The organism is Streptomyces sp. NPDC020489, assembly GCF_044386545.1.
GTDB lineage: Bacteria > Actinomycetota > Actinomycetes > Streptomycetales > Streptomycetaceae > Streptomyces.
Window position 1 is genome coordinate 1 of record NZ_JBIRUZ010000015.1, and the last position, 222,980, is coordinate 222,980.

The 222,980-nt window shown below is 70.8% G+C and carries 222 protein-coding genes, 3 tRNA genes, 2 pseudogenes and 1 riboswitch (1 of these 228 running past the window's edge); of the genes and pseudogenes, 96 read left to right on the forward strand and 131 right to left on the reverse strand.

Going from position 1 to position 222,980, the window contains the following annotated elements:
• Window positions 1-245 precede the first annotated feature (245 nt).
• The 7 genes from ACH41F_RS32880 to ACH41F_RS32910 form a co-directional block, all read right to left on the reverse strand.
• On the reverse strand, window positions 246-1,697 hold the full coding sequence (locus tag ACH41F_RS32880) for an MFS transporter (RefSeq protein ID WP_398838761.1): 1,452 nt from the start codon (window positions 1,695-1,697) through the stop codon (window positions 246-248).
• Window positions 1,698-1,779: 82 nt separating this feature from the next.
• Window positions 1,780-2,349: a TetR family transcriptional regulator gene (locus ACH41F_RS32885; RefSeq protein ID WP_391239719.1), complete on the reverse strand. Its 570-nt coding sequence runs from the start codon at window positions 2,347-2,349 to the stop codon at window positions 1,780-1,782.
• Between the two features lie 113 nt (window positions 2,350-2,462).
• Complete coding sequence (locus ACH41F_RS32890; protein ID WP_398838938.1) at window positions 2,463-2,891, reverse strand: MaoC family dehydratase; 429 nt, start codon at window positions 2,889-2,891, stop codon at window positions 2,463-2,465.
• A gap of 8 nt (window positions 2,892-2,899) precedes the next feature.
• Window positions 2,900-3,352, reverse strand: coding sequence for a MaoC family dehydratase N-terminal domain-containing protein (locus ACH41F_RS32895; RefSeq protein WP_391239722.1), 453 nt, complete (start codon window positions 3,350-3,352; stop codon window positions 2,900-2,902).
• Window positions 3,353-3,478: 126 nt separating this feature from the next.
• Entirely contained in the window at window positions 3,479-3,643 is a 165-nt protein-coding gene (gene rpmG / locus ACH41F_RS32900) for a 50S ribosomal protein L33 (protein ID WP_003948671.1), read from the reverse strand.
• An 88-nt stretch (window positions 3,644-3,731) separates the two neighbouring features.
• Window positions 3,732-3,804: transfer RNA gene (locus ACH41F_RS32905), tRNA-Met, on the reverse strand.
• A 46-nt stretch (window positions 3,805-3,850) separates the two neighbouring features.
• Window positions 3,851-3,923, reverse strand: a tRNA-Thr gene (locus tag ACH41F_RS32910).
• A gap of 304 nt (window positions 3,924-4,227) precedes the next feature.
• Between ACH41F_RS32910 and ACH41F_RS32915 the strand changes: the two genes are divergently transcribed.
• Complete coding sequence (locus ACH41F_RS32915; RefSeq protein WP_398838763.1) at window positions 4,228-5,484, forward strand: amidohydrolase family protein; 1,257 nt, start codon at window positions 4,228-4,230, stop codon at window positions 5,482-5,484.
• A gap of 274 nt (window positions 5,485-5,758) precedes the next feature.
• Window positions 5,759-6,415 carry an NAD(P)H-binding protein gene (locus ACH41F_RS32920; RefSeq protein ID WP_391239728.1) on the forward strand — a complete coding sequence of 219 codons (657 nt, stop codon included), beginning with the start codon at window positions 5,759-5,761 and terminating at the stop codon, window positions 6,413-6,415.
• A gap of 177 nt (window positions 6,416-6,592) precedes the next feature.
• On the opposite strand, the gene ACH41F_RS32925 is transcribed toward ACH41F_RS32920, so the two are convergent.
• Entirely contained in the window at window positions 6,593-6,805 is a 213-nt protein-coding gene (locus tag ACH41F_RS32925) for a hypothetical protein (RefSeq protein ID WP_391239730.1), read from the reverse strand.
• Window positions 6,806-7,172: 367 nt separating this feature from the next.
• Between ACH41F_RS32925 and ACH41F_RS32930 the strand changes: the two genes are divergently transcribed.
• The 4 genes from ACH41F_RS32930 to ACH41F_RS32945 all read left to right on the forward strand — a co-directional run bounded on the left by ACH41F_RS32930 (window position 7,173) and on the right by ACH41F_RS32945 (window position 9,591).
• The gene (locus ACH41F_RS32930) at window positions 7,173-7,973 is read left to right on the forward strand and encodes a hypothetical protein (RefSeq protein ID WP_398838764.1); all 801 of its coding nucleotides are present in this window, start codon (window positions 7,173-7,175) and stop codon (window positions 7,971-7,973) included.
• Window positions 7,974-7,991: 18 nt separating this feature from the next.
• Window positions 7,992-8,222 (forward strand): hypothetical protein, encoded by a 231-nt coding sequence (locus ACH41F_RS32935; protein ID WP_398838765.1) that lies wholly within the window; start codon window positions 7,992-7,994, stop codon window positions 8,220-8,222.
• Window positions 8,223-8,561: 339 nt separating this feature from the next.
• Window positions 8,562-9,023, forward strand: coding sequence for a GntR family transcriptional regulator (locus tag ACH41F_RS32940; RefSeq protein WP_398838768.1), 462 nt, complete (start codon window positions 8,562-8,564; stop codon window positions 9,021-9,023).
• A 1-nt stretch (window position 9,024) separates the two neighbouring features.
• Window positions 9,025-9,591 carry an HD domain-containing protein gene (locus ACH41F_RS32945; protein ID WP_398838769.1) on the forward strand — a complete coding sequence of 189 codons (567 nt, stop codon included), beginning with the start codon at window positions 9,025-9,027 and terminating at the stop codon, window positions 9,589-9,591.
• On the opposite strand, the gene ACH41F_RS32950 is transcribed toward ACH41F_RS32945, so the two are convergent.
• Both ACH41F_RS32950 and ACH41F_RS32955 read right to left on the reverse strand, forming a co-directional pair.
• Window positions 9,579-10,052, reverse strand: a complete 474-nt coding sequence (locus tag ACH41F_RS32950) for an NUDIX domain-containing protein (RefSeq protein ID WP_398838770.1) — start codon at window positions 10,050-10,052, stop codon at window positions 9,579-9,581. The genes ACH41F_RS32945 and ACH41F_RS32950 overlap by 13 nt on opposite strands.
• Before the next feature lie 2 nt (window positions 10,053-10,054).
• Window positions 10,055-10,813, reverse strand: coding sequence for a helix-turn-helix domain-containing protein (locus ACH41F_RS32955; protein WP_398838772.1), 759 nt, complete (start codon window positions 10,811-10,813; stop codon window positions 10,055-10,057).
• Between the two features lie 913 nt (window positions 10,814-11,726).
• Here ACH41F_RS32955 and ACH41F_RS32960 point away from each other — a divergent pair.
• The 14 genes and pseudogenes from ACH41F_RS32960 to ACH41F_RS33025 all read left to right on the forward strand — a co-directional run bounded on the left by ACH41F_RS32960 (window position 11,727) and on the right by ACH41F_RS33025 (window position 23,097).
• Entirely contained in the window at window positions 11,727-11,984 is a 258-nt protein-coding gene (locus ACH41F_RS32960) for a DUF6284 family protein (protein ID WP_398838773.1), read from the forward strand.
• Window positions 11,984-12,271 (forward strand): DUF6303 family protein, encoded by a 288-nt coding sequence (locus ACH41F_RS32965; RefSeq protein WP_398838774.1) that lies wholly within the window; start codon window positions 11,984-11,986, stop codon window positions 12,269-12,271. The genes ACH41F_RS32960 and ACH41F_RS32965 overlap by 1 nt, the downstream gene beginning before the upstream one ends.
• Complete coding sequence (locus tag ACH41F_RS32970; protein WP_398838776.1) at window positions 12,268-13,275, forward strand: DUF2637 domain-containing protein; 1,008 nt, start codon at window positions 12,268-12,270, stop codon at window positions 13,273-13,275. The genes ACH41F_RS32965 and ACH41F_RS32970 overlap by 4 nt, the downstream gene beginning before the upstream one ends.
• Window positions 13,275-13,658, forward strand: a complete 384-nt coding sequence (locus tag ACH41F_RS32975) for an RRQRL motif-containing zinc-binding protein (RefSeq protein WP_398838777.1) — start codon at window positions 13,275-13,277, stop codon at window positions 13,656-13,658. Before ACH41F_RS32970 ends, ACH41F_RS32975 begins: the two co-directional genes overlap by 1 nt.
• 27 nt (window positions 13,659-13,685) lie before the next feature.
• On the forward strand, window positions 13,686-14,183 hold the full coding sequence (locus tag ACH41F_RS32980) for a hypothetical protein (RefSeq protein ID WP_398838779.1): 498 nt from the start codon (window positions 13,686-13,688) through the stop codon (window positions 14,181-14,183).
• A 13-nt stretch (window positions 14,184-14,196) separates the two neighbouring features.
• Window positions 14,197-14,796, forward strand: a complete 600-nt coding sequence (traA, locus tag ACH41F_RS32985; protein ID WP_398838780.1) for a plasmid transfer protein TraA — start codon at window positions 14,197-14,199, stop codon at window positions 14,794-14,796.
• A 54-nt stretch (window positions 14,797-14,850) separates the two neighbouring features.
• Window positions 14,851-16,879: pseudogene (traB, locus tag ACH41F_RS32990) on the forward strand (plasmid transfer protein TraB).
• 182 nt (window positions 16,880-17,061) lie between these two features.
• A complete protein-coding gene (locus ACH41F_RS32995) occupies window positions 17,062-17,511 on the forward strand; it encodes a hypothetical protein (protein ID WP_398838782.1) in 450 nt (149 codons plus the stop codon).
• A gap of 88 nt (window positions 17,512-17,599) precedes the next feature.
• Window positions 17,600-17,950 carry a hypothetical protein gene (locus ACH41F_RS33000; RefSeq protein WP_398838783.1) on the forward strand — a complete coding sequence of 117 codons (351 nt, stop codon included), beginning with the start codon at window positions 17,600-17,602 and terminating at the stop codon, window positions 17,948-17,950.
• Window positions 17,947-18,684, forward strand: a complete 738-nt coding sequence (locus ACH41F_RS33005; RefSeq protein ID WP_398838784.1) for a DNA methylase — start codon at window positions 17,947-17,949, stop codon at window positions 18,682-18,684. Before ACH41F_RS33000 ends, ACH41F_RS33005 begins: the two co-directional genes overlap by 4 nt.
• Window positions 18,681-19,508 carry a bifunctional DNA primase/polymerase gene (locus tag ACH41F_RS33010; protein ID WP_398838785.1) on the forward strand — a complete coding sequence of 276 codons (828 nt, stop codon included), beginning with the start codon at window positions 18,681-18,683 and terminating at the stop codon, window positions 19,506-19,508. Before ACH41F_RS33005 ends, ACH41F_RS33010 begins: the two co-directional genes overlap by 4 nt.
• A 2-nt stretch (window positions 19,509-19,510) precedes the next feature.
• Window positions 19,511-20,986, forward strand: coding sequence for an ATP-binding protein (locus ACH41F_RS33015; protein ID WP_398838786.1), 1,476 nt, complete (start codon window positions 19,511-19,513; stop codon window positions 20,984-20,986).
• Between the two features lie 450 nt (window positions 20,987-21,436).
• Window positions 21,437-21,625, forward strand: a complete 189-nt coding sequence (locus ACH41F_RS33020) for a helix-turn-helix transcriptional regulator (protein WP_398838787.1) — start codon at window positions 21,437-21,439, stop codon at window positions 21,623-21,625.
• 59 nt (window positions 21,626-21,684) lie between these two features.
• A complete protein-coding gene (locus ACH41F_RS33025; RefSeq protein ID WP_398838789.1) occupies window positions 21,685-23,097 on the forward strand; it encodes a tyrosine-type recombinase/integrase in 1,413 nt (470 codons plus the stop codon).
• A 134-nt stretch (window positions 23,098-23,231) separates the two neighbouring features.
• Here ACH41F_RS33025 and ACH41F_RS33030 read toward each other — a convergent pair.
• Window positions 23,232-23,313, reverse strand: a tRNA-Tyr gene (locus tag ACH41F_RS33030).
• Window positions 23,314-23,537: 224 nt separating this feature from the next.
• Between ACH41F_RS33030 and ACH41F_RS33035 the strand changes: the two genes are divergently transcribed.
• Window positions 23,538-24,026, forward strand: a complete 489-nt coding sequence (locus ACH41F_RS33035; RefSeq protein WP_353689719.1) for a YajQ family cyclic di-GMP-binding protein — start codon at window positions 23,538-23,540, stop codon at window positions 24,024-24,026.
• Window positions 24,027-24,160: 134 nt separating this feature from the next.
• On the opposite strand, the gene ACH41F_RS33040 is transcribed toward ACH41F_RS33035, so the two are convergent.
• Window positions 24,161-24,427, reverse strand: a complete 267-nt coding sequence (locus ACH41F_RS33040; protein ID WP_391239734.1) for a GlsB/YeaQ/YmgE family stress response membrane protein — start codon at window positions 24,425-24,427, stop codon at window positions 24,161-24,163.
• A gap of 189 nt (window positions 24,428-24,616) precedes the next feature.
• On the opposite strand from ACH41F_RS33040, the gene ACH41F_RS33045 reads away from it, so the two are divergent.
• The gene (locus ACH41F_RS33045; protein WP_398838790.1) at window positions 24,617-25,873 is read left to right on the forward strand and encodes an APC family permease; all 1,257 of its coding nucleotides are present in this window, start codon (window positions 24,617-24,619) and stop codon (window positions 25,871-25,873) included.
• A gap of 381 nt (window positions 25,874-26,254) precedes the next feature.
• Here ACH41F_RS33045 and ACH41F_RS33050 read toward each other — a convergent pair whose 3' ends face one another.
• The 12 genes and pseudogenes from ACH41F_RS33050 to ACH41F_RS33105 form a co-directional block, all read right to left on the reverse strand.
• Window positions 26,255-26,650, reverse strand: coding sequence for a YccF domain-containing protein (locus ACH41F_RS33050; protein ID WP_398838792.1), 396 nt, complete (start codon window positions 26,648-26,650; stop codon window positions 26,255-26,257).
• Entirely contained in the window at window positions 26,647-27,510 is an 864-nt protein-coding gene (htpX, locus tag ACH41F_RS33055) for a zinc metalloprotease HtpX (protein ID WP_391239741.1), read from the reverse strand. Before htpX ends, ACH41F_RS33050 begins: the two co-directional genes overlap by 4 nt.
• Before the next feature lie 183 nt (window positions 27,511-27,693).
• Window positions 27,694-29,247 (reverse strand): NADH-quinone oxidoreductase subunit N, encoded by a 1,554-nt coding sequence (locus tag ACH41F_RS33060; protein ID WP_398838794.1) that lies wholly within the window; start codon window positions 29,245-29,247, stop codon window positions 27,694-27,696.
• Complete coding sequence (locus tag ACH41F_RS33065; RefSeq protein WP_398838796.1) at window positions 29,244-30,818, reverse strand: NADH-quinone oxidoreductase subunit M; 1,575 nt, start codon at window positions 30,816-30,818, stop codon at window positions 29,244-29,246. The genes ACH41F_RS33060 and ACH41F_RS33065 overlap by 4 nt, the downstream gene beginning before the upstream one ends.
• A gap of 6 nt (window positions 30,819-30,824) precedes the next feature.
• Window positions 30,825-32,819: an NADH-quinone oxidoreductase subunit L gene (locus ACH41F_RS33070; protein ID WP_398838798.1), complete on the reverse strand. Its 1,995-nt coding sequence runs from the start codon at window positions 32,817-32,819 to the stop codon at window positions 30,825-30,827.
• Window positions 32,816-33,208, reverse strand: a complete 393-nt coding sequence (gene nuoK, locus ACH41F_RS33075; protein WP_391239751.1) for an NADH-quinone oxidoreductase subunit NuoK — start codon at window positions 33,206-33,208, stop codon at window positions 32,816-32,818. Before nuoK (ACH41F_RS33075) ends, ACH41F_RS33070 begins: the two co-directional genes overlap by 4 nt.
• Window positions 33,208-33,945 carry an NADH-quinone oxidoreductase subunit J gene (locus ACH41F_RS33080; RefSeq protein WP_398838800.1) on the reverse strand — a complete coding sequence of 246 codons (738 nt, stop codon included), beginning with the start codon at window positions 33,943-33,945 and terminating at the stop codon, window positions 33,208-33,210. The genes nuoK (ACH41F_RS33075) and ACH41F_RS33080 overlap by 1 nt, the downstream gene beginning before the upstream one ends.
• 376 nt (window positions 33,946-34,321) lie before the next feature.
• A pseudogene (locus ACH41F_RS33085) lies at window positions 34,322-34,850 on the reverse strand (NuoI/complex I 23 kDa subunit family protein); the annotation flags it as partial.
• The gene (locus ACH41F_RS33090; protein ID WP_398838802.1) at window positions 34,850-35,818 is read right to left on the reverse strand and encodes an NADH-quinone oxidoreductase subunit H; all 969 of its coding nucleotides are present in this window, start codon (window positions 35,816-35,818) and stop codon (window positions 34,850-34,852) included. The gene ACH41F_RS33090 and the pseudogene ACH41F_RS33085, both read right to left, overlap by 1 nt.
• Window positions 35,815-37,767 (reverse strand): NADH-quinone oxidoreductase subunit C, encoded by a 1,953-nt coding sequence (locus tag ACH41F_RS33095; RefSeq protein WP_398838803.1) that lies wholly within the window; start codon window positions 37,765-37,767, stop codon window positions 35,815-35,817. The genes ACH41F_RS33090 and ACH41F_RS33095 overlap by 4 nt, the downstream gene beginning before the upstream one ends.
• The gene (locus ACH41F_RS33100) at window positions 37,764-38,564 is read right to left on the reverse strand and encodes an NADH-quinone oxidoreductase subunit B (protein WP_398838805.1); all 801 of its coding nucleotides are present in this window, start codon (window positions 38,562-38,564) and stop codon (window positions 37,764-37,766) included. The genes ACH41F_RS33095 and ACH41F_RS33100 overlap by 4 nt, the downstream gene beginning before the upstream one ends.
• Window positions 38,555-38,962 (reverse strand): NADH-quinone oxidoreductase subunit A, encoded by a 408-nt coding sequence (locus ACH41F_RS33105; protein ID WP_398838806.1) that lies wholly within the window; start codon window positions 38,960-38,962, stop codon window positions 38,555-38,557. The genes ACH41F_RS33100 and ACH41F_RS33105 overlap by 10 nt, the downstream gene beginning before the upstream one ends.
• Before the next feature lie 204 nt (window positions 38,963-39,166).
• On the opposite strand from ACH41F_RS33105, the gene ACH41F_RS33110 reads away from it, so the two are divergent.
• The 5 genes from ACH41F_RS33110 (at window position 39,167) to ACH41F_RS33130 (ending at window position 46,186) form a co-directional block, all read left to right on the forward strand.
• Window positions 39,167-40,384 (forward strand): sensor domain-containing protein, encoded by a 1,218-nt coding sequence (locus ACH41F_RS33110; RefSeq protein WP_391239764.1) that lies wholly within the window; start codon window positions 39,167-39,169, stop codon window positions 40,382-40,384.
• A gap of 203 nt (window positions 40,385-40,587) precedes the next feature.
• Window positions 40,588-41,934, forward strand: coding sequence for a sensor domain-containing protein (locus ACH41F_RS33115; RefSeq protein ID WP_391239767.1), 1,347 nt, complete (start codon window positions 40,588-40,590; stop codon window positions 41,932-41,934).
• 304 nt (window positions 41,935-42,238) lie between these two features.
• Window positions 42,239-42,898 (forward strand): response regulator, encoded by a 660-nt coding sequence (locus ACH41F_RS33120; RefSeq protein ID WP_391240201.1) that lies wholly within the window; start codon window positions 42,239-42,241, stop codon window positions 42,896-42,898.
• A gap of 287 nt (window positions 42,899-43,185) precedes the next feature.
• Window positions 43,186-45,114, forward strand: coding sequence for a 2-oxoacid:acceptor oxidoreductase subunit alpha (locus ACH41F_RS33125; protein ID WP_391239770.1), 1,929 nt, complete (start codon window positions 43,186-43,188; stop codon window positions 45,112-45,114).
• Window positions 45,107-46,186 carry a 2-oxoacid:ferredoxin oxidoreductase subunit beta gene (locus ACH41F_RS33130; RefSeq protein ID WP_398838807.1) on the forward strand — a complete coding sequence of 360 codons (1,080 nt, stop codon included), beginning with the start codon at window positions 45,107-45,109 and terminating at the stop codon, window positions 46,184-46,186. Before ACH41F_RS33125 ends, ACH41F_RS33130 begins: the two co-directional genes overlap by 8 nt.
• Window positions 46,187-46,241: 55 nt before the next feature.
• Here the strand turns inward: ACH41F_RS33130 and ACH41F_RS33135 are convergent, their stop codons facing one another.
• From ACH41F_RS33135 to ACH41F_RS33145, 3 genes are all read right to left on the reverse strand, one after another.
• Window positions 46,242-46,430 (reverse strand): hypothetical protein, encoded by a 189-nt coding sequence (locus ACH41F_RS33135; protein WP_391239776.1) that lies wholly within the window; start codon window positions 46,428-46,430, stop codon window positions 46,242-46,244.
• A 282-nt stretch (window positions 46,431-46,712) separates the two neighbouring features.
• Window positions 46,713-47,207, reverse strand: coding sequence for a DUF6082 family protein (locus tag ACH41F_RS33140; protein ID WP_391239779.1), 495 nt, complete (start codon window positions 47,205-47,207; stop codon window positions 46,713-46,715).
• Between the two features lie 298 nt (window positions 47,208-47,505).
• Entirely contained in the window at window positions 47,506-47,910 is a 405-nt protein-coding gene (locus ACH41F_RS33145; RefSeq protein ID WP_398838809.1) for a winged helix-turn-helix transcriptional regulator, read from the reverse strand.
• A gap of 92 nt (window positions 47,911-48,002) precedes the next feature.
• On the opposite strand from ACH41F_RS33145, the gene ACH41F_RS33150 reads away from it, so the two are divergent.
• The 4 genes from ACH41F_RS33150 to ACH41F_RS33165 all read left to right on the forward strand — a co-directional run bounded on the left by ACH41F_RS33150 (window position 48,003) and on the right by ACH41F_RS33165 (window position 51,784).
• Entirely contained in the window at window positions 48,003-48,857 is an 855-nt protein-coding gene (locus ACH41F_RS33150) for an SDR family oxidoreductase (RefSeq protein ID WP_398838811.1), read from the forward strand.
• Window positions 48,858-48,985: 128 nt separating this feature from the next.
• On the forward strand, window positions 48,986-49,987 hold the full coding sequence (rarD, locus tag ACH41F_RS33155; RefSeq protein WP_398838814.1) for an EamA family transporter RarD: 1,002 nt from the start codon (window positions 48,986-48,988) through the stop codon (window positions 49,985-49,987).
• 233 nt (window positions 49,988-50,220) lie between these two features.
• A complete protein-coding gene (locus tag ACH41F_RS33160) occupies window positions 50,221-50,697 on the forward strand; it encodes a VOC family protein (protein ID WP_398838816.1) in 477 nt (158 codons plus the stop codon).
• A 139-nt stretch (window positions 50,698-50,836) separates the two neighbouring features.
• The gene (locus ACH41F_RS33165; RefSeq protein WP_398838818.1) at window positions 50,837-51,784 is read left to right on the forward strand and encodes a M28 family metallopeptidase; all 948 of its coding nucleotides are present in this window, start codon (window positions 50,837-50,839) and stop codon (window positions 51,782-51,784) included.
• On the opposite strand, the gene ACH41F_RS33170 is transcribed toward ACH41F_RS33165, so the two are convergent.
• The gene (locus ACH41F_RS33170) at window positions 51,781-53,271 is read right to left on the reverse strand and encodes a tetratricopeptide repeat protein (RefSeq protein ID WP_398838820.1); all 1,491 of its coding nucleotides are present in this window, start codon (window positions 53,269-53,271) and stop codon (window positions 51,781-51,783) included. The genes ACH41F_RS33165 and ACH41F_RS33170 overlap by 4 nt on opposite strands.
• 222 nt (window positions 53,272-53,493) lie before the next feature.
• Here ACH41F_RS33170 and ACH41F_RS33175 point away from each other — a divergent pair, with 222 nt between their 5' ends.
• The 3 genes from ACH41F_RS33175 to ACH41F_RS33185 are packed head-to-tail and all read left to right on the forward strand — an operon-like array spanning window position 53,494 to window position 55,758.
• On the forward strand, window positions 53,494-53,991 hold the full coding sequence (locus ACH41F_RS33175) for a DUF6668 family protein (RefSeq protein WP_391239799.1): 498 nt from the start codon (window positions 53,494-53,496) through the stop codon (window positions 53,989-53,991).
• A 32-nt stretch (window positions 53,992-54,023) separates the two neighbouring features.
• Window positions 54,024-55,139, forward strand: a complete 1,116-nt coding sequence (locus tag ACH41F_RS33180; protein ID WP_398838821.1) for an amidase — start codon at window positions 54,024-54,026, stop codon at window positions 55,137-55,139.
• A gap of 34 nt (window positions 55,140-55,173) precedes the next feature.
• A complete protein-coding gene (locus ACH41F_RS33185) occupies window positions 55,174-55,758 on the forward strand; it encodes a flavodoxin family protein (protein ID WP_398838822.1) in 585 nt (194 codons plus the stop codon).
• Between the two features lie 7 nt (window positions 55,759-55,765).
• Here the strand turns inward: ACH41F_RS33185 and ACH41F_RS33190 are convergent, their stop codons facing one another.
• The 4 genes from ACH41F_RS33190 to ACH41F_RS33205 all read right to left on the reverse strand — a co-directional run bounded on the left by ACH41F_RS33190 (window position 55,766) and on the right by ACH41F_RS33205 (window position 60,630).
• Complete coding sequence (locus tag ACH41F_RS33190; RefSeq protein WP_391239808.1) at window positions 55,766-56,671, reverse strand: ABC transporter permease; 906 nt, start codon at window positions 56,669-56,671, stop codon at window positions 55,766-55,768.
• Entirely contained in the window at window positions 56,658-57,650 is a 993-nt protein-coding gene (locus ACH41F_RS33195) for an ATP-binding cassette domain-containing protein (RefSeq protein WP_398838823.1), read from the reverse strand. The genes ACH41F_RS33190 and ACH41F_RS33195 overlap by 14 nt, the downstream gene beginning before the upstream one ends.
• A gap of 33 nt (window positions 57,651-57,683) precedes the next feature.
• Complete coding sequence (locus tag ACH41F_RS33200; protein ID WP_391239813.1) at window positions 57,684-58,922, reverse strand: DUF2092 domain-containing protein; 1,239 nt, start codon at window positions 58,920-58,922, stop codon at window positions 57,684-57,686.
• Window positions 58,923-59,619: 697 nt separating this feature from the next.
• Complete coding sequence (locus tag ACH41F_RS33205) at window positions 59,620-60,630, reverse strand: polyprenyl synthetase family protein (protein ID WP_391239816.1); 1,011 nt, start codon at window positions 60,628-60,630, stop codon at window positions 59,620-59,622.
• Window positions 60,631-61,567: 937 nt separating this feature from the next.
• A riboswitch (cyclic di-AMP (ydaO/yuaA leader) is annotated at window positions 61,568-61,752 on the forward strand.
• A 3-nt stretch (window positions 61,753-61,755) separates the two neighbouring features.
• Between ACH41F_RS33205 and ACH41F_RS33210 the strand changes: the two genes are divergently transcribed.
• Window positions 61,756-62,202 carry a transglycosylase SLT domain-containing protein gene (locus tag ACH41F_RS33210; RefSeq protein ID WP_391239819.1) on the forward strand — a complete coding sequence of 149 codons (447 nt, stop codon included), beginning with the start codon at window positions 61,756-61,758 and terminating at the stop codon, window positions 62,200-62,202.
• Here ACH41F_RS33210 and ACH41F_RS33215 read toward each other — a convergent pair.
• Complete coding sequence (locus ACH41F_RS33215) at window positions 62,199-63,014, reverse strand: Cof-type HAD-IIB family hydrolase (RefSeq protein WP_391239822.1); 816 nt, start codon at window positions 63,012-63,014, stop codon at window positions 62,199-62,201. The two genes, ACH41F_RS33210 and ACH41F_RS33215, sit on opposite strands and share 4 nt — an antisense overlap.
• A 291-nt stretch (window positions 63,015-63,305) precedes the next feature.
• Between ACH41F_RS33215 and ACH41F_RS33220 the strand changes: the two genes are divergently transcribed.
• From ACH41F_RS33220 to ACH41F_RS33245, 6 genes are all read left to right on the forward strand, one after another.
• Window positions 63,306-64,457, forward strand: coding sequence for an arabinogalactan endo-beta-1,4-galactanase (locus tag ACH41F_RS33220; RefSeq protein WP_398838825.1), 1,152 nt, complete (start codon window positions 63,306-63,308; stop codon window positions 64,455-64,457).
• Window positions 64,458-64,476: 19 nt separating this feature from the next.
• On the forward strand, window positions 64,477-65,082 hold the full coding sequence (locus tag ACH41F_RS33225; RefSeq protein WP_398838827.1) for a hypothetical protein: 606 nt from the start codon (window positions 64,477-64,479) through the stop codon (window positions 65,080-65,082).
• Window positions 65,083-65,209: 127 nt separating this feature from the next.
• On the forward strand, window positions 65,210-66,430 hold the full coding sequence (gene fahA, locus ACH41F_RS33230; RefSeq protein ID WP_391239830.1) for a fumarylacetoacetase: 1,221 nt from the start codon (window positions 65,210-65,212) through the stop codon (window positions 66,428-66,430).
• Window positions 66,431-66,720: 290 nt separating this feature from the next.
• Window positions 66,721-67,506, forward strand: coding sequence for a hypothetical protein (locus ACH41F_RS33235; RefSeq protein ID WP_398838829.1), 786 nt, complete (start codon window positions 66,721-66,723; stop codon window positions 67,504-67,506).
• Entirely contained in the window at window positions 67,503-67,883 is a 381-nt protein-coding gene (locus tag ACH41F_RS33240) for a GntR family transcriptional regulator (RefSeq protein WP_398838830.1), read from the forward strand. Before ACH41F_RS33235 ends, ACH41F_RS33240 begins: the two co-directional genes overlap by 4 nt.
• 243 nt (window positions 67,884-68,126) lie before the next feature.
• Window positions 68,127-69,068 carry a M48 family metalloprotease gene (locus tag ACH41F_RS33245; protein WP_391239837.1) on the forward strand — a complete coding sequence of 314 codons (942 nt, stop codon included), beginning with the start codon at window positions 68,127-68,129 and terminating at the stop codon, window positions 69,066-69,068.
• A 35-nt stretch (window positions 69,069-69,103) separates the two neighbouring features.
• On the opposite strand, the gene recQ is transcribed toward ACH41F_RS33245, so the two are convergent.
• Window positions 69,104-71,134: a DNA helicase RecQ gene (gene recQ, locus ACH41F_RS33250; protein WP_398838939.1), complete on the reverse strand. Its 2,031-nt coding sequence runs from the start codon at window positions 71,132-71,134 to the stop codon at window positions 69,104-69,106.
• Between the two features lie 262 nt (window positions 71,135-71,396).
• Between recQ and ACH41F_RS33255 the strand changes: the two genes are divergently transcribed.
• On the forward strand, window positions 71,397-71,963 hold the full coding sequence (locus ACH41F_RS33255) for a hypothetical protein (protein ID WP_398838832.1): 567 nt from the start codon (window positions 71,397-71,399) through the stop codon (window positions 71,961-71,963).
• A 72-nt stretch (window positions 71,964-72,035) separates the two neighbouring features.
• On the opposite strand, the gene nuoN is transcribed toward ACH41F_RS33255, so the two are convergent.
• From nuoN to ACH41F_RS33325, 14 genes are read right to left on the reverse strand one after another with little or no spacing between them, the layout of a single operon-like run.
• Entirely contained in the window at window positions 72,036-73,685 is a 1,650-nt protein-coding gene (nuoN, locus tag ACH41F_RS33260; RefSeq protein ID WP_398838833.1) for an NADH-quinone oxidoreductase subunit NuoN, read from the reverse strand.
• Window positions 73,682-75,277: an NADH-quinone oxidoreductase subunit M gene (locus ACH41F_RS33265; protein ID WP_398838834.1), complete on the reverse strand. Its 1,596-nt coding sequence runs from the start codon at window positions 75,275-75,277 to the stop codon at window positions 73,682-73,684. Before ACH41F_RS33265 ends, nuoN begins: the two co-directional genes overlap by 4 nt.
• Before the next feature lie 4 nt (window positions 75,278-75,281).
• Window positions 75,282-77,252 (reverse strand): NADH-quinone oxidoreductase subunit L, encoded by a 1,971-nt coding sequence (nuoL, locus tag ACH41F_RS33270; protein ID WP_391239848.1) that lies wholly within the window; start codon window positions 77,250-77,252, stop codon window positions 75,282-75,284.
• A gap of 15 nt (window positions 77,253-77,267) precedes the next feature.
• Window positions 77,268-77,567: an NADH-quinone oxidoreductase subunit NuoK gene (gene nuoK, locus ACH41F_RS33275; RefSeq protein ID WP_004927567.1), complete on the reverse strand. Its 300-nt coding sequence runs from the start codon at window positions 77,565-77,567 to the stop codon at window positions 77,268-77,270.
• Complete coding sequence (locus ACH41F_RS33280; protein ID WP_398838836.1) at window positions 77,564-78,412, reverse strand: NADH-quinone oxidoreductase subunit J; 849 nt, start codon at window positions 78,410-78,412, stop codon at window positions 77,564-77,566. Before ACH41F_RS33280 ends, nuoK (ACH41F_RS33275) begins: the two co-directional genes overlap by 4 nt.
• The gene (nuoI, locus tag ACH41F_RS33285; RefSeq protein WP_391239853.1) at window positions 78,409-79,059 is read right to left on the reverse strand and encodes an NADH-quinone oxidoreductase subunit NuoI; all 651 of its coding nucleotides are present in this window, start codon (window positions 79,057-79,059) and stop codon (window positions 78,409-78,411) included. The genes ACH41F_RS33280 and nuoI overlap by 4 nt, the downstream gene beginning before the upstream one ends.
• Window positions 79,052-80,407 (reverse strand): NADH-quinone oxidoreductase subunit NuoH, encoded by a 1,356-nt coding sequence (gene nuoH, locus ACH41F_RS33290; protein ID WP_391239856.1) that lies wholly within the window; start codon window positions 80,405-80,407, stop codon window positions 79,052-79,054. Before nuoH ends, nuoI begins: the two co-directional genes overlap by 8 nt.
• Window positions 80,404-82,908 carry an NADH-quinone oxidoreductase subunit G gene (locus ACH41F_RS33295; protein ID WP_398838839.1) on the reverse strand — a complete coding sequence of 835 codons (2,505 nt, stop codon included), beginning with the start codon at window positions 82,906-82,908 and terminating at the stop codon, window positions 80,404-80,406. Before ACH41F_RS33295 ends, nuoH begins: the two co-directional genes overlap by 4 nt.
• A complete protein-coding gene (gene nuoF, locus ACH41F_RS33300; protein ID WP_391239861.1) occupies window positions 82,905-84,254 on the reverse strand; it encodes an NADH-quinone oxidoreductase subunit NuoF in 1,350 nt (449 codons plus the stop codon). The genes ACH41F_RS33295 and nuoF overlap by 4 nt, the downstream gene beginning before the upstream one ends.
• Window positions 84,254-85,156, reverse strand: a complete 903-nt coding sequence (gene nuoE / locus ACH41F_RS33305; RefSeq protein ID WP_391239864.1) for an NADH-quinone oxidoreductase subunit NuoE — start codon at window positions 85,154-85,156, stop codon at window positions 84,254-84,256. Before nuoE ends, nuoF begins: the two co-directional genes overlap by 1 nt.
• A complete protein-coding gene (locus ACH41F_RS33310; protein ID WP_391239867.1) occupies window positions 85,153-86,517 on the reverse strand; it encodes an NADH-quinone oxidoreductase subunit D in 1,365 nt (454 codons plus the stop codon). Before ACH41F_RS33310 ends, nuoE begins: the two co-directional genes overlap by 4 nt.
• On the reverse strand, window positions 86,514-87,257 hold the full coding sequence (locus tag ACH41F_RS33315) for an NADH-quinone oxidoreductase subunit C (protein ID WP_391239870.1): 744 nt from the start codon (window positions 87,255-87,257) through the stop codon (window positions 86,514-86,516). Before ACH41F_RS33315 ends, ACH41F_RS33310 begins: the two co-directional genes overlap by 4 nt.
• Window positions 87,254-87,808: an NADH-quinone oxidoreductase subunit B family protein gene (locus ACH41F_RS33320; protein ID WP_003998928.1), complete on the reverse strand. Its 555-nt coding sequence runs from the start codon at window positions 87,806-87,808 to the stop codon at window positions 87,254-87,256. The genes ACH41F_RS33315 and ACH41F_RS33320 overlap by 4 nt, the downstream gene beginning before the upstream one ends.
• A gap of 14 nt (window positions 87,809-87,822) precedes the next feature.
• Entirely contained in the window at window positions 87,823-88,182 is a 360-nt protein-coding gene (locus ACH41F_RS33325) for an NADH-quinone oxidoreductase subunit A (RefSeq protein WP_007383963.1), read from the reverse strand.
• 714 nt (window positions 88,183-88,896) lie between these two features.
• On the opposite strand from ACH41F_RS33325, the gene ACH41F_RS33330 reads away from it, so the two are divergent.
• On the forward strand, window positions 88,897-89,724 hold the full coding sequence (locus ACH41F_RS33330) for an NlpC/P60 family protein (protein ID WP_391239872.1): 828 nt from the start codon (window positions 88,897-88,899) through the stop codon (window positions 89,722-89,724).
• A 211-nt stretch (window positions 89,725-89,935) separates the two neighbouring features.
• Here ACH41F_RS33330 and ACH41F_RS33335 read toward each other — a convergent pair whose 3' ends face one another.
• Window positions 89,936-91,243, reverse strand: coding sequence for a geranylgeranyl reductase family protein (locus ACH41F_RS33335; RefSeq protein ID WP_391239875.1), 1,308 nt, complete (start codon window positions 91,241-91,243; stop codon window positions 89,936-89,938).
• 97 nt (window positions 91,244-91,340) lie between these two features.
• Here ACH41F_RS33335 and ACH41F_RS33340 point away from each other — a divergent pair, with 97 nt between their 5' ends.
• Window positions 91,341-91,859: a GNAT family N-acetyltransferase gene (locus ACH41F_RS33340; protein ID WP_391239877.1), complete on the forward strand. Its 519-nt coding sequence runs from the start codon at window positions 91,341-91,343 to the stop codon at window positions 91,857-91,859.
• A gap of 93 nt (window positions 91,860-91,952) precedes the next feature.
• Complete coding sequence (locus ACH41F_RS33345) at window positions 91,953-92,294, forward strand: PASTA domain-containing protein (RefSeq protein ID WP_398838842.1); 342 nt, start codon at window positions 91,953-91,955, stop codon at window positions 92,292-92,294.
• A gap of 251 nt (window positions 92,295-92,545) precedes the next feature.
• On the opposite strand, the gene ACH41F_RS33350 is transcribed toward ACH41F_RS33345, so the two are convergent.
• From ACH41F_RS33350 to ACH41F_RS33365, 4 genes are read right to left on the reverse strand one after another with little or no spacing between them, the layout of a single operon-like run.
• Window positions 92,546-93,241 (reverse strand): demethylmenaquinone methyltransferase, encoded by a 696-nt coding sequence (locus ACH41F_RS33350; RefSeq protein WP_398838844.1) that lies wholly within the window; start codon window positions 93,239-93,241, stop codon window positions 92,546-92,548.
• A complete protein-coding gene (locus ACH41F_RS33355; protein ID WP_398838846.1) occupies window positions 93,238-94,554 on the reverse strand; it encodes an acyltransferase in 1,317 nt (438 codons plus the stop codon). The genes ACH41F_RS33350 and ACH41F_RS33355 overlap by 4 nt, the downstream gene beginning before the upstream one ends.
• Complete coding sequence (locus ACH41F_RS33360) at window positions 94,551-96,827, reverse strand: bifunctional polysaccharide deacetylase/glycosyltransferase family 2 protein (protein WP_398838848.1); 2,277 nt, start codon at window positions 96,825-96,827, stop codon at window positions 94,551-94,553. Before ACH41F_RS33360 ends, ACH41F_RS33355 begins: the two co-directional genes overlap by 4 nt.
• A gap of 19 nt (window positions 96,828-96,846) precedes the next feature.
• On the reverse strand, window positions 96,847-97,230 hold the full coding sequence (locus ACH41F_RS33365) for a hypothetical protein (protein WP_398838849.1): 384 nt from the start codon (window positions 97,228-97,230) through the stop codon (window positions 96,847-96,849).
• A 307-nt stretch (window positions 97,231-97,537) separates the two neighbouring features.
• Between ACH41F_RS33365 and ACH41F_RS33370 the strand changes: the two genes are divergently transcribed.
• Entirely contained in the window at window positions 97,538-98,557 is a 1,020-nt protein-coding gene (locus ACH41F_RS33370; RefSeq protein ID WP_391239892.1) for a chitinase, read from the forward strand.
• 31 nt (window positions 98,558-98,588) lie between these two features.
• Here ACH41F_RS33370 and ACH41F_RS33375 read toward each other — a convergent pair whose 3' ends face one another.
• From ACH41F_RS33375 to ACH41F_RS33440, 14 genes are all read right to left on the reverse strand, one after another.
• Window positions 98,589-99,032 (reverse strand): imidazolonepropionase-like domain-containing protein, encoded by a 444-nt coding sequence (locus ACH41F_RS33375; protein ID WP_398838851.1) that lies wholly within the window; start codon window positions 99,030-99,032, stop codon window positions 98,589-98,591.
• Window positions 99,033-99,039: 7 nt separating this feature from the next.
• Entirely contained in the window at window positions 99,040-100,239 is a 1,200-nt protein-coding gene (gene mqnC / locus ACH41F_RS33380) for a cyclic dehypoxanthinyl futalosine synthase (protein WP_391239898.1), read from the reverse strand.
• A 90-nt stretch (window positions 100,240-100,329) separates the two neighbouring features.
• Window positions 100,330-101,058, reverse strand: coding sequence for a prepilin peptidase (locus ACH41F_RS33385; RefSeq protein ID WP_391239901.1), 729 nt, complete (start codon window positions 101,056-101,058; stop codon window positions 100,330-100,332).
• The gene (locus ACH41F_RS33390) at window positions 101,055-104,021 is read right to left on the reverse strand and encodes a BTAD domain-containing putative transcriptional regulator (RefSeq protein WP_398838853.1); all 2,967 of its coding nucleotides are present in this window, start codon (window positions 104,019-104,021) and stop codon (window positions 101,055-101,057) included. The genes ACH41F_RS33385 and ACH41F_RS33390 overlap by 4 nt, the downstream gene beginning before the upstream one ends.
• Window positions 104,022-104,247: 226 nt before the next feature.
• Window positions 104,248-104,715: a TadE/TadG family type IV pilus assembly protein gene (locus ACH41F_RS33395; protein ID WP_398838854.1), complete on the reverse strand. Its 468-nt coding sequence runs from the start codon at window positions 104,713-104,715 to the stop codon at window positions 104,248-104,250.
• Window positions 104,712-105,134, reverse strand: a complete 423-nt coding sequence (locus tag ACH41F_RS33400; RefSeq protein WP_398838856.1) for a TadE/TadG family type IV pilus assembly protein — start codon at window positions 105,132-105,134, stop codon at window positions 104,712-104,714. Before ACH41F_RS33400 ends, ACH41F_RS33395 begins: the two co-directional genes overlap by 4 nt.
• Window positions 105,135-105,572 (reverse strand): TadE/TadG family type IV pilus assembly protein, encoded by a 438-nt coding sequence (locus ACH41F_RS33405; protein ID WP_391239911.1) that lies wholly within the window; start codon window positions 105,570-105,572, stop codon window positions 105,135-105,137. It lies immediately after the preceding gene.
• Window positions 105,573-105,613: 41 nt separating this feature from the next.
• Window positions 105,614-105,865 (reverse strand): hypothetical protein, encoded by a 252-nt coding sequence (locus tag ACH41F_RS33410; RefSeq protein WP_391239914.1) that lies wholly within the window; start codon window positions 105,863-105,865, stop codon window positions 105,614-105,616.
• 70 nt (window positions 105,866-105,935) lie between these two features.
• Window positions 105,936-106,859, reverse strand: coding sequence for a type II secretion system F family protein (locus ACH41F_RS33415; RefSeq protein WP_398838858.1), 924 nt, complete (start codon window positions 106,857-106,859; stop codon window positions 105,936-105,938).
• Window positions 106,856-107,830, reverse strand: a complete 975-nt coding sequence (locus ACH41F_RS33420; protein WP_391239919.1) for a type II secretion system F family protein — start codon at window positions 107,828-107,830, stop codon at window positions 106,856-106,858. The genes ACH41F_RS33415 and ACH41F_RS33420 overlap by 4 nt, the downstream gene beginning before the upstream one ends.
• Window positions 107,830-109,137 carry an ATPase, T2SS/T4P/T4SS family gene (locus ACH41F_RS33425; RefSeq protein ID WP_391239922.1) on the reverse strand — a complete coding sequence of 436 codons (1,308 nt, stop codon included), beginning with the start codon at window positions 109,135-109,137 and terminating at the stop codon, window positions 107,830-107,832. The genes ACH41F_RS33420 and ACH41F_RS33425 overlap by 1 nt, the downstream gene beginning before the upstream one ends.
• Window positions 109,134-110,003, reverse strand: a complete 870-nt coding sequence (locus tag ACH41F_RS33430; protein WP_391239925.1) for a hypothetical protein — start codon at window positions 110,001-110,003, stop codon at window positions 109,134-109,136. Before ACH41F_RS33430 ends, ACH41F_RS33425 begins: the two co-directional genes overlap by 4 nt.
• A gap of 17 nt (window positions 110,004-110,020) precedes the next feature.
• Window positions 110,021-110,740, reverse strand: coding sequence for a hypothetical protein (locus tag ACH41F_RS33435; protein ID WP_391239928.1), 720 nt, complete (start codon window positions 110,738-110,740; stop codon window positions 110,021-110,023).
• Between the two features lie 409 nt (window positions 110,741-111,149).
• Window positions 111,150-111,443: a winged helix-turn-helix domain-containing protein gene (locus ACH41F_RS33440; protein ID WP_398838860.1), complete on the reverse strand. Its 294-nt coding sequence runs from the start codon at window positions 111,441-111,443 to the stop codon at window positions 111,150-111,152.
• Window positions 111,444-111,607: 164 nt separating this feature from the next.
• On the opposite strand from ACH41F_RS33440, the gene ACH41F_RS33445 reads away from it, so the two are divergent.
• The 8 genes from ACH41F_RS33445 to ACH41F_RS33480 all read left to right on the forward strand — a co-directional run bounded on the left by ACH41F_RS33445 (window position 111,608) and on the right by ACH41F_RS33480 (window position 117,581).
• Window positions 111,608-111,835, forward strand: a complete 228-nt coding sequence (locus ACH41F_RS33445) for a hypothetical protein (RefSeq protein WP_398838862.1) — start codon at window positions 111,608-111,610, stop codon at window positions 111,833-111,835.
• Entirely contained in the window at window positions 111,832-112,173 is a 342-nt protein-coding gene (locus ACH41F_RS33450) for a hypothetical protein (RefSeq protein ID WP_391239937.1), read from the forward strand. Before ACH41F_RS33445 ends, ACH41F_RS33450 begins: the two co-directional genes overlap by 4 nt.
• A 212-nt stretch (window positions 112,174-112,385) precedes the next feature.
• The gene (locus tag ACH41F_RS33455) at window positions 112,386-113,057 is read left to right on the forward strand and encodes a hypothetical protein (protein WP_391240207.1); all 672 of its coding nucleotides are present in this window, start codon (window positions 112,386-112,388) and stop codon (window positions 113,055-113,057) included.
• Window positions 113,054-114,133 (forward strand): hypothetical protein, encoded by a 1,080-nt coding sequence (locus ACH41F_RS33460; protein WP_398838863.1) that lies wholly within the window; start codon window positions 113,054-113,056, stop codon window positions 114,131-114,133. Before ACH41F_RS33455 ends, ACH41F_RS33460 begins: the two co-directional genes overlap by 4 nt.
• Window positions 114,134-114,187: 54 nt before the next feature.
• A complete protein-coding gene (locus ACH41F_RS33465) occupies window positions 114,188-114,772 on the forward strand; it encodes a hypothetical protein (RefSeq protein WP_398838864.1) in 585 nt (194 codons plus the stop codon).
• Between the two features lie 95 nt (window positions 114,773-114,867).
• Complete coding sequence (locus tag ACH41F_RS33470) at window positions 114,868-116,043, forward strand: hypothetical protein (protein ID WP_391239945.1); 1,176 nt, start codon at window positions 114,868-114,870, stop codon at window positions 116,041-116,043.
• 47 nt (window positions 116,044-116,090) lie between these two features.
• Window positions 116,091-116,669 (forward strand): hypothetical protein, encoded by a 579-nt coding sequence (locus tag ACH41F_RS33475; RefSeq protein WP_398838866.1) that lies wholly within the window; start codon window positions 116,091-116,093, stop codon window positions 116,667-116,669.
• A gap of 75 nt (window positions 116,670-116,744) precedes the next feature.
• Window positions 116,745-117,581 (forward strand): hypothetical protein, encoded by an 837-nt coding sequence (locus tag ACH41F_RS33480; protein ID WP_398838867.1) that lies wholly within the window; start codon window positions 116,745-116,747, stop codon window positions 117,579-117,581.
• 87 nt (window positions 117,582-117,668) lie between these two features.
• Here the strand turns inward: ACH41F_RS33480 and ACH41F_RS33485 are convergent, their stop codons facing one another.
• Window positions 117,669-117,920, reverse strand: coding sequence for a hypothetical protein (locus ACH41F_RS33485; protein WP_391239954.1), 252 nt, complete (start codon window positions 117,918-117,920; stop codon window positions 117,669-117,671).
• A gap of 432 nt (window positions 117,921-118,352) precedes the next feature.
• Entirely contained in the window at window positions 118,353-118,925 is a 573-nt protein-coding gene (locus ACH41F_RS33490; RefSeq protein ID WP_398838869.1) for a hypothetical protein, read from the reverse strand.
• Between the two features lie 376 nt (window positions 118,926-119,301).
• Between ACH41F_RS33490 and ACH41F_RS33495 the strand changes: the two genes are divergently transcribed.
• The 7 genes from ACH41F_RS33495 to ACH41F_RS33525 all read left to right on the forward strand — a co-directional run bounded on the left by ACH41F_RS33495 (window position 119,302) and on the right by ACH41F_RS33525 (window position 125,520).
• Window positions 119,302-119,634, forward strand: a complete 333-nt coding sequence (locus tag ACH41F_RS33495; protein ID WP_391239960.1) for a hypothetical protein — start codon at window positions 119,302-119,304, stop codon at window positions 119,632-119,634.
• Between the two features lie 50 nt (window positions 119,635-119,684).
• Entirely contained in the window at window positions 119,685-121,676 is a 1,992-nt protein-coding gene (locus tag ACH41F_RS33500; protein ID WP_391239963.1) for a hypothetical protein, read from the forward strand.
• A 41-nt stretch (window positions 121,677-121,717) separates the two neighbouring features.
• The gene (locus tag ACH41F_RS33505; protein WP_391239965.1) at window positions 121,718-122,347 is read left to right on the forward strand and encodes a hypothetical protein; all 630 of its coding nucleotides are present in this window, start codon (window positions 121,718-121,720) and stop codon (window positions 122,345-122,347) included.
• Window positions 122,348-122,537: 190 nt separating this feature from the next.
• On the forward strand, window positions 122,538-122,900 hold the full coding sequence (locus ACH41F_RS33510; RefSeq protein WP_398838871.1) for a hypothetical protein: 363 nt from the start codon (window positions 122,538-122,540) through the stop codon (window positions 122,898-122,900).
• Window positions 122,900-124,393, forward strand: a complete 1,494-nt coding sequence (locus tag ACH41F_RS33515; RefSeq protein ID WP_398838873.1) for a C2 family cysteine protease — start codon at window positions 122,900-122,902, stop codon at window positions 124,391-124,393. Before ACH41F_RS33510 ends, ACH41F_RS33515 begins: the two co-directional genes overlap by 1 nt.
• Before the next feature lie 19 nt (window positions 124,394-124,412).
• Window positions 124,413-124,745 carry a hypothetical protein gene (locus ACH41F_RS33520; RefSeq protein WP_391239974.1) on the forward strand — a complete coding sequence of 111 codons (333 nt, stop codon included), beginning with the start codon at window positions 124,413-124,415 and terminating at the stop codon, window positions 124,743-124,745.
• Complete coding sequence (locus ACH41F_RS33525; protein WP_398838875.1) at window positions 124,726-125,520, forward strand: hypothetical protein; 795 nt, start codon at window positions 124,726-124,728, stop codon at window positions 125,518-125,520. Before ACH41F_RS33520 ends, ACH41F_RS33525 begins: the two co-directional genes overlap by 20 nt.
• Window positions 125,521-125,588: 68 nt before the next feature.
• On the opposite strand, the gene ACH41F_RS33530 is transcribed toward ACH41F_RS33525, so the two are convergent.
• Together ACH41F_RS33530 and ACH41F_RS33535 are read right to left on the reverse strand one after the other, a co-directional pair.
• Entirely contained in the window at window positions 125,589-126,428 is an 840-nt protein-coding gene (locus ACH41F_RS33530; protein WP_391239980.1) for a hypothetical protein, read from the reverse strand.
• 38 nt (window positions 126,429-126,466) lie between these two features.
• The gene (locus tag ACH41F_RS33535; protein WP_391239982.1) at window positions 126,467-126,724 is read right to left on the reverse strand and encodes a WXG100 family type VII secretion target; all 258 of its coding nucleotides are present in this window, start codon (window positions 126,722-126,724) and stop codon (window positions 126,467-126,469) included.
• A 206-nt stretch (window positions 126,725-126,930) separates the two neighbouring features.
• On the opposite strand from ACH41F_RS33535, the gene ACH41F_RS33540 reads away from it, so the two are divergent.
• Window positions 126,931-127,191, forward strand: a complete 261-nt coding sequence (locus ACH41F_RS33540) for a WXG100 family type VII secretion target (protein ID WP_391239984.1) — start codon at window positions 126,931-126,933, stop codon at window positions 127,189-127,191.
• A 100-nt stretch (window positions 127,192-127,291) separates the two neighbouring features.
• Here ACH41F_RS33540 and ACH41F_RS33545 read toward each other — a convergent pair whose 3' ends face one another.
• Window positions 127,292-127,594 (reverse strand): hypothetical protein, encoded by a 303-nt coding sequence (locus tag ACH41F_RS33545; RefSeq protein ID WP_391239987.1) that lies wholly within the window; start codon window positions 127,592-127,594, stop codon window positions 127,292-127,294.
• 70 nt (window positions 127,595-127,664) lie between these two features.
• On the opposite strand from ACH41F_RS33545, the gene ACH41F_RS33550 reads away from it, so the two are divergent.
• The 3 genes from ACH41F_RS33550 to ACH41F_RS33560 all read left to right on the forward strand — a co-directional run bounded on the left by ACH41F_RS33550 (window position 127,665) and on the right by ACH41F_RS33560 (window position 130,057).
• Window positions 127,665-128,000, forward strand: coding sequence for an SAV_915 family protein (locus ACH41F_RS33550; protein WP_398838878.1), 336 nt, complete (start codon window positions 127,665-127,667; stop codon window positions 127,998-128,000).
• Complete coding sequence (locus tag ACH41F_RS33555; RefSeq protein WP_398838880.1) at window positions 127,993-129,474, forward strand: hypothetical protein; 1,482 nt, start codon at window positions 127,993-127,995, stop codon at window positions 129,472-129,474. The genes ACH41F_RS33550 and ACH41F_RS33555 overlap by 8 nt, the downstream gene beginning before the upstream one ends.
• Before the next feature lie 163 nt (window positions 129,475-129,637).
• Complete coding sequence (locus ACH41F_RS33560) at window positions 129,638-130,057, forward strand: hypothetical protein (RefSeq protein ID WP_391366202.1); 420 nt, start codon at window positions 129,638-129,640, stop codon at window positions 130,055-130,057.
• 48 nt (window positions 130,058-130,105) lie between these two features.
• Here ACH41F_RS33560 and ACH41F_RS33565 read toward each other — a convergent pair whose 3' ends face one another.
• The 3 genes from ACH41F_RS33565 to ACH41F_RS33575 form a co-directional block, all read right to left on the reverse strand.
• Window positions 130,106-134,560 (reverse strand): FtsK/SpoIIIE domain-containing protein, encoded by a 4,455-nt coding sequence (locus ACH41F_RS33565; RefSeq protein WP_398838881.1) that lies wholly within the window; start codon window positions 134,558-134,560, stop codon window positions 130,106-130,108.
• A gap of 214 nt (window positions 134,561-134,774) precedes the next feature.
• Complete coding sequence (locus ACH41F_RS33570) at window positions 134,775-136,730, reverse strand: protein kinase (protein WP_391240001.1); 1,956 nt, start codon at window positions 136,728-136,730, stop codon at window positions 134,775-134,777.
• Between the two features lie 31 nt (window positions 136,731-136,761).
• Window positions 136,762-137,610, reverse strand: coding sequence for an MqnA/MqnD/SBP family protein (locus ACH41F_RS33575; RefSeq protein ID WP_391240004.1), 849 nt, complete (start codon window positions 137,608-137,610; stop codon window positions 136,762-136,764).
• A gap of 287 nt (window positions 137,611-137,897) precedes the next feature.
• Here ACH41F_RS33575 and ACH41F_RS33580 point away from each other — a divergent pair, with 287 nt between their 5' ends.
• Window positions 137,898-138,101, forward strand: coding sequence for a cold-shock protein (locus ACH41F_RS33580; protein WP_003992177.1), 204 nt, complete (start codon window positions 137,898-137,900; stop codon window positions 138,099-138,101).
• A 111-nt stretch (window positions 138,102-138,212) separates the two neighbouring features.
• Here ACH41F_RS33580 and ACH41F_RS33585 read toward each other — a convergent pair whose 3' ends face one another.
• Window positions 138,213-138,785, reverse strand: coding sequence for a helix-turn-helix domain-containing protein (locus ACH41F_RS33585; RefSeq protein WP_391240007.1), 573 nt, complete (start codon window positions 138,783-138,785; stop codon window positions 138,213-138,215).
• A gap of 54 nt (window positions 138,786-138,839) precedes the next feature.
• Between ACH41F_RS33585 and ACH41F_RS33590 the strand changes: the two genes are divergently transcribed.
• The 3 genes from ACH41F_RS33590 to ACH41F_RS33600 are packed head-to-tail and all read left to right on the forward strand — an operon-like array spanning window position 138,840 to window position 140,529.
• The gene (locus ACH41F_RS33590) at window positions 138,840-139,517 is read left to right on the forward strand and encodes an AzlC family ABC transporter permease (RefSeq protein WP_391240010.1); all 678 of its coding nucleotides are present in this window, start codon (window positions 138,840-138,842) and stop codon (window positions 139,515-139,517) included.
• The gene (locus tag ACH41F_RS33595; RefSeq protein WP_398838884.1) at window positions 139,514-139,828 is read left to right on the forward strand and encodes an AzlD domain-containing protein; all 315 of its coding nucleotides are present in this window, start codon (window positions 139,514-139,516) and stop codon (window positions 139,826-139,828) included. The genes ACH41F_RS33590 and ACH41F_RS33595 overlap by 4 nt, the downstream gene beginning before the upstream one ends.
• 41 nt (window positions 139,829-139,869) lie before the next feature.
• A complete protein-coding gene (locus ACH41F_RS33600) occupies window positions 139,870-140,529 on the forward strand; it encodes a methyltransferase domain-containing protein (protein WP_391240015.1) in 660 nt (219 codons plus the stop codon).
• A 19-nt stretch (window positions 140,530-140,548) separates the two neighbouring features.
• Here the strand turns inward: ACH41F_RS33600 and ACH41F_RS33605 are convergent, their stop codons facing one another.
• From ACH41F_RS33605 to kstD, 3 genes are all read right to left on the reverse strand, one after another.
• Window positions 140,549-141,151, reverse strand: a complete 603-nt coding sequence (locus ACH41F_RS33605) for a hypothetical protein (RefSeq protein WP_391240017.1) — start codon at window positions 141,149-141,151, stop codon at window positions 140,549-140,551.
• A gap of 100 nt (window positions 141,152-141,251) precedes the next feature.
• Window positions 141,252-142,643 carry a PE-PGRS family protein gene (locus ACH41F_RS33610; RefSeq protein WP_391240020.1) on the reverse strand — a complete coding sequence of 464 codons (1,392 nt, stop codon included), beginning with the start codon at window positions 142,641-142,643 and terminating at the stop codon, window positions 141,252-141,254.
• Between the two features lie 149 nt (window positions 142,644-142,792).
• Window positions 142,793-144,529, reverse strand: a complete 1,737-nt coding sequence (gene kstD, locus ACH41F_RS33615) for a 3-oxosteroid 1-dehydrogenase (RefSeq protein WP_391240023.1) — start codon at window positions 144,527-144,529, stop codon at window positions 142,793-142,795.
• A gap of 228 nt (window positions 144,530-144,757) precedes the next feature.
• Between kstD and ACH41F_RS33620 the strand changes: the two genes are divergently transcribed.
• A complete protein-coding gene (locus ACH41F_RS33620) occupies window positions 144,758-145,705 on the forward strand; it encodes a LysR substrate-binding domain-containing protein (RefSeq protein WP_391240025.1) in 948 nt (315 codons plus the stop codon).
• 64 nt (window positions 145,706-145,769) lie between these two features.
• Here the strand turns inward: ACH41F_RS33620 and ACH41F_RS33625 are convergent, their stop codons facing one another.
• Both ACH41F_RS33625 and ACH41F_RS33630 read right to left on the reverse strand, forming a co-directional pair.
• A complete protein-coding gene (locus ACH41F_RS33625) occupies window positions 145,770-147,689 on the reverse strand; it encodes an AMP-binding protein (protein ID WP_391240028.1) in 1,920 nt (639 codons plus the stop codon).
• A gap of 220 nt (window positions 147,690-147,909) precedes the next feature.
• Window positions 147,910-149,181 (reverse strand): acetyl-CoA C-acetyltransferase, encoded by a 1,272-nt coding sequence (locus ACH41F_RS33630; protein WP_391240031.1) that lies wholly within the window; start codon window positions 149,179-149,181, stop codon window positions 147,910-147,912.
• Window positions 149,182-149,269: 88 nt separating this feature from the next.
• Here ACH41F_RS33630 and ACH41F_RS33635 point away from each other — a divergent pair, with 88 nt between their 5' ends.
• The gene (locus tag ACH41F_RS33635; protein ID WP_398838887.1) at window positions 149,270-150,535 is read left to right on the forward strand and encodes a 3-oxoacyl-ACP reductase; all 1,266 of its coding nucleotides are present in this window, start codon (window positions 149,270-149,272) and stop codon (window positions 150,533-150,535) included.
• A complete protein-coding gene (locus ACH41F_RS33640) occupies window positions 150,535-151,437 on the forward strand; it encodes a MaoC/PaaZ C-terminal domain-containing protein (protein ID WP_391240037.1) in 903 nt (300 codons plus the stop codon). Before ACH41F_RS33635 ends, ACH41F_RS33640 begins: the two co-directional genes overlap by 1 nt.
• Here ACH41F_RS33640 and ACH41F_RS33645 read toward each other — a convergent pair.
• From ACH41F_RS33645 to ACH41F_RS33680, 8 genes are all read right to left on the reverse strand, one after another.
• Window positions 151,419-152,069: a TetR family transcriptional regulator gene (locus ACH41F_RS33645; RefSeq protein WP_391240039.1), complete on the reverse strand. Its 651-nt coding sequence runs from the start codon at window positions 152,067-152,069 to the stop codon at window positions 151,419-151,421. The two genes, ACH41F_RS33640 and ACH41F_RS33645, sit on opposite strands and share 19 nt — an antisense overlap.
• Window positions 152,070-152,129: 60 nt before the next feature.
• Entirely contained in the window at window positions 152,130-152,429 is a 300-nt protein-coding gene (locus ACH41F_RS33650; protein ID WP_391240042.1) for a DUF4229 domain-containing protein, read from the reverse strand.
• Window positions 152,430-152,598: 169 nt separating this feature from the next.
• Window positions 152,599-153,120 (reverse strand): GNAT family N-acetyltransferase, encoded by a 522-nt coding sequence (locus ACH41F_RS33655; protein ID WP_398838888.1) that lies wholly within the window; start codon window positions 153,118-153,120, stop codon window positions 152,599-152,601.
• Between the two features lie 46 nt (window positions 153,121-153,166).
• Window positions 153,167-154,330 carry an aminofutalosine synthase MqnE gene (gene mqnE, locus ACH41F_RS33660; protein WP_391240048.1) on the reverse strand — a complete coding sequence of 388 codons (1,164 nt, stop codon included), beginning with the start codon at window positions 154,328-154,330 and terminating at the stop codon, window positions 153,167-153,169.
• Between the two features lie 74 nt (window positions 154,331-154,404).
• Window positions 154,405-154,866, reverse strand: coding sequence for an Lrp/AsnC ligand binding domain-containing protein (locus tag ACH41F_RS33665; RefSeq protein ID WP_391240051.1), 462 nt, complete (start codon window positions 154,864-154,866; stop codon window positions 154,405-154,407).
• Window positions 154,867-154,946: 80 nt separating this feature from the next.
• Complete coding sequence (locus ACH41F_RS33670; protein ID WP_391240054.1) at window positions 154,947-155,636, reverse strand: UbiX family flavin prenyltransferase; 690 nt, start codon at window positions 155,634-155,636, stop codon at window positions 154,947-154,949.
• A 106-nt stretch (window positions 155,637-155,742) separates the two neighbouring features.
• Window positions 155,743-156,645 (reverse strand): menaquinone biosynthesis prenyltransferase MqnP, encoded by a 903-nt coding sequence (gene mqnP, locus ACH41F_RS33675; protein ID WP_398838890.1) that lies wholly within the window; start codon window positions 156,643-156,645, stop codon window positions 155,743-155,745.
• Window positions 156,642-158,099, reverse strand: coding sequence for a menaquinone biosynthesis decarboxylase (locus ACH41F_RS33680; RefSeq protein ID WP_398838892.1), 1,458 nt, complete (start codon window positions 158,097-158,099; stop codon window positions 156,642-156,644). The genes mqnP and ACH41F_RS33680 overlap by 4 nt, the downstream gene beginning before the upstream one ends.
• An 87-nt stretch (window positions 158,100-158,186) precedes the next feature.
• On the opposite strand from ACH41F_RS33680, the gene ACH41F_RS33685 reads away from it, so the two are divergent.
• Together ACH41F_RS33685 and ACH41F_RS33690 are read left to right on the forward strand one after the other, a co-directional pair.
• Complete coding sequence (locus ACH41F_RS33685) at window positions 158,187-158,510, forward strand: PLDc N-terminal domain-containing protein (protein WP_391240063.1); 324 nt, start codon at window positions 158,187-158,189, stop codon at window positions 158,508-158,510.
• Window positions 158,510-159,418: a LysR family transcriptional regulator gene (locus ACH41F_RS33690; protein ID WP_398838893.1), complete on the forward strand. Its 909-nt coding sequence runs from the start codon at window positions 158,510-158,512 to the stop codon at window positions 159,416-159,418. The genes ACH41F_RS33685 and ACH41F_RS33690 overlap by 1 nt, the downstream gene beginning before the upstream one ends.
• Here the strand turns inward: ACH41F_RS33690 and ACH41F_RS33695 are convergent.
• The 3 genes from ACH41F_RS33695 to ACH41F_RS33705 all read right to left on the reverse strand — a co-directional run bounded on the left by ACH41F_RS33695 (window position 159,363) and on the right by ACH41F_RS33705 (window position 161,434).
• A complete protein-coding gene (locus ACH41F_RS33695) occupies window positions 159,363-160,289 on the reverse strand; it encodes a DMT family transporter (protein ID WP_398838895.1) in 927 nt (308 codons plus the stop codon). The two genes, ACH41F_RS33690 and ACH41F_RS33695, sit on opposite strands and share 56 nt — an antisense overlap.
• 123 nt (window positions 160,290-160,412) lie before the next feature.
• Complete coding sequence (locus ACH41F_RS33700) at window positions 160,413-161,066, reverse strand: hypothetical protein (protein ID WP_398838897.1); 654 nt, start codon at window positions 161,064-161,066, stop codon at window positions 160,413-160,415.
• A gap of 41 nt (window positions 161,067-161,107) precedes the next feature.
• The gene (locus tag ACH41F_RS33705) at window positions 161,108-161,434 is read right to left on the reverse strand and encodes an ArsR/SmtB family transcription factor (RefSeq protein ID WP_391240075.1); all 327 of its coding nucleotides are present in this window, start codon (window positions 161,432-161,434) and stop codon (window positions 161,108-161,110) included.
• A gap of 94 nt (window positions 161,435-161,528) precedes the next feature.
• Here ACH41F_RS33705 and ACH41F_RS33710 point away from each other — a divergent pair, with 94 nt between their 5' ends.
• The 3 genes from ACH41F_RS33710 to ACH41F_RS33720 all read left to right on the forward strand — a co-directional run bounded on the left by ACH41F_RS33710 (window position 161,529) and on the right by ACH41F_RS33720 (window position 164,626).
• On the forward strand, window positions 161,529-162,500 hold the full coding sequence (locus tag ACH41F_RS33710; RefSeq protein WP_391240078.1) for a zinc-binding dehydrogenase: 972 nt from the start codon (window positions 161,529-161,531) through the stop codon (window positions 162,498-162,500).
• 130 nt (window positions 162,501-162,630) lie between these two features.
• The gene (gene argG, locus ACH41F_RS33715; RefSeq protein WP_398838942.1) at window positions 162,631-164,085 is read left to right on the forward strand and encodes an argininosuccinate synthase; all 1,455 of its coding nucleotides are present in this window, start codon (window positions 162,631-162,633) and stop codon (window positions 164,083-164,085) included.
• A 91-nt stretch (window positions 164,086-164,176) separates the two neighbouring features.
• A complete protein-coding gene (locus ACH41F_RS33720) occupies window positions 164,177-164,626 on the forward strand; it encodes a nucleoside deaminase (protein WP_398838898.1) in 450 nt (149 codons plus the stop codon).
• Window positions 164,627-164,697: 71 nt separating this feature from the next.
• Here the strand turns inward: ACH41F_RS33720 and ccsB are convergent, their stop codons facing one another.
• From ccsB to hemL, 7 genes are all read right to left on the reverse strand, one after another.
• Window positions 164,698-165,819, reverse strand: coding sequence for a c-type cytochrome biogenesis protein CcsB (ccsB, locus tag ACH41F_RS33725; RefSeq protein WP_398838900.1), 1,122 nt, complete (start codon window positions 165,817-165,819; stop codon window positions 164,698-164,700).
• Complete coding sequence (locus tag ACH41F_RS33730) at window positions 165,816-167,531, reverse strand: cytochrome c biogenesis protein ResB (RefSeq protein WP_391240089.1); 1,716 nt, start codon at window positions 167,529-167,531, stop codon at window positions 165,816-165,818. Before ACH41F_RS33730 ends, ccsB begins: the two co-directional genes overlap by 4 nt.
• A gap of 3 nt (window positions 167,532-167,534) precedes the next feature.
• Window positions 167,535-168,308, reverse strand: coding sequence for a cytochrome c biogenesis protein CcdA (locus tag ACH41F_RS33735; RefSeq protein WP_391240092.1), 774 nt, complete (start codon window positions 168,306-168,308; stop codon window positions 167,535-167,537).
• Window position 168,309: 1 nt separating this feature from the next.
• On the reverse strand, window positions 168,310-168,933 hold the full coding sequence (locus ACH41F_RS33740) for a redoxin domain-containing protein (RefSeq protein ID WP_391240095.1): 624 nt from the start codon (window positions 168,931-168,933) through the stop codon (window positions 168,310-168,312).
• 77 nt (window positions 168,934-169,010) lie between these two features.
• Window positions 169,011-170,309, reverse strand: a complete 1,299-nt coding sequence (locus ACH41F_RS33745; RefSeq protein ID WP_391240097.1) for a hypothetical protein — start codon at window positions 170,307-170,309, stop codon at window positions 169,011-169,013.
• Between the two features lie 94 nt (window positions 170,310-170,403).
• Window positions 170,404-171,096, reverse strand: a complete 693-nt coding sequence (locus tag ACH41F_RS33750) for a histidine phosphatase family protein (RefSeq protein WP_391240099.1) — start codon at window positions 171,094-171,096, stop codon at window positions 170,404-170,406.
• Window positions 171,093-172,409, reverse strand: a complete 1,317-nt coding sequence (hemL, locus tag ACH41F_RS33755; protein ID WP_398838903.1) for a glutamate-1-semialdehyde 2,1-aminomutase — start codon at window positions 172,407-172,409, stop codon at window positions 171,093-171,095. Before hemL ends, ACH41F_RS33750 begins: the two co-directional genes overlap by 4 nt.
• Before the next feature lie 495 nt (window positions 172,410-172,904).
• Here hemL and ACH41F_RS33760 point away from each other — a divergent pair, with 495 nt between their 5' ends.
• Both ACH41F_RS33760 and ACH41F_RS33765 read left to right on the forward strand, forming a co-directional pair.
• Entirely contained in the window at window positions 172,905-173,342 is a 438-nt protein-coding gene (locus ACH41F_RS33760) for a hypothetical protein (RefSeq protein WP_003974483.1), read from the forward strand.
• Window positions 173,343-173,631: 289 nt separating this feature from the next.
• Window positions 173,632-174,573, forward strand: coding sequence for a DMT family transporter (locus ACH41F_RS33765; RefSeq protein WP_398838905.1), 942 nt, complete (start codon window positions 173,632-173,634; stop codon window positions 174,571-174,573).
• Window positions 174,574-174,770: 197 nt separating this feature from the next.
• Here ACH41F_RS33765 and ACH41F_RS33770 read toward each other — a convergent pair whose 3' ends face one another.
• From ACH41F_RS33770 to ACH41F_RS33785, 4 genes are all read right to left on the reverse strand, one after another.
• Complete coding sequence (locus ACH41F_RS33770; RefSeq protein WP_398838906.1) at window positions 174,771-175,136, reverse strand: SCO4225 family membrane protein; 366 nt, start codon at window positions 175,134-175,136, stop codon at window positions 174,771-174,773.
• A 47-nt stretch (window positions 175,137-175,183) separates the two neighbouring features.
• Window positions 175,184-175,543 (reverse strand): SCO4225 family membrane protein, encoded by a 360-nt coding sequence (locus tag ACH41F_RS33775; protein ID WP_398838908.1) that lies wholly within the window; start codon window positions 175,541-175,543, stop codon window positions 175,184-175,186.
• A 192-nt stretch (window positions 175,544-175,735) separates the two neighbouring features.
• Complete coding sequence (locus ACH41F_RS33780) at window positions 175,736-176,530, reverse strand: NAD(P)-dependent oxidoreductase (protein WP_398838944.1); 795 nt, start codon at window positions 176,528-176,530, stop codon at window positions 175,736-175,738.
• A 92-nt stretch (window positions 176,531-176,622) separates the two neighbouring features.
• Window positions 176,623-177,561, reverse strand: coding sequence for an EamA family transporter (locus ACH41F_RS33785; RefSeq protein ID WP_398838910.1), 939 nt, complete (start codon window positions 177,559-177,561; stop codon window positions 176,623-176,625).
• 79 nt (window positions 177,562-177,640) lie between these two features.
• Between ACH41F_RS33785 and ACH41F_RS33790 the strand changes: the two genes are divergently transcribed.
• Together ACH41F_RS33790 and ACH41F_RS33795 are read left to right on the forward strand one after the other, a co-directional pair.
• Entirely contained in the window at window positions 177,641-178,525 is an 885-nt protein-coding gene (locus ACH41F_RS33790) for a LysR family transcriptional regulator (protein WP_398838945.1), read from the forward strand.
• A 217-nt stretch (window positions 178,526-178,742) separates the two neighbouring features.
• A complete protein-coding gene (locus ACH41F_RS33795; RefSeq protein ID WP_398838913.1) occupies window positions 178,743-179,429 on the forward strand; it encodes a hypothetical protein in 687 nt (228 codons plus the stop codon).
• Between the two features lie 37 nt (window positions 179,430-179,466).
• On the opposite strand, the gene ACH41F_RS33800 is transcribed toward ACH41F_RS33795, so the two are convergent.
• The 7 genes from ACH41F_RS33800 to ACH41F_RS33830 form a co-directional block, all read right to left on the reverse strand.
• Window positions 179,467-179,898, reverse strand: a complete 432-nt coding sequence (locus ACH41F_RS33800; RefSeq protein ID WP_391240118.1) for a hypothetical protein — start codon at window positions 179,896-179,898, stop codon at window positions 179,467-179,469.
• Between the two features lie 75 nt (window positions 179,899-179,973).
• Complete coding sequence (locus ACH41F_RS33805; RefSeq protein WP_398838914.1) at window positions 179,974-181,272, reverse strand: ArgE/DapE family deacylase; 1,299 nt, start codon at window positions 181,270-181,272, stop codon at window positions 179,974-179,976.
• A gap of 217 nt (window positions 181,273-181,489) precedes the next feature.
• The gene (locus ACH41F_RS33810) at window positions 181,490-182,902 is read right to left on the reverse strand and encodes an ATP-binding protein (RefSeq protein WP_391240124.1); all 1,413 of its coding nucleotides are present in this window, start codon (window positions 182,900-182,902) and stop codon (window positions 181,490-181,492) included.
• Entirely contained in the window at window positions 182,903-183,625 is a 723-nt protein-coding gene (locus ACH41F_RS33815; RefSeq protein ID WP_391240127.1) for a response regulator, read from the reverse strand.
• Window positions 183,626-183,742: 117 nt separating this feature from the next.
• A complete protein-coding gene (locus tag ACH41F_RS33820) occupies window positions 183,743-184,441 on the reverse strand; it encodes a CE1759 family FMN reductase (protein WP_398838915.1) in 699 nt (232 codons plus the stop codon).
• 32 nt (window positions 184,442-184,473) lie between these two features.
• Window positions 184,474-185,562 carry a CE1758 family FMN-dependent luciferase-like monooxygenase gene (locus ACH41F_RS33825; protein WP_391240133.1) on the reverse strand — a complete coding sequence of 363 codons (1,089 nt, stop codon included), beginning with the start codon at window positions 185,560-185,562 and terminating at the stop codon, window positions 184,474-184,476.
• 390 nt (window positions 185,563-185,952) lie between these two features.
• Window positions 185,953-186,843 (reverse strand): NADP-dependent oxidoreductase, encoded by an 891-nt coding sequence (locus ACH41F_RS33830; protein WP_398838917.1) that lies wholly within the window; start codon window positions 186,841-186,843, stop codon window positions 185,953-185,955.
• Between the two features lie 122 nt (window positions 186,844-186,965).
• On the opposite strand from ACH41F_RS33830, the gene ACH41F_RS33835 reads away from it, so the two are divergent.
• A complete protein-coding gene (locus tag ACH41F_RS33835; protein ID WP_391240139.1) occupies window positions 186,966-187,388 on the forward strand; it encodes a winged helix-turn-helix transcriptional regulator in 423 nt (140 codons plus the stop codon).
• On the opposite strand, the gene ACH41F_RS33840 is transcribed toward ACH41F_RS33835, so the two are convergent.
• Window positions 187,385-187,858: a MarR family transcriptional regulator gene (locus ACH41F_RS33840; protein ID WP_391240142.1), complete on the reverse strand. Its 474-nt coding sequence runs from the start codon at window positions 187,856-187,858 to the stop codon at window positions 187,385-187,387. The genes ACH41F_RS33835 and ACH41F_RS33840 overlap by 4 nt on opposite strands.
• 125 nt (window positions 187,859-187,983) lie before the next feature.
• On the reverse strand, window positions 187,984-188,448 hold the full coding sequence (locus tag ACH41F_RS33845) for a hypothetical protein (protein ID WP_391240145.1): 465 nt from the start codon (window positions 188,446-188,448) through the stop codon (window positions 187,984-187,986).
• A gap of 96 nt (window positions 188,449-188,544) precedes the next feature.
• On the opposite strand from ACH41F_RS33845, the gene ACH41F_RS33850 reads away from it, so the two are divergent.
• Window positions 188,545-188,880, forward strand: coding sequence for a YnfA family protein (locus ACH41F_RS33850; RefSeq protein ID WP_398838921.1), 336 nt, complete (start codon window positions 188,545-188,547; stop codon window positions 188,878-188,880).
• A 15-nt stretch (window positions 188,881-188,895) separates the two neighbouring features.
• Here the strand turns inward: ACH41F_RS33850 and ACH41F_RS33855 are convergent, their stop codons facing one another.
• The gene (locus ACH41F_RS33855) at window positions 188,896-189,330 is read right to left on the reverse strand and encodes an ester cyclase (RefSeq protein WP_398838922.1); all 435 of its coding nucleotides are present in this window, start codon (window positions 189,328-189,330) and stop codon (window positions 188,896-188,898) included.
• Between the two features lie 134 nt (window positions 189,331-189,464).
• On the opposite strand from ACH41F_RS33855, the gene ACH41F_RS33860 reads away from it, so the two are divergent.
• Together ACH41F_RS33860 and ACH41F_RS33865 are read left to right on the forward strand one after the other, a co-directional pair.
• Window positions 189,465-190,241 (forward strand): SDR family NAD(P)-dependent oxidoreductase, encoded by a 777-nt coding sequence (locus tag ACH41F_RS33860; RefSeq protein ID WP_391240154.1) that lies wholly within the window; start codon window positions 189,465-189,467, stop codon window positions 190,239-190,241.
• 25 nt (window positions 190,242-190,266) lie between these two features.
• Window positions 190,267-191,523, forward strand: coding sequence for a GNAT family N-acetyltransferase (locus ACH41F_RS33865; RefSeq protein ID WP_398838923.1), 1,257 nt, complete (start codon window positions 190,267-190,269; stop codon window positions 191,521-191,523).
• Window positions 191,524-191,564: 41 nt separating this feature from the next.
• Here the strand turns inward: ACH41F_RS33865 and ACH41F_RS33870 are convergent, their stop codons facing one another.
• Window positions 191,565-192,758 (reverse strand): RtcB family protein, encoded by a 1,194-nt coding sequence (locus tag ACH41F_RS33870; RefSeq protein ID WP_391240160.1) that lies wholly within the window; start codon window positions 192,756-192,758, stop codon window positions 191,565-191,567.
• A gap of 184 nt (window positions 192,759-192,942) precedes the next feature.
• Here ACH41F_RS33870 and ACH41F_RS33875 point away from each other — a divergent pair, with 184 nt between their 5' ends.
• From ACH41F_RS33875 to ACH41F_RS33885, 3 genes are all read left to right on the forward strand, one after another.
• Complete coding sequence (locus ACH41F_RS33875; RefSeq protein WP_391240217.1) at window positions 192,943-193,746, forward strand: DUF3558 domain-containing protein; 804 nt, start codon at window positions 192,943-192,945, stop codon at window positions 193,744-193,746.
• 123 nt (window positions 193,747-193,869) lie between these two features.
• A complete protein-coding gene (locus ACH41F_RS33880) occupies window positions 193,870-194,718 on the forward strand; it encodes a DUF3558 family protein (protein WP_391240163.1) in 849 nt (282 codons plus the stop codon).
• Window positions 194,719-194,844: 126 nt separating this feature from the next.
• Window positions 194,845-196,080: a DUF2637 domain-containing protein gene (locus tag ACH41F_RS33885; protein WP_398838925.1), complete on the forward strand. Its 1,236-nt coding sequence runs from the start codon at window positions 194,845-194,847 to the stop codon at window positions 196,078-196,080.
• A 77-nt stretch (window positions 196,081-196,157) separates the two neighbouring features.
• Here ACH41F_RS33885 and lysS read toward each other — a convergent pair whose 3' ends face one another.
• Window positions 196,158-197,891 (reverse strand): lysine--tRNA ligase, encoded by a 1,734-nt coding sequence (gene lysS, locus ACH41F_RS33890; protein ID WP_391240169.1) that lies wholly within the window; start codon window positions 197,889-197,891, stop codon window positions 196,158-196,160.
• 338 nt (window positions 197,892-198,229) lie between these two features.
• Between lysS and argS the strand changes: the two genes are divergently transcribed.
• Window positions 198,230-199,993, forward strand: coding sequence for an arginine--tRNA ligase (gene argS, locus ACH41F_RS33895; protein WP_391240172.1), 1,764 nt, complete (start codon window positions 198,230-198,232; stop codon window positions 199,991-199,993).
• Here the strand turns inward: argS and ACH41F_RS33900 are convergent, their stop codons facing one another.
• On the reverse strand, window positions 199,994-200,419 hold the full coding sequence (locus tag ACH41F_RS33900) for an ATP-binding protein (RefSeq protein ID WP_398838927.1): 426 nt from the start codon (window positions 200,417-200,419) through the stop codon (window positions 199,994-199,996).
• Between the two features lie 113 nt (window positions 200,420-200,532).
• Between ACH41F_RS33900 and ACH41F_RS33905 the strand changes: the two genes are divergently transcribed.
• Together ACH41F_RS33905 and ACH41F_RS33910 are read left to right on the forward strand one after the other, a co-directional pair.
• Entirely contained in the window at window positions 200,533-201,360 is an 828-nt protein-coding gene (locus ACH41F_RS33905) for a Scr1 family TA system antitoxin-like transcriptional regulator (protein WP_391240178.1), read from the forward strand.
• Entirely contained in the window at window positions 201,357-201,542 is a 186-nt protein-coding gene (locus tag ACH41F_RS33910) for a DUF397 domain-containing protein (protein ID WP_391240181.1), read from the forward strand. The genes ACH41F_RS33905 and ACH41F_RS33910 overlap by 4 nt, the downstream gene beginning before the upstream one ends.
• Here the strand turns inward: ACH41F_RS33910 and ACH41F_RS33915 are convergent.
• A complete protein-coding gene (locus ACH41F_RS33915; protein ID WP_398838929.1) occupies window positions 201,539-202,891 on the reverse strand; it encodes an RNA polymerase sigma factor in 1,353 nt (450 codons plus the stop codon). The two genes, ACH41F_RS33910 and ACH41F_RS33915, sit on opposite strands and share 4 nt — an antisense overlap.
• A 191-nt stretch (window positions 202,892-203,082) precedes the next feature.
• Between ACH41F_RS33915 and ACH41F_RS33920 the strand changes: the two genes are divergently transcribed.
• Window positions 203,083-203,862: a DUF4253 domain-containing protein gene (locus ACH41F_RS33920; protein WP_391240187.1), complete on the forward strand. Its 780-nt coding sequence runs from the start codon at window positions 203,083-203,085 to the stop codon at window positions 203,860-203,862.
• Between the two features lie 26 nt (window positions 203,863-203,888).
• On the opposite strand, the gene ACH41F_RS33925 is transcribed toward ACH41F_RS33920, so the two are convergent.
• The 3 genes from ACH41F_RS33925 to hemB all read right to left on the reverse strand — a co-directional run bounded on the left by ACH41F_RS33925 (window position 203,889) and on the right by hemB (window position 207,109).
• Window positions 203,889-204,737 (reverse strand): arylamine N-acetyltransferase, encoded by an 849-nt coding sequence (locus ACH41F_RS33925; RefSeq protein ID WP_391240189.1) that lies wholly within the window; start codon window positions 204,735-204,737, stop codon window positions 203,889-203,891.
• Between the two features lie 70 nt (window positions 204,738-204,807).
• The gene (locus ACH41F_RS33930) at window positions 204,808-206,001 is read right to left on the reverse strand and encodes an aminotransferase class I/II-fold pyridoxal phosphate-dependent enzyme (protein WP_391240193.1); all 1,194 of its coding nucleotides are present in this window, start codon (window positions 205,999-206,001) and stop codon (window positions 204,808-204,810) included.
• A gap of 109 nt (window positions 206,002-206,110) precedes the next feature.
• Window positions 206,111-207,109 carry a porphobilinogen synthase gene (gene hemB / locus ACH41F_RS33935; RefSeq protein WP_391240196.1) on the reverse strand — a complete coding sequence of 333 codons (999 nt, stop codon included), beginning with the start codon at window positions 207,107-207,109 and terminating at the stop codon, window positions 206,111-206,113.
• Between the two features lie 557 nt (window positions 207,110-207,666).
• Between hemB and ACH41F_RS33940 the strand changes: the two genes are divergently transcribed.
• Window positions 207,667-209,034: an FAD-binding protein gene (locus ACH41F_RS33940; RefSeq protein ID WP_391245329.1), complete on the forward strand. Its 1,368-nt coding sequence runs from the start codon at window positions 207,667-207,669 to the stop codon at window positions 209,032-209,034.
• Window positions 209,035-209,201: 167 nt separating this feature from the next.
• On the opposite strand, the gene ACH41F_RS33945 is transcribed toward ACH41F_RS33940, so the two are convergent.
• The 5 genes from ACH41F_RS33945 to ACH41F_RS33965 all read right to left on the reverse strand — a co-directional run bounded on the left by ACH41F_RS33945 (window position 209,202) and on the right by ACH41F_RS33965 (window position 214,873).
• Window positions 209,202-210,914, reverse strand: coding sequence for a uroporphyrinogen-III synthase (locus tag ACH41F_RS33945; protein ID WP_391245327.1), 1,713 nt, complete (start codon window positions 210,912-210,914; stop codon window positions 209,202-209,204).
• A complete protein-coding gene (gene hemC / locus ACH41F_RS33950; RefSeq protein WP_391245323.1) occupies window positions 210,911-211,870 on the reverse strand; it encodes a hydroxymethylbilane synthase in 960 nt (319 codons plus the stop codon). Before hemC ends, ACH41F_RS33945 begins: the two co-directional genes overlap by 4 nt.
• Complete coding sequence (locus tag ACH41F_RS33955) at window positions 211,867-213,588, reverse strand: glutamyl-tRNA reductase (protein WP_391245320.1); 1,722 nt, start codon at window positions 213,586-213,588, stop codon at window positions 211,867-211,869. Before ACH41F_RS33955 ends, hemC begins: the two co-directional genes overlap by 4 nt.
• A complete protein-coding gene (locus tag ACH41F_RS33960) occupies window positions 213,585-214,349 on the reverse strand; it encodes a redox-sensing transcriptional repressor Rex (RefSeq protein ID WP_391245317.1) in 765 nt (254 codons plus the stop codon). The genes ACH41F_RS33955 and ACH41F_RS33960 overlap by 4 nt, the downstream gene beginning before the upstream one ends.
• 236 nt (window positions 214,350-214,585) lie before the next feature.
• Window positions 214,586-214,873, reverse strand: coding sequence for a glutaredoxin family protein (locus ACH41F_RS33965; RefSeq protein WP_391245313.1), 288 nt, complete (start codon window positions 214,871-214,873; stop codon window positions 214,586-214,588).
• Between the two features lie 118 nt (window positions 214,874-214,991).
• Here ACH41F_RS33965 and ACH41F_RS33970 point away from each other — a divergent pair, with 118 nt between their 5' ends.
• The 3 genes from ACH41F_RS33970 (at window position 214,992) to ACH41F_RS33980 (ending at window position 218,561) form a co-directional block, all read left to right on the forward strand.
• Complete coding sequence (locus ACH41F_RS33970; RefSeq protein WP_391245310.1) at window positions 214,992-215,918, forward strand: HAD-IB family hydrolase; 927 nt, start codon at window positions 214,992-214,994, stop codon at window positions 215,916-215,918.
• 351 nt (window positions 215,919-216,269) lie between these two features.
• A complete protein-coding gene (locus ACH41F_RS33975; protein ID WP_391245307.1) occupies window positions 216,270-217,043 on the forward strand; it encodes an ECF subfamily RNA polymerase sigma factor, BldN family in 774 nt (257 codons plus the stop codon).
• Window positions 217,044-217,319: 276 nt separating this feature from the next.
• Window positions 217,320-218,561, forward strand: coding sequence for a DUF5667 domain-containing protein (locus ACH41F_RS33980; protein ID WP_391245305.1), 1,242 nt, complete (start codon window positions 217,320-217,322; stop codon window positions 218,559-218,561).
• 70 nt (window positions 218,562-218,631) lie between these two features.
• On the opposite strand, the gene ACH41F_RS33985 is transcribed toward ACH41F_RS33980, so the two are convergent.
• From ACH41F_RS33985 to ACH41F_RS34010, 6 genes are all read right to left on the reverse strand, one after another.
• Window positions 218,632-219,678: a 1-acyl-sn-glycerol-3-phosphate acyltransferase gene (locus ACH41F_RS33985; protein ID WP_391245302.1), complete on the reverse strand. Its 1,047-nt coding sequence runs from the start codon at window positions 219,676-219,678 to the stop codon at window positions 218,632-218,634.
• 14 nt (window positions 219,679-219,692) lie between these two features.
• Window positions 219,693-220,754 carry an NAD-dependent epimerase/dehydratase family protein gene (locus ACH41F_RS33990; protein ID WP_391245299.1) on the reverse strand — a complete coding sequence of 354 codons (1,062 nt, stop codon included), beginning with the start codon at window positions 220,752-220,754 and terminating at the stop codon, window positions 219,693-219,695.
• Window positions 220,755-221,010: 256 nt separating this feature from the next.
• Complete coding sequence (locus ACH41F_RS33995; protein WP_003948845.1) at window positions 221,011-221,109, reverse strand: 30S ribosomal protein bS22; 99 nt, start codon at window positions 221,107-221,109, stop codon at window positions 221,011-221,013.
• A gap of 156 nt (window positions 221,110-221,265) precedes the next feature.
• The gene (locus ACH41F_RS34000; protein WP_093781815.1) at window positions 221,266-221,475 is read right to left on the reverse strand and encodes a helix-turn-helix domain-containing protein; all 210 of its coding nucleotides are present in this window, start codon (window positions 221,473-221,475) and stop codon (window positions 221,266-221,268) included.
• Window positions 221,476-221,604: 129 nt separating this feature from the next.
• Window positions 221,605-222,420: a phosphatase gene (locus ACH41F_RS34005; RefSeq protein WP_391245297.1), complete on the reverse strand. Its 816-nt coding sequence runs from the start codon at window positions 222,418-222,420 to the stop codon at window positions 221,605-221,607.
• Between the two features lie 346 nt (window positions 222,421-222,766).
• Window positions 222,767-222,980, reverse strand: the final stretch of a protein-coding gene (locus ACH41F_RS34010; RefSeq protein ID WP_398838935.1) for an acetoin utilization protein AcuC. The gene runs 959 nt beyond the window's last position; the window shows 214 of its 1,173 coding nt (coding positions 960-1,173); its start codon lies beyond the right edge, outside the window; it ends in the stop codon at window positions 222,767-222,769.

Below are 222,980 nucleotides of genomic sequence, written 5' to 3' on the forward strand. Positions count from 1 at the left end.
CGCCGTGGCGCCGGTGCGCATCTTTCAGCCCGTCCGGCGTTTGAGGACGAGGCCCCTTCAGGGCCGATGGGGGTCTGGGGGCGCAGCCCCCAGGGCTTGGGCGGGGTCGAAGGGGCGGCAGCCCTTGGGTATGGGTCGGGTAGGGGCGGCGGGGGCGAGAAAACGGTTGAGGCGGTCCCACCGGAGACCCGCACGCAAAGACGGCCCCGCCCTCCCCCAGGCGGAGCCGTCCCGTGAGCGTGAGGTCAGCCGGCCACGCCCTCCAGAACCGGCGCCGGTCCCCGCCGCGCTCCCGGCAGCACCCCGTCCGTCGACCGCCCCGACGGGATCAGCAGAGCCGCAACCCCCGCGAGAGCGACCACCGCCGCCCCCGTCACCAGCGCGGGCCGCAGCCCGTCCACGAACGTCTGCCCCGTCTCGTAACTCCCCTGCGCCGAGAAGATCGACCCCATGATCGCGATGCCGAGCGCCCCGCCCACCTCGCGCAGCGCGTTGTTCGCGCCGGAGGCGATCCCCTGCTCGGAGCCTCGGACGCTGGACATGACGAGGTGGGAGGCGGGGGCGAAGAAGAGGGCCATGCCGATACCGCTGATGATCAGCCCGGGCAGCTGGATCGCGTAGGACGCGTCCACCGTGATCACGGCCGCCAGGTAGGCGAGGCCCGCCGCCTGGAGGAAGAGCCCCGTGGCCACGACCGGACGCCCACCGATCCGGTCCGAGAGGATGCCCGCGATCGGCGCGACCAGCATCGGCATTCCGGTCCAGGGCAGCATCCGCAGCCCCGCCTCGGTGGGCGAGTATCCGAGGACCCCCTGCATGTACTGGCTCAGCAGGAAGATCGACCCGAACATCCCGAGGAACATCAGCAGGCTGGCCGCGTTGATGCCGGAGAAGGCCCGGGAGCGGAACAGCCGCATCGGCAGCATGGGGTTCTTGGCCCGCGTGCTGTAGATGACGAACCCGGCGAGGAGTGCCGTACCGGCGAACAGCGACGCCAGGACCATCTGGTCCGTCCAGCCGTCCGCGGGGCCGCGCACCAGCCCGTAGACGATGCCGAAGAGGCCGCCGCTGGCGAGCAGGGTGCCGGGGAAGTCGAGGGGCGCGCCCGTGCCGTGGGACTCCGCGAGGCGGAGGCGGGCGAGGGGGAGCAGGGCGACGCCGAGGGGGACGTTCAGCCAGAAGATCCACTGCCAGGAGAGGTGTTCGGTCAGGCTGCCGCCGATCAGCGGTCCGGAGGCGACCGCGAGACCGTTGACCGCGCCCCAGATGCCGTACGCCATCCCGCGCCTGGCCGCGGGAACGGCCGCCGTCAGGAGCGTGAGGGTCAGCGGCATCATGATGGCCGCGCCCACGCCCTGCACCGCGCGGGCCGCGATGAGGCTGTCGATGCCCGGGGCCAGCGCCGCGGCGGCGGACGCTCCCGTGAAGATCGTCAGTCCGACGAGGAACAGCTTGCGGCGGCCGAAGCGGTCGCCCAGGGCCGCGCCGAACATCAGGAGGACGGCGAAGGTGAGCGTGTAGGCGCTCACCGTCCACTCCAGGTCGTGCAGTCCCCCGCCAAGGTCCTCACGGATCGAGGGCAGGGCGGTGGTGACGACGAGGTTGTCGAGGGCCGCCATGAATCCGGCGACGCTGGTGATGACGAGGGCCCAGACCGCTCCCCCGCGTGGTGTCTTCTGCTTGGCTTGCTGTGACATCGCTCCCCCAGAGCCGACTCGGATAGTTATTGATCACTAACTTTTGTGCTCATGAAAAGGCGCCGACAACGCGCCTCACCGTTCACTTCTCCAGCCGGCCCTTGAGCCGCGCCGACGGATACATGCCTTCCCACACCCGGTGCTCGGGGGGAAACCCCATCGCCACCAGGCAGTTGATGAGCATCCCGAACGCCAGGAAGACCGTCGTCTCGTTGGCGTCGCCGCCCAGCGGCAGATGGACCGTGTCCCACAGCCGCATCCAACCGTCCCGGACGGCCTCGCCGAACTCGTGGTCGCCCTCCTCCTCGGCGGCCCCCACGGCGACGTACGTCTGCATCTGCATCAGCAGCCGTTCCGGATGCTCCGCGATGACCTTGGTGTACGCGTTCGCCATGGCATGCAGGGCCTCTTCGCCGCTCAGCCCCTCGGAGGCCTCCGCGAAGGTGCGGACGGTGTCCTCCATGCAGCGCGTCGATGCCGCCAGGAAGATCGCCTTCTTGCCGGGGAAGAGGCGGAAGAGATACGGCTGCGAGACACCGACCCGCTTGGCGATCGCCTCGGTCGACGTGCCGTGGTACCCCCCGCGGGCGAACTCGCTCATCGCCGCACGGATGACGCTCTCGCGCCGCTCCTCCGCGCTCATCCTGACCATGGAGAGGAAGTTAGTACTCAATCACTAACTTGGCAAGTAGGGCGGTGGGACTGGGCTTGAGAACAGGTAAGGGGCGCCCCGCCATGGAGGGCGCCCCTTACGTCATCTGCGGGTCAGGCCAGTCGTACGACCGCCCTGGACATCCCCAGGACCTTCTGCCCGGCGCTGGTCACCGTGAGGTCGACGCGGACCGTGTTGTCGTCGAGCTTGGCGGCGACCTTGCCGCTGACCTCGATGAGGGCGCCCTGGTCGTCGTTCGGGACGACGACGGGCCTGGTGAAGCGGACGCCGTACTCCGCGACGGCGGCCGGGTCGCCGACCCAGTCCGTCACCACGCGGATCGCCTCGGCCATGGTGAACATGCCGTGCGCGATGACGTCCGGCAGTCCGACCTCCTTGGCGAACTTCTCGTTCCAGTGGATCGGGTTGAAGTCCCCGGAGGCGCCCGCGTACTGGACGAGATTGGCGCGGGTCACGGGAAAGGTCTGGGCGGGCAGCTCGGTGCCGACCTCGACGTCGTCGTAAGCGATCTTCGCCGTCATGGTCTTTCTCACGCCTCCTCTGCCGCGCGCGCGACGAGCTTCGTCCAGGCCGTCACGACGTGCTCCCCGGCCTCGTCGTGGACCTCGCCGCGCACGTCAAGGATGTCGTTGCCGGCCATGGACTTGATGGCCTCGATGGTCGAGGTGACCGTCAGACGGTCGCCGGCGCGGACCGGGCGGGTGTAGGCGAACTTCTGGTCGCCGTGCACCACTCGGCTGTAGTCCAGGCCCAGCTGGGGGTCGGCGATGACCACGCCCGCGGCCTTGAAGGTGATCGCGAAGACGAAGGTCGGCGGGGCGATCACATCCGGGTGACCGAGCGCCTTCGCGGCGTCCGGGTCGGTGTACGCCGGGTTGGCGTCCCCCACGGCCTCCGCGAACTCGCGGATCTTCTCCCGGCCCACCTCATAGGGGTCGGTGGGCGGGTAGCTCCGTCCTACGAAGGACTGGTCGAGCGCCATGGGCTCGGCACCTCCTGATCACTCGCCGATCACTCGCTGATCGGTCGTACTGGCCGGTATCGGGCTCATCAACGACGCGAGGCCGCCCCCCTGACTGCTGGGGGCGGCCTCGCGTACGAGCCTGATTTATCGCGTTTCGCGGTGCGCGGTGTGCGCGTTGCAACGCGGGCAGTGCTTCTTCATCTCCAGTCGGTCCGGGTTGTTACGCCGGTTCTTCTTGGTGATGTAGTTCCGCTCCTTGCACTCCACGCAGGCCAGCGTGATCTTCGGGCGGACGTCGGTGGCAGCCACAGGAGTGCTCCTTGACGAACGGATGGGACGATTAACGCATAGAAGAGTAGCCGATCGAAGGACCGACCCCGCAATCGGCTACTGTCTGTAGCGGTGACCGGACTTGAACCGGTGACACAGCGATTATGAGCCGCTTGCTCTACCGACTGAGCTACACCGCTGCGATGCGATCCGTTCCCGCCTCGCGACGGGAACCTCACACACCAGAGCCCCAATACGGAATCGAACCGTAGACCTTCTCCTTACCATGGAGACGCTCTGCCGACTGAGCTATTGGGGCGAGCGATGAAGACATTACACGCTCGGCCGCCGTTCACCCAAATCCGTTTCCAGGCCCTCTCCGCGGCCCGTTCGCGGGCCTGCGCCACGGCCACGGAGCGGCCCGCACGGCGGTCTGTCCTGCGCTGTTCCGGCCTTCTCCCCCCAGCCTCACCAGCCCCTCCCCCACGACGAACCACACCGGTACGACTATTGCGCTCCTCCCCGCCGCGAGCGGATCACCCTTCTAGGCTCGACTCACTCTGCGTGATCTTGCCTCCCCCGTGCGCAACCCCGAGCCACGAGCCTTGAGCCCCTGGAGCGCGATGCCCGACAGCCAGCCGCAGCCACCCCACTCGTCGTCCTCGCCGGGCCCGGCCGACACCGGCTCCCTCCTGCTGTGCGGGGCACGGCTGACCGACGGCAGGACCGTGGACGTACGGCTGGGCGGCGGACGCATCGAGGCGGTCGGCACGGCGGGCAGCCTGGCGGCGAACGGCACACGCGCGGGCGGCACGCGCGTGGACCTCAGCGGCTATCTGCTGCTGCCCGCGCCGGTCGAGCCGCACACCCACGGCGACACGGCGCTGTCGGCCGACGCGGACGGCCCCGTCTCGTACGACCCCCAGGACGTCCAACGCCGGGCGACCGAGGCGGCCCTGCTCCAGCTCGGTCACGGGGCCACCGCGCTGCGGGCGCACGTGCGCGTGGGTGACGTCCAGGGGCTGGGCGCGCTGGCCGCCGTGCTCCAGGCACGGCGTTCACTGCGCGGGCTCACCGAGCTGACCGCCGTGGCGATGCCCCGGGTGCTGACCGGGGCGGCCGGGGCGGAGGGGCTCGCGATGCTGCGGGACGCGCTGAAGATGGGCGCCGCGGCGGTGGGCGGCTGCCCGGACCTCGACCCCGACCCGACCGGCTATGTGCAGGCGGTGCTGGACGTCGCCTCCGAGCACGGCTGTCCGGTCGATCTGCACACCGACGCCTCCGATCCGGCCCGCCTCGCCCGGCTCGCGGCCATGGCCGGCGGGTTGCGCCCCGGAGTGACCCTCGGCCCGTGCGGCTCGCTGGGCCGCCTGCCCTCCGAGGTCGCCGCCCGCACCGCCGACCAGCTCGCCGCGGCCGGCGTGGCCGTGGTCTGCCTGCCGCAGGGCGGCTGCGGGGGCGTGGAACGGCGCGGCACGGCGCCCGTACGGCTGCTGCGCGCGGCCGGCGTGCGGGTGGCCGCCGGCAGCGGCGCACTGCGGGACGTCTCGAACCCCGTGGGCCGCGGGGACCCGCTGGAGGCGGCGTACTTGCTGGCCTCCCGGTACGGCCTGCGCCCCGAGGACGCCTACGACGCGGTGAGTGCCTCCGCGCGGGCCGTCCTCGGACTGCCCGAGGTACGCGTGGAGGCGGGCTTCCCGGCCGAGTTGCTGGCGGTGCGGGGCGACCGGTTGGCGGGCGCGCTGTCGCTCGCGTACAGCCGGATCGTCGTGCACCGGGGGCGGGTGGTGGCACGGACGAGCGCGGTACGGGAGTTCTGCGACTCGGCGGCAGCCGTGGAGTTGGGGCTGCCGCGGCAGGGGCGGGGGGAGGTGTCTTGAGGGGGGCGTGAGGGGGCGTTGCGCGCGGGGGGCGTGGTGCTGCGCGGGGTGCGCGGGGATCGGTCCGTGGTGTGCGCGTCGTGCGCCCGCGCGGCCGTGGTGGTGCGGGCGTTCCACGCCGCGCCGGGCGGGGGCTCGGAGGCGTACGCCGTGTGGCTGCGGGCCGCCAGGTCCACGTCACCCCGAGGTTTCCCAAGTCCTCTGCGATCGCGTCGCCTGCGGCGGGGCTCAAGTCATGCGGCGGATGCGGTCGTCCGGGCGTACGGTCGAAGGCATGCGCATTGTCATCGCTGGTGGTCATGGTCAGATCGCGTTGCGGCTGGAGCGGCTGCTCACCGCGCGCGGACACGAGGTCGCGGGGATCATCCGGAAGGCCGAGCAGGGGGACGACCTGAGGGAGGCGGGTGCCGAACCGGTCCTCCTGGACCTGGAGTCGGCCTCGGTCGAGGAGGTCGCGGACCGTCTTCAGGGCGCCGACGCGGCGGTCTTCGCGGCGGGCGCGGGTCCGGGCAGCGGCACGGCCCGCAAGGAGACGGTGGACAAGGGCGCGGCGGTGCTGTTCGCCGAGGCGGCGGTCCGGGCGGGCGTACGCCGTCATGTGGTCGTGTCGTCGATGGGCGCCGACGCCACGCACCAGGGCGACGACGTGTTCGACGTCTACCAGCGCGCCAAGGGCGAGGCGGACGACTACGTCCGGGCCCAGGACGCCCTGGACTGGACGATCCTGCGCCCCGGCGCGCTGACGAACGACGCCGGCACCGGTCTCGTACGCCTGGAGGCGCACACGGGTCGCGGTCCGATCCCGCGCGACGACGTGGCCGCCGTGGTGGCGGAGTTGCTGGACACCCCGGCGACGGCCGGCCTGACCCTGGAGCTGGTCAGCGGGTCGACGCCGGTGTCCGTCGCGGTGAAGGCCGTGGCCGGGAACTGAGGGCGGTCGCGGAAGGGGCGCCGACAGCGCGCGAGGGGCTGCTGCGGCGGCCCCTTTTGCCCGGGGCTCGCACGGGCGCGCGCGGCGGTACGGGCCTACTGGGTAAGGCAGTTCACGGCCGAGCGCCCCTCGTACGGCTGGGCGGTCGAGCACAGGCGGGCTCGGCCCCCCAGCCCGTCAGAACAGAGGCATCTGGCCCGGCATCTCGGGGATCACGTAACCGTCCAACGACGGCTGAGCAGCGCCGAGTTGCGCCTGGCGACGGGAGCCGGGGCAGGAGACGAGCTCACCGCTCTCGCGAGCACCGGGCGGATCGTGCCGCGCGAAACGACCGGCGACGACGGCGATCTCACGACGGCATTCGGGGCAGTTCCTGCGACGGCTGGACATGGAGTCAGTGTGCCCCGTGCGGACCGGTGTCGCGCATGTCGGACGGGTGACCGCAGGGGGGCCGGACGCGCGCGAGGAGCCGCGCCACCGCCCGCCCAGTCCCTCGTCGGCACCGCGTGCCCCCGAAAACGAAGAGACCCCCTCCACTCTGCGTTTCCGCAGTTCGGAGGGGGTCTACCTTCATGTGGCGGCGCCAGGATTCGAACCTGGGAAGGCTGAGCCGGCAGATTTACAGCGGGCCGAGCCCTCTACTTCCCACCTGCGGATTACGGCATCACCGATGCTGCTGGGGGACACCTGGGGGCGGGGGAACGCGGTGCTCAGCAATAGGCTCTCAGTCCGTGCGGCAGCCTGATAGAACACAGGCATGGCCTTGCCGTACAGCAAGTCCCAGATTGAGCGTCTGGGCAAGCGGTTGATAGCTACTGGGGAGCCATCCGAAGAAGATCTTGATGCCCTGAACGAACTCTTGCTCGCTTACGACGAACTCCTGGCAGCCGCCATGAGCGAGGTACGCACTCTGGGGTACGACCCCACCGGTCGAGTCAAGAACACGGGCACCATTCTTGAGAAGCTCGCTCGCCACGGCGGCTCGTGGTTGAAGAGCATCCAGGATCTTGCAGGCATGCGCATCGTCCTCGACTGTGACAGACAAGGGCAGGACGCAGCAGCCTCCGAAATCATCGCGCTCTTCAGCTCCTGTCCTCGTGAGCCTCGTCTCGTGGATCGCCGCTCAGCCCCCAGCAACGGCTATCGCGCGGTGCACGTCATCGTCTTCCCGCAAGGGGTACCGATCGAAGTGCAAGTGCGCACTCTTTGGCAGCACGAGTGGGCTGATGTGTTCGAAAAGCTGGCCGACCTCGTGGGGCGCGGCATCCGCTACGGCGAGCCGCCGATGCACTGGTGGGATGAGAGCCTCCTCGTACGCGCGGACGGCCGGGACGCACAGTCGATCCGACGGCTTTACGACCTTGCCTACAAGGCTCGGACCACGTTGGTTAAGTCAGTCCTAGTCGCAGGCGACTTGATTGACGCCCTAGAGGCCGCCGTGGCTCAAGGAGTCGACCCGGACGACCCGCAGCTTCGAGAGATCTGGGCAACAGTGCAGCAGGATCTTGCTGACTACCGGGATGAGATGAGGCACATGACTCCTCCCAAACAGCCATGATCTTGATAACGTGGCTACATGACCAATGTCCTCGTGGTGTACGACCGCTCGCACGGTCGACTCCTGCGTGAGCAGGAGTTCGCTCACCGTAAGGACGCGCTGTCCGCACGCTTCGCGGCCGAGCGCCAGTACCGGGGCGATCTCAACATTGAGGTTGTGGTGCTTGGTGCCAGGAGCCGAGCGGACCTCATGCGCACCCATGCGCGCTACTTCCTGAGCCTGGACGAGCTTGCAGCGCGTAGCGCATAAATCACGCACGCGCCATATGGTCACTCTCTGTACACAACACTGCCTTGCTCGTGGATCGGGCGGGCTACGCTCCGTCGCCATGCTGACCTACGGTCACGGAGCGTAGCCCGCCCGATCCACGAGCACTCCAACTTTGCCGAAACTTTACTGATGGGCGGCGTATTACGTGCATGCGCCAATGTGCGTTCGCTAGGCGCTACCGCGCACCACAGTTGCCACCAGTGGCTGGTGCCGGACGCCTGGTCTGTGGGGTGTATATCCGCTATTCGGGCCACTCCGCAGCGGTGGTGAGTCGTGGAATTCTTGGCGTGACGACCGGCCAACGGAGAGGGAGAGCGAGTGTCGCAGCCGACCAACCCGCGAGGCACGTTTCTAAAAATTGCCGACTCAGTGAGAAGGCAGATCGAGAGCGACCCGGACATGACGGAACTCCCGTCTCTGGCTGAGGTCATGCGCGACCACGAGGTTTCCCGAGGGGTCGCCCTACGCGCGTTCGGCGTGCTGCGCCAGGAGGGCATGGCCGAACCGGTGCCGGGCGGACGGTGGCGAGTCGTACGCGCCGGGGCGCAAGTCGACCGGCGTCCGCTTGATCAGAGAGTGGCAGAGGTCATCGTGACTGACCGACTCAAAGCAGGGGAAGCGTTCCCGAGTGCCTCTGTGCTGGCCGAACGGTTCGGGGTGTCACGTCCGACCGTGACCAAGGCGCTAGAGAAGTTGGAAGCCGCGGGCGTGCTGGCGGGTGGAGGACAGGGCAAGGTGCGGACTGTCCGCGCCGTGCCGGCGCGAGAGGGGCGTTCGTAACTTGTCGACGTTGACGGAGTGGGCCTATCCCCTGGCTGAGTCCCTGCTTGCTGAGCCGTTGCCACGGCGCTGGCAGCACTGCTTGGGCGTTGCCGAGAGGGCACGCACGATCGCGCTCATCCTCGACCAGGACGCGGACCTGTTGGAGGCCGCCGCCGTGTTGCATGACATCGGCTACGCGCCGGACCTTGCCAAGACGGGATTTCACCCGCTGGACGGTGCGCGCTACCTCCGGGACGTCGCCGATGCCGACGAACGGGTGACCAACCTGGTGGCTCACCACTCCTGCTCATGGCTTGAGGCAGAGGCACGCGGGCTGCACGCGGAACTGGTCGGAGAGTTCCCCCGCGAGAGCGAGCACCTGAATGACGCGCTCTGCTACTGCGACATGAACACCACTCCAGACGGCACCCCGACGAACCCCGTCGACCGGATCAACGAGATCACCGGGCGCTACGGGCCGGACAGCCTGATCGGCAAGTTCATCCGCCGGGCCGAACCGGAGATCCTCGACTGCACATGCCGCGTCCTTGAACGAGTCGCCGCCGCGAAGCGTCAGCCGATGTAGGGCGCCGTCCGCGTCCGGTCCATGGCGTGCTCGATCCGGAGCCGCATCGTGGGGTGGATGTCCAGCTTCTCTAGGTCCGCTGGGTCGACCCAGCGGACCTGCGTCGTCTCGTTGCTCGTACGCACCTCACCGCCCACCGGCCGCGCGCGGAAGCAGATGCTGAACTGCTGCCGGATCTCCCCGTCGTCGTACTGCATCACGTGACCCGGGTCGGTGTAGATCCCGGACATGTCGACGACTTCGGCCTTGATGCCAGTCTCTTCCCAGACCTCTCGGACCACCGTGTCGCTGATGGACTCGCCCACATCGTGGCCACCGCCGGGTAGTGCCCAACGTCCGTTGTCGGATCGCTGAATCATGAGCACCTGCCCCGCATCGTTCTGGACGAACGCGACGACTGAGGGCACTACCGAGTTGGCCGGCGGGGCGTCCGGGTCGTGCAAGTAGTCGATGCGTCCCATGCTCAAGCTCCCGTGATGTCGTGTTCGGTTACTGGCCTGGCGCCTTCCCAGGTCTGCTCAACGCTATTGGCAAAGGTGTCGAACAGACCGCCACCGGGGACCTGCCGCAGGTGGAACACGGGCGCCATGTAGGCGCCGATGCCGTACACGTGCGTGTTGGCCAACATCTCGTCATCAGCACGGTAGATCGAGTTGTAGAGCACCGTGTCGTGCAGGCGAAAGGTGATCTCGGGGTGGCTGGTGAACAGCGGGCGGTAGTTGATGAGCGCGTTGCGGATCTTGCCACCCATGATTCGATGCCCTTCGTCGATCCCGCGCCGGATGACGGCCTCACACTCTGGATCGCCCATGAGAACTCGGATGCGGACACCGCTCTCGGCTTTCTCCTTCAATGTCGAGAAGAAGAGAGGGTCTTCCGCGAGGTAGATGCCGGCGTACACGAGGATGTCGATGCACTCCGTGGCGCGCTCGCACATCTCCCGCCAGAGTTCTGACGGCACGACGTGCCGATGAGGGTAGGCGGTCACGATCTCGGCCTTACTCAGGTCAGTTGCGGAGTCCTGAGTCCGGGAGTCCTCCCAAAGCGTCGTCACGTCCACCTTGAGTGCCGCCGCCGTTGCGTACTGGTGGCGCCTGTAGGGCACCTTGCCCTGCGTGATCCAGCGCTCAACGGTCTTTGAGTTGACCTGGATCTCTTCCGCGAGGCTCTGAACGGTCATGCCACGGGCTAACAGGGCTGACCGCAACCGCTCGTTGGGCATCTGTACCCCTTCGTGGGACATCTAGGGACCTCTTGACGGTAGTTAGCCGATCGAGAGCTGTCCATGCAGGGGGTGACCAAGTCCCCTGACCTGGGGCGATTCTGATTGTGCGCCAAGAAGTCCCGGCGCAAAACCAAGAGGTTCCGTCGCTGTACTTGACGGACCCCCATGCAGTACCTGTAAAACAGGTACTGCACCGCTGAACGGAACAACTCGACGGAAGCGGCTCATGCCGCACGTGCTTGAAAACTGAACAGTGATCGTGCGGGGCTGACGCGAGAGCGGCGGTCACGGCAGGTGCCTAGGGCGAGGGTCCGGGGGCAGACCGCCGCGATGGACGAAGCTCTCCCCCTACGCGCCTGGCAGGCGCCACCCGATCTCGGGTGTGGGGAAGTGCAGCGGGCCCCAACGCACGTGGCGGCAAGAGTGAGACCGCCCCCGCGACGACCGGGTGATGTCGTCGGCGGCAATGCCAAACCCACCGGCTCCGGAGAACGCCCCTGCACCCTGGGGGCGCCGCCCGGTGTGGGCCGCCCTGCTGGCGTCAGAGCAGTGACGATGACGCGCCCGACGTTCCCGGCTCGGGGCCGGTCCGCCGTGGCAACGGCGTACCGGCGAAAGCCGTGTCCCTGCGATTCGCGGGAGGTCGGCATGGGCCGACGACATACCAAGGCGCCGCCGCGATGGACCGGCCGGCGGCGCCCCCTGCGGTTTCCGGTCCGTCCTGGCTTCGCAGCGCCTGACGCTGCGGCCGGCTGCCTCTCCCGCCCGTACTTCGTTCCGCGCTTGCGGCTGAAGGACGGACGGGAGCGCGGGGAGCCGGATCTTCCGACTTCAACGGCGCGCGGCTCCCGGGGTGCCACCCGGGAGCCGCTGTTCGGGCCGTTCACCCTCTGGAAAGGACCACGACCCAATGGACCACATCGTCACTGTTCAGGAAGCTGTTACCGCCTTCGCCGACTTCATGGAGCCGACGGATTCGGAGCTGGACGCGATCGAGACCGAGATGCCGGTCATTCTCGCGGACATCGACCTGCTCGACGCGCACATCGCCACCCTGGACCGCACGCCGACCGAGCTGGACCAGCGGCGCATCCGCCGGGCCCGGCGCCGGGCGCTGGCCGCGCGGGTCGAGCTGGTCAACTCCGTCGACTCCGGCGTGGTGGCCTGATGGAGCAGACGTTCACGGCGCAGATGTCCGTGTTCAAGGGGCGCTGGCGCCTGTACGTGGTCCTGCTGAACACCACCGACCCGTGGCCGGAGTTCAGCTTCGACCGGGCCGCTCCCGTGCCGACGTTCACGGAGCGGACGGAGGCGCTCAGCGTGCTCGGCTTCGAACCGGTACCGGGCGCTGAGTGGGCGTGGACCGAGGACAGCGACGCCCCCGACAACCCTGCCTCGCCGGTCGTGTTGATCGCCGCGACGCGGGTGCGTTCACGGGAGGGGTGGGGGGCGTGAACGCTGTTCAGATCCGTTCAGCCGAACGCGCCTTGTCGGTCGGGACGTGGCTGATCGTGGCGGGCGCGATGCTGTATTCGATCCTCACCGTCACCCCTCTCGCTGCCGCCCACACCCCGGACAAGTGGAAGTGGACGGCCCCGATTCTGCCGCTGGTGGTGGATGCCGCGGTGGTCATCGTGGTCCGCCTGGATGCGGTGCTGGCTCGGCTCGGCGGCCACGGCGGGCGGTGGCCCATCGTCCTGCGCTGGATGACCGGCTGTATGACGCTCGCGCTCAACGTCGCCGACTCCGCCCTGAACAACGACCTGGTAGGCGTGGCAGTCCATGCGGTCGCGCCTTTGCTGCTGATCGTCACCGCGGAAACCGGGCTCGCCTACCGGCGCGCGATCGCCGCCGCCGTGACCGAGCTGGAGACCCGACAGCAGGCACAGCGCGAAGCCCGCGAGCGGGCCATTGCCGAGCGGCGGGAGGCTGCCGCGCGGCTGGCCCGTGAGGAGCGCGAGCACGCCGCGCTGCTGGCGCGTGAACAGCGTGAACACGAAGCCCGCCTGATCCGCGAGCAGGCCGAGCGCGAGGAAGCCGCCCGCCGCGAGGAACGCGAGCAAGCCGCGGCCCGTGAGCGGGCTGAGCGGGAGGCTCGTGAACGCGCTGAACGCGAGCGTGAACAGCAGCAGCGCGAGCGTGAACGCCGTGAACGCGAGGCCGCTGTACGGGCCGCGCAGGAGCGGGCCGCGCGAGCGGAGCGTGAACGCCGTGAACAGGCTGAGCGTCAGACAAGGGCCGAGCGTGAACGCGCTGCCCTGCTGGCCGCCGGGCCCGCCACCGAGAAGCTTCCCGAGGAACAGGCGCGCGCGACCGTGCAGGCCGCGTTCGAGGCGGGCCTGTCGGTGCGGTCCACGGCTGAGTTGTGCGGCTGGTCGGTGGGGTGGGTCTCCACCCGCTATCAGGAGCTGCGAGACGCCGGTCACCCCTCCTTCGAGGCTGACGGGGCGATGGTCTGATGTCGATCACCTACGCGAAGTGCTTCGATCCGAACGGGGCCCGCTTCGGCATACCGACCTTCCCCTGGCGCTGTGTCCCCGATGGCTACGCCACCCGCCGCCAGCTGCGCGCGCAGGGCTTACGGCCCGGCGGCCAGGAGGTCGCCGCGCAGGCTTTGCGCCCGCGGTATCGGCGCGGCCCGCTGGTCGCCTACTTCTACCGGCTCGACGCGGCCAAGCCCGTCCGGCCGATGACGCCGGCAAAGCGGGCCGCGCTGGCCAAGGCCAACGCCGCTCGCCGCACCTGCCCGCAGTGCCACATAGACGCCGGCTACGTCATCCCCCTCTCGCTCGGGATGTGCGTGCCGTGCGCGTACCCCGAAGACGAACAGCGCGCCGCCTGAACCCTCGACTTCCCTTGGAGTTTCGCCGTGTCCAGTCGTACCCGCACCCGCAAAGTCAGGACCGCCGCCGGCGTCCACACCGTCCAGCTCCCCCGCCAACGCGGGCGCCGGGCGCAGCCGTTCGTGGTCGTCGTCCCCGAACACCCCTCCCTGACCCGTGAGGCGCTCGGCTTCGTGGGCCGCGGCCTGTGGATGGCCCGCCACGCGCTCGCACCCACCGGCATCGCCCTCCTGGCCCTGGCGGTCACCGGCCTGCTGCATGTCATCGCCTGGTGGTCGGCTCTCGTGCTCGCCCCCGCTGCTCTCGCGCCGCTGGTGTGGTTCGCCGTCGTGCAGCGCTCGCGCCCCGCGCAGGGTTCCACGCTGGCCTGGCGCATCGCCCTGGCCGTCTTCGCCACCCTCGCGTTCGCGTGGGCCGCGTTCGCCGCCGGGTTCGGGCCGTGGGCCGGTCCGTTGCCGCTGCTCTGGCTGCTCACCCTGATCGTCGCTCAGACCGCGTGGCTCATCGTCCGCCGCACCCACTAGCTGAGGAGCCCCTGTGGCAAGCAACCGTTCCGCAGCCGACCAGGTCCGCGACTTCTCAAGCCGACAGGCCGGCCAGCCGTTCACCAACCCCCGTAGTGGTGCGAACCCGCAGAACAAGGGCGCCAAATTCGCCAACGCGGGCGCTGCCGTGGGTGGGTTCGTCGGCGCGGTGGGCGGCTCGTTCGTCCCGCCGGTCAACGTCACCGTCAACAACAACCGCAGCCGGAGCCGCGGGGGTGGTGGCGGACGGTCGCAGACGCAGTCCCTGTTGCCGTCGCCGGAGTTCACCTCGCCCGCGCAGGTACGCAACTACTGCAACACCCTCCGCGCTGCCGGGGTGGCCTTGTCGATCGAGGTCGCCATGGGCGCCGAAATCCTGGAGAGCGTTCTGGCCGCCGTGCCGGACCCCGAGGGCCGCGCGTTCGGCTCCCGCATCCGAGCCCGGAAGGTGGCCCGCAAGATGCGCAAGGCCGCCGACGGCATGCGCGACGCCGCCAAGAACGCCGCCGCCTGCTACGCGACCTTCCAGCAGGAATTCGAGGAAGAGATCAACCGGGTCCGCCACCGCGCCCGACGCCCCACTCAGCCGGTCATGAACTGGGACCAGCAGTAAGGAGGTCAAGCCATGGCCCGCAATCACAACAGCACGATGACCTACCCCGACGGCATGCCCGGCTACGTCATGGACCCCCACGGCGGACCCGAGAACGGCACCGTCCGCGCCTACCTGCTGCACAAGGCCAAGCCGCATCTGCCGCCGTGGCTCGGCTGGGCCGGTACCGGTCTGGTCGGAGCCTTGGGGCACTGGCGGTGGCCGGACAACGCCGCCGCCGGCGTCGGCCTCACCCTCGCCTCCGTGGCGCTGACCGGCGTCACCTGGTGGGCGGGCAAGAACACCAGCCAGCAGCGCCGCCTGCACTCCGCCGTCACGGTCGCGTGCGGCTCCGCGTGGGTCACGGCCGCGTGCCTGGCCGGTCCCACCGCCGGGCCGGTGGACGACCTGTACCTGATGGGCGGGCCCGCAGTGGCCCTGTCCTGGAACATCCGGATGGGCCTGCGCCACAACACCGAAGGTGCTCCGGGCAGTTCGGACGGTGGCCTGCTGGAGAAGGCGGGGGTTGGCCCGGGCGCAGATCGGGGCGGCGAAGGTGGAGCCCAACCGGGTCACCGCCCCCCTCGCGCTCCAGCCGGGCGAGCAGACCAACGACGACGTCACCAAGGCCCTCGCCCGCATCGCATCCGCGCTGGATCTGCCGAAGAACGCCATCCGCTACACCCCCGACCCCGACTCCGAACGCCGCGGTCAACTCGTCATCGTGCCGGAAGACATGCTCGCGGAGGTCGTGGAGTGGGAAGGGCCGTCCAACTTGGGCGGCTCGATCGCGGAGCCGCTGGTCTTGGGACGCTACGACGACGGTTCCGCGCTCGTGATGTGGCTGCCCGGCGACCCGGAGGCAGGCCGTAACTCCACCCACGGGCTGATCGCGGGCGGCACCGGCTCCGGTAAGGGCGATGCCGCCCTGAACCTGCTCACCGAGATCCTGTCCCGCCGGGATGTGATCGTCTGGATCTCCGACCCCAAAGCCTTCCAGGACTTCGCCCCGCTCCGCGCCGGGCTGGACTGGGCAGCAGAGGGCGGCTCGCAGACCGAAGTCCTGGTCGCCGCGGTCGAAGCGGTCATCCCCGCCCGTACCGGTTGGCTGGGCTCCCACGGCTACCGCGAGTGGGTCCCCGCGGCAGCTGAGGTGCAGAACGACCCGGCCCACTCCTGCCGCAACGACGGCCGCTCCTGCGGCTGTGCGGGCATGCCGTTCCTGGTCACCTGGTTCGAGGAGGCCGCCAACACCCTGCGCAACCTGGGAGACGACGCATTCACCGGCATCGCGCAGCAGGCCCGGTCCGCCGGCGTCTCACTGATCGTGTCGCTTCAGCGACCCTCCTACGACCAGATGTCCACCTCCACCCGCGCCTCCCTCCCCTCCGTGATCGCACTCGGTTGCGACCCACGCGACGAAGGCTTCTCCCTGCCGGAGACAGTTCTCGACGCTGGCGCCCACCCCGGCACGTGGGGCAACCGACGCCCCGGCTACTGCTACGTCGTCTCCCCCGGCATCGACGAGACCCGCTACCCCTCCCCGGGACGCACCCGGCGCTTCACCATCCGCGCCGTGCCAGTCATGGAACAGCTCGCCGCATGGGCGCAAGCCAACGGCGCGGTCGCCGACCCGATTACCGCCGGCGCGGCCTCCTCCGTAGCCGGACGCGCCTACACCGGCCGCATCCCCGCCAACCCCGAGGACGGCCAGCAGGCGACCGCGCTGCGGGTCGTCCGTGACGAGGAGGACGACATGGACAACCCCGGCTCCCTGGTCGACCCCGATGACGTGGACATCGATCCGGAGAAGGAACTGCCGGAGTCGGAGACAGGGGACGATGCCCCGATCTTCGGTGAAGAGGAGGGCCGCAAGCCGAAGCCGGAGGAGGCGCGGCGGTTGTTCGCCGACGCGCTGGCCGAGTTCGAGGATGCGGGCCAGATGATCGTGGGCCCGAAGGACTTCAAGGAGTGGTGCGAGCGCAACAACCTCTCCCGCCCGTGGGTCTCCGAGCGTCTCGCGGAGGCCTACCGGGAGGGCCGTGTGGAGGCGACGAACACCACCGGACGGTGGCGCATCGTCCCCACCACGAAGGCCGCCTGACACCAGCCTGACGCCTGACACCGTCACGGCCCCCTGACACCCAAACCCCTAGGCAAACCCGGTGTCAGAAACGCGTGACGCCCCTTCGTGACACCCCCTGACACCTGACGCTGACACCCCATCCGCACGGGCCCGCACCACCTCTGTGGCGCGGGCCCGCGGGTTACCCGGAAGGATCACCCATGGCCCCCTCCGAACGGCCCGCGGCCGTCGAAGTCCACCACCCCATTCCGATCACCACCTACCCGCCCGCCGCGCCCCTCGTGCCGGTGCAGCCGGGCCCGATGTCCGCGGTGCAGTCGATCGTGCTGCCCGACGGCCGAGTCGTCACCGGCTACACCCTCGCCCCCGCGCCCGCCCCGGCGCCTCTCGCTCCGCGGCCGGCCGTCTCGCGGACCGCGGTGAACATCGCCCTCGGAGGCGTCGGGTTCGGCGCGGTGTGCGGCGGACTGGTCCTGCTCACCTCGTTCATCGCCGCCCTGACCGCGTTCATCACTCAGCTCATCACCCTCGCCGCGGTCATCTTCGGCGGCTGGATCGCCGTACAGATCTTCAGCGCGGGCCGCCACAGCGGCGGGACCACGGTCAACATCCGCAAAGCCGTGATCAAGCGCAGCCACTTCCACGGCTAGCTACGCCAAGGGCGGCCCCCACGTCTCGCCAAAGAAGCGGGGCCGCCCTTGTCAGCCAGTCACCATCAAGGAACTGGAGACATCCAGAATGACCCAACCCACCGACATCCGGCGAGAGCCGGTCAGGGACCACATGGTCACCGGCTACCGCACCGAGCCCCGTCCCGACGGCAGCACCGTCTTGGTCCTGCTCGCCGTGGCCGACCAGCCCTACACGCTGACGCAGCACCGGTTCGCACTGGACAAGCACCTCTCCCACTTCCTGCTCGCCACCCTGACCCGCGACCTGGACGGCATCCCCGACCCCGGGCCCCGGCCGGAAGTCGCGGCCCTGCTCGCCGCCCTGGACAGTGACAACCCCACCGCCTTCACCACCGCCCTCGACGCCTACACCGGCCGCCTGCTCAACCTGTGGACGAACGGGGGCGGGGCAGCATGACCCACGAACCCGGCATCGGGCGACTGCTCGCCCTGCTCGAACCCCTGCGGGTGCTGGACGCGTTCTGCTGCATCGGTGGCGCCACCGAGGGCTACCGTCGCGCGTTCGGCAACTGCCACATCACCGGCGTCGACATCCAGGCCCAACCCGACTACCCGGGCGACGCCTTCCACCAGGGCGACGCCATCGAGTACATCCGCGCCCACGGCCACGAGTACGACTTCATCCACGCCTCCCCTCCCTGCCAGGGCGAGGGCGCCCCCACCAAGGGCACCAACCGGGCCAGGAACGCGGCTATCGGCCGGACCTACCCCCGCCTCATCGCCCCGACCCGAGCCTCGCTGGAGGCCACGGGACGGCCGTACGTGATGGAGAACGTGGCTGGCTCACAGGTGCGCAAGGACATCCGCCTGTGCGGGGAACAGTTCGGCCTGGGGGTGCTGATGCACCGCTACTTCGAACTCGGCAACTGGACCACAGCGCAACCGGTCCACCCGCGCCACCGCGGGCGGGTGCGTGGCTGGCGCCACGGTGAATACCACGAGGGGCCCTACGTCGCCGCGTACGGCAAGGGTGGCGGGAAGGCCACCGTGGAGGAGATCCGGGCCGCGAAGGGCATCGACTGGTCCACCGACCACTTCCGCTTGAGGGAAGCTCTCCCGCCTGCCTACATGGAGTGGATCGGCCGCGCCTACCTCGCCACCCTCGCTCCCACGCTGGGGGTGGTGGCGTGAGCAACCACCTGCGCACCGCCCTCCGGCTCGCGGCCGAGGGGCTGCCCGTGCTGCCGCTGCGCAAGGGCAAGGTGCCCTTCGCCAACTGCCCCGCGTGCCTGTACACCTCGTGCGGCGGGCGCCCGCACATGAAGACCCCCGGCCCCTGCGCCTGCCCCGCCCCCTGCCACGGCTGGGCCGCCGCCACCACCGACACCAGTGTCATCATCTCGCCGGCGTGGGCGAGCGCATGGCAGGGCGCCGGGGCGGTCGCCTACCACCCCGGTGGCGCCGGCCTGACGGTCGTGGACTGCGACAACGCCGACGCCATCGCGTGGGCCCGCGAGACCCTGCCCGCCACCCGGACCGTGCCCACGACCCGCGGTGAGCACTGGCTCTACCTCGGGACGATGCCGTCGGCCAACGGCGTGCGGCCCGGCGTGGACATCAAATCCACCATGTCCTACGCCCGCTGGCTCGGGTCCGGCACCGGCACCATGGCGGCGCTGCCCGACGTCGTGCGCGCGCTCACCGCAGCCAAGCCCGCGACCCCCGTACCCGTCAGGGTTTCCGCCCCGGTCGGGGGCGGGGAATGCCGCCACCGCACCTCCGCCTATCTCGAGCGCGGGATCGCCATGGCCGTGCAGCGCATCACCGAGACGTCCAGCGGCGTGCACACGGCCGTGTACCGGACGTTCCTGGCCGTGCTCTCGACGCACGGCCGGTGCGGCTGCCTCACCGAGGATCACATCGCCCGCCTGTTCACCGCCGCTCAGGCCAAGGGCGAGACGCCGCGGCACTGCACGGACGCGTGGACCAACGCACGCACCACGTTGGGGCTTTGAACATGGACGACGACGACAAGAACCCGGCCCGGAAGGTCATCGCGGACTACGCACAAGAGCGCTTCCGCTACTTCCGCACCGCGGACGGCACCGTCTACGCACAGCGCAAGGGCCACCCCGTGGCCCGCCCGATCCGCTCCCAGGGCACCACCGGAAGCCACCGCCAAGAACTCATGGTCGGCCTGTTCAAAGACGGACTCGGCACGTTCAACGGCACCGCGATGAAGGAGGCACTCGACTTGATCGAAGCACTCGCCCTCACCGAACAGGTCCAGCCCGTCCACATCCGCGTCGCCCCCGGCCTGGACGGGGCCACCTGGCTGGACCTGGGCCGCAACGACGGCCAGTCAGTCCGCATCCACCCCACCGGCTGGGACATCGCCGTCCCCGACCCGAGCGAAGTGTGCTGGCGACGCACCCAGCTCACCGGCGAACTGCCCCTGCCCGCCAAGGACACCAACGGCAAGGGCATCGACCAGCTCTTCAGGCTCTGCAACTTCGCAGGCGCCGAGACCGAGTGCCTGGCCATGGCCTGGCTCATCGGCTGCCTGGAACCCTCCGTGCCCGTCCCCGCCCCCTTCCTCACCGGCCCACAGGGCGCGGGGAAGTCCACCGGAGGGCGGATGCTGATCCGGCTCATCGAGGGCATGACCGGCGACCTGCGTCGCGCCCCGAAGGACGAGGACAACCTGATCGCGGCCGTGGCCGCGGGATGGGTCACGGCGCTGGACAACCTCTCCCACATGACCCCGGACCTGTCCGACGCCATGTGCTGCATCGTCACCGGAGCCGAGAGCGTCAAGCGCGCCCTGTTCACCGACGGAGACGTCTTCCGCGCCCGCTACCGCCGCCCCCTGCTCCTGACCGGCATCGACGTCGGCGTCATCCGCCCCGACCTCGCCGAACGCCTCCTACCGCTCCGCCTCGAACGCCCGAAGGTGCGACGCACCGAAGCGGAGCTGTGGACGGAGTACGCCGAAGCCCTGCCCGTCATGCTCGGCTCCCTGCTGGACCTGACCGTCAAAGTCCGCGCCGCCACCGCTGAGACGCCAACCGACCTGCGGATGGCGGACTTCGCCCACCTGTGCGCGCAGCTCGACGAGGCGATGGGCCTCGGGGCGCTGGCGGCCTACCGGGCCGGGCTGGACGACCTCAACGACGACGTCATCGAGGGCGACCTGCTCGCACAGACCGTGCTCCAGTACGCGGCCGGCATGCAACCCGGGGCACAGGAGCGGATGTCGTCCGCGGAATGGCTGCACCTCCTCACCCGGCTCTACACCGGCGAGGACTGCCGACCGCTGCCCAAGGGGTGGCCGACCACCGGCAAGGTCCTCTCCGACCGGCTCAAGCGACTTCAGCCCACCCTCGCTGCCCGCGGCCTGGTCGTGGACTGGGGACGCACCAAAACGGCCCGCTACATCGAACTCACCGAACCCGCACCGGCGCCCGGGCCGCAACAGGAGCCCGCGTTCTGAACACGGGGGGCACCGCACAACAGCAAGAGGAGCACCCGGGCCGACGCGCCCGCGGGTGCTCCTCTTGCTGTTCGGTGCGCAGCACCGCCCCAAGGAGGCGCCGCGCAGCGGCTCCTTCTTCGCGCTCTGAGCCGCGTACAACAACAGACACCACCCCCTCTCTTTCCTAAGTAGGGGAACGCTGCGTCACCTGCGTCACCCACGCCGGGAAACGGCCCCTGACCAGCAGAGAAGGCGGTGACGCAGAGCCCAACCGGCTGCGTCATCGTGCGTCACCTGCGTCACCCCCCGGTGACGCAGGTGACGCGGCGGTGACGCAGCCCCACCGTGCTCCGTCACCGATAACCGCAGGTCAGCGACCTGAATGACGCAGGTGACGCGGTGACGCAGAAATCCGAACCTCGGACAGGTGCCAGCCCCGCCATGACCAGAGCCTCGAAGGAGTCGACTGTGGCACGCCCTCAGATGCTCAAGCTCCCCGAAGTCCTCGAAGAGATCGGCATGAGCCGCGCCGCCTTCTACCGCATGCGCGCCCGCGGCCAGGCACCCCGCATTCGCAAGCTCCCCAACGGCCAGGTCCGGATCAGTCGCGCCGACTTGGACGCCTGGTGGGAGCGCTGCGAAGAACGCGTTGCCTGACGATGCACCCCCTCAAGCCCGCCCCGTCCGGGGCGGGCTTTCTTACTGCTCGGAGAGCCATGCCCCTCACCTACGACGTCCGGATATACAGCATCGAAACCCGCCGCGACCGCCCCAAGCCCTACCGCGTCCGGTGGCTCGTAGGCCCCCAGAAACACTCCAAGAGCTACACCGTCAAAGCCCAGGCTGACGGCCGCCGTTCGGAGCTGATGACCGCCCTGCGCAAGGGCGAGCAGTTCGATGTGGAGACGGGCCTTCCCACCTCCGAACTCCGCGCGCTGAACGGCTCCGTGACTTGGTACGAGCACACGCGCGCGTACATCGACCGCAGATGGGACAAGCTCCCCGCCAAGTCGCGCCGCAACGACGCCGACGCCCTAGCCACGATCACTCCCGCGCTCGTGAAGACAACCACCGGGCAGCCCTCACCACGCGTACTCCGCACCGCCCTGTACGGCTGGGCGTACAACAAGAGCCGCTGGTCCCAGGAACACCCCAGCGACGTCACGGACGCGCTCCGCTGGCTGGAGAAGAACTCCCTACCCGTCGCCACTCTCGAAGACCCCGCCACGCTCCGGCTGGCGCTGGACGCTCTCTCGACACTGCTCAATGGCTCCCCCGCCGGCGCGCGCACGGCGAGGCGTAAAAGGGCGTGCCTCAGCGACGTCTTGGGGCTCGCAGTCGAACGGCGCTACTTCAGCATTCCGGTCAACCCCCTGTCCACCGTGAAGTGGTCGGCGCCCAAGTCAACCGAAGAGGTCGACCCGGCGAGCGTCGCGAACCCTCGCCAGGTTCGGGCTCTGCTTGAAGCCGTGCGTGGGCAAGGCGACCGGGGTGCGCACCTTGAGGCGTTCTTCGGGTGCCTCTACTACGCCTCCATGCGTCCCGCCGAGGCGGTTGGACTGACCGCGTCCCAGTGCCACTTGCCCAAGAGGGGGTGGGGCAAGCTCACCCTTCGCGGCGGCATCGTTCACGCCGGCCGCGACTGGACAGATGACGGTCGGGCCCACCAAAACCGCCACCTCAAGGCACGAGCACAGCGAGACTCGCGTGTGGTGCCCATACCTCCCCACTTCGTCGCGATGCTCCGTTGGCACATCGAGCGCTACGGCACGTCTCCGGACGGCCGTCTGTTCCGTACGAACCGTGGCGGTGTGATTCAGGACACGGGATACGGCGAGGTGTGGGCAAGCGCCCGAGGCGACGCGCTGACGCCGGAACAGGAGGCATCGCCGCTCGCCCGGCGACCGTACGACCTTCGGTGCGCCGGGGTCTCGTTCTGGCTCTACAGCGGTGTCGACCCGATGGAAGTCGCGCGACGAGCCGGACACTCAGTCGCCGTGCTACTGCGTGTCTACGCGAAGGTTCTGGCGCAGGCTCAGGAGCGCGCGAATCGCCAGATTGAGGCTGGCCTGCGGGAATGGGACGGAACTGGTCTCTCCCCCGGGGGACGCCTGGGGGACACGCGCTGATCAGGCTTGGGATTCGCCCGAGACCAGGTGAGACAAGCCGCGCATTTCGACCCTCGTTCGAATGATGCCGTTCGAATACGAAGAGACCCCCTCCATGCTGCGTTTCCGCAGTTCGGAGGGGGTCTACCTTCATGTGGCGGCGCCAGGATTCGAACCTGGGAAGGCTGAGCCGGCAGATTTACAGTCTGCTCCCTTTGGCCGCTCGGGCACACCGCCGGGGTTGCTGCCCTTCGAACCGTCTTTCGGCGGTGCTCCGTGGCAACGACGTAAACAATACCCGATGGGGAGGGGTGCTCCGCCACCCGATTGATCAGCGCTCGGGGGACGCGGGGTGGCTAGGCTTGTGCGGATGCGGCCCGGGGTCTACGCCGGGCTCGGCGGTCGCCCCACGCACGCCGATACGCAGCCCGATACGCACCCGATACAAGGAGCCACAGGACATGGCCGACTCCAGTTTCGACATCGTCTCGAAGGTCGAGCGGCAGGAGGTCGACAACGCCCTCAACCAGGCCGCCAAGGAGATCTCGCAGCGCTACGACTTCAAGGGCGTGGGCGCCTCGATCTCGTGGTCCGGCGACAAGATCCTCATGGAAGCGAACTCCGAGGACCGGGTGAACGCTGTCCTCGATGTCTTCCAGTCCAAGCTGATCAAGCGCGGGATCTCGCTCAAGGCGCTGGACGCCGGTGAGCCGCAGCTGTCCGGCAAGGAGTACAAGATCTTCGCGTCGATCGAGGAGGGCATCTCCCAGGACAACGCGAAGAAGGTGGCGAAGATCATCCGCGACGAGGGCCCCAAGGGCGTGAAGGCTCAGGTCCAGGGTGACGAGCTGCGAGTGAGCTCGAAGAGCCGTGACGACCTCCAGGCCGTCATCGCCCTGCTCAAGGGCAAGGACTTCGACTTCGCCGTTCAGTTCGTGAACTACCGGTAGGTCACGGCCCGTTCAGCCCAGCCTCGGCAGCGCTGAACCCCCGCGGCTCCACGCCGCTCGATGCCGTACGAGGAAGGGTGGGCACCTGGCCGGTGCCCACCCTTCTCGCCTGCTGGCTGCGGCTCAGGGGCTGCTCAGTCGCGTGAGTTTCCGAACAGGATGCGGTAGCCGATCAGGAGGACGAGCGAGCCTCCGATCGCGGCCGCCCAGGTGGCTCCGTCGTAGAAGTCCTTGCTGATCGGGTGATCCATCCAGCGGGCCGATATCCAGCCACCGATGAACGCGCCCGCGATGCCGATGACGGTCGTGCCGAGGAAGCCGCCCGGGTCGCGGCCCGGCAGCAGGAACTTGGCGATGGCCCCGGCCAGAAGTCCCAGAATGATCCAACCGATGATGCTCATGCCCTGAACCTGCCCTTCCGCACTGTGCCCACGCCGTCCCGACCCTGTGATCCAGATCCGGACGGGCCGGGCGCCGATGGGTCGTGCGTGGTGCTCTCGTCCGTCGGCGGCGGCACAGTTGGTGTCGCGTTGATGTGGAGGACGTCACGTGTACATCCGTCGGTTGCACTGATCAGTAGGGTGCGGCGCATGACACCTTCCGGCGCTGCCTCCGAACTGCGACGGACCCTGGGGGTCGGCGACGCCGTGGTCATCGGACTGGGTTCGATGGTCGGGGCCGGCATCTTCGCCGCCCTCGCGCCCGCAGCACGCGCGGCCGGGTCCGGGCTGCTGCTCGGGCTCGCGGTGGCCGCCGTGGTCGCCTACTGCAACGCCACCTCCTCAGCACGACTGGCCGCTCTGTATCCGGCCTCGGGCGGGACCTATGTGTACGGCCGCGAGCGGCTCGGGCCGTTCTGGGGCTACCTGGCGGGCTGGTCGTTCGTGGTCGGGAAGACGGCCTCCTGTGCGGCGATGGCGCTCACCGTGGGCGCGTACGTCTGGCCGGAGCAGTCGCATGCCGTGGCGGTCGCGGCGGTCGTGGCGCTGACCGCGGTGAACTACGGCGGCGTCCAGAAGTCCGCCTGGCTGACGCGGGCGATCGTGGCGATCGTGCTGGCCGTCCTCGCTTCCGTGGTGGTCGTGTGTCTGGGGTCCGGGGCGTCCGCCGCCGGACGACTGGACAGCGGCGCCTCGGGCGGCCCGGGTGGGGTGCTCCAGGCCGCCGGTCTGCTGTTCTTCGCGTTCGCGGGATACGCGCGGATCGCGACCCTCGGGGAGGAGGTGCGGGATCCCGCGCGCACCATTCCGCGCGCGATTCCGTTGGCTCTCGGCATCGCGCTGGGTGTGTACGCGTGCGTGGCGGTGGCCGTCCTTTCCGTGCTGGGGGCGGAGAGTCTGGGGCAGGCCGGCGCGCCGCTGACCGAGGCCGTGCGGGTCGCGGGCGTACCGGGGTGGGTGCCGGTGGTGCGGGTGGGCGCCGCCGTGGCCGCGCTGGGCTCGTTGCTCGCCCTGATCCTCGGCGTCTCGCGGACGACGCTGGCCATGGCCCGTGACCGGCATCTGCCGGGCGCGCTGGCGGCCGTGCATCCGCGGTTCCAGGTTCCGCACCGGGCGGAACTGGCCGTGGGCGCGGTCGTCGCGGTCCTGGCCGCCACGGTGGACGTCCGGGGCGCGATCGGGTTCTCCTCCTTCGGTGTGCTCGCGTACTACGCGGTGGCCAACGCCTCCGCCTGGACGCTCGATGCGGCCCCCGTGGCACGTGCGGTGCCGGCGGTGGGGCTGCTCGGGTGCGTGGTGCTCGCGTTCGCCCTGCCGGGGGTCTCGGTGGCCGTGGGCGCGGGCGTGCTGATGGTGGGTGTGGCGGCGTACGCAGTACGGCGGTGGGTGGGGGCGCGGGAGGGGTAGGTCGCCGTAGGGGCGGGGCGGCGGCCGCGACAGGGGGCACCAGCAGGGGTCGCGCGGGTCTCCTGCCTGCACGTCCGCTGGGTTCCCGCGGCCTACGGGGGTGAGGAACAGCAGGCTCAGCGGGCCGCAGGGGCGGATATGTGCGCAGGGTGGGGGCCGGCGTAGGTGGGGTCGTAGGGCTGGGGTGAAGTGCGGCCCCGCGGCCGGGTGTTGCACGTCCCGGATTGCCGCTGTGGCCGCACCTGCTCGTTCGCGGTCATGGGTCCATGATGCGGGTCGCCACTGACAGTCGGGCGGGCCTGTGGACAACCGCCGGGCTGTGGACAACTCCCGTGCCGGCGTTGCCTGGCCGCGCTCGCCTGGCACGCCGCCGGGCGCCGCCTACCAGCGGGAGGAGAAGGGCTGGTCGGTCGGCACGATCTCGCGGCCCAGCGGGACCAGGGACACCGGGATCAGCTTGAAGTTGGCGATGCCGAACGGGATGCCGATGATCGTGACGCACAGGGCGAGACCGGTGACGATGTGGGCCAGGGCCAGCCACCAGCCCGCGAGGACCAGCCACAGGACGTTGCCGACGCACGAGGGGGCACCGGCGTCGCGGCGTTCGACCGTCGTGTACCCGAAGGGCCACAGGGCGTAGATGCCGATCCGGAAGGCCGCGATGCCGAACGGGATGCCGATGATCGTGACGCACAGCAGCGCCCCGGCGAGCAGGTAGCCGAGGAACAGCCAGAAGCCGCTCAGGACGAGCCATATGACGTTCAGGATGGTTTTCACTGGGGGCGACCTGCCATCTTCTCGAGGCGTGCGATGCGTTCCGCCATCGGCGGGTGCGTGGAGAACATCTTCGAGAGTCCCTGACCGGGGCGGAAGGGGTTCGCGATCATCATGTGACTCGCGGTCTCGATCCGCGGCTCGGGGGGCAGCGGAAGCTGCTTGGTGCCCATTTCGAGCTTGCGCAGCGCGCTGGCCAGGGCCAGTGGGTCGCCGGTGAGTTGGGCACCGGACGCGTCAGCCTCGTACTCGCGGGAGCGGCTGATGGCCAGCTGGATGAGGCTCGCGGCGAGCGGGCCCAGGATCACGATGAGCAGCATGCCGAGGATGCCGGGGCCGTCGTCGTCGCTGGAGCGGCCGACGGGGATCAGCCAGGCGAAGTTGACCAGGAACATGATCACGGAGGCGAGGGCGCCGGCGACCGACGAGATGAGGATGTCGCGGTTGTAGACGTGGCTGAGTTCGTGGCCGATGACGCCGCGCAGTTCGCGTTCGTCGAGGATGCGCAGGACGCCCTCGGTGCAGCACACGGCGGCGTTGCGTGGGTTGCGGCCGGTCGCGAAGGCGTTCGGCGCTTCCGTCGGCGAGATGTACAGGCGCGGCATGGGCTGGCGGGCCTGGGTGGAGAGCTCGCGGACCATGCGGTACAGCGCGGGGGCCTCGAACTCGCTGACCGGGCGAGCGCGCATCGCGCGTAGCGCGAGCTTGTCGCTGTTCCAGTACGCGTACGCGTTGGTGCCGACAGCGATCAGGACCGCGACGACGAGCCCCATACGGCCGAAGAAGCTGCCGATGACGATGATGAGTGCGGACAGTCCCCCGAGGAGTACTGCGGTCCTGAGCCCGTTGTGCCGGCGGTGCACGGTACGCCCTCCAAGTCGTGCGGCAGGGGAACCCTTTGCTTGCTGATCTGCGGTCCTGCTGGTGTCACTCCAGTGGACCCTCCCGTACTGGTCAACGCCAGGCGAGAGCGGCTAGTTCCCTTGTGCGTGCGGGGGCGGGGGTGCGCCGTCCGGGTGAGGCTCGGCGGATCTGCGGCTCCGGGTTCAGAAGAGCCCGGTGTCGGCGAAGCGCAGGACCAGCTGCGGGGCGCCGGAGAGGGCGATGCCCAGGACTCCGGTCAGGGCGATCGCGGCGGTGAGCGGGGCCGGGATCCGGTGCGGTGCCGGTTCGCCCTCGGGGGCGCGGAACAGCAGGGCCGTCCACTGGAGGTAGTAGTACAGCGCGATCACGACGTTGGCGGCCATGACCACGGCGAGCCAGCCGAGGCCCGCGTCGACGGCCGCGGAGAAGACGGTGACCTTCGCGAAGAGGCCGATGATGCCTGGGGGAAGGCCGGCGAGGCAGAGCAGGAAGAAGGCCAGGAGGAGCGCGGCCGACGGGTTCGAGGCGTGGAGGCCGCGGTAGTCGGTGAGGCGGTTGAGGGCTCGCGTACGGCCGACCAGTGCGGCCACCGCGAAGGCGCCGAGGTTCACGGCGGCGTACATGAGGGCGTAGGCGACGGTGGAGCCGATGGAGCGTTCGGGGTCGTCGGAGTACGCGGCGGCGGCGATCGGCACCAGGAGGTAGCCGGCCTGTCCGACCGAGGACCAGGCGAGCAGGCGTACGGCGCTGTACGCGCGCGTGGGTTGCTGTCGCAGGGCGCCGACGTTGCCCACGGTCATCGTGAGGGCGGCCAGGGCGGCCAGCGCCGGGCCCCAGACGTCGGCGTAGGACGGGAGGGCGACGACCGTGACGAGGATCAGGCCGGAGAAGCCGACCGCCTTGCCGACGACCGACAAGTAGGCGGCGATCGGGAGGGGCGCGCCCACGTAGGTGTCCGGGACCCAGAAGTGGAAGGGCACGGCGGCCGTCTTGAAGGCGAAGCCGATGAGGGTGAGGACGACGCCGGTCTGGGTGAGGGTGTGGAGCTGGCCGTCGACGTGCTGGATCCGGTCGGCGATCTGGGTGAGGTAGAGGGTGCCCGTGGAGGCGTACACGAAGCTGATGCCCATGAGGCTGACCGCTGTCGCGGTGACCGACGACAGGAAGAACTTCAGGGCCGCTTCGGAGGACTTGCGGTCGCCGTGGCGCAGGCCGACCAGGGCGAAGGCCGGCAGGGAGGCGACTTCCAGGGCGACGATCAGGGTGGCGAGGTCGCGGGAGGCGGGCAGCAGGGCGGCGCCGGCCGCGGAGGAGAGCAGCAGGAACCAGTACTCGCCTTCGGGGAGTTTCTTGTCGGCGTCCTTGAGGGCGGTGACGGACAGGAGGGCCGTCAGCAGAGCTCCCCCGAGGACCAGGAGCTGGAGGACGAGGGTGAAGCGGTCCGCCGTGTAGCTGCACACGTCCGGGGTGCCGTTCAGGCAGAACGTGGCGCGGTCGCCGTCCAGGAGGGGCAGCAGCGTCGCCGTGGCGGCGGTCAGGCCCGCGACGGACAGCCAACCGAGGAGAGCCTTCTTGTGGTCGCCCACGAAGAGGTCCGCGACGAGGACGACCAGGCCGACGATCGCCGCGATGGTGGGCGGTGCGATGGCGAGCCAGTCGACGGACTGGACGAGGTTCGCGGCGAGCGGCTGGGCCGAAGGGGCCAGCGGCTGGGCCGCGGCGGCCAGGGAGCTCATCGGGTGCCTCCTGAGAGGAGCTGCTGCACGGCCGGGTCGGTCAGCCCGAGGAGGGCCTTCGGCCACAGGCCGGCTACGACGGTGAGGGCGACGAGCGGGGTCCAGGCCGCGAACTCGTACGGGTGGACGTCGGCGAGCCGCGGGGCGTCCTGCGGTACGGCGCCCATGCAGACGCGGCGGACCACGGCGAGGAGGTAGGCGGCGGTGAGGAGGGTGCCGAAGGCCGCGATCGCCATGAAGGTCAGGAACGCCGGGCGGCTGAGGCCTTCGGCGGGGTCGAACGCGCCGAACAGGGCCAGCATCTCGCCCCAGAACCCGGCGAGGCCGGGCAGGCCGAGGGAGGCGACGGCGGCGAAGGCGAGCAGGCCGCCGAGACGGGGGGCCTTGCCGTAGAGCGCGGCTCCGGTCTGTTCGGCGAGGGCGTCGAGGTCGGTGGTGCCGGTGCGGTCCTTCAACGCGCCGACCAGGAAGAACAGCAGGCCGGTGATGAGGCCGTGGGCGATGTTGGCGAACAGGGCGCCGTTCACGCCGGTCGGGGTCATGGTGGCGATGCCGAGGAGGACGAAGCCCATGTGGCCGACGGAGGAGTAGGCGATCAGGCGCTTGAGGTCGCCCTTCGCGCCCTGCTTGGCGAGGGCCAGGCAGGCCAGGGATCCGTAGATGATCCCGACGACGGCGAAGGCGGCGAGGTAGGGCGCGAAGTCGCGGAAGCCGTCCGGTGCGACGGGCAGGAGGATCCGGACGAACCCGTACGTACCCATCTTCAGCAGCACGCCGGCCAGCAGGACCGAGCCGACGGTCGGGGCGGCGGTGTGGGCGTCGGGCAGCCAGCTGTGCAGGGGCCACATCGGGGTCTTCACCGCGAGCCCGACCCCGATCGCCAGAACGGCGATGACCTGCACGGATGTGGTCAGTGACCGGCCGTTGTCAGTGGCGAGTGCCACCATGTCGAACGTGCCCGCCTTGATCCCGATCAGGAGCAGGCCGAGCAGCATGACGACCGAACCGAGCAGGGTGTAGAGGATGAACCGCCAGGCGGCCCGGGTCCTGCCCGCGCCGCCCCAGCGGGCGATGAGGAAGTACATCGGGATGAGCACCATCTCGAACGCCAGGAAGAACAGCAGCAGGTCGAGGACGGCGAAGGTCGCGAGGGTGCCGGCCTCCAGGACGAGCAGCAGGGCGACGAAGGCCTTCGGGGTGGGGCCCGCGGGCAGCTTGAAGTACGAGTAGAGCGCGCACAGGAAGGTCAGCAGCGCGGTCAGAACCAGAAGGGGGAGGGAGATGCCGTCGATGCCGAGGTGGATGCGCACGTCGAGTGCGGGGATCCAGCTGATGTCGGTCGTGGCCTGCATCTTCGACGGGTGGTCGTGGTCGAAGCCGAGCGCGAGGACGATCGCGGCGACGAGGATCGCGCCGGTCACGGTCACACCGTGCCGGAGGACCGCCTGCTCGGGCGACTTCCCCTTCAGTCCGGGCGGGGCCGGCAGCAGGGCCGCGACGGCGCCGAGGAGCGGGCCGACGACGAGGAACGCCAGAAGGAACTGCATCACGGACTCGCTGATATCGATCACGCCTGCTCACGCTCCCGTGGCGACGAGGACGGCGGCGACCACCAGGACGACGGTGCCGGCGAGCAGCGCGCTCACATAGGTCTGCACATTGCCGGTCTGGGCCCGCCGTACGGCCGCGCCCAGCAGCCGGGGCAGTGCGCCCGCACCGCGTACGTAGGTCTCGACGACCTCTCGGTCGAGGAACCGGACGAGGGTTGCTCCGGCCTGGACCGGGCGGACGAGGAGTGCCGTGTAGACGGCGTCGAGGTGGAAGCCGACGGCCGCGTGCCGGTGCAGCGGGCCGAGCAGCAGTCGGCTCGGGTCCGCCGGGTCGGGCGCGTGGGCCACGTCCCCGTAGGCGGGCTTGTGGCTGGCGATGGCCTCGGCCTCGACGCGTCCGGCGTCGCCGTCCGGGTGGGCCGCGACCGCGCCCAGCGGGACGCGGGCGGCGAGCGCGGTGGTGTGCCGCCAGGCGGCGTAGGTGACGATGCCGCCGACCAGGGCGACGCCCGTGCCGAGGACGGACGTGGTGAGGGTCGGGGCGAGGTCGCCTCCGTCGAACCAGTCCGGCAGCACGCGGTAGGCGAATCCGCCGACGGCGAGGGACGGGACGGCGAGCACCCACAGCACGACGGTCATCGTCAGGGGCTGACGGCCGTGGTCGGGAGCCTCGGCGCCCCGGCCGTGGAAGGCCAGCAGCCACAGGCGCGTCGCGTACGCCGCGGTGAGCAGGGCCGTGAGCAGGCCGGCGACGAGGACGACCCAGCCCGCGGCGCCGGGAGCGTGCTCGGTGTGGCCGGTGGCGACATGCTCGGCGGCGCCGAGGACGGACTCCTTGGAGAAGAACCCGCTGAACGGCGGGATCGCGGCGAGCGCGAGGAGCGCCACGGTCATCGTCCAGAAGGCGTCGGGGACACGGTCGCGGAGGTGGCCCATGCGGGACATGGCGGCCAGTGAGTTGGTGCCGGAGGCGTGGATGATCACGCCTGCCGCGAGGAACAGCAGCGCCTTGAAGGCGCCGTGTGACAGGAGGTGGAAGACGGCGGCACCGCGGTCGGCGACGGCGAGGGCGCCGGTCATGTAGCCGAGCTGGCCGATCGTGGAGTAGGCGAGGACGCGCTTGATGTCGTCCTGGGCGAGGGCGGCGAGCGCGGAGCCGGTCATCGTCACGGCGGCCATCACGGCGAGGACCACCATCGCGGCCTGCGAGGCCTCGAACACCGGGAGGAGACGGGCGATGAAGTAGACACCGGCGGCGACCATCGTCGCGGCGTGGATGAGCGCGGAGACGGGGGTGGGGCCCGCCATCGCGTCCGGGAGCCAGGTGTGCAGCGGGAACTGGGCGGACTTGCCGGCCACGCCCGCGAGCAGCAGGAGGGCGATCAGCGTCGGGTGGTCGAGCCCTCCGTGCGCGACGGCCCCGAGGACCCTGGTGATGCGGAAGGACCCGGCGTCGGTGGCGAGCGCGAACAGGCCGATGAGGAACGGGACATCGCCGAGCTTGGTGACCAGGAAGGCCTTGATGGAGGCGGCGCGGGCCTCAGGGGTCTCCCAGTAGTGGCCGACCAGGAAGTACGAGCAGATGCCCATGATCTCCCAGCCGACCAGCAGCACCATCAGGTCGCCGGAGTAGACGACGAGGAGCATCGCGGAGGTGAAGAGGGAGACGAGCGCGGCGTAGGAGGGGTAGCGCGGGTCGTCGCGCAGGTAGCCCGTCGAGTAGATCTGCACGCAGGTGGCGACCAGGCCGACGAGGACGGCGACGAGGGCGGCGAAGCCGTCGATGTGCAGGGCGAGTTCGATCGGGACCGAGCCGGTGGGGGTGAGCTCGGTGGCGGCGTTCACGGCCTCGTCGCCGCCCTGGCGCACGGCGACCACCGCGGCCAGGGCGAGGGACGCGAGCGTCGGCAGGACGGCGAGGGGTCGGACGAACCCGGGGGCCGTGCGGCCCAGGAGCAGGCCGGCGGCGGCTCCCAGGAACGGAAGGAGGGGGACGAGCACGGCGAGGGTGGTGGTGGTCACGCGGTGGCCTCAGCCTTCTCGGCCGCGGGGGCGTCGGAGTCGTCGACGTGGTGGGCGCCGTCGGGTTCGTGGCCCTCGGCGGTGTCGCGGAGTCTGTCGATGTCCGCGGTGCCCCGGTTGCGGTGGACGGCGAGGACGATCGCGAGACCGATGCCGATCTCGGCGGCGGCGATGGCGATGGTGAACAGCGTCAGGGCCTGGCCGGAGTGCAGGGTCTCCTCGGCGGCCTTGCTGAGCCAGACGTCGAAGGCGACCAGGTTGAGGTTGACGGCGTTGAGCATCAGCTCGACCGACATCAGGACCAGGATGGCGTTGCGGCGGGCGAGGACGCCGTAGAGGCCGGTGCAGAAGAGGAGCGCGGCGAGTACGGCGGGATAGGCGAGGTGCATCAGTGGGCGCCTTCCTGCTCGGCCGGGGTGCCTTCAGCGGCCGATCCGGTTCCCGCACCTCGCCCATTTCGCCCGATCGGGTGATTACGGGAATTCGGTGCGGAAGGGGAACTACCGGTCGTGGGCCGGGAGTTCATCTGGGGAGAGTTCGATTCGGCCGTCGCCTTGCGGGACAGGACGATCGCGCCGACCAGTGCGGCGAGGAGAAGGACGGAGAGGGCCTCGAAGGGAAGAACCCAGTTCTGGAACAGACTCGCTCCGGTGGCCTCGGTGGAGCCGGCGGCGGGCCCGTCCAGGTCGATCCAGGTCGTGCGGAAGGCGTCGACGACGACCCAGACCAGGGCGGCGGCCGAGGCGACGGCGACCGTGAGGGCGGCCCAGCGGTTGCCGGAGTCGGCGTCCGGGGAGCGGCCGATGGGGGCCTTGGTGAGCATCAGACCGAAGAGAAGGAGGACGACGACGGAACCCACATAGATGAGGACCTGCACCCAGGCGATGAACTCCGCGGTGAGCAGGAGGTACTCGACGGCGATACCGCCGAGGGCCACCACCAGCCACAGGGCGGCGTGCACCAGCTGCCGGGTGGTGACGGTGACGATCGCGGCCGCGAAGGTGACCAGGCCGACGAGGAGGAACGCGATCTCGACCCCGGTCGGGGAGAGGAAGCCCCGGCTCTCGGTGGCGGCCGCGGTGAGGGCGGCGTGCGCCGACCCGGCGGTGGCTGCGGCGAGGGTCATGACGTGCCTCCCTCGGGTGCGGGCGGGTTGGTCGGGCCGGCGGGGTCGGCCGGGCGGGGCTGTGGGTCGGTGGGGGTGGACTGCGGGTCCGCGGGACCGGGGTGCGGCTTGGGCGGACCGGGCTGCGGGTCGGTGGGGGCGGACTGGGGGTCGGCGGAACGGGGCTGCCGTGCCGTTTGGCCCGACTGCGGATCGGTCGGGGTGGACTGCGGGCTGGTCGGGGCAGAACGTGGCTCCGTCGAGCCGGACTGGGGCTCCGTCGAGCCGGGCTGGGCTTCCGTCGAGCTGAGCTGGGGCTCGGGAGGCTCGGCTGCCGATTCCGTCGGCCGGGGCTGACGTGCCGTCGGTTGCGGCGTGGGGGTGGTCGGTTCGGGGCCGGTCTGGGCCGCTGCCAGTTTCTCGGCGGTCTTGCGGGCGGCGACGATCTCCTTCGGCTCCTCGGCGGCGGGGTCGAGGGCGGGCGGGGCCGGGACGGTCCACATCCACTCGCGGAGCTTGTCGCGTTCATGGGTGAGGTCGCGGATGTCGGTCTCGGCGTACTCGAACTCCGGGGACCAGAACAGGGCGTCGAAAGGACAGACCTCGATGCAGATACCGCAGTACATGCACAGGGAGAAGTCGATGGCGAAGCGGTCGAGGACGTTGCGGCTGCGCTCGCGGCCGCCCGGGGTGGCCGCCGGGACCGTCTCCTTGTGGGAGTCGATGTAGATGCACCAGTCCGGGCACTCACGGGCGCACAGCATGCAGACGGTGCAGTTCTCCTCGAACAGGCCGATGACACCGCGGGTGCGCGGCGGGAGGTCGGGCTGGACGTCGGGGTACTGCTCGGTGACGGTCTTCCTCGTCATCGTGCGGAGGGTGACGGCCAGGCCCTTGGCGAGGCCGGAGCCGGGGAACGGGGCCACTAGGAGATCACCACCTTGACGATGCCGGTGAGGGCGATCTGAGCGAGGGAGAGGGGGACGAGGAGGGTCCAGGAGAGCTTCTGGAGCTGGTCCTCGCGCAGGCGGGGATAGGTCACACGCAGCCAGATGACGACGAAGGCGAGGATCGCGGCCTTGAGCAGGGTCCAGACCCACCCGAGGCCGTCGGCGCCCCATGGGCCGTGCCATCCGCCCAGGAAGAGGACGGTGGTCAGACCGCACAGGACGACGATCCCGGCGTACTCGGCGAGGAGGAACAGGGCGAAACGGAGGCCGGTGTACTCGGTGTACGCGCCGAAGATGATCTCCGAGTCCGCGACGGGCATGTCGAAGGGCGGGCGCTGGAGTTCGGCGAGACCGGCGACGAAGAAGACGATCGCGCCGACGATCTGCCAGGGCAGCCACCACCACTCGAAGGCGTCGACGATGCCGGGCAGGGAGACCGTGCCGGCCGCCATCGCGACGGAGGCGGCGGTCAGGAGCATCGGGAGTTCATAGGCCAGGAGCTGGGCGGCGGTGCGGAGGCCGCCGAGGAGGGAGAACTTGTTGGCGCTGGCCCACCCGGCCATGAGCGAGCCGAGGACGCCTACGCCCATGACGGCCAGGACGAAGAAGACGCCGGCGTCGATGACCTCGCCGACGGCTCCCTCGCCGGGCCCGATAGGGATGGCGAGGAGGACCAGGAGGTAGGGCAGGAGGGCGACCGCGGGGGCGAGTTGGAAGATACGGCGGTCCGCGCCCGCGGGTACGACGTCTTCCTTCTGCACGAACTTCACGCCGTCGGCTACGAGTTGCGCCCAGCCGTGGAAACCGCCAGCGTACATGGGGCCGAGGCGGCCCTGCATGTGAGCCATGACCTTGTGCTCGGTCTGGCCGACGATCAGGGGGAAGGTGAGGAAGACGACGAAGACGATCAGGAGTCGCAGGGCGACGTCTAGAGCGTCGTTCACTGCGGGCCTCCTGCGGGGGTGTCGGGAGCTTCGGGGTCTGTGGGGGCGTCGGGAGCTTCGGGGTCTGTGGGGGCGTCGGGGGTTGCAGGTGCGGGTGCGGGTGCGGGTGCTTGAGGGCGTGCGGCGGGCGGTTCGGCTGTCGGCTGCGCGTCGGGACGTGCCTCAGTCTTCGGCTGCGGCTGTGCTTGCGGCTGCGGACCCGTGGACGGCTGCTCGGCCTTCGTGCGCGTTCCGGTTCCTGGCCCGGTGCTCTGCTCGTCCTCGGGACGAGGCTCGGCATCCGGCCGGGACTCGGGTTCCGGCTCGGGCCGGCCCTCCGACCCACGTCCGGACTTGGACGCGGGGTCGGAACCAGACCCGGCCCCGGGCTCAGACTCCGGAGCGGACTGTGCTTCCGCCCCGGCTCCAGGCTCGGTCTCCTGCCGGGACTGCGGTTCCGCCCCGGCTCCGGACCCGGTCTCCTGCCCGGACTGCGCGTCCGGCTCAACTCGGGGTTCGGGCTGCGGGCGGGTCGTCGCGTCCGGCGTACGGGGAGTCTCGGGTTCGTCGAAGGCCGGGCGGGCGTGGTGCCACGGGGCGTCCGGGCTGCGAGGGGCCGTGGCGGCCCTCGGGGGCGTGGTCTCGGTGCCGGAAGCGGGGCTGGCCTCGGTCGAGGCCGGGGTTGCCGGGGCGCCGGGCGTGGGGCGTTGGCTCGCCGAGCCGTCCGAGGCGCTGCGTGACCGGCGCGGGCCCGAGGGGGCGGTGCCCGGTTCCGGGCGCTGGGACGCCGAACCCTCGCTCGCGCTGCGCGCACGGCGCGGTGAGGCGGGGGCGCCGGCCGCCGGGGGCGTACCGGTGCCCGATGCGGCCTCCTCGGGCGTGGGCACCGAGGACTCCGGGCTTGCTGCCGTCTGGCTGGCGGAACCTTCCGCAGCCGTACGGGCACGCCGCGGCCCAGCCGCCGACGCACCCGGCGCCCCAGGCACCCCCGCCTGACCCGCCGAACCCTCCGCAGCCGCACCGCCACGCCGCACACCGCCAGCAGAAGCGCCCCCGCTCTCCACCTGACGAGGACCCGCCGGCGCCGGCGTCGGCGTCTCCGCAGCGCCGGTCTGGCTGGCGGAGCCCTCTGCGGCGGAGCGGGTACGGCGTACCGGACGATCACCGGTGGCCCGGGCGGCACGTTCTCCAGCCGCCCCAACCCCAGCCGCCCCGGCTCCGGCGTCAGCCGCCCCAGCCCCAGATGCCCGGGCTCCGGCCCCAGCCCCGGCTCCAGCCGCCCGGGCCCCGGCTCCAGCCGTCCCAGTCCCAGCCGCCCGGGTCCCGGCCCCCGCCGCCCCCGCTCTCCCCGCCCTGGTTCCCGCTGCGCGGGTGGGGCGGGTTGGGGCTGGTGGGAGTTGGCCCTTGAGGGGGCCCCATTCGTTCGGGTCGGGGACGCCTGGGGGGAGCATCTGGCGGCGCTTGGGGCCGCCGTGGTCGGACTCGCCCGGTTCCTTGGCGCCGGGCCAGGCCTTGGCGACCCGGGCTGCCAGGACGAAGTCCTTGCGGAGCGGGTGGCCCTCGAAGTTCTCGGGGAGGAGGAGGTGGTCCAGGGCGGGGTGGCCCTCGAAGGTGACGCCGAACATTTCGTGCGTCTCGCGTTCGTGCCAGGCGGCGCCCGCGAAGACGTTCACGGCGCTGGGCAGCGTCGGGGACTCGTGCGGGACCGTCGTGCGGAGCAGCAGTCGGCGTACCGGCGTGGGTGAGAGGGCGGCGATGTGCGCGGCCACTCGGAACCCCGTGCCCGGCTCGTCGACCGCGCTGAGCCAGTCGAAGTAGGTGCAACCCAACGCGTCGCGGGCTGTCTCCAGTGCGGCGATCCAGGATGCCGGCGGCACGTCCACCGTCAGGACGTCGTAGGACTCCTCGGCCGTGGCCTCCGCGCCGAAGAGCTCCTCGGCGGGGGCGGGCAGCCAGCCCACCGTGGTCATCGTTCCTCCTCCGGGGCGGCGGGACGGGGGGACGACCCGGGAGCCGGATCGGCGACCGGGTCAGCGGCCCCGTTCACACCCCCGCTCACACCCCCGCCCGCAGCCGGGCCGACGCCCGAGCTCGCCCCAGCCTCCGTACCAGCCTCGCCCCCCGCGAAAGACACCGCACCGGCCACCGGGCCAACCCCGGCCCCGGCCCCCGGCCCCTCCACCAACCCGCTCTGCAAGGCCCCCACCGAGGGCCGCCCCCCGCTCACCCCGTACCGCTCGCCCAGGGACTCGCGGGCGATCTTCTCCTGGAGTTTGAGGATGCCCTGGAGCAGCGCCTCGGGGCGGGGCGGGCAGCCGGGGACGTAGACGTCGACCGGGATGATCTGGTCGACGCCCTTGGTCACGGAGTAGGAGTCCCAGTACGGGCCGCCGCAGTTGGAGCAGGCGCCGAAGGAGATGACGTACTTCGGCTCCGGCATCTGCTCGTACAGGCGCTTGACCGCGGGGGCCATCTTGTCGGTGACCGTGCCGGAGACGACCATCAGGTCGGCCTGGCGGGGTCCTGGCGCGAAGGGGATGACACCGAGGCGGATGAAGTCGTGGCGGGCCATCGACGCGGCGATGAACTCGATCGCGCAGCAGGCGAGGCCGAAGTTGAACACCCAGAGGGAGTACCGGCGGCCCCAGTTGAGCACCACCTTCATCGGCTCGGGGGCGAGGCGGGCGAGCGCGCCCAGCCGCTTCGGCTCCGGCAGCAGCACCGGCACGGACCCGGTCTCGGTCTCGGTCTCGGGGGTTACGTCCATGTCAGGACGCCCTTCTTGTATGCGTACAGCAGACCCACGGCCAGGAAGCCGAGGAAGATGAACATCTCGACGAGGGTGGCGGCGCCGTAGCCGAGGGCGGCGAAGACCGTGGCCCACGGGAACAGGAAGATCGAGTCGACGGCGAAGATGACGTAGAGGAAGGCGTAGACGTAGTAGCGGACCTGGGTGTGGGCCCAGCCCTCGCCGACGGGGTCGACGCCGCACTCGTACGTCAGGAGCTTCTCGGGGGTCGGGACGACGGGGCGCAGCAGGCGGCCCGCGCCGAAGGCGACGGCGACGAACAGCACGCCGACGACGGCGAGCAGTCCGACGACCGAGTACGACTGGAAGTAGTCCGCCGCAACGACGACGGTCGACCCGACGGTCGGTTCCGGCACGTCCGTCCCCTCGCTCCCTGTGAACACACCGAAGATCGCTGGACACCCGCTGTTCGACGATCTGTACGCACGGGAGTCTAGGGCCTGCTAAAGAGACCGTAAGCAGCCCGTCACGGCTGAAGATGCCGGGGTGGGGTTTTCCCCAGGGGATCGCGGCGGTCCGCCTCATGGCGCGCGGGCGCGCCGCGCGGCACGCTAGCCCATATGACCGAACGCCCCAGCCTTCATCGCTCCCTGCCACACGCGGGAGCCGACTCCGGCCCGCCGCCGCTTCCGCCGGTCCGGTTCGCCTATGACGCGCACACCTGGAAGGAGATCGCGCACCTTCTGATCAACCTTCCGGTCGCGTTGATCGGGTTCGTCTACGCGACGACGGTGGTGTCCGCCGGTTTCGGGCTGACCGTGACCGTGGTCGGGTTCCCGTTGCTGGCGGCGGGGCTGATGGGGGCGCGGAAGCTGGGCGCGATGGAGCGGGCGCGGGCCCGGGCGCTGCTCGGGGTGCGGATCGACGAGCCGAGCCCGTTGCCGCTGAGGACGCGCAACTCGGGGTTCTTCCAGCAGCTGTGGATGATGCTGAAGGACCCGGTGGGCTGGCGGACGATCCTGTACGACTTCATCCGGTTGCCCTGGGGCATCCTCACCTTCGTCATCACGCTGACCTCGTTGTTCGTGCTGTGGCCGGTGCTGCCGTTCATCGCGCGGGGGCTGGCCAACGCCGACCGGGCGATGGTGCGGGGACTGCTGTCGCCCTCGGACGAGCTGGAGCGGCGGATCGCCGAGCTGGAGTCGGACCGGGGCGTCGTGGTGGACACGGCCGCGGCGGATCTGCGGCGTATCGAGCGGGATCTGCACGACGGGGCGCAGGCCCGGCTGGTCAACCTCGCCATGGGCCTCGGCCTGGCGAAGGAGAAGCTGCTGGAGGACCCGGAGTACGCGCAGGCGATGGTCGCGGAGGCGCACGGCGAGGTGAAGCTGGCGTTGCAGGAGCTGCGGGATCTCGCGCGGGGCATCCATCCCGCCGTCCTCACCGACCGCGGGCTCGACGCCGCCCTGTCCTCGGTCGCCTCGCGCTGCACGGTGCCGGTGAAGGTGACCGCCGACCTGGGTGCCAGGCCGGCCGCTGCCATCGAGGGCATCGCCTACTTCACCGTCTCCGAGCTGCTCCAGAACGTCAGCAAGCACAGCGGGGCGCGGTCGGCGTCGGTCGACGTGTGGCGTGCGGAGGACCGGCTGCTCATCCAGGTGTGGGACGACGGCGGCGGCGGCGCCCGCCTCGACGGCGGCACCGGCATGCGCGGCCTCGCGGAGCGTCTGAACGCCGTCGACGGCCTGTTCGTCATCGACTCCCCGCCGGGCGGTCCTACGACGGTCACGGCGGAGCTGCCGTGGCGGGACCGGTCCTTCGACACCGGCCACAGGTGACGCACGACCAGCCCACCGCCGGGACCCGGGCGCGCGACCAGCGACCCGGACCACGGCCACCGAGGGCGCAGGGGTGGTAGGGAAAACCCCCCTCCCAAGACGCCGACGGACTCCATGGTCCGCGGACCTGCGGCGCAGCAGGGTGGAGATACGACAGACACCGGTGCGACACCCAGGCGCGGGACGAGAGAAGGACGACGCCGATGGCCACGGAATACGGACAGAGCTACGGGTTCCTCGACGAGGGGACGCGGCGGCGCCGGCTGCCGATGGGGCTCAGGGCGCCGTTCGAGGGGCGCGCCTGGCGGGAGTTCGGATATGTGCTGCTGAGCCTGCCGATCAGCATCGTGCTGTTCACGTACGCGGTGACGATGGCGGCGGTCGGCGCCGGGCTGCTGGTCACCTTCCTCGGTGTCCCGGTGCTGGCGGCGGGGCTGGCCGGCTGCCGGGGCTTCGGGGCGATGGAGCGGGCGCGGGCGCGTGGTCTGCTGGGGCTGGAGGTCGCCGACCCCGAACCGCTGCGGATGCGCGGCAGCGGCTTCCTCGCCTGGATGGGCGCGGTCCTCAAGAGCGGCACGTCCTGGCGGGCGCTGCTGTACTCGGTGATCCAGCTGCCGTGGTCGGTGTTCTCCTTCGTCGTCGCCGTGAACTTCTGGGTCTACGGCTGGGCGCTGCTGACGTATCCGCTGTGGTTCTGGCTCTTCCCGGTGTACGGCGGTCAGGACGGGCTTCAGCTGTACGGCGACGAGACCCACCACATCTACCTCGACAACCCCTTCGAGATCGGTGTGACCGCGCTGGTGGGGCTGCTGTTCACGTTGGCGACGCCGTGGATCGTGCGGGCGCTGACGATGGTGGACCGGGTCATGGTGCACGGGCTGCTCGGGCCCTCCCGGCTGGCCACGCGCGTGGTCGAGCTGGAGTCCGACCGGGGGGTCGTCGTCGATACGGCGGCGGCGGACCTGCGGCGCATCGAGCGCGACCTGCACGACGGGGCGCAGGCCCGGCTGGTGGCGCTGGCGATGGACCTGGGCCTGGCCAAGGAGAAGCTGACGGAGGACCCGCAGGCCGCGGCGCGGATGGTGGACGAGGCGCACGGTGAGGTGAAGACGGCGTTGCAGGAGCTGCGGGATCTGGCCCGCGGGATCCATCCGGCCGTGCTGACGGACCGGGGGCTGGACGCGGCGCTGTCGTCCGTCGCCTCGCGGTGCACCGTGCCGGTGCAGGTGGAGGTGGACCTGGTGCAGCGGCCCGCGCCGGCGATCGAGGGAATCGCGTACTTCACGGTGTCGGAGCTGTTGCAGAACATCAGCAAGCACTCGCGGGCCACGTGGGCGGCGGTGGACGTGTGGCGGGTGGAGAACCGCCTGATGCTCCAGGTGGTGGACAACGGGGTCGGCGGCGCGGACACCGCCGCGGGGTCCGGACTGGCCGGGCTGGCGGAACGGCTGGACGCGGTGGACGGGATCCTGGTGGTGGACTCGCCGGTGGGAGGACCCACGCGGATCACCGCGGAGCTGCCTTGGCGGGGGGAGCGGGCGCTGGGGTGAACGCGCGGGGGTGAGGGCGCGGGTGCCGGTGGTACGGGTGCCAGTGGTACGTGGGCGGCGTGGGGCCGGCTGTTCTCGCCCCCGCCGCCCTCGCCCGTTCCCATCCCCGTCCCCGTCCCCGGAAGGCGCCCCACCCGTGCCCTGAAGGCGCCCCTCCCCCGAGGGCAGCCCGGAACACCCTGACCTGAACCGATTCCCCCTCCCCCGGCCCACCGGCAGGCGAATGCTGGAATGCTGGGCCTTGCCCGTCGGTGAGGCGGGTGCGGAGGCTGGGTGTGGGGGGCCGAGGATCGTGGAGGACAGGGTGCGGGTGGTCATCGCCGAGGATTCGGTTCTGCTCAGGGAAGGGCTGACCCGGCTGCTGACCGACCGTGGGCTCGACGTCGTCGCCGGGGTCGGTGACGGGGAGGCGCTGGTCAAGACCGTCACCGAGCTGGACGCGCAGGGTGAGTTGCCGGACGTGGTGGTCGCCGACGTACGGATGCCGCCGACGCACACCGACGAGGGGGTGCGGGCGGCCGTGCAGCTGCGCAAGGCGCATCCAGGGCTCGGGGTGCTGGTGCTGTCGCAGTACGTGGAGGAGCGGTATGCGACCGAGCTGCTGGCCGGTTCCAGTCGTGGGGTCGGCTATCTGCTCAAGGACCGGGTAGCCGAGGTGCGTGAGTTCGTTGACGCGGTGGTCCGGGTCGCCGAGGGGGGTACGGCGCTGGACCCTGAGGTGGTCGCGCAGCTGCTGGGCCGCAGCCGCAAGCAGGACGTGCTCGCGGGACTCACCCCGCGCGAGCGGGAGGTCCTGGGGCTGATGGCCGAGGGGCGGACGAACTCGGCGGTCGCGCGGCAGCTCGTGGTGAGCGACGGCGCCGTGGAGAAGCACGTCAGCAACATCTTCCTGAAGCTGGGGCTGTCCCCCAGTGACGGGGATCACCGACGTGTTCTCGCGGTCCTCACCTATCTGAACTCCTGATGTCCTGACACCGTGTCAGCCGTACGGGTGACACCCGATGCGTACGACCTGGGGCGACACGCGCACGGCATGCGTACGTCCCAGCACCGAAGGTGAGCGGGAGCGTCTTGTAGGCAAGCGCCGGGGGGCGAGCAGATCATGAGAAATCAGGGCGGCGGGCGGTCTCAAACTCGTGTCCGACATGCGATTGGCCACAGGAAGGCGACCCTTACGGACGTAGGGTTGATCCTGGGCGGGCCTGCGGGAGGGCCTGTCCCGGACAGCCGCCTCGAGGGAGGTCCAGTTCAGTGACCAGTCAGGTCAGTAGCCCAGCGGAGCAGGCCGACGAAGCCGTCGTGGGAGAGCAGCGCAAACCGGCAGGGACGAAGGACGTCCGCCGGCTGGACCGGGTCATCATTCGCTTCGCGGGGGACTCCGGTGACGGTATGCAGCTCACCGGCGACCGCTTCACCTCGGAGACGGCCTCCTTCGGCAACGATCTGTCCACCCTGCCGAACTTCCCCGCCGAGATCCGGGCACCTGCCGGGACCCTGCCGGGCGTGTCCTCCTTCCAGCTGCATTTCGCCGACCACGACATCCTGACCCCCGGCGACGCGCCGAACGTGCTGGTGGCCATGAACCCGGCCGCCCTGAGGGCCAACATCGGGGACCTGCCGCGGGGCGCGGAAGTCATCGTCAACACCGACGAGTTCACCAAACGCGCGATGCAGAAGGTGGGCTACGAGCAGAGCCCGCTCGAGGACGGTTCCCTCGACGGCTACAGCCTCCATCCGGTGCCCCTGACGACACTGACGGTCGAGGCCCTCAAGGAATTCGACCTCAGCCGCAAAGAGGCCGAGCGCAGCAAGAACATGTTCGCGCTCGGCCTCTTGTCGTGGATGTACCACCGGCCCACCGAGGGCACCGAGCGCTTCCTGAAGACGAAGTTCGCCAAGAAGCCCGAGATCATGAAGGCGAACCTGGCGGCGTTCCACGCCGGCTGGAACTTCGGCGAGACCACCGAGGACTTCGCGGTCTCCTACGAGGTCGCGCCGGCCGCCGCCGCGTTCCCGACCGGCACCTACCGCAACATCTCCGGGAACCTCGCCCTGTCCTACGGCCTGATCACGGCCTCGCGGCAGGCGGATCTGCCGCTGTTCCTCGGCTCGTACCCGATCACCCCGGCCTCGGACATCCTGCACGAGCTGAGCCGCCACAAGAACTTCGGCGTGCGCACCTTCCAGGCCGAGGACGAGATCGCGGGCATCGGGGCGGCGCTGGGCGCGGCCTTCGGCGGCAGCCTGGCGGTGACGACCACGTCCGGTCCGGGGGTGGCGCTGAAGTCGGAGACCATCGGCCTCGCGGTCTCCCTCGAACTCCCCCTGCTGGTGATCGACATCCAGCGCGGCGGACCGTCCACGGGCCTGCCCACCAAGACCGAGCAGGCGGACCTGCTCCAGGCGATGTTCGGCCGCAACGGCGAGGCCCCGGTCCCGGTCGTCGCGCCGCAGACTCCGGCCGACTGTTTCGACGCCGCACTGGAAGCCGCCCGTATCGCGCTGACCTACCGCACCCCGGTCATGCTGCTCTCCGACGGCTACCTGGCCAACGGCTCCGAGCCCTGGCGCATCCCGGAGATCGACGAACTCCCGGATCTGTCCGTGCAGTTCGCCCAGGGACCGAACCACACCCTGGAGGACGGCAGCGAGGTCTTCTGGCCGTACAAGCGCGACCCGCACACCCTCGCCCGCCCCTGGGCCGTCCCCGGCACCCCCGGTCTCGAACACCGCATCGGCGGCATCGAGAAGCAGGACGGCACGGGCAACATCTCCTACGACCCCGCCAACCACGACTTCATGGTCCGCACCCGGCAAGCCAAGATCGACGGCATCGAGGTCCCCGATCTGGAGGTCGACGACCCGCACGGGGCGCGCACGCTGGTGCTGGGCTGGGGCTCGACGTACGGCCCGATCACGGCGGCGGTGCGGCGGCTGCGTACCGCGGGCGAGTCCATCGCCCAGGCCCACCTGCGCCACCTCAACCCGTTCCCGCGCAATCTCGGCACGGTGCTGGGGCACTACGACAAGGTGGTGATCCCCGAGATGAACCTCGGGCAGCTCGCCACGCTGATCCGGGCGAAGTACCTGGTGGACGCGCACTCGTACAACCAGGTCAACGGAATGCCGTTCAAGGCCGAACAGCTTGCCACGGCTCTCAAGGAGGCCATCGATGGCTGAGACGTCCACGGAAGGCACGGGCACGATCGAGGCGCTCTCCCTCGTTCCCAAGGCCGAGGGTCGCCAGTCCATGAAGGACTTCAAGAGCGACCAGGAGGTCCGCTGGTGCCCCGGCTGCGGTGACTACGCGATCCTCGCCGCGGTCCAGGGCTTCATGCCGGAACTGGGCCTGGCCAAGGAGAACATCGTCTTCGTCTCGGGCATCGGCTGCTCGTCGCGTTTCCCGTACTACATGAACACGTACGGCATGCACTCGATCCACGGCCGGGCGCCGGCGATCGCGACGGGCCTGGCGGCGTCGCGCAGGGACCTGTCGGTGTGGGTGGTGACGGGCGACGGGGACGCGCTGTCGATCGGCGGCAACCACCTGATCCACGCCCTGCGGCGGAACGTGAACCTGAAGATCCTCCTCTTCAACAACCGGATCTACGGCCTGACCAAGGGCCAGTACTCGCCCACCTCCGAGGTCGGCAAGATCACCAAGTCGACGCCGATGGGCTCTCTGGACGCCCCGTTCAACCCGGTGTCCCTGGCGATCGGCGCGGAGGCGTCCTTCGTGGCGCGGACGGTGGACTCGGACCGCAAGCACCTGACGGAGGTCCTGCGCCAGGCGGCCGCCCACCCCGGTACGGCGCTGGTCGAGATCTACCAGAACTGCAACATCTTCAACGACGGCGCCTTCGACGCGCTGAAGGACAAGCAGCAGGCAGAGGAGGCGGTGATCCGCCTGGAGCACGGCAAGCCGATCCGCTTCGGCGCGGACGGCTCGCGCGGCGTGGTGCGGGACCCGGTGACGGGTGACCTCAGGGTGGTCGACGTGACCCCGGACACCGAGTCCCAGGTCCTGGTCCACGACGCCCACTCCCCCTCCCCCACCACCGCCTTCGCCCTCTCCCGCCTCGCCGACCCGGACACCCTCCACCACACCCCGATCGGCGTCCTCCGCTCGGTCGACCGCCCGGTCTACGACACCCAGATGGCCGACCAACTGGACACCGCGATCGAACAGAACGGCAAGGGCGACCTGGCGGCCCTCCTCGCCGGCGGCGACACCTGGACCGTGGTCGGCTGACGCCCGGCGAACATACGGAGGGCCCGGACGCGACACAGCATCCGGGCCCTCGGCGTCAGGCGTCGGGGATGTCTCTCTTGGCGCGCAGAAGGGTCTCTCGGGTGATCACGACGATACGTTCGTAATCAGCCCGAGCGGCATCCGCCGGAAGCAGCGCGTCCAGTTCATCGGTGCGGTCGGTACCGATGACCGCGAAGCTGCCGTCACTCAGCTCGAACAGATCCGGACAGGTCTCACCTGTCATGGATCCTCGTTGGCGGGGCGAGTCTCCGATACGGCGGAGAATTCTGACGGCAGGGAGTTCGCTGCGCACGCGGGAGCCCTTTTCTATGGCCACATGAGTGAAGCCCGGCCCCGCAAGCCACTCGGGACCGGACAAGATGACATCGGGACAACTTGTCTACCCCGCCCATGGGGATGGCCGGACGGTAACTTTCCACTCAATGCAGTGACTTATGTCACACGTTGGAAGTAACAGGCCACACGGTCACACCCGTCCGCGACACGACAAGATTATGACGCTCCGTCAGACGCCGGTCTGCTCCTCGGGCCCGGCGACCCACCACTCATCGGGATCGTCGGCCAGTTCCTCGACGATGACGTTGACCACCTCCCCCACCTTCGCCTCCATCGAGTGACGGGGAAGGCTACGGCGGTGCTCACGGGTGGTCTCCCAGTACTCCGCGAAGATCGGATTGCGGGCCAGGATCCTCAGGTGGCCGATGAGTTCCTCCCACCCGTAGGCACCGATGCGATGGCCGAGGAGGATCGCGCTGTACTCGCGGTTGACGAACAGGACCTGGCGACGCTTGCGGTCGGACAACTCCTGAAGGGTGCTCATGGCTTCCGCCAGCGCAGGGTCCGCCATGGCCCGGTCCACCTGTTCCGCCGCGATGCGGTGCAACTGGATGATGTTCGCGTTCCTGATCTCCTCGGTGAGGAAGGTGAGTTGGCGCAGAACGTCCAGCAGCAGTTCGTCCTGACGCTGACGCCGCGACGGACGCGGGAAGGGCCTACGCACGCGTCCTGTTTTCAACCGTGCCGCAGAATCGATCCTGCGCTCATCCGGATTCTGTGTGGCCAATGCGAACCCCCGAGTCAGGCGTCCGGCTGCCGGTCGGGGATCTCGCGGGCGGTACGAGGACCGGCGTGCGGGTGGGCACAGCGCCCGCCCCCAGCATGCCGAACGACTCAAGCCGGCACGGGAGGCGGAAAGGGGGCGCATGGGTGGACGTATCTCTGAGGCCAGCCAACGCCCTGACATGTATGTGCCCACCGCGCGCGGTCAGCATTCGCCCGAAGTGCGCGACGCGTTCGCGTCATCCCTGCTCAGAGCCCCCTTTCCGCGCGTCATACACCTCCCGCGCCTCCTGTACCGCCCCCATCCGCGCTTCCGTCCACGCGGCCAGGTCCCGGACCTGTTGTGCTGCCTCGCGGCCGAGGTCGGTGAGGGAGTAGTCGACGCGGGGTGGGATCACCGGTCGGGCGTCGCGGTGGAGCAGGCCGTCGCGTTCCAGGGTCTGGAGGGTCTGGGTGAGCATCTTCTCGCTCACCGTCCGGCCGCCACTGGCGGAGATCGCGCGGCGCAGCTCGCTGAAGCGGTACGAGCGGTCGAGGAGATGGATGAGGACCAGGACGCCCCAGCGGCTGGTGACGTGCTCCAGGACGAGCCGGTGGGGGCATATCGCCTCGCCGGTCTCCGGGCGCGCATTGCTTACTGCCATGCCAGTACCTTACTTCAAAGTGGGTACTTTCCTTGAGTTAGCGCCTGCCCTAAGGTTAGTGGCATCGCCACCCCACTAGGAGATCCCAGATCATGAGCATCGTCGTCACCGGAGCCACCGGACACCTCGGCCGTCACGTCGTCGAGCAGCTGCTGGAGAAGGTTCCGGCGGAGCAGGTCACCGCCGTCGTCCGCACCCCGGAGAAGGCCGCCGATCTCGCCGAGAAGGGCGTGCGGATAGCGGTCGCCGACTACAACAGCCCCGAGACCTTCGACGGCCTCCTCGCCGTCGGCGACAAGGTGCTGCTGATCTCCGGCAACGAGTTCGACAAGGGCCGCCCCGGGCAGCACCAGGTCGTCATCGACGCCGCCAAGGCCGCGAACGTGGCGCTGCTCGCCTACACCAGCGCCCCCGGCACCCTCACCGCCGCCCTCGCGGACGACCACCGGGCCACCGAGGAGGCGCTGCTGGCCTCCGGTGTGCCGTACACGCTGCTGCGCAACGGTTGGTACAACGAGAACTACACGGAGAACCTGGCGCCCGTCCTCGAGTACGGCGCCGTCGTCCAGGCCGCCGGTGACGGCCGGCTCACCACGGCCGCGCGCGCCGACTACGCGGCCGCCGCCGTGGCCGTGCTGACCGGCGAGGGGCATGAGAACCAGACCTACGAGCTCGGCGGCGACGAGCCGTGGGGCTTCGCCGAGTACGCCGCCGAACTCAGCCGGCAGACCGGCAAGGAGATCGTCTACAACGCCGTCTCCGTCGAGGCCTTCACCGAGATCCTGGCGGGTGCCGGGCTGCCCGCGCCGGTCGCCGCGATGCTCGCCGGTGTCGACGCGTCCATCGAGAAGGGCGAGCTGCTCGTCACCTCCGGCGACCTTTCCCGGCTGACCGGCCGTCCGGCCACCCCGATCGCCGACTCCCTGGCCGCCGCGCTCAAGGGCTGATCACCCCGCCCGAGGGTCCTTGAGCAGCCACTCCCGCCTGTCATGACCGTATAGCGATACGGGCATGACAGGCGGGGGTGCCCGGCGTTACCTTCGTGCAGGCGAGGTCGGCGCGAGGAGGAGGGCCCATGAGCGGAAAGCCCAAGGGTGAGCGGCACATAGGACTGCTGAACGGCTTCGCCGCGTACGGGATGTGGGGGCTGTTCCCGCTCTACTTCCCGCTGCTGAAGCCCGCCGGGGCCACCGAGGTCCTCGCCCACCGGATGGCGTGGTCCTTCCTCGTCGTCGCCCTGGCGCTGCTCGTCCTGCGGCGGTGGAGGTGGGCCGGTGAGCTGCTGCGGCAGCCGCGCAAGCTCGCGCTGGTCACGGTCGCCGCGGCCGTCATCGCGGTGAACTGGGGCGTCTACATCTGGGCCGTGAACCACGACCGGGTCGTCGAGGCCTCGCTCGGCTACTTCATCAACCCCCTGGTCACCATCGCGATGGGCGTGCTGCTCCTGAAGGAGCGGCTGCGGCCCGTGCAGTGGGCGGCGGTGGGGATCGGCTTCGGTGCCGTCGTCGTGCTCACGGTCGGGTACGGGCGGCTGCCCTGGATCTCCCTCGTCCTCGCCTTCTCCTTCGCGACCTACGGGCTGGTGAAGAAGAAGGTCAACCTCAGCGGGCTGGAGTCGCTCGCCGCCGAGACCGCGATCCAGTTCCTGCCCGCGCTGGGCTACCTGGTGTGGCTCTCCGCGCGCGGCGAGTCCGCGTTCGTCACCGAGGGCCCCGGCCACGCCGCCCTGCTCGCCGGGACCGGCCTGGTCACCGCGCTCCCCCTGATCTGCTTCGGGGCCGCCGCGATCCGCGTCCCGCTGTCCACCCTCGGCCTGCTCCAGTACCTCGCGCCGGTCTTCCAGTTCCTGCTCGGCATCCTCTACTTCCACGAGGCCATGCCGCCCGAGCGCTGGGCCGGGTTCGCGCTGGTCTGGCTGGCGCTGTCGCTGCTGACCTGGGACGCGCTGCGCACCGCCCGCAGGCTCAGGAGCCAGACCGGCAGGCCCGGCGCCACCCTCGCGACGGGTACCACCAGCGCCGTACGGAACGCGGACAGCGTCGCCCCGGGCCCCGACCCGGTCGACGTCAAGCCGTAGACGGCGGTCACCGCCGAGATCCCGATCGCCGAGCCGAACCGGGTCGCGGTGCGCGGCGGCCCGCTCGCGAGACCCTGCTCGTGCTCGGCGACACCGCCCGTCGCCGCGATCGTCAGCGGCCCGGACGGCGTACAACAGGCGGGGGGCCAGGGACGCGGGAGCCTCACGGACAGCGGCGGCGGGGTCCGAGTTGCGGACAGTCGTTGACCGCGAGCGCCGCTATAAGTGACCGCATGACGCAGACGACACCCGTGACCCCCGTACCCGTCCACTGGAAGCTCGTGATCGACTGCGCGGACCCGCAGTCCCAGGCCGACTTCTGGGCCGCCGCGCTGCACTACGAGGTCGAGGACAACGACGCGCTGATCCGGCGGCTGCTGGACCTGGGCGCACTGCCGCGCGAGGCGACCGTCGCCTTCCACGCCCGCCTCGCCTTCCGCGACCTCGTCGCCGTACGGCATCCGGACGACCCCTACGACGAGCACAGCGGCACCGGCCTCGGGCGCCGGCTGCTGTTCCAGCGGGTGCCGGAGGAGAAGACGGCGAAGAACCGGCTCCATCTCGACCTGCACCCGGGTGAGGGGCGGCGGGAGTCCGAGGTCGAGCGGCTGACGGGGCTCGGCGCGAAGGTGCTGCGGGAGGTGCGGCAGGCGCAGGGCACGTGGGTGGTGATGGCGGATCCGGAGGGGAACGAGTTCTGCGTGCAGTAGGCAGCCGCGCCCGGTTCCGGATTCCGAACTCGCTGTCCTGATACCGCTCTTGACGGAGAGTTAGTCACAGCTTCACCATCCAGGCACCCCATTCGCTGTGGAATCCCTGTGATTCCCGAGGAATCCGGAGCCCCCCACCATGAAGCTCTCCGTTTCCGGGCGCGCGTCCACGGCCGGCCTCGCCACGGCCGTCCTGCTGCTGACCGGCGGATCCATAGCCGGCGCGGCGCCCGCCCCCGAGGTGACCGCCGCCGCGCCCGACATCCCCGTGGCCAACGTCAAGGCCCACCTCACCCAGCTCCAGTCCATAGCCACCGCCAACGGCGGCAACCGGGCGCACGGCCGCGCCGGGTACAAGGCCTCGCTCGACTATGTGAAGGCCAAGCTCGACGCCGCCGGATACACCACGGTCATCCAGCAGTTCACCTCCTCCGGCCGCGTCGGCTACAACCTGATCGCCGACTCTCCGGGCGGCGACGCCAACCGGGTCGTCATGGCCGGCTCGCACCTCGACAGCGTCACCTCCGGGGCGGGCATCAACGACAACGGCTCCGGTTCGGCGGCGGTCCTGGAGACCGCGCTGGCCGTGTCGAGAGCCGGGTACCAGCCCACCAAGCACCTGCGGTTCGCGTGGTGGGGCGCGGAGGAACTCGGCCTGGTCGGCTCGCGCTACTACGTCAACAACCTCTCCTCGACGAACCGCGCGAAGATCAGCGGCTACCTGAACTTCGACATGATCGGCTCGCCCAACCCCGGCTACTTCGTCTACGACGACGATCCCGCGATCGAGAAGACCTTCAAGGACTACTTCACCGGCCTCGGCGTCCCGACCGAGATCGAGACCGAGGGCGACGGCCGCTCCGACCACGCGCCGTTCAAGAGCGCGGGGGTGCCGGTGGGCGGGCTGTTCACGGGCGCGAGCCGGACCAAGACGGCGGCGCAGGCGGCCAAGTGGGGCGGCACCTCGGGGCAGGCCTTCGACCGCTGCTACCACTCGTCCTGCGACACGACGTCGAACATCAACGACACCGCCCTGAACCGGAACAGTGACGCGCTGGCGTACGCGGTCTGGGAGCTGTCCTCCTAGGAGTCGAGCTTCCGGGCGCGTGCGGCGAGGCGGGCCATGCGGGCCTGGGCGGACTCGAGTTCCTCGATGTCCTCCACGGCCGTGCCTTCCTCCCGCGTCAACTCGGTCCACAGGCCGATGAGTTCGACCCCCATGCGCAGCCCGTGCTCCGGGTCGCGTACGGCACGCCAGGCGGTCGCCGCGCTCTGGACGTTGCCGTACGCGGCCTCGGGGTCCCCGGCGTGGTGGCGGGTGCGGGCGAGGTCGAGCGAGAGGGTGAAGGCGCGGGCCGGGTCGCCGTTCAAGTAGGCGATGTACGCGGACAGTTCGAGGAGCCCCAGCACCTCGGGGTGGTCCGGGCCCAGGGTCCGGGACGCCTCGGCCACGGTCTGCTCCGCCAGCTGTGCGGCCTCGTCCGTCCGCCCCGCCTTCACGGCCTCGTTGATCCGCGCCTTCGGTCCGGCGAGGAACGCGGCTGCGCCGTCGTCGTGGACCGCCACGGGGTCGTCCCCGAGCACGGCCTCGGCCACGGCGTCGAACCCACGGGGCGGGGCCGGCTTGGGGTCGGGGTCGTCGCGGAGGGGCGCGGGGAGGCCGGGGAGGGACCTGGGTGCGGGAGTGGGCGTCACCCCCGGGGCGGGTGTGAGCCCGGAGGTCGGCTCGGGCCCGGCGTCCGGGGCGGGCTCGGGGTCAGTGGCCGGTTCGGGCCAGGTGGAGGCCTCCGGTACGGCGTCCGCCGCCGGGGCGTGTGCGGGGCGTACGCCCGTCCCGGGTGACGTATCCATGACCGGCGGCGGCCCGAACTGGCCGGTGGGGGGCGCGACCGTGCCCGGTGCCGCCTCCGCCACCCACCGCGGCACGGCCCGCAGCCGGAACGTCGGCACAGCGTCCCGCGGCTCCTGCCCCTCCGGGTCCGACACGGCACGGATCGGGAAGGTGGGGGGCTCGGGGGTGCGGGCCCGGTCCTCGCGCCCGGGCTGGGGCTCGGGTCGCGCCTGGGTCCGGGGCTCGGTCTGGCGGAGCAGGTGGGTGGGCTTGTCGTGGGACGCCCCGGACGCCCCGGACGCCCCGGATGCTCCGGACGCCTCGACGGCCTTGGCCCGGAACTCCGCCGGTGCGGCGGGGAGGGCGGGCGGTCCCGGCGGCGTGGGCGACGACACCGGCCCCGCATTCCCGGGCAACCCCGCCCCCGTCTCCACCGGCTTCCCTGTCTCCACCGGCTCCGCCGTGAAGCGGCTCGATCCGTCCGCGTCGATGCGCAGGGCGACCACATAGCCGATGCGGTCGTCGTGGACCGTGGCGTGGACGGGGTGTCCGGTGGCGAGGGCGATGCGGTGGAGGTGGTCGAGGACGGTCTGGTGCAGTTCCTCGCCCGGGACCGGCGTCACGGGCACGCCTCCCACGACGGCCCCGCCCGCTCCGACGAGGACGTCGAGCGGCGCCGCCGCGAGCACCGCCGGCTGAACGGCGCCCTGCTGTTCCCGCTTCTCGCGGCTGAGTCGCGACATGGTTCCCTCACTCGGATCCGTCGGAGCGTGGCGGACGGCGTGCTCGGGTTCCATGGTGCTCCCTCCGCCGGCCGGGCCGATGCGCCCCCGGCGTCAAGAGCCGGTCGTACACATACTGTTGAGTAGTCTCTCCGTTCGCTCCTGGTTCTCACGTCACCGTGACGTCACAGGCTCGTCCCAGGCCGGACGGGGGACGCCGACGCCTCGGGAAGGAGACCGTACGTGCAGCAGGGACCGGAGATCTGGGTCCGCGGGCCGGTGGCCCCGCCGCAGGGACGTCCCGAGCCCGTCGCGCACGCCTCGGCGCGCCGTTTCTCCTTCGTCGGCACGCACGGCGGCGCCGGGGTCTCCACCCTGGCCGCTGTCTACGGCGGTCACGACTGCGGGCGGGACTGGCCCGGCCCCGACGCTCCCCCGTCCGTGCTGCTCGTCGCCCGCACCCATGCGAGCGGGCTGGCCGCCGCCCTGCGCACCCTGGACGCCTTCCGGCGCGGCGCCGCCCCGTACGGTCTCGACCTGGACGCGGTGGTGCTGGTCGCGGACGCCCCGGGCCGGCTGCCGAGGCCGCTGGCCCACCAGGTGAAGGTGATCGAGTCGGCGATCGACGTCTATCGCGTGCCGTGGGTCACCGAGTGGCGCCTCGGCGACCTCGGGGGCCGTCCGCCGCGGGAGACCGAGCCGCTGGCCCGGCTCACGGGCGTGTCCGGGCGGTCGCGCTGACGCCGCTGTGCGCCGAGGAGATCGCCGCGGCGGTGCGGGCCGGGTCGCTGTCGGCCGTCGAGACCGTCGCCCGGGCCCTGGAGCGGGTCCGTCGGGCCGAGCCCGCGCTGCACGCCTTCACCGAGGTGTGGGACGAGACCGCCCTGCGGTGCGCCGCGGAGGTGGACGCGCGGGTGGCCGCCGGGGAGCGGCCGGCGCTGGCCGGCGTGCCGATCGGGGTGAAGGGGCGCGGGGGGTTGCGCCGGGCGGCCCCGCTGGTCGCGGCGGGGTGTGTGGCGGTCGGCGCCACGGCCGTCCCGGGGCCGGGGACGCCCTGGCAGACCTGGGGGCTCGGCGCGGGCGGTCGTACCGTCAACCCGTGGCGGGCCGACCGTACGCCGGGTGGCTCCTCGGCCGGTTCCGCGGCGGCGGTGGCCGCGGGGCTGGTGCCGCTGGCGACCGGGAGCGACGGGGCGGGGTCGGTGCGGATCCCGGCGGCCTGGTGCGGGGTGGTGGGGCTGAAGGTCACCAACGGCCGGCTGCCGTCGCCCGACCGGACAGGGCTCGCCGCGGACGGCGTGCTCGCGGGATGCGCGCGGGACGCGGCGGCCTACTGGCGGGTGATGGCCGGCGGCGCCGCCACGCACGTCCCCCCGGGGCCCGCCCCCGCCGCCCTCTGGTCCCCCGACCTCGGCTACGACACCCCTGATCCCGGCATCGTCGCCGTGGCCCGTGCCGCCGCCCTGCGGCTCGCCGAGGCCGGTGCCGTACGCCTCGCGGGCGACGGGGCGCGGCTGCGTCTGCGTGATCCCGCCCCGGCCTGGCGGGCCCTGCGCACCCCGGGCGCCGACCCGGCCGCGGCCGCCCGTGTCCGGGCCCTGAACGACCGGCTGCTGGCCGCGTTCTTCGCCGGCACGGACCTGCTGCTGACCCCGACGGCACCCACAGGACCGCACGGCCACGACGGCCCCGGTGACCGTTACTCCACCTCGCTGACCTGGGCGTTCAACCTGAGCGGGCATCCGGCGATCAGCATCCCCGCGGGTCTGGGCCCGGACGGTTGCCCGGTCGGGCTCCAGCTGGTCGCGCGGCACGGTGCGGAGGCGCTGCTGCTCCAGGTGGCCGGAGCCGCCGCCACCCCCTGGACAGCTAAATGCACACGCATATAATCACCGTACATACATCGATCGTCTGGGGGATTCCATGACACGCCGCTTCCTGTTCGTGCTCGGCAGCAGCCGCACCGACGGCAACACCGAGCTGCTGGCCCGCAAGGCGGCCGAGCAGCTGCCCGGCGACGTCGAGCAGCAGTGGATCGACCTCAACGACCATCCACTGCCCGACTTCGAGGACCTGCGGCACGACAGCGACCACCGGCGGCCGACGGAGGGCAGCGTCGGACTCCTCTTCGACGCCACGCTCGCGGCGACCGACATCGTGATCGCGTCCCCGCTGTACTGGTACTCGCTGTCCGCCCAGGCCAAGGGCTACCTCGACTACTGGTCGGGCTGGCTGCGCACCCCCGGGGCCGACTTCAAGGCCACCCTCGCGGGCCGCACCCTGTGGGGCGTCACCGCGCTCGCGCACGAGGAACTGGAGGTCGCCGACCCGCTGATCGGCACCCTCAACCACTCGGCCGCGTACATGGGGATGCGCTTCGGCGGGGTGCTGCTCGGCAACGGCAGCAAGCCCGGCGACGTCCTGAACGACACCGAGGCGCTGGCCCGCGCGAAGACATTCTTCGCCCAGGAGGCACCGCTCGCCCGCTTCCCCTACGACACCCCCTGACCGGCCCTCAGGCGGTGATGTCCTTGGTGGTGAACCTGGCCCATGCCGCCGAGCCGAACACGGCCGCGTACAGGGCCTGCAGGCCGAGGTTCTTCACCAGGTCGTCCCAGTACACCGGTTCGCGCATGAGGTCGGCGAAGGACAGCCAGTAGTGGGAGAAGAGGTACGGCTGGATCGCGTGCAGCTGGGGGATCTGGTCGAGGATCTGGACGGTGATGAGCAGACCGACGGTCGTCGCCATCGCCGCGATGCCGCTGCCGGTCAGGGTCGACACGAACAGGCCGAGCGCCGCCACGCCGGTCAGTGACGCGGCGACGACCAGGGCGATCAGGAGGGCCCTGCCGAGCCCTTCGGCGAAGCTGATCCGGGTGCCGGAGATCGTCGTCAGGTCACCGAGGGGGAACAGCAGGGCGCCGACCAGGAGCGCCGAGACCGCGACCACCAGCGTGGCCAGGAGACAGAACGCCATCACCGTCACGTACTTGGTGAACAGCAGGCGGGTGCGACCGGCCGGGGCGACCAGGAGGTAGCGCAGGGTGCCGGCGTTCGCCTCACCGGCGATGGCGTCGCCCGCGACCACGCCGATCGCCATGGGGAGGAAGAACGGCAGGGTCGCGGCGAGGCCGGTGAAGACCAGGAACAGGCCGTTGTTGGTGATCTGCGAGATGAACGCGGGGCCGCCACCGCCACCGGGACCCGCGCCGCCGCCGTCACCGGTCTCGATCCTCACGGCGATGCCGACGAGGACGGGGACGGCGGCGAGGACGGCGAGCAGGGCGAGGGTGCGCCAGCGGCGGAAGGTGGTGAGCAGTTCGTTGTGCAGGAGGGCGCCGTAGAAAGTCGTGCGGCGACCGCCGGTGGGGCGGGGCCGGTCCGGGCGTCGCTCGGGCGCGTCCACCTCAACCCGCGACATCGAAGCCCTCCCCCGTCAGTGCCACGAAGGCGTCCTCCAACGTGGCCCGTTGCACCCCAAAGGCGCGGACGCGCACGCCCGCCGCCACCAACGCGGCGTTGAGGTCGGCCAGTTCGCCGTCCGGTGGATCGGCGGTCACGGTGTCGTCCGCCACGACGACGTCCCCCACCCCCTGCTCCTTCAGCACCCGCGCCGCCTCCGCCGCGTCCGGGCTCGTCACGACCAGCCGGCCCCGCGCCCCCGCGGCCAGCTCCGCCACCGGGCCCTGGGTGATCAGCCGGCCCTGCGCCATGACCGCCGCGTGCGTGCAGACCTGTTCGATCTCGTCCAGCAGATGCGAGGAGAGGAAGACGGTCGTGCCGTCCGACGCCAACTCCCGCACCAGGGAACGGATCTCCCGCATGCCCTGCGGGTCGAGGCCGTTGGTCGGCTCGTCGAGGACCAGCAGCCGGCGGGGCTGGAGGAGCGCTGCCGCGAGACCCAGGCGCTGTTTCATGCCCAGCGAGTACGCCTTCGCCTTCTTGCCGGCGGCGGCTGACAGCCCGACCCGGTCCAGGGCCGCCGCGACGCGGGTGCGCCGGGTGCGGGGGTCGGCGGTCGGGTCGGCGGCGTCGTAGCGGATCAGGTTGTCGCGGCCGGAGAGGAAGCCGTAGAGGGCGGGGCCCTCGATGAGGGCGCCCACCTGCGGGAGCACCGCGCGGGCCGAGCGCGGCATGGGGCGGCCCAGCACGCGGGCCGACCCGGAGGTCGGCTCGATGAGGCCCATCAGCATGCGGATGGTGGTGGTCTTGCCGGAGCCGTTCGGACCGAGGAAGCCGAAGACGCTGCCCGCCGGGACGGTCAGGTCGAGACCGTCGACGGCGAGCTGCCCGCCGCGGTAGCGCTTGGTGAGCGCGCGCGTGTGGATGACGCTGTCACCCGCGTCGGCGCTCGCGCCGTCGCCCTCCGGATGTGACTCCGTGGCGGGCGGCTGGTCCATCGGCTCCCTCGATTCGTCGTGCGCGTACGGCGGTTACCTGGCCTCGTCCGCCGCCTTCACCAGCGCGTCCTTGGTCACCGCGCCGACGTACACCTTGCCGTCGTCGGTGATCAGGGCGTTGATCAGACGGGTCTTGAAGACGGTGCCCTCACCGAACTTGCCGCTGACCTTGTCACCGAGGGAGTCGAGGAAGCCGCCGAACGCGCCGCCCGCCTCGGAACCGGACGGCATGCCCTGGCCGCCGGTGTCGAAGGCGGCGATGGAGTTCCAGCCCTCGCCGATGACGTCGAGCCCCTCGGGGCCGGCGCCCTTGGCGAAGTCCCGGTCGAAGTCCTCGCCGGAGTGCCGGCCCGCGTGCTCGGGCGCCTTGGCGGCGTCGGTGGCGTCCTCCTCGGTGACCTTCGCGCCCTTGGGAGGCGTGAAGTCGAAGGTGGAGGCGGCCGGCGTGGCGTAGCTGATCTGTGTGAAGCCCGCGTCGACCACCGCGGCCCCGCCGCTCGCCGGGGTCAGGGTGAACTTCAGCGGCAGCCCCGTCCTCGCGTCCACGGCCACGGTGATCTGGCCGACGGTGGACCCGGAGTCCTTGGGCTTGATGACGAGCCGGTAGGCGTCGCGGCCGGCGACCTGCGCGGTGCCGTCGACGGTCACGGAGGTCGTGTCGTCGACCGCCTTCAAGGCCTCCTCGGTGAGCTCCTTGGGCGTGGCCGGCAGCTCCTGCTCCTTGCCCTGCCCGCCCTTCTTGCCGTCGCCCTCGTCGGCGGTGGCGTGGAAGACCTCGTTGGAGGCGCTGTCGTAGCCCCAGACGTCCTTGCCGTCGTGGATGAGGCTGTACTCGGCGGCGTCCTCCAGCAGCGAGATCTTCTGCCGGTCCGGGCCGTCGGCGGCGACGCGCAGGGTGTGGGAGCCGGTGGCGAGTTCGGGGAGCTTGGACGTCGGGTCGGCCGACGAGCCGTCGCCCGAGCCGCCGCGACCGCCGGTCAGGCCGCTCTCCAGTCCGCCGAGGTCCGGCAGCCCCAGGTCGGTGTTGATCCTCACGGTGCCGGTCAGCCGCTCCACGTCGGACGCGGCGATCTTCTCGATGAGTTGCTGTGCGCTGATCTTCGGCAGGTCCGGGTCGCCGGAGTCGGCGAGCGCCGGGACGAGCCCGATGGTCGCCGCGGCCACCCCCACGACCGCGACCGGGACGACGTACCGCGCGGCCTTGCGCCGGCCGGCGCGCAGGTCGTCGGCCTCGTCCGCCGTCGTGCTGTCGTCGGATCCGTACGGTGCCATGTGTGCCCTACCTCCGTGTTGGGCGGCGGCTTCCAACTACTGGCTCCCCCGAGGGGGATGGCCTCACGACCACCCCGTAGCCGCCATTCTCACCCGAATCGGTGAGGAGTGGTGTTTTCCGTGATGTCCATCTGACCAAATCGGCCAGGGAAAGACGTCAGCCCGCGGGCTCAACTCCACGTACACCTGCGGTATGACACGGCAAGGCGGCGCCTGCCCCGACCCGTAGGGGTCGGACACGGGCCGCCGCCGTCGGTGCCCTTGGCACCCCGGTGGATGGGGAACGCGGTCGGCCACGACATCCGGGGCCTCGGTACGAGGCTGATCGCGGACCGGGCGCAGACCGACGGTATGACGCGCATCACGCGGGAGGGTCGGGTGCGGGGCCGGGCACCTCGCCCCGCCCTGCTCCGGCTCACCCGGGCCGCAGAGGCCGCTGTGCGGCTGGACTGCGGGGGTGCGCGCGGGTACTACGCCGCCACGCTCGCGGGGCGGTTGCCGCTGTGCGGCTCGACGCGGGCGCGCCGGGTACTACGCCGCCACGCTCGGCAGCGAACGGCAGCGAACTGCTACGGCAACAGGCGGAGGGCGGTAGGCCGCAGGCGGTGGGCCACAGGCGGCAGGCGGCAGGCGGCAGGCGGCAGGCGGCAGGCGGCAGGCGGCAGGCGGCAGGCGGCAGACAACAATCCGGCAGGCCCTACCCCGCCCGATGCACCACCGCGTCGCACATCTCCATCAGCGCGGCCTTCGCGTCGCACTCCCGCAGCGGGGCCAGCGCCCCGCGCGCCTCCTCCGCGAACCGCACCGTGTCCCGCCGCGCCTGCTCCAGCGCGGGATGCGCCCGCAGCGCGGCCAGCGCCTGCGCGTGGCGTGCGTCGTCGGTCAGGTCGGAGTCCAGCAGCTCGCAGAGCGCGATGTCCTCCGCCAGCCCCAGCCGGGCCGCCCGCTCGCGCAGCCGCAGCACCGGCATGGTCGGGATGCCCTCGCGCAGGTCCGTCCCCGGGGTCTTGCCGGACTCGTGGGAGTCGGAGGCGATGTCGAGCACGTCGTCGGCGAGCTGGAAGGCGACGCCGAGACGCTCGCCGTACTGCGTGAGGACGTCGACCACCGTCTCGTCGGCGCCCGACATCATCGCGCCGAAGCGGCAGGAGACCGCGACCAGCGAGCCGGTCTTGCCGCCGAGCACGTCCAGGTAGTGCTCGACCGGGTCCCGGCCGTCCACCGGTCCGGCGGTCTCCAGGATCTGCCCGGTGACCAGCCGCTCGAACGCCTCGGCCTGGACCCGGACGGCCTCCGGACCGAGGTCGGCCAGGATGTGGGAGGCGCGGGCGAACAGGAAGTCGCCGGTGAGGACGGCGACCGAGTTGCCCCAGCGGGTGTTCGCGCTGTCGACCCCGCGCCGTACGGCCGCCTCGTCCATCACGTCGTCGTGGTACAGCGTCGCCAGGTGGGTCAGCTCCACCACCACGGCCGACGGCACGATCCCGGGGGCGTGGCGGTCACCGAACTGGGCGGCGAGCATCACCAGCAACGGGCGGAAGCGCTTTCCGCCCGCCCGGACGAGGTGCTGCGCGGCCTCCGTGATGAAGGGGACCTCGCTCTTGGTGGCTTCGAGCAAACCCTCCTCGACGGCCGCCAACCCGGCCTGGACATCGGCTTCCAGAGCCTGGTCCCGCACGCTCAGCCCGAACGGCCCGACGACGGTCACGAGGGGTCTCCTGTCTGCTGGTGTCTACTGGCGATTACGCGGTTTGTCGATAGGTCGCTGCCATCACTCAAGTCAGCGTATCCGGTCACCTTTCGATCACCGATGCCACCCACCCGAGCAGCACGGGCGGTATGGGACCACGACCGCTATGTTTCCGATCACCTGAAAAGAGCGGATATCTAAAGACTTGGACGAAAGCGGCACAGCGTGTCGCGAACGGCCATCGATGTGGACCCCCGCCGGAGGGCCGCCGCCCGAGCACGACACCGCCTCCTTCGGTCGGCCCCGAGGGCCTGCACACCCGCTCCGGCCTGGAGATACGGGGAACGGTTCTCGATCCTGGGCACGCGAGCCGCCCTCGCCTGGGTGACATGCGCATGCCGCTGTGAGCCACGGTGGCGGCGACGCACAGGGCCGGCCGCACCCGTCCGCGCCGCGCACGGCCCCCCTGGTCCACCTCACCCCGATCGCCGAACGTATGCCCGCTTCGGCGTCAACGGCGCGATCCCGACGCCCGCGGGCCCGGCCGTGACGGCGGCGACCCAGGGGCCGAGCCGCACTACGCACCCCGTCCACTGCGGTCACCCCGATGGGCCCGCGCATCCGTACGCCGCCCGCCCGCCGCGAGGCGTCCTCGGGCACCGCCTTCGACGAGTCCGAGCAGGCGTGGACCCGCGGTCCGAGCACGCTGCGGACCCGCTCCGGTAGCGAACCCCACGAGCCGCCGGATAACTGCCAGTTGGGCATCCTTGCCCGATATGCCGCTCTTGCGCTCACCAGTGAGTTGACTCACGTCCGCCCACCCGACTCCCTTGGAATTCCACGGGCGACAAACCGCGCACCAAGGTCAACAAGTGTGATCTGTGAATTCGGTACTTGTTCCGGACATGTGCCCTCGCATACGTTCCGGGCCCGGGCGGACGCCTAATCCTGCCGCCGCCCGATACCGCTCACTCAACGAAACACGTACGGCAGGAGCGGGGGACCCAGGTAAGTCGCCGAATCCGGACGTCTCAGGGCGATCCGGCACGGCTCGGGGTGTAGCCATGCCTTCTCCGGCATGGCCGGGCAGCTCCCGCCCGAACCCGACAGCTCACCTCGTAGGCGCCGGAGAGGAAATTCGTCATGCGTCTGCCCCGCAAGCTCGCCATCGCCGGTACCGGCATAGCCCTGCTCGCCCTTCCGCTCGTCGGCGCCACCAGCGCCTCCGCGGCCACCCCGACGGTGTCCACCGCGACCTCGCTCGGCTACTCCAACACCCTCGACGGCTGGATCCGCGCCTCGCTCCAGGTCATGGCCCAGAACGGCATTCCCGGCAGCTACAACGGCATCTACCGCAACATCATCCGCGAGTCCTCGGGCAACCCGTACGCCATCAACAACTGGGACTCCAACGCCGCCGCGGGCACCCCGTCCAAGGGCCTGCTCCAGGTCATCGACCCGACGTTCCAGGCGTACCACGTGGCGAACACCTCGTGGGACCCCTACGACCCGGTCGCCAACATCACCGCCGCCTGCAACTACGCGGCGCAGCGGTACGGGTCGATCGACAACGTGTGGGGTGCTTACTAGAACGCGGCGGGGAAGAGTCTTTCGAGGACGACGGCGATGCCGTCGTCCTCGTTCGACAAGGTCACCTCGTCGGCCACGGCCTTGAGTTCGGGGTGGGCGTTGGCCATCGCGACCCCGTGGGCCGCCCAGTCGAACATGGGGATGTCGTTGGGCATGTCCCCGAAGGCGACGGTCCGTTCGGGGCCGAGGCCGAGGTGTCCGGCGGCCATCGCCAGGCCCGTCGCCTTGGTGACGCCGCATGGCTGGAGTTCGACGGTGCCGGGGCCCGACATCGTCACGGTCGCGAGGGAACCGACGACGGTGCGCGCCGTCGCCGCCAACTCGTCGTCGGACAGCGACGGATGGCGCAGCAGCACCTTGCTGATCGGCTCGCACCACAGGTCGTCGCGGCGCGCCACCCGCACGGCGGGCAGGGTCGGGTGCGGCATCAGATAGCCGGGCTCGATGAGGGTGAGCCCGTGCACCCCGTCCTGGTCGACGGCGGCGTACACCTGCCCCACCTCGGCCTCGATCTTGCCGAGCGCGGTCTCGGCCAACTCCCGGTCCAGGGTGACCGACCAGAGCAGACGGTCCGCGCCGGCGTCGTAGACCTGCGCGCCCTGCCCGCACACCGCGAGCCCGGTGCTGCCCAGGTCGTCCAGGAGCGGCCGCACCCTCGGGGCCGGACGGCCGGTCACCACCAGATGCCGGGCCCCGGCCTCCGCCACCCGGGCGAGCGCGGCGAGCGACCGGTCGGAGAGCGTGTCGTCGCCCCGGAGCAGGGTCCCGTCCAGGTCAGTGGCGATGAGTGCATATGCGGTGGGTGCGGCCATGATCAGAGAATACGGATGGAAACCCCTGCCGACTCGACGCGAACCGGACGGGCGCAGCCTTCACATGCGTTGACCGCCGCTCCGGTTCCGCGCGTCGCTGCGCACAGGTGACTGTGCTGATGTAACTGTGATCGTGCACAGAACGAAGAGCGCGTAACCTCTTGTCAGCACAGAGGTTGTGGGGTTACTTACTGGGAGCTCAGAACATCAGCGACGGTCTCGACTGTGCACGCTCACAGGCGCATCCGGCGCCGATCTTCTCCGTGACCGTCCGCCGAAGGGACCCGAGAGATGCGCAGACGCAGTGTTCTCACCGCCGCCGGAGCCGCCGCGCTCGCCGTGCCCGTGCTGGGGGCCACGCCCGCGGCCGCCGACACCTCACGTGGGCGCAGGCGCCTGGAGATCCGCGCCATGGACATCTCCTCGCTGCCCAAGAACGAGGACCACGGCGCCGTGTACCGCACGGCCGACGGCCGCCGCGAGGACCCGGTCCGTCTCCTCGCCCGCGCCGGCGTCACCCATGCCCGGCTGAAGGTCTGGGTGAACCCCGCCGACGGCTACAACACCAAGGCGCGCGTGCTGCCGCTGGCCCGCCGCCTGCGCCGGGCCGGTATCGGCATCTGGGTCGACTTCCACTACTCCGACACCTGGGCCGACCCGGCGCACCAGACCAAGCCGGCCGCGTGGGCGGATCTGGACGTCGCCGGGCTCACCCGGGCCGTGTACGACCACACCGCCGACGTCCTCGGAGCGCTGCGCCGGCAGGGCACGCCCGCCGACCTCGTCCAGGTCGGCAACGAGATCAACGGCGGCATGCTCTGGCCCGAGGGCAAGAACTGGGGTGGCGACAGCGGCGGTTGGGGCAACCTCACCGCCCTGCTCAAGGCGGGCCTGAGCGCCGCCCGCGACACCACGCCCCGCGTACGCACCCTGCTGCACATCGCCTCGGGCGGCGACAACGGCACGTCCCGCTGGTGGTTCGACAACGTGGTGTCCCACGGCGTCGACTTCGACGTCATCGCCCAGTCGTACTACCCCTTCTGGCACGGCACTCCGCAGACCGCCGCCGCCAACCTCGCCGATCTCACCGCCCGTTACGGCAAGCCGGTCGTCATCGCCGAGACCGCGTACCCCTTCACGCTCGGCAGCGAGGACGACGTCAACGACATCCTGAACAGCCCCGCGCAGCTCACCCCCGGTTTCCCCGCCACCCCCGAGGGCCAGGCCGCCTGGCTGCGCACGGTCGCCGACCTCACCGCGGGCGTCCCCGACGGACAGGGTCTCGGCTACTGCTACTGGGAGGGCGCCTGGACCTACCGCGCCGGCAGCGGCTGGGACCCGCAGGACCCGGGCTCGGGCAACGCCTGGGAGAACCTGGCGCTGTTCGACTTCCACGACCGGGCCCTGCCCGGCCTGCGGACCCTGGGCCGCTACCGGTCGTAGCGGATGGGATGCTCCCGGGGTGACGGACCTGCCGGAGACCTTCCTCGACCATCTGCGGACAGCGGCCGTCGGCGTGCTCGAACGCTTCCCCGCCGACCTCAGGCCCGAGATGTACGCCCTGTCCTTCCGCATCTGGCGCGTGGACGACGACGACCGCCGACCGTACGTCGCCATCGGCTACCAGACCGAGAGCCAGTACGAGCGGGAGAAATACCCCGACGCCGAGGGCGAGGTCCGCTGGAACCACGCCTACTGGCTCCTCGACGGCTTCGAGACCCTCGGCAACGTCCCCGAGGACCCGGTGGGCGGCCAGGTCTACGTCGAGGAGGTCAGGCGGCTCGGCGCCTGGTACGACGGAGACTTCGACCTCGACCGCGTACTGGACGACGAGGATCTGGCGGCCCGGGCCGACCTCCTGCGGCACCACTTCTACGACGCCGTCATCGACCTCGCCCGCCATCTGCACGCCGACGGGGTGATCGAACGGATACTCGGCCGGCCGCTGCCCGTGGTCGTCTTCGACATGGCCCACCCCGGCTGGGAGCTGCACGCCACCGAGGCCGCCAACCCGCCCGAGCTGGTACGGGAGTTCATGGCCTGGCAACTGGCCGCCGGGGAGTTCTGATCGGGCATCGCGGACTCTTCGCCCCCTCCCAGTCACCCCTTCAAGCCCTCCCCATCCAGGCGGCTCGCACGTAACGTGTGGCGCGACCACATGGCATACGCAGCGATTGAGAGCGAGGCAGCACCCCATGCCCCCCTTCGATCTCCCCGAGGGCGACCCCTTCGGCCCGCACAACCTCCCGTACGGCGTCTTCTCGCTGCGCGACTCCACCGACCGGACCGTCGGCGTCCGGCTCGGCGACCAGGTCCTCGACGCGGGCGCGGCGGCCCACGCGCTGGGCTCCCCCTACGCCGCCCTGCTCGCCCGCCCCACCCTCAACCCGCTCCTCGCGGCGGGCCGCACCGCCTGGTCGGACGTCCGGCGCGCCTTGACGGCCTGGGTGACGGTGCCCTCGCACCAGTCGGCCGTCGCGGAGTTCCTCCATCCGCTGAGCTCGGTGACCCTGCACCTCCCCTTCGAGGTCGCGGACTACGTCGACTTCTACGCCTCCGAGAACCACGCCCGGAACGTCGGCCAGATCTTCCGCCCCGACGCCGCCGACTCCCTGACCCCCAACTGGAAGCACCTCCCGATCGGCTACCACGGCCGCTCCGGCACGGTGGTGGTCTCGGGCACGGATGTCGTACGGCCTTCGGGGCAGCGGAAGGCCGCCACGGACCCCGAACCCGTCTTCGGCCCGTCCGTCCGCCTGGACATCGAGGCGGAGGTCGGCTTCGTGGTCGGGGCACCGTCGACGATGGGCTCACCGGTGGCGCTGGGTGACTTCCGCGAGCACGTCTTCGGACTGTGCCTGCTCAACGACTGGTCCGCGCGCGACATCCAGGCCTGGGAGTACGTCCCGCTCGGCCCGTTCCTCGGCAAGTCCTTCGCCACGTCGGTGTCGGCGTGGATCACCCCGCTCGACGCACTGGACGAGGCCCGCGTGGCCCCGCCGGAGCGCACCCACCCCCTGCTGCCCTACCTGGACGACTCCGGGCTCGTCGACGAGCCCGGCGGCTACGACCTGCGGATCTCCGTCGCGATCAACGGCCACGTGGTGTCCGAGCCGCCCTTCTCCACCATGTACTGGACCGCCGCACAGCAACTGGCCCACATGACGGTGAACGGTGCCTCGCTGCGGACGGGCGACCTGTACGGCTCCGGGACCGTGAGCGGCCCCTCCGAGTCGGAGCGCGGCTCCCTGCTGGAACTCACCTGGAACGGCCGCGACGCCCTCGAACTCCCCGACGGCAAGCGGACGTTCCTGGAGGACGGCGACGTGGTGACCCTGTCGGCCTGGGCACCTGGACCGGACGGGGTCCGGGTGGGACTGGGAGAGGTCGCGGGGCGGGTGGTGTCTGGGGGGTGAGGTGCGGTGCGGGGCGGTTGGGCGAGGGTGCGGGGCGGCCGGGCAGGGGTGCCCTGCGGGGCGGCCTGGCGAGGGTGCCGTGCGGGGCGGCCGGGCGAGGGTGCCGTGCGGGGTAGCCGGGCGAGACGGTGCAGAGGTGGCCGCTGCGGTGGCCCGGGACGACGAGCAGACGACGAACAGCCGCGGACTTGTAGCAAGCGATTGACACAAGCACCCAGGGGCCCGCATCTTGTACTCATCGCTTGATACAAGCGGTGAAACGGTTGCGTCTCCACGGGGGTCTGTCCGTCATGCCCGAACTCGATTCCGCCGCGCGCCCTTCGTCCCGCGCGCATCTCGACCGCTACGCCCGCTGGGCCGGCCTGGCCGCCGGCTTCCTGGTCGCCCGCCTGCTGTCGCCCCTGACCGACGGCGACGGCATCCTCTACGCCATCCCGGCGTTCGGCCTGTGCGCGGTCGCCGGGGTGCTGGTCGGCGACGCGCTCACCGGCCCCCGACGCGGTGCCGTACGCACGGCCGGGCTCACTCCGCGCCGGGTCCGCGACTACGTTCCGCCCCGCATGACCTGGCTGCTGCTCGGACTCGCGGCGGCCCTCGTCCTCACGCTGACCGTGGCGACCGCGGTGGCCTCGCCGGACGACCTGGGGCGAGTGGGCCGCGCGCTCACCCTGACCTGCCGGGGCACGACCGACTCGGCCTCGCCCTGGCCGGGGTCCTTCTACGCCGTCCCGATCCTCTCCTGCCTCGCCGTCTCGACCGTCGCCTGCGGCTGGTCACTGCGGCGGATCGCCACCCGCCCCGGCGACGACCGATCCCGCCGCGACCGGACCCTGGCGATCGTCGCCGCGTGGGGCCTGGTCGTCTCGACCTCCCTCCTCGGCGTCGCCTCCACAGCCTCCGGCGCCCTCATGAGCACGACCTGCGACGGCACCCCGGGCACGATCGCGAACTGGGCCCTGTGGCCGCTGGCCCTGGTCTCCCTGCTGGTGGCTCCGTGGTGCCTGTTCACGGTCGCCTCGCCTCGGACAGGTTCGGCAGGTCCGGGGAACCAGGCTGGTCGGACGGAGGGCCGGTGAGCGGCGAGGCCCTACGGGTCGACACGGCCAGCCCCGTCCCGCCGTACGAGCAGATCCGTGCGCAGCTCTCCGGCCTGATCACCTCGGGCCGTCTCCCGGAGGGCGAGCGGCTGCCGACGGTACGCCAGCTCGCCGCCGACCTCGGGCTCGCGCCGGGCACGGTGGCCCGGGCGTACCGGGAGCTGGAGGCCGCCGCCCTGATCCGGACCAGACGGGGGGCCGGGACCCGGGTCGCCCCCCTCCCCTCGGACCTTCGCCAGGGCCCCGATCCCGCCGAACTGGCGGAACTGGCCCGGGCGTTCGTCACCGCCGCCCGAACCGCCGGGGCACCGGACCCGGCCATCTCGGCGGCCGTGGCGGAGGCGCTGCGGGAGTGAGGAGGTCGGGGGGTGAGGGCCGGGGCGAGACGGCGGCACGATGAGGGGTGAGAGGGACGCCGACGGGCAGGCTGTCCGTTCTGTCCCCTGACTCCGCTCGTCCGGGCCGTCATACTGGCGGCGGGCGACGATGTGACGCGTACGCGCCGCACGCGACGTTGCGTGGCGTGGCATGGCACGTGGGCCACACCGCGCCGCCCCGCAGCCGCCTTTCCCTTCCGACCAGGATCCGGAGCCCGTGGGATGACGTTCTGCCTGCTCCTGTTGAGCGCCGTCGCGCTGGCGGCCGCCGTGCCGGCACCCCGTGCGCTGACCCGGGCGGCCTGGCCCGAACGGGAACCCGTCGTCGGCCTCTGGGTCTGGCAGTGCCTGGTCGCCACCGTACTGATGTGCTGCCTGACCGCGCTGGTCCTGGGCGCCGCCGCCGTCTTCCACACCGTCCGCGACCACGTCTTCGCCCCCGCCCCACCGGCGGTCACCGCGGCGTACGACCTGTCCGCGGCGCCCGCCTGGGCGACTGTGCTGACCCTGCTGCTGGCCTGCGGCGCCGCCTGGACGACGGCGATGCTCGGTCGAGAACTGGTGGAGGCCCGCCGGCGCCGCGGTCAGGCGCGAGCCCATCTGCGCGAGCGCGCCCCGGAACTGCCGGGCGGCCTGGAGAAGGCCGCGCGCGGTCCGCTGCTGGTGCTGGAGGACGAGTACCCGGACGCCTGGTGGATGCCGGGCCACCCGCCCCAGCTGGTGGTGACGACCGGCGCCCTGCACCGCCTCACCGACCCCCAGCTGGACGCGGTCCTCACCCACGAACGGGACCACGCCCGCGCCCACCACGACTGGCTGCTCCACCTGTCGACGGCCCTCGCCACCGGCTTCCCCCGCATCCCGCTCTTCGCCCACTTCTGCGACCAGACCCACCGCCTGGTGGAACTCGCCGCGGACGACACGGCCTCCCGTCGCTGCGGCCACCTGACCACGGCCCTGGCGCTGATCGAGCTGAACCAGCACCGCGGCGTCCTGTCCTGCGCCTCCAGCCACCGCCTCCTCGGCGAACGCGTCGACCGCCTCCTGGACCCCCGCCCGCGCCTCCTGCGCCGACACCGCGCCCTCACCGCGACGGTGGCAGCACTGGTGCCGCTGCTGCCCCTGCTGATCGTCTTCGGCCCGGGCCTGACGGCACTGGCGTAACGGCCCGCTGAACCATGCTCGCCACCCCCGCCCGTCTACATCCAGTCGTCCTCCGGCTCAGGCTCCCGCTCCATCTCCGGCCAGTCGTCCGCGCCCGGATCCACGTCCCCCATGGCATTCCCCACCGCGTTCTCCACCGCGTCCCGGGTCCCTTCCGGTGCCGCTCCGGACGACGGCGGCGCCCCCAGGCCGTCGAGTACCTTCAGCACGCCCTCCCCGTACGTCACCAGCTTCTTCTCGCCCACCCCGTTCACCGTCCCGAGCTGGGCCACCGACGTCGGCCAGACCGAGACGATCTCCCTGAGCGTGGCGTCATGGAAGATCACGTACGCCGGGACGCCCTGCTCCCGCGCCTGCTCGGCCCGCCATGCCCGCAGCGCCTCGAAGGCCGGCAGCAGTGCCTCGGGCAGCTCGGCGACGGCGGCCTTGGCCTTGCCGCGCCCGGAGCCCGACGCACCGGAGCCGGACGTCCGCGAGGGCGCCGCCTTCTTCGGCTCCTTGCGCAGCGGCACGTCCCGCTCCCGGCGCAGCACCGCGCCGCTCGCCTCGGTCAGCACCAGCGTGCCGTACTCCCCCTCGACCGCGAGCAGCCCCTGCGCCAGCAACTGCCGTACGACGCCCCGCCATTCACCTTCGGACAGCTCCTCGCCGATGCCGAAGACCGACAGCTGGTCGTGGTCGAACTGGATGACCTTGCCGGTGCGCTTGCCGAGCAGGATGTCGACGATCTGCACCGCGCCGAACTTCTGCCCGCGCTCCCGCTGCAGCCGTACCACCGTCGACAGCACCTTCTGCGCGGCGACGGTGCCGTCCCAGGTCTCCGGCGGTGTGAGGCAGGTGTCGCAGTTTCCGCAGCCCGCCGGGTCCGGGTCCTGACCGAAGTAGTTGAGCAGCTGCCCGCGTCGGCACTCGGCCGTCTCGCACAGCGCCAGCATCGAGTCCAGGTGGGCGGCGGCCCGGCGGCGGAACGCCTCGTCGCCCTCGCTGGACTGGATCAGCTTGCGCTGCTGTATGACGTCGTTGAGGCCGTACGCCATCCAGGCCGTGGAAGGCAGCCCGTCCCGCCCGGCGCGGCCCGTCTCCTGGTAGTAGCCCTCCACCGACTTGGGCAGGTCGAGGTGGGCGACGAAACGGACGTCCGGCTTGTCGATGCCCATGCCGAAGGCGATGGTCGCGCACACGACCAGGCCCTCCTCGCGCAGGAACCGCGACTGGTGCTCCGCGCGCGTCCCCGCGTCCAGGCCCGCGTGGTACGGCACGGCCTCGATGCCGTTCGCGCTGAGGAACTCGGCGGTCTTCTCGACCGAGTTGCGTGACAGGCAGTAGACGATGCCCGCGTCGCCCTCGTGCTCCTGGCGCAGGAAGGTCAGCAGCTGCTTCTTGGGGTCCGCCTTGGGCACGATCCGGTACTGGATGTTGGGCCGGTCGAAGCTCGCCACGAAGTGCCGGGCCGTCGGCATGTTCAGCCGCTGGGTGATCTCCTGGTGCGTGGCGTGGGTGGCCGTCGCCGTCAGGGCGATCCGCGGGACGTCCGGCCAGCGCTCGCCGAGCAGGGAGAGGGAGAGGTAGTCGGGCCGGAAGTCGTGGCCCCACTGGGACACGCAGTGCGCCTCGTCGATCGCGAAGACCGAGATCTTGCCGCGGGAGAGGAGGTCCAGCGTGGACTCCAGCCGCAGCCGCTCCGGCGCCAGGTAGAGCAGGTCCAGCTCGCCCGCCAGGAACTCGGCCTCCACCACCCGCCGCTCGTCGAAGTCCTGCGTGGAATTCATGAACCCGGCGTTCACGCCGAGGGCCCGCAGCGCGTCCACCTGGTCCTGCATGAGCGCGATGAGCGGCGAGACCACGACGCCCGTGCCGGGTCTGACCAGGGCGGGGATCTGGTAGCACAGGGACTTGCCGCCACCGGTCGGCATGAGGACCACGGCGTCGCCGCCCGCGACCACATGCTCGATGACCGCTTCCTGCTCACCGCGGAAGGCCTCGTATCCGAAGACCCGGTGGAGCGTGGCCAGTGCCTCGCTCTCGGTTACCGCTGTCATTGCACCGATCCCGCCCGTCCCACCCATCGCCGTGTCCCCCGTCCGTCGCACCTCGACCACTGCGTCCACGATAGGCGTCCGCACCGACAGCGACGGAGTTATCCACAGGCCCACCCCGTCACCCCCTGCACTCACCGTGCACTCACGCTGTGCACTCACTCGAATGGTCCGCGTCACATGGAGGCCTGGTGGCCGCCGGGACATGCTGCGAGGGCGGGACGGGCAGGTCCCGCCCCCGCACACCGCGCCTGACCCGGTGCGCGCCTCTTCCGCTTCAAGGAGCCCCACCATGTCCTCTCGGCCCCTCAAGGCCGCCATCGCCGTGGCGGTAGCCGGAGCCTTCTCCCTGACCGCGTCGCCCGCGCATGCGGCGCCCGACCCCGCCACGGACGTCCAGGGGGACCTGACCACGGCATACGCCGACACCGCCGTCTACGCCTACGAGCCGTGGGCCTCGTCGGAGGGCGGTTACGTCCCCACCGACGTCTGCGTGCCCGAGACGGGCTACCGCTACGTCAACGAGAAGTACGTCGGCTCGCTCGATCCGGGCACGCCGGCGGCCCTGCTGTACGAGGGCGGGGCCGACCGGAGCGCCCGGCAGCTGGTCGGGGTGGAGTGGGTGGTCCCGGACACCGGCCAGAGCAAGGCACCGGAGCTGTTCGACACGCCATTCGAGAAGAACGGCGCGCTGAAGGCCTGGACGCTCCACGCGTGGCTCCACAAGGCCAACCCCAAGGGGACCTTCACCGCCTTCAACTCCGACGTGAAGTGCTCCACCACACCGGCGCCGCCCGCGGCCACCACGGTGCCCGACTGGGTGACCGATCTGGAGAACCTCGACTGGACGACCGGCTGAACCCCCGGCACGCGGCACGACGGCCCCGGTTCCCACCGAAGGGAACCGGGGCCGTCGTACGGGCGCCGCGGGTCAGCGCACGAAGACTCCCGCCTGGCCCGCGAGGTCCAGGAAGTACTGCGGCGCCACACCGAGCACCAGCGTGACCGCCACGCCGACCCCGATCGCCGTCATCGTCAGCGGCGACGGCACGGCGACCGTCGGCCCGTCCGGGCGCGGCTCGCTGAAGAACATCAGCACGATGACGCGGATGTAGAAGAACGCCGCGATCGCCGACGAGATCACACCGACCACGACCAGCGGTGTCGCCCCGCCCTCCGCCGCCGCCTTGAACACGGCGAACTTGCCCGCGAACCCGGAGGTCAGCGGGATGCCGGCGAAGGCCAGCAGGAACACCGCGAACACGGCGGCCACCAGCGGCGAACGCCGGCCCAGCCCGGCCCACTTGGACAGGTGCGTCGCCTCGCCCCCGGCGTCCCGTACGAGCGTGACCACCGCGAACGCGCCGATCGTCACGAACGAGTAGGCCGCCAGGTAGAAGAGGACGGACGACACCCCGTCCGGCGTGGTCGCGATGACGCCCGCGAGGATGAAGCCCGCGTGCGCGATCGACGAGTACGCCAGCAGCCGCTTGATGTCCGTCTGCGTGATCGCGACGATCGCACCGCCGAGCATGGTGACGATCGCGACGCCCCACATGACCGGCCGCCAGTCCCATCGCAGGCCCGGCAGCACGACGTACAGGAGGCGCAGCAGGGCGCCGAAGGCCGCGACCTTGGTCGCCGCCGCCATGAACCCGGTCACCGGCGTCGGCGCGCCCTGGTACACGTCCGGCGTCCACATGTGGAAGGGGACCGCGCCGACCTTGAACAGCAGGCCCATGACGATCATCGCGGCGCCGATCAGCAGCAGCGCGTCGTTGCCCATGGTGTCCGCGAGCGCCGGGTCGACGGTGGTGACGGTGCCGTCGACCACCTGCGCGATCGTCGCGTAGGACACCGAGCCCGCGTAGCCGTAGAGCAGCGCGATGCCGAAAAGGGTGAACGCGGAGGCGAACGCGCCGAGCAGGAAGTACTTGACCGCGGCCTCCTGCGACATGAGCCGCTTGCGGCGGGCCAGCGCGCACATCAGGTACAGCGGCAGCGAGAAGACCTCCAGCGCGATGAACAGCGTCAGCAGGTCGTTGGCCGCCGGGAAGACCAGCATGCCCGCGACGGCGAACAGCAGCAGCGGGAACACCTCGGTGGTGGTGAACCCGGCCTTCACCGCGGCCTTCTCGCTGTCGCTGCCCGGCACGGAGGCGGCCTGGGCGGCGAAGGAGTCGACCTGTTTGCCGTGTTCCACGGGGTCGAGGCGGCGTTCGGCGAAGGTGAACAGGCCGACCAGTCCGGCCAGCAGGATCGTGCCCTGGAGGAAGAGCGCCGGTCCGTCGACGGCGATCGCGCCCATGGCCGCGATGCCCGCCTTGGTGGTGGCGTACCCGTTCGTCGAGAGCGCGACGACCGCGGCGAAGGCCGAGATCAGCGCCACGGCGGACAGGAACACCTGGGCGTGGTACCGCTGCTTGCGCGGTACCGCCGCCTCGATCAGCACTCCGATGATCGCCGCTCCGACGACGATCAACGTGGGTGACAATTGTCCGTATTCGATCGTCGGCGTGTCGATCTTCGAGATCGGATCGGCCGCGGTTGTCCACAAGCTGTGGACGACTGTTGCGCTCACTTGGCCGCCTCCACCTCGGGCTGGGGGTCCTTCTTTTCGAGGTCCGACATGGTCTGCTTGACCGCCGGGTTGACGATGTCCGTCACGGGCTTCGGGTAGACGCCCAGGAAGATCAGCAGGACCACCAGCGGCGCGACCACCACCAGTTCCCGCACCCGCAGGTCGGGCATGGTCGCGACCTCGGGCTTCACCGGACCCGTCATCGTCCGCTGGTAGAGGACGAGGGTGTACAGCGCCGCGAGCACGATGCCGAAGGTGGCGATGATGCCGATCACCGGATAGTTCGCGAACGTGCCGACCAGGACCAGGAACTCACTCACGAACGGGGCGAGACCCGGCAGCGACAGGGTCGCCAGACCACCGATCAGGAAGGTGCCGGCGAGCACCGGGGCGACCTTCTGCACCCCGCCGTAGTCGGCGATGAGCCGCGACCCGCGCCGCGAGATCAGGAACCCGGCGACCAGCATCAACGCGGCCGTGGAAATGCCGTGGTTCACCATGTAGAGCGTCGCCCCGGACTGGCCCTCGCTGGTCATCGCGAAGATGCCCATGATGATGAAGCCGAAGTGCGAGATCGACGCGTACGCCACCAGCCGCTTGATGTCCCGCTGGCCGACCGCGAGCAGCGCCCCGTAGATGATGCTGATCACCGCGAGGACGAGGATCGCGGGCGTCGCCCACTTCGAGGCCTCCGGGAACAGCTGGAGGCAGAAGCGGAGCATCGCGAAGGTGCCGACCTTGTCGACGACCGCGGTGATGAGGACGGCGACCGGGGCGGTGGCCTCCCCCATCGCGTTGGGCAGCCAGGTGTGCAGCGGCCACAGCGGGGCCTTCACCGCGAAGGCGAAGAAGAACCCGAGGAACAGCCAGCGCTCGGTGTTCGTCGCCATGTCCAGCGAGCCGTTGGCCCGCGCCTCGGCGATCTCCTGGAGCGAGAAGCTCCCGGCGGCCACATGGAGGCCGATCACCGCGGCCAGCATGATCAGGCCGCCGGCGAGGTTGTAGAGGAGGAACTTCACCGCGGCGTACGACCGTTGCGTCGACGCCGTCTCCTCGCCGTGTTCGTGGGCCCGGTCCCCGAAGCCGCCGATGAGGAAGTACATCGGGATCAGCATGGCTTCGAAGAAGATGTAGAAGACAAAGACGTCCGTGGCCTCGAAGGAGATGATCACCATCGCCTCGACGGCCAGGATCAGGGCGAAGAAGCCCTGCGTCGGCCGCCACCGGCCCGCAGCGAAGCTGCTGAGAGACTCAGCGCCGGTCTCCAGCGGGTCGGCGTCGTGCCACCCCGCGAGGATGATGAACGGGATCAGCAGCGCGGTCAGCGCGACCAGCGCCACCCCGATGCCGTCCACGCCCAGCTCGTAGCGCACCCCGAAGTCCTTGATCCACCAGTGGGACTCGGTTAGCTGGTAGCGGTCGCCGTCCGGGTCGAAGCGGACCAGGACGATCGCCGCGAGCACGAGCGTGGCGAGCGAGACGAGCAGCGCGAGCCATTTGGCGGCGGTGCGTCGCGCGGCCGGTACGGCGGCCGTGGCGATCGCGCCGATCGCCGGGAGCGCCGCCGTCGCTGTCAGCAGAGGAAAGGACATCGGATCAGACCGCCCTCATCAGCAGGGTCGCGGCGATCAGCACTGCCGCACCGCCGAACATCGAGACCGCGTACGACCGCGCGTAGCCGTTCTGCAGCTTGCGGAGCCGTCCGGAGAGGCCGCCCATGGAGGCCGCCGTACCGTTGACCACCCCGTCGACCAGGGTGTGGTCGACGTACACCAGGGAGCGCGTGAGGTGCTCGCCGCCGCGGACCAGGACGACGTGGTTGAAGTCGTCCTGGAGCAGGTCGCGCCGGGCGGCCCGGGTGAGCAACGACCCGCGCGGGGCGACGACCGGGACGGGGCGGCGGCCGTACTGCGCCCAGGCGGTCGCGACGCCGATGACCATGACGGCCACCGTGGACGCCGTGACCGTGGCGGCGCTGATCGGCGCGTCGCCGTGGTCGTGCCCGGTGATGGGCTCCAGCCAGTGCAGGAACCGGTCACCGATGCTGAACAGGCCACCGGCGAAGACCGATCCGAAGGCCAGCACGATCATCGGGATCGTCATGGACCTCGGCGACTCGTGCGGGTGCGGCTCGGCGTGCTCGCCGTGGTGCTCGGCGGCGGGCTCGGCGCTCGGGGCCTGCGGGGACCGGGTCGGCTGGTTGCGCCAGCGCTCCTCGCCGAAGAACGTCATCAGCATCACGCGCGTCATGTAGTACGCCGTGATGGCCGCGCCGAGCAGGGCGCAGGCGCCGAGGATCCAGCCCTCGGTGCCGCCCTTGGCGAACGCCGCCTCGATGATCTTGTCCTTGGAGAAGAAGCCGGACAGACCCGGGAAGCCGATGATGGCGAGGTAGCCGAGGCCGAACGTCACGAACGTGACCGGCATGTACTTCCTCAGGCCGCCGTACTTCCGCATGTCGACCTCGTCGTTCATGCCGTGCATGACCGAACCGGCGCCGAGGAACAGCCCGGCCTTGAAGAAGCCGTGGGTCACCAGGTGCATGATCGCGAAGACGTAGCCGATGGGGCCGAGACCGGCGGCGAGGACCATGTAGCCGATCTGCGACATGGTCGAGCCCGCGAGGGCCTTCTTGATGTCGTCCTTCGCGCAACCGACGATCGCACCGAACAGGAGCGTGACGGCACCGACGATGGTGACGACGAGCTGGGCGTCCGGGGCGAGGTTGAAGATGTTGGCGGAGCGGACGATCAGGTAGACGCCCGCGGTCACCATCGTCGCCGCGTGGATGAGGGCCGAGACGGGGGTCGGGCCCTCCATCGCGTCCCCGAGCCAGGACTGCAGCGGCACCTGGGCGGACTTGCCGCAGGCGGCGAGCAGCAGCATCAGGGCGATGCCGGTCAGGGTGGCCTCGGAGGCGCCGGTGACGAGCCCGGGTTCTTCGTGGCTGCCGAGGACCGGGCCGAAGGCGAAGGTGCCGAACGTCGTGAACATCAGCATGATCGCGATCGACAGGCCCATGTCGCCGACGCGGTTGACCAGGAAGGCCTTCTTCGCGGCCGTCGCGGCGCTGGGCTTGTGCTGCCAGAAGCCGATCAGCAGGTAGGAGGCGAGACCGACGCCCTCCCAGCCGACGTACAGCAGCAGGTAGTTGTCGGCGAGGACGAGCAGCAGCATCGCCGCGAGGAACAGGTTCAGATAGCCGAAGAAGCGGCGGCGGCGCTCGTCGTGCTCCATGTACCCGATGGAGTACAGGTGGATCAGCGTGCCGACGCCGGTGATCAGCAGCACGAACGTCATCGACAGCTGGTCGAGGCGGAAGGCGATGTCCGCCTGGAAGCCCTCGACCGGCACCCAGCTGAACAGGTGCTGGGTGAGCGTGCGGTGCTCGGCGTCCTTGCCGAGCAGGTCGGCGAAGAGGACGGCGCCGACCACGAAGGAGGCGCCGGCGAGGATCGTGCCGATCCAGTGGCCGACGGCGTCCAGCCGCCGGCCGCCGGTCAGCAGGACCGCCGCTCCGAGCAGGGGCGCCGCGATGAGCAGCGCGATCAGGTTCTCAGCATTCATACGGTCCAGCGCCCCTTACAGCTTCATCAGGCTGGCGTCGTCGACCGAGGCCGAGTGGCGGGATCGGAACAGCGACACGATGATCGCGAGCCCGACCACGACCTCCGCGGCGGCGACGACCATCGTGAAGAAGGCGATGATCTGGCCGTCGAGGTTGCCGTGCATCCGGGAGAAGGCGACGAACGCGAGGTTGCAGGCGTTGAGCATGAGCTCCACGCACATGAACACCACGATCGCGTTGCGCCGGATCAGCACTCCGGTGGCACCGATCGTGAACAACAGGGCCGCGAGGTAGAGGTAGTTGACGGGGTTCACTTCGACGCCTCCTCGGCCCGCTTGAGGTTCGCCGGCGCCAGGTCGGTCCGCTCCAGACGGTCCTCCGCACGCTGTTCCAGCGCCCGCAGATCGTTGAGCGCCTCGGTGGAGACATCACGGATCTGGCCGCGGTCGCGCAGCGTCTTGTTGACGGTGAGCTCGGAGGGGGTGCCGTCGGGCAGCAGGCCCGCGACGTCCACGGCGTTGTGCCGGGCGTAGACACCGGGGGCGGGCAGCGGCGGCAGGTGCGTGCCCTCGCGGACCCGCTGCTCGGACAGTTCGCGCTGGGTCTTGGCGCGCTCGGTGCGCTCGCGGTGCGTGAGCACCATGGCGCCGACGGCGGCCGTGATCAGCAGGGCGCCGGTGATCTCGAAGGCGAACACGTACTTCGTGAAGATGAGGGCGGCGAGGCCCTCCACGTTGCCGTTCGCGTTGGCCTGCGCCAGGCCGTTGAACTCCGTCAGGGAGGCGTTGCCGATCCCGGCGACCAGCAGGACGCCGAATCCGAGCCCGCACAGCAGGGCCAGCCAGCGCTGGCCCTTGATGGTCTCCTTCAGGGAGTCCGCGGCCGTGACGCCGACGAGCATCACCACGAACAGGAACAGCATCATGATCGCGCCGGTGTAGACGACGATCTGCACGACACCGAGGAAGTAGGCGCCGTTGGCGAGGTAGAACACCGCCAGGATGATCATGGTGCCGGCGAGACAGAGCGCGCTGTGCACGGCCCGTCGCATGAAGACGGTGCACAGGGCGCCGATCACCGCGACGGTGCCGAGCACCCAGAACTGGAAGGCCTCGCCGGTGGAGGTGGAGTAGGCGGCGAGCTGAAGGGGGGCGCTCATCGGCCGATCACCTTCTCCGACGCCGGTTCGTCCGCCCCGAAGGTCGACTCGCCCTCCTGCACGGTCTCGCCCTTGGAGAGGGCCGGCTGCTGGACGGTGCCGGGCGCGGCCTCGGTGACCAGCCCCCGGTAGTAGTCCTGCTCGTCGGTCCCCGGGTAGATCGCGTGGGGACTGTCGACCATGCCCTCCTCCAGGCCGGCGAGGAGCTGCTCCTTGGTGTAGATGAGGTTGGCGCGGCTGGAGTCGGCGAGTTCGAACTCGTTGGTCATCGTCAGCGCGCGCGTGGGGCACGCCTCGATGCACAGGCCGCACAGGATGCAGCGGGCGTAGTTGATCTGGTAGACGCGGCCGTACCGCTCGCCCGGCGAGTAACGCTCCTCGTCCGTGTTGTCCGCGCCCTCCACGTAGATGGCGTCGGCGGGGCAGGCCCAGGCGCACAGCTCGCAGCCGACGCACTTCTCCAGGCCGTCCGGATGGCGGTTGAGCTGGTGCCGTCCGTGGAACCGCGGAGCGGTGGTCTTCTCCTGCTCCGGGTACTGCTCGGTCAGCCGCTTCTTGAACATGGCCTTGAAGGTCACACCGAAGCCGGCCACCGGGTTCTGGAATCCGGGCGTCGTCTGCCCGGCCTCCTTGGGCTCCTCAGCCATCGGACGCCTCCTTTCCATCCAGAGATCCGTCACTGTGAGTATCGGGCCCACCACTGACAATCAGCTCCCGCTCCCGGCGCGGGCGGCGCCTGGGCACGGGCGGCAACTCCTGTCCGGGCAGCGGCGGTACGGGGAATCCACCGGCCATCGGGTCGAAGGCGACGACCGGGGCGGGTTCGTCCTTCGGCTTGCCGCGGAACATGTCGGCGACGAAGGAGAGCAGCAGCAGCGCCACGACACCGCCGCCGACGTAGAGCGCGATGTCGGCGAAGTCGTAGTTCTCGTTGCGCAGGGTCCGCACGGTCGCGACGAGCATCAGCCACACCACGGAGACCGGGATGAGGACCTTCCAGCCGAGCTTCATCAGCTGGTCGTAGCGGACCCGTGGGAGCGAGGCGCGCACCCAGATGAACAGGAACAGGAACGCCTGGACCTTGAGGAAGAACCAGAGCATCGGCCACCAGCCGTGGTTCGCGCCCTCCCAGAAGGTGCTGATCGGCCAGGGCGCCCGCCACCCGCCGAGGAAGAGCGTGGTCGCCACCGCCGAGACAGTGATCATGTTCGCGTACTCGGCGAGCATGAACAGCGCGAACTTGATGGACGTGTACTCGGTGTTGAAGCCGCCGACCAGGTCGCCCTCGGACTCCGGCATGTCGAAGGGGGCGCGGTTGGTCTCGCCGATCATCGTGACGATGTAGAGGATGAACGAGACCGGCAGCAGCAGCACGTACCAGCGGTCCTGCTGCTGTTCGACGATCGCGGATGTCGACATCGACCCCGAGTAGAGGAAGACGGAGGCGAACGCCGCGCCCATGGCGATCTCGTAGGAGATCATCTGGGCGCAGGAGCGCAGACCGCCGAGCAGCGGGTACGTCGAGCCGGAGCTCCAGCCCGCGAGGACGATGCCGTAGATGCCGACGGAGGCGGTCGCGAGGATGAAGAGCATCGCGATCGGCAGGTCGGTGAGCTGCATCGTGGTGCGCTCACCGAAGATCGAGACCTCGTTTCCGGCCGGGCCGAACGGGATCACCGCGATCGCCATGAAGGCCGGGACCGTCATGATGATCGGCGCGAGGACGTAGACCACCTTGTCGGCTCGCTTGACGACGAGGTCTTCCTTGAGCATCAGCTTCACACCGTCGGCGAGCGACTGGAGCATGCCCCAGGGGCCGTTGCGGTTGGGGCCGATACGCAGCTGCATCCAGGCGACGACCTTGCGTTCCCAGACGATGGCCAGCAGCACGGACAGCACCACGAAGGCGAAGCAGAACACCGCCTTCAGGACGACCAGCCACCAGACGTCGCGGCCGAACATCGAGAGGTCTTCAGCGGCGAGGTACGGGCTCATGCCTCCACCTCCTTGGGGGCTTCGGCGGCGAGGGTCGCCGGGCCGATGCGGACGAGTGAGCCGGGCGCCACACCGGTGTCGGAGGCGACACCCCCGCCCGCGGAGTTCAGCGGGAGCCAGACCACGCGGTCGGGCATCTCGGTGATCCGGAGCGGGAGTTCGACGGTTCCGGCCGGTCCGGTCACGGCGAGCACGTCGCCGTCCTTGACCCCGACCTCGGCGGCGGTGGGAGCCGACACGCGCGCGTGGGCCGCGTGTCGCGTCCCGGCGAGCGCCTCGTCACCCTCCTGGAGGCGGCCCTGGTCGAGCAGCAGCCGGTGCCCGGCCAGTACGGCCTCCCCGGCGGCCGGCCGCGGCAACTGGGCCGCCCTCTCCAGGGGGTCCGTGGCCCGGGAACCGTCCCAGGCGCCGAGCCGGTCGATCTCGCCGCGCACGGTACGCAGGTCCGGCAGCCCCAGGTGGACGTCCATGGCGTCGGCCAGCATCTGCAGCACGCGCGCGTCGGTGGGCGCGAGGCGGCGGGTCATCTGGTCGGGCTTGAGGGCGGCCTCGAAGAAGCGCACCCGGCCTTCCCAGTTGAGGAAGGTGCCCGCCTTCTCGGCGACCGCGGCGACCGGCAGCACCACGTCCGCGTGCGCGGTGACCTCGCTGGGCCGCAGCTCCAGCGAGACCAGGAAGCCGACCTCGGTCAGGGCCTCACGCGCGCGTGCCGGGTCGGGCAGGTCGGCGATCTCGACGCCCGCGACGACCAGCGCCCGCAGCTCGCCGGTGGCGGCGGCCTCGACGATCTGGGTGGTGTCCCGGCCGTAGCGGTGCGGGAGTTCGGCGACGCCCCAGGCGCTCGCGACCTCCTCACGCGCGCGCGGGTCGGTGGCCGGACGTCCGCCCGGCAGCAGCGAGGGCAGCGCGCCCGCCTCGACGGCACCGCGCTCCCCCGCCCGGCGCGGGATCCACACCAGCTGCGCGCCGGTCGCGGCGGCGGCCCGTACCGCGGCGGTCAGTCCACCGGCCACGGCCGCCAGCCGCTCGCCGACGGCGATCACCGCGCCCTGCGCGCGCAGCGCCTCCGCGGCCAGGGCGCCGTCCGACTCCAGGCCGACTCCGGCCGCGAGCGCGTCCAGCCACTCGGTCTCGGTGCCGGGGGCCGCCGGCAGCAGCGTGCCGCCGGCCTTCTCCAGACCGCGCGTGGCGTGCGTGGCGAGCGAGAACACCTTCTGCCCGTGCTTGCGCCAGGCCTTGCGCAGCCGCAGGAAGACGCCGGGCGCCTCCTCCTCGGCCTCGAACCCGACCAGCAGGACGGCGGGCGCCTGCTCCAGGGTGGTGTAGGTGACGCCGCTGCCGTCGAGGTCACGGCCGCGTCCGGCGATCCGCGCGGCGAGGAAGTCGGCCTCCTCGCCACTGTGCACGCGCGCGCGGAAGTCGATGTCGTTGGTGTCGAGGGCCACGCGCGCGAACTTGCTGTACGCGTAGGCGTCCTCGATGGTGAGCCGGCCGCCCGTGAGGACTCCGGTCCGGCCGCGCGAGGCGAGCAGCCCCTGGGCGGCGATCTGGAGGGCCTCCGGCCAGGACGCGGGCTCCAGGACGCCTTCGGCGTTGCGCACCAGGGGCGTCTCCAGCCGGTCGCGCTGCTGCGCGTACCGGAAGGCGAAGCGGCCCTTGTCGCAGATCCACTCCTCGTTGACCTCGGGGTCGTTGGCCGCGAGCTTGCGCATGACCTTGCCGCGCCGGTGGTCGGTGCGGGTGGCGCAGCCGCCGGAGCAGTGCTCGCACACGCTCGGGGAGGACACCAGGTCGAAGGGGCGGGAGCGGAAGCGGTAGGCCGCCGAGGTCAGCGCGCCGACCGGACAGATCTGGATCGTGTTGCCGGAGAAGTACGACTCGAAGGGGTCGCCCTCGCCGGTGCCGACCTGCTGGAGGGCGCCCCGCTCGATCAGCTCGATCATCGGGTCGCCCGCGACCTGGTTGGAGAAGCGGGTGCAGCGGGCGCACAGCACGCACCGCTCGCGGTCGAGCAGCACCTGGGTGGAGATGGGGACGGGCTTCTCGTAGGTCCGCTTCTTGCCCTCGAAGCGGGACTCGGCCTGGCCGTGGGACATGGCCTGGTTCTGGAGGGGACACTCGCCGCCCTTGTCACAGACCGGGCAGTCCAGCGGGTGGTTGATGAGCAGGAGCTCCATCACACCGTGCTGCGCCTTCTCGGCGACCGGCGAGGTCAGGTGGGTCTTCACCACCATGCCGTCGGTGCAGGTGATGGTGCAGGAGGCCATCGGCTTGCGCTGGCCCTCGACCTCGACGATGCACTGCCGGCAGGCGCCGGCCGGGTCGAGCAGGGGGTGGTCGCAGAAGCGGGGGATCTCGATGCCGAGCTGTTCGGCGGCGCGGATGACCAGGGTGCCCTTGGGCACGCTGATCTCGGCGCCGTCGATCGTCAGCGAGACGAGATCCTCCGGCGGGACCGCCGCCTCTCCCCCACCGGAGGGAGCGTTGGTGGTCACGGTCATGCGTTCACCTCCGTGCGGGAGTCGGCCCAGACCGTGGACTTGGCCGGGTCGAAGGGGCAGCCACGGCCCGTGATGTGCTGCTCGTACTCCTCGCGGAAGTACTTGAGCGAGGAGAAGATCGGCGAGGCGGCGCCGTCGCCGAGGGCGCAGAAGGACTTGCCGTTGATGTTGTCGGCGATGTCGTTCAGCTTGTCGAGGTCGGACATGACGCCCTTGCCGGCCTCGATGTCGCGCAGCAACTGCACGAGCCAGTACGTGCCTTCACGGCAGGGGGTGCACTTGCCGCAGGACTCGTGGGCGTAGAACTCGGTCCAGCGGGTGACGGCACGGACCACGCAGGTCGTCTCGTCGAAGCACTGAAGGGCCTTGGTGCCGAGCATGGAGCCGGCGGCGCCGACGCCCTCGTAGTCGAGGGGGACGTCGAGGTGCTCGTCGGTGAACATCGGCGTGGAGGAGCCGCCCGGCGTCCAGAACTTCAGCCGGTGCCCGGGGCGCATCCCGCCGCTCATCTCCAGCAGCTGGCGGAGCGTGATGCCGAGCGGGGCCTCGAACTGGCCGGGATTGGCGACATGGCCGCTGAGCGAATAGAGCGTGAAGCCCGGGGACTTCTCGCTGCCCATCGACCTGAACCAGTCTTTTCCTTTGTTCAGGATCGCGGGAACCGACGCGATCGACTCCACGTTGTTTACAACAGTCGGGCAGGCATAGAGACCTGCGACCGCAGGGAAAGGGGGACGGAGCCGCGGTTGACCACGGCGGCCTTCGAGCGAGTCGAGCAGTGCGGTCTCCTCACCGCAGATGTACGCGCCCGCGCCGGCGTGCACGGTGAGTTCCAGGTCGAGTCCGCTGCCCAGGATGTTCTCGCCGAGGTAGCCCGCCGCATAGGCCTCGCGCACGGCCTCGTGCAACCGCCGCAACACGGGGACGACTTCACCCCGCAGATAGATGAAGGCATGCGAAGACCTGATGGCGTAACACGCGATGACAATGCCCTCGATGAGGCTGTGCGGGTTCGCGAAGAGGAGCGGGATGTCCTTGCAGGTTCCCGGCTCCGACTCGTCGGCGTTGACAACTAGATAGTGCGGCTTTCCATCACCCTGGGGAATGAACTGCCATTTCATTCCGGTGGGGAATCCCGCGCCGCCACGGCCGCGCAGACCGGAGTCCTTGACGTACGCGATCAGGTCGTCCGGTGACATCGCGAGCGCCTTGCGGAGCCCCTCGTACCCTTCGTGCCTTCGGTAGACGTCCAGCGACCAGGACCTGTCCTCGTCCCAGAAGGCCGACAGCACGGGTGCGAGCAGCTTTTCGGGGCTGGTGTCTTTCAGCTCGGGTGCCAAGGTCATCACTCCCCCTCCTCGGCGGCGGGCCCTGCCGGGTGGGCGGGGTCGGAGGCCGACGTGTCGTGCGGTGCGTCGTGGGAGCTCAAGTGCTCGCTCGGCGAGGGCTCGTGCACGCCCCTGCCCTGTGCCGCGCGGTCCTGTGCCGCCCGGTCCTGCGGCTCGTCGTGCGGGCCGCCGTCCCGCGGATGGACCACGCGCGCGGGTGCGGTCTCTCCCCTGGCCAGGCGGAGGCCCACCAGTGACGCGGGTCCCGCTCCGCCGCTCGCCTCGACGGCCCCTGGCCGCTCGTCGGGGAAGCCGGCGAGGATCCGCGCGGTCTCCTTGAAGGTGCACAGCGGCGCCCCGCGCGTGGGCTCCACGGTCCGGCCCGCGCGCAGGTCGTCGACGAGGCGCTTGGCGCTCGTCGGGGTCTGGTTGTCGAAGAACTCCCAGTTCACCATCACGACCGGCGCGAAGTCGCAGGCTGCGTTGCACTCGATGTGTTCCAGCGTGACCTTGCCGTCCTCGGTGGTCTCGCCGTTGCCGACGCCGAGGTGCTCCTGGAGCTCCTCGAAGATCGCGTCGCCGCCCATCACCGCGCAGAGCGTGTTGGTGCACACACCCACCTGGTAGTCACCGCTCGGCCGGCGCCGGTACATGGTGTAGAAGGTGGCGACCGCGGTGACCTCGGCGGTGGTCAGCCCCAGCACGTCCGCGCAGAACTGCATTCCGGTGCGCGTGACATGGCCCTCCTCCGACTGCACCAGGTGCAGCAACGGCAGGAGTGCGGACCGGGAGTCGGGGTAGCGCGCGATGACCTCGCGCGCGTCCGCCTCGAGCCGGGCCCGGACGTCGTCCGGGTAGGCGGGTGCGGGCAGTTCGGGCATGCCCAGGCTGACGCCCCGCTCGGAAGAAGAGGTGGTCACCGGTCGACGCCTCCCATCACGGGGTCGATGGACGCGACAGCGACGATGACGTCGGCGACCTGGCCGCCCTCGCACATCGCCGCCATGGCCTGAAGGTTGGTGAAGGACGGGTCACGGAAGTGGACCCGGTAGGGGCGGGTGCCGCCGTCGGACACGGCGTGCACCCCGAGTTCGCCCTTGGGCGACTCGACGGCCGCGTACGCCTGTCCCGGCGGTACCCGGAAGCCCTCGGTGACCAGCTTGAAGTGGTGGATCAGGGCCTCCATGGAGGTGCCCATGATCTTCTTGATGTGGTCGAGGGAGTTGCCCAGGCCGTCGGGACCGAGGGCGAGCTGGGCGGGCCAGGCGATCTTCTTGTCGCCGACCATGACCGGACCGGGCTGGAGCCGGTCCAGGCACTGCTCGACGATGTGCAGCGACTGGCGCATCTCCTCCAGCCGGATCAGGAAGCGGCCGTAGGAGTCGCAGGTGTCGACGGTCGGGACCTCGAAGTCGTAGGTCTCGTAGTCGCAGTACGGCTGCGCCTTGCGCAGGTCGTGCGGCAGGCCGGCCGAGCGCAGGATGGGGCCGGTGGCGCCGAGGGCCATGCAGCCCGCCAGGTCCAGGTAGCCGATGTCCTGCATACGGGCCTTGAAGATGGGGTTCCCGGTGGCGAGCTTGTCGTACTCCGGGAGGTTCTTCTTCATCTTCTTCACGAACTCGCGGATGTGGTCCACCGCGCCGGGCGGCAGGTCCTGGGCGAGTCCGCCGGGGCGGATGTACGCGTGGTTCATCCGCAGGCCCGTGATGAGCTCGTAGATGTCGAGAATCATTTCACGATCACGGAATCCGTAGATCATGATCGTGGTGGCGCCCAGTTCCATGCCGCCGGTGGCGATGCACACCAGGTGCGAGGAGAGCCGGTTCAGCTCCATCAGGAGCACCCGGATGATCTTGGCGCGCTCGGTGATCTGGTCCTCGATGCCGAGGAGCTTCTCGACGGCGAGACAGTAGGCCGTCTCGTTGAAGAAGGACGTCAGGTAGTCCATGCGCGTCACGAACGTGGTGCCCTGCGTCCACGTGCGGAACTCGAGGTTCTTCTCGATGCCCGTGTGCAGGTAGCCGATGCCGCAGCGGGCCTCGGTGACCGTCTCGCCCTCGATCTCCAGGATCAGGCGGAGCACGCCGTGGGTGGAGGGGTGCTGCGGGCCCATGTTGACGACGATGCGCTCGTCGTCGGCGCGGGCCGCGGACTGGACGACCTCGTCCCAGTCGCCACCGGTGACCGTGTAGACGGCGCCCTCGGTGGTCTCGCGCGCGGCAGCTGCCGCGGCGGCCGCAGCGGCCGAGGCGTTCGAGGCTGATGCGTGGGAAGTGCTCACGAGTACGACCTCCGCTGGTCCGGAGCCGGGATCTGGGCGCCCTTGTACTCGACGGGGATGCCGCCGAGGGGGTAGTCCTTGCGCTGCGGATGGCCCGGCCAGTCGTCGGGCATCATGATCCGCGTCAGTGCCGGGTGACCGTCGAAGACGATCCCGAAGAAGTCGTAGGTCTCGCGCTCGTGCCAGTCGTTGGTCGGGTACACCGAGACCAGGGACGGGATCTTCGGGTCGGCGTCCGGGGCGCTGACCTCCAGGCGGATCAGCCGGTTGTGGGTGAGCGAGCGCAGGTGGTAGACGGCGTGCAGCTCGCGGCCCTTGTCGTGCGGGTAGTGGACGCCGCTGACGCCGGTGCACAGCTCGAAGCGCAGGGCGGGGTCGTCGCGCAGGGTCTGTGCGACGCGCAGCAGGTGCTCGCGCTCGATGTGGAAGGTGAGCTCGCCGCGGTCGACGACCGTCTTCTCGATGGCGTTGTCGGGGAGCAGTCCCTGTTCCTCCAGGGCGCCTTCCAGCTCGTCGGCGACCTCGTCGAACCAGCCGCCGTAGGGGCGGGCGGCGGGGCCGGGGAGCCGGACCGAGCGGACCAGGCCGCCGTAGCCGGAGGTGTCGCCGCCGTTGTTCGCGCCGAACATGCCGCGCTGGACGCGGATCTCCTCACCTCCCTCGCCGCGCTGGCCGGGGAGGTTGGAGCCGCTCAGCTCCTGCTCCGGGTTGGCTCCGTTGGTGCCGTTCGCGTCGCTCACCGCAGCAGCCCCTTCATCTCGATCGTGGGCAGGGCCTTGAGCGCCGCTTCCTCAGCCTCGCGGGCGGCCTCCTCGGCGTTCACGCCGAGCTTGGAGGTCTGGATCTTCTGGTGGAGCTTGAGGATGGCGTCCATGAGCATCTCGGGCCGCGGCGGGCAGCCCGGGAGGTAGATGTCGACCGGGACGATGTGGTCGACGCCCTGCACGATCGCGTAGTTGTTGAACATGCCGCCCGAGGAGGCGCAGACCCCCATGGAGATGACCCACTTGGGGTTCGGCATCTGGTCGTAGACCTGCCGGAGCACCGGGGCCATCTTCTGGCTGACCCGGCCGGCGACGATCATGAGGTCGGCCTGGCGGGGTGAGCCGCGGAAGACCTCCATGCCGAAGCGGGCCAGGTCGTAGCGTCCGGCGCCGGTGGTCATCATCTCGATGGCGCAGCAGGCGAGGCCGAAGGTGGCCGGGAAGACGGACGCCTTGCGTACCCAGCCCGCGGCCTGCTCGACGGTGGTCAGCAGGAAGCCGCTCGGCAGCTTTTCTTCGAGTCCCATGAGTTAAAGGCCCCTCAGTCCCATTCCAGGCCGCCGCGCCGCCACACGTACGCGTACGCGACGAAGACGGTGAGCACGAAGAGCAGCATCTCCACGAGCCCGAAAACACCCAGGGCGTCGAAGGTGACGGCCCAGGGGTAGAGGAAGACGATCTCGATGTCGAAGACGATGAAGAGCATCGCCGTCAGGTAGTACTTGATGGGGAAGCGCCCGCCGCCGGCCGGCGTGGGGGTCGGCTCGATCCCGCACTCGTAGGCCTCGAGCTTGGCTCGGTTGTACCGCTTTGGTCCGATCAGCGTGGCCATGACCACGGAGAAGATCGCAAAGCCTGCCCCGAGGGCTCCCAGTACGAGGATGGGCGCATACGCGTTCACCGCTCCTCGCTCCTCTCAGTCGGCACTGACTGCTGGCGATGGCATCGGGTTCACTTCCGCCTCACGCGTCTCGCAAGTCCCGCCTGTCCCGGCGAAGATCGCGAACATGTGAAGCAGGTCACAAGCCCAACTGACCCGCATCTTATGCCCGCCGGTCTGTGATCTGCGACACGGGGTATTGCACAAGCTTTGTGATCTCCACCACCTGACGAAGGATCATGAAGTCGGATGAGCGGTGATCTTCACACGCGAAGCGTCCGAGTGATCACCAGAGGTGACATTTTGGCTCGTCGGCGCACGTGGGAGCGGGCGTCTCCATATCAAGACAATTCTCTTGCATGCAAATTGGCGTTGGACGCGACGGCTTGGTAGTGCGCGGCGTTCACACATCAGAAGGAGTCGCGAGGCGCGATGTGGACGCGTGCACGCGTTCACGAGCGAGCGAGGGCGAGAGGTGCGCGCGGGACGCAGCCGCCGCTGTAACCGTTGCGTGACCTCTGCCACATTGATGAGAGGTCCGTGAGAACCGGGGTTGGCCACTTGTCCCAACCGGTGGTAGGCGCGGGGCAATTCGGACGTAACCACGAAAGCGCATGATCACAGCCGTGGAGGGCCCCGTCCGCAATGTCCGTTACGGCGTCAATAAAGAAAGCCATGAGGGGTAATTGGGGCGTCGGTTGAACAACTGTGGCGCACCACACGTTTCTTGAAGGTATGGAGGAGCCCCTGATACCGGTTGTTCTCATGTCCCACACCGCTCACATACGCAGCCACCGGAAGCCCCGCCGCAGCGCGACGACATCGCTCGCCGTGCGCGCCGGAGTTGCCGGTGGCGTTCTCAGCATGGCAGCGGCGGGCGCGTCGGCCTCGGCGAGCGCCGCCGAGACCACGCAGACCCTCGAACTGCCCACGCTCACGGCCGACCTGGCCGCCCAGGTCGCCGAGTCCGCGGACGCCACCCAGCAGGCTGCCGCGAACTACGAGCTTCAGGCCGAGCGTGACGCCGCCGCCGCGGCCGCCGCCAAGGAGGCCAAGAAGGACCTGCTGGAGGCGAAGAAGAAGGCCGAGGCCAAGAAGAAGGCCGAGGAGGCCCGTAAGGCCGCCGCTGAGGCCGCCGCCTCGCGTTCCTCGGAGCGGACCACCCTCTCCGCCACCACGACCACCACGACCGCCTCGGCGCCCGCCAGCGGCTCCGTGGGGACCGTCATCGCCTTCCTCAAGGCGCAGGTGGGCGACGCCTACGTCATGGGCGCCACCGGCCCGAACGCGTGGGACTGTTCGAGCCTGGTCCAGGCGGCGTTCAAGCAGGTCGGTGTCGACCTGCCGCGGGTCTCCCAGGACCAGTCGATGCAGGGCACCGACATCCCGCTGTCGCAGATCCAGGTCGGCGACATCCTCTACTGGGGCGGCAAGGGTTCCGCCTACCACGTGGGTGTCTACATCGGTGGCGGCCAGTACCTGGACGCGGCCAACCCGTCCAAGGGCGTCGTCATCCAGGACCTGTCGGGCTACCCGGCCTCGGGTGCCGTGCGCGTACTCTGACGGGACCGCACCACAGACGCACACGCGTACGGAACGTCGTAAGGGCCGCAGCCGCTCGGGGGCAGCGGCCCTTCCGCGTGCCCTGAGCGTGGCCGACGTGCAGGCGGCGGCCCGGCGGGACGAGGTCCTCGTCCCGCCGGGCCGCCGACATCGAGAAGCGGAAGGCCTAGTTCATCTCAGGCGCAGGCGCAGGCGCGGGCCTTCCCCCCGCTCACGCGCGCGGGGCCACCTTGCTCAGCCCGTTGATGATCCGGTCCATCGCGTCGCCGCCCGTCGGGTCGGTGAGGTTGGCGAGCATCTTCAGGGTGAACTTCATGAGCAGGGGGTGGGTGAGACCGCGCTGAGCCGCGATCTTCATGACCTTCGGGTTGCCGATGAGCTTCACGAAGGCGCGGCCCAGCGTGTAGTAGCCGCCGTAGGTGTCCTTGAGGATCTGCGGGTAGCGCTGGAGGGCGATCTCCCGCTGGGCCGGCGTGGCCCGCGCATGGGCCTGGACGATGACGTCGGCGGCGATCTGGCCGGACTCCATGGCGTAGGCGATGCCCTCGCCGTTGAAGGGGTTCACCATGCCGCCCGCGTCACCGACCAGGAGCAGGCCCTTGGTGTAGTGCGGCTGGCGGTTGAAGGCCATCGGCAGGGCGGCGCCGCGGATCGGGCCCGTCATGTGTTCGGGGGTGTAGCCCCACTCCTCGGGCATCGACGCGCACCAGGCCTTGAGCACCTCGCGCCAGTCGAGCTCCTTGAAGGAGTCGGAGGTGTTCAGCACGCCGAGGCCCACGTTGGAGGTGCCGTCGCCCATGCCGAAGATCCAGCCGTAGCCCGGCAGCAGCCGGGGCTCGGGGCCACGGCGGTCCCACAGCTCCAGCCAGGACTCCAGGTAGTCGTCCTCGTGGCGCGGCGACTCGAAGTACGTGCGGACGGCGACGCCCATCGGGCGGTCCTCGCGGCGGTGCAGGCCCATCGCCAGGGACAGCCGGGTGGAGTTGCCGTCGGCGGCGACCACCAGGGGCGCGTGGAAGGCGACCTCCCGCTTGTCCTCCCCCAGCTTGGCGTGCACGCCGGTGATCCGGCCGGTGCGGTCGTCGACGATGGGCGCGCCGACGTTGCAGCGCTCGTACAGTCGCGCGCCCGCCTTCTGGGCCTGGCGGGCGAGTTGCTCGTCGAAGTCGTCGCGCTTGCGGACGAGTCCGTAGTCGGGGTACGAGGCGAGCTCCGGCCAGTCCAGCTGGAGGCGGACGCCGCCGCCGATGATGCGCAGGCCCTTGTTGCGCAGCCAGCCGGCCTCCTCGGAGATGTCGATGCCCATGGCCACGAGCTGTTTCGTGGCGCGCGGGGTCAGGCCGTCGCCGCAGACCTTCTCGCGCGGGAACGCGGTCTTCTCCAGCAGGAGTACGTCTAGTCCGGCCTTGGCGAGGTAATACGCGGTCGTGGAGCCCGCCGGGCCCGCGCCGACGACGATCACATCGGCGGTGTTCTCGGAAAGGGCCTCGGAGACGGGCTCGGAGTGGGGCTCGGTCACAGCGGGATCTCCCCAAGTTCGACATCTGCGTGCCGACCGGCACTGGACATGGGCAGTCTATTCAGCACGATTGATCACCCGGCTGAAGGGTTGCCCCGTGAACCGAGCTCTCCCCGCAGTACGGCTGCGCGTCCCCACCGACGAGGACGCCGTCGCCTGGCACCGGCTCTTCGACGACCCGGAGGTCATGGAGTTCCACGGCGGCAGGTCGGCGGAGTTGTCCGTCTACGAGGAACTCACCGCCCGCCAGCGCCGGCACGACGCCGAGCTCGGGTTCTGTCTGTGGACCGTGGTCGACGAGGACGAGCGGGTCATCGGGTTCACCGGGGCCCAGCCGTGGCCGCGGGACTGGGGGCCGACGGGTGAGATCGAGATCGGCTGGCGGCTCGGGCGCGCGTACTGGGGCAAGGGGTACGCGACGGTCGCCGCGCGGATGACGCTGGAACGGCTCCGGGCGGCGGGCGTCAGGAACGTCGTGGCGATGGTCAGACCCGGCAACGAGCGGTCCGTCGCGGTGATCCGGCGCCTGGGCATGGAGCCGGCGGGGACGTTCCCGCACCCGCGGCTCGCGGAGGACGCGCACTGCTACCGCCTGGACCTGACCCCCACGCCGTGACTCCAAGTAGCCGTCGGCTACAGAAAGACACCTGACGCTTCCGGCCGACACCCCTGTGCGGTTACGCTGCCCGTACCGCTGGGGGTGACATCCGTGCGTACAACACCCGCGACACCCGAAGTGCGCGTACCGCGCCTGGTCGGCCTGATGGCCGTGGACGCCCGCGAGACGGCCCGGGCGCGGGGCCTGCTCCTCAGCGCGCCGGACCGGCAGGACCTCCCGCTCGCCGTGGTCGACCACGTCGTACGCCAGTACCCGCAGCCCGGTGCCGAGGTGCCGCGGGAGTCGATGGTCTACGTGTGGTTCGACCTCGGCCCGGGTGACGGCGGCGGAGGCATCCGCGAGCCGCGCCCGCCGAAACGGTCGGGCGGCGGACTGCGGCGCGAGCTGGACGAGCCGGGAGACCCCTGCACGGTCGGACCGGGCCCGTCCTGAGTCCCCCTCAGCGCGCACCCCGGGGCCCCGGCCCCGCCGAGCCTTTGACGCACCAAGGGTCCCCTCGGCCCCCGCGGGCCCGGCGCACCCCGGGACCTCGGCCCCGCCGAGCCCTTGGCGCGCCCAGCGTCCCCCTCAGCCCCGCGCCGAGCCCCCGGCGCGCCCAGCGTCCTCCTCCGCCCAGCGCCGAGCCCCCCGGCGCACCCAGCGTCCCCAAGGCCCCCCGTATGCCCACAGGCCCCAGGAGGGCCTCAGCTCGCCTTGAACCCCCGGTGCAGGGCCACCACGCCGCCGGTCAGGTTCCGCCAGGCCACCTTCGACCAGCCGGCCTTCTTCAGGTGCTCGGCCAGCGCGGGCTGGTCGGGCCAGGCGCGGATGGACTCCGCGAGGTAGACGTAGGCGTCGGGGTTGGAGGAGACCGCGCGGGCGACCGGCGGCAGGGCGCGCATCAGGTACTCGGTGTAGACCGTGCGGAAGGGCGCCCAGGTCGGGTGCGAGAACTCGCAGATCACGACCCGGCCGCCGGGCTTGGTCACCCGGTACATCTCGCGCAGCCCGGCGTCGAAGTCCTGCACGTTGCGCAGCCCGAAGGAGATCGTGACCGCGTCGAAGGTGTCGTCCTTGAAGGGCAGCTTCGTCGCGTCGCCCGCCGTCAGCGGCAGCCACGGGTGGTTCTTCTTGCCGACCCGGAGCATGCCCAGCGAGAAGTCACAGGGGACGACGTACGCGCCGGTCCGCGCGAACGGCAGGGACGAGGTGGCCGTACCGGCCGCCAGGTCCAGGATCTTCTGCGCGGGCCGGGCGTCGACCGCCTTGGCGACCTCCTTGCGCCACGCCCGGTCCTGGCCGAGCGACAGCACGTCGTTGGTCAGGTCGTACCGTTCCGCCACGTCGTCGAACATCGAGGCGACTTCGTGCGGCTGCTTGTTCAGGGAAGCGCGGGTCACGGGCCCATTCTTGCAGCCCGCCCTCCCGGCACGAGCCGGGGCTTCTTCTTCCCGGCCACGTCCTCCACCCAGCCGCACACCAGCACGAACGCCGCGATCAGCACCCAGCCGACCCCGAACATGAACCACTGGCTCTCCAGCGGCAGATACGTCTCGAACGCGGGCACGTTCCAGAACTGGTCGATCAGGGGTACGGCGAGGATCAGGGCGATCTCGTGCCAGAGGTAGATCGTCACCGCGCGCGCGTTGAAGACCGTCACGACCCGGTCGAGCCTCGGGAAGCGGGTGAGCCAGGCGAAGTCGATCCGGAAGTACGCCTTGGCCCACATCAGCAGCATCACGTACCCGGCCGACCAGAAGGCCTGCGCCAGCGGGATCTCGTCGAGGTCGTAGGTGCCGACCTCGCCCTGGTGCGCGAAGGCGTACCAGCCGCCGTAGCCGAGCGCGGCCGACGACAGGGCGACCACCAGCGCCGGCCGCAGCCGCTGGAGCACGCCGTCGCGGTGCGCGAAGCCGAGGATCCAGCAGAAGAGGTACGTGGAGAAGTCCCACATCTCGTTGCCGAGCCGCCCGTCGGGGCCGGACCACACGAGGTTCAGGACCAGGATCGGCGCGAGGGACAGGAAGAGCACCGGGAGCGGGGCGAGCCGGAACACCTTCAGCAGCAGGGGGGACAGCAGCACGAACCAGAGGTACGTCCGCAGGTACCAGAGGATCTCCCAGGCCTGGACGCCCCACTGGCTGCCCGGCGGGTCACCGAACGGCACGATCCAGTAGACGAGGTCCCAGTGCGGTATCCAGCCGTGGACCAGCATCGCCAGGACCACGAAGAAGCCCCAGAACCAGAAGGGGGGCAGGAGACGTCGGAGGCGGCCGCGCACCACCGTCAGCGGCGGCCGCTGAAGCGACTTCGCCATCAGGGTGCCGGCCAGGCCGAACATGATCCCCATGGAGGGGAAGACCAGGCCGCACCAGGCCCACCCGAAGGTGTGATAGGTGACGACCCGGATCAGGGCGACCGCCCGGAGCGTGTCGAAGTACCGGTCGCGACCGGCGGAGGGGGCCTTCGGCTTCTCCTCCGCCGCCCCCTCCCCCGGCTCCGGCCCGACCGCCGCCTCGGGTTCCGGCTCCGGCTCTGGTACCGGCTCCGGCTCCACGACCGGCAGCGGCGCCGTGGCCTGCCCGTGGTCCGGGTACCGGGGCTGCTGGCCCCCGTACCCGTACCCGTAGCCGTACTCGTAGTCGTACGCGTAGCTCTGCTGCTGGTGGCCGGGCTGGTGCCCGGACTCGTAGCCCTGCTGCTCCCAGCTCATCGGCCCGCCCCCGCCGGGGTGCCGACCTCGCCGGTCCGCTTCAGCTTCTGCCAGCGCAGCCGGCCGCCCGTGAGGGCCGTGATGCAGGAGTGGATGAGGACGAGGTACATCATCTGCCGGTAGGCCAGCTGCTGGAGCGGCATCATCAGCAGGTAGCGGTACTTCTCCCGGTCCAGCCGGAAGGCGTAGGCCGCGCAGACCAGTTGGACCGCCAGCACCGCGAACCAGGCCAGCAGCGCCGCCTTGAAGTCGATGAAGATCATCGAGTACGCCGTGAAGACGTCGATCAGGGGGGCGAAGACCGGTGTCACGATCTGGAAGATCACCACGAGCGGCATGCCGACCCTCCCGAAGCGGCCCGAAGGCCCCTTGTCCGTCAGGGACTTGCGGTGCTTCCACAGCGCCTGCATGGTCCCGTACGACCACCGGTAGCGCTGCGACCACAGCTGCTTGAGCGAACCCGGCGCCTCCGTCCAGGCCTTGGCGTGCTCCTGGTAGACGACCCGCCAGCCCGCCCGGTGCATGGCGATGGTGATGTCGGTGTCCTCGGCGAGGGTGTCCTCGCTCATCCCGCCGACCTCGAGGACCGCCTCGCGCCGGAACGCGCCGATCGCGCCGGGGATCGTCGGCATGCAGCGCAGCAGGTCGTACATGCGGCGGTCCAGGTTGAAGCCCATCACGTACTCGATGTGCTGCCAGGCGCCGATGATCGTGTCGCGGTTGCCGACCTTGGCGTTGCCGGCGACCGCGCCGACCGCGGGGTCGGCGAAGGGCTGCACCAACTGCCGTACGGTGTCGGCCTCGAAGACGGTGTCGCCGTCCATCATCACGACGATGTCGTGACGGGCGCTGCGGACCCCGTTGTTGAGGGCGGCGGGCTTGCCCGCGTTCTCCTGGCGGATGACCCGGACGTTGGTCATGCCGAGTGCGCGGGCGGCGTCGCGGGCGATCTCGGAGGTGCCGTCGGTGGAGCCGTCGTCGACGACGATGATCTCGATCGGATGGGTGCTCTGCGCCAGCGACTTCAGCGTGTTGGCGATGCACTCCTTCTCGTTGTACGCCGGGACGATCACGCTCACCGGCCGGCTGACCGTGGGACCCCAGCTGAACCGGCGTTTGTTGCGCTGTCTGTAGTGGCGGCGGGCGAGGAGCAGCATCATCCCGAACCGGCCCATGACGGCGACCCCGACGACCATGAGGCCGACCGACAGGGTGGGGACGGCGTACTCGGCGACGGCGACGGCCGCGAGCAGGGCCTTGCCCTCGTAGAGGGTCGCGCCGGTGGCCTCGCGGTGGGCGGCCTGGAGGCTGCCCGCGCCGGTGGCCGCGGCTCCGGGCCGCTCTCCGTTCCCGGCGGCCGGCGCGCCCGCCTGCTGCTGCCCGGTGGCCGTCTGCTCCGCGGCCAGCACTCCGCTGATGGTGGTGAAGGTGTACCCGTCCGCCCGCATCTTCTCGATGTACCGGGGCAGTGCCTTGATCGTCTGCGAGCGCTCGCCGCCGGCGTCGTGGAAGAGCACGGACGCGCCCTTGGACTTGGTCGGCGTCGCCCACTTGACGATCTTCGCGACGCCCGGCTTCTTCCAGTCGTCGCTGTCGGTGTCGACGAAGACGCTGGTGTAGCCGTCCGCGCCGAGCTTCTCGTAGACCGGCCAGCTGTAGTTGTCGATGGCGTCCGTCTCCGAGGAGTAGGGCGCCCGGAACAGCGTGGTGGTGATGCCGGCCGCGCCCGCGAGCGCCAGTTGGGTCTGCTGCATCTCCCGGTCGACGCGGGCGTCGCTCTGGTAGGAGAGGTCGACGTGGGTGAAGGTGTGGATGCCCACCTCGTTCCCCTGCTCGACCATGTCCTTCACGATGTCCGGGTAGCGCGACACCATCGAGCCGACCACGAAGAACGTGGCGGGCACGTCGTACTTCTCCAGGGTCTCCAACACCTGTGGCGTGTACGTCGGGTTGGGGCCGTCGTCGAAGGTCAGCGCGATCGTCTTGTCCGGGACGGAGACGGTCGTGGCCTGTCCGCCGCGGAAGGTCAGGATCGGGCCGCCGTTCAGGATCGCGTCGGGGACCTTGCTGGAGCTGGCCCCGTCGCGGACCCGCTGGTCGCCGCCGACCTCGGCGCGCAGATAACCGTCGAGCAGCATCACGCTGGTCAGTGCGAGCAGGAGCAGCCCCGCGAGCAGGACGCGGGGCTTCTGGAGCGCCGCGGCCCGGCCCGCCGCCCGGCCGAGCCGGGAGGGGGCGCGGCGGCGGCCGCGGGAGGGAGTCGTCGTCGTCATAACGGTGGCTGCGCTCCGGTCAGTTCGCGGTCACGGTCGCGGAGGCGGACGGTGTGGGCACGCCCGAGGGCAGGACGGGCGGCGAGCCGCTGGGCCGCACGCTGTCGCCGATGCCGCCCTGGGGCTCGGTGCCGGGGCCGTTCTGGGCGCCCGGACCGCCCTGGCCGCCTCCGAAGGGCAGCAGCGAGGACGGGGTCGAGGCGCCGATGCCCATGAAGGCCAGGCCCAGGACGACGGCGTACCCGACACACAGGACGCCGACGAGGAGACCGATCCGGCGCAGCAGCCGGGAGCGGCGTCCGGAGTTGTCAACGAACACGGGCCCTTCGGCGGACTCGTTGCCGCGGCGTTTGCGACGGCGACCGCGTGGGGTGCGGTTTTCGATGGCAGGCTCGGAATGCATTCCCCGGACGTTAGAGAGTCTTTATGTGTCCAAAACCCAGGGATTGTTGTGAGGCGCGTATGAGAAACGCCTTCACCTGTCGCTTCCCTGAGAGGTTGCTGGAAACCCTGCGCAACTCCAGCGGAGCGGAAGGGTTCTGATTGTCCGCTTTCGGAAACCGAATGGCCCGATTTGCTCCCCCATTCCCATGGGCTCGCTGTGCGCATTCTGTCCCCGTGGAACTCAGGCCGGTGTGAGACATTTCCACTCGGCCGACACGGTTTGTTTCCGTCCTGAGACAGAGATCACGAGAGCGGGTGCAGGGAGAATGCGGCGTTTCCTGAGGTCGGCGGCAGGGCTGAGTTGCCTGTTTGCCCTGGCCACGGCGGGATGTTCGGCCGACACCGGCACCCCGTCCGACGCGGCACCCACCACGACGTCGGCACCCCCGACGAACAGTCCCTCCGGCGCCTCCTCCGGCACCTCCTACGCCCCCTACGTCAGCGCCACCGAGGCCTCCGCCAACGACGCGGCCGGCTCGCCGACGACGTACAACCTGGCCTTCGTGATCGCGGACGGCAGCACGTGCACGCCGACCTGGAACGGCACGCACGCCATCGGCGACTCCTCGGTGGCGTCCCGGATCTCGCGGCTCAAGAAGGACGGCGCGAGCGTCCGCGTCTCCTTCGGCGGCGCCTCCGGCAAAGAGCTCGCGGAGAGCTGCGACAGCGCCTCGGAGCTGGCCGAGGCCTACGGCACGGCACTCGACGCGGCCGGCTCCGCCCAGGCCGACTTCGACATCGAGGGCGACTCCCTGACGGACACCGAGTCGGTGGAACTGCGGTCCGAGGCCATCGCGTTGCTCCAGGAGGAACGCGGCGACCTGACGGTGTCGTTCACGCTGCCGGTGATGCCCTCGGGGCTCGACGACGACAGCCTCGCGCTGCTGGAGTCCGCCAACAACCGTTCCGTACAGGTCTCGACGGTCAACATCATGACCATGAACTACAGCGAGTCCCACGACGGGGACATGGGCGACTACGCGATCGCCTCCGCCAAGGCCACGCACACGCAGCTGATGGACGTCTTCGGCACGTCCGGGGCGACGGCGTGGCGAGCGATGGCGCTGACCTCGATGATCGGGGTCAACGACGTCGACGGCGAGACGTTCACCCTCTCCGACGCGGCCCAGGTCCGGTCCTACGCCGAGGAGAAGGAGATCGCCTGGGTGTCGATGTGGTCGACGTTCCGCGACCAGGAGTGCGGCGATGACGGCGACGAGCTGACGAACTGCAGCGGGGTGGAGCAGAGTTCGGGCGCCTTCGCGGCGGCGTTCGCGGAGGACTGAGGGGCGCTGACCGCCGGCACCGAGGGGCCGCTCAGCGCCTGCGGTGGACCAGCCGGCCGGAGCAGACGGTCGCGACGCACTCGCCGTCGTCGAAGACGGCCAGGTCGGCGCGGCCCACTTCCACGATGGCGGTGGTCTGCGTGCGGGGGAGCACGACCACGTCGTTGCGCTCGGCGGCGGCACGGAGTTCGGGGGTGTCGGCGTACTCCGCGAGGACCGCCACCGCACCCGACTTCAGCACGGCGTGGATGCGTTCCCGTGGTGTCGGGGCGTCCGGGAGCGGCCCCTCGTGGACACGGGCGGGTCCGAGGACGCCGGGCCAGACGCGGACCCGGGCGCCCGGGAACCGCGCCCGCAGCTCCTCCAGCGTCCCCACCGCACCGACCCGGTCCCGCCCCACCAGCACGGCGCCGTTCCTGATCGGCTCCGAGGTCCAGGTGCAGCGGACCTCGTCGGCGGCGTGAATGGTCTCCATCGGCGGGCTAGTTGGACGCGAGGATCTTCAGCTCGGGGTGTGCCGTCCCGCCCTCGATGGCCGTCGAGGAGATGTGGGACTGCACGCGCGCGTCGACCGGGTCGTTCGCCGGGTCGTCGTGCACGACGAGGTGCTCGTACGTGGTGGAGCGCTGGGCCGGGACCCGCCCTGCCGTACGGATCATGTCGATCATTTCCTGGAGGTTGGAGCGGTGTTTGGCACCGGCCGCCGAGACGACGTTCTCCTCCAGCATCACCGAGCCGAGGTCGTCCGCGCCGTAGTGCAGCGTCAGCTGGCCCGCGTCCTGGCCGGTGGTCAGCCAGGAGCCCTGGATGTGCGCGATGTTGTCCATGAAGAGCCGGGCGACCGCGATCATCCGCAGGTACTCGAGGATCGTGGCCTGGGTGCGGCCCTTCAGGTGGTTGTTCATCGGCTGGTACAGGTACGGGATGAAGGCCCGGAAGCCGCCCGTCCGGTCCTGGGTGTCACGGATCATCCGCAGGTGCTCGATGCGCTCGGCGTTGGTCTCGCCGGTGCCCATGAGCATGGTCGACGTCGACTCCACGCCCAGCCGGTGCGCGGTCTCCATGATCTCCAGCCAGCGCTCGCCGGACTCCTTCAGCGGCGCGATGGCCTTGCGGGGGCGCTCGGGCAGCAGCTCGGCGCCCGCGCCCGCGAAGGAGTCGAGCCCGGCGGCGTGGATCCGCTGGATCGCCTCCTCGACGCTCACCTTCGAGATCCGCGCCATGTGCTCGACCTCGGACGCGCCGAGGGAGTGGATCACCAGCTGCGGGAAGGCCTGCTTGATGGCGGCGAAGTGCTCCTCGTAGTACTCCACGCCGTAGTCCGGGTGGTGCCCGCCCTGGAACATGATCTGCGTGCCGCCCAGCTCCACGGTCTCCGCGCAGCGGCGCAGGATGTCGTCGAGGTCGCGGGTCCAGCCCTTGTCCTTGGCCTTCGGCGGGGCGTAGAACGCGCAGAACTTGCACGCCGTCACGCAGACGTTCGTGTAGTTGATGTTCCGCTCGATGATGTACGTCGCGATGTGCTCGGTTCCGGCGTACCGGCGGCGGCGTGCGGCGTCGGCGGCCGCGCCCAGCGCGTGCAGCGGGGCGTCGCGGTAGAGGTCGAGCGCCTCCTCCGGAGTGATCCGCCCACCGGCGGCGGCGCGGTCGAGGACGGACTGAAGGTCGGCCTTCTCGGTCACCGGAGCGTCCCTTTCGTCAAGGGTTGTGGACGGAACCGTCCGTGGGGACGGACCACGCCAGCCTACGCCAGCCCCCTTGCCCGACCGACGTCAGGCCGCGTAGGCCCCGATCAGCACCCCCACGAGCGCTCCCGTGATCAGGAACGGCCCGAAGGGGATCGCGGTCCTGCGCCCCGCCTTGCGCGCGACGACCAGCGCGCCGCCGTACAGCGCGCCCAGCAGGAACCCGGCGAAGGTGCCCAGCATCACCGTCGGCCAGCCGTACCAGCCGAGCACCGCGCCGAGACCGAGGGCCAGCTTCACGTCGCCGAAGCCCATGCCGGCGGGGTTGATCAGGAACAGCACGAAGAAGGCGAAGCCGAGCGCGAGGGCGCCGTAGAGCGCGGTCAGCCATGCGCCGGTGTGCTCGGGCACGAAGGAGACCGCGCCCAGCAGCACGGGTGCGGCGCCCGCGAGCGACAGGGTCAGCGGGTCGGGCAGCCGTTGGACCCGCAGGTCCACGACGGCGAGCAGCACGCCGAGCGGGGCCAGCAGCAGCCAGACGCCGATCTCGGGCCGGGTGCCGGTGGCGGCGGCGAGGGCGGCGCAGACGAGGGCGGTGACGGCGGCGAGGAGGGGGGCCGAGGGGCCGTGGGCCGGTGCGCCCTCGCACTGCCGGCAGCGTCCCCGCCCGAGCCACCCCGTGATCGGGTGACCGGCGGGACAGGCCTCGCGCCAGGCCTCGCCCGCCGGCACGGAGAACCGGAAGGCGGCCTTCGGCAGGAACGCGCCCGCCGCCGCGCCCCAGAGCGCGGCGGCGACGATCAGCAGGAGGGTCATCCCACGGCCGCGACGCTCTCGCGCCACGTCGGCAGCAGCTCGTCGAGCAGTGCCTCGGTGCGCGGCGGCAGTCCGCGGGACCCGCTGCGGGCGACGAGGTCGGCGGCGAGGGCCTGGAGCCGGGCGGCGTCGCCGGTGGCGTGGGTGGCGCGAAGCAGTTCGTGCCAGAGCCGCTCGTCGGCGGGCGCGGAGTTCAGGGCGGCGCCGAGGGCCTCGATGGCCTTCTCCGCGCGGTCCTTGACCAGGTGGAACTCGGAGAGCGCGAGGCCGATGTCCGCGACCAGCAGCGGGAGTTGGGCGTCGACGATCTCGTGGGTGAGCCAGCGGTAGCGCCCCTCGGGCCGGTCGGCGAGGAGCGGGCCGCGCACCAGCACCAGCGCGTCGGTGAGCAGCCGCCCGCGCACCACCCGGCTGTCGACCCCGCGCCCCTGCGTGGCCTCGTGGTACAGCGAGCGCAGCACGTCCAGGTCGGAGACGACGGACTTGGCGAGGGTGAGCCGTCCGGTCGCGTCGGTTGTGAGCCGCGGGCTGCCGTCGGGGTCGGTGCCGAGCCAGGTGCGCAGCCGGTCCAGGAGCGCCTCGCGGACGTCGTCGGTGACACCGCGCGGCCACAGCGCGGAGGACAGCACGCGCGGGTGGACGCCCTCGCGGTGCAGGAGCAGCAGGGCGAGCGCCTCGTGGAGGAGGGCGCTGCGGTCGCCGTCGGGGGTCTCCAGGCCGATGATCTCGTACGGTCCGACGAGCCGCGCGTACACCGCGGGCCGCCCCTGCTCGCTGATGTCGACGAGGAACGGCGGCGTGGTGGTCGGGCCCTGCGGGTCGCGGTCCGGGTCGGAGTCGACGAACAGCTCCACGACCGCGCGCTGGAGGGGCACGGGCAGCAGCTGGGCGTCGAGTTCGAGGCCGAGCAGCGGGGCGAGCAGCTTGCCCTCGCCGGTGATCTCCATCTCCCAGGCGGCGCCGGGCAGATCGCCGCTCGCGGTGCCGACGAGGTAGCCGATGCCGAGCCGGCCGGCGTCGGCGGCGAGCTCGGCGAGCTTCATCGCCTCGTCGGCGGAGGGCTCGGCGGCGAGCAGGACGAGATGCGGGGCCCAACGGGTGTGCTGGGCGGGCCCGGTGCGGCCGGTGAGCACGGAGTCGTGTCCGGCGGCGCCGAGCGCGCCGCGCCGCTGCCGGGTCTCGGCCTCCATGGTCTCCAGGAGGTCGTCGATGCCGTCGAGGTGCCGCAGCCGGTTGGGCGCGAGCGGGGTGAGGTCCTCGCCGAAGCCGACGAGGGTGATGGTCATGCGGTCCGACCAGCCGTTGGTGGCGAGTTCGGCGGCGACGGAGGCGAAGACGGCGGCGCGGTCGGTCTCGCTGCCGCTCAGCGAGACGAGGCCGGGCACGGACTCCAGGTTGAGCAGCAGCCGGGAGTCGTCCATGGTGCCGAGGCTGACCAGGCCCGGGTAGGGGGCCGCGGCGTCGACGTCCTCGTACCGCTCGGCGTCGGTGCGCGCGAGCATCCAGAACGTCGGGTCCTGGCCGAGCTGCCAGGGGGCCGGCGGGTTCCCGGACGGCTGGGCGAGCTGGAGGTGGAGGTCGCCGTTGTTGCCGAGCCAGGTCGCGTAGACGGTGGGCAGGGGGCGGGACTCGGCGGCGAGGGACGCGGCCAGTCCGCGCAGGGAGCGGTCGAGCAGGCGTACGCCCTCGGGGTCGGCGCCGACCAGAAGGGCGTCCTGGGCGTTGGCGGCGTCCCCGGTCGGGGTGGGCGGTTCCATGCCGCGCCGCCCGCTGACGGCACCGAACGCCGACTGCCACAGGGCCTGGCGGCGGCGCCGTCCGAGGGCTCCGAGGAGACCGGCGGCGAGGAGGGGGGCGCCGACGAGGGCCTCGGGGAGACCGAATCCCTCCTCGGCGGAGCCGGCCTGCGTCTGCTGCTGGTGGCCGGGCCGGTCCGGGGCGGGGCGCTGTTCGGGGAGGGAGACCCGGCCGGCGCCGGTGCCCCCGCCCTGGGCGTGGCCGCTGCCGCCTCCGGCGTGGTCACCGCCGGCCTTGGCGTAGTCGTGGAGCTGCTGCTGGGCGGCGGAACCGCCGGACGTCTCGGGCATCTCGACGAGGTCGCCGCCGCGGGCGTCACCGGGCATCTCCATGATCCAGCCGGGCCGGATGAGGCTCGCCTCGGACAGCTTGGAGCCGTCGGGCTGCACCCGGTCCTTGTTGAGCTCGAAGATCTCCTTGTACCGGCGTCCGTCACCGAGGTGCCGTTCGGCGATCTCCCAGAGGGAGTCGTGGTGACGGCCCTCGGGCGGCTGGATCCGGTAGTACTTCGTGTCGCCGGTCTGGGCCGAGCCGCCCCCCGCGTCGGCGTGCGCGGCGGCGTGGGTGGCCTGTTCGGCGAGGGCGGCGGCGGTGCTGGCGGCCTGCTCCTGCTGCTGGGCGAAGAGCCCGCCGCCGGGGGTCTGTTCGGCCGCGGCGACGCTCCCGCGCTGGTTGCCCTCCAGGCTGTGCCCGAGCTGGGACAGCCCGGGGGTGAGGCTGGCAGCGGTGGCTCCGACGAGCAGCAGGGCGGCGACGAGCTGCCGGGCGAGGAGCTGGCTCGGCCCGGCGCCGGGGACGCGGCCGGGGACCCCGATGCCGGAGACGGCGGCCTTTATCTCCACGAGTACGCAGGCGGTGAACTGCGCCCAGGCGAACCAGACGATGACGGTGAGGATGTTCAGGAAGGTGCCGGTGGTGATGGGCCTCTGAAGCCACCCCAGCTCCGGCATCCCGCTGGGCAGCGGCCACCCGACCGCCACGGCCAGCGCACCCGGTACGCCCACCACCAGCACGGCCAGCGCGACGAACGCGAGGAACGCCTTGACGAAGTCCCCGAACGTACGCCGCCGGATCCGCACGGCCTGCGGGGTCCGGTTCCTCGGGGTGGACGAGGCGGTCGTGTTTCCCGTCGAGCTTGACGAGCTTGAGCTGCGGCGTCGTGCCATGGCGGGCGTCCTGGGGTCGTGTGGCGAGGCTGTGGGGTGAGGGGGTACGGGGAGTGCAATGAGACTACAGAGATCTTATGTAAGGAGTCGAAGCCCGGGCAGGGGCCTGTGGACAACCACCGGCCGGGATCCCTGACGGCCTGCGCGACATGCCCGAGTCGCAGATGCGGCCCCGCCCCTCGGCGGGCACTCCTCGCACCTGCCACGCCCGGCCGTCACGCTCCCGTCACCCGACCTGGTTCTCCGCCACCGCCTGCCCGTGGACGATCACGTCACCGCCGTAGAACATGCCGATGAACACCGGCGAGTACGTCAACCGCACCTCGACCTGTACCTGTTGGGTGTCGGCGGTCACGCAGTGGGTGCCGGCGATGTCCGCGGCGGACATGTCCATCTCGCGGGCGAAGGCCTTCACACGGGCGTCGCAGTTCTCGTAGTTGATCGGGGCGTCGCCGCCCTCGTTCTCGTACAGGGCCTCGGTGTCGATGTCCTGGGCCGCGTAACGGGCCGCCTGTTCGGCGATGTCGGCCGCGCGTTCCCGTTTCGAGATGGACAGGCCGCCGTCGATCACGAACGCCGACAGGGACAGGAACACGAGGGCGAAGATGATGACCGCGCCGGCGCCGGAACCGCGGTCGTCCAGACGGGACCGGCGGGACTCCAGCCAGCGAAGAAAAGGCGTCACCTTCCTCATCCCGCCTTCCTCTTGAACGGGTCCAGCGGGGCCGTGAAGGAACCCGACATCGTGGTCGTGATGTCGAGGCCGAGCATGCCCAGGCCCTTGACCCGGCAGCTGACCTCGACCGTGAAGAGCTCGGCGTCCTCGAAGCCCGCGCTGGTCTTGTCGACCGTCACCGGGCCGACGCAGACGTCGGTCAGGTCGGCCTCGGCCGCCCGCCGCGCCTCGGCCATCGCGTTGCCGACGTCCCACTGGAGCGAGCCCGCGCGGGCCGCGTCGCGGGCGGCGCCGTCGAGGGCGCCCCGGCCCTCCACCATCTGCCCGAAGGCGACCAGGACGAGGATGAAGAGGATCATCACCGGGGCGAGGATGACCACCTCGATGGCGGACAGGCCGCGGTCGTCGTCCCGCAGGCGTCGCTCGAAGGACGACATCTAGTTCCCGTCCTCCGTCACGAACCGCTCCACCGGCCCCACCGACTGCGCGTGCACGGTGAGATCGAGCCCCGGGAACACCGACGGGACACGCGCCGTGATCTCCACGCCCACCGTGTTCTGCTCCGGCTGGAGCATCGCCACGTCCGGCGACAGCACCAGTCTCGGGCCGAGTTGGCTGATGTAGTCGTCCACCACGTCCCGCGCCTTGCCCCGCCACGCGCCCGGCTCGTCGTGTGCCGTGGCGCGCGCCTTGCGGGCCCCCGCCTGGGCGGCCGCCTGGGCCACGTGGTCGGCGAAGAAGTACAGCGCGAACTGCACGGTGGCGAAGATCATGAAGAACAGGACGGGGGTGAGCAGCACGAACTCGATCGCGGTCATGCCGGAGTCGCCGCGCGTCATGGCGGCTTCCCGTCTGCGGCGTACCCAGGCCCGCATGTGCTGCACCAACCCCCCGTGCCCTCGTGGAATCCCCTGCCTCAGCAGGTGCCGGACGCCTGGGCGCCGTTGATGCAGTCCTCGACCTTCTCGGCGCCGCCCTCGAGCGCCCGGTTGATGATGGCCGCCACCACGCCGACGATCGCCACGACGACCGCGGAGATGATGACCCACTCGACGGCGGAGGCACCGCGGTCGAGTTCGCCGGAGCGGGCGCGCTGGACGCGGCCCTGGAGGAAGGTGACGAGGAAGTCCACTGCCGGGATACCCGTGCTGAAGTTCCGCTCGGTCATGGTCAGTTGTCCTTTCAGGAGGCTTTGTGGAGGTGAGTCGGCATCAGACGTCGGTGTCGGGCGGTGGGCTTCAGACCTGGAAGACCCGCATGGCGGCCGGATAGATCAGGAACACCAGGAAGCCGGCGCACAGCAGCAGCTGCGCGACGAGCATCGACTGGGACTTCTCGCCCGCGCTGCCCTCGATCTCGGCCATCTCGCGGTGCCGCATGGTCTCGGCGCGGGAGGCGAGCGACTCACGGACCTTCGCGCCGTCGTCCGCCACCAGGGCGAGGGAGGCGGAGAGGTCCTTCAGCTCCTCCACGCCCAGTTCCTCGCCGAGCAGGCCCAGCGCCTGCCACTGGCTGATGCCGGTGATACGGGCGTCGGCGAGGGCGTTGCGGATGCGCTGGGTGGCCCAGCCGTCCGAGATCTCAGCCGCCGCCATCAGCGCCTCGGGCAGACCGCGGCCACCGGCGAGGCTCATGGACACCAGGTCCAGGTAGGCGCCGATCACGCGCCGCAGGTCCCGTCGCTTGGCGGCGGCGTCCCGCCGTACCTCCAGGTCGGGCAGGAAGAAGAACAGGGCCGCGCACAGCAGCGCCAGCCAGACCGGGACGATCGGGCTGTCGGCCAGCGCCAACGCCCAGACCACGGCGAACAGCATGGGGCCGAAGAACAGGCCCACCGTCGCCAGCAGCACCTTCGTCGCCAGGAACTTCTCCCAGCTGCGGTCGAGAACCGCGAGGTCCGCGCGCAGCGAGCGCTGCTCCCAGCCCTGCTGCACATAGAACTCGGCGACGCGCAGCCCGACTTCGGCCCGCAGCGAGCCCAGGCGCCCGGTGTCGGCGGCGGTCCGCGGAGTGTCGTACGACGCTCCGCGCGCCCGCATGGCGTCGATCCGCGCGACCTGCGCGACGGCGCTGCGCTTGGTCGGCATGAGGGCGCGGACCAGGACGTAGATGCCGAGCCCGATGACGGCGCCGACGACGACCGGCATGGTGATGTCACTCATCGGCGTGCCCCCTCTTCCGGAAGCGTCTGTGGGGACGGTGTGCGCGGGCGGACGAACTGGACGTTCGACCCGTCCCTGACCAGGAAGCGTTCGGGTGTCTCGATCGTCGACAGCTTGCGCAGCCACCAGAAGCCGAGGGCGAACAGCCCGCAGACGACGGCGAGGACGACCTGGCCGATCGCGGTGCCGTACGGCTCCACGAACTCCCGGTTGAACACGGACAGTCCGAGCACGAAGGCGACCGACACCGCGACGACGATCTGCACCGAGCGCCGGGTGGAGGCCCGTTGCGCCATCACGCGGTTGCGCATGTCGACCTCTTCGCGCGCCGACTTGGCGAGCGCGCCGAGCACCTGGCGCAGACCGGGGCCGCGGAGGCGGGCGTTGAGGATGAGGGCCGCGACGATGATGTCGGCGGAGGCGTCGTCGATCTCGTCGGCGAGGTGCTGGAGCGCGTCCGGCAGTGGGGTGCGGGACCGCAACCGGTCGACCAGGGCGTCCAGATGGGGCCGCAGCACCGGGGCCGAGGCGCGCGCGGACGCCGGGATCGCCTGCTCCAGACCCACCGCGCCGGCGATGGTGTCCCGCAGCGACTCGGTCCAGCCGGCCAGCGCCTCCACCCGTTTCATCGCGGCGCGTTCCTCGGCGGCACCGCCGAAGAGGCGGTCCCAGAAGAAGACGAGGACGCCGGCCGCGATCCCGGCCACCGCCCACTGGGTGAGCAGCAGCACGGCGATGCCGATGATGGCGGCGAGCGAACCGCGCTGCCCGGCGAACCGGATCAGTTCGTTCGCCCGCTCGGCGGCCTTCTGCTTCTCGTGCTCGGGTTTGGCGGGCATTCCGCGTACGGCGACGGTGAACAGCGCGATGCCACCGCCGACGGCGACACCGGAGGCGATCGAGTACAGGACGGTCGTGGAGAACAGCCCGCCGAGGGATCCCAGCGAGTCCAAAGCCGCGAGATTCGTCATCATCCCCACGCTCCCGTGGGCCGGTAGCCCTGTGCGATCAGGTCGTCGACGCAGGCGATGGGCGCGTGCGGCACGATCCGGCCGTCGTGGGCCTCGGCGAACACCTCGCTGGACAGCACGCGGCCGTCCACCCCGTTCACCTCGCGGATGGAGGTGACCATGCGCTGAAGGCGCCCGCCCGTCTGGTAGTTGTTGCGCCGCTGGATGAACACGACGAAGTTCACGGCGCCCGCGATCAGCATCTGGCTGGCCTCGATGGGCAGCCGCTCGGAGGCCTGCAACGCGTACGTGGAGATGCGGTTGAAGACCTCGCTGGAGCTGTTGGCGTGGATCGTGGACAGCGAGCCGTCGTTGCCCTGCGACATCGCGTTGAGCATGGTCACGATCTCGTCGCCGAGGACCTCACCGACGATGACGCGCGAGGGGTTCATACGCAGTGACCGGCGCACCAGCTCCGCCATCGAGATCATGCCCTGCCCTTCGGAGTTGGGCAGCCGCTCCTCGAACGCGACGACGTTGGGGTGCAGGTCGGCGAAGGTGTCGAGCCCGAGTTCCAGGGCGCGTTCGACGGTGATGAGGCGCTCGTGCGGCGGGATCTCGTTCGCCAGGGCCCGCAGCAGCGTGGTCTTGCCGGCGTTGGTCGCGCCCGCGATCATGATGTTCTTGCGGGCCCGCACCGCGCACGCCAGGAAGTGCGCGACCTCCGGGCTCAGCGTGCCGTTGCCGACGAGGTCGGAGATGAAGACCTTGCCCATGCGCGCGCGCCGGATGGACAGCGCCGGGCGCCGGGTGACGTCCATGACGGCCGACAGACGCGAGCCGTCGGGGAGCCGGAGGTCGAGCTGGGGGTTGGCGGAGTCGAAGGGCCGGGACGACAGGCCCGAGTACGCGCCGAGCACCTGGATGAGCTCGATGAGTTCCTCGTCGGACTCGGCGACCGGGTCGCCCTTGACCTCGCGGCCGTCGGAGTAGCCGACGAAGACCTGGTCGTACCCGTTGATGTCGATGTTCTCGACCTCGGGGTCGTCCAGCAGCGGCTGGAGCCGCCCGACGCCGAAGAGCGCGGCGTGCACCGCGGCGGCGTACTGCTCCTCGGTCTCCGCGTCCAGAGGGGTGCGCCCGGCGTTGATCTCCGTGCGGGCGTGGTCCTCCAGGATCTGGGCTATGACCGCGCGGGCGTAGTGCCGTTCGTCCTCGGGGGACATGGGGGTGACGCCGGACACCTGGTCCAGGCGCCGCTGCTCGGCGATCCGGTCGCCGGCCTCCTGGCGGAACCGCTTGACCAGTTGATGGTCGACAGCGGTCATCGCCCGGCCCCCGCACGGCCGTTCAGGTCGCCGTGCATCTGACCCTGCTGGGCCTGGGTGGACACGGACCAGGCGGCGCCGTACTGCTGGTAGAGGTCCGAGGTGACCTTGCGGGCACTGCGGATGAGCAGCGACTTGTCGAGCCGTCCGCGCCTGCGGCCCGCCAACTGCTCGGCGCCGGCCGGGTCGTCGGCGATGGTGCCCACGACACGGGCGCCGGTCTGGGCGTGCACGAGCATGTCGTTGACCTGGCCGGAGATCTTCGCCGCGTTGTTGGTGTCGGCGATGAGCACGACCCCGATCATCGGGTTGCCCATGGTCGCGACCCCGCGCTGACCGCCGTGCAGCTTGTTGCCGAGGGCGGCGGCCCGGTCCCGGACCCGGGCGATGGCCTCGGGCTCGGTACGGGAGATCAGCAGCACGAGGGCGGCGTGCGGGAACAGCTCCACGGCGGGCGTGTCACCGGCTATCCGGCCGCAGTCGGCGATGACGTCGGCGGCCGCGTTCGGGGACTCGGCGAGCGCGGCGAAGGAGTGCCCGAGCGTCGGCCAGAGCCCGGCGAGACCGGCGGCCTGCTCGGCGTTCCCGAGCCCCACGAGGACTTCGAGGCCACCGCTCAACGGCTGGACGTGGTCCCAGAGTTGGTCGGGCACCAGGCCGCGGCGCGCGGTGGCCGCGATGGAGAGCATGCCGGTGTTCGGGTTGAGCGGCCCGCCGTGTGCGGCGGCACTGCGGTAGACGAGGTCGCCGCCCGCCGGGTCGGTCTCGGCGAGCAGGGCACGCCGCGGCCAGACCGCCGCGAGGGCGACGGCCGCGGTGGTGACGCCGGGGGAACCCTTGTCGGCGGCGAGAGCGATGAGCGCCATGGGTCGGGGGCCGCCTTCTAGTTGCTGCTGGGAACGAGGACGAGGGCGACTTCGCCGTTCGCGGCGGCCTGGGCGAGGGCGGCGGCCTGGTCGTTGTCGACGGCGAGCGTGTAGGCGGAGTTGGTGCTGGCGACGAGTTCGTCGTCGCTCTTGTCGCCCGGCACGGCGGTCACGACGGCCCTCTCGGCGAGTACGGCGTTGCTGCTGCCGGAGGTCGAGGCCGAGCTGTTGCCGGTGGAGCCGCCCTCGGTGACGCGGTAGGCGGCGACGGTGTCGCCCGCCTTGATACCGGACGGGAACTGGCCGGCCTTGAGGGAGAGGCCTACGAGGGTCTTGCCCTGGGCGGCGGCGACCTTGCTGCCGAACATCTCACCGACCGGCACGGCGCCCTTCGGGATGGCGTCGAGGGCCTTCAGCTTCTTCAGCGCGTCCAGCTGCGACCACTTGATGTAGTGGATGTCGCTGTTCTCCGCGACCAGGACCGACGTCACGTTGCCGTTGGTGACCGATCCGCCCGCCGGGATGTCCTGCGTGACCTTCACGACCTCGATCCGGTCCCCGGCCTGGAGCACGAGCATCGTCGCCCCCAGCGCACCGACCAGGATCAGCAGCACCGCCAACGCGGCCAACGCCGGTTTGCGCTCGCGAGGCGGCGTGGGAAGCCGGTCACCGACCGACGGCTGAGCAGGAGCGGCGGAACGACCCTGACCCGCCCCCGTACGCTCTTGGATCTTCACGCGACTGCTCCCCGTACGCCCAAGAAATTGCCTGCCAAATTCTTTGCAAATTAGGACACTTCACCCGCGTTCGCCCGATCCTTCGCGGATAGCCATCGCTGGGGTGAGTGTCAAGCCATGGCACCGTATCAGCCGTACATAAGCCCCTCAAGGCGCGTCCGGAGTCATACGCCTCACCCCACTCCCCGTTATCCATCTGCAACTTGGGGCGCGCGCTGCCCAGTTGTACGGGAGCCGTGAAAGGGCCGCGAGCTGTGCGGGAGCGAATCAAAGGCGGCCACCTGATTCTGCGCACGGGGAGTTTTTCGTCACGGTCCACCCATGAGGCCTGCACGATTCGCTCACGAGGGCGGCCGCGGCCCAGCAGGCGGCACCCAGCCCCGCTCCCAGGACCTGGCTTCCGCCCCCTTCACTGACCGCCTTCGCTGTCCGCGGGGCTGTCCGGCTCAGCGGGGTACGCGACGAAGGTGCCCTTGGCGGGGAGGGTGACGACGAGGCCGCGTTCGCGGAGTTCGCGGATGGCACGGCGGGCGGTCAGATAGGCAACGCCGTACTCGGAGCCGAGATCCCGCTCGCCGGGCAGGCGCGCCCCCGGTCGCAGCTCTCCGGACGCGATGCGAGCAGCGATGTGGTCAGCCACCTGCATATAGACGTACGCGATCTTGTTGGGGTCGATCGGTGAATCGCCTCTGTCTGCTGCCATAACCACCACCGTAAAACAGCTCTGAGCTGCAGTGATGGACGCATTGCTGCGCACTGCTATGCACTGACATGCGCAGCAATGTAGGCTGATCTACGGAAAACGAAGACCCCGGCGACGGGTGGAGCCGTCCCGGGGCGTGGCCAACGCTAAGTAGGAGCGCCGACATGCTGGACCTTATCGTCCGGGCCCTCGCCTGGGTCGTGACCCTCTGCACCCCACGCCCGAGGGGCCGCCACCGCCTCGGCGCCCTGCCACCCCTGCGCTACATCCCGACCCCACCCACTCCCCACCTCCAACGCGCACGCCGCCGGGCCGCCTATCTGGCCACCCTCGGCATCGCCGTAGGCCCGACTCATATCCACGGCGTACGACTCCCGGCGGCCCCCCGATGACCCGCCCCTCGCTCCGTATGTGCGCCCGCTGCGAACGCATCACGGAGGAACCGGTCCTGGTCCACGAGGTCCACGCCCCGACGGGCCCCGGCTTCAACGTGTACGCGTGCCAGGAATGCGCCGTGCACTACCCGCCCCCGACGGACGCACTCGACATCCTCGACAGCGCCGACCGCCGCTCGCGCCTCACTTTGCGCGTCTACAAACTCGACACCGAGGGCACGGTGACCGAGGACCGGGGCAAGCTCGAGATCCTGGCGGGCGGACGGGCGGCGCCACTGCCACGCACGTCGGCGTATCCCCCGTGCGCGTGCCCGAGTTGCAGAGCACGGCGATAGCAAAGCGAAACGCATAGACACCGCGACGCCCTTGGACGCCCCTCCACCCGTCCGAGGGTCGTCGCCCGCTCGGGCACGATCAGGACACGGGTCACATACCCATACGCCCAGGATCGCCCCCATTTACTGCGAAGTTCGCTCTGGCGAAACCGGGAACCTCACCGATAGCGTCGGATCACTTGACTGAACTGATGTCTCACGGGGAGTCCATAGTGAAGCGCCGCTCTTTGCCCGTTGCTGCCGCTCTGATAGCAACGGCAGCCCTGCTGCTGACGGCCTGCGGCAGCGGGGACGACAAAGCCAGCGACAACGACAAGATCGCGGGCTCCGGCCAGGGCTCGGAGTCACCGAAGGCCTCGGCATCGGCCTCGGGAGCACCGGCGGAGGACAAGCCGGACGGGGTGGACGTGTCCCTGCCCAAGGACATCAACCTCGTCTTCGACTGGGACAAGCCGCAGGACAAGAACGAAGCGGCGGCGATGGATGACGCCGCGAACTACATCCGGGCCATCTACCAGGGCGTCGACAAGGGCACGACCAAGAGCGCGGCCGTCGCCACCTATGCGACCGGTGACGGTCTCAAGTACGCGAACACCCAGATCGACGCCTATATCGAAGGTGGCTGGACTGTCACCGGCACCCGGCGCCACTACGACGCCACCACTCGGTCCGCCGCGAACGGCAAGTCGGTGGAAGTGGCGTTCTGCTCCGACTCGACCAAGTTCTACGCCCGGGAGACCAAGACCCAGAAGGTCCTCACGACCGACCCCAGCATCACGGACTTCAGCTACTTCAAGATCATCATGGTCAAGCTCCCCACGGGTACCGACCTGTGGCAGGCGTCGAGCGTGTACGTCGAGGAGAAGGCGGCGAAGTGCCAGTGAAGGCTTCATATGGCCCCCGCCTCGCCGTAGCAGCGCTGACGCTGGCTCTCAGCACCCTCGCCCTCACGGGATCCGCCTACGCGGGAACGGGTGTGGGCGACGCAAAGGGCGGCAAAACAAGAGAGACGGGTGGCAGCGACGGCACCGGCATCTACGCCACCGCGCAAATCCGATACTCCGGCTCCGTAGCCAAAGGCGGCGCCACCGGCAACGTGACGTCCTCCGACGTCAACTGGACGCCCCCGCCCTGCTGGTACGCCCCCTACCTCGGTGCCAAGGACTTCAAGAAGAAGATGTCCGAGTCCATCGACAGCGCCATGAACACCCCCGGCATGGGCGGCACCGCGGGCGCGGCGATTGGTGAGCTGCAACGGCACTACGAGGACGAGTACGGCTGGACCGACACCCCCGGCTACAAGGACTACAACGTCGCCAAGGACGGCGAGGGCATGTTCTGGGCCGGCGTCGAGAACCCCAACGAGCCCGACGTACTCAAACGCAGCTCCTGCAACGACATCCCCTTCTGGGTCGACAACGGCGAAGCCCCACCACCCCAGTACGAGGAAGCCATCCGCCCCGAGATGCTCGCCGCCCTCGCGTACCAGCACATGGAGCTACCGGCCACCAAGGTCACCCTCGCCCCCCGGGCCACGACCAAGGTGAACCTCCCCACCTGGGCCTGGCTCGACAAAGCCGTCTTCAACGAGGTCCAGGCGACGGCGGCCATCAACGTCCCCGGCTTCAACATCCAGGCCACCACCACAGCCAAACCGGTGTCCCTGAAGCTGGAACCGGGCACGGCCGACGCCACGACCTATCCCGCCTCCGGCGAATGCACCATCAACACGGACGGCTCCATCGGCGAGCCCTACGCCAAGGGCAAGGCCGACCAGACCCCGCCCTGCGGCCTCAAGTACCTCCGCTCCTCCGGCGACAGCACGTACAAACTCCGCGCCACCATCACCTGGGACATCGCCTGGACCGGCACCGGCGGCACCGGTGGCGACCTCCCCGACGGCACTTTCGGCAACGAACAGGCCATCACCGTCCAGGAGATCCAGGCCGTGAACCGCTGAATTCCCGGCGTAGCCTGACCGGAACCGGGGCCGTTCGAATCGAGGAGAGCAGCTGTGGAAGGCGCCGAGAGCCGTGGAGCGGGTGAAGCGACAGCGTCGTACGGGCGGGCGGTGGTGTACGAGGAGAAGCTGCCCAGGCGTTGGACCGTCGCCACGTTGCTGGTTCTCGGTGTCTGGGTCGCCTATCAGGGGAGCATCCTGCTGCCCGAGGACCGTACGGTCTGGTTCGTCATTCTCGGCTCTTCGGCGTTTCTCGCAGTCGTATTCAACGCCGTGCCGATTTCCAAACGCGTATATCACCGCATCCACATTCGGGACGGACAACTGACCGTGGGGCGGGCGACGATCCCGGTGGAGTCGTTGGCGGCCGACTCGCTGCGGGAAGCCCGTGAGCAGCCCACGGAAGCCGAGTTCGTCGCGTCCCTGGCCTCCCGGTCGCGAGAGGAGCTCGCGGAGTTGCGGCGGGCGAGCCGTACGACCAGGCCGCCACGGGTCATGGGGGGCGGCTGGTCGGTGCCGATGGGCATGGACCAGATCATGGTCGAGACCGTACGGGGCGAACCGCTGCTGATCGCCACGCACGACCGCGAGGCCCTGCTGGACGCACTGACGCGAGCCCACCGCGTCGAGGGCTGTTGACGCTGAGGTCTCCGCGCAGCTTCGATACGTTGTTCGCGTGCCGGTGCTGTTTCCTGCGCGGAAGACAGTCGACATTGATCATCTGAAGGAGCTTTGTGACGGCCAAGCCGAGCAGAGTGGTGAACCCGCAGGACCTCGAGCAGCTGGCCAAGCTGCTCGACGGGCGGGGCGGCATGGGGGACAAACTCGGCGAGGTGTTCACTCGGGCCTCGACACTGGGCGTGTCGGACAAACTGAGTGCGCTGAAGCCGATGCGCTCCTGGGTGGGCGAGACCGCGCCCGACCTGCGCAGGAAGGCCGCGTATGCCCGTCTGGAGGACGGCGATCCGATGGCCGGACTCCTGCTCGCCGGCTTCACCCCCGAACAGCTCAAGAACAAGGATCTGCCGCCGGACATCCTGTTGGTCGCCAACGCGACCGCGGCCGACGGCCAACTCGACGACGGCTGGCTGAAGAAGAAGGACGGCGAGACCCTCGACGACTGGCTCGTCCGGATCCAGGGGGATGCCGTCACCCAGCTCAGCGGCAACGAGGAACTGGGCAAGGCGGTGTCGACGTACATCGAGGGGGCCGCCAATCTGTCGGCGTTCTTCACGTCGTCGACCACGGCGTTGCTCGGCGGCAAGTCGCTGATCTCGTACTTCAAATCCTCCAAGGTGCTCAACGCCCCGGGCACCTTCACCGCCCGCATGATCAACGGCCACTGGGACAAACTGTCCAGGATTCCCAAGGCCGGAAGCTGGCTGACCCGGGTGCCGACGGCCGCCCTCGCCGGCTCCGACGAGGCGGCGATGCTCGCCGGCTACATGCGCAACGGCGCCTTCTACATGCCGACCGCCACCGAGGCCAACCTGCTCAGCGTCGCCCAGCGCGGCGGTCTCGCCAACGCGGCCAGGGCCGCCGGATGGATGCGCGGCGCCGGCATCGTCGGCTCCGCCGCCGCCACCGCCTGGGGGGTGGCCAACCTCGCGACCATGGATCACGGCAAGGCGTGGAAGGAGGACAAGGCCAAGTACCTCTCCAACTGGACCGGTACGGCCTTCAACGCCTCCCTCACCGCCGCGATGATCGCCCCCAACCCGGTCACCATCGGCCTGGCCGTCGGCACCGGCGTCGCCTATGCCGGAACCCTGGTCTGGGACAACTGGGACAGCATCAGCAAGGGAGCGGAGGAGGCCGCGGACTGGGTCGGTGACAAGGCCGAGAAGGCCGGCGAGGCCATTTCCGACGGCGCCAAGGCGGTCGGCAGCGCCCTCAACCCGTTCGACTGATGCCGACCGAGGCACATCCGCGCCGAGCGGCGCGAGGGGAAGGAACCATGCAGCGACAGACGTACACCCTCGATCACTGGGAGGATCGTTCCGGCCACCGGCTGACCTGGACGTTCGGGTATCGGGGCACGGCCGGGGAGTTCGGCGGGATCGAGGTCGTCTACCCGGCGAGACGGCACGGCGACCGCCACACCACCGAGGTCAGCGGGGACCGGGTGCCCAAGGCCTCCTTCGACGGCTGGGCCTACGGACGCAAGCCCTCCCTGCACATGGCGCGGCTCAGTGTGAACGGCGCCGGAATCCGGCTTCAGCGCAACCGCTGGGCACAGACCAGAGCCGGCCGGGCGCTGCGGATGCGGGTCGACGGGCGGGAGTACCGCTACCTCGCGACCAGTGCCAGGCACGCCGACCGGATGCTGGTCCGCGACGGCGTGGAGATCCGGACCAGCCGACGGGGCAGGGGTGCGCGGAAGAAGGCCACGCTGACCGTCCTGGGCCCGGCCGATGGCACCGACCTCGCCCTGGCCGCCGTGATGTGCGGTGTCAACACCCGCAATCTCACCCGGGGCGGAGCCGTTCGCGCCTTCTTCCACAGGTCGATGGACTGGCTGGAGGTCTTCCAGTGATGCTCGCGCACTCCCCCCGACCTCGCCGCCCCATGTCTTCGCGCCAGCCGTTTCCGCCGACGAAAGCGACACGCCATGCCCTCGTATGACAGCACGCGAGGTCGGTTCCGGCTCGCCGAGAACCACCTGGCCGTCCTCCGCCACCGTACCGATGGCGAGGAGGTGCCCCCGGAGCTGGCCGAGGCCGACCGCGAGCTCCGCGAGGCCGGCCTGACCGACGAGGCCGGAAACCTCGAACTCGCGCTGGCGCCGCTGGTCAGCACGCTGCGGGAGCCCGCCGTCGTCCTTCATGTCGAGGCGCTCGGTGCGCAGGGCACCCTCCACCACGGCGTCACCATCGGCGACGGTTACGTCTACTCCCACGAGTCCTGGCCGGGCTCCACGGAGTCGGAGTACGTCCGGCTGGAGCCGACCATGCTCGTCTGGGCGCTGGCACGGATGGTCAACCTCCAGGGCGAGGACACCGTGCAGGTCGCCACGCCCGAGGTCGAGACCACCATGGCCGTCCTAGACGCCGGACTAGACGCCCTGGACGGCCTCGCGGGCCTGAGCGCCGAGGAGGGCATCGACCGGATCGCAGAGGTGCTGAAAGGCGCCGGTCTCACCCGGAGGTCACAGGTCAGCACCCTCGCCAGGCTGCTCGCCGGGATGCGATCCAGCTGGCGGATGACCGCCGCGTGGCAGGGACACGATGAGGGGACGCCTGCCCTCCAGGTGCGCGGGATCGCGGTGTGGGACTGCGGCCCGCTCGGCTACTGGCGTCGCGAACTGCCCGCCGAGCCGATCCTGCCCGGCCAGGTGGACGGCACCACCGCGCTGAAGCTGGTCCGGTCCGACGCCAAGGAGATCTGGCGGCTGATCACCGATCTCCTCCCCGGCAGCGAGGAGTTCGCGACGACACGGGCGAGGTGAGCGGCCCCCGACGCCCCCGGACCCGCTGCACGAGCGGGGTCCGAGGGGCGCCGTACGAAGGGCAGCGCGGACAAACGCCGTTGCCCCTCAGTCCTCGGTGAACTCCTTCTGGACACAGACCTCACCGGGCCCGTTCCAGCACAGCTTCATCATGTACTTGGCCGCGTAGGGAACGACGTTGTAGTCGAAGTAGTCGCAACCGGCGTCTCCTCCATCCGACTTCGTCTCCTTCAACTGCCATCCACCCATGTACAGATAGAGCTTGCCGGTCACCCCATGACCATCAGCCCGCTTGTCGCACACACGGAAGGTGTCCGGGTCCGGGTCGAGATGCGTCATGGTGCCGATGGTGTACCCACCCCGCTTCAGAGTCAGCGTGGTGTCAGCGGCACTGGCGGCCCCCGTCGCCCCCAGAACAAGCCCGACGGCTCCGGCCACGGCGACGGCCCCACGAACCACATGATGCTTCCGCATCGGATCTCCAGATGTTGTATTGACGACGACAGACGATCAACCCTAGATCGTCCCGATCAAGTGAGCTTGGCGAGCGAGTCCAGGAACCTTCCTGGAGCCGAGATCAGGGCACCTCGGAACGACAGGTTGCGTGTGTACACGCGCGGTACTCTCGCCCCACAGCCTGGATCTTCAGAGCGGCCCTCTCTGCTCATCCGCAAGGCATTCCGAGTACGGGAGGCCTGCTGCCCCGCCACGCTCACCTTGCCTTGGGCGAGGCGAGGCCGGTGGCCGTATCGAAGGGCTCTGAACGACGCCTTAGTTGAGCCGATTAAGAATTCTCCCAGGCAACGAAACGAGCGCCCCCGTCACCGACAGGTTTCGGGTGTACACGCCCTCAAGGACGAGCGCGATACTGATGTCGAGGGCATCGGCCTCTCCGAGACAAGTCCCGGTAATGGTCCGGGGTTTCACCCAGCTGGATCGCCTCATGTGTACGGCGGCGCCGGGCCGCACAAGTTCATGGCGACGCTTGCCGCCTCGCTGAACGTACGCGTACGTACGCCCTTTGACCCGAATCCGCAAAGCGCGCGCGTCCCGGCCGAACCGCCAGGCCTGTCTTGAGAGCGCGGCCGGTTCCCAGTCGATGTTGAGCTCCCCTCTGGCCAGAAGAGGCCGTTGCAGGTAGCCCAGGCCGATGTACGTGGTGAGCGGAACGCTGTCCCCCCGCACCGCCACCTCGGTGTACTCCGACGGATAGTGGCTGTAGTCCGCAGGAAAGACGAGCTCGATACGACCGAGCCCCGCGACGTCGCCGACCCAGGAGAGAACCTCGCCTCGGGCACCCTTGACGGTCTCCGCGCGCCGCAGCTCGAATGTGACCGTGCTCATACTCCTGGCGCCCCCAATTCTCCGGCGGGGTTACCGCGAACCGAGGCCCAGCCCCGACCGACCGATACATCAAGGCATCCTAAAGAGCGGGTAATCGGGCTGGATAACCGCCCCTGGCCCCCTACCGGCACCGACAGGGACTACGGAACTTCACCACGTCCGTAGAGCCCGACTGAGGGCCCCCAACTTGGCCAGAACGGCACGCCGTTGAGCACGACTACGGCTCGGCGCGTGGCAGCCTGTGCTCCCGACGCCGGGTGTCGCGCCGCGCGCGGCCACGTAGCCGGACGGTCACCGTCTCCACGGAAAGCCCTCACAGACTTGGCGTTCCTTTTGCACCCGCTCGGTAAAGTGCCACCGGATAAGGGGGTAGGGCATGGCAGCCGACGGCGAGAAGCCAAAGGTGGACAATCCTGAACGGGAGCGACTCAAGAACCTGAAGCGGCAGCTCGAAAAGGATCGGCCCGCCCTGGTCGACGCGTTGAAGAAGGCGGCGGTCGACATCGGTAAGGGCGGCCGGGACTCGGCGAAGTCGTGGGTGGGAAAGAATGCCGATAAATGGCACCAGGATGTCGCCGGAAACCGCAAAACGGTGCAATCGCGCGTGGACAAGGTACTTGAGGACATTCAGCGCGAGATCGACAGCATGCCCAAGAAGGTCACGTCCGAGGAAGCCAGTTCGATGAACCGCAACAGACGCATGTACTGACACGGCCCAAGAGCGACAGCGGATCCGACACGAGGCGAGCGGGGAACGGCATGCGCCCGGACGACGGGGGAAGCAGCGGGGGCGTCTTCTCCGGGATAGACCCGGACAGACTCAACGAAACGATTGATTCAGTGCGGCGGGACCAGGAGACCCTCGAGAGCCGGGCCTCCTACTACAAGACGGAGCTGGGCTGGTACGGCATCGGGAGCGAGGATCTCGCCGCCGTCCTGCGCGTGTCCCACTGGGCCAGGGACGAACTCCCCATGCTGAAACGGCGCTACCACCTGGCCCTGAACATGGACAACGACCCGTATCCCGGCTTCAAGGGCATGGTCCAGATCAACGAGGCCGCGGTGAGCCGAGCCGCCAACGCGGCGGCCACGAAAGCCGCCAAGCGTGCGACGGAACTCGCGAAGAAGAACCCCGAGGACCTCAGCCCCGAGGAGTTCGACGAACTCAACGCGCTCTTCGCCGAGAACTACGACGAATACCCCTTCGCCGAGAAGGTCGTAGGAGCGCTCGGCGCCCAGAAGACGCTGCAGCTCTGGGAGAAGATGAGCAACCTCGACAAGCCGGCCGGGTACGGCGAGACCTCCGACTTCGCGCGTGCCGACGACCTCGACGAGATGCAGAAGAACCTGAGCCTCACCGTGGCCGCGGCCACCAACTCCGATTCACCGGCCATGACGAAGTGGAAGAAGGACATGGTCGCGATCGGCGCCGACCCGATCGGAGAGCGAGGCGCGCCTCCCTACGGCGACTCCGGGGGCCCTGCCGGCTTCATCGTCATGAGCAACCTCATGCGCTACGGGGACTACGACGACAAGTTCCTCGAGGACTACGGCACGGCCCTCATCAAGGAGGACAAACGGATCATGGAGGGCGCCGACCAGCTCTACGGATCCGGCTGGGGAACCACCAGCACGGTCAACCACCTGGGCAACGACGAGGGCAACGACCCTCTCACCGGCTACATGAAGGCCCTCGCGAACAGCCCTGCCGCGGCGACCGCGTTCTTCGCCGCCGGGCAAAAGGGCGGCGGCGCCAAGCCAGTGAGCAGCCCCAACTTCACGTACCTGTTCCAAGACCGCAAGTGGCCGGACGACAGCATGCCGGGCAAGGAGAGCGTGACGGGGCGGAACTCGATGGGGCATGCGCTTGAGGCGGCCATGACGGGTCATCGTCCCGGGGAACCTGCTGCAGCCGAGGACGCAAAGCACTCCAAGGAGCAGGTCGGCTTGTTCCAGAACATGGTGGTGTCGGTGTCCAAGGACCGGGACCTCCTCCGCGAACACGAATACCTGTCGGACAGCTTCGCGAACATCTCGGCCGAATATATGCCGGAATTGCAGCGCAGTCTGGACCACGACATCGAATACGGAGTAAAGCTGTACCCCGTTCCCGGGGCCACGGTCCGTCTCGACGCCTACGATGCGGCACGTTTTCTGCACGCGGTGTCCCGCAACAAGGAAGGGTACGACCGGCTCAACGTCGCCCAACACGTATACGCTGCTGCGTTGATGGAGGCACAGGCGAAGTATCCCGATGTCTACCCTCAGTCAACCGATGCCACCATCGACAAAATCGCATACGGAACCGGCCTGTTTCAAGGGGTCATCGGCGACGGCCAGCATTTCCAGGACAACAAAGACGATGCTGACGCGGCTGCACGCGACGACGCCTGGAAGGAACACGCAAGCTTGTGGGGCGGCTCCCTGGTCGGTAGTACCGTAACCGTCGCGACTGCGTCTTTCACCGGCCCGGCAGGCGTCTATGGCGGCGGTTTGGTCGGCACAGCTGCAGGAGAGATCTTCAACGGCATTCTTGACGGATTCGGCGATAACGGCGATGACGAGAAAGAACAGGTCTACCAGAACGTAAAGCGGATGGACCAGATCCAGCACTCAGCCATTCTGACAACCCAGGAATCCGTCAAAGCCGCCACCGGCGACGACTCAGCCGCATCCAGGGCGGGCGACCAGGCAGGCAGGGGCTTCAGCGATGCTCGCGCCCTGATAGACAACAGCGAAGCAGCTCAGTAACCATCCGGCTGGCTCGACAGCGACCAGGCAGGGGATCCAACTTGTCGGAATCATCCAAGCGTAGCCCTCTACGGAATCCCTACATCTACGGCGGGGTTGCTGTTGTTGCCGCTTGCGCACTGCTCGTCGCTTACTTCGCCGGAGCCTTCGAGAAGCGTGGGCACATCTCGGCTGACGACGTCTGTTTGCACATGCCTGACCGGGAAGAGGCCGCGAAGGTCTTCAACTCCGTGCTACCCCGGTCCTCCGAATACGACTTCATCGAGACATGGCGACCAGACACGGACTGGGGCTTCCGAAGCACATGCGGAGTCGAGGACGTCGACGACAAGGCACTCTTCTACCTGGACGCCAAAACCGGCCCGGCCACACCCTGGCAGCAGTGGAGCAGGACACATATCCCGCGGAACGACGGCGGTAAGATCACCTACTTCAATTCCGGCCTCAAAGGTGTATCCAATGCTGAGGTGGCCGCGATCTGGGTGCCCTGCTACGCCCATGAGAAGACGAGCAAGGCCCGCTACAACATGACCGTCTTCGCCCATGCGCTGGAACCGCTCGAAGCCTCGGACCAAGAAGCCCGCCAAACACTCATCGACCTGGCCACATCCTTCGCCCGCCAAGCCCACAAGGACGCGAAATGCGACCTCCCGTCCAAGCTGCCCAACTGAGGGCCGCCGGCCGTGCACACGGCCGGTGCGCCGCACCGCAGGAGCCTGCATGTGGCGACCACGTGACAGTCGAGGAGATTCCCGCCCCCGGTCATGACCGCCCCCGCCCCCCTTCCTATGCTTCACCAGCGATGTCGTAGGGGCAGTCGACGACCGAGCAGTAGCAGGCACACGGGGGAAGGAACCGCACATGGCGTCCACGGACGGTGGCGACGCGGCCGAGTTGAAGAGGCGGGCGGCGCGGTTGCGCGATCTGGCGCGGGAGGCGAGGGCGATCGCGCGTCGGCTGGGTCCCTATCTGGATGCCGCCGTGAAGAAGGCCACCCCTCGCGCGGCCGCGTTCCTTACCGGTGGTGACGAGGCGGCGATCTGGCAGGGCCCCTTCGCCGACGAGTGCACCGCCACCTTGCAGAAGCGGCAGCAGACCCTGAACGGCATGGCGAGTTCCCTGTTGGCCGATGCGTCCCGCTGGGAGCGCGAGGCCGAGGAACTCGACCGGCAGGCCAAGGAGAAGGACAAGGCGAAGGCCGGCACGGGTGGGGGCGGCAACTGATGGTCTTCAGGGGATTCGACGCCACCAAGCTCACCGCGCTCGCGAGCGACCTGGACGCGCTCGCCCAGAACTCGGGGAAGCTGCACAGCCAGTTGGCCATGCTGCTGACGTCCGCCCAGCAGAACCTGCCCCCCGGCCAGAACGCCTCCCGTAACCCCGATCTCCAGGATCTCGTCGGTGACGTGGTCCCGATGCCGTCGTTCTTCGGGCGACGGCGGCTGCCCGGTGCCCTCGGCGGTGAACTCGGCGACATGCAGGCCTCGATGAAGCGCCGCATCAAGCAACTGGAGGGCTTGCAGGAGCTGGCCGGCAAGGGCTACCCGGTCAGCGACGGCAGCGTCTTCCTGGACGAGAAGGCGCCCGACGCGAAGAAGATCGACGACGCCCTGAAGCATCTGCGGGAGTTGCGGGGCAAGGACTTCGGGACCAACGGCAACCGCGACGACCTGGAGAAGATCTCCGGTGAACTCGACGGACTGACAGCCGCCGAGGTCGACGCCCTCGTGTCGCAGGCCTCCCCCAAGGACCTCGCCTTCTACAACGAACTGCTCACCTGTACCGACGACTCCGTCTGGAACCCGTTCGACAAGAACGGCCTGCCGGAGGACGCGCGCCGGGGGACGCTCGGCCGGATGCTCTCCAAGATCAGCCCGGAGAACTTCGGCAAGTTCCAGACGGCCTTTCCCGGCACGCAGCCGACGTTCACCAACACCGGCGCGTTCGAAGAGGGCGGGAACAACCAGAACGGCCAGAACAACAACGGCATCCACTGGCAGACGCCCACGGACCCGCTGTTCCAGGACGGCGTCTCGGCCGACGACGTCAACCAGCGGCAGTTCGGGGACTGTTGGTACGTCGCCTCGCTGGCCGGTCTGGCGCAGAAGGATCCCAAGTTCATCCAGGACGGCATCAAGCAGAACCCGAACGGCACGGTCAGCGTGCGCGTCTGGGACAAGGACGGCAACTACCAGTGGGTGACCATGACCCCGGATCTGCCGACCGACCAGAACGGCAACCCCATCAGCACGTACGGGAACGGCGAGTCCTGGCCGGCGTACTACGAGAAGGCCTTCGCGATGGCCTACTCGGACGACGGCGATGACGAGCGCGGCTACGGCGGCATCGAGGGCGACGACCCCAAGAAGTCGGCGCCCTATCTGACCGGTCGGGAAGGCGAGGACCTGACCACCGGCGGATTCCTGGGCATCGGCAAGGGCGAGGACAAGGACCTGGACTCGCTCCGGTCGGCGTTCGAGTCCGGCAAGGTCGTCACCGTCTCCACGCCGGCCGACGAGGGCCTCGACAAGAACCACCCCAAGGAATGGGGCAACACCTACCACAGCAACCACGCGTACTACGTGCGCGGCTTCACGGACGACGGCAAGGTGATCCTCGGCAACCCATGGGGAACCTCGGGCTATCCACCGATTACCGTGACGCAGGAACAGTTCAACCAGTACTTCGGGGGAGCCGAGGCCTTCGATGCCCCTTGACGCCCGGCAGGTGAGTGGTGTGTCCGAGCCCGAACGTCCGCAGGTGAAGTACCCCTTCGAGTTCGAGGGCCGTTGGGTGCTTCGCTATCACATCCCGTACACGGTCGAACACGAAGGGCGCACCCACCAGGTCCTGGCGACCGTGTTCCGCGAGCCGTCGGTGCACGGCCGTATCCAGATCGGCTGCGAGGGCCGCCCCCTCGCGGAGTTCGACGACCTGACGCCCGGCGACATCGTGGAGATCACCGGGGACACCTGGCGGGTCGCGGAGGTCGCCTACCGCACCCGCGTCGTGCTGGAGCGCGTCTCCGGCGAGGACAAGGAGGACACCGGTGCTCAGGCCGGCGAGTAAGTACGGCGCCGCGAGCGCCCTGACCGCCCTGCTCGTGCTGACCGGCTGCGGGTCATCGGCCGACGAGACCGGCGGGACCGGCGGCGCGGACCCGACGACCACGGCCGCGACCACCCAGGCGGCACCGAAGGACAAGGGCCCGCTGTGCGTGGGCACGGCCCCGGCCGACGGCGTGCACGTGCTGCGCGGCGGCGGATTCCGGCTGCCGGGTGGCGGAGGTGTGCGGTACGAGGCCGCCACCGCGGACGGTACGACCCGTACGGCGACGCTGCGGGACGGCGCGAGGTACGAGGACGGCCAGAAGCAGCAGACGGTCGAGGTCGGCCGGCGCATCCGCGTCTCCGGGCACACCTACGCCGTCAGCCAGATCTGCGCCTACCGGGTCGTCCTGGAACCGCAGGACGCACAGGCCAAGGCCGCCCTGACGGCAGCCCCCGCCTCCCTCGACCCCAAGGGCGGCGAGGCGGACAACGGCCTCTGCTTCACCACCGCCCCGTCCGTCCTGGCCGCCGCGTCCAAGGGTTTCCCGGCGAAGGGCGGCACCCTGTCGGTGCTCGACAACAGCGGGGTGTCGACCTTCCCCACCGGGCTGTCGATCACGGCGTCCGTGGACCCCGCGACACAGACGGCGGGCATCAACGCCAACTGCGCGGCGATCTCGGTGGCCATGTACCAGGACGTCCGCGTCGGTGACACCGTCGAGTTCACGGGCGTTCAGTTCAAGGTCGCGGAACTGACGGACAACGCCGTACGGATGACGCGTACGACGGGCTGAACACGGGGCCCGGCTCCTCGCGGCCTCCCCGTCGAGCGACCCGTGTCCAGGGCGGCACCGGCGGACCGTCACTCACCGCCGGCCTGGAGTTCCTCCCGGTCGGGCAGCAGGGCGGTGATCTTCTTCCAGACCTCCGCCGCGTTCGACCTCAGCAGGACCAGAGGGCTGGCCGGGCCCACCTGGCCCGGCAGGATCGGCTCCTCGGGCTGCTCGCGGATCCAGTGGCCGAGCGGGCCGCAGTCCCAGACGGCGAGAGCACGGACCATGGTGGAGGGCTTGCCGTCGTGCTGCCCTTCCCAGGCGGTGGTGATGCGCCAGGTGGCGTTGAGCGAGACGACCAGGTCCAGGAACTGCCCGAGGGCCGGCTCGGCGAGGTTGGCGTCCGCCCGGACCAGCGCCGTGCGGACCAGCTCGCGGGTGGCTTCGTCGTCCGCGCCCGGCTCCTCCAGGGCGACGAAAGCGGCGTCCAGGGCTGCCATCGTCGTCTCGACACGCACCTCGGGCGCGCCCTCCTCGGGGCTCTCGCCGCGGTGCAGGTTGACCTTGCGCGCCAGTTCCCAGACGAGGGTGCTGGGCTCGATGGAGACGTACTCGGACTCCTCCTCGCCCGGCCAGCCGTCGTGCGAGATCACGGCCTCCTGGCCGACGACCACACCGTGGTGGACGGGGCCGTGCTCGCCGGTGACCTCCACCTGGACGATGACCGTCGGCGCCGTGAGAGCACCGAGCAAGTCCCGCAGCAGCGGCGCGAGTTCGCCCTCCTCGCCGACCAGCCCGATGCGTTGGAGTTCGGCCAGTGAGTCCCCCAGTTCCTCGGGGGGTGTCTGGCCGTCCAGGAGGTGGGCGAAGACGGCGACATGGCGGTCGGCCAGCCGGAAGCGCGCTCGGGAACTGTCGTACGAGGGCACGGTGGTGGGTCCTCCCGTGAAGCGGCGGGGCCGGCTCACTACTTGTTGTTCTGCAGGTCCTTGGCGCTCTGCGTGCACTGCTGGGCTTCGTCCCGCAGCGCCTTGGCGACCGTTCCGCACGTGGTCTGCCAGCTCTTCAGCTTGCCGCGCACATGGTCCGCGTTCGGGCCCGACCAGGTCTTCATGCCGGTGGTGCTGTGGTTCTTGGCGGCGTTGACGAGAGCGTCGATGTCATCGGCGAGCGACTTCAACTGACTGGCACGCTGGTTGAGTTCCTGTATGTCAGGATTTGCCATAGCATCCTCCCCCGCTGTCTCAAAACCACAGCATACTGACCGGCCGTGAACACCCTCGGTGGGGCCCTGACCCGGTTCACCACCGATCATTCACAGGAGAACCCGATCACCGGGCGGCCCTGGACGGAACCCACGCATGGTGCGGTAGCGTCCCCTGATGCAAACGGACAGGCCGTTTGCCCATGAACCACACGGGGAGGAACGTTATGGATCGCGGTGCAGATCTCGGGCGGCTCCGGGACTTGTCCAAGCTCTTCAATCGCAAGGCCACGGACCTCCAGGCCCTCATCAAGGCTCTGGAGACGGCCACGACTGAGAGCACGAGCTACTGGAAGGGCCCCAAGGCCGACCGGTTCCGTGACGACTGGCACGACGTGAAGCCGACCTTCGACAAGTGGGTCACCACGCTGAACGAGGCCAGCAAGTCGGCGAACACCAGCGCGGACAACATCGAGCGCGCCACCTGATCCGTCGGGGCTGCGCTGTTCACCGGGGTGCTCGACCGAGGTCCTTCCAACCTTGACCGAGCACCCCGGTGGCGTTGGCACATGTAACGCGTACGGCGCCTCACACCGCCTGGCGATACGAGCGGGCCTCGCTCGCCGGCACCTTCTCCGGCTCGCCGCGGAGAGCCGCGTCGACCAACGGCAGCAGTTTGTCGACCTGCTCGCCCAACTTGCGGTGCCGCCCGTCGAGTTCACGGTGCCAGGCCCGGGCGTTCCTCCCGACCCAGACCTTGTCCCCGCCGATTTCCTCGGTCGGCCCCTTGAGCGCCTTCTTGATGCTTTCCAGCTCTTTGACGAGATCGCCGCGCAGCCGCTCAAGTTCGGCTTTCCGCGGGTTGGGGACGCGGGACTCGGTATCCGACACGAATGTCACCTTTTGATTTTCATCTTTACTGGTTTATGCCCGCCTCTTGGTCACCCCATAATCTGAGGCGGTGACCGCAACCTTATCGGCGCAGAACGCTCCAGAATTCCTCGTACTGCCCACCCTGTCCAAGGTCCCGCAGGCCCCGGACGGCTCTCCACTCAGCGGCGGCACCATCGAGGTGGCGCTCGTCCCCATCACGGGCGACACAGGCCGGGAACAGCTCACGGCACTGGCCTTCACCAGTGTTCCCTTGCTGGTCGAGGCCATGGGAGAGGAGCAGCCCTGGGTCATCGTCCCTGCCGGCGAGATGGGGAAGGCGCTCAGCGGATCGGGCGCCGTAGCCGTGCTGGTCGACCCGCGACTGGCCGACGCCGACGGGAATGGGGATCCCACCCGTGGTTGACCCCGACTTCTCCGGCATCAATCCGCACAACCTGCTGAAGTTCATCAAGAACCTCGAGTCCGGCAGCAGGAGCCTGCACGGCGCCAAGTCCTCCTACACGAGCCGATTCCGAAGGTTCGGGCTGGACACCAGCGCCCTCACCGAGATCGCGAGAATCGCCGGTTGGGTCGATGACGAGTTGCCGATGCTCCGTCGCCGCCAAGCGCTCGCGGCCGCCATGGAGTTGGACCGGAAAGGCATCCGCGAACCCGGCTCCATGGTGCGGCTTCGGGAACCGGTCCGCACGGCGGCCGAGGCCCGGGAGGACGGGAAGCTGCTCGCCGAGGAGGCCGGGAAGGCCGCCCTGCTCGACGCGGGCCAGGCCGGCGCCGAGTTCCATCGGATCGCGGGGCTGCTGGCACAGCACAAGGGCGACCCCGATCTCACCTCCGCGTTCTACGCGACGATGAGTCCGGATCTCGCCAAGACCCTCCAGGTGATGATCGCCGCCGCGGGCGCCCCGACAGCCGAGAACGACGCCAGGGTCTTCGGGTCGGCCTTCACCACCGCGCTCCACGCCGACTCCCCGGCGCCCGGGTTCGAGAAGACGGCCGCCCTGTTCCACGGCGAGTTCGGCGAGGACGAGCCAGCCGCTGTCTTCAATCGGGCCCTTATGCAGAGCGACGATCCCGAACTGTGGGACCTCGCCTGGAAACACACCAGGATCGCCGCGGCGAAACTCCTCGACCCCGCGGACACCTGGTCCGACACGGCCGGTCTGCTGGCCGGTGTCATCGGCATGCAGGCCAAGTACGCGGGGGCGTTCTGGGAGGAGTCACAGAAGTTCAGCGACCATGCGGCCCGTGTGTACCAGCAGCGTCTCAACGCCATGACCCAGGAAGAGCGGCGGGCGTTGAAGAAGGCCACCCGGCAGGCCGCGAAGGCGTCCGCCCGCTCCGCACGAGAGGCGGAACGCATCCTCGCGCGCTACGGCATGGGGTCCTTCTCCCGGATCATGGAAGCGTCGGTCGCGGACGGCGGCAGCTGGCTGATCGGCAAGGTGCCCGGCCTGAGACCGCCGAGCACGACGACGCTCTTCGGGCGAGCACTCGGGGCGGGCGGGAAGCTGCCGCTGGTGGGGACGGTGCTGACGGTCGGTGCGACCGTCTGGGACATCAACCACGGTACGGAGGCGGATGTCGCGGTCGCGGCGAATGCCGGGGGCATGGCGGCGGGGGCTGCCGGGACATTGGGCGGTATGGCTGCGGTTTCGTTTGCCTCGGGCCCGGTCGGCTGGGGAATCGCTGCAGGCGTCGCGCTCGGCTTCGGCGCTGGCTACGGCACCTCGTACCTCATCAAGACTCCGACCGGCCAGAATATGGTCAATGGGGTCACCGGGGCAGTAAAGGATGTCGGCAATAAAATCGGCGACGCCGCATCGAGCGCGAATCACACGGCGGGTGCGGTTTTCCAAAGGTTGACTGAAGATGACTAAGAAGCAGCGCAAGCGCCGCCCAGCGGGCGACTACACGCTTCCACCTCACATTGAGGAGTCCCGGCAAAGGACGGCCCGAATCAGAAGCCGGCTAAGCCGTCCAGAGCCACCACCCCTCCGGGCAATCTGGGGAATTTTCGGCACATTTCTACTTTGCGCTGCAATGACCCTGTTCTTCTGGCTCACCGCGCATTCCGTGCTGCAAGACCTGCGCTCTGAAGGGGTCACCGTTGCCGCCAGGGTGATTGGCGTCGACAACAAACCAAAGCGTGTGCAGATCCGTCTCGCACAAGGCCCCGCTTCAGGCCTGGAGGCCGACCTCGGGGACTACGCCGGAATGTATCCCGACGTAAATGTTGGCGATCCGATGCTAGTCACCTACGATCCGAAAGATATTCGCCGGAGCCTGGATCAAAGGTGGGTCAGGAATCCACCTCCCAACCTTCCCGCTTATGGCGCTTCAGCGATGTCTCTCTTTTTCCTCGCCGGCACAGTCGTAGCAATGCTCCGCCGCCACCGCCTCGTCCGCATGCACGACACCGCAACCCCCCCCCCCCCAGCCACCCCCCTCACCAAACCCTGACCACGCACCGCGATCGCCCCGGCACCCGGCCGGGGCCGCCGCCCCGTGTCAGCCGTTCATCACCCCCTGCACCGGCACATAGGAACCGCCGGAGATGAACAGCCCGCTGCCCACCGGGCCGCCGCCGCTGTTCGCGGGGAGGCGGATGCCGAACAGTTCGCCGTCCGACGTGCTCTGCGGTGTCAGCAGCATGCCGTTGCGGGACTTGCGGGCTTCGACCGCGAAGCCGCGGTACTGGCCGGCGAGGCTGTCCGTGGTGCCGGCGGCGAGGAGGCCGATGCCGCCGTCCGCGCCCTTGCGGATGACCGTCTCCAGCGCCTCGTCGAGGTTGGTGTCGTACAGCAGCTCCGCGTCGTCCACGACCACGACGTACGCGCCGCCGCGCAGGTCCTCCACGAGGTCCTCCAGGTCGTCCCCGCGGCTCTCGGCGTTCAGTACGCCCAGGACACCCTCCCGGCCCTCCAGTTCGCGCAGCGGGGAGCGGCGGGGGGTGATCAGCACCACCGGCGTGCCCGCGCCCAGCAGGGATTCCGTCGCGGCCCGCAGCAGCGTGGAGCGGCCGGACTTGGGCGGGCCCGCGATGACGAACCCGGGGCCGTTCTCCTCCAGGTCGATGCCGATCGGGCGGAGTTCGTCGCCGCCGACGCAGACCAGTGCCCACAGGGGCGACGGGGCGACGAAGTCGGGGTCCAGGGCCATCGCCTCGGCGGCGTTGATGCGCGACGGCAACGCGTCGACCCGGAGCGGCCGGCGGCCCACCGGGATGCGGGGGTACCTGGTGCGCGCCGCCTCCGCGATCTCCCGCAGCGCCCGCACCTGGGCCTGACCTGCGGGGTCCTCCGCGAGCAGGCCGATCTGGGTCTCGTCCACACCGGTGTCGGTCATCTTGAGCGCGCGGCCCGGCGGCATGTTCTTCGGGACCTCGCGAGCCGACAGGCCGGCCGTCGAGTAGTCGTTCGGGTCGGCGAAGCGCATGATCAGACGGTCACCGAAGGCGGAGGACACATGGCCGCTCAGGCCACTGCGGTCGGCCGTCATGACCACCTTCAGGCCCACCGCGGCACCTTCACGGAAGATGCGCTGCGCGGCTTCGAGCAGCTGACCGTAGTTGTAGCTCTCGAAGGTCGACGCGAAGCCCTCCCAGCTGTCCAGCAGCAGGACCATCCAGGGCAGGCGCTCCTCGGGGGCCGCCGCCGCGCGCTGTTCCGCCGCGCTCGACGCGCCCTCCATCGCGAGGAGTTGCTGTCGGCGGGCGATCTCGGCGAGCAGGCGCTCGATCAGGCGGCGCGCCCGGTCCGGCTCGTCGCGGGTGACGACGGCGCCCACGTGGGGCAGGCGCATCAGCGGCAGCAGCGCGTTCGAGCCGCAGTCGATGCCGTACACGTGCACGTCGTGCGGTGAGGTCGACTGTGCCAGCGAACCGGCCAGGGTGCGCAGGGCTGTTGACCGGCCCGAGCGCGCGCCGCCCAGCAGCAGGGTGTGCTCGCCGTGCACGAGGTCGAGCGTCAACGGCTTGCGGCTCTGCTTGGCCGGCTGGTCGATCAGGCCGTACGGGATCGGCGCGACGTCGTCCGCGGGCTCCTGCCGCGTGCCGTACGCGACCAGCTCCGCCAGCGTCACGTGCTCCGCCAGCGGCGGCAGCCACGGGCTGCGCTGCTCCCCGAAGCCCATCCGGGCCGCGCCCTCGGCCACGGCGTCCACCAGGACCGCCAGGTCGGTGACCATCGTGCCGTCGTCCTCGGCCTCCTGCCGCTTGGGCAGGGGGCGGGCGTACGCGGTCCACGGCAGGGGGGTCAGGGTCGCCTTCGGGCCCGTCTGGCCGGTCGCCGGGCGGCGGCCACCGATACGGGCCGACTGCACGCCCACCAGGGACTGGGCGCCGGAACGGACGTACATGCGGCCGGGGGTGGACTTGGCGATCGCTCCCGAGTCGGGGGCGTCGATGACGTCCATCGACTCGGCGGCGTCCGTCACGCGCAGGGCGATCCTGAGGTTGGTGTTCGCCCGGATGTCCGCGCTCACCACACCGGCCGGGCGCTGGGTCGCCAGCACCAGGTGCACGCCGAGCGAGCGGCCTCGGCGGGCGATGTCGACCAGGCCCGCGATGAAGTCCGGGAGTTCGGCGACGAGCGAGGCGAACTCGTCGATGACGAGGACCAGTCGGGGCATCGGCTCCAGCTCGGGGCGGAGCTTGCGGGTGTCGTTGTAGTCCTCGATGTCCTTCGCCGCGGCGTCGAAGAGGATCCGCTCCCGGCGGTGCAGTTCCGCCGCCAGGGACGCCAGGGCGCGCTCGGTGAGGTGGGCGTCGAGGTCGCTGACCATGCCGACGGTGTGCGGCAGCCGGGCGCAGTCCATGAAGGCGCTGCCGCCCTTGTAGTCGATGAGGACGTAGTTCAGGGCGTCCGGGCGGTTCGCCACCGCGAGGGAGGCGATGATCGTCTGGAGCAGCTCCGACTTGCCGGCGCCCGTCGTACCGGCGACCAGCGCGTGCGGGCCGTCTCTGCGGATGTCGAGGACGAACGGGCCGTCCGCGGCGACACCGATCGGCGCGGCGGTCGTGGAGCCGCCCGCCTGCCAGATGCGCTCGACGTCCGCACCGGAGGGGTTGGGCAGGTTCAGCAGGTTCAGCAGCCGGGCGGCGGTCGGCAGCGCGGCGTCCGCGTCGTCGCGGCTGACATCGCGCACGGGCGCCAGTGAGCGGGCGAGCAGCTCGCACCACTCGTAGCTGACCTGGTCGGCCAGGATGTCGCCGACGCCCTCCATGCCGTAGCCGCGGACGCGGACATGGTGCGGTGCGTCGGGGGACCAGGCGACGACGGCCTTGCACTCCTCGGGCAGCAGCCGCTCGTCCTCGTCGATGCAGAGCGCGATGATGCCGTACTGCGGTCCCTCGGTGAGGAGTTGGGGGACGCCGGGCACTCGGCGCAGCAGCCGGGCGCCGTCCAGGACCAGCAGGATGGTGGGGTCGGGGTAGAGCTGGCCCAGCATGTTCTGCTGCTCGCGGGCGGCCTTGCGCCGCGCCAGCTCGTTCAGCAGCTCGTTCACCCGGCGGGTGATGCCCTCGGAGTCGAAGCCGACGAGCGCCACGCAGTCCTGGCCCTGGTCGGGGTCGGTGTGGGGGAGCCAGTGCACCCAGTGCCATTCGGCGCCGGCCTGGGGGGTGGCGGACAGGGACACCAGGGAGAGGTCGCGGGGGCTGTGCAGGACGGCCGCCTGCACGCTGATCCAGCGGGCGGTGGCCATCGCCCGGGTCCGGTCACCGGCGACACCGACGACGCCGAGCCGGCCGAAGGGGAGAGTGACGGGGACGTCCGGCAGGACCGGGGGTTCGGGCCGGTCCTCGTCGTAGGAGCCGCCGCCGCGGGCCATGACCATCTCGACGTCCGACTCCAGCCCGCCGACGCCGACCCTGAGCAGCATGGCGTCCGGGTCGGTGAGGCGGCGCTCCCACAGCCGACGGCGCGGGCCGGTGGCGAAGAGCAGGATCTCGGCCGGGTCGGGGGCGTCGGCGCGGCGGGCGCGCTGTTCCTCCTTGGCGAGGACGACGAGTTCCGCCTGGTGCTCGGCGAGGTCCTTCTTGTACTGCTTCGCCGAGTTCTTGTCCTTCTTCTTGCCCTCACGGCTGTCGCTGAGCCACTGCGCGGCCATCATCATCGGGCTCATCAGGCAGAACAGCAGCATGTAGATCTGCTTGGTGACGAAATACATGGTCAGACCGAAGACCATGGGCATGAAGGCGAGGATGAACTGGAACTTGGCCTTCTCGCTCTTGCTCGGCGGTACGGGGACGACCACGCGTCGCCGGGGCCGCAGCGGGGACAGGCGCGGCGGACGGTTGTAGGCGAGACCTCCCTCGCTCATCCGGGAGAGGTGCGCGTCCGGTTCCACCACCTTGTCGAGGACGAGCAGCGAGTCCCCGACGCGTACGACGCCACCGAGCGGCCAGGACGCGCCGGCCTCCACCGCTTCGTCGTCGAGCAGCACCTCGGCGCCGGCCTCGGCGCTGAGCTTGGTATTGCCCTGGAGGTCGATCGTCACGCGCAGCGCGACCGGCGGCAGTGCCGGGTCCGGCACGGGCAGCGAGCAGGTGGGCGCCGATCCCACGGTCGCCGCCCCGACGCCGAGCCGGACCACCCGGCCGGAGGCGGGACCGCCGGCCACCCTGAGCTCGAACTGGCCGACCGGCTCGCCCTTGCGCAGCAGCGGGCCTATGGAGTCGTCCACGGCGACCCGCATGCCGTCGCGCAGGACGGAAGCCGCCGGTGCCGCCGGATCGCAGTACTCGCCGTCCGCCCAGAGCGAGGGCACCCCCCGGGTCGCCGGTGCGCCGTGCCTGGGCATCCGCACCACGTTCCCCGCGCCGGGGCCGGTCGGGCGGGCGGGGTGCCCGAGGGCTTCGCCGAGCACCTCCGCGACGTCGCCGGCGGTGGCCGTGTCGTCCGTCGCGATCACGACGTCGTGCGGTTCACCGCCTTCCTGCACGACCGTGACCAGCGTCCGCATGGTGGTCATCCTCCCGTCGGCCTCTGGGGCCACGTTCGTCACTTCGGCTAACGGAGACTAATGGCTGTACGGCGTTCGCGCGGTGCCGCCCTCAGGACGGACCGGCGACGGTCGGAGGGCCGGCATCGCGTGGGCCGCGTCGCCACCGTCGGAGGCCGCGTGTTTCCGAGTTCCCGGGCCCGTTCCGCCCCCGTGCGGGCGGACTGGCGGGCCGCTACTCGACCTTCGACATCCGCGCCTCGGGGTTCCCCTCCGCCGCGCTCTGCGACACGTACCTGAGGTCATCCCCCACCGGCGTGATCCGCACGGTGTGCGGCGCCGGGTTGCAGCCCGCATGGTTGTCCTTCGCCCCCACGGACGTGGCGACGAGTCCGGTCTCCGTCACCGTCTTCAGCGTGAGGACGTCGTTGCAGACGCCCCCGAAGATGTCCGTCTGCCGGAGTTTGCCCAGCTCCTCGCCGACGGCCGCCTTCTCGACGGTGAGCCGGAAGGTGCCCATCGGGATGCCGGAGCCGCTGCCCTCCCCCTCCCAGGTGCCGAGGTAGCGGTCCGGGACCGCCGGGGCCGGCGTCGCGGCGCCACTGGTCCCGTCGGCCGTCGGCGGCACGGAGGCCGTGGCCGATACGGAGGCCGACGGCTCCTGCGAGGCGGAGGCCGAGCTGCCCGGCGCGGTGGAGGAGTCCGAACCCGCGCCGCCCGCGTCGTTGTTGCGCCCGCCCGGCATCAGGTCGAACAGGAACACCGACCCCACCGTCACCGCCGCCAGCGCCCCCGCCACGGCGAGCGCCACCGTGCAACTCATCCGCCGGCCCCGTCCGTCCGCCCCCGGTGCCGAGGTGGCCGCCACGGAGACGGTGAGCCTGCCCGGGCGGGCGTCGGACGGCGGGGCGGCGTCCTGGGGTTCGCGCTCCGGTCCCCGGGGCTCGGGCACAGCGACGGAGGGTGGGGGTCCTCCCGGGGCGAAGGCGGACGGCGGGGCAGCGTCCCGCGGTTCGCGCTCCGGTCCGCTCAGCTCGGGCACGGCGACGGACGGCGGGGGTCCCCCCGGGGCGAAGGCGGGCGGCACGGGCGCGGACACGGACTCCGCGACCGCGGCGGCGGCCCCGGCCCCGGCCCCCGGCATGACCGGCGGCGGCCCGAACTCCCCGGCGGCCGGGGTACCGGCGTCCGTCCCCGCCGTCCCGCCCGCCACCGCACCGCCGGGGCCCGCCACCGCACCGCCGAAGCCCGCCGAGGCGCTGCCGAACTCCACCGGCCCCGAAGCCGCCTCCTGCGCCACCTCCAGGTTCAGCAGCCGCACCGCGCTCCGACTCAACCGCTCCACGAGCGCCCCCGGCAGCCACCCGCCCGCCACCAGCCGTGCCGCGCCTTCCGGGGCCAGTCGCCGGGCCACCTCACCCGGCGCGGGCCGGGCGTCCGGCTCCTTCGCCAGGCACTCCGCGACCAGGCCGCGCAAGTCCCCGGCCAGGGAGCCCAGTTCGGGCTCCTCATGGACGACCTTGTAGAGCAGCGACGCCGAGGAGTCCCCGGGGAACGGCGGCCGGCCGGTCGCCGCGTACGCCAGCACCGCGCCCAGCGAGAAGACGTCCGCCGCGCCTGTCACCGACGTGCCGAGGATCTGCTCGGGCGACATGTAGCCGGGCGAGCCGACCGAGACGCCGGTCGAGGTGAGGGACGCGGTACCGTCCGTGGCCCGGGCGATCCCGAAGTCGATCAACAGCGGGCCGTCCAGGGTCAGCAGCACGTTCGACGGCTTCACGTCCCGGTGCACCAGGCCCAGTTCGTGGACCGCCGTCAGCGCCTCGGCCAGCCCCGCCCCCAGCGCCCGTACCGAAGGCGCGGGCAGCGGGCCGCCGTCGGCGATCGCGGCCGACAGGGACGGACCCGCAGCGTAGGCCGTCGCCACCCACGGCACCGCCGCCTCCGGGTCCGCGTCCAGCACGGGGGCGGTCCAGGCGCCGCCCACCCGCCGGGCCGCCTCGACCTCGCGCCGGAAGCGGGCGCGGAACTCCTCGTCGAGCGCGAAGTGCGGGTGCACGATCTTGACGGCGACCGTGCGCCCGCCCGCGCTGCGTCCCAGATAGACACGGCCCATCCCGCCGGAACCGAGCCGGCCGAGCAGCCGGTACGGACCCACGGCGGTCGGCTCGTCGGCTCCGAGCGGCTGCATGGCGTCCTCCCCCGTAACACTCAGATGCAGGTTACGGCTGAAGCAGTTCCACCTTCACGTCCGCGGGGAAGCCCGTGGTCGGCCCCACCCGGCGCGCGAACTCCGCCACCGCCTCCAGCTGCGGCTCCCCGAAGCGGAAGTCGAGGGTGGTGAAGTACCGCTCCAGGACGCGCTCGTCGAAGGCCTCCCAGCGGGCGGCCTGTTCGGCGACCTTGCCGACCTCCTCCAGGGAGAGGTTCCGGGAGGCGAGGAAGGCCTCGTGGACCTGGCGGGTGATGGCCGGTTCGCGTTCGAGGTAGTCCCGGCGGGCCGCCCAGACCGCGAAGACGAACGGCAGGCCGGTCCACTCCTTCCACAGGGTGCCGAGGTCGTGGACCTCCAGGCCGAAGCGCGGCCCGTCGAGGAGGTTCGCCCGCAGCGCCGCGTCCCCGATCAGGACGGCCGCCTCCGCCTCCTGCATCATCAGGCTGAGGTCCGGCGGGCAGGTGTAGTACTCGGGCTGTACGCCGTAGCGCTCGGCCAGCAGCAGCTGGGCCAGGCGGACCGAGGTACGGGAGGTGGACCCGAGGGCGACCCTCGCGCCGTCCAGCTCGTCGAGCGGGACCTGCGAGACGATCACACAGGACATCACCGGACCGTCGCAGCCGACCGCGATGTCGGGGAAGGCGACCAGGTCGTCGGCGTTGCGCAGGAACTCGACCAGCGTGATGGGGCCGATGTCGAGATCTCCCTGCACCAGCTTCTCGCTGAGCTTCTCCGGGGTGTCCTTCGTGAGCTCGAAGTCGAGGAGTGTGCCCGTTCTGGCGAGCCCCCAGTACAGGGGCAGGCAGTTCAGGAACTGGATGTGGCCGACGCGCGGCCGGGTGCGTGAATTGTCCACATCGTGAGGCTAGACCCTGCGGCTTGTCGTACGATGGCCACCCCCTCCGTCAACTCGACACGAGCAGGATCAAACATCCGGGTGGCGTGATCTTGGCCTCTGTTGCTTTCGGCTGCCCTCATGCTAGGCTCGGCCGCAAGTTGCAGTTTGGTTTCCCTTGCAGTACAGAGCCTGCGGAGCATGTAACCGCAGGCTCTAGTCGTATTCAGAAGTATGCAGTTGTGCGGCACAGTTTTCACACTTGCAGGTTCTGGAGCAGGGCAACCCTTTGGGCCCAAGGAGGGCTTATGGCTACCGGAACCGTGAAGTGGTTCAACGCCGAAAAGGGCTTTGGCTTCATTGCCCAGGAGGGCGGCGGCCCGGACGTCTTCGTCCACTACTCCGCCATCAACGCGAGCGGCTTCCGTTCGCTGGAGGAGAACCAGCAGGTCTCCTTCGACGTGACCCAGGGCCCGAAGGGCCCGCAGGCGGAGAACGTCACCCCCGTCTGAGACTCCCGAGTCTCTGATCCGAACCTGACAGCAGTACCCAAGGAGCCCCGCGCCGCAAGGCGGCGGGGCTCCTGCCTTTTCCGCGGCACACCCGTAGGGGCGCCCTACGGCCTACAGGTGCTGCATGACCAGCACGAACGCCGTCCCGGGCAGCAGCGCCTCATAGGAGTGCGCCACATCCCCGCGGTACGCCATGTAGTCCCCGGGCTCCAGCTCGACCTCCTCGCCCTTCGGCCCCGCCTTGACCCGCCCGGTGCTCACGATCAGGTGCTCGACCGAGCCGGGGATGTGCGGCTCCGAGTCACGCACCGCGCCGGGCTCGGCGGTGATCCGGTAGATGTCCCGGCGCGCCCCGGGCGGACTGGAGGACAGCAGCGTGCCGACGTAGTTCGCCTGCTCGGACGCCACCGACGGCCCCTGGCCCGCGCGGATGACCTGCACCGGCGGCGCCGGCGGCTCCACCAGCGCGCTGAACGGCACCCCCAGCGCCACCGCCAGCGCCCACAGCGTCTCCACGCTGGGGTTCCCGCTTGCCGCCTCCAGCTGCGACAACGTCGACTTCGCGATCCCGGCCCGCTTGGCCAGCTCGGACAGGGACAGCCCGGCACGGGTGCGCTCACGGCGCAGGGAGGCGGCGATCCACTCCAGCGGAAGACGACTGCCCGACATGTTCGTTCGCTCCATCGGTACGACCGTTCGCCTTGACGAACGGCGGCTCTTCTGTTCATTGTAGAGAACATGCGTACGGTACAGCGAACACCCGACAGGGACCTCGTCCGGGACGTCTCCCTGGTCTGTCTCGCGGGCGGGATCGTCGGCGTCTCCTTCGGCGCGATCGCCGTCGCCGGAGGGCTGCCGGTGTGGGTGCCGGTGGTGATGTCGCTGGTGGTGTACGCGGGCTCCGCCCAGTTCAGCGCGGTCGGGGTGCTGCTGGCCGGGGGCGGCCCGTTCGCCGCGGCGGCCACCGGGCTGATCCTGAACACCCGCACGGCCGCGTTCAGCCTCGCGGTCGCCGAGCACATCGGCCGCGGCCGCCTCGCCCGCTTCCTCGGCGCGCACTTCGTCACCGACGAGACGGTCGCCTTCACCCTCGCCCAGACCGATCCGGTACGACGTCGTACGGCGTTCTGGGTCTCCGGGCTCGGCCTGTTCGCCGTCTGGAACCTCGGCGTCCTGGCCGGCGCCCTCGCCGGCGACGCCCTCGGCGACACCGCCCGCTACGGTCTGGACGCCGCCTTCCCGGCCGTCCTCGTCGCCCTGGTCCTGCCCGTCCTGCGGGACGACGCGGCGGTACGGCGTTCCGCGCTGCTCGGCGCCGGTACGGCCCTGGCCCTCACCCCGCTCGCCCCGGCGGGCGTGCCCGTGCTGGCGGCCCTGGCCGGACTGCTCGCCCACGGACGCGGGCGCACGGCATGAGCGCGACGGTCGCGATGATCCTCGCCCTCGCGGTCGGCACGTACGCCTTCCGGCTGGTCGGGCCCGCCCTGCACGGCCGCGTCGAACTCCCGGCACGGGTGCGGGAGTTGCTCACCGCAGGCGCGGTCGTCCTGCTCACCGCCCTGCTCGCGACGGGAGCGCTGACCGAGGCCGGTCACTTCGCGGGCTGGGCGCGACCGCTCGGGGTGCTGGCCGGCGGTGTGCTGGCCTGGCGGCGGGCGCCGTTCGCGGTGGTGGTGCTGGGGGCCGCGGGGACCGCGGCGGCGCTGCGGGCGGCGGGGGTGGCCTGAGCCGGCCCGGGTGTCAGTGGGGGCCGCTAAGGTCCCCGGGCATGACCGACTCCGACTTCCTGACCCGTACCCGGGTGTTCTACGACACCGTCGCCGAGGACTACGCCGAGCGGTTCCGTGAGGTGCTGACGGTCTCACCCGTGGACCGGGCGATGCTCGACGCCTTCGCCGAACTCGTGGGCAGCGGCTCGGCGGTGGCCGACCTCGGGTGCGGGCCCGGGCGGGTGACGGCGTATCTGGACTCCCTCGGGCTGTCCGTCCTCGGCCTCGACCTGTCGGCGTCGATGCTGGCGATCGCCCGGCGGGAGAATCCGGGGCTGCGCTTCGAGCAGGGGTCGATGCTGGAGCTGGACCTGGCCGACGCCTCGCTCGACGGGGTGGTGTCCTGGTACTCCTCCATCCACACCCCTGTGGACGAACTCCCACGGATGTTCGCGGAGTTCTTCCGGGTGCTCGCACCGGGCGGCCACCTGCTCATGGGCTTCCAGGTCGGTGACGAGCCCAAGCGGCACGACAAGCCCTTCGGCCACGACGTGATCCTGGACTTCCTGCGCCGGCAGCCGGAGGCGGTCGTGGCACTCCTGGAGGGAGCCGGCTTCGCGCTCGTCTCGCGGACGGTGCGCGAGCCGGCCCCCTCGGAGCTGACACGGCAGGCGTTCCTGATCGCGCGCAAGCCCGCACCGGACTCGGACGCCCACTGACCAGGGCCGGGGCGAGTCCCTACTCCGCCCGGTCGGAGAAGTGCTGCATCACGGCGAAGGGGGACGACATCACGGCGCCGCCCAGAGTGAGGACATCGGTGTCCACCTCCTCCAGCACGAGGGCGACGGCCAGGTCCACGGCGTCGAAGGGGCCGGTGGCCGTGCCCGTGCGGACGGTCCCGGTCGAGGGGATGAACTGGCCGGACTCCATCGTGACCCGGACCTCCCCCCTCTCCAGGACCTTCGCCTTGCCCAGGCCCTCCACGGAGTAGACGTACTCCCGGTCCTCGTACGCGATGCGCAGTGCCCGGCGCTCCTTGCGCAGGGCCCGGGTGTTGAGCCGCAGCTCCGCAGGGCGGCCGTCGACGGTGAGCTCCGCTTTGAACAGCGAGGGCCGCCCCGACCTCCGCTTCCCGCGGAAGCGCACCTCCGGGAAGGCCGGCCCGCTCAGCTGAACGGTGTCCATCCCCTTCTCCAGCGGCTGGTAGATCGGGCAGCGCTCCACGGTGACGTGGCCGAACTGCCCCACATCGCCCTCGAGTCCGGCCTTGGGCAGCTCCTTCTTGGTGCTGACGCTGTACGGCATCAGCTCGAACTCCAAGGACTCACTACTCTGTGCCATCGGCCACGTGCCCTTTTCTCGCGTAGGTCTGGAGCCAGGGCCTGTTGTGAAAGTGGCCTCTGCCGCCCTCCGGGCGACGAGGCCACTTTCACAACACGCCCTAGTCGAACGGGTTGAGCGCACTGCCCAGCGCCTTGGCGCCGTCGGCGATGCCCTCCCCGATGTCGCTCGCCTTGTCCCCCACCCAGTCCGCCGCCTCGTCGGCCTTCTCCGTGATGTCGTCCCAGTGCTCGACGACCTTCAGGCCCCCGTAGACGATGCCGGTTCCCACGGCGAGGCCGATGGTGACCGGGTTGGGGGCCACCATGGCCGCCGTCAGGGAGGCGTTGAAGCCCACTTCGGCGTAATTGGCGAGGTATCCGGCCTTGCTCTTCTTCCACTCCGCCTCATGGTCCATGGTGGCGATGTTGGCCACGGAGAACACCGTCGCGCCCGCCGAGCCGACGATGCCCGCGCCCCGCCACAGGCCCGCCGTCTTGGCCGCGGCGCTGAACCCGCCGGCCTTTCCGACCGTCCACAGGCTGGCCTGTCCGGCGCGCGTGACCGCCTGTCCGGAGTGGGTCAGTCCGCCGTACATGCGGGCCATGTCGTCCGAGCCGGCGAAGAAGTTGATGGCCTGGTTGGGGGTGAAGCCCAGGAGCTTGGCGTTCATGAAGCCGCGCCCCCGCAGCGCGTCCCACCCGCCGCCCCAGCGGTCCCCGAGGAACCCCGAGCTGAAGGGCACGTTGGCGACCCGCTGGTACGTCTGGCTGCGCGAGGCCATGGAGCCGAGTTGTCCGGGCAGCCAGCTGCCCGGCGCGGTCAGCGAGCGTATCGGCGGGTTGTAGCCGCCGAGCTTCGTGCCCGCCCAGCGCAGGATGGAGTTGCTGCCGGGCGCGGTCCAGCGTGCCGCGAGCGCGTCCTTCATCGGCCCCAGCTTGCCGGTCTTCACCGCGTTGCCCAGCAGCACCTTCGTGCCCGAGAAGCCGCTCGCCACCGCGACCTGGGTCGCGGCGGCGACGTTGAACACGTCGGAGCCGAACTTGATCATCTCGGTGAGGGTCTCTTCGTGCGGCTCCAGGCCGGGGATGGTCGAGAGGGCGTGCGCCTCCAGCCGCGCGACCCAGTCGCCGAGCTTCTCTCCCGGCTGCCGGGCCAGCTCTTTCGCATGCGGATCGTCACTCGCCGCCACCGAGTTGGCCAGCAGCAGCGTCTCCGGCCTGATCCCCTCACCCTGGTAGGACTCCAGGTCCTTCGCGGTGAAGCCCGCCCACAGCAGCCCGGCCGTCGGGTCGCCGTTCTCCAGGCGCAGCAGGGTGGCTCGTTTACGCAGGTCCTGAGCCTGGTCCCGGGTCCAGGACCGCATCGGCTTCAAAGGCGCCAGATGCCCGCTCACCCCCAGTCGGCCGGCCCGGGTGAAGACCTCGTCCAGGCCGTCCCCCAGGCCGCCGCGCCCGTCCAGAAGCTTGGACAACTGCTCCAGGTCTTCGGGATTCGCCCCCCGAAACGACATTTCCGCCCCCGTACCTCGATCGCCGGACTGGATGTGGCCGCTCGCACCTCACCCTATGGTGCCGGACGGACCTCGGCTGTCGAGGGCAAGAGGGCAAGGCCGAAGGGGCGAGGTGCGGCGGCGGGCGCCCGCCGCACCGGACGGCGCGCCTACAGTGCGCCCGCGATGTCCAGAGCCGCGAGGTGACCGAAGGTCATCGCCGGGCCGATCGTCGAACCGGCGCCCGCGTAGCTGTGGCCCATCACGGCCGCGCTGGCGTTCCCCGCCGCGTACAGGCCCGGGATGACCGAGCCGTCCTCGCGCAGCACCCGGGCGCGGGCGTCCGTGCGCAGGCCCCCCTTGGTGCCGAGGTCGCCGGGGACGATACGGAAGGCGTGGTACGGGGGCAGCCAGAGGGGGGCGAGGCAGGAGTTGGGCAGGACGGCGGGGTCCGTGTAGTAGTGGTCGTAGGCGCTGTCGCCGCGGTGGAAGTCGGCGTCCTTGCCTTGTCGGGCGAGAGAGTTGAACCGGTCCACGGTGGTGCGCAGGGCGGCGGCCGGGACGCCGATGGCGGTGGCCAGGGCGTCGAGGGACCAGGCCTTCTTCACCGCGCCGGAGCTGTACCAGTCGTCGGGGAACGGGAACGTGGGCGCGACGTCCTTGAAGAGGTACCGGTTGCGGTAGTTCTGGTCGGTGATCAGCCACGCCGGGATGTCGGGGTCGGTCGGGTGGCGCTCGTACATGGTGTGGACGACGTCGCTGTAGGGCCCGGCCTCGTTCACGAACCGGCGCCCGGCGGCGTTGACGAGCAGCCCGCCCGGCAGGGTGCGTTCGGCGAGACAGAAGTACGGCTGGCCGGGCAGCGGGATCGCCGGGCCCCACCAGGCGTCCTCCATGAGGTCGAGGGCGGCGCCGAGCCGCCGTCCCGCCCGGATCCCGTCCCCCGTGTTCTCCTTCGCGCCGACGGTCCAGTCGACGCCGATGGGCTGCCGCTGGTACTGGGTGCGCATGGCGAGGTTGTGCTCGAAGCCGCCGGAGCCGACGACGACACCGCGCCGGGCCCGGTAGAGGCCACCGGGGACCACCGCCCCGGCGACCGTGCCGTTCTCGGTGTACAGCTCGGTCAGCGGGGTGCTCAGCCGGACCGGGACGCCCGCGTCCATCAGGCCCTTGCGCAGCCCGGCGGCGAGCGACTGTCCCATGGTCAGGGGTGTCTGGCCGAGCGCGAGGGCCTTGGTGCCGCGGGCCAGGCACTCCGTGGCGACGGCGAGGCCCTTGGCGCTCACGGCGGACAGGGCGAGCCACTTGTAGTCGGCGCTGAAGACGACCATGCCGTCCGGGACGGGCATGTAGGGCGGGTTGAGGTGGGCGAGTTCGGCGCCGAGGATGTTGCCGTCGAGGTAGTCGGGCTCGACGGAACGGCCGCCCGGGAGCCCGCCGGGCAGCTCGGGGTAGTAGTCGCTGTACCCCTCCATCCAGCGGAAGCGCAGCGGGCTGTTGGCCATGACGAAGGAGAGCATGGCGGGTCCGGCCGCCAGAAAGGCCTGCTGCCGGGCGGCGGGCACGTCGGGGCCGACGACCGCGGCGAGGTAGGCAGCGGCCTTCGCGGGGGTGTCCGGTACGCCCGCGGCGAGGATCACGGAGTTGTTGGGGATCCAGATCCCGGCGCCCGAACGGGCTGCGGACCCGCCGAACGTGGTCGCCTTCTCCAGGACCACGCAGCTCAGACCTCGTTTGGCGGCGGTGAGCGCGGCGGTCATGCCGGCCGCTCCGGAGCCGATGACGACGACGTCGTAGGTTCCGAGGAGGGGGAGGTCGGCGGCGCGGGCGGCCTGCCGGCCCCCTGCCGCGAGGGAGAGTCCGGTGGCGGCCGAGGTGCCGATCACTTGTCTTCGGGTCGGGTTCATGGGCCGCTCCCACCTTCTGAGGGGGTGTCAGAAAGGGGAATGTGGCGCGGTGACCATGTGAAGTCAAGGGTCACGCAGCCGAGTTGGCGTGCGAGGGTGGGTCGGCACCCGCTCCGCCCGGGTGAAGCGGGTTGCCGCCCGTGGGGCCCTGGAGGGATCGTCGTACAGCGTCGACACTCCAGTCAATCCTTGGGTTCTGTGGCCGCACCCAAGGATTAGCTTGGGGGTATGACCCTCGATGACCTGCGCGTGTTCGTGGCCGTGTGCCGGGCCGGGAGCCTGAGTGCGGTGGCCCGTGACCTGGGGTGCACCCAGTCCGCCGTCAGCCAGCATGTGAAGCGGCTGGAGCGGGAGACGGGGGTCGCCCTGCTGGAACGGCAGCCGCGGGGTGTCGTGCCGACGGCCGCGGGGCGGGTCCTGGAGACGGCGGCGGCCGAGGGCATCTTCGGACTGGACCTCGCCGTACGGCAGTTGCGGGACCTGGTCGACGGGGCGAGCGGGTTCGTCCGGGTGGCGACCGGGGCGACGACCGTACGGCACTTCATGGGGGACGCGGTGGTCGAGTTCCGCCGTCGGCACCCCCGGGTGAACCTCGAGTTCCGGACGGTGAGTTCGGGACGCGGAAGCTTCGACGCGCTCGCCGACGGGTCGCTGGACCTGGCGTGGATCACGATCGGTCCGCCGGTGCGGGGCATCGAGCAGCGGGTGGTGGCCGAGCTGCCGTGGGTGCTGGCGGTGCGGGCCGGTGATCCGCTGGCCGAGCGGGAGGCGCTGGAGGCGGCCGAGCTGACGGACGTACGGCCGATACGGCTGCCGCCGAACTCGGCGTCGGCGGCCCATCTGGAGGCGGCGTGCGCGGAGTCGGGGGTCCGCCTGGCCTACGACACGAGCGTCGCCGACTGGGACACGGCCCTGCTGCTGGCCGAGCTGGGGGTGGGCCGGGCGATGGTGCCGGTGCTGCCGGGGCTGGCCGAGACCGGGGACCTGCGGCTGATCCCGCTGCCGGGCCTGCCCCCGCTGCCCGTGGGGTGGGCCGTACGGCGCTGGGACGCGCTCAGCCCACCGGCTCGGGCGTTCGCGGACACGGTGGCGGAGTGGCGACGCCGTCACCCCCGCCGTCCGCCCCCTGCCGGAACACCGCGACCACGCTCGGCTCCCGAGCGCCCGCACCCGTGATCCCCGCGCCCGCCGCCCCGGCCCCCGCCGCTGCAACGCCCGACCACCCAGGCCCCCGCCGCTCTCAGCGTGCGTACAGCCCCTCGATGTCCTCGGCGAACTCCTCCATCACCCTCTCCCGGCGCAGCTTCATCGACGGTGTCAGATGGCCGCCCGCCTCGGTGAAGTCCCGCGGCAGGATGGTGAACCGGCGGATCGACTCGGGCCGCGAGACCAGCTTGTTCGCCTCGTCCACCGCGCGCTGGATGATGGCCCGCAACTCGTCGTCGCCCAGGAGGAGTTCGGCGGGCACCGGGTGTTTTCCGTTCATCCGGCGCCAATGGGAGATGCCCTCCATGTCGAGGGTGATGAGGGCCGCCACGTAGGGGCGGCGGTCGCCCACCACCATGCACTGGGAGATCAGCGGGTGCTGGCGGAGCCAGTTCTCCAGGGGAGCCGGGGCCACCGTCTTGCCGCCCGCCGTGATGAGGAGTTCCTTCTTGCGGCCGGTGATCGTCAGGTAGCCCTCGTCGTCCAGGCTGCCGATGTCACCGGTGGGGAACCAGCCGTCGGTCGTGGCCGGGGTCACCCCGCCCGCGTTCGGGTCCCAGTACCCGCGGAAGATCTGGCCGCCCGCCAGGAGGATCTCGCCGTCCGCCGCGATCCGGACGCGGGTGCCGGGCAGGGGCCAGCCGACCGTGCCCAGACGGGACTTCAGCGGCGGGGTGACCGTCGCGGCGCCCGTCGACTCCGTCAGGCCGTAGCCCTCGTAGATCTCCATGCCGGCGCCCGCGAAGAACGCGTGCAGGGTGCGGCCGAGGGGGGAGCCGCCGCTGATGATGTGGCGGACCCTGCCGCCCATGGCGTTGCGGATGCGGCGGTAGACCAGGGGGTCGTAGAAGGCGCGGGCCGTCTTCAGGGCGGTGCCGGGGCCGCTGCCCGTGCCCGCCTGGCGGGCCTCGATCGCCTCGCCGTGGCGGACGGCGACGCCGACCGCGCGGTCGAAGGCGGTGACCCGGCCGGCGAGTTCCGCCTTGGCCCGGGCGCTGTTGAAGACCTTCTCCAGCATGTACGGGATGACCAGGAGGAACGTGGGCTTGAAGCTGGCCAGGTCGCCCAGCAGGTCCTCCGACTTCAGGCTCGGCGCGTGGCCCAGGCGGACCCGGGCCCTGATACACGCGACCGCCACCATGCGGCCGAAGACGTGGGACATGGGGAGGAACAGGAGCGTCGCCAGTTCCTCGTCCGAGCGGGACCGGAAGACCGGGTGGAGGATCTCGATCGCGTTGTCGACCTCGGCGAGGAAGTTGCCGTGCGAGATCGCACAGCCCTTGGGTCTGCCGGTCGTGCCGGAGGTGTAGATGACCGTGGCGAGGGTGTCGGGGCCGAGCATGCCCCGGCGTACGTCGATCTCCGCGTCGGCGACACCCTGCCCGAGTTCGGCCAGGCGCTCCACATGGCCCTTCTCCACCACCCACAGGTGCCGCAGGTCCGGCAGCCGGTTGAGCTCCGGGCCGAGCGCCGACGCCTGCGCGACCGTCTCCGTCACCAGGGCCACCGCGCCGGAGTCCTGGAGGATCCAGCGGGTCTGGAAGACCGAGGAGGTGGGGTAGACGGGGACGGTGACCAGGCCGGCGGCCCAGGCGGCGAAGTCCAGCAGCGTCCACTCGTAGATCGTGCGGGCCATGACGGCGATCCGGTCGCCGGGCTGGAGGCCCTCCGACACCAGGCCCCTGGCCAGGGCCAGCACCTGGGCCGCGAACTCGGCGGCCGTCACGTCCGACCAGTCGCCGTCCTCGGCACGGCGGCTGAGCACCCGGTCCTGCGGGGCGGCGGCCGCGTTGTCGAACGGCAGGTCGGCGAGCGAGCCGTGGGTAGGGGCCGGCACGACCGGCGGCACCGACACCTCCCGGACCTCGCCGTCCAAGCGCTTGATCTCCGGCTCCACGAGCACGGGCGCACCGTCGTAGTCGGTCGCGGAGACATAGGGGTGGGACGACGACATGGGCAGCTCCTGGGGCGCGCGCAGCTGGATACCGCATCGCTGATTAGGTACGCGCCGCGCGTACCCGGGCGTTCACCGGTTGTGTACGGCTTGGGGGGTTACCGGCAGTCAGACCGGAGATCCTAGGAGGTGCGGGTGACGAGTTCGTGAGGGTTCGGCAGTGCTCCGGGGCTGGGTCTGTGCAACCTCTCACGCAAGGTGAATCTCTGTCAGCTACCGGTCACGGCCGTTCCAGGACCGCGGTCACCCCCTGTCCGCCCGCGGCGCAGACCGAGATCAGGCCACGGCCCGGACCGCCCCGCTCGGCGAGGAGTTTCGCGAGGGTGGCCACGATCCGCGCGCCGGTCGCCGCGAACGGGTGGCCGGTCGCCAGCGACGAGCCCGCCACGTTCAGCCGCTCCGGGTCCACCGGCGCCAGGCCCGCCTTCTCCCAGGCCTGGAGCGTCGCCAGCACCTGTGAGGCGAAGGCCTCGTGGACCTCGACGAGGTCGAAGTCGGCCATGCCGAGGCCGGTCCGCTCCAGCATGCGCGGCACCGCGTGGGCCGGTGCCATCAGCAGGCCGTCGTCGCCGTCCACGAAGTCCACGGCCGCCGTCTCGTGGGCCGACAGGTACGCCAGCGGTTCCAGGCCCCTCGCCTCGGCCCACTCCTCGGAGGCCAGCAGCACGACCGCGGCGCCGTCGGTGAGGGGGGTGGAGTTCCCGGCCGTCATCGTCGCGTCGGGCTCACCGAGACCGAACACCGGCTTGAGCGTGGCGAGTTGGGCCACGGTCGAACCGGGCCGCAGGTTCTGGTCGCGTTCCAGGCCCCGGAACGGCACCACCAGGTCCTCGAAGAAGCCGCGGTCGTACGCCGCCGCCAGCCGCTGGTGACTCCGCGCCGCGAGTGCGTCCTGCGCCGCGCGCGAGATGTTCCAGGCGCGGGCGGTCATCGCCGCGTGCTCGCCCATCGACAGTCCGGTGCGGGGCTCGGCGTTGCGCGGGATGTCGGGGACCAGGTGCGCGGGGCGCACCCGGGCCAGCGCCTTCAGGCGGGCGCCCGCCGACTTCGCCCGGCGGGCCTCCAGCAGGATCCGCCGCAGTCGGTCGTTGACGCCGAGCGGGGCGTCGCTCGCCGTGTCCGCGCCGCCCGCGACCGCCGACTCCGTCTGACCGAGCGCGATCTTGTTGGCGGCGGCGATGACGGCCTGGAGGCCGGTGCCGCAGGCCTGCTGGATGTCGTACGCGGGGGTCGTCGGGGCCAGCTTCGAGCCGAGGACGGTCTCGCGGGCCAGGTTGAAGTCACGGCTGTGCTTGAGGACCGCGCCGGCGACGAACTCGCCCACCGCGCCCGGCTCCTGGAGGCCGAAGCGGTCCACCAGGGCATCGAGGACCGCGGTCAGCATCTCCTGGTTGGAGGCGGTGGCGTAGGGGCCGTCCGAGCGGGCGAAGGGCACGCGTGTGCCGCCGATGATCGCGACCCGTCGTGCCACGGGCGCCGGAAGGGTGCTCATCTCGACCTGCTCCTCCTGCGTGACATAGGATTACCTGCGGTAACCTTACTCCAGAGTAAGGAATTGTGACCGAGTGGGGGGACGGCCCATGCCCGACCGTTATCTGAGCTTCACCGGCACCGCGCCCGGCCGCTTCCTGACCCGCCGACTCGGTCTGCCGCAGCCCGCGGCGCTGCGCCGCTGGTCACCGCAGCGGCCCGCCCTCGACGGGGACGCGGTGCTGCACCTCACCGCGGGCGAGAGCACCGCCCCCGCCACCGGCAGCCCCTGCGCCGTCGTGCTCGACGCCACCGGCGTCCGGGACGTCGACGGTCTCACCGGGGTGCACGCGGCCCTGCACCCCGTCGTGAGGTCCGTCGCCGCGAGCGGCCGGGTCATCGTGCTCGGCGCGCCCCTCGACCCCGACGACCACCACCAGGCCGCCGCCCAGCAGGCGCTGGAGGGCTTCACCCGCTCGCTGGGCAAGGAGATCGGGCGCGGCAGGACCGTCAACCTCGTCCGGCTCACCGACCGCGCCGCCGCCGAGACCACCCTCCGCTTCCTCCTCTCCCCCAGGTCCGCCTACGTCAGCGGCCAGGTCATCGAGGTCGGCAGGGCCCCGGCGGTCAGTGTCGACCCGGACCGCCCCTTCGCCGGCCGCACCGCGCTCGTCACCGGCGCCGCCCGCGGCATCGGCGCGGCCGTCGCCGAGACGCTGGCCAGGGACGGGGCGCGGGTCGTCGTCCTGGACGTGCCGCAGACCGAGCGGGACGCCCGCGCGCTTGCCGAGCGCCTCGACGGCATCGCCCTCGCGCTCGACATCACCGCCCCCGACGCGGGCGCGCGGATCGCCGACGCCCTCCCCGACGGACTCGACGTGCTGGTCCACAACGCCGGCGTCACCCGCGACCGGCGCCTGGTCAACATGCCCGCCGGCCGCTGGAGTTCGGTCCTCGACGTCAACCTGGCGAGCGTGCTGCGCACCACGGACGCGCTGCTCGCGGCCAAGGCCGTCAACGACGGCGGCCGGATCGTCGCCACCGCCTCCATCGCCGGACTCGCCGGGAACGCGGGGCAGACCAACTACGGCGCGAGCAAGGCGGGCGTGGTCGGCCTGGTGCGCTCGCTCGCGCCGCGCGCGCTCGCCGAGCACGGGGTCACGGTGAACGCCGTCGCCCCCGGGTTCATCGAGACGGCGATGACCGCCGCGATCCCGCTGCTCATCCGCGAGGCGGGCCGCCGGATGAACTCCCTCGCGCAAGGAGGCTTGCCCGTCGACGTCGCCGAGACCACCGCCTGGCTCGCGCACCCCGCCTCGGGCGCGGTGAACGGCCAGGTCGTACGGGTCTGCGGCCAGAGCCTGTTGGGGGCGTAGTGACCGTCGTCCTCACCCGCTCCCCCGCGCTCGCGCCCCTGCTCGCCCGCGGCGCCCTGCTCTCCCCCGTCAAACGGCCCCGCCCGGACGCCGAGTTCCCCCGCACCCGGCTGCTCCTGCCCGGGCTCCGGGTCGACCTGGCCCGCCTCGCCGCCTACGAGCGGGTGTGCGGGTTCGCCACGGGCGACGACGCCCTGCCGGTGACGTATCCGCATGTGCTCGGCTTCCCCCTCGCCATGCGGCTGATGAGCGCCCGGGACTTCCCGCTGCCGCTGCTCGGGCTCGTCCACACCTCGATCACGATCACCCGGCACCGGCCGCTGCCCGCCACCGGGACCTACGAACTCACCGTGTACGTCGACGGGTTGGCACCGCACCGGCGCGGCACCGAGGCCGGGGTCGTGACCGAGGCGCGGATCGGGTCCGACGTCGTGTGGGAGTCGCGGAGCACGTATCTGGCACGGCACGGCAGCTCGGCGGACGGCACCCCGCCCGAGCGTCCCGTGCCGGACCCGGTGACGGATCCCGTGCCGGACCCCGTGACGGACCTTGTGCCGGACCTTGTGACGGGCGATCCCCTTCCCCCGGTCGCCGAGTGGCGCCTGGCCGGGGACATCGGCCGCCGGTACGCCGCCGCGTCCGGGGACCGCAACCCCATTCACCTCCACCCCCTCACCGCCCGCCTCTTCGGCTTCCCGCGCGCCATCGCGCACGGCATGTGGACGGTGGCCCGCTGTCTCGCCGCGCACGGCACGCCCCGGGCGGCCCTGGTGCGGGCGGAGTTCCGGGCGCCGGTGCTGCTGCCGGGGACGGTGACGTACAGGGCGGCGGGCAGGCGGTTCGAACTGCGGGGCGGCGAGCGCACCCATGTGGAGGGGTCCGTCTACCCGCTCACGTCCTGAAGGACCCACGGCCGGCTCTCCATCAGGTTGCCCAGGCCGGCCCACGCGAAGTTCATCAGCGTCGCCGCCGCCTGCTTGGCGGTGACGCCCGGGGTGGCGTTGGCCCAGGCCGCCAGCGACTCGGCGGCGCCGACGAGGGCCTCGGCGAGCCCGGCGACCTCCCGCTCGGGCAGGTTCGGGTCGCGGTGGGCCTCGCGGGCGGCGACCACGATCAGCTGCGTCACGAACGCGACGATCTCCTCGCGCATCGCGGCGACCTCACCGGCGAAGGGCTCGCCGTGCGTGCGGGCCTGGAGGTGCAGCACGGACCAGGCGGCCGGGTGCCGGGCGGTGTGCGTGAAGAACGCCAGCAGCCCGTCCCAGAGTTGGCGGTCGGCGGGCTGGTCGGTACGGACACCCGAGCGCACCGCCTCGGTGAGGGCGAGGGCCTCCCGGCGGATGCAGGCGGTGAAGAGGTCTTCCTTCGAGTTCAGGTACAGATAGACCAACGGCTTGGAGACACCGGCGAGTTCGGCGATCTCGTCCATCGAGGCGGCCATGTATCCGCGTCGCCCGAAGGTCTCCACGGCGGCGTCCAGCATCTGCTGCTCACGGACCGCGCGCGGCATTCGCTTGGTCTTCACGGCACCCATGGGGGCAAGACTAAGCCGCCCGGCACGGCGCGGGAACGCCGTGTGCTTCCCGGACGCCGCTCAGGACGTCTGGCCCTGGGCCCGTGCCGAGTCGTCGGCGATGTCTTCCTGGCTGCGGTTGGCGTCCAGGTTGGCCTTGACGCGGTCGACCTTCTCGACGATCTGGATCGAGGCGCGGTCGCGCTCCTTGCGCAGGGCGACGAAGCTGATGGGCGCGGAGATCACCAGGGAGAGCAGGACGATCCACATGCCGTTGGAGTCGCCGAGGCCGCGCGGGGCGACACCGGCGTGGACGAGGCCCCAGACGACCACGAGGCAGCCCACGAAGATCCCGAGGCGCATCAGTGTGTAGCGGAGCATCTCAATCCACTCTTCCGTTCCGGCTGAAAGGTCCCCAAAGTTCCCCAAGGGGCTCTTCCAGTGAAGCACGGCCGCTGCGCGATCTTGCAGGGGGTGTCAGCTCAGGAGGTGGCGGGCCACGGGGCAGCGGGCCGGGGGTGTCAGGTCAAGGGGTGTCAGCTCAGGGGTGTCAGCTCAGGGGGAGCCACATCGTGATGTCGTCCCGGTAGTCGTCCGCGGAGACCCGCAGCCCGCCCGGCACCCGGCCGACCTCCTTGTACCCGGCCGAGGCGTAGAACCGCTCCAGCCCCAGCCCGCCCCGGCAGGACAGCTTCAGCGCCTCCAGCCCGAACGCGCGGGCGTGCGTCTCCACCTCGGCGAGCAGGGCCCGGCCGTGACCGCCGCCCTGGAGGACCGGGTCGACCATCACCGTGTACAGCCAGGCGTAGTGGCTCTGGAGCCGGTGCGCGTTGAACCCGAAGAACGCGGTGGCCCGCAGCCGGCCCCGCGGATCGAACCCGGCGAGCAGCCGGTGCCGGCCCGCCGCGGTCGACTCGGCGTAACGGTCCACCTCCGGGCGTACGTCCTCGTACGTCGTCGTACCGGGGAAGCCGACCGCCCCGCCCGCGTTGTTCACGGCCACCCACAGGTGGGTCAGCTGGTCGAGGAGGTCAGGGGTGAGGTCGGGGTCCAGGCGGTACGTGAGCTCCATGGGCCCCGAGTGTAGATCGGCGGTCTCCGGGCCCCGGGGCGTCCCCTCACACCCGCATCGGCTGGGGCGCCTCCCGGCGGGCCGGGTCGGGTCCGTCGTACTCCCGGATCACCTCGTACCGGGTGTTGCGCTCCACCGGGCGGAACCCCGCGTCCCGGATCAGGTCCAGCAGGTCCTCACGCGTCAGCTTGTTCGGCGTGCCGAAGTTGTCCGCGTCGTGGGTGATCTTGTACTCCACGACCGAGCCGTCCATGTCGTCGGCTCCGTGCAGCAGCGCCAGCTGAGCCGTCTGCACGCCGTGCATCACCCAGAAGACCTTGACGTGCGGAACGTTGTCGAACAGCAGCCGCGACACCGCGAAGGTCTTCAGCGCCTCCGCGCCGGTCGCCATCTGGGTGCGCGCCTGGAGCCGGTTGCGGACCTTGCCGTCCTTCACGTCGACGAAGTCGTGCTGGTACCGCAGCGGGATGAAGACCTGGAAGCCGCCGGTCTCGTCCTGGAGTTCACGCAGCCGCAGCACGTGGTCGACGCGGTGCCGGGGCTCCTCGATGTGGCCGTAGAGCATGGTGCACGGGGTCTTCAGGCCCTTCTCGTGCGCCAGGCGGTGGATCCGCGACCAGTCCTCCCAGTGGGTGCGGTGGTCCACGATGTGCTGGCGGACCTCCCAGTCGAAGATCTCCGCGCCACCGCCGGTGAGGGACTCCAGACCGGCGTCGATCAGCTCGTCGAGGATCTCGCTCGCGCTCAGCCCGGAGATCGTCTCGAAGTGGTGGATCTCGGTCGCCGTGAACGCCTTCAGCGAGACGTTCGGCAGGGCGGCCTTCAACTCCCGCAGCGAGCGCGGGTAGTAGCGCCACGGCAGGTTCGGGTGCAGTCCGTTGACGATGTGCAGCTCGGTGAGGTTCTCGCTCTCCATCCCCTTGGCGAGCTTCACCGCCTCCTCGATGCGCATCGTGTACGCGTCCTTCTCGCCCGGCTTGCGCTGGAAGGAGCAGTAGGCGCAGGAGGCGGTGCACACGTTGGTCATGTTGAGGTGGCGGTTGACGTTGAAGTGGACGACGTCGCCGTTCTTCCGCGTCCGCACCTCGTGCGCGAGACCACCGAGCCAGGCCAGGTCGTCCGACGCGTACAGCGCGATGCCGTCCTCGCGGGTCAGCCGCTCGCCGGAGCGGACCTTCTCCTCCAGCTCGCGCTTGAGCCCGACGTCCATGCTCGTCCCTCTCCTCGACAACCTTCGCCAACCGTACTCCCCCGCCTCTCAGGCGGGGGGACCCCCGTACGGCGCTACGCGCCCGCCTCTTCGGGCAGTTCTCCGACCCGGTTCTCCCACTTGGTGGAGAGCACGATGGTGGTACGGGTCCGGGAGACGCCCTTGGTCCCGCTGAGCCGCCGGATGATCTTCTCCAGGCCGTCCACGTCATTGGCCCGCACCTTGAGCATGAACGAGTCGTCGCCGGCGATGAACCAGCAGTCCTCGATCTCGCTGAGGTCCTTCATCCGGCGCGCCACGTCCTCGTGGTCGGCGGCGTCGGACAGCGAGATGCCGATCAGCGCGGTGACGCCGAGGCCGAGCGAGGCCGCGTCGACGGTGGCCCGGTAACCGGTGATGACCCCGGCCGCCTCCAGCCGGTTGATGCGGTCGGTGACGCTGGGTCCCGACAGACCGACGAGGCGCCCCAGCTCCGCGTAGGAGGCCCGGCCGTTCTCCCTCAGGGCCTGGATGAGCTGCCTGTCCACCGCGTCCATGCGATCGAAGCCTTCCGCTGAAAAAGTTCCCGAAGTGATGAGAGGTACTGCTGACCTGCTACGAGGTGCTCAGACGGCGTTCATGTCGCCCGCGGCCCGCCGCCGAGCTCGCCCTTCCAGCGGCGGTAGAGCCGGTGCTCGACACCCGCCGCGTCGAGGACCCGTCCGGCGACGAAGTCCACCAGGTCCTGGATGTGCGTCGCCCCCGCGTAGAAGGCGGGCGAGGCGGGCACCACGGTCGCGCCCGCGTCGTCCAGGGTGACCAGGTGCCTGAGCGTCTGGCCGTTCAGCGGGGTCTCCCGAACAGCCACCACCAGCTTGCGCCCCTCCTTGAGGGTCACGCTCGCCGCGCGCTGGAGCAGGTCCTTCGACAGGCCCAGCGCCACCCCGGCCACACAGGCGGTGGAGGCGGGCACGATCAGCATCCCCTTCACGGGGTACGACCCCGAGGACGGCCCCGCGGCGAGGTCACCGGCGGCCCAGTACCGCACGCGGTCCACAGCGGCGTCGACGGCGAAGCTCCCCGGCTTGCCGTCCGCCCCCCTGGCCAGCCATTCCCGCAGGTCGTCCCGCCAGTGCGCGTCCCTGAAGGAGATCCCCGTCTCGTCCAGGAGCGTCAGGCGCGAGGCCCTGCTGACGACCAGGTCGACGCTCTCGCCCGCGTCGAGGAGGGCGCGCAGCACGGACGCGGCATACGGGGTGCCGGAGGCACCGGACACCCCTACGATCCAAGGCGTACGCCGTGTCTCTCCTGGCTTGACTGGGTTCACACCCCCGAGCCTATCCGGCGTCGCAGGGTGGGAACGGGTCAAGGGGGTCGGACCGATCTCCGGTACCGAGCCGGGGAGTCGTGGGTTCTCCTGGTCTGTCCGCCGCTCACACCGTGAGGCCGCGCACCAGCAGATCCAGCAGCGCGCACACGAACAGGGCGATCCCGATGAACCCGTTGACGCTGAAGAACGCCCTGTTCAAGCGGGACAGGTCATGCGGGCGGACGATGGTGTGCTCGTACACGAACGCCGCCGCGACGATCATCAGCCCCACCCAGAAGAAGCCGCCCGCGTCGGTCGCCACCGCGTACCAGACCAGCAGCGCCATCGTCAGCGTGTGGCACACCCGGGCGCCCCAGATCGCCGCCGGGATGCCGAAGCGGGCCGGGACCGATCTGACGCCGACCTCGCGGTCCGTCTCGACGTCCTGGCAGGCGTAGATCAGGTCGAAGCCGCCGATCCAGATGCCGACCGCGAGGCCCAGGATGACCGCGTCCCAGGACCACTCGCCCGTGATCGCCAGCCAGCCGCCGATCGGGCCCATGGCCTGGGCGATACCGAGGATGGCCTGCGGGAAGTTCGTGAACCGCTTGCCGTACGGGTAGACCACCATCGGGATCACCGCGACCGGCGCCAGCGCCAGGCACAGCGGGTTCAGCAGCGCCGCCGAGCCCAGGAAGACCACGACGGCGACGAGCGCGCCGGTCCAGGCGTGCTTCACCGACATCGCGCCGGTCACCAGCTCACGGTGCGCCGTGCGGGGGTTCCGCGCGTCGATCTCCCGGTCGATGATCCGGTTCACGGCCATCGCGAAGGTCCGCAGGCCGACCATGCAGATCGTCACCAGCAGCAGCCGGCCCCAGTGGATGTTCTCGTCCACCTGGAACATCGCGGTGAGCGCGGCGATGTACGCGAACGGCAGCGCGAAGACCGAGTGCTCGATCATCACCAGCCGCAGAAAGGCTTTCGTGCGTCCCGGCTGCGGGATCGCGGCGGAGGCGCTGCTCACAGTCCGTACTCCTTCCAGCGGCGGTCCACCTTCGCCGCCGTCTCCGGGTCGGACAGCACCATCTCGGGCCAGCCGCCGTCGCGGGTGTAGCCCTCCTCGGGCCACTTCTTCGTCGCGTCGATCCCCGCCTTGCCGCCCCAGAACTGCTGGTAGGAGGCGTGGTCGAGGTGGTCGACGGGGCCCTCGACGACGGAGAGGTCGCGCGCGTAGTCGGTGTTGCCGAGCGCGCGCCAGGCGACCTCGTGCAGGTCGTGGACGTCGCAGTCGGAGTCGACCACCACGATCAGCTTGGTCAGGGACATCATGTGCGCGCCCCAGATCGCGTGCATCACCTTCTGGGCGTGCTTGGGGTACTTCTTGTCGATCGAGACGATCGCGCAGTTGTGGAAGCCGCCCGCCTCGGGCAGGTGGTAGTCCACGATGTCCGGGACGATGATCTTCAGCAGCGGCAGGAAGAAGCGCTCGGTCGCGCGACCCAGCGGGCCGTCCTCCGTCGGGGGCCGGCCGACCACGATCGACTGGAGCAGCGGGCGCTTGCGCATCGTCACACAGTCGATCGTCAGCGCCGGGAACGGCTCCTGCGGGGTGTAGAAGCCCGTGTGGTCGCCGAAGGGGCCCTCGGGGAGCATCTCGCCCGGCTCCAGCCAGCCCTCGATCACGACTTCCGCCTGCGCAGGCACCTGGAGCGGCACCGTCTTGCAGTCGACCATCTCGATCCGCTTGCCCGCGAGGAAGCCCGCGAACAGGTACTCGTCGATGTCGCCGGGCAGCGGGGCCGTGGAGGCGTAGGTCACGGCCGGCGGGCAGCCGAAGGCGATCGCGACCGGGAGGCGCTCACCCCGGCGCGCCGCGACCTGGTAGTGGTTGCGGCTGTCCTTGTGGATCTGCCAGTGCATGCCGATGGTGCGCTTGTCGTGGCGCTGGAGGCGGTACAGGCCGAGGTTGCGGATGCCGGACTCGGGGTCCTTGGTGTGGGTCAGGCCCAGGTTGAAGAAGGAGCCGCCGTCCTTCGGCCAGGTGAACAGGGCGGGGAGCTGGTCGAGGTCGACGTCGTCGCCGGTGAGGACGACCTCTTGCACCGGCGCGGCCCCGGACTTCACCTTCTTCGGCGGTACGTGCGCCATCGCGCCGAGCTTGCCGAAGGCCTCCCGCACGCCCACGAAGCCGTGCGGCAGCTCGGGGCGGAGCAGGCCGCCGATCTTCTCGGAGATCTCGGCGTACGACTTCAGGCCGAGCGCCTTCAGCAGCCGGCGGTCGGTCCCGAAGACGTTCATCGCGAGGGGCATCGCGGAGCCCTTCACGTTCTCGAAGAGCAGCGCCGGGCCTCCGGACTTCTGGACCCGGTCGACGATCTCCCCGACCTCCAGGTACGGATCCACCTCGGCTTTGATGCGCTTGAGGTCACCCTCGCGCTCCAGGGCCCTGAGCAGGGAGCGAAGATCGTCGTAAGCCATGGGGTCAAGTATCCCCGAGCGGCTACCCTGGGCCTGAACCCGGGGGCCGTGCCCCCGGCTCGTCGACCGTTCCACTGGAGAGGGCCCATGCTCCGGGTGCTGATGTTCCTCGTGCCACTGGCACTGAGCGTGTACGCGTTCATCGACTGCATCAGCACGAAGGAGGAGGACGTCCGCCACATGCCCAAGCCGCTGTGGGCGATCCTCGTGCTGCTGTTCCCGCTGGTCGGGTCGATCTCCTGGATGATCGCGGGCAAGAAGCGCAGCCCGGCCGCCGAGGGCTGGTCCGGGGTGCGGGACCGCGGCGCGCGCGGCGGCGGGTGGGTCGCCCCCGACGACAACCCCGAGTTCCTGAAGTCCCTCGGCGAGGAGAAGAAGGAACGCGGCGAGGACGGCTCCAAGGACGGCTGATGGAGCTGCGGCTGCTCGTCACGTTCGAGAAGGTCGCGACCGTCCTCAGCTTCACCCGGGCCGCGGCGGAGCTGACGTACGCCCAGTCCAGCGTGACCAGCCAGGTCCGCGCCCTGGAGGACTCCCTCGGCACCCCGCTCTTCGACCGGCTCGGCAGCCGTATCCGGCTGACGGAGGCCGGTGAGCGGCTGCTGCCGTACGCCCGGCAGATCATCGAGCTGAGCGAGGAGGCCCGGGCCGCGGTCGTGGACGCGGAGGAGCCGTCGGGCTCGCTCGCGGTGGGCACGATGGAGTCGCTGACCTCCTACCGGCTGCCGCCGTTGCTCGAGCTGTTCCACCACCGCTATCCGAAGGTACGGCTGTCCCTGCGCACCACCCTCGGCGACGAGACCCGGCAGGCGCTGCGGCAGGGGACGTACGACGTGGGGTTCCTGATGGAGCCGGAGACCGAGCACCCGGGGCTGGAGAGCCGGGTGCTCGCGCCGGAGCCGCTGGTGCTGGTGGCCGCGCCCGGTCATCCGCTCTCCGTCAAGAGCCCCGCGCTCAAGACGGAGGACCTCACCGAGGTCCAGCTCGTCGGCACCGAACCGGGGTGCCCCTACCGCGACCTCTTCGAGTCCGAGCTCGTCCACCGCACCGGATCGCCGCCGCCGTTCATGGAGTTCGGCACCATCGAGGCGACCAAGCGGGGTGTGGCGGGCGGTCTAGGGGTCGCGCTGCTGCCGCGGGTGACGGTGGCCGCGGAGCTGGCGTCGGGGGTGCTGGCCGAGCTGCCGTGGGAGCCGCCGTTCCAGCTGTACACGCAGGTGGCGTGGCGGGCGGGGAAGCGCCTGCCACGCCATCTGACGCTGTTCATCGAGGCCGCGGTGCGGCTGGTGCGGGAGCAGACGTCGTACGACGGGACGTGACGGCCCGGGGTTCCCTGGCCAGCGTCACCTTCAGGCTGGCCAGCACGATCAGCGGGACGCCCAGGGCCTGGACGAGGCCGATGTGGTGGCCGTACACCGCCCAGTCCATGACCATCGCGACGGCCGGGTAGACGAAGGCGAGCACGGCGATCTTCGACACCGGCAGCCGGGCGTAGGCGGCGTACATGAGGACGTACATCACGCCGGTGTGGATGAGGCCGAGCCCGACCAGCCAGCCCCAGTCGGCGCCCGTGCCCGCCATCGCGCCGAAGTCGGCGAAGGGCAGCAACAGCGGGATGCCGACGACGACTTGGACGAGCGCGACGAGGTGGGGGCGTACGCCGGTGATCCGCTTGGTGACCAGGGTGGACAGCCCGTACAGGAGTGCGGCGAGCAACGCCTGTCCGACCCCGAGGAGATAGGTGCCACCGCTGGTGAAGTCCCCTGGTGTCACGCCCGACACGAGGGCAAGTCCCGTGAAGGCCAGCGCGATCCAGCCGATCGTGGCGGCCGACAGCCGCTCACGGAAGAGCAGGGCGCCCAGCAGCACGACGTAGAACGGCTGGGTGTGGTAGACGACCGTCGCCACCGAGATCGAGGTGTTCTCGTACGACTGGAAGAGCAGGACCCAGTTGAGGACGATGAACACCCCGCCCAGGACGGCGAGTCCGAGGGTGCGCGGGGTGAAGCCGTGGCCGCGGAGCCAGCCGCGGGCGATCACATAGCCGCCGAGCGCCAGGGCGCCGAACAGGACGCGGAAGAAGACGACGTTGAAGGGCGAGGCGCCCGACTCGACGACGAAGACGCCGAGGGTGCCGGAGAGCACCATCGCGGTCGTCAACTGGGCCGTGCCCTTGTTCTGTGGGGTCATGCCGAGGACGCTACGAGCGGGCGTCGGTGCTGGTCCACGGGCCAGTGGGGCGTCCTGCCGATGCCCCCATCGGCGGCGTCGATAGGTGCAGGCCGCGGGCCGGCGCGGCTTCTCGGGGGCGGGTCAGCCGGCGTCCGCGTGCATCGGTGGCACGTGCTCGACCCTGAGGTACCGGTCGCCGAACTCCTTCTTCACGAGGGGTTCGGCCGTCTTCGGGTCGTCGACGCCGATGCGCACGAACCCCCGCTCGTCGACGCCGACCTCACGCAGCTGGAAGGTGCCGTCCCAGCGGGTCATGTCCTCGCTGATGCGGTCGGCGAGGGCGTCGAGGGTCCTGCGGTCGGCGTCGGCGGCGTGGAGCCGTAGCGTCACGCCGTTCTCGGCGGCGTCGCAGGCGGCCTTGTCGAAGGCGCCGGAGGGGATGCGCCAGATGTCGGCGGCGTTCTCGTCCTCGTCGACGCCCATGCCGGTGTAGACGGCGGAGTGCTCGCTCGCGGCCAGCTGGTCGATGCGGGCGAGGGTGCGCTCCAGCGGGGTGTCCTCCGGGGCGTCGGTGTCCTTGCTCTCCGGGGGACCGGGGCGGCTGCCGACGCACTCGCTTTCCGTCTGCGCCGGGCCCGCGGCCTTCACCTCCACCGGGGCGCTCGCCCGCGGCCCGGCCCGCAGCCCGCCGTCGCTCTCGCCGTGCCCGGTCTCCAGCGTGTCGATGTACAGGGCCGATCCCACCACCACACCAGCTGTGGCGACGGCCGCCGCGAGCCACCTGAGGTTCGTCATGCCACTGTGACGCGGGAGCGAGCCAAACGGTTCACAACGGGTCAGGAAGCGACATCCCCGCGCAGAACCAGCGCCAGCAGCCCAGGGAACCGGGCCTCGAACTCCTCCCGCCGCAGCCGGTTGACCCGCCTGGGCCCCTCGTCCCGCTGCTCCAGGAGTCCGGCCGCCCGCAGCACCGCGAAGTGATGGCTCTTGGCCGCCTTGCCGACCGGCACGTCGAAGGTGCCGCAACTGCGGGACCAGTCGGGGGAGGCGGCCAACTCCCGTACCAGTTTGGCCCGTACGGGGTCCGCGAGCGCGGCGAGGGCGGTCAGGACCGGCACGTCGTCGGGGTGGGTGTGCTCGGGAGCGGCCCGATGACTCGTCATGGCGTCCTCTCGTTCCCGCTTGCCAAGTGTTCGATGAAAACCATACAGTCGCGAGTGTTCGCTTTTCATTGAACACTCATGGGCGAGGTGTGGCATGCGCGCGGTCGAGTTCCAGGAGTACGGCGGTCCCGAGGTCCTCAAGGCCGTCGAGAGGGACGTCCCCGAGCCCGGGCCCGGGCAGGTGAGCATCGACGTGGCCTACGCCGGGATCAACTTCGCCGACCTCAAGGCGCGGGAGTCCGGGTACCGGGTGCCCGCCCTGCCGTTCCGTCCCGGCCTGGAGGTCTCCGGGCGCGTCCGTTCCGTCGGCGAGGGCGTCACGGACCTCGCCGTCGGCCAGGAGGTGACGGCCCTGACCGAGGGCGGCGGGTACGCCGACGTGGCCGTGGCGAACGCGGTGACGGTCTTCCCGCTCCCGCCCGGCGTCGACCTGCGCACGGGCGCGACCCTGCCGACGGTCGCGCCGACGGCGTACGCCCTGGTCCACGCGGTGGGCCGGCTCCAGCCCGGCGAGACCGTGCTGGTGCAGGGCGCGGCGGGCGGCATCGGCACGGTGGTGGGGCAGCTGGCCAAGGCCGCCGGCGGCACGGTGTACGGCGTGGTCTCGGGCGCGGCGAAGGCGGCGCACGCGCGGGAGCACGGCTACGACGAGGTCTTCGTCGGCGACTTCGAGCAGCCGGTGCGGGCGGCGACCGGGGGTCGCGGTGTCGACCTGGCGCTGGACCCCGTCGGCGGCGACACCTTCCGGGCCTCGCTCGCGGCCCTCTCCGTCTTCGGGCGCGTGGTCTCCTTCGGCAACGCGAGCGGGGCGCCGGCGTGGAGCGTGGGACAGCCGGAGCTGTTCCCCTCCGGCGTCTCGGTCGCCGGGTTCTCGATCCTGACGCTGGCCCGGACGGCGCCCGCCGCCCTCCGGGCGCTGACCGGGCAGGCCTTCGCCACGGTGGCCGACGGCACGGTGTCCCTGCCGGTGACGGCGGAGTTCGGCCTGGAGGAGGCGGCGGAGGCACACCGGCTGATGGGGGCCCGGGCGAGCACGGGGAAGCTGCTGCTGAGGGTGGGCGGCTAGCGTCGCGGACCACCACGGCGGTGGCAGGGGGGTGACGGTGCCACTGGCCACCACGGCGGTGGCAGGGGGTGACGGGTGCCACTGACCACCAGGGTTTGCATGACCATGCATTGCCATGCATACTCTTCCTATGTCCAAGGTCCTCACCTCCCTGCCCGCCGGCGAGCGCGTCGGCATCGCCTTCTCGGGCGGCCTCGACACCTCCGTCGCGGTCGCGTGGATGCGTGACAAGGGCGCCGTCCCGTGCACGTACACGGCCGACATCGGCCAGTACGACGAGCCCGACATCGCCTCGGTGCCCGGCCGCGCCAAGGCCTACGGCGCCGAGATCGCGCGCCTGGTCGACTGCCGCGCGGCGCTGGTCGAGGAGGGCCTGGCCGCGCTGACCTGCGGCGCGTTCCACATCCGCTCCGGCGGGCGGGCGTACTTCAACACCACCCCCCTCGGCCGTGCCGTCACCGGCACGCTGCTGGTCCGGGCGATGCTGGAGGACGACGTCCAGATCTGGGGCGACGGCTCGACCTACAAGGGCAACGACATCGAGCGGTTCTACCGCTACGGCCTGCTCGCCAACCCGCACCTGCGGATCTACAAGCCCTGGCTGGACGCGAACTTCGTGACCGAGCTGGGCGGCCGCAAGGAGATGTCGGAGTGGCTGGTCGCCCACCAGCTGCCCTACCGGGACTCCACGGAGAAGGCGTACTCCACCGACGCCAACATCTGGGGTGCCACGCACGAGGCGAAGACCCTGGAGCACCTGGACACCGGCATCGAGACCGTCGACCCGATCATGGGCGTGCGGTTCTGGGACCCGTCGGTCGAGATCGCCACCGAGGACGTGACGATCGGCTTCGAGCAGGGCCGCCCGGTCACCATCAACGGCAAGGAGTTCGCCTCCCCCGTCGACCTGGTGATGGAGGCCAACGCGATCGGCGGCCGGCACGGCCTGGGCATGTCCGACCAGATCGAGAACCGGATCATCGAGGCCAAGAGCCGCGGCATCTACGAGGCCCCCGGCATGGCCCTGCTGCACGCCGCCTACGAGCGCCTGGTCAACGCGATCCACAACGAGGACACCCTCGCCCAGTACCACAACGAGGGCCGCCGCCTGGGCCGCCTGATGTACGAGGGCCGCTGGCTGGACCCGCAGGCGCTGATGATCCGCGAGTCGCTCCAGCGCTGGGTCGGCGCGGCGATCACCGGCGAGGTCACCCTGCGTCTGCGGCGCGGCGAGGACTACTCGATCCTCGACACCACGGGCCCGGCGTTCTCGTACCACCCGGACAAGCTCTCCATGGAGCGCACCGAGGACTCGGCCTTCGGCCCCGTCGACCGCATCGGCCAGCTGACCATGCGCAACCTCGACATCGCCGACTCCCGCGCCAAGCTGGAGCAGTACGCGGGCCTCGGCCTGATCGGCACCGGCAGCCCCACCGTCGGCGCCTCCCAGGCCGCCGCGACCGGCCTCATCGGCTCCATGCCGGAACTCCCGGAGGGCGGCGCGGAGGTCATCGCCTCCCGCGGCGAGGTCTCCGAGGACGACGCCCTGCTGGACCGGGCGGCGATGGAGTACGGCACGGACTGACCGCCGACCACGAAAGAGGCCGACCCGCCGGGTCGGCCTCTTCGCGTCCCACCCGCTTGCCCGGCTGTCGCAGGCCCAGCAGCATGGCCCTATGGATCAGGCACAGGCACAGGCGTGGCTCGCCACCGCCGTCGCCGAGGCCCGCGCCGGGCGCGCCGCGGGCGGCATCCCGATCGGCGCCGCGCTCTACGGCGCCGACGGCACCCTGCTGGGGCGCGGCCACAACCGGCGCGTCCAGGACGGCGACCCCTCCCTGCACGCGGAGACGGCGGCGTTCCGCGCGGCCGGCCGGCAGCGGTCGTATCGCGGTACGACGATGGTGACGACCCTCTCCCCCTGCTGGTACTGCTCCGGCCTGGTCCGGCAGTTCGGCATCTCCCGCGTGGTGATCGGCGAGGCGACCACCTTCCACGGCGGCCACGACTGGCTCGCCGAACACGGCGTGGAGATCGTGCTCCTGGACGACGCCGCCTGCGTCGAGATGATGCGCGAGTTCACCGAGGCCCACCCGGCACTGTGGAACGAGGACATCGGCGCGTGAGAAAAGCAGTCCGGCTCCCCCGCGTTCCCGCGGGGGAGCCGGACTCGGTCACGGTCGGCTGGACTCGACGGTCAGACGCCCGCGTACGAGTGCTTGCCCGAGACGAAGATGTTCACGCCGTAGTAGTTGAACAGCCAGCAGCCGAAGGCGAGCAGGGCCAGGTAGGCGGCCTTGCGGCCCTTCCAGCCGGCTGTGGCGCGGGCGTGGAGGTAGCAGGCGTAGGCGACCCAGGTGATGAAGGACCAGGTCTCCTTGGGGTCCCAGCCCCAGTAGCGGCCCCACGCGTCGCCGGCCCAGATCGCGCCCGCGATGATCGTGAACGTCCACAGCGGGAAGACCGCCGCGTTGACGCGGTAGGAGAACTTGTCCAGGGACGCCGACGCGGGCAGCCGCTCCAGGAACGAGGTGGCGAAGCTGCCGGGCTTGCCGCCGCTCGCCAGCTTGTTCTCGTACGAGTCCTTGAACAGGTAGAGGATCGTGCTGACCGCGCCCACGTAGAAGACCGCGCCGCAGAAGATCGCGGTGGAGACGTGGATGTAGAGCCAGTACGAGTGGAGCGCGGGAACCAACTGGTCGCTGGCGGTGTACAAGACAGTGACGGCGAGACCGAGATCGAGGAGCACCGAGGTGATGAGGAACAGCCCCATCCAGCGCACGTTCTTCTTCAGCGCCAGCAGCCCGAGGTACACCCCGACGGCCACCGTGGAGAAGGTGAGGTTGAACTCGTACATGTTGCCCCAGGGCGCCCGCTCCACCGAGGCCGCGCGGGCGATGACCCCGGCCAGCTCGATGAGGAAGGCGAGCACGGTGAGGGACACGGCGATACGCCCGTAGAGGTCCCCCTGCTCGTCCCCGCCGTGCGCCCCGGGCCCGTCCGGCACGTCCCGCTGACCGGCCGCGGCCCGCACGACGACCTTCGGCCGTTCCAGTACGGCGGTGGTACCGCCCTTCTGCACCGTGACGGCGGGCGCCTTCGCCTTGCCGTCCGCCCCGGCGGTGAGCGCGGCGGCGGTACGGCCGACCTTGCTGCGGCTGCCGAAGAGCCATTCGGCGATGTACGCGAAGAAGGCCAGCGTGTAGACGGCCATCGCGGAGTAGATCAGCGTGTTGCTGAGACTCGCGAGGTGTTCGTTGGTGGCGGCGGCGAGATCCGTCGTCGCGCCGGCGAGGTCGGTTACGGCGGCGAGAGTCACTTCTCAGGCCTTTCGGCAGGTACGACGTGGGGTTCGGGGGTGTCGGTGGAGTCTTCGTCTGGTTCGGGCGCCCCTGGCGCCTGGTCGTACAGGATCCCGGCGAGCTCACCGAGTTCCTCGGGCACCTTCGCGGACTCGCTGCGGCCCAGCCCCGCCATCTCCACGACCGTCACCCCGTCGTCCCCCCTGACCGCCCGCACCCACACCCGGCGGCGCTGGATGAACAGGGAGGCGGCGAGGCCGAAGATCGCGGCGAGCGCGCCGGCCAGCGCCCAGCCGCTGGCGGGCTGGCGGGTGACCTGGAAGTTCGCCCACTCCGCGGTGGACTCGTAGGTGATCGAACCGGCGCCGTTCGGGAGCTTCATCGTCTCGCCCGGCTTGAGGTTCTCCCGCTGCTGCGCGCCCTTGGCGTCCTTGAAGGCCTTCAGATGGGACTTGTCGAGCTGGTAGACGCTCTGCGGGATGCCCGCGTCGACCCCGAGGTCGCCGTGGTAGCCCGCGAGGTTCAGCACGGGGTTGTTCAGGGCGGGGAAGGTGGAGGCGGTCTCGCTGCCCGGCGTGTACGTCGGCAGGAAGAAGGCCTCGAAGCCGAGCTGCTCCCGCACGCCCTTGGTGTTGCGGTAGCCGTCCATGACCTTGACGACACCGGAGGAGGTGACGTTGTTGTCCAGCGGCAGCAGCGGCACGGCGTCGCGGTAGACGACCTTGCCCTTGCCGTCGCGGACCGTGAGGACGGGCGCGTAGCCGTGGGCGGTGAGGTAGACCTTGGAGTCGCCGATCTCCATCGGCTTGTTGACCTTGATGACCGTTCGCTTGTCCTTGCCGTACGCGCCGACGCTGTAGGTGACGTCGGCCTGGTAGGTGCGCGCGGTGCCCCGGTTGGGGCCGGTCTCCTCGTAGGTGCCCTGGAAGTTGTTCAGGGTGAAGCTGAAGGGGTCCAGCTCGTCCTGGGTGAAGAGGGTGCCGGACTTGAAGTCGTCGTACTGCGTGAGGGTGTTGGAGAACCCGTCGCCCTCGACGACCAGCTTGTTGCCCTCCATCTTGAACAGCTGGCCCCAGGCGAACGCGATCAGCATCACGATCAGCGCGATGTGGAAGGCGAGGTTGCCGACCTCGCGCAGGTACCCCTTCTCGGCGGCGACCGCGTCCCCGACCAGGTCGGCCCGGAAGCGGCGCTTCTTCAGCAGGGTGAGCGCGGCCTCGCGGACCTGCTCGGGCTCTGCCTGCGTGCGCCAGGTGGTGTAGGCGGGCAGCCGGGTCAGCCGCCTCGGCGCGCCCGGCGGGCGGCCGCGCAGCTGGCCCACGAACTGCCAGGTGCGGGGCACGATGCAGCCGATGAGGGAGACGAACAGCAGGATGTAGATCGCGGAGAACCACACCGAGCTGTAGACGTGGAACAGGCCGAGCTTGTCGTAGACGTCCCCGAGGGTGGGGTTGGCGTCACGGAAGTCGGCGACCTTGGTCTCGTCGGTGCCGGACTGCGGGATCAGCGACCCGGGGATCGCACCCAGCGACAGCAGCAGGAGCAGCAGCAGCGCGACCCGCATGGAGGTCAGCTGCCGCCAGAACCAGCGGGCCCAGCCGATGATGCCCAACGCGGGCATGTTCAGGCTTTCCGCGGGCGCGGTGGACAGCTGGGAGCCCGCGGCACCCAGGTCCTCGTCGCCGGTGGGGGCCGGGTCGGCGGGCGCGTTGGTCGTCGTCTTGCTCATCGATCAGATCCCCACAGTGAAGCCGTCGGACCAGCCCTGCATCTCCTGCACGATGCTGTCCCACGCGCCGGTCAGCAGCAGCACGCCGGTCGCGATCATCATGGTGCCGCCGATGCGCATCACCCAGACGTAGTGGCGCTTGACCCAGGCGAAGGCGCCGAGCGCCTTGCGGAAGGCTACTGCGGCGAGCACGAAGGGGACACCGAGGCCGAGGCAGTAGGCGACGGTCAGCAGGGCGCCGCGGCCCGCGCTGCCCTCGTTGGTCGCGAGGATCGTCACCGAGGAGAGGGTGGGGCCGAGGCAGGGCGTCCAGCCGATGCCGAAGAGGGCGCCGAGGAGGGGGGCGCCCGCGAGTCCGGTGGCCGGCTTGGTGTGGAAGCGGAACTCCCGCTGGGTGAGCCAGGGCATCAGGCCCATGTAGAAGAGGCCCATGAGGACCATGAGGGCGCCCAGGATCTTCGTCAGGACGTCCTTGTTCTGCTGGAGGTTCTCGCCCCAGTAGCCGAACAGCGCCCCGCCGGAGACGAACACCACGGTGAAGCCGAGCACGAACAGGGAGGCACCGGCGACCATCCGCCCGCGTCGGGCGTCGGCGAGGTCGGTGCCGCTGACCCCGGTGACGTACGACAGATAGCCCGGCACGAGCGGCAGGACGCACGGGGAGAAGAAGGAGACGAGACCGCCGAGCACGGCGATGGGCAGCGCGAGCAGCAGCGCCCCGTGCAGCACCGTGCCGTTGGGGGACGTGGTCCCGGCGAGCGTGAACACTGCGCTCACGTCACTTCTCCGCGAGCACAGGCTTGATCATCCCGGTCAGCGTGTCCTCGCTCAGCGCCATCAGCGCCCGGGCCGCGATCCTGCCCTCCCGGTCGATGACGAGCGTGGAGGGGATGAGCTGCGGGTTGAGCGTGCCCTTCTTGAAGCGGAGCATCTGCTTGCCCGTCGGGTCGTACAGGCTCGGGAAGGTGACCCCGAACTCCTTCTCGAAGTTGATCGCCGAGGTGGTGTTGGTGTCCCGGGTGTTGATGCCGACGAACTGGACGCCCTGGGACGCGAACTTCTCGGAGACGGCCTGGAGGTTCTTCGCCTCGGCCCGGCAGGGGGTGCACCAGGAGCCCCACACGTTGACGACGAGGATCTTGCCCTTGTAGTCGGCGGTGGTCAGCTGCTTGCCGTCGATGGTCTTGCCGGACAGGACCGGCGCGGTGTCCCGCTTGCCCTGGGCGACCGTGTCGACGCCGTCGTTGCCGGTGATGAAGTTGGTGTCACCACTGCCGCCCACCTTGCCGCCGGAACCGCACGCGCTGAGGGTCAGCGCGGCTGCGGCGGCGATGGCGGTGAGCAGGACGGCACGGCGGTCGGTGCGGTACGAGCCCGGGCGGGCACGGCTGGCGGCACTCATGTGAAAAGTTTCGCATGCCCGTTCCGGGGATCTTGCGCACCCCCCTCGCGGGCGCATCGCGGGCGGAAATCCGCAGGTCAGGCGGCGTTCGCGGGGCTCCCGGCCGTGCTTGCCGCGCTGTCCTTCAGGAAGGACTTCCAGCCCCCGGCCGGCGTCTGACCGACATCGAGCGTGCGCAGCCGGTCGAGCACCTCCGGCTTCTGCACGTCCATCCAGTCGACGAACTGCCGGAAGGAGACCATGCGCACGTCCTCGCCCTTCTCCTTCTCCGCCGCGATGTGCTTCAGGGCCTCCTCGACGGCGTCCATGTAGATGCCGCCGTTCCACTGCTCGAAGTGGTTGCCGACGAAGAAGGGGGCCCGGTTGGTCTCGTAGGCCCGCCGGAAGCCGGCGATGTAGGCGCCGGCGGCCTGCTCGCGCCAGGCGGGGTGGTTGTGGGCGGGGGCGTTGGTGGAGTTGACCGACTGGTTGGCGAGCATGTTGTAGTCCATCGACAGGACCTCGAAGCCGCGCCCGGGGAACGGGATCGCCTGGAGCGGCAGGTCCCACAGCCCGTCCTTCTTCTCCGGCCAGACCTGGCGGCCGCCGGGCGAGGAGGCGTCGTAGCGCCAGCCGAGCTCGCGCGCGGTGGGCAGCAGGTTGTCCTGGCCGAGGAGACAGGGCGTACGACCGCCGACGAGCTCCTTGTCGTAGTCGAAGGGCAGCGCCGGCAGGTCGGTCCAGCCGGTGTTGGTCCGCCACTCCTTGACGAAGGCCTTCGCCTGGTCGATCTCGCTGCGCCACTGCTTTGGCGTCCAGTTGCCGACGGTGCCGTAGCCGCCGCAGAAGTGGCCGTTGAAGTGGGTGCCTATCTCGTGGCCCTCGAGCCAGGCGCGGCGCACGTTGGCCAGGGTCGCCTTGACGTGGTCGTCGGTGAGGTAGCCGATGTCGGAGGCGCCGACGGGGTTGTTGGGCGGCTGGTAGAGGCGCTTCTTCGACTCGGGCAGCAGATAGAGCCCGGAGAGGAAGAAGGTCATGTGGACGCCGTGCCGCTGCGCGAGGTCGAGGAAGCGGGGGAAGAGCCCGTTGCCGACCTCGCCGGCGCCGTCCCAGGAGAAGACGACGAACTGCGGCGGCTTCTGCCCCGGCTCCAGCGGCTCGGGCCGGGCGGGCTGGTGGGGCTGCCTGCCGGTGTACGAGGTGGAGCCGTCGCCGATGGGGCGGACGGTGGCGGGCTTCTTCGTGGCGCTCGGGCTCGGCCGGGAACCCGCGGCGCGCGTCGGCCCGTCCGACGTACCGAGGGTGCCGCACCCCGCGAGTCCTACGGTGGCCGCGGCGCCCGCGCCGAGACCTATTGCTCCCCTGCGGGTGAGATCGCGCATGGCGTCCCCGTTCATCACGTTCCTCTGGTGGTCACCCAGTCAGAGGCGGTGACGAACGGGGAGGTTCCGCACATACTTCCGGATTCCGTAACAGTGAACAGGAGCGGACTTACGCCCCGAAGGCCTTGCCCTTGCCCTTCACCGGCTTGGCGCCCGCCCGCAGATGGGCCGGCACGAGATCGATCGCGGGCTCGCTGTAGCCGACGGACACGATCTTGTCGCCCTGGTACGTGAACGTCGTCAGGGAGGCGAGCGTGCACTGCCGCTTGCGCGGGTCGTGCCACAACCGCCGCTTCTCGACGTACGACCGCACGATCCAGATGGGCAGCTGGTGGCTGACCAGCACGGCCTCGTGCCCGCGGGCCGCGTCCCTGGCGGCGTCCAGCGCCCCCATCATCCGCACGACCTGGTCGACGTAGGGCTCGCCCCACGACGGCTTGAAGGGGTTGACCAGGTGCTTCCAGTTGTCGGGGTTCTTCAGGGCGCCGTCGCCGACGCCGAAGGTCTTGCCCTGGAAGACGTTCTCGGCCTCGATGAGCCGGGCGTCGGTCGCGAGGTCGAGGCCGTGCGCCTTGGCGATGGGCGTCGCGGTCTCCTGCGCCCGCTCCAGCGGGGAGGCGCAGACGTACGTGATGTCGCGGGGGGCCAGGTGTTCGGCGACCCGGTCGGCCATCTGCCGCCCCAGCTCGGACAGGTGGTAGCCGGCGAGCCGGCCGTAGAGGACCCCGTCGGGGTTGGCGACCTCGCCGTGCCGCATCAGGTGGACGACGGTGAAGTCGGCGTTCGTCTCGGGGGTGCTCATGCCTGTGCCTCCGCTGCCGCTCGGGCCGCCGCCGGAAGGGCGTCGGCGATGGTCTGCACCGCCCGCTCGTCGTGGGCCGTGGAGACGAACCAGGACTCGAAGGAGGACGGCGGCAGATAGACGCCGTCGGCGAGCAGCGAGTGGAAGAAGGCGGTGAAGCGGAAGGACTCCTGCTTCTTGGCGTCCTCGTAGTCGCGCACCTCACGGTCGGTGAAGAACACGGAGAACATGTTGGAGGCGGACTGGAGCCGGTGCGCGACGCCCTCCTTGGTGAGCGCCTCGGTGACCAGCGACTGGATCTGCGCGGAGACGGCGTCGACCTTGGCGTAGGCGGCGTCGTCGAGGAGGCGCAGCTGGGCGAGGCCCGCGGCGGTGGCGATCGGGTTCCCGGAGAGGGTGCCGGCCTGGTAGACGGGCCCGGCGGGGGCGAGGTGCGCCATGACGTCGGCGCGGCCACCGAAGGCCGCCGCCGGGAAGCCGCCGCCCATGACCTTGCCGAAGGTCATCAGGTCGGGCCTGACCCCGTCGATGCCGTACCAGCCGGCGCGGCTGGTGCGGAAGCCGGTCATGACCTCGTCGGAGATGTAGAGGGCGCCGTTCTTCGCGCAGGCGTCCTTCAGGCCCTGGTTGAAGCCGGGCCGGGGCGGTACGACGCCCATGTTCCCGGGCGAGGCCTCCGTGATCACACAGGCGATCTCGCCGGGGTGGCGGTGGAAGGCCTCGTGCACGGCCTCGAGGTCGTTGTACGGCAGGACGATGGTGTCGCCGGCCTGGGCGCCGGTGACACCGGGGGTGTCGGGCAGGGCGAAGGTGGCGACCCCGCTGCCCGCCGCGGCGAGGAGCGAGTCGACGTGACCGTGGTAACACCCGGCGAACTTGATGACCTTGGTGCGCCGGGTGAAGCCGCGGGCCAGCCGGATGGCCGACATGGTGGCCTCGGTGCCGCTGGAGACGAGCCGCACCTGCTCCAGGGGCTCGATGCGGGCGACCATCTCCTCGGCGAGGGCGACCTCGCCCTCCCCCGGCGTACCGAAGGACGTGCCGCGCGAGACGGCGTCCTGGACGGCGGCGATGACCTCGGGGTGCGAGTGCCCGAGGATCATGGGGCCCCAGGAGCAGACGAGGTCGACGTACTCCCGTCCGTCGGCGTCGGTCAGATACGGACCGCGGCCCGACACCATGAACCGGGGCGTACCGCCCACGGCACGGAAGGCGCGCACCGGGGAGTTCACGCCGCCCGGTGTGACGGCGGCCGCACGGTCGAACAGGGCCTGTGAGGCAGGCGCATCGTATGAATAGGGCGTTTCGCTCATGACCTGCGACTTCTCCGACTTCTCGGACTCCGGTTGCCGACTTTCCTCCTCAGGGTAGGCCAGGGGCTCTGGCCGACAGCGGTCTGAGGTGCGGTGCCATCTGCGAGACTGACACCTGATACATACAGCTCGTACGGCCCATGACGTCCCGGGACTGCGAAGATCCTCGTGCGGATCCTCCGGACAGGTGTTTCAACGCACGTTTCGGCGGGCGGCCGTGGGGGAGGTCACTGACACGATGATCGGGTTGCGCGGCGGGGGCCACGCGTCCTAGAAAAGCAGTCGGGTGGAGATATGCATCGCGGTGGCGGACTGGGCGAGGGGACTGACGACCTGGGTCCTCGACGTGCCCGGCGGGGAAGGCACCGGCGCGACGCGGAGGAAGCCGCGGAATCCCGTCAAGGACATGCGGTACCGAGTGAGTCGGAGCGCGACGATCGACGTATCGAACGTCGGATCGAGCAGCTGGGGGCGGGGAGCAGGAATGGTGGTCGGGTGGGGGTGACGTACAAGTACTTCGGCGCGCCGGACGGCGCGACCGCGGCCCGCGTCCCGATCTCGATGCGCCCCGAGGAACTCGGCGGCGACGAGCTCGGGATGAACGGCATGTTCACCAAGATCAAGCCGGAGACGATGGCCGCCATGGTCCTCACCGGCATCGAGGGCGTCCCCCTGCACAAGGTGCCCCCGCTGGAACTGGTCGTCCTGCACCCCGACTACGCCGTGGTCAAGCTCCCCATGACGGTCGTCGACCCGCTGCGCGGCATCGGCGAGGAGGCGGTGGGCGCGGCGGCGTTCATCTGGTCGACGGTCCCGGACCGCGGCGGCCCCCGAGACGCGTTCAACGTGTACCAACTGCTGCACGAGTGGCAGGACTTCTCGCATCGGCTTCACGAGGCGGGGCATCAGCCGTACTGCCTTGTGTGGCCCTGAGCTGGGCTTTCGCTTTCGGTAGGTCGGGCGGGGTTCCCGGACCCCGCCTTCGTCGTCCCCGGAGGGTCCCGCCCGGGTTCGGGCCGCGGCACCCCCGGTTAGCATCGACGGATGAACACCCACTGGCACGTCGTTCTGCCGCCGCTCTGCGCCTGACGGGCGCGGGCACCTCGGCGGTCTGACCATGTGACCCCGGCCCCGACCGGCCCCGCAGGGCGGTCAGGGGTGGTTGTCGTGCGCCTGTTCCGGATCGGAACCCAGCCGCACGCGACGACGGAAGACCACGACTGTGCCGAACCGTACGACCTCTCTGCCTCCCGCACGCCCTGCCCGCGTCGGGCTCCTCGGCGGGCCCGCGCCCATCCTCGCCTCGGCCGTGCTGTGGGGCACGACCGGGACCGCCGGTGCGCTGGCGCCGGCCGGTGCGCCCGCCGCGGCCATCGGCTGTGCCGGGCTCGCCCTCGGCGGGCTCCTGCTGTTCCTCACCTCACGCGGCGCGCGCTCGCTGCCGGCCGGCTGCACGGGCGGCGAACGCCGGCTTCTCCTTCTCGGGGCGCTTGCGGTGGCCGGGTACCCGGTCACCTTCTATCCGGCGGTGGCCCGGACCGGGGTGGCGGTGGCCACCGTGATCGCGCTCGGCAGCGCGCCGGTCTTCGCCGGGCTGCTGTCCTGGGCCTGCGGCCAGACCCGGCCGACGGCCCGCTGGACCGCCGCCACCGGGGCCGCCGTACTGGGCTGTGTCCTGCTGGTACTGGGCCCCGAACTCACCGGAACGGCCACCCCGATGGACCTGACGGGTGTCGTCCTCGCCGCCTGCGCCGGGCTCTCGTACGCCGTGTACTCGCTGATCGGCGGGCGGCTCATCATGCGCGGGCACCCCTCCGACGCGGTGATGGGCGTGCTGTTCGGGGTGGCGGGCCTGCTCGTCGTGCCGCTCCTGCTGGGCCTCGGCACGCACTGGCTGGGCACCGTCCGCGGGGCGGCCGTGACGGTGTACCTCGCCCTGTTCACCGTGTACCTGGCCTACCGGCTCTTCGGCCACGGGCTGCGCCGCACCCCGGCATCAGTGGCCACCTCGCTCACCCTCGCGGAACCCGCCGTCGCGGCGGTCCTGGGCGTGAGTGTCCTCGGCGAACGTCTGCCGGTCGCGTCCTGGTGCGGGCTGGCGGTACTCGCGGTGGGGTTGGTGCTGCTGGCGGTGCCTGTGGGGGGCGACGCCGGGCGGCGATAGGGGGCCGGAGCGGTGTGGCATCGGGGCGGTGCCGGAACGGCTCGGTGCCGGAGCGGCTCCGTAGCGGAACGGCTCGGTAGCGGAACGGCTCGGTGCCGGAACAGCGCGATGCCGGAACAGCGCGATGCCGGAACAGCGCGATGCCGGAACAGCGCGAAGCCGGACCGGTCCCGCCCTGCCGCCGGCCTCGCCGGGTCTCAGGCCGCGGGGTGCGGGTCTCGCGTCGAGACCCTGCGGGCGAGCAGGCCGAGGAGTGCGGCGTTGATCAGCCCGCACAGGGCCATGCCGGTCGTGAAGAGCAGCGGGGAGAGCCACTCCAGCGGGGAGTCCCAGGCGGGTGCCAGCGCCAGCAGCGGGACGCTGACGACCATGCTGAGCGGGGCCGTGGTCATGAGCGGCCAGATCGCCGCGAACCCTGGGTCCGGCGACAGGTAGGCGGCCCACAGGAAGAACCCCAGCGACGCCACGACCACGGCGAGGTAGCCCCGAGCGAGCCAGTTGTCGACGGCGGGCGCCAACAGGGCACGGAGTCTCGGGAGTCGGGGGCGGGCGGAACGGGCCATGGTGGTGCCTTTCTCTGGCGCTGGAGAGGGAGTTGGAGAGGGGCGGTTCACGCGTGCCGGGCGGAGCGGACGTCGCGGACGTGATGGGCGAGCGCGCCGATCACGGCGGCGTTGACCAACGCGCACGCGAGCAGCCAGCCACCCCCCAGGACGGAGGAGGCCAGTACGGCCGCCCCACCGGCGTCCGCGGCCGGAGCGTCCCCGAACGGGACGACGATGCCCGCCATGGACAGCGGCTCGGTCAGCAGCACCGGCGCCATCGCGTACGCGCTGTCCGGAGCCAGCAGGGCGACCGGCACGGAGGCGGCGAGCACCCCCAGGTATCCGCGGGCGGGCCAGTTGTCCGTGGCGAGCGAGAGCAACCGCCGCAGCCTCGAGAAGCGGGGCGGGGGCGAGCCGTTCGACATCGCGGGTCCCTTCGGGTCGGTGCGTTCTCGGTGTGTGCTCCACGATGGACCGAGAGCCGGGCCGGGACATGAGTACAGGTGCTCATCTCCGTCTGGGGGCCCGCACCTGCGCCGCGGACCTGGTTGCCGTGGGTCCGTGGTCGTGCTGACCAAGTCGTACGGGGTCGCCCGGGCCGCAGCTCACCCCGGCCGTCACGGCTGGTCGTGGACGACCGTGATGTGGGGCTGCGCGCCCGGCGACTCCAATTCGTCGATCACGGCCACCGCCAGGTCCTCGGCGCTGATCCAGGAGCGGCCGTCGGGGGCGGTCAGGAGGGTGTCGGTACCGCGGCGGTAGCGGCCGGTGCGCTCGCCGGGCTCCAGCAGGGCCGGCGGGCTCAGGTAGACCCAGTCGGCGGTGGGATGCGAGCGGCAGGTCCGCAGCTGGGCGACACCGGCCGCGGCGACCGGCCGCCACTCGGCGGGAACGTATGCCGGGTCGTCCGCGACCAGCAGCCCGCTGCCCCCCGGGCTCCGCAACGCGCCCGCCCCACCCACCACGAGGACGCGCGTCCCCGCTTCCGCCGCGGCGTCCAGGACCACGCGGGTCGCCCCGACCAGGAACCCCTCGTCGACCGGGAACGACCGCACCGCCAGCACCACGGCGTCCACCCGCCGCCCCGCGTCCACCCCGCTCCCCACGCCCACCCCGCGCCCCGCGAGCACCTCCCGCACCGCGGACGCGTCGCCCGCGTCGACCGCGACCGGCGTCACGGCCGGGTCGCCGCTCCCGGGCGCCGGGGACACGGCGAGCACACCGTGCCCTCTCCCCGGCGCCTCGGACACGGCGAGCGCACCCTCCCCTCCCCCGGGCTCCCGCAGGGCGAGCACACCCTCCCCTCCCCCAGGTTTCCGCGACAGGGCGAGCACACCGTGCCCACGGGTGACCGCCTCGCCCACCACCCGGCTGCCCACCATCCCGCCGGCACCGAACACGGCGATCGTCATCCCCGCCCGTACCGCGCCCACGGCCTCCACGGCACCCTCCGCCTCCCTCTTCGCCGTACTCCGCACAACAACATCCCTCGCCTCGCTCGCCTTCACCGCCTCCACCGCCTCCCTCGCCCTCTCCCGCCATCCACCTGCGCCGCCCCCATGGCCGCCAGCGCCACCACGAACCCCACGCCCTGCACCGCGTTCAGCGACTCCCCGAGCGCGGTCCCGACGACCGCCGCCACCAGCGGGGACAGCAGGACCAGCGGGGCCGACGCACCGACCGGCAGACCGGCGACTCCCCGGGACCACAGCGTGTGGGCGATGAGGCCGCCCATGCCGCCGAGCCACAGGTAACCGGCGACCGCTCCCGCGCCGATCGCCGGGGGCGCCCCCTCGACGGCCAGGGCCAGGGGGAGCAACAGCAGCCCGCCCGCGGTGAGTTGCCAGCCCGCCAGGGTCAGCGGAGCGACGCCCGCCGGGCGGCCCCAGCGCTTGAGCAGGACGATCCCCGCCGCCATGCCCGCCGTACCGCCGAGGCCGGCGAGCACGCCCACGGTGTCCAGTCGCGCGTGCGGCCCGAGGACGACGAGGGCCACCCCGAGCACGCCCAGCACTCCCCAGCTCAACCGCCAGAGCGACGGCCGGTCGTGGAGCACCGCCACCGCCAGCGCGGCGACCAGCAGCGGCTGGGTGGCGCCGAGGGTGGCGGCCACGCCGCCGGGGAGCCGTTGCGCCGCCACGAACAACAGGGGGTACAGAGCCCCGATGTTGAGCACGCCGAGGACGGCGGCCTTCCACCACCAGTCCCCGCGTGGCAGCACCCGGGTGATCGCCAGCGCGACCAGCCCGGCGGGCAGGGCACGCAGCAGCGCGGAGAACAACGGGTGCCCGGGCGGGAGCAGTTCGGTGGTGACGGCGTACGTGCTCCCCCAGGCCGCCGGTGCCAGGGCGGTCAGCGCCACGGTCCTCGCCCGGCGCGCGTACGGGGTCCGGGGCGTCCCCGGTGTCGTCCTCGCGGTCGGGGCTGGCTGGGTCTTCTGCATGCACCGAAGTCTCGGCCCGGCCCCCCATGAATCCAACGCATGCTTTTCATCGCAACCATGAACAGGGACCATGTACGACGTGGATCTCCAGCAGATGCGCTACGTCGTCGCCGTCGCCGAAACCCGCAACTTCACCCGCGCCGCCGAACGCTGCGACGTGGTGCAGTCCTCGCTCAGTCACCGGATCGCCGGTCTGGAGCGGGAGTTGGGGGTCAGGCTGTTCGCCCGGTCCAGTCGCCGCGTCGAACTGACCAGCGCCGGGGAGTCGTTCGTCGCCGCCGCGCGGGAGTGCCTGGCCGCCGCCGACCGCGCGGTCACCGACGCGTCCGCCGCGAACGGGGTGGTGCGCGGCCGGCTCGCGGTGGGCGTCATCGTGACCACGGCCGCCGTCGACGTACCCGAACTGTTGCAGCGTTACCGCGCCCGGCATCCCGAGGTCCGTGTCCTGTTGCGCTCCGGACGCAGTGACGAACTGGCGGCCGCGATCCGCCGGGGCAACCTCGACATCGCCTTCCTCGGGCTGCCGGAGGGCGAGGGGCCGGCCGGTGTGGAGGCCGTCGCGCTCGACCACGACGAGCATGTGCTGGTGGTGCCGGCCGGGCACCCGCTCGCCGGCACCGCCCGGGTCGCCCTGCACGAGATCGCCGGCGAGACCTTCGTGGACTTCGCCGACGGCAGTCCGGGCCGGGCCCAGTCCGACCAGGCCTTCGCCACCGCGCGCCTGGTCCGCGACGTGGCGTACGAGGCGGGCGCCGTGGAGCTGATCATCCGGCTGGTCGCGCGCGGCCTCGGCGTCGCGCTGTTGCCGTCGGCGTTCGTCCGGCTCCTGGCCGCCGACCACCCCGAGCTGGCCCTGGTCCCGGTGATCGACGGACCGCGCCGCGTCGAGTACCTGGCCTGGAGCCGCTTCAACCCCAGCCCGGCCACCCGCGCGATGCTCGACGTCCTCGGGGTCAGACGGTGACCAGGCAACCCCGGGCGCGCTCGACGGCCCCCTGAAGGGCCGAGGTCACGGGCCTGATCGACAGTTTCGTGACAGTAGGAAGGTGACTCCTGTTCACCTTTGCGGGCTTGTGCGAGGGTGAACGCGCGGTGCCGAGTGGATCTTGACCGGGTCCCGGCCGCCGCACATGTCGGAGAGCGACCGGGGGACACCGTCGCTTACGGGGGAGCACTTCACCATGCCGTGGAATCGGCCTTACGGCGGCAGCGCAGCGAGCCGCCCCGTCATCACCGCCTTCGTGGCGCTCGCGGGAGTGGCCGCGGCGGTCCTGATCGGCCGGGAGGGCCTGACCACGGTCCCCGGCTGCGGGCTCGTGAGCGACCCGCACCCCTCGCAGACCGCGCGGGACTGGGTCACCCACGCCGACCATGTCGTCGTCGCCTCCCCGCAGCGTGAACGGGAGAGCAACCGGCGGGACTTCGCCTCGGGCCAGTACCGGTACCAGACCGACCGCACGGTGACCTTCCGCGTCGACGAGGTCCTGTGGTCCTCCACCGCGCGGCCGGACCGGCCGGTGGCCAAGGGCTTCGACATGACGGCCCCCGGCTGGCGGGTGTACCGGGCCAACGGCCACCGCGCCAAGCGCACCGCCGCCGACGCGCCCCGCCTGGAGATCGGCCACACCTATCTGCTCGCCCTGCGCTGGGGTCCCGAGGGGTGGAACGTGCTCGGCGAGGGCGCCGCAGTCCCCTTCGACGACGGTGTCGCCGACCGGGGCGAGTGGTGCGGGCGCGTCCTGTCCGAGGGGGACGTCGCCCGCGGCGAACTCTTCTCCCGCAAGGCCGACATCAGCCTCGAGAAGGCGATCCTCGGCGAGGACGCACGCACCGTGAAGAGCCTGCTGGAGCGCGCGGCCCGGAAATGACCACCCCGAACACCGACCCGGCGAAAACGCGACCCGATCAGGTCGTGAGCGCCGCCCGCCCGCGCCGAGCCAGGTACGCGTGCCGCCAGGCCGACAGGGCGAACACGGCCGGGAGTTGGAGCGTGAGCAGTGCGAAGAGCAGCATGACGAACGCGGAGTCGGCGGGCGGTCCGCCGTAGGTCACCGCCTCCGCGGCCGTGATGAGCAGCAGGACCAGGGCGTACAGGCCCGTGTCGACGCCCGCGGTGATCCAGCGTGATCCGGCGGGCAGCACCAGCCTGGCCTCGACCAGCACCACGATCGCGACCAGCGGGAAGGCGAGCCGCTCCGGGGAGAGGAGGGCAGCCGACACCTGGTCCCGCGTGGGCGGTTCGGTGTCCCAGAGGAGGTTGACGGCCTCACCCACCGCCAGCGAGACCAGCGTGACGATCGCCGCGTACGACACGGCGCTGCGCCAGGACGTGTGCATGTGCTGCTCCTTCCCCCCGTGAGGCCGGACAGGGCCTCACCCAGAAAGATCAGCGAACGGCCCCGGCGGTTCCCGTCACCTCGTCCCCACCGTGCCCATCGTGCCCACCGCCCCGGCCGTCCCGACCGTCCGCAGCACCGTCAGCGCCAGCGTCCGCGCCACCGCCACCACCTCCCGCACCGACACGTGCTCCCGGGCGCTGTGCGCGACCTGGATGTCCCCCGGCCCGAACTGAAGCGTCGGGATGCCGGCACCGGCGTACAGCCGCAGGTCGCTCCCGTACGACGCCCCGCGTTCCCTGAGCGGACCGCCCCCGGTGTCCGTGTGCGCGGCCCGGATCACCTCGGGCAGCGGGTGCCCCTCCGGCAGCCGGCCGCTCGCGAACTGCCCGCCCGGCCAGGTCACGTCGACCGGGTGGTCCCGCAACCAGGCGTCCTCGGCGCACACGTCGGCCACGCACCGCTCGAACGCGGCCCGCGCCACCGCCGGGTCCTCCCCCAGCCGTACCCCCAACCGCCCCTCCGCGACGAGCAGATCGGGCACGCTGCTCGCCCAGTCCCCGGCGTGCAGGGTGCCCACCGACAGGGCGTACGGGATGGGGTACTCGGCCATCAGCGGATGCGGGTCCCGGTTCCGCTCGGCCTCCAGTCGCCCGAGCGCACGGTGCAGCGGCAGATAGACGTCGACGGCGCTGACGCCCTGGTCCCGTGAACTGCCGTGCGCCGACCTGCCGTTGACGGTGAGCCGGAAGGTCAGCGCGCCCGCGTTGGCGGTGACCAGGGTCCCGGCGGTCGGCTCGGCGATGACACAGGCGTCGCCGCCGTGGCCCCGGCGCAGCGTCCCGAAGGCGCCGAGTCCGCCGTCCTCCTCCCCCACGACGAAGTGCACGGCGACCCGGCCCCGCAGCCGCGCCCCGCTCGCCCGGACCGCCTGGAGCGCGGCCAGTTCCGCCACCAGCCCGGCCTTCATGTCGCAGGCCCCCCGCCCGTGCACGACGTCGCCGACCACCCTGGGCACGAACGGGTCGCCCGCCCAGGCGCCGGGGTCCCCGGGCGGCACGACGTCCACATGTCCCTGGAGCACCAGCGTCGGCCCGTCGGTTCCGTCGTCGATGCGTCCGACCAGTCCCCACGCCTCGTCCCGGGGTGCCTCCGTGCCGGGGAAGTCCGGGTCGGCGCGCAGGGCGTCCAGGTCCATGGACCACAGGTCGACGTCGAGCCCGAGCCGCTCCAGCCGCCCGGCGAGGTGGTGCTGGAGCTCCGACTCGGCGGCGCTCCCGGTGACGCTGGGGATCGCGACGAGCTCGGTGAGCATCCGCCCGACGCCGGCCTCGTCGATCTCGTCCAGCGCGGCGGCCTCCTCGGCACTCAGCATGATGCCCCTCCCCGGTCGACGGCCCGTCCACGTGCTGCCCAGGCATACCTGCTCACCCCGGCGGCCTCGTACGCGGGGCGAGCCCGGACGACATCGCACCCGGGGTGTCCCCCGAGCCTGGACGACATCACACGCGGGGTGTCCCCCGAGCCCGAACGGCATCGCACCCGGGGTGCCCAGCAGGGCCCTGCATGTGGGGCGCGCCCCGGCGGGTGTCTCAGTCCCCGCCCACCGTGAACCCGATGATCGTCCCGCCCCCCTCTCGCCGTACCGCGAACGGCGCCCCGCCGTGCGCGAGGGCCACCTCCCGGACGATCGACAGGCCGAGACCGGAGCCGGGCAGGGAGCGGGCGTCGGCGGCGCGGTAGAAGCGGTCGAAGACGCGGACCAGGTCGCTGTCGGAGATGCCGGGCCCCCGGTCGAGGACCTCCACGCGGACCGTGCCGGGACGGGCGGGTCCGGTGACGGTGATCTCGATCGGCGCGCGGCCCTCCTTGTCGAACTTCGCCGCGTTCTCCACGAGGTTGGACACCGCCCGGGTCAACATCGCGGGCCGGCCGTCGGTGGTGGTGTCCCCGGCGGCGCGGACCACGACCTCCCGTCCGGTCCGGCGGCGCGCGAGCCCCGCCACGTCCTCGGCGATGTCGGCGAGGTCCACCCGTCGCGGCGGCTCGGTGTCGGACTGCCCGGCCGCCAGCTCGACCAGTTCGTTGACCAGGTCGGTCAGTTCGCGGGCCTCCTGGGAGAGGTCGGCGACCAGTTCGTCGCGGGTGTCGGGCGGCAGCTCGTCGATCCGGCGCAGCAGCGAGATGTTCGTGCGCAGCGAGGTCAGCGGGGTGCGCAGCTCGTGCCCGGCGTCCTGGACCAGGCGCCGCTGGTCCTCCTCCGACTGTGCGAGACGGCCCAGCATGCGGTCGAAGGCCCGGCCGAGGCGGCCCACCTCGTCGTAGCCGGTGACGGGCACCTGGATGCCGAGGCGGCGGGTGCGAGCGACGTCCTCCGCGGCCGAGGTGAGGATCACCAGGCGGCGGGTGATGCGCCGGGCCAGCCACCAGCCGAACAGTCCCGCCGCGACCACGACGGCCGCCATCAGGATCAGGGTGCGCTGCTGCAACGCCCGCAGCAGGTCCTCGGTGTCGCTGAACTCCTGCGCGACCTGCACCGCCCCCCGGCCGCCGCCCAGGGCGACGGTCGCGACGCGGTAGACGTCGCTGCCGACGTCGACGTCCTTGTGCTCGACCAGCTGCCCGGCCGTCGAGGCCGCCGCCACCCGGCGGTCGCCGCCGACGACGGGGAGCCCCGGGCTGCCGGGGTCGACGACCGTGCCGTCCGGTCCGAGGACCTGCACGTCGGTACGGGCCGGGCGCACGAGGTCGTGGCCGGGCTCCGCGGAGGAGAAGTCCTCCGGCGTCATGCTGTGCTGGCGCACCTCGTCCCGCAGGTCCTGCACGACCTCGTCGAACACGGACTGCTGGTCCACCCGGACCAGCCGGGCGGCGGCCGAGTACGACAGGATGCCGACCAGTACGGTGACGGCGGCCGTGACCGCCGCGAAGGACACCGCGAACGTGGTCGCGAGGGAGACGAGACCGGGCCGCCGCCAGTGCGGCAGCCGGGCGAGCCGGGCCACTCAGTTCTCCCGCAGCACGTAACCCACGCCGCGCACCGTGTGGATCAGCTGCGGGGCCCCGGGCTCGTCCAGCTTGCGCCGCAGGTAGCCGACGTAGACGGCGAGGTTCTTGGAGCCGGGCCCGAAGTCGTAGCCCCAGATCCGGTCGTAGATCGTGGAGTGGTCCAGGACGATCCCGCTGTTGCGCACCAGCAGTTCCAGCAGCTCGAACTCGGTGCGGGTCAGTTCCAGCTCCCGGCCGTTCCGCCAGGCCCGCCGCGCCTGCGGGTCCATGGTGAGCCCGGCCGCCTCCAGGTACCGCTCGGGCACCTGCGGCTTCGGCGCCTCGCTCGCGGGGCCGGGGGTGCCGTTCGCCCCTCCGGTGCGCCGCAGCAGCGCGCGCAGCCGGGCGAAGACCTCCTCGACGTCGAAGGGCTTGAGGACGTAGTCGTCGGCGCCCGCGTCCAGGCCCGCGATCCGGTCCGCGGTCTCCACCAGGGCCGTCAGCATCAGGATCGGCGTCCGGTCGCCCTCGGCGCGCAGCACCCGGCACACCTGGAGTCCGTCGATGCCGGGCATCATCACGTCCAGCACGAGCACGTCCGGCGGGGTGCGGTGTGCCTGGGCCAGCGCCTCGACACCGTCGGCGACCGCGGTGACCCGGTACCCCTCCAGGGTCAGGGCGCGCTCCAGGGCGTGACGGATGGCGCGGTCGTCTTCGGCGAGCAGCACGGTCTGAGGCACGCCTCCATACTGCCAAGCCGACCGCCGGATCAGCCGACCGAGCGACCCGACGATCAGCCTTTTTACCCCTCTCTCACCGTCACAGAGGCACCCTCGGGTACGCGGTCCCGCGCCGCGTCAGAGGGCCAGTGCCGCCAACTGCTGGGCGAACGGCACGACGTCGAAGCGGTCCTTGGCCCGGGCCGGGACGGCGCCCGCGACCGGGGTGGCCGCGACCGGGGTGGCCGCCCCCGCCCCGTCCGCCGGACGCCCCGCGTCCCGCCCCGCGTCCCGCCCCGGGAGCCCGATCAGCGCCGCCAGCTCCCCCGCGGCCCGTTCGACGCGGGCGTCCAGCCCTTCCGCGCCCCAGTCCTCCGAGGCGGCGTAGACCCCGGTCGGGACGACGACGGCCCGCAGGTGGGAGAAGAGCGGCCGCAGCGCGTGGTCCAGCACCAGCGAGTGCCGCGCGCTGCCGCCGGTCGCCGCGATCAGCACCGGCTTGCCGACCAGCGCGTCCTTGTCGAGGACGTCGAAGAACGACTTGAACAGTCCGCTGTACGACGCCGAGAACACCGGCGTGACGACGATGAGCCCGTCGGCCCCTGTCACCGCGTCCTGCGCGGCGGCCAGCTCCCGTCCGGGAAACCCGCTGGTGAGCTGGTGCGCGATCGGCACGGCGAGGTCCCGGACCTCGATGACCCGCACGTCGACGGCGGAAGGGCCGCTGCCCGGCTCCCCGGCCGGGGCCGCCCGTCGCACCGCCGCCGCCAGCCGATCGGCCAGCAGCCGCGTGGACGACGGCACGCTCAGTCCCGCAGAGACGACGACGATCTTCATACGGCGGTCTCCTTCTTCACTCAGGCCCTGATTCAGGCCTTCGCTCCGGCCTTCACCTCGGCGAGCAGGGACGCGTGGGTCGGCGCCTCGGGAACATCCTTCGCGCGGCCCTTCGCGAACTCCTCGCGCAGCACTGGAACGACCTCCTCGCCCAGCATGTCGATCTGCTCCAGGACGGTCTTCAGAGGCAGCCCGGCGTGGTCCACCAGGAACAGCTGGCGCTGGTAGTCACCGGCGTACTCGCGGAAGGCCAGCGTCTTCTCGATGACCTGCTCCGGGGAGCCGACGGTCAGCGGGGTCTGCTCGGTGAAGTCCTCCAGGGACGGCCCGTGCCCGTAGACCGGCGCGACGTCGAAGTACGGCCGGAACTCCCGTACGGCGTCCTGCGAGTTGCGCCGCATGAAGACGTGTCCGCCGAGGCCGACGATCGCCTGCTCGGGGGTGCCGTGGCCGTAGTGCGCGTACCGGGTGCGGTACAGCTCGACCATCCGCCGGGTGTGGTCGGCCGGCCAGAAGATGTTGTTGTGGAAGAAGCCGTCGCCGTAGTACGCGGCCTGCTCGGCGATCTCGGGCGAGCGGATGGAGCCGTGCCAGACGAACGGCGGTACGCCGTCCAGCGGGCGCGGCGTCGAGGTGAACCCCTGGAGGGCCGTACGGAACTTGCCCTCCCAGTCCACGACGTCCTCGCGCCACAGCCGGCGCAGCAGGGCGTAGTTCTCGATTGCGAGGTTGATGCCCTGGCGGATGTCCTGGCCGAACCAGGGGTAGACCGGCCCGGTGTTGCCGCGGCCCATCATCAGGTCCACCCGGCCGTCGGCCAGGTGCTGGAGCATCGCGAAGTCCTCGGCGATCTTCACCGGGTCGTTCGTGGTGATGAGGGTGGTGGCGGTGGAGAGGATCAGCCGCTCGGTGCGCGCGGCGACGTAGCCGAGCATCGTGGTCGGCGACGACGGCACGAAGGGCGGGTTGTGGTGCTCGCCGGTGGCGAAGACGTCGAGCCCGACCTCCTCCGCCTTCAGCGCGATGGCGACCATGGCCTTGATGCGCTCACGCTCGGTCGGCGTCCGCCCCGTGATGGGGTCGGGCGTGACATCACCGACGCTGAAGATCCCGAACTGCATGACCGCTCACCCTCCAGGTTGTTTACCGTTCAACTATACCCCCGCAACCACCCCACCCCTCCCCCTATTCCAACCCCCACAGAAACCCGCCCACCCACCAAGGAAGGCGCACCCCCACCCACCCAGGGGCGCGGGGAACTGCGCACCCAGCCACAACAAACCCGCACCCACCCCACGACCCCACACCCCACCCACCCAGGGGCGCGGGGAACTGCGCACCCAGCCACAACAAACCCGCACCCACCCCACGCCGCAACCCCCACCCACCCAGGGGCGCGGGGAACTGCGCGCCCAGCCCCAACAGACCCGCACCCGCCCCGCGACCCAACACCCCACCCCACTAGGCGCCCGGCACCAACACCCGGCCAGGAACCCGGCACCCACACCCGGCTAGGAACCCGTCACCAACACCACCCGCCCCCGAACCCCACCCCCCGCAAGCCGCGCATGCGCCTTCACCGCGTCCTCCAGCGCAAACGTCTCCGCCACCCGCAGGGTCAGCACCCCCTCATCCACAAGCCCCACCAGCTCCGCGAGCCGCGCCCCGTCCGCGGCAACCTCGACGGCCCCCGTCCGAACCCCCCGCACGGACGCCGGCTGGGCCTGCGGGATCACCCCCACATACGCACCCCCGTCCCGCACCCACTCCAGCGCCGCCTCCCCCAGCACCGCCGCGTCGAGCACGGCGTCGAACCCCCCGCGCCCCGAGGCGACGAACTCCGCGGCACCCAGCGACCGTACGAGCTCCTCGTCCCCCTCCCGGGCCAGCCCGGACACCGAGATCCCGCGCCGGGCGGCCAGTTGGACGGCGAACCCGCCGACCGCCCCGGCGGCCCCGGTCACCAGCAGCGACTGCCCGGACTCCAACTCCAGCAGATCCAGGGCCTGTACGGCGGTCAGCGCGTTCAGCGGCAGGGTCGCGGCGTGTATCGCGTCGACCGTCCGCGGCGCCAGCGCCACCGCGTCCGCGTCCAGGACGACGTACTCGGCGTGGCTGCCCAGCGGCGTGACCATGCCGTAGTGCAGCCCGACCACCTCGTCGCCGACGCTCCAGGCGCTCGCCACGCCGGTCGCGTCGACGGTCCCGGCGACGTCCCAGCCGAGGCCGATCCGCTTTCCCGCGCCGCCGAAGACGCCCTCCCGGATCCCCACGTCCACGGGGTTCAGGGCGGCGGCCGCCACCTTGATCCGGACCTGGCGCGCGGCGGGCTCGGGCACCTCGGTCTCCACGACCTCCACGGCCTCGGGACCGCCGAACGTGTTCACCACAGCAGCACGCATGACAACTCTCCTGGATCTGTTGGGGTTTGGGGCGATCGCCCCACTGCCCACAACCCTAGGAAGAGCTACTATCTATTCGTAAGTAGTTACCTGGAAGTGCCTAAGCATCCCGGAGGTGAGTCATGGCGACCATGACCGCGGCCCAGCGGCGCGAGCAGGCCCGCGCCGAGTACGACGCGTTCATCCGCGGCTGCCCCACCAACCAGCTCCTGGACCGGCTCAGCGACAAGTGGGTCAGCCTCGTCGTCTCCGCGCTCTCCACCGGCTCGATGCGCTACAGCGACCTGACCCGGAAGATCGCCGGCGTCAGCCCCAAGATGCTCACGCAGACCCTGCGCGCCCTGGAACGCGACGGCATCCTCGCCCGTACGGTCACCCCGTCCGTCCCGGTCCGCGTCGACTACGAACTCACCCCGCTCGGCCACAGCCTGGCCGTCCTGCTGACCGCGGTGAAGGCCTGGGCGGAGACCCACATCGAGCAGGTCCACGAGGCGCGCGAGCGCTACGACACCGCGGACCGGCGACCGACGCCGGTGACCGGCTAGAGCTCCCCCGCCCGCAGCCGCTCCACTTGATCGGCGCTGAAGCGGGTCGTACGCCTCATGTGCTCGATGATCAACGCGAGTTGACCGTCGCCGAGGTCGTCGAAGAGGGCGTTGTACCCGCCTCCCAGCCGGTCCCACACCCGCCTCAGCTCCGCGAGCCTCTCCGGCACGGTCGCCACCAGCACCCGCCGCCGGTCCACCGCGTCCCGCTCCCGCACCACGTACCCCGCCCGCTCCAGCCGGTCCACCAGCCGTGTCGCCGACCCGGTCGTGAGCCCGGTCAGCTCCGCGACCCGCCCGGTCGTCACCGGGCCGCCCTCCAGCGCCAGCAGGTTCAGACACTGCAGGTCGGTCGGGTGGACCCCCAGATGGTCCGCGACGGCCTGGTTGAAGAGGGCGTACGAGGCCATGTACCGGCGCGACACGGTGGCCAGCTCCTCCAACAACCGCTCACGCGCCGTGCCCGCCATCCCGTGCCACCCTTCGTCTGCGCCGTGCAGAGATCGTACGACGCACCCCCGGCACGCCCTCCCGGCCTACAGCGGGCGCCCTCCCGGCGCGGCAGCGGCACGCCCTGCCGGTCGGCTGCGGCCCGTCAGAAGTGGTACGCGTCCCCGGTGTCCAGCACCAGCACCCGCTGGCGGTCGTTGAGCCGGTTGCGGTCCACCGCCCCGCCGCTCCACACCGTGTCGATCCCCAGCAGCACCTCGGCGGGCGCCCCCCGCATCCGCACCCGCATCCCGATCTGCTCGCCCAGACCGTCGGCGGCCAGCGCCCCCACCCGGCACAGCACCACCCGCGCCCCCGACCGCGCGCACCCGGTCGGCAGTTCCTGCCGGTCGGCGAGCGGCTGCGACCAGTGCAGCCGTACCGTCACGTCCGGTACCGCGGAGGGACCGTGGTTGCGCGGGGTGAACCGCACCTCCACCTGCCCCTCGGTCATCACCGCGAGGCCGTGATAGGACAGATCGGCCTCCGGCCGGTCGGGGGTGGCACCGGCGACCGGCGCCCCGGCACCGACCGCCAGCACGGCCGCGACGCCCACAGCAACAACCCGCATACCGCACTCCTCACTCCGGGGTGGTCGTACGCACGGATGTATCCCACGCGAAGCCGACGACAGGCGCCGTGGCACCCGTATGGCAGGCTGCGGACCATGTTCGTGCTGCGCTCGGCCGGTCTCTTCGTCCTCGCCGCCCTCTTCGAGATCGGCGGCGCCTGGCTGGTCTGGCAGGGCGTGCGCGAGCACCGGGGCTGGCTGTGGATGACCGGCGGGGTGCTCGCCCTCGGCGCCTACGGCTTCGTCGCCACCTTCCAGCCGGACGCCCCTTTCGGCCGCGTCCTCGCCGCGTACGGCGGGATCTTCGTGGCCGGCTCGATCCTGTGGGGCGTGGTCGCGGACGGCTACCGACCCGACCGCTGGGACCTGGCGGGCGCGCTGATCTCCCTCGTCGGCATGGCGGTCATCATGTGGGCACCCCGGGGGGACTGAGCGGTTCGGGGCCGGTCACGACGGCTCGTCCGGCAGCAGCCCCAGCTGCCCGAGGAACTCCATCTCGTCGAAGTAGAGCCGGTAGTCCACGATCCTGCCGTCCCGCACCGTGGCGATGTCCACGCCGCGGATCCTGATCTCCTTCTGCGTCGCGGGGAGCGTCTCCCCGGTGGGCAGCTGGATCGGCCCGGTGTTCCGCCCGCTGAAGACGCCCTCGTCGATGGCCGTGTCCCCGGCCTCGTAGGCGTGCAGCGTCTCGAACCGCGCCTCCGGCACCGCCTCCGTCATCTGCCGCCAGTACGCGACGATGCTGTCCCGCCCGCGCAGCTCCCCCTCGTCGGGCGTGAAGGCGACCGCGTCCTCCGCGTACAGCTCGGCGATGGCCTTCAGGTCCGGGTGCGTGGTCAGCGCGTCGGTGAGCCGGTCCATGACCTCGCGTGCTTCTCCCATGGTCCACCTCCGGGAAACAGAGGATCACCTCCTCGATTCTCCCACCGAACCGGGATACGGACAGCTCCGGGAGGTGCCCCGCACTCCGCCTATCCTGGCCGGAGCCTGTCGTCCGCACGCCCGAGGAGCAGCCCATGGCCACCGCCGCACCGTCGCCCGCGTCCCGCATCGCCGTCGTCACCGGTGCGAGCAGCGGGATCGGCGCCGCCACGGCCCGACAGCTCGCCGCCGCCGGGTACCGCGTCGTCCTGACCGCCCGCCGCAAGGACCGTATCGAGGCCCTGGAGGCGGAGATCACCGCGGCCGGGCACCAGGCGACGGCGTACCAGCTCGACGTCACCGACCGGGCCGCGGTCGACGAGTTCGCGAGCGCCTTCAAGACCGTCGGCGTGCTGGTGAACAACGCGGGCGGCGCGCTCGGCGCCGACCCGGTGGCCACCGGCGACCCCGCCGACTGGCGCACGATGTACGAGACGAACGTCCTCGGCACCCTCAACGTCACCCAGGCCCTCCTGCCGAAGCTGGTGGCGAGCGGCGACGGCACGGTCGTGGTCGTCTCCTCCACCGCCGGCCACGGCACCTACGAGGGCGGCGGCGGTTACGTCGCCGCCAAGCACGGCGCCCACGTCCTCGCCGAGACCCTCCGGCTGGAGATCGTCGGACAGCCGGTCCGGGTCATCGAGATCGCCCCCGGCATGGTGAAGACGGAGGAGTTCGCCGTGACCCGCTTCGGCGGCGACAAGGAGAAGGCCGAGAAGGTCTACGCGGGCGTCGCCGAGCCCCTGACCGCCGACGACGTCGCCGAGACGATCACCTGGGCCGTCACCCGCCCCAGCCACGTCAACGTCGACCTGCTGGTCCTGCGGCCCCGCGCCCAGGCCTCCAACACGAAAATCCACCGGGAGCTGTGACCCACCCGACGTAGGGTCACGGACCGTGGACAGACATGTGGCCTTCGACGGCCTGCACAACTTCCGTGACCTGGGCGGCTATCCGACGACCGACGGCCATCGGGTCCGTCCGGGCCGCCTCTACCGCGCCGACTCGCTCGGCAAGCTGACCGAGGGCACCCCCGACTGGAGCCGCTTCCTGTCCCTCGGCATCGGCACGGTGATCGACCTCCGCCACGGCTGGGAGATCGAGGGACGGGGCCGCGTGCCGTCCGACCCGTCCTTCGCGTACGTCCACCTCGGCATCGAGCACCGCCCCTACGACCAGGCGGCATTGGGCGCGGACGTGGACCCCGGCCCCTACCTCGCCGAACGCTTCATGGAGGTCGCCGAGGACGGCACGAAGGAGATCCGCCGAGCCCTGGAACTGATCGCCGGGGCGGAGCGGCCCCTGGTCTTCCACTGCGCCTCGGGCAAGGACCGCACCGGTGAGCTGGCGGCCCTGGTCCTCGCCCTGCTCGGCGTCGACGAGGCCACGATCATCGAGGACTTCAGCCTCACGGAACTGGCGACGCCCGCACTCCTGGCGGACTGGAGGGCCCGCAACGACGGCGCCGCCCCGAACTGGCCGGCCTACGCCCGCGCCCCCGAGGCGGTGATGCGCCTGTTCCTGCGGCAGCTGAACGCCCGCTACGGCTCGGTGGAGGGCTATGTCGCCGACGCCCTCGGCATGGACGCCGCGGACCTCACCGCGAGACTCCGCGCCGGCCTCCTGGAACCGACGCCGGCCACCCGGCCACCCCTCACCTACCGCCGGGCCACCCCCGAGGACGCCCCCGCCCTGGTCCGCCTCCGTGACTCCGTCGCCCTGTGGATGCTGGCCCGCGGCATCGACCAGTGGAAGCCCGGCGAGAAGGACGAGGCCCACTTCCGGCGCCGCATGGCGGAGGGCGAGGTCTGGCTGGCCCACTGCGACGGCCACCTCGCGGGCGCCTACGAACTCTGGTGGACCGACGAGGCCGCCTGGGGCCCGCGCCCCGCCGACGCCGGCTACGTCCACCGCCTGATGACGACTCCCCACACGGCGCCCCCGGGCACGGGCCGCGCCCTGCTGACCCACGCGGAGTCCCGCATCACCGCGGCCGCCCTCCCCCACGCCCGCCTGGACTGCCTCGCCACCAACCCCCGCCTGCGCGCGTACTACGAGGCGGCGGGCTACCAGGTGGTCGGCGAACAGCCCGCGAAGGACGGCGGCACGGGCAGCCCGTACGCGGTGACCCTGCTGGAGAAGCGGCTGGGATGACACGGCGAGGGGCCCGGGCCGCACCGGCCCGGGCCCTTCGGTCAGCCCTTCACGCAGACGACCTGCTTCAGCTTCGCCACGACCTCCACCAGGTCCCGCTGCTGGTCGATGACCTGGTCGATCGACTTGTACGCGCCCGGGATCTCGTCCACGACGCCGGAGTCCTTGCGGCACTCCACGCCCCGCGTCTGCTCCTCCAGGTCCTTGGTGGAGAACCGCCGCTTGGCCGCGTTGCGGCTCATGCGCCGACCGGCGCCGTGCGAGGCGGAGTTGAAGGCCTTCTCGTTGCCGAGACCCTTCACGATGTACGACCCCGTGCCCATGGAGCCCGGGATGATCCCGAACTCACCGGAACCGGCCCGGATCGCGCCCTTGCGGGTCACGAGCAGGTCCATTCCGTCGTAGCGCTCCTCGGCCACGTAGTTGTGGTGCGCGCTGATCTCCGGCTCGAACGTCGGCTTCGCCTTCTTGAACTCCTTGCGGATCACGTCCTTCAGGAGCGCCATCATGAGCGTGCGGTTGTACTTCGCGTACTCCTGCGCCCAGAACAGGTCGTTGCGGTACGCCGCCATCTGCGGGGTGTCCGCGATGAAGACGGCGAGGTCGCGGTCGACCAGGCCCTGGTTGTGCGGCAGCTTCTGGGCGATGCCGATGTGGTGCTCGGCGAGCTCCTTGCCGATGTTCCGGGAACCGGAGTGCAGCATCAGCCAGACGGAACCGGTCGTATCCGTGCACACTTCGACGAAGTGGTTCCCGGAGCCGAGCGTTCCCATCTGCTTCCCGGCGCGCTCGTGACGGAACTTGACCGCCTCCGCCACCCCGTCGAACCGCCCCCAGAAGTCGTCCCACCCGGCGGTCGCCAGCCCGTGGAACCGCCCCGGGTCGACGGGGTCGTCATGCATCCCGCGCCCCACCGGGATCGCCTGCTCGATCTTCGACCGCAGTCGGGACAGGTCCCCGGGCAGGTCGTTCGCCGTGAGGGACGTCCTGACCGCCGACATCCCGCAGCCGATGTCGACGCCCACCGCCGCCGGGCACACCGCCCCCTGCATCGCGATGACGGAGCCGACCGTGGCGCCCTTGCCGTAGTGCACGTCGGGCATGACCGCGAGGCCCTTGATCCAGGGCAGGGTCGCGACGTTCCGGAGCTGCTGGAGGGCGACGTCCTCGACGGTCGCCGGGTCGGTCCACAGACGGATCGGGACCTTCGCGCCCGGCATTTCCACGTACGACATATCGTCCTCATTCCCCCGGATGTGATCAAAAGTCTTACATCGCAAAACCGGCGCCAAGGTCAACGAAAGGGACAACGGACCGGCGTCCACGGCTGTGCGTGCGATACACATGGTGCCCTGGGGACACCCCCGCGCGGCAAGCGAATAACCAGCAGCGATGATTCAGCACCGAGAGGAGCCGACCGTGCAGCGGAAGGCGTACGTACCCGGCGCCGCGGCGCTTCTCGTCGCGTTGCTGGCCGGCTGCTCCGGCGGCTCGGGCGGCGGTGACATCGAGGACGACGCCAACCCCGGCGGCCCCGGCACCGCGTCCGCCGTGGCCGAACCCGGCCGGTACCGCACGCTCCCGGAGCCCTGCCGCACGGTCGGCCAGAGCACCCTCGACACGCTGCTGCCCGGCATCCCGCAGATCGCGGACGAGACGCAGCGCGAGAAGGCGTACGAGGGCGAGCCGACGGTCACCTTCGACACGGACCGCAAGGTCGGCTGCCGCTGGAAGGTCGAGTCCACGGACGCGACGGACCGGCTGCTCGTCGATCTGGAGCGGGTGGTCTCGTACGACACCGCGGTGAGCGACGACAGCAAGGCGGAGGCGCTGTTCGGGCAGATGCAGGAGGCCGCCGACCTCCCCGAGCCCCTGGCCTCGGAGCCGGTCCTGTCCGGCGTGAGCCCCTCCGCGTCCCCGAGCGCGTCCCCCTCCTCCACCTCCTCCACCTCCGACGACGCCCCCAGCGCCACCCCCTCCGATCTCCAGCCGCGCCTCCTGGACGACCTCGGCGACGAGGCGTACCTCGACGACGCGTTGAGCAGCTCCGGTTCGACGACTCGGCAGCGCACCGTGACTGTGGCGTTCCGCACGTCGAATGTGATCGTGACGATCGTCTACGAGGAGCAGCCGGCGACCGTCGGCGCGGTCCCGGACAGCGAGGAAATGCAGGACAGGGCACGGAAACTGGCCTCTCAGCTGGCGGACGCGCTGGCGGGCTGAGGGCCGCCCGGGCGGGTCGGCAATGGAGGCGAACCAGAGCCGCACCGGTGTCCCACCGCGTACCGTGGCCCCTCGGACCCGTCCGACCGCAGGAGCACGAGCAGCGTCATGAGTGAAGGAACCATGCAGCGAGCAGCACAGCGAGACAACGGTGGCAGGCGCACGAACCGGCTCAACCGCGTTCTTCTCGGCGCGGCCGCAGTCCCGGTGATGCTGGTGGCGGCCGGCTGTTCCTCGGACTCCGGCTCGGACGACGCGGGCGGCGCGAAGAGCGCCGAGACCTCGGTCTCCGCGAGCGCGTCGCCGACCGTGCAGGCGGCGGCGTACAGCTCGCTGCCGGACGCGTGCGACACCCTGTCGAAGGACACGCTCGGCGATCTCGTGCCGAAGGCCTCCAAGTCCGGCAAGCAGGGCACCTCGGATGATGTGGCGACGCGCGGCAGTTGCTCCTGGTCGAGCCTGGACAACAACGGCGTCAAGGGCTCCCAGTTCCGCTGGCTGAACGTCTCGCTGCTGCGTTTCGACTCCGACGCCACCCGCGGCGAGGGCGACAAGCTCGCGCAGGAGTACTTCGACAAGCAGGTCCAGGACGCCCAGGCGGTGGAGGGCGCGAAGGACGCCAAGGCCGCGCCGGTCACCGGTACCGGTGAGGCGGCGACGCTGGTGACGTACGAGCTGAAGAAGAAGGAAGGCACCTTCAAGCAGCAGACGCTGGTCACGCGCGTCGAGAACGTCGTCGTCACCATCGACTACAACGGCGCCGGTCTGGCCGGTGACAAGTCGCCGAGCGCCGACAGCCTGGCGAAGCTGGTGAAGAAGGCGGCCAAGGAGGCGGTGGCCTCGGTGACCGAGGCGAACGAGGGCGGCGGCAAGGCCGGTTCGGCCAAGCCGTCGCAGTCCGCTTCCGGGTCAGGCACCAAGTCCCCCTCGGCGTCCGCCTCCCCGTCCAGTTCGGCGGCGAAGAAGGCCTGACGTCCGGGCCGACGAGGACCGCCGGAAGGCTGACGTCCACTACCGGCCATCCGTGCGCCGCACACATGTGCCACTCTGTTGCGCGCAACAACACGCAAGGGGAGGGGAGTACGGGTGGCCGCGCCAATGCAGCTGACTCGGACGCACCGCGTTCTCATCGGCGTGGTCGTGTTCGGCGCAGTGATCATCGCCGGCATCGGCTTCGCGGGTTCCTACGCGGCGGTCCGTGAACTGGCCCTGCAGAAGGGCTTCGGCAACTTCAGTTACGTCTTCCCGATCGGTATCGACGCGGGCATCTGTGTCCTGCTCGCGCTGGACCTCCTGCTGACGTGGATCCGCATACCGTTCCCGCTGCTGCGGCAGACGGCGTGGCTGCTGACGGCGGCCACGATCGCCTTCAACGGCGCGGCGGCCTGGCCGGATCCGCTCGGTGTGGGCATGCACGCGGTGATCCCGATCCTGTTCGTGGTCTCCGTGGAGGCCGCCCGGCACGCCATCGGCCGGATCGCGGACATCACCGCCGACAAGCACATGGAGGGCGTCCGCCTCACCCGCTGGCTGCTCTCGCCGGTGCCGACGTTCCTGCTGTGGCGCCGCATGAAGCTGTGGGAGCTGCGCTCCTACGAGCAGGTCATCAAGTTGGAGCAGGAGCGGCTGGTCTACCAGGCGCGGCTGCGCTCCCGCTTCGGTCGCGCCTGGCGCCGCAAGGCCCCGGTGGAGTCCCTGATGCCGCTGCGCCTGGCCCGCTACGGCGTCCCGCTGGCGCAGACGGCCCCGGCGGGCCTGGCGGCGGCGGGCATAGAGCCCGCGCTGCTGCCGCCGGCGCCGCAGCCGGAGGCCGTGGCCCCGGCCCCGCAGCGGGCCGTGGAGGCGCCGCCCGCCCCGCAGCGGCAGACGGCCCCCGCTCCCGAGCCGGAGTACGAGCCGGTCCCGGAGGAGAGCCCCTGGTTCCAGACTCCTCAGCAGATCGAGTACCAGGGCGACTACGACCCCGAGTACGACCCGGACCAGTACGCCCAGTGGTACGCGGAACAAGAGCAGGCCGAGGCGTACCAGCAACGGCAGCAGCCGACGTACGCCGAGCCCTCCCCGGAGGAGACCGGCAGCTTTCCCATCCCGGTGAGCCCGAGCCGCACGCGTGAGCTCGGCGAGGGCGGCGGCAGCCCGGAGCCGGACGAGGAGGCCTACTACCAGGTCTTCAAGAAGTCGATAAGCGGCAGCGGCTACCCCACGCCGCGTGAGTTCAGCGAGAACGTCGAGGCCGAGTTCAGCCTGTTGCTCCCGCCGGACGAGGCCAAGCGCATGGTCAACCGCTTCACCAACCGCTACAACGCGGAACTGGAAGAGGACCACATCGCCTGACCAGCCTCCTCCCGTACGACGACGGGGGCGCCCGGTGATCTCACCGGGCGCCCCCGTCGTCGTTCGATGACCGGCGCCTACGCCCCGAGCAGGTTCCGCACCCGCTCCTGGCCCACCGCCAGCAGCAGTGTGGGCAGTCGGGGACCGGTGTCACGGCCCACCAGCAGGTGGTAGAGCAGCGCGAAGAAGGTCCGCTGGGCGGTCTTGATCTCCGGCGGCAGCTCCTTGGGCGTCGCGTCCGCGGAGAACCCGGCCTGCACCTTGGGCACCCCGTAGACGAGGTGGGTCAGCCCGTCGAGCGACCAGTGGTCGGCGAGGCCCTCCAGCAGCAGCCGCAGGGATTCCGCCGACGCCTCGTCCAGGGACTTCAGCAGCTCGGTGTCGGGCTCGTCGCGCACGATGGTCCGCTGGTCGGCGGGCACGTGCGTGTTGATCCACGCCTCGGCCTTGTCGTACCGCGGCCGGGCCTCGGCCAGGGACGTCAGCGGGTCGGCGGGGTCCAGCTCGCTGAGGATGCGCAGCGCCTGGTCCTCGTGCCCGGCGGTGATGTCCGCGACGGAGGCCAGCGTCCGGTACGGCAGCGGCCGGGCGGTCCGGGGCAGCTCGCCGCCGGCCGTGCGCACCGCGCGGGAGTGCGCGGCGGCGTCGGCGGGCAGCGCGGACCCGTCGGCGACCTTGGCGTCCAGCTTGTCCCACTCGTCGTAGAGCCGCTGGATCTCCTGGTCGAAGGCGATCTTGAAGGACTGGTTGGGGCGGCGGCGGGCGTACAGCCAGCGCAGCAGCTGCGGCTCCATGATCCGCAGCGCGTCGCCGGGGGTCGGCACACCGCCCTTGGACGACGACATCTTCGCCATGCCGCTGATGCCCACGAAGGCGTACATGGGCCCGATGGGCTGCTTGCCGCCGAAGATCCCGACGATCTGCCCGCCCACCTGGAAGGAGGACCCGGGGGACGAGTGGTCGACGCCGCTGGGCTCGAACACGACGCCCTCGTACGCCCACCGCATCGGCCAGTCGACCTTCCAGACCAGCTTGCCGCGGTTGAACTCGTTCAGCCGAACGGTCTCGGAGAAGGCGCAGGCGTCGCAGGTGTACGTCAGCTCGGTGCTGTCGTCGTCGTACGCGGTGACGGTCGTCAGGTCCTTCTCGCAGTTGCCGCAGTACGGCTTGTACGGGAAGTACCCGGCCGACCCGGAGGAGCCGTCGTCCTCGTCCGCGGCGCCGGAGCCCTCGGCGGCCTCCAGCTCGGCCTCGTCGACGGGCTTCTGCGACTGCTTCTTCGCGGGAGCCTTCTTGGTCCGGTACTGGTCGAGGATCGCGTCGATGTCCCCGCGGTGCCGCATGGCGTGCAGGATCTGCTCGCGGTACGCCCCGGAGGTGTACTGCGCGGTCTGGCTGATCCCGTCGAACTCGACCCCGAGCTCGGCGAGCGCCTCGACCATGGCGGCCTTGAAGTGCTCGGCCCAGTTCGGGTGCGCGGACCCCTTCGGCGCCGGCACCGAGGTCAGCGGCTTGCCGATGTGCTCGGCCCAGGAGTCGTCGATGCCCGCGATGCCGGCCGGCACCTTGCGGTAGCGGTCGTAGTCGTCCCAGGAGATCAGGTGCCGGACCTGGTGGCCGCGGCGCCGGATCTCGTCGGCGACCAGGTGCGGGGTCATGACCTCGCGCAGGTTCCCGAGGTGGATCGGCCCCGAGGGGGACAGTCCGGACGCGACGACGACCGGTTTGCCCGGGGCCCGACGCTCCGACTCCTCGATGACCTCATCCGCGAAACGGGAGACCCAGTCGGTGGTCTCGGTGCTCTGAGCCACGGGGCACGTCCTTCTCTCTCCTGAAGCAGCCGGTACGGTCTCCGGCCGACCCGGCCATTCTCCCAGCAAGCCCGCCAACAAGGAAAACGCCTTAAGCCCTCACCCCCGACAGACGGCGCAGCCGCCTTCCCGCCGCGCGGGCGCGACAACCCCCGATAGGCGGCGCAGCCGCCTCCTTAGGGGCGCGGGGCTGTATCGACATGCGGCTCCGCCGCGCGGGCGCGACAAGTTCCCACCGGCCCCGCACCCGGCATCGATACGGAAAAACCCCTTTGCGCCCCCGTGGGATACTGACGGGCACTGTCAATCCGGCCCCGACCAGAACGGCACCCACACCCATGGCCCCGGTCAAGTCCCTCACCGCTTCCGTAGAGCAGCAGCTCACGTCCGCGATCTCCGCCGTCCTGCCGGAGACCGACGTCGACCCGCTCCTCCGACGCAGCGACCGGGCCGACTACCAGGCCAACGGCATCCTCGCCCTCGCCAAGAAGAACAAGGCGAACCCGCGCGAGCTGGCCACGGACGTCGTCGCCCGCGTCACCACCGGCGACGTGATCAAGGACGTCGAGGTCTCCGGCCCCGGCTTCCTCAACATCACCCTCACCGACCGGGCGATCATCGAGACGCTCGCCGCCCGCGCCGCCGACGGCGACCGGCTCGGCGTCCCCCTCAAGGACAACCCCGGCATCACCGTCGTCGACTACGCCCAGCCCAACGTCGCCAAGGAGATGCACGTCGGCCACCTCCGCTCCGCGGTGATCGGCGACGCCCTGCGCTCCATGCTCGACTTCACCGGCGAGCGGACGATCGGCCGGCACCACATCGGCGACTGGGGCACCCAGTTCGGCATGCTCATCCAGTACCTGTTCGAGCACCCCGGCGAGCTGGCCCCGGCCGACGACGTCGACGGCGAGCAGGCCATGTCGAACCTGAACCGGGTCTACAAGGCCTCGCGCGCGGTCTTCGACGCGGACGAGGAGTTCAAGGAGCGCGCCCGCAGGCGGGTCGTCGCGCTCCAGTCCGGCGACAAGGAGACGCTGGAGCTCTGGCAGCAGTTCGTGGACGAGTCGAAGGTCTACTTCTACTCCGTCTTCGAGAAGCTGGACATGGAGATCCGGGACGACGAGATCGTCGGCGAGTCCGCGTACAACGACGGCATGCCCGAGACCGCCCGCCTCCTGGAGGAGATGGGCGTCGCGGAACGCTCCGACGGCGCGCTCGTGGTCTTCTTCGACGAGATCCGCGGCAAGGACGACCAGCCGGTCCCGCTGATCGTGCAGAAGGCGGACGGCGGCTTCGGCTACGCGGCCTCCGACCTGACCGCGATCCGCAACCGGGTCGTCGACCTGCACGCCACCTCGCTGCTCTACGTCGTCGACGTACGCCAGTCCCTGCACTTCAGGATGGTCTTCGAGACGGCCCGCCGCGCCGGCTGGCTGACCGACGAGGTCACCGCGCACAACATGGGCTACGGCACCGTGCTGGGTGCGGACGGCAAGCCGTTCAAGACCCGTGAGGGCGAGACGGTCCGCCTGGAGGACCTGCTCGACGAGGCCGTGGAGCGCGCCACGGCCGTGGTCCGCGAGAAGGCCGAGAAGGTGGGCCTGACCGAGGAGGAGATCGTCGAGAACGGCCGGTACGTCGGCATCGGCGCCGTGAAGTACGCGGACCTGTCGACCTCGCCGAACCGTGACTACAAGTTCGACCTGGACCAGATGGTCTCGCTGAACGGCGACACCTCGGTCTACCTCCAGTACGCGTACGCCCGGATCAGGTCGATCCTCCGCAAGGCCGAGGGCGCGGGCCCCGTCGCCCACCCGGAGCTCGAACTCGCCCCGGCGGAGCGGGCCCTGGGCCTGCACCTGGACGCGTTCGGCGAACTGCTCGCGGAGGCGACGGCGGAGTACGCGCCGCACAAGCTGGCGGCGTACCTGTACCAACTGGCGTCGCTGTTCACCTCGTTCTACGACCAGTGCCCGGTGATCAGGCCGCGCCCGGCACAGGAGGTCGTGGAGAACCGGCTGCTGCTGTGCGACCTGACGGCCCGCACCCTCCACCAGGGCATGGCCCTGCTGGGCATCCGGACGCCCGAGAAGCTCTGACTAGCTGAGCGCGACCCCGGCAGGGTGGACGAACTCGCACCACACCACCTTGCCGGGGTTGCGCTGTCCCACACCCCACTTGTCGGCGAGCGCCGCGACCAGGAACAGCCCGCGGCCACCCTCGCCGTCGCCGGGCAGCTCCGAGACGTACGGCTCCCCGCCCCCGCTGTCGTGCACCTCGACCCGCACCACACAGCCGTCGTAGCGCACCCGCAGCAGGAACCCCCGTCCCGGCGGCGCCCCGTGCACGAGCGCGTTGGTCGCCAGTTCGCTCACACACAGCGACACGTCGTCGGCGCGCTCCCAGTCGGCCAGTTCCCAGTACGTCAGCGACCACCGGGCGAACCGCCTGGCCGCGGCGACGGAACGGCGGTCCCGGGCGTAGAACTGATCTCGCTGGTAGGGGATTTGCCTCTCGTCGTTCACGGGAAGAATGTCGCGCAGGGTCACCGGTCGGCAGCAGCGAGTGGACCCGTACAGTTTTTTTGTACGGGCTCTCCCCCGGTGACGTACGGGTGCCCTGGGGGATTGAGACCAGCATGAGCGCGAAGAAGCCGCCGCGGCCGAAGAACCTGACCTCGATGAAGATGCTGGGCAAGCAACTGGGCGCGGCTCGCCGCGTCGCGGGCTACACGCAAGCCGCCCTGGCCGAACTCGTACGGGTCGACGACGAGACACTCGCGTCGATCGAGCAGGGCAGAAGGGCCCTGAAACCGGACCTCGCGGCCCGCCTGGACGACGCGCTCCAGACCAAGGGGATGCTGTCCGTGGGGGTGGCGAACCTGCCGGAGATCGACCAGTTCCCGATGTGGGCGGAGCTGTACATGGAGCATGAGCGGGAGGCGATCGCGCTGTCCCTGTATGCCAACCAGGTACTGCCGGGCCTGCTCCAGACACGGGCGTACGCGGAGACGGTGCTGCGGGAGCGGGTTCCGGCACATGGCGAAGGGGAGATCCAGACGAAGGCGGCAGCCCGCATCGAGCGGCAGGAGATCATGCAGCGGGAGACTCCGCCCACGCTGAGCTTCGTGATCTGGGAGCCGGTCCTGCATCTGGGCATCGGGGGTCCCGAGGTGCGAGCCGAACAACTCGACCATCTGCGCGCCTGCGCTGAACTCCCTTGCGTGTCCATCCAGTTCCTGCCCGCCGGGAGCCCCTCGCACGCCGGCCTCGACGGTCCCTTCGTCCTCCTGGAGACCGCGGACCACCAGCACCTGGCCTACATCGAGGGCCAACGCGGCAGCCAATGGGTTTCCGACGCAGATGAGGTGTCCAGGCTCGCGCGCAAGTATGCGATGCTGCGAGCACAGGCCCTGTCCCCCTTGGAGTCCAAGGGCCTGCTGGACCGTCTGCTAGGAGAGCAATGAGCACCGAGGCACTTCAGTGGTTCAAGTCGACCTACAGCGGCAGCGAAGGCGGCGAATGCCTCGAAGTCGCCCACGCCGAGAACACGGTCCACGTCCGCGACTCCAAGACGCCCGACGGCCCCACCTTCCAGGTGAACGCGACGGCCTGGACGGCCTTCCTCGCCGCCGCCCCGGTCGGCTAGGACCGAACTCCCGTCCCGGAGCGGCCCGTTCCTCCGGGTCGGCGTCCCAGTACGTACACGCGTGAGAAGGGCGCCGTCTCCGCTGACCGCTTCCGCAGGGCCTCGATGTCCGTGCCCGGCGGCCACTTGGTCCCCTCGGACCAGTGAATGCCGGTCAGGGCGGGGTCGTTGGGGCGGGCGGCGGTGAGATCCGCGTCGGTGAAGTCGTCCAGCGCGCCGTCGAGGAGGGCGAGGACGAGGTCCTCCGGGGCGGCGAGACCGAGGCGGTGGGCCGCTTCCAGGGCGACCGCGTCGGCGAGGGGACGGGCGTCCCGTTCCAGGCCCCGGACCCGGTCGGCGTTGCCGGAGCGGGCGGCTTCGTCGAGGGCGGCGGCGACTTCGAGGGCGTGGTCGCGGCGGAGGGCGGCACGGCCGAGGTCGTGGACGAGGGCGCGGGCGAAGACGCTGGCGAGGGCGAGGACGGCCCGGACCTCGCGGGTGGGGACGGCGTCGAGGTCGAAGGTGCGGGCGCGGGCGAAGTCCCGGGCGAGTCCGACGTACCGCTCGCCGTGGCCACCCCCGGCGTCCCGGGCAAGGTCGTCGACGAGGACGAGCGCCCGTACGAGCAGCTCACCGACGACACAGGCGGCGATCACGGGGTCCTTGCGCAGGGCCAGCCGCCGCTCGGCGGGGAGCGCGCGCAGGGTCTCGGCGACATCCGCCTCCACCGGCCACGGCGGCTCCACGGGCCCTGCCGCACCGGGATCCGCCGTACCTGGGTCCGCCGTACCGCCTTCGGCGTCGGGCGCGAGCCCCGGGCCGGGTACGGCGTCCTCGGGCCCCCGGGCCAGCTCCCGCACCTCGCGCAGCCCCGCGTCCACGTCGAGGAACCGGGACAGCCGGTCGAGCGCCCCGCCGTGTCCGCGCCGCTTCCGTGACCCGGCCTCGGCGGCCTCAGGCCGGTGCGGCAGGCCGGAGACCACGGGCCCCTTCTCGACCGGGCCCTTCTCCTCCGGGCCCTCCCCCGGCCCCTCCTCGGCCCGCATGACGTGCCGCAGGAACACCTGGTAGGCGACCTGGTAGGCCCAGCTCGCGGGGGACTTGATGTCCCGCCACTGCCGGTAGGCCCCGACCATGGTGTCCCGCACGAACTCACCGGCCCGGTCGACCGGCGCGCCCTGGTGGACGAGATACGCGGTCAGCCTCGGCACGCAGGCGCGGTAGAAGCGGCCGAACGCCTCCTCGTCCTCGGACGACAGACCGTACGACGGGTACCCGCCCCGCTCCTGCGGGACCCCCGCGCCCCCGCCGACCGGCAGCGGCTTGCTGGCGTCCCCGTCCTCGTCCACCGGCGGGCCCGGGTCCGTCACGCCGTCTCCCTCCGGTCGGGGTCACACTGGCAGCGTGCCCGTTCCCGCGCACGGCGTCTGGCCCACCGTAACCTCAACTCCTGTCCGGACAGGACGATCACGGCAATCCCCGGCCCCACGCGCCCCACGTGCACCACGGATCGCGCGATCTTCGCGGGCCGTTGTCAGTGGCGGCCCCTACAGTCGTCGCCATGGCAACACTCCCGAACCCGCTGCCGAGGCTGGCCGACCTCGGTCTCGCCCTCCCGCCGGGCAAGTTGATCGACATGACCGTCGAGGGCCGCTGGTCCGAGCCCCTGCTCTGGCTGGCCGACGACCAGGCGACCCCGGGCACCTGGTCCGTCCTCCGGCGGGCGGCGCGGGCGGTGGGTCTGCTGCCGGTGCTGGTGGACACCGGGCGGGGCCATGGGGGCCCTGCGGAATGGGAGTTGACGCCGGGCGAGATGTCCTATCCGGGTGACCATGACCCGGAGGAGGTGCTGGCCGACTTCTGGGAGGCGTGCGGCACGGAAGAGGAGGGTGCCTGGCCCGGCCTGGCGGAGCCGGGCCCGGCGTCCGCCGCCACCGACCCGGACGCGGTGGCGAGCGGTATCGCCGACGACCTCTGCGCGGGCGGCGGTCCGCTCAAGGAACCCCGCCCGGCCCTGGTCCCCGCCCGCCGCAGCGCGGACATCCCGACGGCCGTCGGCTGGTCGGGCGCGGTGAACCACGACCAGGACACGGCCCGCCTGAGCTCGGTGCTGCGCTCCTGGGAGGACCGCTTCGGCACCCGGGTCGTGGCGCTCGGCTTCGACCACCTCGTGCTCTCCGTCGCGGCCCCGCCCAGGACGCTCCCCGAGGCGGAGGCGGTGGCCGCCGAGCACTTCGCGTTCTGCCCGGACACCCTCTGGCAGGGCACCGACCCGACCCTGGAGGCGTACGCCGCCCGCCAGTTGCCCGACCAGCCGGTCTGGTCCTTCTGGTGGGACTGAGGAGGCCCTGGAGGGACCGGGACGTCCTAGAGGGACCGGGGGGCGCCGCTCCGCGGGTCCGGGGGGACGTCGATCCCGAACTCCTCGGCCAGCAGCCGTGTGACCTCCTCCTCGGCCACCTCCCGCTTGCTGACGGTGCCGTCGGGGGAGGTCACGATCAACTCGCGGCCGGACAGGAGCACATGCCGGTCACCGTCCAGACGCTGCACGTACGGGCGCTGGGTGAACGGCGAGCGGGGACTGGTCGCGACGAACCAGTTGAACACCTCGAAGTCGGGCGCCTCGGCAGGGTCCAGGGTGAAGGCGTACTGCCGCCGCCAACCGCCCTCCCACGCCGGGCCCGGCTCGAAGCCCTCCAGCACCCACAGGTCCAGCGGCCCCCGGTGCGTGACCCGCACCAGCCGGTGCCGCCGGCCCGCCCCCTCGAACTCCTCACCGGCCACCACCGGGATGGGCTCCAGCAGCGCGCCGACCGCCCCGAAACCGACGTCGGCGAGGTAGGGCCGGGTCTCCCCCGCCACCTCCACCAGCAGGGTCATATGGGTGCGCGGACGGCTGAACAACCCGTCCGCGCCGACCAGGACACGCGCCGACAGCCGGGTCACCCCGAACCCCAGTGCCTCCAGGGCGGTCAGGAAAAGGGTGTTGTGCTCGTAGCAGTAGCCCCCGCGCCGGCCGCGGACCAGCTTCTCCAGTAGATCACCGGGTTCGAGCGAGGGCGCCGTACCGTGCACGGCGTCCAGGTTCTCGAAGGGGATCGTGCGCGCGTGCGCGAGGTGCAGCCCCCGCAGGGTCGCCGCGTCGGGGACCCTGCTCCCTTCCCACCCGATCCGGCCGAGGTACGCGTCGAGGTCGAACTCCACTGTGTCGGACATGCCTCAACCCTAGGCACACGGCCCCACCCCGTCGGCAGCCCCCGGCCCCAACCGCACCACTCCTTGAGTCCTAGGACCGAAGCCCCACACCCATCCTCCGCAGCCCCTCCGCGATCCGCTCCGGCGTCTCGGTGACGAAGCACAGCCGCAGTGTGGTCCGGTCGGCCTCGCCCGCGTGGAAGGGCGCCCCCGGCACATAGGCGACGTCGTGGCGCACGACCTCGGGCAGCAGGGCGGTGGTGTCGTACCCCGAGGGCAGCCGCGCCCACAGGAACATGCCGCCCTCGGGCCGGTTCCAGACGGACCCCTCCGGCAGGGCCGCCGCCAGCCCCGCCAGCATGGCGTCCCGCCGCTCCCGGTACACGCCCGCGACGCGGGCCACGTGCGCGTCGAGGTCCCGGTCCGTCAGATACCGGGCGGCGGCCAGTTGGTTGACGGTCGGGGTGTGCAGGTCGGCGGCCTGCTTGGCCACGACACAGGCCCGCCGGACCTCGGCGGGCGCCCGCAGCCAGCCCAGCCGCAGCCCCGGCGCCATCACCTTGGAGAAGGAGCCGAGCAGCACCGTACGGTCGGCCGCCGCCTCGTAGGAGGCGATCCAGGGCAGCCGTACCCCCTCGAACCGCAGCTCCCCGTACGGATCGTCCTCGACGATCCACACCCCCCACCGCCCCGCCACCTCCGCGACGGCGGCCCGCCGCTCGGCGGACATGGTCCGCCCGCTGGGGTTCTGGAAGGTGGGCACGGTGTAGAACACCTTGGGCCGCTCCCGCCGCACCAGCTCGGCCAGGGCCTCGACGTCCGGCCCCTCGGCGTCCCCCGGCACGGCGACGACCCGGGCCCCCGCGAGCCCGAAGACCTGAAGTGCGGCCAGATAACAGGGGTCTTCGACGAGCACGCAGTCCCCGGGCTCGACGAGCGCGGCGGCGACCAGCGACAGCCCCTGCTGCGACCCGGTGGTCACCAGCAGCTCCTCGCCCCCGGTGACCAGCCCCCTCCCGCTCATCCGCCGGGCCAGCGCCTCCCGCAGCCCGGGCTCCCCCTCGGTGGTGGAGTACTGGAGGGCCTGCCCCGGCATCTCCTCCAGCACGTACCGGAACGCGGCCGCGACGCCCTCCCGGTCGAACAGCTCGGGGGCGGGCAGTCCACCGGCGAAGTTGACGACCTCGGGCCGCGAGGTGACGGCGAGAATCTCCCGCACCGCCGACCCCCCGACGGACCGGACCCGGGAGGCGAGCGAAGGCGCGGAGACAGCAGCAGAAGTCATGCCGCCACCCTAGAAAAACGAATGCCACCTACAAGCAGATTTCCACGATCCGGGACACCCCACCCACCGACGTCGAGGCCCCGTCAACCCACGACCCTGCCGGCGGAACCTACCGACCCGCCAGCATCCGAGCAGCCTCGACGGCCCAGTAGGTGAGGATGTTCTGCGCCCCGGCCCGCTTGATCCCGGTCAGCGTCTCCAGGATGGCCCGGTCCCGGTCGATCCAGCCCTTCTCGGCGGCGGCCTCGACCATCGAGTACTCACCGGAGATCTGATAGGCGGCCACCGGCACGTCCACCGCGTCGGCGACCCGCGCCAGGATGTCGAGATAGGGCCCGGCAGGCTTCACCATCACCATGTCGGCCCCCTCCTCCAGATCGAGGGCCAACTCCCGCAACGACTCCCGCACATTGGCGGGGTCCTGCTGATAGGTCTTCCGGTCCCCCCGCAGCGAGGACCCGACGGCCTCCCGGAACGGCCCGTAGAACGCGGAGGCGTACTTCGCGGTGTACGCGAGGATCGCCACGTCCTCCCGCCCGATCTGGTCGAGCGCGTCACGGACGACCCCGACCTGCCCGTCCATCATCCCGCTGGGCCCGACGACATGGGCACCGGCATCGGCCTGCACCTGGGCCATCTCGGCGTACCGCTCCAGGGTGGCGTCGTTGTCGACCCGCCCCGACGCGTCGATCACCCCACAGTGCCCGTGGTCGGTGGTCTCGTCGAGACACAGATCGGACATCACCAACAGCTCGTCCCCGACCTCGGCCCGCACGTCCCGCAGCGCCACCTGGAGAATCCCGTCCGGATCGGTCCCCGGCGTCCCCACGGCGTCCTTCTTGGACTCCTCGGGCACCCCGAACAGCATGATCCCGGAGATCCCCGCCTCAACCGCCTCGACAGCGGCCTTCTTCAGACTGTCCCGGGTGTGCTGCACCACCCCCGGCATGGCCCCGATCGGCACGGGCTCGCTGACCCCCTCGCGCACGAACGCGGGGAGGATGAAGTCAGCGGCGTGCAACCGGGTCTCGGCCACCATCCGTCGCATGACAGGAGAGGTCCGCAGCCGCCGCGGCCGACTGCCGGGAAAGGTTCCGTACGTCGTCATCCCCCTAAGCTACGCCCGCCCCCCACCCCCCTTTACCGACGCCCCGTCGGCCACCGGGACGCCCCCGAGCCCTCCTCGCCCCCGCCGCCCCTACCCGTCCCATCCCCAGGGGCTGCCGCCCCCTTCCACCCCGCTCCTGGGGGCTGCGCCCCCAGACCCCCCATCGGCCCTGAAGGGGCCTCGTCCTCAAACGCCGGACGGGCTGAAAGATGCGCACCGGCGCCACGGCGGGAAGGGGGGACGCGAGCCGAAGACGACCCGCACCGGCGCCACGGCGGGAAGGGGACGTACCGGGGGGGTGCCCGCCCGCAGTGTCGGGCGTCCAACCGACAGCACAGCTTGGTCCCACAGTTCCGCCCGACCGAGGACGGACACCCCCCGGTGCGGCCCCGACCCCCAACGCACCGCGGAGGCGCAACACGCACCCCCACCCACAAGCCACAGGCCGCCGCAGGCACAGGCGCGCACCCCCACACACCGCACCGCCGCCCCCACATGCGCCCCCCACCCCACAGGTCCAAGCTGAAAGAACCACCCCCCCGGCCGAGGAGGACCCCATGCCCACCCCACACCTCTTCGCCCTCTCACAGATCAAGGGCCCGGTCCTACGCCCCACGGACAACGCCTACGCCGCCGAAGTCACCGGCTTCAACCTGTCCCCCACCCACACCCCCGACATCGTCGTAGGCGCCACGGACACCGCCGACATAGTCACCGCCCTCCGCTGGGCGACCAGCACAAACACCCCCGTCGCCGTCCAGGCCACCGGCCACGGCGCGAACTTCCCCATAGAGACCGGCCTGCTGATCAACACGTCCCGCATGACGGACGTACGCATAGACCCAGCCACCCGCACCGCAACGATCGCCGCAGGCGCGAAGTGGCGCCACGTCATAGACGCCGCCGCCCCCCACGGCCTCGCCACCCTCAACGGCTCCTCCACAGACGTCGGCGCCGTCGGCTACACCCTCGGCGGCGGCCTGCCCGTCCTCGGCCGGGCCTACGGCTACGCCTCAGACCTGGTCCGCTCGTTCAAGGTGGTCACCGCGGACGGCACCCTCCACGAGGCCGACGCGACCCACGCCCCCGACCTCTTCTGGGCCCTGCGCGGCGGCAAGGGCAACGTAGGCATCGTCACGGAGATGACCACCGAGCTCCCGAGGCTGTCCCGCCTCCTCGGCGGCGGCATCTACTGCGCTGGCGAGGACGCCGAGCCCCTCCTGCGCGCCTGGGCGGAGTGGACCCCCACGGTCCCCGACGAGATGTGCACCGGCTTCACCCTGCTCCGCCTGCCCCCGCTCCCGGAGATCCCCGAGCCCCTGCGCGGCCGCTTCTGGGCCCGCATAGCGGTCGCCTGGACCGGCGACGAGACAGACGGCCAGAACCTCCTGGCCCCGCTGCGCGCCGCGGCCCCGGTGGTCTTCGACACGGTGGCGGAGATGGACTACACGGCCGTGGACATGATCTACCAGGACCCCCATGATCCCCTCCCGGCAAGAGAGTCCTGCGGCTGCCTGGGCGAACTGACCCCCGACGCCGTGACGGCCCTCCTGGACCAGGCGGGCCCGGCCCACCCGGACCACCCGCTGCTCCTGGTCGAGCTCCGCCACATGGGCGGCGCCTTGTCCCGCCCGACGGCGACGGAGGACGCGGTCTGCGCGAGGAACGCCGCCTACCTCCTGGAGGCGGTGGGCGTCCTGGCGACCCCGGAGGCAGCCGCAGCCATCGAAACGGCCACGACCGCCCTCTACGAGGCGATGACCCCGTACGCCACCGGCTGCACCATGCCCAACCTCCACGGCACCCCCGGCAACGCCGAGGACCGCGCCCGGGCCTGGACCCCGGAAATCTACGACCGCCTACGCCGCACAAAGGAGACGCACGACCCCCACAACCTGCTCCGCTACGGCCACACGGTGACCTGACCACACACCACGCACCCGCACCAGAGCCCAGGCACCCAGCCCCCAGAGCCCACGCACCAGAGACCAGGCACCCAGCCCCAAAGCCCACGCACCTGGGATCAGGCGCCACCCCCCAGAGCCACGCACCAGAGCCCAGGCACCCAGCCTCAGGGACCAGCCCCCCAGAATCACGTACTGGTGGTACGCCTCCGCCGAGCCCCCGGCCGCCGCTCACTGGGCCGCGTGACGGGATCCCCCGCCTCCACCGCGGCCGCCCGCCGCTTGAGCCCGAAGTCCGCGAGCGCCTCGGCCAGCTTGTGCACGGACGGCTCGGGAGCCATCACGTCCACCCGGAGCCCGTGCTCCTCCGCGGTCTTGGCGGTGGCGGGACCGATGCACGCGATGACGGTCACGTTGTGCGGCTTGCCGGCGATGCCGACCAGGTTCCGCACGGTGGAGGACGACGTGAAGAGAACGGCGTCGAAGCCACCCCCCTTGATCGCCTCCCGCGTGTCCGCCGGCGGCGGCGAGGCCCGCACGGTGCGGTAGGCGGTGACGTCGTCGACCTCCCACCCGAGCTCGATGAGCCCGGCGACCAGCGTCTCGGTGGCGATGTCGGCCCGCGGCAGGAAGACGCGGTCGATCGGGTCGAAAACGGGGTCGTACGGCGGCCAGTCCTCGAGAAGACCCGCGGCGGACTGCTCACCCGAGGGCACCAGATCCGGCTTCACACCGAACGCGACGAGCGCCTTGGCGGTCTGCTCGCCCACCGCGGCGACCTTGATCCCCGCGAAGGCGCGAGCGTCGAGCCCGTACTCCTCGAACTTCTCCCGCACGGCCTTGACGGCGTTGACCGAGGTGAAGGCGATCCACTCGTAGCGGCCCGTGACGAGGCCCTTGACCGCGCGCTCCATCTGCTGGGGCGTGCGCGGCGGTTCGACGGCGATCGTCGGGACCTCGTGCGGCACGGCGCCGTAGGACCGCAGCTGGTCGGAGAGCGAGGCCGCCTGTTCCTTCGTACGCGGCACGAGGACCCGCCACCCGAAGAGCGGCTTGGACTCGAACCACGACAGCTGCTCGCGCTGAGCAGCGGCGGACCGCTCGCCGACCACGGCTATCACCGGCCGCCCGCCCTCCGGCGAGGGCAGCACCTTGGCCTGCTTCAGCGTCTGGGCGATGGTCCCCAGGGTGGCGGTCCAGGTCCGCTGACGCGTGGTGGTACCCGCGACGGTCACCGTCAGCGGCGTATCGGGCTTGCGCCCGGCGGCGACGAGCTCACCCGCGGCGGCGGCGACGGAGTCGAGCGTCGTGGAGACGACGACCGTCCCGTCGGACGCCCCGACCTCGGTCCAGCAGCGGTCGGAGGCGGTACGGGCGTCGACGAACCGCACGTCCGCGCCCTGGGCGTCCCGCAACGGCACACCGGCGTACGCGGGCACGCCGACCGCGGCGGCGACACCGGGAACGACCTCGAAGGGCACCCCGGCGGCGGCACACGCGAGCATCTCCTCGGCGGCGTACGCGTCGAGCCCGGGGTCCCCGGACACCGCACGCACGACCCGCCTGCCGCCCCGCGCGGCCTCCATGACAAGATGTGCGGCATCCCGCACGGCGGGGACAGCAGCGGTTGTTGACGCGCCGTCAACAACCGTCAGTTGAGGCGCGCCTGGGCCCGGATGAAGATCCACCGAGGGATCCGCATCCGTGTCCACGACGGCGACGCCTGAGCGCGCGTGGACGCGTACGACGTCGAGCACCTCGTGCTCGGCGACGAGGACGTCCGCGTTCGCCAGCGCCTCGACAGCGCGCAGAGTCAGTAGTCCCGGATCCCCGGGTCCGGCACCCAGGAAGGTGACGTGCCCGTGTGCAGGTCCGGCGGCAGGAAGGGCGGTGGGGCTCACAGTGCTCGCTCCCCCATCAGACCGGCCGCGCCCTGGGCGAGCATCTCGGCCGCGAGTTCACGGCCGAGCGCCATCGCCTGGTCGTGCGTCTCGGGCACGGGACCGGTGGTGGACAACTGCACCGTGCGAGATCCGTCGGTGGTACCGACGACGCCCCGCAGGCGCATTTCCTTGACAATCTGCCCGTCGGCCAGCAGGTCGGCCAGCGCGCCCACAGGGGCGGAGCAGCCGGCCTCCAGGGCGGCGAGCAGGGACCGCTCGGCGGTCACGGCGGCCCGCGTGAACGGGTCGTCGAGCTCTCCGAGCGCGGCGATCAGGCCCGCGTTGTCCGCGGTGCACTCGATCGCGAGTGCTCCCTGGCCGGGAGCGGGCAAAACCGTGTCGACCGAGAGGAAGTCGGTCACCTCGTCGATCCGGCCGATGCGCCGCAGTCCGGCGGCGGCCAGTACGACGGCGTCCAGCTCGCCGTCCCGCACGTACCGGATCCGTGTGTCCACGTTCCCGCGGATCGGGACGGTCTCGATGTCGAGGCCGTGGGCGCGCGCGTACCCGTTCAGCTGGGCCATCCGCCGCGGCGAGCCGGTGCCGATGCGCGCCCCGCGGGGCAGGTCGGTGAACTTCAGCGCGTCCCGGGCGACGATGACGTCCCGCGGGTCCTCGCGCTGGGGGATCGCGGCGAGCGAGAGCTCGTCGGGCTGCCCGGTGGGCAGGTCCTTCAGCGAGTGCACCGCGAAGTCGACCTCCCCCTTGAGCAGGGCCTCCCGCAGCGCGGTCACGAACACGCCCGTGCCGCCGATCTGCGCGAGCTGGGCTCGCGACACATCGCCGTACGTGGTGATCTCGACGAGCTCCACGGGCCGTCCGGTCACCTGGCTCACGGCGTCCGCCACCTGCCCGGACTGGGCCAGGGCGAGTCTGCTCCGCCTGGTCCCGAGCCGCAGTGCCTTCTCAGTCATGCCGACCCTCGGTTCTTGCTGTTCTTCTCGATGCTGTCCTCGGCGCGGGACACGGCGTCCACCGTCTCCTGGTCGAGGTCGAACAGGGTCCGCAACGCGTCCGCGTACCCGGCGCCGCCGGGTTCGGCCGCGAGCTGCTTGACCCTGACGGTCGGCGCGTGCAGCAGTTTGTCGACGACACGCTTGACGGTCTGGGTGATCTCGTTGCGGTGCTTGTCGTCGAGGCCGGGCAACCGCCCCTCCAGGCGCGCCATCTCACCGGCGACGACGTCGGCTGCCATGGTCCGCAGCGCGACGACGGTGGGTGTGATGTGCGCGGCCCGCAGCGCCGCCCCGAAGGCGGCGACCTCGTCGGCGACGATACGCCGCACCTGGTCGACGTCGGCAGCCATCGGGGCGTCGGCGGAGGCGTCGGCGAGGGACTCGATGTCGACGAGCCGCACCCCGCCGATCCGGTGCACGGCGGCGTCGATGTCCCGGGGCATGGCGAGGTCGAGCAGGAAGAGCACGGGGGCGGGCCGCGGTGCGACCGGCTCGGGCTTGCGCCGTTCGGGGATCCGCGCCCCGGTGGCGGCGACGGCGGCCAGCGCGGCGATGGCCTCGGCCTCGTCGGCGATGCCGTGGGTCCGGCCGGCCCCGTTGTCGACCCAGGCGGCGTGCTGTTCGAGCTCGGCGGCGGCCATCCCGGCGACGGCGGCTTCCCCGAGCACGGAGAACCCGGCGGTGGCCGGAACGGAGTTCAGGTCGAGGGGACAGCTGTCGTCGGTCTGCTCGCCCGGGCCGCGCGTGTGCGTGGCGCCCAGGGCGGCTGCCGGCTCGAGGCGGGGCGGCATCCCGTGGGCGCCGGGCTGTGCGACCAGCCCGCGTCCGGCGCCGGACGCGGAGAGGGCCGCGGCGACCGTCGAGGCGGTGAGCACCAGGCCCGTGGCCCCGGTGCACGACACCACGACGTCGGCACGTGTCAGCTCGCCGGGCACGGCGCCCATGGCGACGGCGCGAGCCACCACGCCCGTCTCCGCGGAACCGTCGTTCAGGATCTCCGCGAGCCGCTCGGCGCGCTCGGCGGTCCGGTTCGCGACGACGATCTCCGCCACCCCGGCCCGTGCCAGCGTCGCCGCGGCCAGCGACGACATCGACCCGGCCCCGATGACGAGCGCCTTCTTGCCGCGCGCCCAGTCCTGCACCGGGGCGCCCGAGGAGAGCTGCTCCAGCCCGAACGTCACCAGCGACTGCCCGGCCCGGTCGATCCCGGTCTCGGAGTGCGCCCGCTTGCCGACCCGCAGGGCCTGCTGGAAGAGGTCGTTCAGCAGTCGTCCGGCGGTGTGCAGGTCCTGCGCCTTGGCCAGCGAATCCTTGATCTGCCCGAGGATCTGCCCCTCCCCGACGACCATGGAGTCGAGCCCGCAGGCGACGGAGAACAGGTGGTGGACGGCCCGGTCCTCGTAGTGCACGTACAGATACGGCGTGAGTTCGTCGAGCCCCACCCCGCTGTGCTGGGCGAGCAGCGTGGACAGCTCGGCGACACCGGCGTGGAACTTGTCCACGTCGGCGTACAGCTCGATGCGGTTGCACGTGGCCAGCACCGCGGCCTCGGTGGCCGGCTCCGCGGCGACGGTGTCCTGCAACAGCTTGACCTGGGCGTCAGCGCTCAGCGCCGCCCGCTCAAGGACGCTGACGGGTGCGCTGCGGTGGCTCAGGCCCACAACGAGGAGACTCATGCCGGCATCACGGCGGGTACGTCCCCGTCGGGCTCTTGGTCGGCGGAGTCGGCACGACCGGCGGCGGCCGGACCGGCGGCGTCGGCTGCCGCGGCCTCCTCACCGGCCTTGCGCTGCTCGTGGAAGGCGAGGATCTGGAGCTCGATGGAGAGGTCCACCTTGCGCACGTCGACGCCGTCCGGAACGGACAGCACGGTCGGCGCGAAGTTCAGGATGGAGGTGACCCCGGCGGCCACGAGCCGGTCGCACACGGGCTGCGCGGCACCGGCGGGGGTGGCGATGACGCCGATGGAGACCCCGTTGTCCTCGATGATCTTCTCGAGGTCGTCCGAGTGCTGCACCGGGATCCCGGCGACGGGCTTGCCCGCCATGGCCGGGTCGGCGTCGATGAGGGCCGCGACCCGGAACCCGCGGGAGGCGAACCCGCCGTAGTTGGCGAGGGCGGCGCCGAGGTTTCCTATACCGACGATCACGACCGGCCAGTCCTGGGTCAGGCCCAGTTCGCGGGAGATCTGGTACACGAGATACTCGACGTCGTACCCCACACCACGGGTGCCGTAGGACCCGAGGTAGGAGAAGTCCTTGCGCAGCTTCGCGGAGTTGACCCCCGCCGCGGCCGCGAGCTCCTCGGAGGAGACCGTGGGCACCGAGCGCTCCGACAGTGCGGTCAGCGCGCGGAGGTACAGCGGAAGCCGGGCGACGGTGGCCTCGGGAATCCCTCGGCTGCGGGTCGCCGGTCGGTGAGTTCGGCCAGTTGCCACGGTGCTCCTGCGGGTAGAGCGGGGCTTAAGGCGGTCACGCGTACCTGGACCGCCCCGTCGAATGCAGGCTATGTCTTTGTGAACGCGTGCACAAAGATGGTGTCCGATTTGCCCGGCCAACGTGACCGGGGTCACGCACGTCTCTCTCGGGGGCAAAACCGCACACTCTCCTCAACAATCCCGCCCCCCAGGACCAAGTCGCCATCGATCCTAAGCGACCGGCCGGGCCAGTTGGACTACTCGGTCAGTGCCGACCTCAGGCGCTTCTCGTCCACGCGCCAGAAGGTGTGCTGCTCCCCGTCGACGAGGACGACCGGGATCTGCTCCCAGTACTGGTCGTGGAGCCGGGGGTCCTGGGTGATGTCCTTCGACTCCCAGGGGACCCCGACCTCCCCGCACACCTTCTCGACGACGATCTGTGCGTCATCGCACAGATGGCATCCGGGCTTGCGGACGAGCGTGACGAGCCGGTCCTCGGGGGCCTTTGCCGGCTTGCGGCGGAAGATGGGACTCATGTCGGCCATTCTCGCGCGGACCTCGACCCGACCTGGAGCGCTTGTTTAACGGCTCGGCCGCGGAGAGTTCACATCCTCCGAACCTCGCCGCTCCGGAAGCTCCGAACAAACTGGCTATGCTCACGCCATGGCCGCTCTCGGATGGCTCACTCCCCGTAGGCGCTCCGCCACGGCGCGGAGCGTGTTGGCAGGCGAGGCCTCGGCGGAGGCCGCGCGCAAGACGTCACAGGAGGTCGTCGAGGCCTCCACCCCCGGCGCGGAGCCGGAGTTCCCGGTCCTCGGCGACGACAAGGCAGCCGCCTTCTTCGATCTCGACAACACCGTCATGCAGGGCGCCTCGCTGTTCCACTTCGGCCGCGGCCTGTACAAGCGGAAGTTCTTCGAGACCCGCGAGCTCGCCCGTTTCGCCTGGCAGCAGGCGTGGTTCCGGCTGGCGGGCATCGAGGACCCCGAGCACATGCAGGAGGCCCGCGACTCGGCCCTGTCGATCGTCCAGGGCCACCGCGTCTCCGAGTTGATGTCCATCGGCGAGGAGATCTACGACGAGTACATGGCCGAGCGCATCTGGCCCGGCACCCGCGCCCTGGCCCAGGCCCACCTGGACGCGGGCCAGAAGGTGTGGCTCGTCACGGCGGCCCCGGTGGAGATCGCCGGCGTGATCGCCCGCCGCCTGGGCCTGACCGGCGCGCTCGGCACGGTCGCGGAGTCGGTGGACGGCGTCTACACGGGCAAGTTGGTGGGCGAGCCGCTGCACGGCCCGGCGAAGGCGGAGGCGGTCCGCGCCCTGGCGGCGGCGGAGGGCCTGGACCTGAGCCGCTGCGCTGCCTACAGCGACAGCCACAACGACATTCCCATGCTCTCCCTGGTCGGCCACCCCTACGCGATCAACCCGGACTCCAAGCTCCGCAGGCACGCGAGGGAACTGGACTGGCGTCTGCGCGACTACCGCACCGGCAGGAAGGCCGCGAAGGTCGGCATCCCGGCGGCGGCGGGCGTAGGAGCGGTCGCCGGAGGCACCGCAGCCGCGATCGCTTTGCACCGCCGCCGCCGCTGACCCACCCAGGGGGCGCGGGGAACTGCGCGACCAGCCACGACGAGCCCGCGCCCGAAAGACAAGAAGTACCCCCACCTCCTCCATCCAGTCCTCTTGTCGGCACACGGCCACAACACGCCCCGACCCTGACCGGAATCCGATCTCAACTGATCAATAAACGGTCACTCTCCGGCACTTGAACAGCCGTCATTCGGTTACAGAAGCGACGTAATCGATGATTTGAGCAACTGGGTGTAGCAGTGCCTGCACGAAGCGTTATTCTCCTCAGACGCATACCGGTACCCCTCCGTCGCTACGACGGGTGAACGGTCCCGCACTGCACGTGATGGAAGCTCTGCCTCTGGGAGTCCCGTGTACCCACACGTCGGGGTTGACGCCTCGGGCCTGGCTACGCTGCGCGCAACGGTCCAAGACCTGTTGCGCGGCTTCGTCCCCACCGCGTACGCCGTCCCCGCCCTCGCCGTAGCCACGGCACCGATCGGCCCGTGCTACGCACTGGCCGACGGTTCCGCGGCCGTCGGCAGAAGAGGGCGTTCGACCGGCACCACCACCGCGCGCCGACCGGCCGCGGACAGCGACAGCGCCCGCATGATGGACCTCGTGGAGCGGGCACAGGCCGGCGAGGCCGACGCCTTCGGGCGCCTCTACGACCAGTACAGCGACACCGTCTACCGGTACATCTACTACCGGGTGGGGGGCAAGGCGACCGCCGAGGACCTCACCAGCGAGACGTTCCTGCGCGCGCTGCGCAGGATCGGGACCTTCACCTGGCAGGGCCGTGACTTCGGCGCCTGGCTCGTGACGATCGCCCGGAACCTCGTCGCCGACCACTTCAAGTCGAGCCGCTTCCGGCTGGAGGTGACCACCGGCGAGATGCTCGACGCCAACGAGGTCGAGCGGTCCCCGGAGGACTCGGTGCTGGAGTCCCTCTCCAACGCCGCCCTCCTGGAGGCGGTGCGCCGCCTGAACCCGCAGCAGCAGGAGTGTGTGACGCTCCGCTTCCTCCAAGGGCTCTCGGTCGCCGAGACCGCCCGCGTGATGGGCAAGAACGAGGGCGCCATCAAGACCCTCCAGTACCGGGCCGTGCGCACCCTCGCCCGGCTCCTCCCGGACGACGCCCGCTGACAGGGGGGCGACCCGACGGGGCGCATCGGCGGGGCAGCCTGACAGGGGCACGCTCGGTGACTGCCAACTCGCTGTCGGTGAAAGTCCGTTGACTTCCCGATCCGATCATCCGCAGTCCGTAACCCAAGTGCCGCGCCACTCGTTGTGCGGGATGCAGGCTCCCTGTGGTCACTCCCTGGCCGACTTCGATCACCCGATCGTGTGGAAGTGGTCAGAGCGTGCAACCCTCAGGACCCCCTGGGGAGTCGACCGTCATGACGAGAGGAGGTGCCGCCAGTGATCGCGAACGTCTCGGCACACCGGCGGGCGAACGCCTTCGCCCAGGCCCTGGAGGAGCAGTCCGACCGGGGCCCGGCGGCCGAGCAGTCCGAAGGTCCGGACCCGGCCCCGGCAGCCGCGGAACGGACCGAGCAGGGTCGCATGCTGACCCTCGCGGAGTGTCTCGGCGAGCTGCCCAGGCCGGAGCTGAATCCTGAGGTCAAGGTCGTCCAGCGGGCCCAGCTGGTGGCCGCGTTCGAGGCCATGCTCCAGGAAGGCACCGTCGGGGGCGAAGCAACGGATCCTTCGGTGCCCGAACAGCGCTCGCACCGGGCCCGAGGAGCGCACCGCGCGTCCCCACTGGGCAAGCTGCGACCGCGTTCCCGGCTCACGAAGGGCCTGGCCGCCGGCGGACTCAGCGTCGGAGTCGCCGCGGGCGCCTTCGGCGGGGTGGCCGCCGCCAGCTCGGACGCCCTCCCGGGCGACTCGCTGTACGGCCTCAAGCGCGGCATCGAGGACTTCAAGCTCACCTATCTGTCCGACGGGGACGACGAGCGCGGCCAGGCCTATCTCGACCAGGCCTCCACCCGCCTCAACGAAGCCCGCCGGCTGATGGACCGCGATCGCGGCGGCCACCTCGACCACGAGTCCGTCGGCGAGATCCGCCGGGCCCTGTCGGGGATGCAGCACGACGCCTCGGAGGGCCACCGGCTGCTCCACGAGGCGTACGAGCGCGACCCGGGCTCGCTGGGCCCCATCCAGGCCCTCGACGCCTTCTCCCGCTCGCACCGGGAGGTCTGGGGCGCGCTCCGCGACCGGCTGCCGGTCCAGCTCGGCGACGTCAGTCAGCAGGTGTCGTCGGTGTTCGACGCCATAGACGAAGAGGTGGCCCCGCTGCAGTCCCTGCTCCCCGAGGCCCCGGCCCAGGGCGGCGGCGACGGCAGGCGCCAGGGCGGTTCCGGCTCGCCGTCCACGGGCGCGTCCGGCTCCGACCGCCCGGCCGCTCCCAGCACCGGCAGCGGCAGCTCCCACAGCAGCGGCTCCAACGGCAAGGACCGCCCCAGCAACTCGTCCACGTCGGGCAGCGCCGACGACGGCCTGCTCGGCGGCAACACCGGCGGCCTGCTGGACCCCACGCAGGACAGCACCAGCCCCGCCTCCCCGTCCACCAGCACCCCCGCCCAGCCGGACGTCACCCTCCCGCCCCTCCTCCCGGGCCTCCTCCCGGGCCTGGGCATCGACGCCGAGGACGCGGACTAGCCCTACCGACACGACGACGGGGGCGCCCTCCACCAGGAAGGGCGCCCCCGTCGTCGTACCGCTGGAAGGCCTAGAAGAACACCGACCGGCGCTGCACCAGGAGCTTGTACAGCGTGTGCTGGATCTGTTCGCGCACCTGGTCCGTCAGGTTGAACATCAGCATCGGGTCCTCGGCCGCCTCCGGTGGATAGCCGTCCGTGGGGATCGGCTCGCCGAACTGGATGGTCCACTTCGTCGGCAGCGGGATCGCGCCGAGCGGGCCGAGCCAAGGGAAGGTCGGGGTCAGCGGGAAGTACGGGAAGCCGAGGAGACGGGCGAGGGTCTTGGCGTTGCCGATCATCGGGTAGATCTCCTCCGCGCCGACGATCGAGCACGGGATGATCGGGGCGCCCTGCCGCAGAGCCGTGGAGACGAACCCGCCCCGGCCGAAGCGCTGGAGCTTGTAGCGCTCGCTGAAGGGCTTGCCGATGCCCTTGAAGCCCTCCGGCATCACCCCGACCAACTCGCCCTGCCCGAGCAGCCGTTCGGCGTCCTCCGCGCAGGCCAGCGTGTGGCCGAGCTTGCGGGCGAGCTCGTTGACCACCGGCAGCATGAAGACGAGGTCCGCGGCCAGCAGACGCAGATGCCGACCCGCGGGGTGGTTGTCGTGGACGGCGACCTGCATCATCAGCCCGTCCAGCGGGAGCGTCCCGGAGTGGTTGGCGACGATCAGCGCGCCCCCCTCCGCCGGGATGTTCTCGATGCCCTTCACCTCGACGCGGAAGTATTTCTCGTACACCGGCCGCAGCAGGGACATCAGGACCTGGTCGGTCAACTCCTCGTCGTACCCGAAGTCGTCGACGTCGTAGTCCCCGGTGAGCCGGCGGCGCAGGAAGGCGAGGCCGCCCGCGATCCGCCGCTCGATACCGCCGTCTTCCCGCGCCGTCGGCGGTGGCTGTTCCTCACGCGTCACAGGGACATCATCCTGCGCCGGCCCGGGCGTGGGCAGGGGCTGGACCCCGCGGACCGGCGAGGGCTCCTTGCGCCGGCTCCCCGCGCCCCGGCGACGCGACGGCCGCTGTACGGCGGCCCCGCGGGACCGGTCGTCGTCGAACGGAATGACCTTGGCGTCCGCCATCGTTGATGCGCTCCTCAGTTGGCGCTCTGCGTCGGGGGTTGGCCGCCGCCCAGGGCGGGCAGCGCGGCGATCCGGTCGACGGCCCCCGCGAGGGCCTCCGGCGGCAGCAGTCCGGGGCCGCGGCCTCGGACGAAGTCCGCGAACGTCTCCGCCGTCGTGTACTTCGGCCGGAATCCGAGCGTCTCCCGCATCTGGACCGTCGACACGACCCGGCCGTGCGTGAGCAGCCGGATCTGCTCGGGCGAGAAGTCCGTCACCCCGAGCGTACGGACCAGCGAGCCGGCCCAGGTGACCGCCGGCAACAACAGCGGCACGGTCGGCCGGCCCAGCCGGCGCGCGCACTGCGACAGCAGCAGCACCCCGTCACCGGCGATGTTGAACGTCCCGCTGTTGAGGGTGCCCCGCTCCGGCTCGTGCGAGCCGATGCGCAGCACCTCGATCACGTCGTCCTCGTGCACGAACTGCAGCCGCGGGTCGTAGCCGAGCACGGTCGGCAGCACCGGCAGGGTGAAGTACGAGGCGAGGGGGGTGTCCGCGCTGGGTCCCAGGATGTTGGCGAACCGCAGCACGCACACGGCCACATCGGGCCGCCGCCGCGCGAACCCCCGTACATAGCCCTCGACCTCGACCGTGTCCTTGGCGAAGCCGCCGCTGGGCAGCGACTTGGGAGGGGTGGTCTCGGTGAAGACGGCCGGGTCACGGGGTGCGGACCCGTAGACGTTCGTACTGGACTTCACGACCAGGCGCTTGACGGTCGGCGACTTCTGACAGGCACCGAGCAGCTGCATGGTGCCGATGACGTTGGTCTCCTTGACCGTGGTCCGGCCGGCGCTGCCCAGCGGCATCGCCGTCACGTCCAGGTGTACGACGGTGTCGGCGCCCGCCTGCGCGAGGACCCGCGCGATGGTGGGCTGCCGGATGTCGGCCTGGATGAACTCGGCGCCGCCCAGGTGGTGCTCGGGGGCCACCGCGTCCACGGCGATCACCCGGTCCACCTGGGGGTCACGCTGGATCCGTCGTACGAACCGGCCCCCCAGCTGACGGGCCACTCCGGTCACGAGCACGACCTTGCCCAAGATTCAGCGCCTTTCTTCCAGCACTCGTCCCCTGCGTACCCTGCCGCGTTCCCCGTGTCCGGCCAACTTAGCGGGTCGGTGTTGCGCTGTGATGACCGCCCAATGCGTGACGTCACGACTTCGGCGGTCGTACGACCAGACCCGGCCACGCGGTGTCGGACGTAGGCGGAGGGATGCCGTCCGGGTCCGGATATGCGTGTGGCCCCCCACCGGGTGTGGTGGGGGGCCACAATCACGCTGCTTGCGCGGCGTCGCCTTACTTCTTGTTGCGACGCTGCACGCGCGTGCGCTTGAGCAGCTTGCGGTGCTTCTTCTTAGCCATCCGCTTGCGCCGCTTCTTGATAACAGAGCCCACGACTACCCTCGCTCACTTCTCATCACTCGGTGTTTGGGCGCCATGGGCCCATACGACCTACGAGGGGCCAGCCTACCCGCCCGAGCGCTGAGGTCGTAATCGAGGGGGAGCGGGGGGATCCCGACGTGCCCTGAGGATCCCCTCGCCCCACAACCGTCAGGCGGTTTCCACCCCCACGTAGCTCTCGCGAAGGTACTCGTGAACCGCTTGCTCCGGGACGCGGAACGATCGTCCCACCCGGATAGCGGGCAGATGACCGCTGTGCACCAACCGGTACACGGTCATCTTCGACACTCGCATCACCGAGGCGACTTCCGCCACGGTAAGGAACTGAACCTCGTTCAGAGGCCTCTCGCCAGCTGCCATGACACACCTGAACCTTCCGCACTCGACGGTCACCGGCTTCCCCTTCCGGTGACTCTTCGTCGCTGCGTGCTCACTCCCCAGACTAGGGGCGGGTGATGCGAGTGGGGAAGAGGTGCACCCATCGGCGGCCTACTGTGACAGACACGCTCGATTGAGTACGTAGCGGGTAAGCGGCCGGTAGTAATCAGACCGCACAGCGTCATCAAGTGGAACGACGACGGACACGACCCCCTCCGCCTCCCCCACGAAGAGGGCGGGGTCATCGGTATCGGCCAGCCCAATGGCCTCAAACCCCAGCTGACCTGCCCCGCAGACCCACCCGTGATCCCCGATGACCAGCTCGGGGAGCGGCCCCCCGGCGTCCGCGGCGGCCGCCAGGACGGTCCGAACCGGCAGCGGTGAGTGCGTGTGTGCGCCGGTCGCACAACCGGGGCGGGAGTCCACCGGATCTCTCACGAGCGCGACTCCTCGTACGTAGTCAAGGTTGTACGTACGTAGACCGAACCGGGTCGTTATGTCGACACAGCGACCATGCGCAGGGGTGAGGACGGCACATCCTGCCGCCGACAGGGCGTCCGCCAACGCGGCGTAGAAGCCGAGCAGTCGATGAGGGTGCCCGGTCCCCAGGAGCACCGGAGCGCGGCGCTCCGCGGCAGCACCGACCCGATCAGCGAAGGCGTCGAGAGCGACCAGGGTTCGCTCAGGGTCGATCACATCATGCCCCTGAGTGTGTCGCGGGTCGCCGGAAACCCCACATTTGGCGGCCATCAGTCCGATCACATCCCGCTGCCCCCACGTCCACTCGGGATCGATCCCGATCAGCACGCGTGGGTCACGAGCGGCGAAAAGCCGGTAGCTCCGCAGACTCTCCTCCCGCGAGGTGGCCACGGGACCGGCCAGACGAGCAGCCAGCAGATGGGCGCGCAGCGCTTGGATGCTCAACACGGAGCGATGGTGACGGACGGAAGCCGGGGCCGACAGGGGAACGGGCAAACACCGCACGGTCGGCGTAACGCACACCGGGCTGCGGCAACGGGCGCCTCTACGACGACAGCCGCCTCTACGGCAACAACCGGCTAGGACAGGAGCCCCCGTTATTGCCACAATCCGTCGGTTCAGCAGCCCCGGCGCCACGGCAACAACCGCGCTGCGGCGACAACCACCAGGGCAGCAGCCCCCGCGCCACGGCAACAACCGCCGCTACGGCGACAACCACCAGGGCAGCAACAACCCGCCAGGGCATCAGGGGCCGACGCCACGGCAACCGCCCGCCAGGACAACCGCCCCCGCCCTACGGCAACAGCCCCCGCAACGGGAACACCGCCCGCCGAGCCGCCAGCACCGCCTGGTCCAACCGGTCCGCGGGGTCGTACCCCGCCTCCCAGTCGGCCCAACTCACCGGCCAGCGCCCGTCCGTCATCCGCATCGGCGCCAACTGCCGGGTGCGGGCGAAGACTTCCTGCCGCCAGCTCTCCGGGATCACCGTCTCCGGCGCGATCGGCCGC

What these genes read in the sequence shown, in the direction of transcription:
- ACH41F_RS32880 (WP_398838761.1), bottom strand. Translation starts at nt 1,697, where the DNA reads ATGTCACAGCAAGCCAAGCAGAAGACACCACGCGGGGGAGCGGTCTGG.
- ACH41F_RS32885 (WP_391239719.1), bottom strand. Translation starts at nt 2,349, where the DNA reads ATGGTCAGGATGAGCGCGGAGGAGCGGCGCGAGAGCGTCATCCGTGCG.
- ACH41F_RS32890 (WP_398838938.1), bottom strand. Translation starts at nt 2,891, where the DNA reads ATGACGGCGAAGATCGCTTACGACGACGTCGAGGTCGGCACCGAGCTG.
- ACH41F_RS32895 (WP_391239722.1), bottom strand. Translation starts at nt 3,352, where the DNA reads ATGGCGCTCGACCAGTCCTTCGTAGGACGGAGCTACCCGCCCACCGAC.
- ACH41F_RS32915 (WP_398838763.1), top strand. Translation starts at nt 4,228, where the DNA reads ATGCCCGACAGCCAGCCGCAGCCACCCCACTCGTCGTCCTCGCCGGGC.
- ACH41F_RS32920 (WP_391239728.1), top strand. Translation starts at nt 5,759, where the DNA reads ATGCGCATTGTCATCGCTGGTGGTCATGGTCAGATCGCGTTGCGGCTG.
- ACH41F_RS32925 (WP_391239730.1), bottom strand. Translation starts at nt 6,805, where the DNA reads ATGTCCAGCCGTCGCAGGAACTGCCCCGAATGCCGTCGTGAGATCGCC.
- ACH41F_RS32930 (WP_398838764.1), top strand. Translation starts at nt 7,173, where the DNA reads ATGGCCTTGCCGTACAGCAAGTCCCAGATTGAGCGTCTGGGCAAGCGG.
- ACH41F_RS32935 (WP_398838765.1), top strand. Translation starts at nt 7,992, where the DNA reads ATGACCAATGTCCTCGTGGTGTACGACCGCTCGCACGGTCGACTCCTG.
- ACH41F_RS32950 (WP_398838770.1), bottom strand. Translation starts at nt 10,052, where the DNA reads ATGGGACGCATCGACTACTTGCACGACCCGGACGCCCCGCCGGCCAAC.
- ACH41F_RS32955 (WP_398838772.1), bottom strand. Translation starts at nt 10,813, where the DNA reads ATGCCCAACGAGCGGTTGCGGTCAGCCCTGTTAGCCCGTGGCATGACC.
- ACH41F_RS32960 (WP_398838773.1), top strand. Translation starts at nt 11,727, where the DNA reads ATGGACCACATCGTCACTGTTCAGGAAGCTGTTACCGCCTTCGCCGAC.
- ACH41F_RS32965 (WP_398838774.1), top strand. Translation starts at nt 11,984, where the DNA reads ATGGAGCAGACGTTCACGGCGCAGATGTCCGTGTTCAAGGGGCGCTGG.
- ACH41F_RS32975 (WP_398838777.1), top strand. Translation starts at nt 13,275, where the DNA reads ATGTCGATCACCTACGCGAAGTGCTTCGATCCGAACGGGGCCCGCTTC.
- ACH41F_RS32995 (WP_398838782.1), top strand. Translation starts at nt 17,062, where the DNA reads ATGGCCCCCTCCGAACGGCCCGCGGCCGTCGAAGTCCACCACCCCATT.
- ACH41F_RS33000 (WP_398838783.1), top strand. Translation starts at nt 17,600, where the DNA reads ATGACCCAACCCACCGACATCCGGCGAGAGCCGGTCAGGGACCACATG.
- ACH41F_RS33005 (WP_398838784.1), top strand. Translation starts at nt 17,947, where the DNA reads ATGACCCACGAACCCGGCATCGGGCGACTGCTCGCCCTGCTCGAACCC.
- ACH41F_RS33015 (WP_398838786.1), top strand. Translation starts at nt 19,511, where the DNA reads ATGGACGACGACGACAAGAACCCGGCCCGGAAGGTCATCGCGGACTAC.
- ACH41F_RS33025 (WP_398838789.1), top strand. Translation starts at nt 21,685, where the DNA reads ATGCCCCTCACCTACGACGTCCGGATATACAGCATCGAAACCCGCCGC.
- ACH41F_RS33035 (WP_353689719.1), top strand. Translation starts at nt 23,538, where the DNA reads ATGGCCGACTCCAGTTTCGACATCGTCTCGAAGGTCGAGCGGCAGGAG.
- ACH41F_RS33040 (WP_391239734.1), bottom strand. Translation starts at nt 24,427, where the DNA reads ATGAGCATCATCGGTTGGATCATTCTGGGACTTCTGGCCGGGGCCATC.
- ACH41F_RS33045 (WP_398838790.1), top strand. Translation starts at nt 24,617, where the DNA reads ATGACACCTTCCGGCGCTGCCTCCGAACTGCGACGGACCCTGGGGGTC.
- ACH41F_RS33060 (WP_398838794.1), bottom strand. Translation starts at nt 29,247, where the DNA reads ATGAGCTCCCTGGCCGCCGCGGCCCAGCCGCTGGCCCCTTCGGCCCAG.
- nuoK (WP_391239751.1), bottom strand. Translation starts at nt 33,208, where the DNA reads ATGCACCTCGCCTATCCCGCCGTACTCGCCGCGCTCCTCTTCTGCACC.
- ACH41F_RS33080 (WP_398838800.1), bottom strand. Translation starts at nt 33,945, where the DNA reads ATGACCCTCGCCGCAGCCACCGCCGGGTCGGCGCACGCCGCCCTCACC.
- ACH41F_RS33095 (WP_398838803.1), bottom strand. Translation starts at nt 37,767, where the DNA reads ATGACCACGGTGGGCTGGCTGCCCGCCCCCGCCGAGGAGCTCTTCGGC.
- ACH41F_RS33100 (WP_398838805.1), bottom strand. Translation starts at nt 38,564, where the DNA reads ATGGACGTAACCCCCGAGACCGAGACCGAGACCGGGTCCGTGCCGGTG.
- ACH41F_RS33110 (WP_391239764.1), top strand. Translation starts at nt 39,167, where the DNA reads ATGACCGAACGCCCCAGCCTTCATCGCTCCCTGCCACACGCGGGAGCC.
- ACH41F_RS33115 (WP_391239767.1), top strand. Translation starts at nt 40,588, where the DNA reads ATGGCCACGGAATACGGACAGAGCTACGGGTTCCTCGACGAGGGGACG.
- ACH41F_RS33130 (WP_398838807.1), top strand. Translation starts at nt 45,107, where the DNA reads ATGGCTGAGACGTCCACGGAAGGCACGGGCACGATCGAGGCGCTCTCC.
- ACH41F_RS33135 (WP_391239776.1), bottom strand. Translation starts at nt 46,430, where the DNA reads ATGACAGGTGAGACCTGTCCGGATCTGTTCGAGCTGAGTGACGGCAGC.
- ACH41F_RS33145 (WP_398838809.1), bottom strand. Translation starts at nt 47,910, where the DNA reads ATGGCAGTAAGCAATGCGCGCCCGGAGACCGGCGAGGCGATATGCCCC.
- ACH41F_RS33150 (WP_398838811.1), top strand. Translation starts at nt 48,003, where the DNA reads ATGAGCATCGTCGTCACCGGAGCCACCGGACACCTCGGCCGTCACGTC.
- rarD (WP_398838814.1), top strand. Translation starts at nt 48,986, where the DNA reads ATGAGCGGAAAGCCCAAGGGTGAGCGGCACATAGGACTGCTGAACGGC.
- ACH41F_RS33160 (WP_398838816.1), top strand. Translation starts at nt 50,221, where the DNA reads ATGACGCAGACGACACCCGTGACCCCCGTACCCGTCCACTGGAAGCTC.
- ACH41F_RS33165 (WP_398838818.1), top strand. Translation starts at nt 50,837, where the DNA reads ATGAAGCTCTCCGTTTCCGGGCGCGCGTCCACGGCCGGCCTCGCCACG.
- ACH41F_RS33170 (WP_398838820.1), bottom strand. Translation starts at nt 53,271, where the DNA reads ATGTCGCGACTCAGCCGCGAGAAGCGGGAACAGCAGGGCGCCGTTCAG.
- ACH41F_RS33185 (WP_398838822.1), top strand. Translation starts at nt 55,174, where the DNA reads ATGACACGCCGCTTCCTGTTCGTGCTCGGCAGCAGCCGCACCGACGGC.
- ACH41F_RS33190 (WP_391239808.1), bottom strand. Translation starts at nt 56,671, where the DNA reads ATGTCGCGGGTTGAGGTGGACGCGCCCGAGCGACGCCCGGACCGGCCC.
- ACH41F_RS33195 (WP_398838823.1), bottom strand. Translation starts at nt 57,650, where the DNA reads ATGGACCAGCCGCCCGCCACGGAGTCACATCCGGAGGGCGACGGCGCG.
- ACH41F_RS33200 (WP_391239813.1), bottom strand. Translation starts at nt 58,922, where the DNA reads ATGGCACCGTACGGATCCGACGACAGCACGACGGCGGACGAGGCCGAC.
- ACH41F_RS33210 (WP_391239819.1), top strand. Translation starts at nt 61,756, where the DNA reads ATGCGTCTGCCCCGCAAGCTCGCCATCGCCGGTACCGGCATAGCCCTG.
- ACH41F_RS33215 (WP_391239822.1), bottom strand. Translation starts at nt 63,014, where the DNA reads ATGGCCGCACCCACCGCATATGCACTCATCGCCACTGACCTGGACGGG.
- ACH41F_RS33220 (WP_398838825.1), top strand. Translation starts at nt 63,306, where the DNA reads ATGCGCAGACGCAGTGTTCTCACCGCCGCCGGAGCCGCCGCGCTCGCC.
- fahA (WP_391239830.1), top strand. Translation starts at nt 65,210, where the DNA reads ATGCCCCCCTTCGATCTCCCCGAGGGCGACCCCTTCGGCCCGCACAAC.
- ACH41F_RS33235 (WP_398838829.1), top strand. Translation starts at nt 66,721, where the DNA reads ATGCCCGAACTCGATTCCGCCGCGCGCCCTTCGTCCCGCGCGCATCTC.
- ACH41F_RS33245 (WP_391239837.1), top strand. Translation starts at nt 68,127, where the DNA reads ATGACGTTCTGCCTGCTCCTGTTGAGCGCCGTCGCGCTGGCGGCCGCC.
- recQ (WP_398838939.1), bottom strand. Translation starts at nt 71,134, where the DNA reads ATGGGTGGGACGGGCGGGATCGGTGCAATGACAGCGGTAACCGAGAGC.
- ACH41F_RS33255 (WP_398838832.1), top strand. Translation starts at nt 71,397, where the DNA reads ATGTCCTCTCGGCCCCTCAAGGCCGCCATCGCCGTGGCGGTAGCCGGA.
- ACH41F_RS33265 (WP_398838834.1), bottom strand. Translation starts at nt 75,277, where the DNA reads ATGTCCTTTCCTCTGCTGACAGCGACGGCGGCGCTCCCGGCGATCGGC.
- nuoL (WP_391239848.1), bottom strand. Translation starts at nt 77,252, where the DNA reads ATGAATGCTGAGAACCTGATCGCGCTGCTCATCGCGGCGCCCCTGCTC.
- ACH41F_RS33280 (WP_398838836.1), bottom strand. Translation starts at nt 78,412, where the DNA reads ATGAGCGCCCCCCTTCAGCTCGCCGCCTACTCCACCTCCACCGGCGAG.
- nuoI (WP_391239853.1), bottom strand. Translation starts at nt 79,059, where the DNA reads ATGGCTGAGGAGCCCAAGGAGGCCGGGCAGACGACGCCCGGATTCCAG.
- nuoH (WP_391239856.1), bottom strand. Translation starts at nt 80,407, where the DNA reads ATGAGCCCGTACCTCGCCGCTGAAGACCTCTCGATGTTCGGCCGCGAC.
- ACH41F_RS33295 (WP_398838839.1), bottom strand. Translation starts at nt 82,908, where the DNA reads ATGACCGTGACCACCAACGCTCCCTCCGGTGGGGGAGAGGCGGCGGTC.
- nuoF (WP_391239861.1), bottom strand. Translation starts at nt 84,254, where the DNA reads ATGACCTTGGCACCCGAGCTGAAAGACACCAGCCCCGAAAAGCTGCTC.
- ACH41F_RS33320 (WP_003998928.1), bottom strand. Translation starts at nt 87,808, where the DNA reads ATGGGACTCGAAGAAAAGCTGCCGAGCGGCTTCCTGCTGACCACCGTC.
- ACH41F_RS33330 (WP_391239872.1), top strand. Translation starts at nt 88,897, where the DNA reads ATGGAGGAGCCCCTGATACCGGTTGTTCTCATGTCCCACACCGCTCAC.
- ACH41F_RS33355 (WP_398838846.1), bottom strand. Translation starts at nt 94,554, where the DNA reads ATGAGCTGGGAGCAGCAGGGCTACGAGTCCGGGCACCAGCCCGGCCAC.
- ACH41F_RS33360 (WP_398838848.1), bottom strand. Translation starts at nt 96,827, where the DNA reads ATGACGACGACGACTCCCTCCCGCGGCCGCCGCCGCGCCCCCTCCCGG.
- ACH41F_RS33365 (WP_398838849.1), bottom strand. Translation starts at nt 97,230, where the DNA reads ATGCATTCCGAGCCTGCCATCGAAAACCGCACCCCACGCGGTCGCCGT.
- ACH41F_RS33370 (WP_391239892.1), top strand. Translation starts at nt 97,538, where the DNA reads ATGCGGCGTTTCCTGAGGTCGGCGGCAGGGCTGAGTTGCCTGTTTGCC.
- ACH41F_RS33375 (WP_398838851.1), bottom strand. Translation starts at nt 99,032, where the DNA reads ATGGAGACCATTCACGCCGCCGACGAGGTCCGCTGCACCTGGACCTCG.
- ACH41F_RS33385 (WP_391239901.1), bottom strand. Translation starts at nt 101,058, where the DNA reads ATGACCCTCCTGCTGATCGTCGCCGCCGCGCTCTGGGGCGCGGCGGCG.
- ACH41F_RS33390 (WP_398838853.1), bottom strand. Translation starts at nt 104,021, where the DNA reads ATGGCACGACGCCGCAGCTCAAGCTCGTCAAGCTCGACGGGAAACACG.
- ACH41F_RS33395 (WP_398838854.1), bottom strand. Translation starts at nt 104,715, where the DNA reads ATGAGGAAGGTGACGCCTTTTCTTCGCTGGCTGGAGTCCCGCCGGTCC.
- ACH41F_RS33400 (WP_398838856.1), bottom strand. Translation starts at nt 105,134, where the DNA reads ATGTCGTCCTTCGAGCGACGCCTGCGGGACGACGACCGCGGCCTGTCC.
- ACH41F_RS33405 (WP_391239911.1), bottom strand. Translation starts at nt 105,572, where the DNA reads ATGCGGGCCTGGGTACGCCGCAGACGGGAAGCCGCCATGACGCGCGGC.
- ACH41F_RS33410 (WP_391239914.1), bottom strand. Translation starts at nt 105,865, where the DNA reads ATGACCGAGCGGAACTTCAGCACGGGTATCCCGGCAGTGGACTTCCTC.
- ACH41F_RS33415 (WP_398838858.1), bottom strand. Translation starts at nt 106,859, where the DNA reads ATGAGTGACATCACCATGCCGGTCGTCGTCGGCGCCGTCATCGGGCTC.
- ACH41F_RS33420 (WP_391239919.1), bottom strand. Translation starts at nt 107,830, where the DNA reads ATGACGAATCTCGCGGCTTTGGACTCGCTGGGATCCCTCGGCGGGCTG.
- ACH41F_RS33425 (WP_391239922.1), bottom strand. Translation starts at nt 109,137, where the DNA reads ATGACCGCTGTCGACCATCAACTGGTCAAGCGGTTCCGCCAGGAGGCC.
- ACH41F_RS33430 (WP_391239925.1), bottom strand. Translation starts at nt 110,003, where the DNA reads ATGGCGCTCATCGCTCTCGCCGCCGACAAGGGTTCCCCCGGCGTCACC.
- ACH41F_RS33440 (WP_398838860.1), bottom strand. Translation starts at nt 111,443, where the DNA reads ATGGCAGCAGACAGAGGCGATTCACCGATCGACCCCAACAAGATCGCG.
- ACH41F_RS33445 (WP_398838862.1), top strand. Translation starts at nt 111,608, where the DNA reads ATGCTGGACCTTATCGTCCGGGCCCTCGCCTGGGTCGTGACCCTCTGC.
- ACH41F_RS33450 (WP_391239937.1), top strand. Translation starts at nt 111,832, where the DNA reads ATGACCCGCCCCTCGCTCCGTATGTGCGCCCGCTGCGAACGCATCACG.
- ACH41F_RS33475 (WP_398838866.1), top strand. Translation starts at nt 116,091, where the DNA reads ATGCAGCGACAGACGTACACCCTCGATCACTGGGAGGATCGTTCCGGC.
- ACH41F_RS33480 (WP_398838867.1), top strand. Translation starts at nt 116,745, where the DNA reads ATGCCCTCGTATGACAGCACGCGAGGTCGGTTCCGGCTCGCCGAGAAC.
- ACH41F_RS33485 (WP_391239954.1), bottom strand. Translation starts at nt 117,920, where the DNA reads ATGACGCATCTCGACCCGGACCCGGACACCTTCCGTGTGTGCGACAAG.
- ACH41F_RS33490 (WP_398838869.1), bottom strand. Translation starts at nt 118,925, where the DNA reads ATGAGCACGGTCACATTCGAGCTGCGGCGCGCGGAGACCGTCAAGGGT.
- ACH41F_RS33495 (WP_391239960.1), top strand. Translation starts at nt 119,302, where the DNA reads ATGGCAGCCGACGGCGAGAAGCCAAAGGTGGACAATCCTGAACGGGAG.
- ACH41F_RS33500 (WP_391239963.1), top strand. Translation starts at nt 119,685, where the DNA reads ATGCGCCCGGACGACGGGGGAAGCAGCGGGGGCGTCTTCTCCGGGATA.
- ACH41F_RS33510 (WP_398838871.1), top strand. Translation starts at nt 122,538, where the DNA reads ATGGCGTCCACGGACGGTGGCGACGCGGCCGAGTTGAAGAGGCGGGCG.
- ACH41F_RS33515 (WP_398838873.1), top strand. Translation starts at nt 122,900, where the DNA reads ATGGTCTTCAGGGGATTCGACGCCACCAAGCTCACCGCGCTCGCGAGC.
- ACH41F_RS33535 (WP_391239982.1), bottom strand. Translation starts at nt 126,724, where the DNA reads ATGGCAAATCCTGACATACAGGAACTCAACCAGCGTGCCAGTCAGTTG.
- ACH41F_RS33540 (WP_391239984.1), top strand. Translation starts at nt 126,931, where the DNA reads ATGGATCGCGGTGCAGATCTCGGGCGGCTCCGGGACTTGTCCAAGCTC.
- ACH41F_RS33560 (WP_391366202.1), top strand. Translation starts at nt 129,638, where the DNA reads ATGACCCTGTTCTTCTGGCTCACCGCGCATTCCGTGCTGCAAGACCTG.
- ACH41F_RS33565 (WP_398838881.1), bottom strand. Translation starts at nt 134,560, where the DNA reads ATGCGGACGCTGGTCACGGTCGTGCAGGAAGGCGGTGAACCGCACGAC.
- ACH41F_RS33570 (WP_391240001.1), bottom strand. Translation starts at nt 136,730, where the DNA reads ATGCAGCCGCTCGGAGCCGACGAGCCGACCGCCGTGGGTCCGTACCGG.
- ACH41F_RS33580 (WP_003992177.1), top strand. Translation starts at nt 137,898, where the DNA reads ATGGCTACCGGAACCGTGAAGTGGTTCAACGCCGAAAAGGGCTTTGGC.
- ACH41F_RS33585 (WP_391240007.1), bottom strand. Translation starts at nt 138,785, where the DNA reads ATGGAGCGAACGAACATGTCGGGCAGTCGTCTTCCGCTGGAGTGGATC.
- ACH41F_RS33590 (WP_391240010.1), top strand. Translation starts at nt 138,840, where the DNA reads ATGCGTACGGTACAGCGAACACCCGACAGGGACCTCGTCCGGGACGTC.
- ACH41F_RS33595 (WP_398838884.1), top strand. Translation starts at nt 139,514, where the DNA reads ATGAGCGCGACGGTCGCGATGATCCTCGCCCTCGCGGTCGGCACGTAC.
- ACH41F_RS33600 (WP_391240015.1), top strand. Translation starts at nt 139,870, where the DNA reads ATGACCGACTCCGACTTCCTGACCCGTACCCGGGTGTTCTACGACACC.
- ACH41F_RS33605 (WP_391240017.1), bottom strand. Translation starts at nt 141,151, where the DNA reads ATGGCACAGAGTAGTGAGTCCTTGGAGTTCGAGCTGATGCCGTACAGC.
- ACH41F_RS33610 (WP_391240020.1), bottom strand. Translation starts at nt 142,643, where the DNA reads ATGTCGTTTCGGGGGGCGAATCCCGAAGACCTGGAGCAGTTGTCCAAG.
- kstD (WP_391240023.1), bottom strand. Translation starts at nt 144,529, where the DNA reads ATGAACCCGACCCGAAGACAAGTGATCGGCACCTCGGCCGCCACCGGA.
- ACH41F_RS33620 (WP_391240025.1), top strand. Translation starts at nt 144,758, where the DNA reads ATGACCCTCGATGACCTGCGCGTGTTCGTGGCCGTGTGCCGGGCCGGG.
- ACH41F_RS33625 (WP_391240028.1), bottom strand. Translation starts at nt 147,689, where the DNA reads ATGTCGTCGTCCCACCCCTATGTCTCCGCGACCGACTACGACGGTGCG.
- ACH41F_RS33630 (WP_391240031.1), bottom strand. Translation starts at nt 149,181, where the DNA reads ATGAGCACCCTTCCGGCGCCCGTGGCACGACGGGTCGCGATCATCGGC.
- ACH41F_RS33635 (WP_398838887.1), top strand. Translation starts at nt 149,270, where the DNA reads ATGCCCGACCGTTATCTGAGCTTCACCGGCACCGCGCCCGGCCGCTTC.
- ACH41F_RS33645 (WP_391240039.1), bottom strand. Translation starts at nt 152,069, where the DNA reads ATGGGTGCCGTGAAGACCAAGCGAATGCCGCGCGCGGTCCGTGAGCAG.
- ACH41F_RS33650 (WP_391240042.1), bottom strand. Translation starts at nt 152,429, where the DNA reads ATGCTCCGCTACACACTGATGCGCCTCGGGATCTTCGTGGGCTGCCTC.
- ACH41F_RS33655 (WP_398838888.1), bottom strand. Translation starts at nt 153,120, where the DNA reads ATGGAGCTCACGTACCGCCTGGACCCCGACCTCACCCCTGACCTCCTC.
- mqnE (WP_391240048.1), bottom strand. Translation starts at nt 154,330, where the DNA reads ATGGACGTCGGGCTCAAGCGCGAGCTGGAGGAGAAGGTCCGCTCCGGC.
- ACH41F_RS33665 (WP_391240051.1), bottom strand. Translation starts at nt 154,866, where the DNA reads ATGGACGCGGTGGACAGGCAGCTCATCCAGGCCCTGAGGGAGAACGGC.
- ACH41F_RS33680 (WP_398838892.1), bottom strand. Translation starts at nt 158,099, where the DNA reads ATGGCTTACGACGATCTTCGCTCCCTGCTCAGGGCCCTGGAGCGCGAG.
- ACH41F_RS33685 (WP_391240063.1), top strand. Translation starts at nt 158,187, where the DNA reads ATGCTCCGGGTGCTGATGTTCCTCGTGCCACTGGCACTGAGCGTGTAC.
- ACH41F_RS33690 (WP_398838893.1), top strand. Translation starts at nt 158,510, where the DNA reads ATGGAGCTGCGGCTGCTCGTCACGTTCGAGAAGGTCGCGACCGTCCTC.
- ACH41F_RS33695 (WP_398838895.1), bottom strand. Translation starts at nt 160,289, where the DNA reads ATGACCCCACAGAACAAGGGCACGGCCCAGTTGACGACCGCGATGGTG.
- ACH41F_RS33700 (WP_398838897.1), bottom strand. Translation starts at nt 161,066, where the DNA reads ATGACGAACCTCAGGTGGCTCGCGGCGGCCGTCGCCACAGCTGGTGTG.
- ACH41F_RS33705 (WP_391240075.1), bottom strand. Translation starts at nt 161,434, where the DNA reads ATGACGAGTCATCGGGCCGCTCCCGAGCACACCCACCCCGACGACGTG.
- ACH41F_RS33710 (WP_391240078.1), top strand. Translation starts at nt 161,529, where the DNA reads ATGCGCGCGGTCGAGTTCCAGGAGTACGGCGGTCCCGAGGTCCTCAAG.
- argG (WP_398838942.1), top strand. Translation starts at nt 162,631, where the DNA reads ATGTCCAAGGTCCTCACCTCCCTGCCCGCCGGCGAGCGCGTCGGCATC.
- ACH41F_RS33720 (WP_398838898.1), top strand. Translation starts at nt 164,177, where the DNA reads ATGGATCAGGCACAGGCACAGGCGTGGCTCGCCACCGCCGTCGCCGAG.
- ACH41F_RS33730 (WP_391240089.1), bottom strand. Translation starts at nt 167,531, where the DNA reads ATGAGCAAGACGACGACCAACGCGCCCGCCGACCCGGCCCCCACCGGC.
- ACH41F_RS33740 (WP_391240095.1), bottom strand. Translation starts at nt 168,933, where the DNA reads ATGAGTGCCGCCAGCCGTGCCCGCCCGGGCTCGTACCGCACCGACCGC.
- ACH41F_RS33745 (WP_391240097.1), bottom strand. Translation starts at nt 170,309, where the DNA reads ATGAACGGGGACGCCATGCGCGATCTCACCCGCAGGGGAGCAATAGGT.
- ACH41F_RS33750 (WP_391240099.1), bottom strand. Translation starts at nt 171,096, where the DNA reads ATGAGCACCCCCGAGACGAACGCCGACTTCACCGTCGTCCACCTGATG.
- hemL (WP_398838903.1), bottom strand. Translation starts at nt 172,409, where the DNA reads ATGAGCGAAACGCCCTATTCATACGATGCGCCTGCCTCACAGGCCCTG.
- ACH41F_RS33770 (WP_398838906.1), bottom strand. Translation starts at nt 175,136, where the DNA reads ATGGCCCGTTCCGCCCGCCCCCGACTCCCGAGACTCCGTGCCCTGTTG.
- ACH41F_RS33775 (WP_398838908.1), bottom strand. Translation starts at nt 175,543, where the DNA reads ATGTCGAACGGCTCGCCCCCGCCCCGCTTCTCGAGGCTGCGGCGGTTG.
- ACH41F_RS33780 (WP_398838944.1), bottom strand. Translation starts at nt 176,530, where the DNA reads ATGACGATCGCCGTGTTCGGTGCCGGCGGGATGGTGGGCAGCCGGGTG.
- ACH41F_RS33785 (WP_398838910.1), bottom strand. Translation starts at nt 177,561, where the DNA reads ATGCAGAAGACCCAGCCAGCCCCGACCGCGAGGACGACACCGGGGACG.
- ACH41F_RS33795 (WP_398838913.1), top strand. Translation starts at nt 178,743, where the DNA reads ATGCCGTGGAATCGGCCTTACGGCGGCAGCGCAGCGAGCCGCCCCGTC.
- ACH41F_RS33800 (WP_391240118.1), bottom strand. Translation starts at nt 179,898, where the DNA reads ATGCACACGTCCTGGCGCAGCGCCGTGTCGTACGCGGCGATCGTCACG.
- ACH41F_RS33805 (WP_398838914.1), bottom strand. Translation starts at nt 181,272, where the DNA reads ATGCTGAGTGCCGAGGAGGCCGCCGCGCTGGACGAGATCGACGAGGCC.
- ACH41F_RS33820 (WP_398838915.1), bottom strand. Translation starts at nt 184,441, where the DNA reads ATGAAGATCGTCGTCGTCTCTGCGGGACTGAGCGTGCCGTCGTCCACG.
- ACH41F_RS33825 (WP_391240133.1), bottom strand. Translation starts at nt 185,562, where the DNA reads ATGCAGTTCGGGATCTTCAGCGTCGGTGATGTCACGCCCGACCCCATC.
- ACH41F_RS33830 (WP_398838917.1), bottom strand. Translation starts at nt 186,843, where the DNA reads ATGCGTGCTGCTGTGGTGAACACGTTCGGCGGTCCCGAGGCCGTGGAG.
- ACH41F_RS33835 (WP_391240139.1), top strand. Translation starts at nt 186,966, where the DNA reads ATGGCGACCATGACCGCGGCCCAGCGGCGCGAGCAGGCCCGCGCCGAG.
- ACH41F_RS33840 (WP_391240142.1), bottom strand. Translation starts at nt 187,858, where the DNA reads ATGGCGGGCACGGCGCGTGAGCGGTTGTTGGAGGAGCTGGCCACCGTG.
- ACH41F_RS33845 (WP_391240145.1), bottom strand. Translation starts at nt 188,448, where the DNA reads ATGCGGGTTGTTGCTGTGGGCGTCGCGGCCGTGCTGGCGGTCGGTGCC.
- ACH41F_RS33850 (WP_398838921.1), top strand. Translation starts at nt 188,545, where the DNA reads ATGTTCGTGCTGCGCTCGGCCGGTCTCTTCGTCCTCGCCGCCCTCTTC.
- ACH41F_RS33855 (WP_398838922.1), bottom strand. Translation starts at nt 189,330, where the DNA reads ATGGGAGAAGCACGCGAGGTCATGGACCGGCTCACCGACGCGCTGACC.
- ACH41F_RS33860 (WP_391240154.1), top strand. Translation starts at nt 189,465, where the DNA reads ATGGCCACCGCCGCACCGTCGCCCGCGTCCCGCATCGCCGTCGTCACC.
- ACH41F_RS33870 (WP_391240160.1), bottom strand. Translation starts at nt 192,758, where the DNA reads ATGTCGTACGTGGAAATGCCGGGCGCGAAGGTCCCGATCCGTCTGTGG.
- ACH41F_RS33880 (WP_391240163.1), top strand. Translation starts at nt 193,870, where the DNA reads ATGCAGCGAGCAGCACAGCGAGACAACGGTGGCAGGCGCACGAACCGG.
- ACH41F_RS33885 (WP_398838925.1), top strand. Translation starts at nt 194,845, where the DNA reads ATGCAGCTGACTCGGACGCACCGCGTTCTCATCGGCGTGGTCGTGTTC.
- argS (WP_391240172.1), top strand. Translation starts at nt 198,230, where the DNA reads ATGGCCCCGGTCAAGTCCCTCACCGCTTCCGTAGAGCAGCAGCTCACG.
- ACH41F_RS33905 (WP_391240178.1), top strand. Translation starts at nt 200,533, where the DNA reads ATGAGCGCGAAGAAGCCGCCGCGGCCGAAGAACCTGACCTCGATGAAG.
- ACH41F_RS33910 (WP_391240181.1), top strand. Translation starts at nt 201,357, where the DNA reads ATGAGCACCGAGGCACTTCAGTGGTTCAAGTCGACCTACAGCGGCAGC.
- ACH41F_RS33920 (WP_391240187.1), top strand. Translation starts at nt 203,083, where the DNA reads ATGGCAACACTCCCGAACCCGCTGCCGAGGCTGGCCGACCTCGGTCTC.
- ACH41F_RS33925 (WP_391240189.1), bottom strand. Translation starts at nt 204,737, where the DNA reads ATGTCCGACACAGTGGAGTTCGACCTCGACGCGTACCTCGGCCGGATC.
- ACH41F_RS33930 (WP_391240193.1), bottom strand. Translation starts at nt 206,001, where the DNA reads ATGACTTCTGCTGCTGTCTCCGCGCCTTCGCTCGCCTCCCGGGTCCGG.
- hemB (WP_391240196.1), bottom strand. Translation starts at nt 207,109, where the DNA reads ATGACGACGTACGGAACCTTTCCCGGCAGTCGGCCGCGGCGGCTGCGG.
- ACH41F_RS33940 (WP_391245329.1), top strand. Translation starts at nt 207,667, where the DNA reads ATGCCCACCCCACACCTCTTCGCCCTCTCACAGATCAAGGGCCCGGTC.
- hemC (WP_391245323.1), bottom strand. Translation starts at nt 211,870, where the DNA reads ATGACTGAGAAGGCACTGCGGCTCGGGACCAGGCGGAGCAGACTCGCC.
- ACH41F_RS33955 (WP_391245320.1), bottom strand. Translation starts at nt 213,588, where the DNA reads ATGAGTCTCCTCGTTGTGGGCCTGAGCCACCGCAGCGCACCCGTCAGC.
- ACH41F_RS33965 (WP_391245313.1), bottom strand. Translation starts at nt 214,873, where the DNA reads ATGGCCGACATGAGTCCCATCTTCCGCCGCAAGCCGGCAAAGGCCCCC.
- ACH41F_RS33970 (WP_391245310.1), top strand. Translation starts at nt 214,992, where the DNA reads ATGGCCGCTCTCGGATGGCTCACTCCCCGTAGGCGCTCCGCCACGGCG.
- ACH41F_RS33985 (WP_391245302.1), bottom strand. Translation starts at nt 219,678, where the DNA reads ATGGCGGACGCCAAGGTCATTCCGTTCGACGACGACCGGTCCCGCGGG.
- ACH41F_RS34000 (WP_093781815.1), bottom strand. Translation starts at nt 221,475, where the DNA reads ATGGCAGCTGGCGAGAGGCCTCTGAACGAGGTTCAGTTCCTTACCGTG.